Below are 224,019 nucleotides of genomic sequence, written 5' to 3' on the forward strand. Positions count from 1 at the left end.
CGTGGTGCGCCGGGCGACATGCGCGTTCAAATCCGCCAGCGTAATGGGCAGGCCGAGCGTCTCCATCCCACGGGCCAGACGCGCCGCCAGCGGACCACGATAAAAACTCTCCAGACCCTCTTCGGCAAGTTGCGTCAGCGTGGAGGCCAGCGCCGGTTGATAAAACCGGCTGCCGACCTCCGGTGGTTTGCCGTCTACCAGCCAGGTTTCTGCGAAGCCGGGCAGGTCTTTCAGTTCGTCGAATTTACTGGCGGTGGCAGTGGCCTGCGAGGCCGTGACCGGCGTGCCATTGCGGGCATAGCCAATGGCATCTGCCAGCAGGCGCGTCAGCGGCAGGGCGTTGCCCGTCAGCGCGTGTGAGACCTTAAGTGCCTCCGCCCAGCCACTGACGGTACCCGCCACGGTCAGCGCCGCACGGGGGCCGCGGTGGGGGATGTGCGTCAGATCGCCATAGGCGGCAAGCGTCGCCAGCGATCCCGCCGCGCCGCTGGCATCGATGGCAATCGGTTCGCCGCCGGGGGGCACGATAAGCCAGAAGCCATCGCCGCCCAGGCCATTCATATGGGGATAGACCACGGCAATGGTGGCCGCTGCCGCGACCATCGCTTCAATCGCGCTACCGCCATCGCGCAGCACAGACAGCGCGCTCTGGCTGGCAAGATGATGGGGGGCAACCGCCATTCCGTGTACGGAGACATTACTTTGCATGAACAGTCCTCATAACCCTGAAAGTCACAAGGCGCTGCAAAAGCTGTTCCAGGTATGAAAGAAAAGTTTCATGTCATCCCGGCTGATAAGCTGGCATGCTTAATGAATAGAGAGCAAGAGATGAAACAAACGTTACAGAGGCGTTATGGAACAGCTTGATGAACGACTGAAAGCACAATACGCGTCACTGTCGCCGCAGGAGCAGCGGGTGGCGGATTTTATTTTCGATCACTTCGACGACCTGATCAGCTACAACAGCGCCGAGCTGGCGCAGCTGAGCGGGGTGTCGAAAGCCACGGTGAGCCGCTTGTTTAAGCGTCTGGGCTATGAGAAGTATAAGGACATGCGCGATGAGCTGCGTACCCTGCGCCAGAGCGGTATGCCGCTGACGGACAACCGCGACGCGGTGCAGGGCAATACGCTGCTGGCGCGTCACTATAAGCAGGAGATGGCTAACCTGACCCAGTGGGTGAATGCCCTGGATGCCCGGCAGTTTGCCGACGCGATGGCGTGCATGGTTAAGGCGAAGCGCATCGTCATTATAGGGATGCGTAATGCCTATCCCGCGGCGCTGCACCTGCGTCAGCAGCTGTTGCAGGCGCGCGGGCAGGTGCTGGTGTTGCCGCAGCCCGGTCAGAGCCTGAGCGAAGAGCTGGTGGATCTCACCCCCGACGATCTGGTGGTGATGATGGCCTTTCGCCGCCGCCCGCGCATTATCCGCCCGCTGCTGCAGCAGCTTCAGAGCAGTGGTATTCCGGTGCTGCTGATGTGCGAGCCGCAGGCGCACAGCCTGTTTCCGCTGGCGAGCTGGCAGCTCTGCGCTCCGCTGGACAGCGTCTCAGCCTATGACAGCTACGCCTCGGTCAATAGCCTGATCAACCTGCTGGCAAACGCCTTTCTGCATGAAATCCTCGATAAAGGCCGTCCGCGCATTCATGAGATCGCCACCCTGTATCAGCACCTGGACGAGCTCGAACAACGATAATGGGGCATCGGTGTGGTGCTTTGCATTGAAATGGTGCAGTGAGGCGGGGCTAAAAAGAGAGAGCTTTTTCGCCCCGCCTTTGTTTTATCAGGCTTTACAACAAAAATCCGCGTTTCGCTTTACCTGGCACATTAGTTGCAAAATCAAATTCAAAGAATCTTTTGTTTCATGTTAACGTTACGGGGAAGCACCATGAAAAAATTGTTGATTGCACTGGCCGGGGCCGTCTGTCTGCTCACTAACCTGTCGGCAAAGGCGGACCAGCTTCAGGATATCGAGAAACGCGGCACCATTCGCATTGCCGTGCCGCAGGATTTCCCGCCGTTTGGCTCGGTCGGAACCGATCTGCAGCCGCAGGGCTATGACATCGATATGGCGCGCTATCTGGCCAAACAGATGAAGGTCAAGCTGCAACTGGTTCCGGTGACCAGCGCCAACCGCGTGCCGTATCTGCAAACCGACAAAGTTGACCTTGTCATTTCAAGCCTCGGTAAGAATGCGGAACGTGAAAAGGTGATCGATTTCAGCCGCGCCTATGCGCCGTTCTTCCTCGGGGTGTTTGGCCCGAAAGGCGCAGAGCTGAAAGATGCCGCCGCCCTGAGCGGTAAAACCATCGGCGTGACGCGTGGCGCGGTCGAGGACATGGTGCTGACCAGCCTGGCGCCGAAAGACGCAGACGTAAAACGCTATGAGGACAACAACACCACGCTGTCGGCGTATCTGTCCGGACAGGTACAGTATGTGGCCACCGGCAACCTCGTGGTGGCGGCCATCTCGCGCCAGAACGCGGAGAAAGCTCCGGTGCCGAGCTTTATGCTGAAAGATTCACCGTGCTTTATCGGGCTGAAGAAAAATGAACCAGCGCTGAAGGCGAAAGTGGATGCGCTGATTGAACAGGGTATTAAAGACGGCACCCTGAACGGCTTCTCTGAGCAGTGGCTCAAGGCGCCGCTGCCGGCAAGCCTTGGCGTGTAAGGCAATGACAGAGCAACTCCATTTCTCTGAGCTCTGGCCGCACTGGCCGGCGCTGCTGGCCGGGCTGTGGGTCACCATCCAATTGACGGTGATGGCGACCCTGGGCGGTCTGACGATTGGTATTTTCGGGGCGGCCATTCGCAGCGGGCGGGCGACATGGTTTAGCCGGATCTGGGGCGGTTACGTGGAGATTATCCGTAACACGCCGTTTGTGGTGCAGCTGTTTTTTATCGTCTTTGGCCTGCCCAATATGGGGCTGAAGATGACGGCGGGTGAGGCGGCACTGCTGGCGATGGTGATCAATCTGGGCGCGTACAGCACGGAGATTGTCCGGGCGGGCATTCAGGTGACACCCAAAGGGCAGTGGGAGGCCGGACGCGTGCTTGGGCTGACCCGCATCCAGACCTTCATTCGCGTGGTGTTACCGCCTGCGCTACAGCGTATTTATCCGGCGCTGGTGAGCCAGTGCATTATCGTGATGCTCGGCTCGTCGGTGGTGTCGCAGGTCTCGTATGAAGAGCTGACCTTTGCCGCCAACCTGATCCAGTCCAGAACGTTTCTGAGCTTTGAGGTTTATCTGGTGACAACCGGGATTTACTTAGCGCTGTCGATTACCCTGCGTCAGCTGATGATGGCGGCAGGACGCAAATGGCTGGGGGTACAGGCATGATGACCACCTTTACCGACTGGGACATTATTCGCAACCTGCTGCTGGCCGGGCGCTGGACGATACTGCTGTCGCTGGTGGCGTTTGTCGGCGGCGCGGTGGTGACCCTGCCGCTGCTGCTGCTGCGTCTCACTGGCGGGCGAATGATCATGCGCCTGATCCGCGGCTATATCGAACTGTTTCAGGGTACACCGCTGCTGATGCAGCTATTTCTGGCGTTCTTCGGCGTGGCGCTGTTCGGCATCGATGTCTCGCCATGGACCGCCGCATCGCTGGCCCTCACGTTCTACACCAGCGCGTTTTTGCTTGATATCTGGTTTGGCAGCATTCGCGCGCTGCCCAAAGGGCAGTGGGAAGCGTCGCGCTGTCTGGGGCTGACCTTTGGCCAGACGCTTTATCGGGTGGTCGCGCCGCAGGCGTTGCGGATTGCGATTGCGCCGACGGTCGGTTTTGCCGTCCAGGTGATTAAGGGCACGGCGCTGGCGTCAATCATCGGCTTTATCGAGCTGACCAAAGCCGGGACGATGCTCACCAATGTCACTTATCAACCGTTTAAGGTCTTTGCGCTGGTGGCGCTGGGCTACTTCATTCTGTGTTATCCGCTGTCGCGTTACAGCCGTTATCTGGAGACTAAATTCAATGCCTCTCATCACCATTAATCAGGTGCAGAAGTACTACGGCGATAACCATGTCCTGAAGGGGGTCGATCTCGATATCGACATGGGCCAGGTGATTTCGATTATCGGGCGCAGCGGATCCGGCAAAAGCACCCTGCTGCGCTGCATCAACGGTCTGGAAGGGTATCAGGACGGCAGCATCAAGCTTGGCGGCATGACCATTACCGACCGGGATTCCCAGGCGCGTGAAATCAGCCGCTCGGTCGGGATGGTGTTCCAGAACTTTAACCTGTTCCCGCACATGACGGCTCTGGAAAACGTGATGCTCGCCCCGCGTCGGGTGCTGAAGAAAAGCGCCGCCGAATGCCGGGCGCTGGCGCAGCAGATGCTGGAGAAAGTGGGCCTCGGCGATCGTCTGGATTACTACCCGTCGAGTCTCTCCGGCGGCCAGCAGCAGCGCGTGGCAATTGCCCGTGCGCTGGCGATGTCGCCAAAAGTCTTACTTTGTGACGAGATCACCTCCGCGCTCGACCCGGAACTGGTGGGCGAAGTGCTTAAGGTGCTGGAGCAGCTGGCAGCAGAAGGGATGACCCTGATTCTCGTGACCCATGAAATGAATTTTGCCCGCGAAGTGGGCGACCGCGTGGTGTTTATGCACCAGGGGAAAGTCTGGGAGCAGGGCGACAGCAAAACGCTTTTCGCCAACCCGCAGACCACCGAACTGAAGCAGTTCATCTCCTCCGTGCGCGGCCTCAACTGATAAGGACTTAACAATGGATATCGCTCAATTTCCGCAACTTAATCCGCCGCAGCGTCTGCTGATGGGCCCGGGGCCGATCAATGCCGATCCGCGCGTGCTGCGCGCCATGTCGAGCCAGCTGATTGGTCAGTACGACCCGGCGATGACCCACTATATGAACGAAGTAATGGCGCTCTATCGCGGGGTGTTCCGCACCGAAAACCGCTGGACGATGCTGGTGGACGGCACCTCCCGCGCGGGCATTGAGGCGATTCTGGTGTCGGCCATTCGCCCGGGCGATAAAGTGCTGGTGCCGGTGTTTGGCCGCTTCGGCCATCTGCTGTGCGAAATCGCCCGCCGCTGCCGGGCGGAAGTGCATACCATCGAGGTGCCATGGGGTGAGGTGTTTACCCCGGATCAGGTGGAGGATGCCATCAAACGTATTCGTCCCCGTCTGCTGCTGACCGTGCAGGGGGATACCTCCACCACCATGCTGCAGCCGCTGGCCGAGCTCGGCGCGATTTGCCGCCGTTATGACGTGCTGTTTTACACCGACGCCACCGCGTCGCTCGGGGGGAACGCGCTGGAAACCGATGCCTGGGGGCTGGATGCTGTCTCCGCTGGCATGCAGAAATGCCTTGGCGGTCCGTCCGGCACGTCACCGATCACCCTGAGCCCACGCATGGAAGAGGCGATCCGCCGCCGCAAATGCGTCGAGGAGGGGATCCGCACCGACGCCCATCGCGACGGCGACGAGGAGATGATCTACTCCAACTATTTTGATCTCGGCATGGTGATGGATTACTGGGGGCCGGAGCGGCTGAACCATCACACTGAAGCCACCACCGCGCTGTTTGGCGCCCGCGAATGCGCGCGGCTGATCCTCCAGGAAGGGCTGGACAACGGCATCGCCCGGCACAAGCTGCACGGCGATGCGCTGCTGAAAGGCATTCAGGCGATGGGGCTGGAGACCTTTGGCGATCTGAAGCACAAGATGAACAACGTGCTGGGCGTGGTGATCCCGCAGGGCGTTAACGGCGATCAGGTGCGTAAGCTGATGCTGGAAGATTTCGGTATCGAAATTGGCACCTCGTTTGGCCCGCTGCACGGCAAGGTATGGCGCATTGGCACCATGGGTTATAACGCCCGTAAAGACTGCGTAATGACCACCCTGAGCGCGCTGGAGTCGGTGCTGAACTACCTGAAATTCACCACCCCCCAGGGGGCGGCGATGCAGGCCGCGTGGGATCATTATCGCCGCGAGACGTCACAATGAGCCCGGCGGCAGAGCGGGTGATGGCCCGTGCCGATGCGCTGGCCGCCATCAGCGAAACCCCGGACAGCCTGACGCGGGTTTATCTTTCCACGCAGCATCTGCAGGCCAACCAGCTGGTCGGGCAGTGGATGAGCCAGGCGGGCATGACCGTCTGGCAGGACAGTGTCGGGAATATTTGCGGGCGCTATGAGGCGCAGCTGGAGGGCGCACCGGCGATACTGCTTGGCTCGCATCTGGATACTGTGCGCAATGCCGGGCGCTACGACGGCATGCTTGGCGTGCTCACCGCCATTGAAGTGGTGGACAGTCTGCATCAGCAGGGCGTGCGCCTGGCGCAGGCCATCGAGATTGTTGGCTTCTGCGACGAAGAGGGAACCCGCTTCGGCATCACGCTGTTAGGCAGTCGCGGCCTGACTGGCACCTGGCCGGAGAATTGGCTTGATACCTGTGATGCCAGTGGCGTAAGCGTGGCGCAGGCGATGGTGCAGGCGGGGATGGATCCCGCACGGGTAGCACTTGCCGCGCGGCATCAGGACGATTTCAGCGCCTGTCTGGAGCTGCATATTGAACAGGGGCCGTGCCTGGAGCAGGAGGGGCTGGCGCTGGGGGTGGTGGAAGCCATTAACGGTGCGCGGCGTCTGAACTGTCTCTTTACCGGCGAAGCCGGGCATGCCGGTACCGTGCCGATGGCTCACCGTAAAGATGCCCTGGCCGCGGCTGCCGAATGGATGGTGCAGGTTGAAAACACCACCCGACAGCGCGGCGGCAATCTGGTTGCCACGGTGGGGGCGTTACGCTGCCTGCCCGGCGCGGTCAATGTGATTCCCGGCGAGGTGGCGCTCTCGCTGGATATTCGCGGCCCGCAGGATGCCCCGCTGGACGCACTGCTCACTGAACTGCTCATTCAGGCGGAAGAGATCGCAGCCCGGCGTGGGCTCCGTTTCAACGCCGAGGAGTTTTACCGGATCGCCGCCACGCCCTGCGATGCCAGACTGCAATCGCTGTTAGGGGAAGCCGTGACATCGGTTCAGGGCCGTACGCTATCGCTGCCGAGCGGTGCCGGGCACGACACCATTGCGCTGGCAGAACGCTGGCCGGTGGGGATGTTGTTTGTGCGCTGCAAGGGGGGCATCAGCCACCATCCGGCGGAGTCGGTGATGGCTGAGGATGTCGCGCTGGCGATTGAGGCGTTTGGGCGGGCGGTGAGAGCGCTGGCTGACGGTGGCGCGCGTTAAGCCACCGAACGCACCGCATCTTCGATATCAGCGCTCACCCGTACATCCTGGTCATCAAAAACCATGCAGTGATGGTCGTCAAACGCCACGTCTATCTTCTGCCAGGGCGCGAACTTCACGTCGCCCGGCAGCAAGATCTTCACGTTGTCATGGCCATAGCATTGCCCAAACAGGTAAGTATTGTTTCCCAGTCGCTCCACCACTTCACAGTTAAATTCCAGCCGCGTGCCGCGGTGAAGGTCGGTGGTTAAATGTTCCGGGCGGATGCCCAGCGTGACCTGACTTCCCGGCTGCAGCGGTGTGGTGGTTATCGCGAGCGTGAGCGACTTCTGTTGCGATAGCCTGACGGTAAGCTTACCTGGCTGCCAGGCTTCAACGGTCGCCGACAGAAAGTTCATCTTCGGAGAACCGATAAACCCGGCGACAAACTTATTTGCCGGTTTGTAATAGAGATCCATCGGGGCGCCCATCTGCTCAACCTTGCCATAGTTCATGACCACGATCTTGTCGGCCAGGGTCATCGCTTCGATCTGGTCGTGCGTGACATACACCATGGTGGTTTTCAGCTCCTGATGCAGGCGGGCAAGGTGCAGACGCATCTCGACGCGCAGTTCGGCGTCCAGGTTAGAGAGCGGTTCATCAAACATAAAGACGCGCGGGTTACGCACGATGGCGCGGCCTATTGCCACGCGCTGGCGCTGCCCGCCCGAAAGCTGTTTAGGTTTGCGGTCCAGCAGATGGGAGAGCTGCAGCGTTTTTGCCACCATCTCCACCTGGTGACGGATCTGTTCTTTTGGGACCTTATTCACTTTCAGCCCGTAGCCCATGTTTTCGGCGACCGTCATGTGCGGATAGAGCGCGTAGGACTGAAACACCATGGCCACGCCGCGGTGGGAAGGCGCGACGTCATTCATGACCTCATTACCGATTAAGACTTCACCTTCGCTAATCTCCTCCAGACCGGCAATCATGCGCAGCATGGTCGATTTACCGCAGCCGGAAGGGCCAACAAAGACGGCGAATTCCCCGTCTTCAATTTCAAGATTCACGTTGTGCAAGGTGACGGTGTCGCCAAAGCGCTTGGTGACATTCCTTAACTGTATGTTTGACATCAGTGTTCCCCGAGTAAACCGCTGTCTATGTTTTACGTATAACAATCAGGTTCAACATAGCTGGACGGTGCAATTTGTCTGTATTGACTATAACTTCCAGTATTCATGCGCCCTATACAGATTTTCCATTAATGTTATGACGATCACACAACTTACAGTTTTTTGTAGAGTTATCATGATGTGAAGGGTAGCGTATACCAAACCAAAGATATTTGACGTCATACGTGCAGCATCTGATTTTGATGAATTTTAGATGAGGCAGATAAGGCGTTAAATGTCATAACAACCATAAAATTGTTATACCTTCACATGAGGTTTGTAATGAAAAAGAACCTACTTGCCGCTCTGATCCTCTCTACGCTCTCGGTGCAGGTACATGCCACCACGCAGCTTAACGTCTGGGAAGACATCAAGAAGTCATCCGGTATAAAAGAGGCGGTGGCTGACTTTGAAAAACAGTACGACGTTAAGGTCAACGTCCAGGAAACCCCTTACGCCCAACAGCTGGAAAAACTGCGTCTGGATGGCCCGGCGGGCATTGGCCCGGACGTGCTGGTGATCCCTAACGATCAGCTGGGCGGCGCCGTAGTGCAAGGGTTGCTGACCCCCCTGAATCTGGAGGCTAAGCAGACCGAACAGTACACCCCGGCCTCAATTAATGCCTTCAAAATGGATAATGCCCTCTACGGCGTACCGAAAGCGGTCGAGACGCTGGTGCTGATCTACAACAAAGACCTCATCGACAAGCCCCTCAATTCGCTGCAGGACTGGTATGACTTTTCGAAACAGCAGCGCGCGAAAAACCAGTACGGCCTGCTCGCCAAGTTCGACCAGATTTACTACAGCTGGGGGGCAATTTCCCCGATGGGCGGCTACATCTTCGGTCATAACGACAAGGGCGGCTATAACGCCAGCGACGTTGGCCTGAACAAGCCGGGCGCGGTAGAGGCCGTGACGTACCTTAAAAAATTCTACGCCGACGGGATCTTCCCGGCCGGGATAGTCGGTGACAACGGTCTGAACGCCATTGACTCCCTGTTCACCGAGAAGAAAGCGGCAGCCGTGATCAATGGGCCGTGGGCATTCCAGCCGTATGAAGCAGCAGGGATCAACTACGGCGTTGCGCCGCTGCCAACGCTGCCCGACGGCAAGCCTATGAGTTCTTTCCTTGGCGTGAAAGGCTACGTTGTCTCCACGTGGAGCAAAGACAAAGCCCTGGCGCAGAAATTTATCGAATTCATCAACCAGCCGCAGTATGTGAAAACGCGCTACATCGCCACGCGTGAAATCCCGCCGCTTACCGCGATGATCGACGATCCGATTATCAAAAACGACGAAAAAGCGAGTGCCGTCGCGGTACAGTCGGCGCGCGCAACTGCCATGCCGGGCATCCCTGAAATGGGTGAAGTCTGGGGGCCAGCCAACGCCGCGCTGGAGTTGAGCCTGACCGGCAAACAGGATCCTAAAGCCGCGCTGGATAGCGCAGAAAAACAGGTCCAGATGCAAATCGAAGCCATGCAGGCCAGCAACCAGTAATTTTCTGCCGTCGCAAAACGGGAGGACTCTCTCCCGTTTTTTTGAAAGGAGTTGTCTGTGAGTATCATCCCGGAAAATTTTGCCAGACCGCACGGGGCCGGGCGCCATGCCTGGACCGGCCTGCTGCTAGCGTTCATCCCCGGCTTCGGCCAGTTCTACCATCGTCAGTGGCTGAAAGGGATCATCTTCCTGGTACTGCTGGTGAGTTTTATCGGCGTATTTGCCGATTTTCTGCGCGAAGGGCTGTGGGGGCTGGTGACGCTGGGCGAGGAGGTGCCGCGGGACAACTCTATCTTCCTGCTGGCTGAGGGGATCATCAGCGTGCTGATCGCCGCGTTTGGCGTGATGGTCTGGTACCTGTCGATGCGTGATGCGTGGGTGAATGGCAGAAAACGCGATACGGGACTTGCGCTTAACAGCGTGCGCAAGCAGTACCAGATGCTGCTGAGCGACGGCTTCCCGTATCTGATGATCACGCCCGGCTTTATCCTGCTGGTGTTTGTAGTGGTTTTCCCGATCCTGTTCGGCTTTGCCATCGCCTTTACCAACTACAACCTCTATCACACGCCGCCGGCTAAGCTGGTGGACTGGGTTGGGTTTAAGAACTTCATCAATATCTTCACGCTCTCCATCTGGCGTTCGACCTTCTTCGACGTGCTGCAGTGGACGGTGGTCTGGACCCTGCTCGCTACCACGCTGCAATGTTCGGTAGGCGTGCTGCTGGCCATTCTGATAAACCAGAAAGATCTGCGCTTTAAACCGCTGATCCGCACCATCTTCATTCTGCCCTGGGCGGTGCCGGGCTTTGTCACCATCCTGGTGTTTGCCGGAATGTTTAACGACTCCTTTGGGGTGATCAACAACGCCATTCTGGCCTTCTTCGGCATCGCGCCAAAAGCCTGGATGACCGATCCGTTCTGGACCAAAACGGCGCTAATTATGATGCAGACCTGGCTCGGCTTCCCGTTTGTTTTCGCCATGACCACCGGCGTGCTGCAGGCCATTCCGGACGATCTGTACGAAGCGGCGACCATGGACGGTGCCAGTAGCGCGACTAAGTTGCGTACCATCACGCTGCCGCTGGTGCTTTACTCGATTGCGCCGATTCTGATCACTCAATACACCTTCAACTTCAATAATTTCAACATCATCTACCTGTTTAATAACGGCGGACCGGCGGTGGTAGGGTCGAATGCGGGTGGGACGGATATCCTGGTGTCGTGGATCTACAAACTGACGATGTCCTCTTCGCAATATGCGATTGCGGCGACCATCACTATCCTGCTGTCGATCTTTGTCGTCGGGCTGGCGCTGTGGCAGTTCCGCGCCACGAAATCGTTCAAAAATGACCACATGGCGTAAGGAACGGAACAATGGCTCAATCACAAAGTATTAAACGTGAGAAGTGGGTTCGCCTCTCGCTCTCCTGGCTGGTTATCGTGCTGGTCTCGATAATCATCATTTACCCGCTGGTGTGGACGGTCGGTGCGTCGTTTAACGCGGGTAATAGCCTGCTGAGCTCGTCGATTATTCCAGAGAACTTCTCGGTGCAGCACTATGCCGACCTGTTCAACGGCCAGGTGAACTACATGACCTGGTACTGGAACTCAATGAAAATCAGCTTTCTGACCATGGTACTGACCTTAATCAGCGTCAGCTTTACCGCCTACGCGTTTTCGCGCTTTCGCTTTAAGGGGCGCCAGAACGGTCTGATGCTGTTCCTGCTGCTGCAGATGATCCCCCAGTTCTCGGCGCTGATTGCCATCTTCGTGCTGTCGCAGTTGCTGGGCCTTATCAATAGTCATCTGGCGCTGGTGCTGATCTACGTGGGCGGCATGATCCCGATGAACACTTACCTGATGAAAGGCTACCTTGATGCCATCCCGAAAGATCTGGATGAATCCGCGCGTATGGACGGGGCCAGTAATTTCCGGATTTTCATCGAAATTATCATGCCGCTTTCGAAGCCGATTGTGGCGGTGGTGGCGCTGTTCTCCTTCACCGGGCCGCTGGGGGATTTCATCCTCTCCAGCACCATTTTGCGCACCCCGGACAAATACACCTTACCCATCGGGCTTTATAACCTGGTGGCACAAAAAATGGGGGCCAGCTACACCACCTACGCGGCAGGCGCGGTCCTGATTGCGGTGCCGGTGGCGATCCTCTACCTGGCGTTACAAAAATACTTCGTCTCCGGCCTGACCTCCGGGAGTACCAAAGGATAACCATGAAAAGACTCAAACCCGCTTTGCTCGCCGTTTGCCTCTCATGTGGCCTTGCCGCGAGTGCTTTTGCTGCCGACGCGGTGAAAACGCGTCCGTTTAACACCATGCCTGCAGATTTTATTAAGGGGGCGGATATTTCGACCCTACTGGAAGCCGAACAACACGGCGCGAAATTCTATAACCAGAACGGCCAGCAGCAGGATGCGATTGCGATCCTGAAGGCCAACGGCGTGAACTATGTACGCCTGCGCCTGTGGGTTGATCCACAGGATGCGAGCGGCAAGACCTATGGCGGTGGCAGTAACAACCTGGAAAACACGATTGCGCTGGCGAAGCGCGTGAAGGCGCAGGGCCTGAAGCTGCTGCTCGATTTCCACTACAGCGATTTCTGGACCGATCCGGGCAAACAGTTCAAGCCGAAAGCCTGGGAGAAAATGGACTACCCGCAGCTTAAAACGGCGATCCATGACTACACCCGCGACACCATCGCCCGCTTTAAGCAAGAGGGCGTCCTGCCGGACATGGTGCAGATCGGTAACGAAATCAACGGCGGCATGCTGTGGCCGGAAGGCAAAAGCTGGGGGCAGGGCGGCGGCGAGTTTGACCGTCTGGCCGGACTGCTCAACGCCGCGATTGGCGGGCTAAAAGAGAATCTGACCGGCGGCGAGCAGGTGAAAATCATGCTGCACCTGGCCGAAGGGACTAAAAATGACACCTTCCGCTGGTGGTTTGACGAAATCGCGAAGCGCGGCGTGCCATTCGATATCATCGGCCTGTCAATGTACACCTACTGGAACGGCCCGATTAGCGCGCTGAAGGCCAATATGGATGACATCAGCAGGCGCTATAACAAAGACGTGATTGTGGTGGAAGCGGCATACGGCTATACGCTGGACAACTGCGATAACGCTGAGAACAGCTTCCAGGCGAAAGAAGAAAAAGACGGCGGCTATCCGGGTACCGTTCAGGGCCAGTATGATTATATTCACGATTTAATGCAGTCCGTTATTGATGTTCCGGACCACCGTGGCAAAGGCATCTTTTATTGGGAGCCGACATGGATTGCCGTACCGGGCACCACGTGGGCGACCAAAGCCGGCATGAAATATATTCATGACGAATGGAAAGAGGGGAATGCCCGCGAGAATCAGGCGTTATTTGATTGCCAGGGAAAAGTGCTGCCATCAATAACGGTATTTAAATAATTTTTATCTTCATTCAGGACGTTTTTAATATGAATAAATTTGCGCCTTTAAGCCCAAAGGTCGCGGCGTTATTGCATGGCGCCGACTATAACCCGGAGCAATGGGAGAATTATCCCGGTATTATTGAAAAAGATATTGCCATGATGCAGCAGGCAAAATGTAATGTGATGTCGGTGGGCATATTTAGCTGGGCAAAGCTGGAGCCGCGTGAAGGGGAATATGATTTTGCGTGGCTGGATAATATTATTGAAAAACTGTATGCGGCAGGTATTCATATTTTCCTTGCTACGCCAAGCGGCGCGCGTCCGGCGTGGATGTCGCAAAAATACCCTGAGGTGCTGCGCGTCGGGCGCAACCGGGTGCCCGCGCTGCACGGAGGCCGGCATAACCACTGCATGTCATCGCCAGTGTACCGTGAGAAGACATTCACCATTAACCGCCTGCTGGCGGAGCGTTATTCACACCATCCGGCGGTGCTGGGCTGGCATATCTCTAATGAATACGGCGGCGAATGTCACTGTCACCTGTGTCAGGCACGTTTTCGCGACTGGCTGAAGGCGCGCTATAAAACCCTGGACGCGCTGAACCACGCGTGGTGGAGCACCTTCTGGAGCCACACCTACACCGACTGGTCGCAGATAGAGTCCCCTGCGCCGCAGGGAGAAGTGTCGATTCACGGCCTCAACCTCGACTGGCGTCGCTTCAATACCGCACAGGTGACCGATTTCTGCCGCCATGAAGTGGCCCCGCTAAAAGTAGCGAATGCGGAACTGCCGGTAACCACCAATTTTATGGAGTATTTCTACGACTACGACTACTGGCAGCTTGCGAAGGCGATCGACTTTATCTCCTGGGACAGCTATCCGATGTGGCACAAGGAGAAAGACGAAACGGCGCTCGCCTGCTACACCGCCATGTATCACGACATGATGCGTAGCCTGAAGGGCGGTAAGCCCTTCGTGCTGATGGAGTCGACGCCGAGCACCACCAACTGGCAGCCAACCAGCAAGCTGAAAAAGCCGGGGATGCATATTCTCTCGTCGATGCAGGCGGTGGCGCACGGAGCGGATTCGGTGCAGTACTTCCAGTGGCGTAAAAGCCGCGGGTCGGTGGAGAAATTCCACGGCGCGGTTATCGACCACGTGGGTCATCTGGATACCCGCGTCGGGCGTGAAGTGACGCGCCTGGGCGAGATGCTGGCACGCCTGCCGGAGGTCGCAGGTTGCCGTACCGAGGCCCGGGTGGCGATTGTCTTCGACCAGCAAAACCGCTGGGCGCTGGATGATGCCGAAGGTCCGCGCAATATGGGAATGGAGTACGAAAAAACCGTCAACGAGCACTATCGTCCGTTCTGGGAAAAAGGCATTGCGGTGGATGTCATTGACGCTGACGGCGATCTGAGCGACTACGCGCTGGTGGTGGCCCCCATGCTTTATATGGTACGCGAAGGGTTTGCCGAGCGGGCAGAAGCCTTTGTGGCTAATGGCGGGCATCTGGTGACGACCTACTGGACCGGCGTGGTGGATGAGACCGATCTCTGTCATCTGGGCGGTTTCCCTGGCCCGCTGCGCAAGCTTCTGGGCATCTGGGCGGAAGAGATCGAGTGTCTGGGCGAGGGGGAGCGCAACCTGATTCAGGGGCTGGCAGGCAACGCGGCAGGTTTGCAGGGGCCGTATCAGGTGCGGCATTTATGCGAGCTGATCCACGCTGAGTCCGCACAGGTGCTGGCGACCTACCGCGATGATTTCTACGCAGGTCGCCCTGCGGTAACGGTCAACCGCGTCGGTAAAGGCAAGGCGTGGCATGTCGCTTCACGTAACGATCTGCCGTTCCAGCGCGATTTCTTCGCCGGAATTATCAACGAGCTGGCACTACCGCGCGCCATCGAAGGTGAACTCCCGCCGGGCGTGGTTGCCACGGCACGCACGGATGGCGAAACCACCTGGGTGTTTGTGCAGAACTACACGGCACAGCAGCAGTACATCACGCTGCCACAGGGGTATACCGACTGCATGACAGACGCCGCTGCTGCGGGCGATACCGCTCTGCTGCCCTGGGACTGTCGTGTGCTCAGGCGTAAAGCGTAATTGATTTTCTCCCTCTCCCTGTGGGAGAGGGCTGGGGTGAGGGCATCAGACCGCACCGTCCGGGCAAAAAGGCACAGAACGCCTGCTCCACGAGCAGGCATTTTTTTATCTGCATATAATGAGGCGTATTATGGACAGTCAAATTACCCAGCGTTTAATCCCCGCGTTTGGCGGTGACGATAATATCGAACACGTCGAAGCCTGTATTACCCGCCTGCGCGTGACGGTAAAAGATTTAAATAAAGTTGACTCAGAGGCGTTACAGAATGAAGGGGCGCTGGGGGTAATTATTATTGGCCAGCAGGTGCATGCCATATTTGGCAGACAGTCTGATGCCTTACGTCAGTTATTAGATGAACATTTTAATCAGTAAATAAAAAAAGGGATAGCCAAAATAATGGCTATCCCGAAACAGGCGAATAAACTGCCAGTTGTTGGAGATACAATAACGATTAACGCATTTTAGAAATAAATATTACCACCAGGCTTCAACCTGCACGCCGAAGTTCCAGGTATTACTGGCGGTGCCGTCTTCGAAGGATTTCCCATGTTCGGAATCATTCAGATAAGAGGCAAACACCCGTAGCTCGGGACGTGACATAAAATCAGGTCCGTCCGCCAGACCTAAGGCGATCGTGTACTTCTCACCGCTCTGCTTGTAGTTTGAACCGTCGGTATAGGTATCTTTCTGGTAGAACCCGCCCACTTCACCAATCAGACGCACATATTCGGTGAACTGATACTGCGCGCGGCCCACCAGCGAAATCAGGCGCGATTTATCGGTATACTGCGTGGTGTCATCCGCCGAGCCCCAGGTCAGGACGTGGTTAAAGGAGAGCTTGTCGGTAATGGGAATTAAGCCGGTATTAATCACGCGGTAGCCGCTGGCATCGTTCACATAGTTCCACATGTCGTACCAGCCGCCCCCCTGGGAAACCATGTTCTGCGCCAGACCTTTGTTGGCATACTGCAGCACCAGCTTGTTATAGCCGCCCAGCATGTCCTGGCTGATCTCTCCGGTTACCATCACGCCGTTGTCGGCCTCGTACAGCCCGCCATACTCTTTCTGTTTGTTGGTCGGGTTTGGCATGGCATAGTCAATACCCACTTCCGTCCACGCGCCTGCCCACGGTTTCCAGCCCGCATAGCGGAGATCGATATAGTTGATGTTCACGTCGTTATCACCGTCAACGCGGTAGTCCACGTCGTTGGCATCGCCGCGGATCCAGGCCACGGAGACCGCGCCAGGGCCGAGCGTATAGTTTTCAATACCTGCACCGGATCCCGAGATGTTCCAGTATTTGGTGTCAATGATGTGCAGATCATGACGCTGGTAATAGCGCTTCCCACCCCAGATAACCGCATTCGGATCGCCCGGGATCAACCCCTTGATCTGCAGGTTAAGCTGACGCAGGCCAAACTGAGCGTCGTCGCCAAAGGTGGTTTCGTTATCATTAGAGCCGTCAGACACCATGCTCACCATGCTGTCGAGATAAAAGCTCACGTCGTTCTTTTTGTAGACCTCAGAGCCCAGTTCCAGCTCGCCGTAGGTATCGGCTTCGTTACCCAGACGGCCTATTTTATTCTTCTGCCACTCCTCCATCCCACCATCCCGTGAGACGCCCACGCCGGAGCGAAGATAGCCATGAAAATCAATCGGTACTGAAGACGCAGCAAACAGCGATGGAGACGCTAACGCGGCAGCCAGCGCAACGGATACAGAGCGGATCGTCGTGTTCATTGTTACCCTCTTATTGTTTTGTAATACGTTCACAAATCCGCTGTCATAAAATGCCTAAACCTTCTGGCTGGCAATTGAACGATCCTAAATGTGTGATTAACTGCAAATAAAATAGACAATTTTGTTACGAGTGATGAGCTGTGCCACAAATTATGGCATTGTGAACGTAATACTTTTTGATGGTGTTATGTCTGCGAGGTGAGGGCAGTGAGCGTTTTTTTACAGCGCCCCTGTTACAATCATCGCATAACAACATAAGGAACCGGACCATGAAGTCGAAAAGCGCAACGTTAGAGGACGTCGCACGCCATGCAGGCGTCTCCTATCAGACCGTGTCCAGGGTACTGAATAAATCTGCCAATGTATCCGAGGCCACGCGCCACAAGGTTGAGAAATCCATAGAGTTATTGCGGTATGTGCCGAATCGCCTGGCCCAGCAACTGGTAGGCAAGCAGAGCCAGACCGTCGGGCTGGTGACCATTTCACTGGCTTTGCACGCGCCTTCTCAGGTGGCGGCAGCGGTAAAACGCTATGCGAACGTGGAGGGATACCAGGTACTGATCTCGATGATAGATGAGAACGTCAACCAAAGTATTCAGGACTCTATCAACGAACTGAAGTCCCAGCTGGTGAGCAAGGTGATCATTAACGTGCCTCTGGAGGCCGAAGAGGCGCAGAAAATCGCCACCGACAACGACGATATCGTCTGTCTTTTCCTGGACGTCGACCCGTACAGTTCTGTGTTTAACGTTTCGTTTAACCCGGCGGATGGGACCCGCGCCAGCGTTAAATACCTTTACGAGCTGGGCCATCGCGACATCGCCCTGCTGGCGGGGCCGGAGTCCTCTGTGTCGGCACAGTTGAGGCTAAAAAGCTGGATCGAAACCCTGAAGGGTTACGGGCTGGAGCCCGCTTCGGTGATCCGCGGCAACTGGGATGCGCAGAGCGGGTATGCCGGTGCGCTGCAGATGTTGCGCGAAACGCCGCAGTTTTCCGCCGTACTGGTGGCCAACGACCAGATGGCGCTGGGCGTACTGAGCGCCTTCCACCAGCAGCAGATTTCCATTCCGGGCGAGAAGTCGGTGATTGGCTACGATGATACCTACGAAAGCTCGTTCTTCTACCCGGCGCTGACGACGGTCTCACTGGATTTAGATCTGCAGGGCAAAGAGGCGGTGCGCCGCATTCTGGACAGCGGCGAAGAGAGTGCCCTGCGCATGTCCTCGATTTTACCTGCCCGTCTGGTGGTGCGACAGTCCACCGGGCCGAAAGGGGAGAAGGGAAAAAACCTCCAGGCGCTGGCCCAGCAGCTGCGCGAGATTGCGCATCAACTGGGTGATGTGTAGCGGAGTGAGCACCTCAATCACAGGAAAGAGGTGCTCGTAAGATTACTCCAGCCCCAGCGTATACTGGGCGATTTTGAAGTAGATAATCAGCCCGGTACCGTCGATAAGCGTCGCGATAAACGGCGCGGAGACGACGGCCGGGTCAATGCCGCAGCGCTTGAGTACCATGGGAATAACGGACGAGACTATGGCACTCCACAGCGTAATGCACACCAGCGTCAGGCTGACGATAAGGGTAATTTCCAGCCCAATTCCCATCATCCATGCGCGGATGCACCCGGCAATACCGAGCGTGACGGCAATCATCAGTGAGGTGGTCATCTCTTTGCAAAGTACGCGACCGACATCACGCAGATGCACTTCACCCAGCGCCATAGCGCGCACCAGCGTGGAGGTGATCTGCGTTCCGCTGTTCCCGCCGGTGCCAATCAGCAGCGGGATAAAAAAAGCCAGCGCAATGGCGGACTCCAGCGCCTCTTCAAAGTGCTGGATCACCGAGCTGGTGTAGGCTTCCGCGACAAACAGCAGCAGCAGCCAGACGGAGCGTTTTTTCCACAGGCTGAAGGCGCTGGTCTCCAGATAGGGCTTTTCCAGCGGCAGCGTTGCCCCCTGGAGCTGGGCATCTTCGGTGACATCGTCTTCCAGCAGGTGAGCCATTTCGCGCTCGGTAAGGCAGCCAACCAGCTTGCCGTGGGTGACCACGGGCACCACATCCGCACCGCTGTGAGCCAGCAGTCCGGCGACATCTGCCCGCTCATCTTCCGGTTTGACCTGCAGAAATTGCGACAGCATCAGCGATTTTACCGGCTGTACGGTATCGGTGGTTTGCAGCAATTTGCGTACCGCAATCATGCCTGCCAGGCGACCCTGATCTTCAATGAAAATATGCGACGGAATATCATCGTCTTTTAATTTTTCGAAAAACTGCTCGCGCGCCAGCGCCACGCATAATGAAATATCGAGGACAATAAAATCGGTATTCATATATTGCGCGATAGCGCTGTCATTGAATACCGGGTTCTGGTTGTGAATAGCGTAAGACATAGTGAATTCCCTTTGAATAAAAAATCTCTCAGGGGCGAGCAAGACAGGGCATGTCGAAGAGGAGATCCCCACGTCCTGGGTTCAGCACTGTACACCGTATCCCGTAAGGGAAGTTATACTGACAAAGCCTTGATTCGACAGTGCCTGTTTTACCCTGTGCGGGTTCTCTCGAACCTGCCAGAGCGATAACGTGTATTTGTACAGGAGCCTCGCCATAACGAGATCGTTGTAAACCAGCGGGATAATACGCTTATTTTATTTTCCCGCTCTGGAATTTAAAAAATGTTTAGGGAATGTTTATGTATTCATTATTCATGACGCGTTGAGCCTTTATTTAAACTTGCTCGACTTTAATGGGAGGGTAAATATTCACGAGGAGAGCAAGGTGGCGTGGTTTGACAATCTGCTCAATCATTTTGCGCATTATCCGACGCATCTCTTTGCGCTGCTCTTCGTGCTGGCTTTGAGTAAATCCACGGTGCTGATCTCCTCCGTGCTGCCGCCCGCCTCGGTGATGTTGCTGACCGGGATCACCGTCAGCCAGGCGAGCCTGCATCCGGCGTTGACGTGGCTGGCGGTGGTGATGGGGGCCACGCTCGGTTCGCTGCTGAACTATCATATCGGTCAGTTGATGGGGCATACGCGGCTGGTGACGCGCATTACCTCAAGACATGCCGATACATTTTTGCGGGTGCAGCATCAGCTACAGAAAAACGGCGTGCTGGTGCTCTTCACCGCCCGTTTTCTAGCGGTACTGCGCTATATCGTGCCGCTGGCGGCGGGCATGCTCAGGCTCAACCGGGTGAAGGTTTACGCGGTCAGCCTGTTTTCTGCCGCCGTCTGGGCGGCGCTGTATGTCGGCATTGTCACCGGCATCAGCGCCTTTTAAGTTACAAACTTCCCATTCCGCCGTCGACCAGCAGTTCCGTTCCTACCGTATAGCTGGATTCGTCGGAGGCCAGATAGAGCGCGGCTTTTGCCAGCTCCGTCGTCGAGCCCATTCTGCCCAGCGGCACAAGCTTGATGATCTCCGCCATCATCGCGTTAAGCGTTTCTTCGCTTAAGCCCGTTTTCGTAAAGGCCGGGGTTTCTACCGGGCCGGGGCTCAGACCGTTAACGCGAATGCCGCGCGGTAACAGCTCTGCTGACAGTGTGCGTGCCAGCGACAGCAGGGCGGCCTTGCTCGCGGCATACACGCTGCTGGTGGGCAGGCCGATGCGCGCGCTTACGGAGCCGCACAGGATCACCGAGGACGGATTATTCAGCAGCGGCAGCAGCGCCTGAATTAAAAAGAACGGTCCCTTCAGGTTGATGCCCATCAGACGATCCCAGGCCTCTTCCTGCCACGCTTCCAGCGGCGCGTGGGTCACGTCGCCGGCGTTGAGAAACACCGCGTCCAGGCGTGGCCAGCGGGCGGCAAGCGTCTCCGCCAGCGCTTTTTGCGAAGCAATATCTCCCGCATCGGTCGGGATCACCCAGGCCTTATCGCCCAGAATGCGCTCTGCTTCGGCGAGCGTTTCCGGGTTACGACCGGTGACGGCGACATGCGCCCCTTCGGCGAGAAACACCTGCGCAGTGGCAAGGCCAATGCCGCTGGTTCCGCCGGTAATCAGCGTATATTTACCTGCTAAACGACCCATGTTCTTCTCCTGAAATGTCTCTGGAGAAAGCACTATAGAAACGTTAGTATCGAAAGGAAACCAGGTACCAATTGGATACTAATGCGGCAAGAGGTGTGCTATGGCGGAATTGCTCGATATACGTTGTGAAAAAAATTCTGAGGTTTATGTCTGCCCGATGACGCAGTTTGTGAACCTGATTTCCGGGAAGTGGGCGATCCCTGTTCTTTATCGCCTGATTATCCTCAATGCGCCGGTACGCTTTGGCGATCTGCTGCGCGCTACCGCCCCCATCACGCAAAAAGAACTCACGAAGCAGCTCAGACTGTTCGAACAGCGCGGGCTGGTGTCGCGCACGGTTTACCCGGAGATCCCACCGCGCGTGGAGTACCAGATAACGGGGCTGGGGTTGACCCTGCAAGGGGCGCTCTCGCCGCTGGCCGCCTGGATGAGTGAGTACGGCGACCAGCTTGAGCGTTAGCCTACTGTTTTACATAGCGCGGCGCCGGTATGCCGGTGCGGGCGCTGTTAAACAGTTCCAGACGTGCCGTTTCGTAGCGATCCCACAGGCTGGCATCATGCATTGGCGGAATGGTAATCAGCTCGCCCTGATCCAGACCCGCCAGCGAAGCATCCACCATATCGTCAGTGGTCATCACCGAGCCTTCCGGCAGATCGTTCACCGTCACGCCGGAATGCTGCCAGATTTCTGTTGCCGTTGCGGCGGGTAACACGGCCTGAATACGCAGATTGCTGTCGGCAAACTCCTCCTGTAACCCACGGGTAAAGCTGAGCACCCAGGCTTTGGTGGCGCTGTACAGCGCGCTGCCGGCACGTACGTGCAGGGACAACACCGAGGCGATATTGATAAGCGTACCGTGGTTATTCTGCGCCAGGCGCGGCAGGATCGCATAGGTCAGACGCATCAGCGCCGTGGTATTGAGGGTGTTAATGGCCTGATGCTGGGCCACATCACCCGCAAGGAACGGCGCCATCTGCGCGGTGCCGGCGTTGTTAACCAGCGCATCAATGGCGGTATTGCTACGCAGTTCGTCTTCTACCGCGCGGATCCCGGTTTCATCGGTGAGATCGGCCACCAGAATATCGACGGTCACGCCATAGCGCGCGCGCAGGTCGGCGGCGAGGGTTTGCAGCCGATCCTCGCGGCGGGCGACCAGGACCAGGTTAGCGCCGCGCGCGGCAAGGCGATCGGCATAGACGGCACCAATCCCGGAAGAGGCACCCGTAATCAGGGCGGTAGTGATTTGCGTAGTCATCGTGTGTTACCTCAAAGCAAAGTGGGTTATTTGGTTTCAATATGAAACTGAATTCACTGTCTGCTATTTGGTTTTATAATGCAACTATATTGGTGGTCATTTTGTGCTTTTGCCGTCGGGTACGATCAGGAGGGAAGTTTAGCCACGATCTCTTCAGGCGTAAGTTCGCGGCCATCATCGGCGATAAGCAGCAGTTTACGCAGCGGTTTGCGCTGTTCGCTATCAATGAGAACGGTGCCGCATTCGTTTTCCGCAAACAAAAATTCATTGCCCCACTGGGACAGGGCAACCAGCACCGTCTGGAGTGCGCGTCCCTTGTCGGTCAGAACGTATTCCTGCCAGGCGCTGCCGTCGGAGGCGGGCTGGAGCCGGAGGATGCCTTCATCGACCAGCAGTTTTAGCCGCGCGGTCAGCATGTTTTTCGCGATACCGAGGCTTTTCTGGAACTCGCCGAAGCGTTTAATCCCGCGCAATGCGTCGCGAACAATCAGCAGCGACCACCAGTCGCCGATGATATCCAGCGAACGGGCGACAGGGCAGGTACTCTCTTCAAGACGGGTGCGTTTCACAGGCAAATCTCCGGGCGTATGTAGTTTTATTATAAAACTAATCTGCTCACCGGGTAAGCGTGTTATTCATCAGTTTGAGAAATGCTTCCCGGAAAATTGTCACGGATCTGTCACACTGAACGCGACATTTTAAAACGAGTGAGGAATTAGGGATGAGAAAAGCACTACTCGCGGTGGCCGTAGCCGGTCTCTTTTCAGCAGCCTCCGGGGTGCAGGCGCAAGAGACGCCGGAAGGGTATCAGCTGGAGCAAGTTTTAATTATGAGCCGTCACAACCTGCGCGCACCGCTCGCCAATAACGGCAGCGTGCTGGAGCAGTCCACGCCAAAGCAATGGCCTGAATGGGAAGTGCCGGGCGGTCAGCTCACCACCAAAGGTGGCGTGCTGGAGGTTTACATGGGGCACTACATGCGCGAGTGGCTGGCCCAGCAGGGGATGGTGAAGACGGGAGAATGTCCACCGGCGGAGAGCGTTTATGCTTACGCCAACAGCCTGCAGCGCACCGTAGCCACCGCGCAGTTCTTCATTACCGGGGCTTTCCCGGGCTGCGACGTGCCTGTGCACCATCAGGACAAAATGGGCACCATGGACCCAACCTTTAACCCGGTGATTACCGATAACTCACTGGAATTCCGCGAAAAAGCGCTCAAGGCGATGGAGTCCGAGCGGCAGAAAATGCAGCTTGGCGAAAGCTATAAGCTGCTGGAGCAGATGACGAACTACGCCGATTCGCCGTCATGCAAAGAGAAAAAAGTCTGTTCACTGGCAGACGCGAAAGATACCTTCAGCGCCGACTACGAAAAAGAACCGGGCGTTTCCGGGCCGCTGAAAGTGGGCAACTCGCTGGTGGATGCGTTCACGCTGCAGTATTACGAAGGCTTCCCGGCCGACCAGGTGGCCTGGGGAGAGATTAAAACCGACCAGCAGTGGCGCGTATTGTCGAAGCTGAAAAACGGATATCAGGACTCGCTGTTTACCTCAACCGAGGTGGCGCAAAACGTCGCCAAACCGCTGGTGAAGTATATCGATAACGCCCTGGTGACCGATCAGGCAAAAGCGCCGAAAATCACCCTGCTGGTGGGGCATGACTCCAACATTGCCTCTCTGCTGACGGCGCTGGACTTCAAGCCGTACCAGCTGCATGACCAGCAGGAGCGCACCCCAATCGGCGGCAAAATTGTCTTCCAGCGCTGGCACGACAAAAACGGCAACCGCGAGCTGATGAAAATTGAGTATGTGTATCAGAGCTCAGAGCAGCTGCGTAACGCCAGCGTGCTGTCGCTGCAGTCTCCGGCGCAGCGCGTGACGCTGGAACTGAAGGGGTGTCCGGTGGATGCGAACGGTTTTTGCCCGATCGATAAATTTAATACGGTGATGAACGACGCGGCGAAATAAGATAATCCCCCCGCGCAGGCGGGGGGAAACGCTCAGACGTTTTTACGTTCGATGGTTTGCTCACCCCAGAAGAGCGAGTCTTTGTCCGTTTTTTCGAAGGCGCGTACCAGCACTTCATCATTGCCTTCTTCCCAAATCTGCTCTGCCAGTTTTTCGTCGTATTTCGCGACTTCAAAAATGGCTTCGGCGATCTCCGGAGAGGTATTGCGTAAACTTGCCCATTCGCCCACGTGGTGAGCTTTGGATTCTTGAGTTGGCATGCTTGTCCTCCTGTTGAGTTAGCCGTTCAGTTTTTTGGCCAGACCCGCGACATATTCACCCTGATAGCGGGCGATAGCGAGCTCTTCATTGCTCGGCTGTCGGGATCCATCGCCACCGGCAATGGTGGTTGCACCGTAAGGTGTGCCGCCACGTACCTGAGAGATATCAAACAGTTCCTGCGCGCCATAGCCAATCGGTACAATCACCATCCCATGATGAGCAAGGGTAGTCCAGGTTGAGGTAATCGTCTGTTCCTGGCCTCCGCCGGTCCCGGTGGAGCTGAACACGCTGGCGAGTTTGCCGTACAGTGCGCCAGAGGCCCACAGCCCGCCCGTCTGATCGAGGAAGGTGCGCATCTGGCCTGACATATTGCCAAAACGGGTGGGGGTGCCGAAGATAATGGCGTCGTAATCCGCCAGTTCCTGAGGCGTGGCGACCGGCGCATTCTGGGTTTTTCCTCCGGCTTTGGCGAACGCTTCTGCCTGCATGGTTTCCGGTACGCGTTTTACCACAACCTCCACGCCGTCCACTTTGTTTGCACCTTCTGCTACCGCGTGAGCCATGGTTTCAATGTGTCCATACATGGAATAATAGAGCACCAGAACTTTAGCCATTTTGCATCACTCCTCGTTTGTTTTTTCTGACAGCGAATCGCTGCGTTCATTTAAAGATATGACATCACAGCCAGACTGCAAAAATGAACGGCATTTCTTTGATTTATAACAATATGCTGACCATCGCGGCTTGTAGCAAAATGAAACATTTTTACCGCCGACGATTTTTGAAATGATAAGAAAGGCTTATGAATGACCGCCGCGTTTTCTCACCCAAAAGACTGAGATCTTGTTGCAGAATATTAACTACAGCTTGCCGGATACCCTCAGTCCACTAAGCTTAGTTTCACGCGGCACAGATAAAGGCGCTGTCCTTGAGCCGCGAGGTGAAAGAATCCTCTTTTACTGAATGCAATATGATGTCTAATGTTTCACATACTGGAGGTTAGAGATGGCAAACCATCGTGGTGGTTCAGGTAATTTCGCCGAAGATCGTGAAAGAGCATCAGAAGCAGGCCGTAAAGGTGGCCAGCATAGCGGGGGTAATTTTAAAAATGACCCTCAGCGCGCATCTGAGGCTGGCAAAAAAGGGGGTAAAAACAGCCATGGCGGTAATAAGTAAGTCGCCGGGTTGAAAGACCTCTGCCGCCGGGATCTCCCGGCGGTTTTTTTATTTCTGTAACATTGAACTGCAATCAAAGGCATCGCACACTAGTCCCTTCATTCTACGTTCTGGTGCCTCATGTCTTTTTCTCGTTTTACCTTCTCCGTCAAACCTCAGGAAGCGATCCTCATTCTGATCACCATGTTCTGGGGCGGAACATTTCTCGCCGTCCAGTATGCGGTCACCCTGAGCGATCCGTTCTTCTTTGTCGGCCTGCGCTTTGCGACGGCAGCGATTGCCGTGGGGTTGATCTCGTTGAAAACCCTGCGCGGACTGACCCTGCAGGAGTTCAAGGCCGGGGTGGCGATTGGCGTGGCGATTGCCATGGGGTATAGCCTGCAGACGTGGGGGTTACAGTCAATCTCCAGCAGTAAATCGGCCTTTATCACCGCCATGTATGTGCCGCTGGTGCCGTTACTGCAATGGCTGTGTCTGGGACGCCTGCCGGGTGTGATGTCCTGCATTGGTATTGTGCTGGCGTTCATCGGCCTGATTTTGCTGGCCGGGCCGGAAAATAACCTGCTGGCAATGGGGCCGGGCGAGATCATTACCCTGGTGGGAGCCATTGCGATTGCCGCGGAAATTATCCTCATTAGCGCCTGGGCCGGGAAGGTCGACGTTAAGCGCGTCACGGTGGTACAGCTTGCCACGGCGTCGCTGGTGGCGTTCGCGACGATGGTTCCGGCAGGGGAGTCGGTTCCGCCGATGTCTGCCGGGCTGGTGGTGGTGGCACTGGGACTGGGTATTTTCAGCGCCATTATTCAGGTGACCATGAACTGGGCACAGCGCAGCGTGTCGCCGACGCGGGCGACGGTGATCTACACCGGTGAACCGGTCTGGGCGGGGATTTTTGGACGCATTGCCGGAGAACGCTTACCGCTGCTGGCGCTGGTCGGCGCGGCGTTTATCGTTGTTGGGGTGCTGGTGAGTGAGCTAAAGCTCAAAAAAAGACGTAAGGCGATTGCCGGGTAAGCGCAGCGTCACCCGGCAAGTAAGGGGCCTTTATATCAGGTGGAGGGGGTGATGGCTTCCCCTTGCGCTTCATCCCCTTTCCGGCGGCTCAGCAGGGCATTAAGCAGGATCGCCCCAAAGGTCGCCGTACCAATCCCGCCAACCGTAAACCCGCCCAGCGTCAGGGCAAAATCACCTGCACCCAGCACCAGCGTGACCGCCACCATAATCAGGTTACTGTTCTGGCTGAGATCGACGCGATGCTGTACCCAGATGCGCGCTCCCGCCACGGCAATCAACCCGAACACCACAATCGATGCGCCGCCGATGACCGGCGAGGGAATGGTGTGGATCAGCGCACCAAATTTTGGTGAGAAGCCGAGCAGCATCGCCATGACCGCCGCCGCCACGAACACCAGCGTGGAGTAGACTTTCGTTACCGCCATCACGCCAATGTTCTCGGCGTAGGTGGTGACACCGCTGCCGCCCACCGACCCGGAGAGCATCGTCGCCAGGCCATCCCCGACAAACGCGCGCCCCATATACGGATCCATACTGCGCCCGGTCATGCCCGCCACGGCCTTCAGATGCCCTAAGTTCTCCGCCACCAGGATCACCGCGACAGGGGCGATAAGCATCATGGCCTGCGTGTTAAAGGTTGGAGACGTGATCTGCGGCAGACCGAACCAGGCAGCCTGATGGAGCAGGGTAAAGTCGACAGGCTTGCCGAAACCAAAGACATTGGCCAGCAGGGCGTAGATCAGACAGGCCACAATCAGCCCGACCAGAATCAGCAGACGCTGGACCATGCCGCGGGTGAATACCGCCACCAGACCGATACACAGCACGGTGATCACCGCCATCCAGCTCTCAAACGGCGAGCCGGAGACACTCTTCACGGCAATTGGCGCCAGGTTCAGGCCAATCGCCATCACCACCGCGCCGGTAACCACTGGCGGCATCATTCGCTCGATCCAGCGGGTTCCGATCTTCATCACTACGACGCCAATCAGGGTATAGACCAGACCACAGGCGATAATGCCGCCGAGGGCGACGCTGAGGTTGGGGTTGATCCCCTGACCGTTAAACCCGGTGGTGGCGATGACCACGCCGACAAAGGCGGCGCTGGAGCCCAGATAGCTGGGCACGCGCCCGCCGGTGACAAAAAAGAACAGCAGGGTGCCAATACCCGACATCAGAATGGAGAGATTGGGGTCAAGGCCCATCAGCATCGGCATCAGCACCGTTGCTCCAAACATGGCAACCGCGTGCTGCACGCCCATCACCAGGGTTTGCCCGAGCGGGAGCCGTTCATCCGGCGCGACCACGCCAGGTTCTGTAGAGGTCGATTTCAACTGCCAGTGGGGAAATCCGAACATTGCCATGAGCTGCTTCCTTAAGAAGGGTTAACAGGCGGGTCGCATAAGCGCGTGGTAGCCGCGGTCAAACCACACCAGCCCCTGCGGGGCGGGGTGGCGGATAATGGACACGATGTCGCAAAACAGAATGTCGTGGGTGCCGACGCTGACCACCTGGCTGATACGGCAATCAAACGAGGCCAGCGCCTCCTCCAGACGCGGGCAGCCCGTCTCGCCCGTCTGCCAGCGGGCAGCGGCGAAGCGATCTTCCATCGGCGTTTTGCCGCCAAACAGGTTGGAGAGTGGCTCCTGTCCGGCGCTCAGGGTGTTGACGCACAGGGTGCGGTTTTCGCTAAACGTCGGCCAGACGGACGCGCCGCGGTTAAGACACACCAATAGCGTCGGGGGCGAGTCGGTGACGCTGCATACGGCGCTGGCGGTGAAGCCCGCTCTGCCAGCAGGGCCGTCGGTGGTGATGATATTGACCGCCGCGCCTACACAGGCCATTGCATCGCGAAAGGTTTGTTTATCGGGTGTCGTCATGATGGCTCCTTACGCCAGCCCGCAGGCGTCTTCAAAGGCCAGGCGCGGCAGACGGCCGTAGAGTTTGCCCACATCGCCATAGCCGATATTGATCAGCAGATTGCTTTTCAGCAGCGTGCCGGTGAAAAAGGCTTCGTCGACTTTTTGCCGGTCAAAACCGGACATCGGGCCGGTATCCAGCCCCAGGGCACGACAGGCAAAGATGAGATAAGCGGCCTGCATGGAGCTGTTGCGAAAGGCGGTCTCTTTTGCGTGCGCGGGGCTGGTGGTAAACCAGCTCTTCGCATCCCCGTGCGGGAACAGTTCAGGCAGACGCTCATAGAATTCCGTGTCCCACGCCACAATCGCGGTGACCGGTGCGGTGAGGGTTTTCTCCAGGTTTCCGCTGGAGAGTGCGGGGCGCAGCTTCTCTTTACCCTCTGCGCTGCGCACAAACACAATACGGGCCGGGGAACAGTTAGCGGAGGTAGGCCCCCATTTCATCAGGTCGTAGATCTCGCGCAGCGTCTCGTCGCTGACCGGTATGTCCAGCCAGCCGTTGTGGGTGCGTGCGCCGGTGAACAGTGAATCCAGCGCGGCAGAGGTAATGGCTTCGCTCATCGAAACTCCTTATAAAGCGGGTTCATGGCTGTGCAGCAGGCTGGCAAGCCCGTTCAGCAGCAGGGTATTAAACGTTTCTGGCTCGGTGACGTTGCAGGCATGACCGCCCTGGCGCATCACCACGCTGTGGCTGTGCGGGAGCGCAGCCTGCAGCTCAGACGAGCAGACAGAGGGCACCAGCAGGTCATCGGCGGAACAGATAAGGTGTACCGGGCAGGCGATGCGGGCGGCATGGCGGCTAAAATCAGCCTTTTTCAGCGCGTTCAGCCTGCGCAGCAGATTGTTTTTGCCCTGAAAGTGCGCCAGCGCCAGTGCCTCTTCAGCCTCCAGACGCGGTGCGCGAGCGGCCATCCAGTCTGCCGGATAGAGAAACAGCGGCTGCGCCTCTACCCACGCCTGCGCGCCACCGGCATGCAGCAGCCGTTCGCGGATCTGAAAGCAGCGTCGGGTATGGGCATTCAGCGTCAGCCAGCCGTTGACGCACACCAGCGCTTTGAGTGCATCGGGGGTGTCGAGCGCCAGTTGCAGGCCGATCAGCGCCCCCAGCGCATGGCCGACCACACAGTAACGGGTGATGCCGACCGCGGTCAGCGCCTGTGCCAGCTCACCGGCCATCTGCGCCAGGGTGTACTCTTCCGGCAGGGTGTCAGGGTTATTGCCGGTGCCACGCTGGTCGTAACAGACCACCTGATACTCCTGTTCCAGCGCGGCTAGCTGGGGCAACCAGTAGCTGCCGCCCCCGCCGAGTCCGGCAATCAGCACCACGACGGGCGCGCCGTCAAACGGGGGCGGTGAGACGGAGAGCTTCATGGCAGCCTCACTTTCCAATGTGCGCAACGGTGGCGATTTCAACCAGCGCGTCCGGCTTCACCAGCCCGCACTGAATGCAGAAGCGGGCCGGCTTATCGCCGGGGAAGAACTCCGCGTAGATCTCGTTAATCGCGGCGTAGTTTTTCCAGTCGGTGATAAAGATGCTGTTGAACGTCACATCCTCCATCGTGCCACCTGCGGTTTCGATCACGGTCTTGATCGTCTCCAGCACGTGGCGCGTTTGCGCCTTTGGGTCGTTGATAAACACCACGTTGTTGTCTTTATCAAACGGCAGGGTACCGGAGACGTACACCACGCCATCGGCGAGCGTGCCGGGGACAAACGGCGCAATCGGCGTGCTGGTGCCCGGTGGAATAATCACGGATTTCGGCATCGTATGTCTCCTCAGGCGATACGGGCGAGCGGCGGGTTCAGGGCGTCGCAAAAATCGGCGACGTTACTGACCCAGCCAAAAAAGGTTTCGATATTGAACAGCGCCGCTTTCTGGGCAAATTCCGGCCCCGCCTGATGAGTGGCGTCTTCCAGTACCACGCCGAAATACTCGAGGAAGAAGCCGTCGCGCAGGGTCGACTCCACGCAGACATTGGTGGCAATGCCGGTAAAGACCAGATGACGAATGCCCCGGCTGCGCAGCAGGCTGTCGAGTGGCGTGTTGAAAAAGCCGCTGTAGCGCGGTTTGGGCAGCACAATATCGCCTGCCTCCGGCACCAGTTCATCCACCAGCTGATAATCCCAGCCACCTTTAGCCAGCAGCTTGCCCTGCAGTTCGGGCCGTTTGCGCATGGTTTTCAGGGCGTTCGATTTGTGAAAATTGGGCGAGCCGGGGCCACCGGCTTCCACGTATTGATCGTCCCAGCCGTTCTGAAACCAGATGATGAGCATCCCGGCGGCGCGTGCGGCGGCGACGGCGGTTTTGATGTTCTCAATCACCGGCCGGGTAGCGGAGACGTCAAACCCCGCCAGATCCAGATAACCGCCGGGGCTGGCGTAGGCGTTTTGCATATCCACCACAATCAGCGCGCTCTGCGGTGCAGAAAAGGTGATGGCTTCCGGACGGGCATTAAGGGTTGTCATTACGCCACCTCCTTGGTGATGGCAGGAATGTGGGCGCGGCACTGCATCAGCGGCTGAATGCGCTCGCCGAAGGTCTCCACGCCGGTGAGGAAATCGTCGAAGGTCAGCAGAACGCCTTCCGCGCCGGGAACGGCGGCCACTTCGTCGAGCATTCTGGCAACGCTGGCATACGAGCCGACGAGCGTGCCCATGTTGATATTGACGGCAGAGGTCGGGTCGGCCATCTGGCGCACGTTGGTGTCCGCGCCGGAACGGGTATCTTTCTGGCTCTGTTCGGTGAGCCAACTCAGGGCCTCGTCGTCGGCCCCGTCCTTATAACGCTCCCATTTGGCGCGCGCGGCCTCATCGGTTTCGTCGGCAATGACCATAAACAGCACGTAAGAGCCCACATCACGGCCGGTTTTGTCGGCGGCCTCTTTCATGCGTGCGGCGGTTGGGGCGAAGGCGGCGGGGGTGTTGACACCTTTACCGAAACAGAAATTGAAGTCGGCGTATTTTGCCGAGAACGCCATTCCCGCGTCGCTCTGCCCGGCGCAGATCATCTTCATTGGTGCAGAAGGCTGCGGGCTGACGCGACAGTCATTCATGGTGAAGTAGTCACCTTTGAAATCGCTCTTGCCGGTACCCCACAGATCGCGCAGCACCTGCACGTATTCGGTAAGGTACTCATAGCGGCGCGAGAAGTACTCATCTCCCGGCCAGAGCCCCATCTGGTCGTACTCCGGCTTTTGCCAGCCGGTGACCAGATTGACGCCAAAACGCCCCCCGGAGATGGAGTCGATGGTGGAGGCCATCCGCGCGACAATGGCTGGCGGCAGGGTGAGCGTGGCGGCGGTGGCGTAGATCTGAATCCGTGACGTCACCGCCGCCAGGCCCGCCATCAGGGTGAAGGATTCCAGATTGTGATCCCAGAATTCGGTTTTGCCGCCAAAGCCGCGCAGCTTGATCATCGAAAGTGCAAAGTCGAAATGGTAGTGCTCCGCTTTTTGCACGATGGCTTTGTTCAGCTCAAAGGTCGGCATGTATTGCGGAGCAGTGGTCGAGATAAGCCAGCCGTTGTTGCCGATGGGTACAAATACGCCAATTTTCATCACGAACCTCTCTTCACTACGTTGCAGGTGAACAGGGTTTTGCAAAGGGAGTGCCAGTTTTCAAAATGGCTTTGTTATTAATGTGTTAATCAATGGTTGGTGAATTGAGCGTGACAAAAGTGGACTAAATGGTCAAAAACATTGCACACAAAACAGGCATTCATGCGCGATGGGAGTGCAGAATGTCGTGGCGAGGCGGGGGTTTTGCTATGCTGTTGGCAACGCAGAATAAGGAGAGCGGGATGACACAAGGCGCAGTGAAAACAGCAGGTAAACGTTCGCAGGCGGTGAGCGCCAAAAAGCACGCCATCCTCAGTGCGGCGCTGGAGACCTTTTCACAGTTCGGCATTCACGGCACGCGCCTGGAACAGGTGGCGGAGCAGGCCGGGGTGTCCAAAACCAATCTGCTCTACTATTACCCGTCGAAAGAGGCGCTGTATGTGGCAGTAATGCAGCAGATCCTGGATATCTGGCTGGCGCCGCTAAAGGCCTTTCGTCAGGAGTTCGCCCCGCTGGTGGCGATCAAAGAGTACATTCGCCTGAAGCTGGAGGTGTCCCGTGATTATCCGCAGGCATCCCGGCTGTTCTGTCTGGAGATGCTGCAGGGCGCGCCGCTGCTGAAGGCAGAGCTGACGGGGGATTTAAAACAGCTGGTGGACGATAAATCCGCGATCATCGCCGGGTGGGTCGCCAGCGGCAAACTGGCACCTGTCGATCCGCAGCATCTGATCTTTATGATTTGGGCCGCCACCCAGCACTATGCAGACTTTGCGGCCCAGGTTGAAGCGGTAACCGGAAAGACGCTGCAGGACGAAGCGTTTTTCCAGAGCACTCTCGAAAACGTGCAGCGGATGATTATTGAAGGGATCCGCGTGCGCTAGTTTCCCTCACCCTAACCCTCTCCCACGGGGAGAGGGGACTGTTCTGTGCTGTCTTTTATCCCTCGCCCCTATGGGGTGAGGGGACAGCTTAAGTTGCCCTCTTCACACTGCATCAGCGAGGCCAGAAACGCCTCGCGTTCCACTGTTTTCTCCGTCAGGCACTGACTAATGATCATAGGCTGCACGCTGCCTCCCTCGGTACCAGAACCGATAAAATTGCAATCCGCATCGCGCAGGGCGATCCACGCCTGCTGCGCCTTTTTCAGCAGGTCACGCTGTGGGGCCGCCGCACGCTTAATGGCGGACTGATAAGTCTGGTTGAGCTTTTTATCAGCGGCCTGGTACTGCTGCGCGCTACAGGTATTCAGTTCAAGCTGCGTAGTGGCGTTGTCGCACTCGTCCGCCAGCGCGCTGGCGCTCAGCAGCAGGGCGGCGCCTGCGAGAAATACTCTTTTCATCATCCCCTCCGTGTAAAAAAGCCGGATGCGCTGTGCTTATCCGGCCTAAGGTGAAGTTGTAACCCCGGTTAGCGTAGCGTCACCGGGGAGAGTGTACACGATTACCCGATTGTCATCAGGCTGGCGTTACCGCCCGCTGCCGCGGTGTTGACGCTGAGCGAACGCTCCACGTACAGGCGCTCCAGCAGCAGGTTGGTTTCACCGCGGGCGAAGCCCTGCACCGAAACAATCGCCCCGCTGCGGGCCGCAACCTGCTCGCACAGTTCGCGCAGCTGATCGGAATCACCGTGGTAGATAACCGCGTCAAACGGCTGCGCAAGCAGGGCATCAGGCTTCGCAAAGTGAATGCGGGCAGAAACCGCTTTCGGCAGTTGCTTCGCCAGATCGCGGTGCAGACCGTCTTCCGGCCACAGCACTTCACAGCCCGTTGCCATCGCGGCGGCCAGCTGAACCAGCGCATCCTGTTCGTTATCCGCCACGCACAGCACGCGTTCGCGCGGCATCAGCGTCCAGGTGTTGCGTTCGCCGGTAGGACCCGGCAGCAGACGCTGCGTGCCAGCCTGCGCCAGCTCGCCGTACTGCTGTGCGACAGCGCGCAGCTCAGGACGTTTTTCCGCCCAGCTGATGAGTGCTTCCAGCGGCTGCGTCAGCACGGTTTTCAACTGGACATCCACCGGATAGTCCGCGTCCTGGCGTGCCAGCGTCACGCCCAGCGCGCGCTCAGGACGGTTCGCCAGCAGACGGTACAGATAGAGCGGGCCACCCGCTTTAGGACCGGTGCCGGAGAGCCCCTCGCCGCCGAACGGCTGCACGCCCACGACCGCGCCAACCATGTTGCGGTTGACGTACAGGTTGCCCACTTTGGCGCTGCCGGTGACCTGGGCGATGGTTTCGTCGATACGGGTATGCACGCCGAGCGTCAGGCCATAGCCGGAGGCGTTGATCTGCTCAATCAATGCATTCAGGTTGTTACGGTTGTAACGCACCACGTGCAGGACCGGGCCGAAGACCTCTTTTTTCAGCTCGTCGAAGCTTGCCAGCTCGATAAGCGTAGGCGGCACAAAGGTGCCGGTCTGCCACTCGCGGGCATCTTCGCTGTTCTCGCGCACGGCCTGGAACACCGGACGGCCTTTGGCACGCATGGCCTGAATGTGGTTTTCAATATTCGCTTTGGCTTCCGCGTCGATCACCGGCCCGATATCGGTGGTGAGGCGGCCCGGGTTGCCCATGCGGCACTCGGCCATGGCACCACGCAGCATCTTCAGCGTGTGGTCGGCCACGTCGTCCTGCAGGCACAACACGCGCAGGGCGGAGCAGCGCTGACCCGCGCTGTCAAAGGCGGAGGCCAGCACGTCTACCACTACCTGCTCGGTGAGCGCGGAGGAGTCGACAATCATGGCGTTCATGCCGCCGGTTTCCGCGATGAGCGGCGTTGGGCGGCCCTGGGCATCCAGACGGGTGGCGATGTTACGCTGCAGCAGGGAGGCCACTTCGGTCGAGCCGGTAAACATCACGCCGCGCACGCGGTTATCCGCAGTGAGCTTCGCACCCACTGTTTCACCCCGCCCAGGCAGCAGCTGCACCACGCCCGCCGGTACGCCCGCTTCCAGCAGGATGTTAATCCCCTGAGCGGCAATCAGCGGGGTTTGCTCCGCCGGTTTGGCCAGCACGCTGTTGCCTGCGGCAAGCGCGGCGGCAATCTGGCCGGTGAAGATCGCCAGCGGGAAGTTCCACGGGCTGATACAGACCACAGGACCAAGCGGGCGGTGCGTTTCGTTATCGAAATCATCGCGTACCTGGCCTGCGTAGTAGTGCAGGAAGTCGACGGCTTCACGGACTTCGGCGATGGCGTTGCTGAAAGTTTTCCCCGCTTCGCGCACCAGGATACCAATGAGCGACTGCATCTGATCTTCCATCAGCACCGCGGCGCGTTCCAGAATGGCGGCACGTTCTTGCGGCGGGGTGGCGAACCAGATTGGCGCGTTGTTTACCGCGCTCTCCAGCGCCTGCTCCACTTCCGCTTCCGTGGCTTCACGCACGTAGCCGACAATATCTTTTGGCTCTGCCGGGTTGATCACCGGCTGCATCTCGCCGTCTGCGACCGGCTGTTCCAGCATCGGTTTGGCCTGCCATTTCTGCAGCGCGCTGTTGAGCAGGGCAGAAGAGAGGGACGCCAGACGGTGTTCGTTGGCGAGATCCAGACCCGCCGAGTTGATGCGGCCTTTGCCGTACAGCTCGCGCGGCAGGGCAATCTTCGGATGCGGCAGACCAATCTGGCCTTCCTGAGCCGCCATTTTCTCAACGGCCTGCACCGGATCGGCAACCAGTTCGTCCAGCGGCAGGGTGGTATCGGCAATGCGGTTAACGAAGGAGGTGTTCGCCCCGTTCTCCAGCAGACGACGCACCAGGTACGCCAGCAGGGTTTCATGGGTACCGACCGGAGCATAAATACGGCACGGACGGTTCAGCTTGCCCTCTGCCACTTTACCGGTGACCTGCTCGTAGAGCGGTTCACCCATGCCGTGCAGGCACTGGAATTCGTACTGGCCCGGATAGTAGTTCTGCCCGGCCAGGGTATAGATCGCCGCCAGGGTATGAGCATTGTGGGTAGCGAACTGCGGGTAGATCAGGTTCGGTACGCCGAGCAGTTTTTTCGCACAGGCGAGGTAAGAGACGTCGGTGTAAACCTTGCGGGTGTAAACCGGGTAGCCTTCCAGACCTTCCATCTGGGCACGTTTGATCTCGCTGTCCCAGTAAGCGCCTTTTACCAGTCGGATCATCAGGCGACGACGGCTGCGGCTGGCCAGATCAATCAGGTAATCAATAACGAACGGGCAGCGTTTCTGGTAGGCCTGAATAACAAAGCCAATTCCGTTCCAGCCTGCCAGTTCTGGCTCAAAGCACAGTTTTTCCAGCAGATCGAGCGAGATCTCCAGACGGTCTGCCTCTTCGGCGTCGATGTTGATGCCAATGTCATACTGGCGCGCCAGCAGGGTCAGGGATTTCAGGCGCGGGTAGAGCTCTTCCATCACCCGGTCGTACTGCGCGCGGCTGTAGCGCGGGTGCAGGGCGGAGAGCTTGATTGAGATGCCCGGACCTTCATAAATACCGCGGCCGTTGGACGCTTTACCGATGGCGTGGATCGCCTGCTGGTAAGAGACCATGTAGGCCTGCGCGTCGGCAGCGGTCAGGGCCGCTTCACCCAGCATGTCGTAAGAGTAGCGGAACCCTTTATCTTCCAGCTTGCGGGCGTTGGCCAGCGCTTCGGCGATGGTTTCACCGGTAACAAACTGCTCGCCCATCAGGCGCATCGCCATATCCACGCCTTTGCGGATCAGCGGTTCGCCGCTCTTGCCGATAATACGGTTCAGGGAGCGGGAGAGGTTCGCTTCGTTGTGGGTCGAGACCAGCTTGCCGGTAAACAGCAGACCCCAGGTGGCGGCGTTAACGAACAGCGACGGGCTGCGGCCAATGTGTGACTGCCAGTTGCCGTTGCTGATTTTGTCGCGGATCAGCGCATCGCGGGTGGCTTTGTCAGGGATACGCAGCAGTGCTTCTGCCAGACACATCAGCGCCACGCCTTCCTGGGAGGAGAGGGAAAACTCCTGCAGCAGGCTCTGCACCATACCGGCACGGCCGCTGGCGGTTTTCTGGTTACGCAGTTTGTCGGCCAGCTGATACGCCAGGCTGTGCGCCTGCGCGGCGACGGCTTCCGGCAGGCGAGCCTGCTCCAGCAGCATTGGCACGGCGTCCGTTTCAGCACGGCGGTACGCACCGGTAATGGCGGCGCGGCTGACTGACTGCGGCAGGATCTGCTCCGCGAACTCCAGGAACGGCTGATGATTCTCGTCGCCAGCAACCGGCGCGTCTTCGCTCTCATTGGCGGCACCTGCCAGCAGGGCGGGCAGCTCGGGCAGACCTTCGTCGCTCTCAAGCCGTTCGAGATAGTTAAAAATTGCCTGCTTGATTAGCCAGTGCGGCGTGCGGTCAATGCGGGTTGCTGCGGTCTTAATCCGTTCGCGGGTTGCGTCATCCAGCTTAACCCCCATGGTGGTCATGCCCATGCCAAAACTCCTGTTGTTCTTTGATCGTGTTCGGTGGTTAGCCTGAAATATCCACCATGTTGCAACTTTGTGCAACCGTGTTAAATGTGACCCGGCTAGCAAGCTGAAAAATGAATGGATTGTTAACGGATGGTTAGCTGGAAAAAAGCGCTGGCTTCTGCATACGAAGCCTGTTTTTATGCGGTACTTAACACTTTTAAAAGGTGCAACCCGTATAAATGTGAGCAAGTGCAACCTATAGGAAAGACATATAAAACCGGGGATGAATTTGATGTAAATGCAGTGTTAAATCGTTTGTGTGCGAGCACTGCTTACGGCAGGATACGCGCGGCCAACAGAAACACAGATACCCATCACCCCGTTCCGGTGATGACATAACAAGGCAACCCGGACGGTTGTCGCTCGACTTTTGGAGAATTTGAATGGCAATGAGCACACCGATGCTGGTGACATTTCTCGTTTATATTTTTGGCATGATCCTGATAGGGTTTTTGGCATGGCGTTCTACAAAGAACTTTGACGACTACATTCTGGGTGGCCGCAGTTTAGGCCCAATGGTGACTGCGCTTTCTGCGGGGGCATCGGACATGAGTGGCTGGCTGCTGATGGGGCTGCCGGGGGCGATTTTCATCTCCGGCATCTCTGAAAGCTGGATCGCCATTGGCCTGACTCTCGGGGCGTGGATTAACTGGAAGCTGGTAGCAGGCCGTCTGCGCGTGCATACCGAAGTGAACAACAACGCCCTGACGCTGCCGGATTATTTCACCGGCCGTTTCGAAGATAACAGCCGCATTCTGCGCATTATCTCGGCGGTGGTGATCCTGCTGTTCTTCACTATCTATTGTGCCTCCGGTATTGTGGCCGGTGCGCGTCTGTTCGAAAGCACCTTCGGCATGAGCTACGAAACCGCCCTGTGGGCCGGTGCGGCGGCTACCATCCTCTACACCTTCGTGGGTGGGTTCCTGGCGGTAAGCTGGACCGACACCGTGCAGGCGAGCCTGATGATTTTCGCCCTGATCCTGACCCCGGTGATTGTGATCTTCACCGTTGGTGGTTTTGGCGAGTCGCTGGAAGTGATCAAGCAGAAGAGCATTGAAAACGTCGATATGCTCAAAGGGCTGAACTTTGTCGCCATCGTCTCCCTGATGGGCTGGGGTCTGGGCTATTTCGGTCAGCCGCATATCCTGGCGCGCTTTATGGCGGCCGACTCTCACCACACCATCGTTCATGCGCGTCGCATCAGTATGACGTGGATGATCCTCTGCCTGGCAGGGGCGTGCGCGGTGGGCTTCTTTGGCATTGCATACTTCAACAACAACCCGGCGCAGGCGGGAGCGGTAAACCAGAACGCCGAGCGTGTGTTTATCGAGCTGGCGCAGGTGCTGTTTAACCCATGGATTGCCGGTATTCTGCTCTCCGCTATTCTGGCGGCGGTGATGTCCACCCTGAGCTGCCAGCTGCTGGTCTGCTCCAGTGCGATCACCGAAGACCTCTACAAGGCATTCCTGCGTAAAGGCGCAAGCCAGAAAGAGCTGGTGTGGGTAGGGCGCTTCATGGTGCTGGTGGTGGCGCTGGTGGCCATTGCGCTGGCGTCGAACCCGGAAAACCGCGTGCTGGGTCTGGTGAGCTACGCGTGGGCGGGCTTTGGTGCGGCGTTTGGTCCGGTGGTGCTGTTCTCCGTGATGTGGTCGCGTATGACCCGTAACGGCGCGCTGGCGGGGATGATTATCGGTGCGGTCACGGTTATCGTCTGGAAACAGTTCGCGTGGCTGGGCCTGTACGAAATTATCCCGGGCTTCATCTTCGGCAGTCTCGGTATTGTGGTCTTTAGCCTGCTGGGTAAAGCGCCGTCTGCCTCCATGCAGAAACGCTTTGCGGAAGCGGATGCCCATTACCACACTGCGCCGCCGACGAAGCTCCAGGCTGAGTAATTTTTCTTCCTGCACACTGTAAGCCGGGTGAGCGTCAGCGCCACCCGGCTTTTTTCTTGCCAAAATCCGTAATTTACGGTGATATCGCTGCACTTATAACAATGAGGATAGCGAAGCATGACAATCAAAACAGGGTTACTGGCAGCGGCATTCCTGATGCTGGCTGGCTGTACTGCACCGTCGCAGCATATGGCGACTGACACCTGCAAAGTGGATAACCAGATGCAGCAGACCACGCTTTATTTCGGCTTAAATCGTCCGGCCGGGGCGCAGATCACCCCCGACGAGTGGCAGCAGTTTGTTGACCGGGACGTGACGCCGCGTTTTCGTGACGGCTTAACGGTGTTTGATGCGCGCGGACAGTGGCTGGGCAACGACGGTAAAGTGGCGCGTGAGCCGAGCAAGGCGTTGATGCTGATCCACGGAAAAGATGCGCAGAGCGAGAAGAACATTGAGGCGTTACGCGGGATCTATAAATCCCGCTTTGCGCAGGAGTCGGTGATGCGGGTCGATCAGCCGGTGTGTGTGCAGTTTTAATGAAAACGGCGGGATAACCCGCCGTTGTTGTATCGTAGGCCGGGATCGCTGTGCGCCACCCGGCATCACATCACAGCACCAGGCCCGCAAAGCTCGCCGACAGCAAACTCACCAGCGTCGCGCCATACACCAGACGCAGACCAAACCGCGACACCACGTTGCCCTGCTGCTCGTTCAGGCCCTTGATTGCACCTGCGACAATACCGATAGAGGCGAAGTTGGCGAACGACACCAGGAACACGGATAAAATCCCCAGCCCGCGCGGTGACATCTGATGCGCAATTTTTTGCAGCTCAATCATCGCCACAAATTCATTCGCTACCAGCTTAGTTGCCATAATACTGCCGGCATTTAAGGCATCGCTCAGCGGAATACCCACCAGCCACGCCAGCGGATAAAACACATAGCCTAGGATCTGCTGGAAGCTCATGCCAAATACGCTGGAGAAGAGGGCGTTAATGGCGCTAATAAGCGCAATAAAGCCAATCAGCATCGCCAGAATAATCATCGCCACTTTAAAACCGGCCAGAATATACTCGCCCAGCATTTCGAAGAAGCTCTGGGATTCATGCAGTTTTTCGAGCTTAATATCCGGCTCCGCTTCCGGGCGAACCGGGTTGATGACGGAGAGAATAATAAAGGTGCTGAACATGTTCAGAATGAGCGCCGCCACCACAAATTTAGCGTCGAGCATGGTCATATAGGCACCGACAATCGACAGGGAGACGGTCGACATGGCCGTGGCCGCCATGGTGAACAAACGACGTGACGAGAGATCGCCCAGTACGCCCTTGTAGGCAATAAAGTTTTCAGACTGTCCGAGGATCAGCGAACTCACCGCGTTAAAGGATTCCAGCTTGCCCATGCCGTTCAGTTTTGACAGCAGCGTGCCAATCAGCCGAATAAAAATCGGCAAAATGCGCCAGTGCTGAAGAATACCAATGAGTGCGGAGATAAAAATAATCGGGCAAAGCACGCCGAGGAAAATGAACGCCAGCCCTTTTTCACCCATTCCGCCAAAGACGAAATTGGTCCCTTCGCCGGCAAATTTCAGCAGTGATTCAAAGAAACCGGAGACGTATTTAATCAGGAATAACCCGCTTTCGGCGTGCAGGAAAAAGAACGCCAGCGCAATTTCAATAACGATCAGCTGTAAAACAAAGCGAATGCGAATTTTTCGGCGGTCAAAACTTACCAGCCAGGCAAGCGCAAGAATAATCACCAGCGCCAGCAGGAAATGGACAATCTTAAACATGGTTTATTTTCGGTTAGTTTGCGAGGCGGATATTTAGCCACAGCGCTGATTAACCGTAAATGGGCATTTTCGTTATACCTTATAAACCGGAACGTCACGAGCGCAACTATTACCCCGCGATGCGTTTACAACTCGTCATCAAAAACCACACATTTCGCTTGTTTTTCTTATCGCCGTAATGATAATCACTATCACAAGAATTTACCTTTCTTTGCATCAGTTGACCGCGATAAACATTAAAGGTGTCTGCATGTTTGTTCCATTTCTCATTATGTTACGCGAAGGCCTGGAAGCGGCCCTCATTGTTAGCCTCATCGCCAGTTATCTGAAGCGAACCCAGCGCGGACGCTGGATTGGGGTGATGTGGATAGGGGTTTTCCTCGCCGCTGCGCTCTGTCTGGGCCTGGGCATTCTGATCAATGAAACCACCGGTGAATTCCCGCAGAAAGAGCAGGAGCTGTTCGAAGGTATCGTTGCGGTGATAGCGGTGGTGATCCTCACCTGGATGGTGTTCTGGATGCGTAAAGTCTCGCGTAACGTGAAGGTGCAGCTGGAGCAGGCGGTAGATAATGCCCTGCAGAAGGGAAATCATCACGGCTGGGCGCTGATCATGATGGTTTTTTTCGCCGTGGCGCGTGAAGGTCTGGAATCCGTATTCTTCCTGCTGGCTGCCTTTCAGCAGGATGTGGGGATCTGGCCACCGCTGGGGGCGATGCTGGGGCTGGCAACGGCCGTGGTGCTGGGTTTCCTGCTCTACTGGGGCGGCATTCGCCTGAACCTGGGGGCCTTCTTTAAATGGACCAGCCTGTTCATTTTGCTGGTGGCCGCAGGGCTGGCGGCAGGGGCGATCCGCGCTTTCCATGAGGCGGGTCTGTGGAACCACTTCCAGGATGTGGCGTTCGATCTTAGCAATGTTCTTTCTACCCATTCACTGACCGGCACGCTGCTCGAAGGGATCTTCGGCTATCAGGAAACGCCAAGCGTCAGTGAAGTGGCGATGTACTTTATCTATCTTATTCCGGCGCTGGCGCTGTTCTTTATGCCATCGCGCCCCAGTGCTCAGCCGTCGCGTACTGCGCCCTGATGTGCTTACTGTAGTTACAACATACTTTTAAAAGGGAAGGGTCATGGCAATTCAATTTCGTCGTAGTGCGTTACAGGTTGGTGTGGCAGCGCTTGTTGCTTCTGCCTTCGCCGCTCAGGCTGCTGATATTCCACAGGTCAAGGTGACGGTGAATGATAAGCAGTGTGAGCCGATGACCATTACGGTCAACAGCGGTAAGACACAATTTATTATTCAGAACCACAGCCAGAAAGCGCTGGAGTGGGAAATTCTCAAAGGCGTGATGGTCGTGGAAGAGCGCGAAAATATCGCGCCGGGCTTTAGCCAGAAAATGACGGCTAACCTGCAGCCGGGTGAATATGACATGACCTGCGGTCTGCTGACCAACCCGAAAGGTAAGCTCATCGTTAAGGGGAATGCCACAGCGGATGCCGCGAAAGGCACGGCCCTGCTGAGCCTGGGCGATGCCATCACCGCTTATAAAGCGTACGTCGTCAAAGAGACGGCAGACCTGGCGGCGGGAACCAAAGCCTTTACGGATGCGGTGAAAGCGGGCGATATCGACAAAGCGAAATCCCTGTATGCGCCCACCCGTCAGCACTACGAGCGCATTGAGCCGATTGCGGAGCTGTTCTCCGATCTTGATGGCAGTATTGATGCCCGTGAAGACGATTACGAGCAGAAAGCGGCCGATCCAAAATTCACCGGCTTCCACCGTCTGGAGAAAGCCCTGTTTGGCGATAACTCCACCAAAGGGATGGAGAAGTATGCCGATCAGCTCAACAGCGACGTGCTGGAGCTGCAAAAGCGCATCAGCGAGCTGGCCTTCCCGCCATCTAAAGTGGTGGGCGGTGCGGCCGGACTGATTGAAGAAGTGGCCGCCAGCAAAATCAGCGGTGAAGAAGATCGCTACAGCCACACTGATCTGTGGGATTTCCAGGCGAACGTCGATGGCGCGCAGAAAATTGTTAACCTGCTGCGCCCACAGCTGCAGAAAGAGAATAGCGAGCTGCTGGCAAAAGTGGATGCCAACTTTAAGAAAGTCGACACCATTCTGGCGAAGTACCGCACCAAAGACGGGTCTGAAACCTACGACAAACTGACCGACGCCGACCGTAACGCGCTGAAAGGCCCGATTACCACCCTGGCGGAAGATCTCTCCCTGCTGCGTGGCGTACTGGGTCTGGACTAAGCACGATGAACAAGCATGACGAATACGACGTGGCAGAACCGTCACGTCGTCGGTTGTTGAAAGGGGTAGGGGCGCTGGGGGGCGCATTTGCCCTGGCCGGAGGGTGTCCGGTGGCGCATGCGGTAAAACCGCAAAGTGCGCCCGGTACGCTGTCACCGGATGCCCGTATGGAGACGCAGCCTTTCTATGGCGAACATCAGGCGGGCATTCTGACACCACAGCAGGCCTCCATGATGCTGGTGGCCTTTGATTCGCTGGCAAGTGATAAAGCTGACCTGGAGCGCCTGTTTCGCCTGCTGACCACGCGCATCGCGTTTTTGACTGCAGGGGGACCGGCGCCAGAAACGCCAAATCCACGACTGCCGCCTATGGACTCGGGGATCTTAGGGTCGTTCATCGCCCCGGATAATCTGACCATTACGGTGTCGCTGGGCGAATCGCTGTTTGATGAACGTTACGGGCTGGCAAAACAGAAGCCGAAAGCGCTGCAAAAAATGACGCGTTTCCCGAATGATTCTCTGGATGCTGCTCTCTGCCACGGCGATCTGCTCCTGCAGATTTGCGCTAACACGCAGGACACGGTGATCCACGCTCTGCGGGATATCATCAAACACACGCCTGATCTGTTGAGCGTGCGCTGGAAGCGGGAAGGGTTTATCTCTGACCATGCTGCCCGCAGCAAAGGCAAAGAGACGCCGGTGAACCTGCTGGGCTTTAAGGATGGCACCGCCAACCCGGACAGCAGCAACGGCGCGCTAATGAAAGAGGTCGTCTGGGTCACAGCCGATCAGGGTGAGCCTGCCTGGGCCGTCGGCGGGAGCTATCAGGCGGTGCGGGTGATTCAGTTCCATGTGGAATTCTGGGATCGCACGCCGCTTAAAGAGCAGCAGACGATCTTTGGCCGTGACAAGCAGAGCGGGGCGCCGCTTGGCATGAAGCACGAGCATGATGTGCCGGATTACGCCAGCGATCCTAATGGCGATACCATTGCGCTGGACAGCCATATCCGGCTGGCGAATCCGCGCACCAAAGAGACGCAGTCAAGCCTGATGATGCGCCGGGGCTATAGCTACTCGCTGGGGGTGACCAATTCCGGTCAGCTGGATATGGGGCTGCTGTTTGTCTGCTATCAGCACGATCTGGAGAAGGGCTTCCTCACCGTGCAGAAGCGGTTAAACGGCGAAGCGCTGGAAGAGTACGTTAAACCTATCGGCGGCGGCTATTTCTTCGCGCTGCCAGGCGTGCGCGATTCAAACGCCTGGCTCGCGCAAGGGCTGATAGAAGCCTGATAATTGTCCCTGCGATAGTTCGTGGGGACATTATTTTTTCATATGACTATCCCTCTGTTATATTTCTGTAATATTCCTGTATGAGACTGTTTTCAACTGCAGGAGCAGTCTTAAAAGTTGCATTCAGGTAAAATAAATGTTGCATTTATGATAATCCCTGATGTACTTAAGATAAGACAGCGGTAGTTCCCGGCAGTGATGCTGAATCACTATGGAGATCGCGAATGGTATCGTCCTGTACTGGACAATGTAAACACAACAACCGCAGTACCCGGCGCGGAGGCTCAGACTCCGGCAGCGATTTCCTCACCACTAAATTCTCCCCTTCTATTCAGAAACCAGATTCTACCGACGTGCAGAATGGTGCGCGTAGCTATTCTGTATCGTCATCCGGCAAGGCAAGCAATGGCTTACAAGGAAGCCAACCCTCTGATGTTCGTGCGCATAATCGTGCCGAAACTGGCGCGTGTGATGAATACCAACAACTCAAGGTGCTATCCATGGGAAGACAAAAAGCAGTGATCAAAGCTCGTCGCGAAGCAAAACGTGTGCTGAGACGGGATTCACGTAGTCATAAACAGCGTGAAGAAGAATCGGTCACCTCGCTTGTGCAGATGAGTGGCGTAGAAGCAATTGGCATGGCGCGGGACAGCCGTGATAATTCCCCAATTGTGGCGCGCAATGAGGCTCAGGCGCACTACCTGAATGCTATCGAGAGTAAACAGCTCATCTTTGCAACCGGTGAAGCCGGATGCGGGAAAACCTGGATCAGTGCAGCCAAAGCAGCGGAGGCCCTGATCCATAAGGACGTGGAGAGAATTATTGTTACCCGTCCGGTACTGCAAGCTGATGAAGATCTCGGCTTCTTACCCGGTGACATATCGGAGAAGTTTGCCCCTTACTTCAGGCCCGTATATGACGTGCTGGTGAAGCGACTGGGTGCATCCTTTATGCAGTACTGCCTGCGACCAGAGATTGGCAAGGTGGAAATCGCGCCGTTCGCCTATATGCGCGGACGTACATTTGAAAATGCGGTCGTCATTCTTGACGAGGCTCAGAACGTGACCGCTGCGCAAATGAAGATGTTCTTAACGCGCCTCGGGGAGAACGTGACGGTTATCGTCAATGGCGATATTACCCAGTGCGACCTGCCATCCGGCGTGAAATCCGGCTTGAGCGACGCCATGTCACGTTTTGAGGAAGACGACATGATTGGGGTAGTACGCTTTACCAAAGAAGATTGTGTGCGGTCGGCGCTGTGCCAGCGCACGCTGGAAGTCTATTCCGACTGACGGTAAAACATCGCCGTTTTACCGCTCACCTGTCATCCCTTCCCGGCGTAATGCCGGGAAGCTTCTTTTATTTCTTCTCACGACTCGCGTCTGGTTGTCTTTTAAAAGATTGCCTGTCTTGCGGAATTCATCATGTCGGTTATTCATTTTTGACGCTGGTTTTTTATCACGCTCAGCGAAATGTGATGTGTATTTATAATATCCACAAAGTACCCATGAATATCATGATCGCGCTAATTGTTCGCTCAAATTTAAACGTGAATGTTGTCACATAATGTTACTAAGATGTGAAAATTAAGTTGGTGTATTGTGTCTAATTCTCTATGTTTCGTACTGATTCAAACAACATTCTAACAAGAAAATCCCATGGGGAACCGTTTCCCTGGAACATCACGTTGAGGGTCATACATGAACGAACTGGTTGGTGCAATTAACGGTGTTATCTGGAGCCCGGCGTTAATATTTTTATGTCTGGGTGTCGGCCTCTATTTCTCATTACGTAGTCGTTTTTTGCAGTTACGTCATATAAAACATATGATTACCTTGATGTTTCAGGGGCGTCCTACCGATGCTGGTGTATCGTCGTTCCAGGCACTGACGATGACGCTGGCAGGGCGTGTAGGGACCGGGAACATTGCTGGCGTCGCCACCGCTATTACCTTCGGTGGACCGGGCGCACTTTTCTGGATGTGGATTGTGGCGTTTTTGGGGGCCAGCTCTGCGTTTGTGGAATCTACGTTGGGCCAGGTTTATAAAGAAAAAATTAACGGTGAATATCGTGGCGGTCCTGCCTTTTATATTGAAAAAGGATTAGGCGTTAAATGGTATGCATGGTTATTTGCCGTCGTCACCATTTTCTCCTGCGGTTTATTACTGCCAGGGGTACAAGCAAACTCGATTGGTGCCAGCCTGGATATTGCATTTGGGCTTGATCCAAATGTCACGGCAGCATTACTTGCCGTACTGTTAAGTTTTATTATTTTTGGTGGTGTAAAAAGGATCGCCAGTTTTAGCAGTATGGTCGTTCCGTTTATGGCGCTTGGCTATATTATTGTGGCTTGCGTTATTATCGCCATTAATATTACCGAGCTTCCTGGTGTGATTCTGTTGATCTGGAAAAGCGCTTTTGGTCTGGAAGCTGGTTTTGGTGCCATTCTTGGTCAGGCTATCATGTGGGGCGTTAAGCGCGGGGTCTATTCCAATGAGGCGGCGCAAGGTACCGGGCCGCATGCGTCATCTGCGGCGGCAGTGAGCCATCCGGTGAAGCAGGGGCTGGTTCAGGCTTTCTCGGTCTATATCGACACGCTGTTTGTCTGCTCGGCGACCGGGTTTATGCTGTTGATCACCGGTCTGTATAACGTCCAGGGCATTGACGGTGCTGCACTCTACACCGGTATTTCCGGCGTGGCAGCAGGGCCTGGCTATGTGCAGACGGCAATGGAAAGTATGATGCCAGGCTTTGGTAATTACTTTGTTGCTGTTGCGCTGTTCTTCTTCGCCTTCACCACCATTATTGCTTACTACTATATTGCTGAAACTAATATCGCCTTCATCAACCGTAAAATTCACCGTCCATGGCTGACGTTCGTGCTCAAATTATGCCTGATGGCTTCAACGGTATATGGCACAGTTCGTACGGCGGATCTGGCATGGGGGCTGGGGGATATTGGGGTAGGGCTGATGGCATGGCTTAACATTATTGCCATTGTGCTTTTACATAAAAAAGCGTTTGCCAGCCTTAAGGATTATGAAATTCAGAATGCGCAGGGGGTGGATCCGCACTTTGACCCGATTCGACTGGGGATTAAAAATGCGGATTACTGGCTGGAAGAGCGTAAAGATGAACCTGCTGCGAATCCAGAACAGACGACTTCTGTCGTGAGAGAGCAGAACGCAGGGAAACTGAACAATTAATCGTGGTAGCCCGTATTAATTTACGGGCCCATGGGTCTTGTAGGCCGGGTAAGCGTTAGCGCCACCCGGCGAATAAGGCGACTACGTTGCTGAACTGTCTTTGTCGAACCCCGGTCGGGGATTCTCATCCTCCCCCTTTCGGAGACTATAAAAGAAAAAAGCCCGTACTTTCGTACGAGCTCTTGTCTTGAATATGGCGGTGAGGGGGGGATTGACTCGCTTCGCTCGCCCTTCGGGCAGCCTGTTCGCTGCGCTCGCAGTCTGTCCAACTGGCTGTCGCCAGTTGTCGAACCCCGGTCGGGGGTTCTCATCCCCCCCTTTCGGAGACTATAAAAGAAAAAAGCCCGTACTTTCGTACGAGCTCTTGTCTTAAATATGGCGGTGAGGGGGGGATTCGAACCCCCGATACGTTGCCGTATACACACTTTCCAGGCGTGCTCCTTCAGCCACTCGGACACCTCACCATATTGTTTTGCTGCCTGACCGCTTGGGGGGCAACGGGGCGCTACTATAGGGAGTTGCGCTAAAACGGTCAAGCAGATTTTCAGCTTTAGTGCGTGTTCGGTTAAGCCTTAATCAGCTTTGGTCACAGCACGGGCGCTTAACGCTGTGAATCGAGCGCTTCGCTGTTTTTCACCACTTCCTGCGCCTTACCGTAGCTCTCGATCAGCAGCTGGTACGCCGGGAAAATGTGCGTGTAGACTTCTGCCCACTCGGCCGCATCTTCACGGTTCCATGTCCGCTGGATCTCAGAGGCAACGGCCGCCGTATCCATTGGCACCACGCCCGCCTGCACCACACGGGCCAGGGTGATCTCCTGCGCCATTTTGCTGTAAGTACCGGACGCATCAATCACCGCAAAGACTTTATAGCCATCCGCCACTGCGCTAATCGACGGAAATGCCATGCAGACGCTGGTGATGGTACCGGCGATAATCAACGTCTTACGTCCGGTGGCTTTAACCGCAGCCACAAATTCCGGGTTATCCCAGGCGTTGATCTCCCCTTTACGTGCCACATACCGTGCATGCGGCGCGTTGGCATGAATTTCCGGGATGAGCGGACCGTTCGGGCCCTGCGGGACGGAAGCGGTGGTGATCACCGGGATGTTCGCAAGCGTCGCGATTTTCGCCAGAGCCGCCGCACGGGCACGCAGCTCTGGCATCGGCATATCGCCGACGGTCTGGAACAGGCCACTCTGGTGGTCGATAAGCAACATCACCGCATCGTTCACATCAATGATCGGACGTGCTCCATTAAAGTTGGCAGGTGTAGACATGTTCATCTCCTTTATTACGGTTAGATCTGGCCGAAACGGCCGGAGTTGAAATCACGAATGGCTTCATTGATTTCGGTTTTACTGTTCATCACGAACGGGCCGTAGCCCACAATCGGTTCATTCAGCGGCGCACCGGCCATCAGCAGTACTTTGGCATCGCTGCTGGCTTCCAGGTGTAACCTGTCACCTTCCTGACTCATGACCACCAGCTGTGCTTCTCCCGCGTGAGCCGTACCGTTCACCGTGACATGGCCTTCCAGCACCACCAGCGCCGTGCTCCAGCCCTCTGGCTGACTCAGCGTGACGTGGCTGCCCTGGTTGAGGGCAATGTCCCACACGTTCAGCGGTGAGAAGGTATGCGCCGGTCCGCTAACATCGTCGTAGTGACCAGCGATAACCCGCAGCGAGCCGCTGTTGTCGGGCAGCGTCACCACCGGGATATCGGCTTTGGTAATGCTCTGATAGCCCGGCGTGGCCATTTTTTCTTTCGCCGGCAGGTTGACCCAAAGCTGCATCATCTTGAGCTCTCCGCCTTTGTGCGCGAACGCGCTGGAGTGGAACTCTTCATGCAGAATGCCTGCACCGGCTGTCATCCACTGCACGTCGCCCGGACCAATGACGCCGCCTCTGCCGGTGGAGTCGCGATGCTCCACTTCGCCGGAATAGACAATGGTGACCGTTTCAAAACCACGATGCGGATGCTCGCCCACCCCGCGTTTTGTGCCGTCCGCCGGGAAGGTATGTGGGCCTGCGTAGTCCAGCAGTAAGAACGGGCTCAGCGACTCGCCGTGTGTCTGATAAGAAAACATCGAACGCACCGGGAAACCATTGCCAACCCAGTGTTGACGGGGGGCGGTATAGACGCCTGTTACGTTTTTCATGATGAACTCCTGATGTTCTGTTGATGTAATTAGCTTATATTCAGAGTTAATGTTCCGGTAGAGAGTGAAAATGGCATTCACTGTTCTGAAAATAGAACGATGAGGATTTATGCAGGATCTCAATGACTTTGTGTGGTTTGTGAAAGTGGTCGACTACGGTGGTTTTGCAGCAGCAGGGCGGGCACTCGATCTGCCTAAGTCCAGACTGAGCCGCCGTATTGCGCAGCTTGAAGAGCGGCTCGGCGTGCGGTTAATTCAACGTACAACGCGACAATTTACGGTAACGGAGGTCGGGCAGACGTTCTATCAACACTGCAAAGCCATGATGGTTGAAGCGGAAGCAGCGGAAGAAGCCGTGGCCGCGCTGCAGGCGGAACCGCGCGGTATCGTCAGGCTCACCTGTCCTGTCACGTTGTTGCATGTGCATGTTGGCCCGATGCTGGCGCGCTTTATGGTGCGCTATCCCGGGATCAACCTTCAGCTGGAAGCAACGAACCGGCGGGTGGATCTGGTGGGGGAGGGTGTGGATGTGGCGATCCGCGTGCGTCCCCGTCCGTTTGATGACAGCGATCTGGTATTACGGGTGCTTGCCGACCGGGGACATTGCCTGGTCGCGGGCCCGGCCTTGATTGAACGCCTGGGAAAACCGTCGATGCCGTCAGAACTCAGCGCCTGGCCCGGGTTGAGTATGGGCGAGGGTAAGCATATCCATAAATGGCAATTATGCGGCCCGGAAGGCGCGAAAGCAGAAATCCATTTTTCCCCGCGCCTGATTACCACCGACATGCTGGCGCTGCGTGAAGCGGCCATGGCGGGCATCGGTGTGGTGCAACTGCCGATATTGATGGTGAAAGATCAGCTGGCATCAGGAGAGCTGATTCGGGTGCTGGAGGCGTGGGAGCCAAAAAGAGAAGTGATTCATGCGGTTTATCCATCAAGACGCGGATTACTGCCGTCCGTCAGGGCGCTGGTGGATTTTCTTACAGAAGAGTATGCACGGATGGTTGAAGAGTAGTTTTTTGTAGGTCGGGTAAGCGCAGCGCCACCCGACATGAAGAGCGCAGGGGCTCAAGGTTCTCATCCCGCCGCAAGCGAGCAACATGCGAAAAAAAAGCCCGCATTTTCATGCGAGCTCTTCTTTAAATATGGCGGTGAGGGGGGGATTCGAACCCCCGATACGTTGCCGTATACACACTTTCCAGGCGTGCTCCTTCAGCCACTCGGACACCTCACCATATTGTCATCCCGTTGTTGTCGGGACGGGCGCTAATTTAAGGAAAAGCCGAACAGCCGTCAACACACTTTTTCAGTAAATTAGCGCATTTAGACAAACTTCAAACAACATGATTCTTAAATGTGCTGAAAGCGCCTTTTTTATCGGCAACGCGGTCCGGCGATAAATTTGTTATGCTGGCAATCCAGTTGAAAATGAAAATAAAACAGCGCAAAAAAGGCAGGAATGAGTATGGATATTATCTTCTATCACCCCACTTTTGATACGGCTTACTGGATTAAGGCACTTTCGGCAGCGTTACCGGGGGCGCGCGTGCGTGAATGGAAGCGTGGTGATAACGAACATGCAGACTACGCGCTGGTCTGGCATCCCCCGGTCGAGATGCTCCAGGGGCGCAAGCTGAAGGCCGTTTTTGCCCTCGGTGCCGGTGTGGATTCCATTCTGAGCAAACTGAAAGCGCACCCTGAAATGCTGCCGGAGGAAATCCCCCTGTTCCGCCTGGAAGATACCGGCATGGGCCAGCAAATGCAGGAATATGCCGTGAGTCAGGTGCTGCACTGGTTCCGGCGTTTTGACGATTATCAGGCCTTAAAACTGCAATCCCGTTGGGAGCCGCTGCCAGAATATCAACGTGAAGAGTTTACCATCGGTATTCTCGGGGCGGGCGTGCTCGGCTCAAAAGTGGCCGAAGCGCTGGCACCGTGGGGCTTCCCGCTGCGCTGCTGGAGCCGCAGCCGCAAGAACTATCCTGGCGTTGAGAGTTTTGCCGGAACAGATGAACTCCCGGCGTTTCTGAAGGGGACGCGCGTACTGATCAATCTGCTGCCGAATACGGCGGAAACGGTCGGCATTATTAATAGCGCGCTTCTGAATCAGCTGGCGGATCAGAGTTACGTGATGAATCTGGCGCGCGGGGTTCATCTGGTGGAAGCCGATCTCCTCAAAGCTCTTCATGGTGGCAAGGTGAAAGGCGCGATGCTGGATGTGTACAGCCGCGAGCCGTTGCCGGCAGAGAGCCCGCTGTGGGCACATCCGCGCGTGGCGATGACCCCACACGTCGCCGCCGTGACGCGTCCGGCAGAGGCGGTGGCCTATATTACGCACACCATCAGTGAGATAGAGCAGGGCAACGCGGTGACCGGGCAGGTCGACAGAACGCGCGGCTACTGAGTGAAACCCGGCGTTAGCCGGGTTTTTGCTAATAATCGCAGCAGATAACTGCTATCCTTTGGAAAAACCGCAGAGGAGAGAGAGATGTATCCCGTTGACCTGCATATGCACACCGTCGCCAGCACCCACGCGTATAGCAACCTCCATGATTACATTGCGCAAGCGAAGCTCAAGGGCATCAGGCTTTTTGCGATCACCGATCATGGCCCGGATATGGCGGATGCGCCGCACTACTGGCATTTTGTGAATATGCGGATCTGGCCACGCCTGGTGGATGGTATTGGGATACTGCGTGGCATTGAGGCGAACATTAAAAATACCGACGGTGAGATCGACTGCACCGGCCCGATGCTGACATCTCTTGACCTTATTCTCGCCGGTTTCCATGAACCTGTCTTTGCGCCTCAGGATAAAGAAACCAATACCGCAGCTATGATTGCCACCATTGCCAGCGGCAACGTGCATATTATTAGCCACCCCGGCAACCCGAAGTACCCAATTGATATTCAGGCTGTCGCGCAGGCGGCAGCGAAGCATCACGTGGCGCTGGAGATTAACAACTCCTCCTTCGTGCACTCGCGTAAGGGCAGTGAAGCGAACTGCCGCGAAGTGGCGGCCGCAGTGCGTGATGCAGGAGGCATGGTGGCGCTGGGTTCAGATTCCCATACTGCGTTCACACTGGGTGATTTCAGCGAGTGCCTGAAAGTGCTGAATGATGTTAACTTCCCGGAAGCGCAAATCCTGAACGTGACCCCTCGTCGCATGCTCGATTTCCTTGAGTCGCGCGGAATGGAACCGATTGCCGAATTTGCCGATCTTTAATTGTGTAATGGAATAAAAAAATGAATGAGTTTTCCATCCTTTGCCGCGTGCTGGGTACGCTGTACTACCGCCAGCCTCAAGACCCGCTGCTGGTCCCGCTCTTTACATTAATTCGTGAAGGGAAACTGGCGCAGAACTGGCCGCTGGAACAGGATGATTTACTGGAGCGCCTGCAGAAAAGCTGCGACATGCAGCAAATCTCCACAGATTACCACGCGCTGTTTGTGGGGGAAGAGTGCCGTGTTTCACCTTACCGCTCTGCCTGGCAGGAAGGGGCAACGGAAGCGGAAGTGCGCGCTTTTCTTTCAGAGCGCGGCATGCCGCTGACCGACACGCCTGCCGATCATATCGGTACGCTGCTGCTGGCCGCATCCTGGATTGAGGACCACGCCGGTGACGATGAGAACGAAGCCATCGAAACCTTGTTCGAAATGTACCTGCTGCCGTGGGTCGGGACATTCCTTGGGAAAGTTGAAGCGCATGCCACCTCGCCATTCTGGAGAACGCTGGCTCCCCTGACGCGTGACGCCATCGCTGCAATGTGGGATGAGCTGGAAGAAGAGAATGAAGAGTGATCATGATCACATTAGTTATGCAACGCAACGCATCATCTTGCATATAATGTGCTTCTGATCTCATTTCCATGGCTCGCTTCTGCTAAGATGCGCGCCATGAACATATTACTTTGTATCGCACTCACAACAGGTATCCTCTCCGGGCTTTGGGGATGGGTAGCCGTCTCTCTCGGACTACTCAGCTGGGCTGGATTTCTCGGCTGCACGGCCTACTTCGCCTGCCCGCAGGGTGGGATCAAAGGGCTTTTTATCTCTGGCTGCACGCTGATGAGCGGCGTTATCTGGGCGCTGGTTATCATGAAGGGCAGTGCGCTCGCTCCGCATCTGGAGATCCTCGGCTATATCATGACGGGTGTGGTCGCCTTTTTGATGTGCGTTCAGGCAAAGCATCTGTTGCTGTCGTTTGTACCCGGCACGTTTATGGGGGCGTGTGCCACCTTTGCGGGGCAGGGTGACTGGAAGCTGGTGGTCCCCTCGCTGGCGCTGGGGTTGCTGTTTGGCTATGCCATGAAGAACAGTGGTCTGTGGCTGGCGGCACGACGAGAAAAAGCGCAAAACGTGCCAGCGGTGAGTGAATAAAAAAAGGCGAGATAACTATCTCGCCTTTTTTATGCGCGTCCTGTCAGGATTCCGGAGGAACCGACATATCGCGGTATTTCACCAGTACCGGGTTTTGCACGTCTGCTTTGTTTTGCAGATCCCACAGCCCGCGGTCGATACCATCATTTATCAGGAAGATAACTCCGGTTTCAATGGCTGACATCAGGCACATCATCACCGGCTCGTTAGAGGTATAACCGATTTCACCCTCCAGCAGACGCTGATAGTCAATGAAGCGGAACACCCCGGCCTGCACTTCATAAGAGAGTATGGTTTTGCTGGTGGTTACCGAAGAGAGCACTTCCCCGGTACTGACGTTAACGACACGCAGGTTAACGGCAATTTGGTCGAGCTGATACTGCGTATCTGCACCGATACCGAAATAACGTGCGCCAGCACCGCCAGATTTCACGTTACTTTCGTAACCGATAATCGACCCTTCAATCATAACGTTCGCCGCAGCCAGAGATTGCAGCGGCATGCGGTTATTATCTGCAACGGTACCATTCTCCTGCGCCGCACGAATAATTTTTCGTTCATTTAACAGGTTTTGCAGCCCCTGACGTTCCAGAGGAATAAACCAGCGCGAATCTTTCAGCGCGGTCACCAGCATGGCGGTGGCGCTTTGCGGTACGGCCGTAGAGAAGTTACTTGCCGGGTAAGGTTTAAATTGCCCGGTTTCATCCTGAATGTTGTAGACAGAGACAAATATTTTACCTGTCGGGGCAGGTAAATGGGTTAAATCACGATAACTTTGAGCCCGAGGCATTAATGTCGGTTTTGCAGCTTCTTTAGGTGGAGCAGTTAAACAACCGCTCAATAAGCACACTGCAACAAGTATCATGAAGCGCTGCATGATCGTTGTCCTTATTTTGGGGTTGTTCAAAAGTCAGTCGAGTTATTTTGTAAACCGGAAACCTGAATGGTTGAGGTTTTTCCGGTTTTACGATCGGTAACGTTCAACTGGAGCTGCCCGTCCCTGTTGGCGATATCGACAATGAAGTCATTGGTCACCATGCGGCCGGGTTTGCCGGTGTTGATATTAGTCAGCAAACCGCCCAGAATTTGCGACTGGATCGCCTGGGTGAAGTTGTCCAGTGCAGATGGCGTATCCACGCTAAAATCCTTGAAGCTGGGATCTTTATAAGAATTTTGCGCCTGGGCTTCATTCAACATGAACGCCCCATTATTCGGGTTACCACCAAAGTTGGGATTACGGAACTGGAATGTCATATTCCCGGCCCAGCTTAATGGGGTGATGAGCATTATCGAAACAACTGCATATGCAATACGCATGACAGCCTCCGGATATAGGTTCGCTAGAACTCGTCTTTTGCTAAATCTCTTGTGCTTAATAGCGCTTTGTCTATTTGCATGCGATTAATAGCGTCTTCTGATTGCGCCAGCGCCAAGGCTACGTTTTTATCGAAGTCTATTTTGGTGGGAAATAAAAATGTTTGATAAATAACGAACTGATTAGCCGTTATTGTTATCCAACTTCCCCATCGTGCACTGGGCCGCTCGTTGATTGTTATATTTCCAGGATACGTACTGTCCCATTTATCACTGAAGGCACGATAAAAATTGTGTCCGACAGAAGAGACGGTATGGTCCGTTAACAATCCGGGAACTTCGACCTCGACGGCCTTCAGGTTCCCGGCAGCGAGCAGAAAGCCCGCTGCGGCAATCCAACTCATGGTGCGTTTCATGTGATTAACGCCTGAGGTTATCGTTTGCCCATGAAACCGCCTGAGTTCGGTTTTTAACAGCTATCTTCTTGAAAAGATTATAAAGGTGCGTCTTTACCGTATTTTCGCTGATAAATAACGAACGGGCGATTTCAATATTTGAAGCACCAATGCGCAATTTGTTCAGGATCTCTTTCTCGCGGTGCGTTAGCAGTGCTGACTCTGAGCTGTTGTAGCGGTAATTTCCGGAGTGCGTGATAAGGTAGCTGGCCAGCTTTTGCGAAAAATAACACTCTCCTCGCAAAATACCTTGCAGGCCTTCTACCACCCGATTCTCTTCTTCAGTGACGTAGAACACGCCATTGATATGCGGCCAACTTTCAATGTCCCGGAAAGGATACTCGTCAGGCGTATTCAATAATAACACGCGGATGTTATTGTTTTTCCTGCTCAAAGTATCTTGCCAGTAATGGATGAGCTTTTTATCCGCTTCCATCATATCGAAAAGAATAATGCTGCCAGGTGCAATATCATCGAAAGAACGTTGAATATTATGCAATTTCCCGTTCAGTGATAAAGATTGCTTTAAATGTTGTAATAAAGCGGTCGCCTGCAAAGAAGGTTTTGTGATCAACAGTAATGTATGACCATGTAAACTATGGACTTCATTATACATGATGAACCCCCACTTTTTTATGACACCTGGCAGTTGTCCTCCTGCGAAAAGAGGACACCAGAAGTACTGACAGATGTTGCGCTGCTGTGTGTAGAATCAAACCATAACCTCCACAAGGGAGGAAAATATAAAACGAATTTCGTACATCTAATTTCAATCTAGCTTTTACGAAGTTTAAAGCAAGTGTTAAACGTGTAACAAGATGTAAAAATCAATATTAATTTGTGAAATTACACCTTCTTAAACGCCTTTAATTGATGAGAAAGTTGTACAGATAAATAACGCTGCATAGATTTTAAAAATCATACAAATATTTATATGTGACTGATTTTAATGTTTTTATGCTATTCTTTTTCAGAAATTTTAAAGTGTGAGTTTCAAAAAAAATCTAAGCTACGGAATGAATGCCGCTTCGCCTTAAGAAATCGCGTCTTGTGTCACACGTTAACGTTAATGTCATCCTGTCGTTACGTTTAACCCTTCCTCTCTCGCGTCGGAACAGCCGCTGCGATGTTTCACCCATTTGCGATGGATAAGGCTTTATAAAAATTAAATGGCTTCGCTTATCACTATTTTTGTTCAGGAATTAATACTTTGAGGTGACCTGTAAAATAAAAATAAGCCGCGCGGGTGAGATATTTAACGTGTTTCGGCAGACATACTCTTCACCGTAACGACGCGTTAACAAAATATGCGTTGTTCTAACCTGAAGTCTTTTAAAACAGCCAGGTCCAGGGTGGCAACATGAAAAACACATCGTTATTTATGATGTTTACATTACTGGGAGCGCCTGGGGTTGTCACCGCGGCGAATTCAGATTTGGCTACCTCTGAATATAACTTTGCGGTAAATGAATTAAGCCGTACATCATTAAATCAGGCAGCCATTATTGGTCAACAGGGTGTACTTAATGACGCTCAGGTGCGCCAGGACGGTTCAAAATTATTGTCCATCGTTTCCCAGGATGGGTCAGGTAACAGGGCGCGGGTTGATCAATCAGGGACTTATAATATTGCGTATATTGCTCAGAGCGGCTTTGCGAATGATGCAGATATTACGCAGGACGGATTTGGTAATAGTGCGAAAATTATCCAGAAAGGGTCGGGTAATAGGGCAAGCATCACGCAGTACGGTACACAGAAAAACGCAGTTGTAGTGCAAAAACAGTCGCAAATGGCAATTCGCGTTATTCAACGTTAGTTATTCGCGGCGACTTTAATCAATCCGATGGGGGTTTTACCATGAAATTTATCAAAGTGGCAGCTCTTGCAGCAATCGTCGTTTCTGGTAGTGCTATGGCCGGTCTCATTGATCAAGGTGGCTGGGGCCATGGACACGGTCATGGCCATGGTCAAGGCGGTAATGGCCCAAATTCAACCCTGAATATTTACCAGAACGGTGGCGGTAACTCAGCTGTCGCCTTGCAGACCAATGCCAGAGATTCAACGCTGTCTATTAGCCAGAGCGGTGGCGGTAATGGCGCAGATGTTGGACAAGGTTCTGACGACAGCACCATCTCTCTGACTCAGAATGGTTTTGCCAACAGCGCAACGCTTGATCAATGGAACAGTCACGACTCTACAATGAATGTGAGCCAGTACGGTGGATTTAACGGCGCAATGGTTGATCAGACTGCGTCTAATTCTACGGTCAATGTTACCCAGATTGGTTTTGGTAACCACGCTGCAGCTTATCAGTATTAATACTGAAATCTGTGCTACAAAAAAACAGGGCCTCAGCCCTGTTTTTTTTCGGGAGTGCATCATGAATACCTTAATTCTCCTTGCCGCGCTTTCCAGTCAAATAACGTTTAACACATCGCAGCAGGGCGATATGACCACCATTATTCCCCAGGTTACGCTGACAACGCCGTGTGATTGTCTGGTACAAATCGTGGCTGAACGGGAAGGGCAGAGTGGTCAAAGTACATCACGCCAGCAAAACAGGCTTTTTATCCCCGCTAATCAGACGATCGATTTAATGCGGCTGAGTTTAAATATTGGTACGGGGGATACGGTGAACATTATTGTCACCGTCTCTGATGGTAAATCGCTTCATTTATCACAGCAGTGGTCACCGCCGGAGAAGAGGCTTTAATCATTCATAAAATCAATGATTTGCCAATGTGGCAGGCCTTCACCGTTGAGCTATGCTGATAACAGGAACTGAGCAACTAAGTTCCGGAACGTGAAACTACGTTTGCTTTAATGGAGCGCTTTTACCCCTCAAGGACGATTTTCATTGAGGAGTACATACACGTGACCAAATATATCGCTCAACTCGCTTCTGGTTTTAGTCTGCTCGTTTCTCTTTTTGTAACCCCGGTTTTTGCGGCGACGGTTGTTGAGGGTGGGGTCATTCATTTTCGCGGCGCGATTGTCGCCGACCCCTGTGAAGTGACTGCACAAACTCGGCAGTTTGCGTTGTCATGCCCGGAAAATAACCGGATGCATACGCGCATGGTCAGTTATGAAGATGCACTTAATGGCCATGTGACCGATACCAGCCTCGCCACCCTCAGCATGAAGTACCTCAATCCTGAAAAAACGCTCGCGGTGGTACAAATTCAGTACCGCTGATGTGTGCTCTTCCGCTTTACGGCGGAAGAGGTTTTTCCCGATAGTTTTTTCTCTCGGGTACCTCTGCGATACACTTAAGAAAATGGCGGGAAGCAGAGGGTATTTATGAAACCGCAAATTGACGTTATTCATGGCGATATCACGACGATGCACGTTGATGTGATCGTCAATGCAGCCAATCCGTCACTGATGGGCGGCGGTGGCGTGGATGGCGCTATCCACCGGGCTGCCGGACCGCAACTGCTGGAAGCCTGCAAGACTGTGCGTCAGCAACAGGGGGAGTGCCCACCGGGTCATGCCGTTATTACGCTTGCGGGCGATCTTCCCGCGAAAGCGGTGATTCATGCCGTGGGGCCAATATGGCATGGCGGCGATCGGCATGAGGCGAGTATCCTCGAAGAGGCCTACCGAAACTGCCTGCGTCTGGCCGCTGATAATGGCTATAAAACCATGGCGTTTCCGGCCATCAGCACCGGAGTCTATGGCTATCCGAAAGCTGCCGCAGCGACGATTGCGGTAGACACCGTGTATCGTTACCTGTCGCTTAAACCGATGCCCGAAAAAGTGACATTTGTCTGTTTCGATGAGGAGACACTGCATCTTTATCAGCGGCTGTTGACCCAGCGCGGACAGGAATTAGAGACCTGAAACACACGCGGCGCACTGAGTGCGCCGCGTTTTTTTATGATGCTCTTACCTGCGGTTTCCCGGAGAAAAGGAAACGCAGAAGCGGTATCCGCAGGTGGATTTCGTAAAGCACGATGGCGATTCCAATCACAAAGACCAGCCCGGTAAAGAAGCCCAGCGTGTTGGAGGCGATATGCGGTGTGATATAGGCCCCGAAGAACAACGTCAGGGGATGGTGCACCAGATAGATAAACAGCGAAGCATTGACGAAATAGGTGACGCGGCTGGACTTAAAATTAAGCAGCCGGTGGCCCAGCGCAAAGACCACATTCACCATCCACAGGCCCAGCAGCATGGTAATGACGCTCTCGGTTTCATACATCCACGCATCGCCGCTGCCGTAGCGCTGATTTAACAGATAGGCCGCAAACGCGATGGCGGCACCAAAAGCACACCACGGTGAGGGCGTCGTAAACAGCGACTTAAGCTTCGGATAAATAAAGGCCAGCGCCCCGATTAAAAAGAAGGGGATGTAGAACAGCGACTGCATCACCACAAAATTGAATAATCCGTCGCTCAGAATCGGCGGATAGACAATAAACAGCGTCCGTCGCACTGCCGCATAGGCGATGCCCAGCAGCAAAAAGAGCAGCGACAGTTTTCCCAGGGTGATACTGGCGAAAAAGGCGTTAGCTTTGTCGCTTAAATGGCGGCGAAAGCGGCTAAAAATCAACACGCTGACCGTGGTTAGGACCACCAGCACCAGCAGGAACCAGAGGTGGGACACCAGATCCCAAACCAGGGTGTTGTATTTTTCGTATAGCGACAGATTAGGCCAGTTCTCCGCCTTACCCTTTACGTACTGCAACATGATGAACTGCGGCAGCGTCAGCAGAGGAATGGCGGTGAGCATCGGAATGCCGACGCGCTCCACGCGCACTTTCCACCAGCGCTTGATGGGGTAGCGCAGAAACAGCATATAAGAGAAATAACCTGAAATGACAAAAAACACCTGCATGCGGAAGGCGTGAATAAAGTCATTAAACAGCGTCAGCCACCAGGAGGGCATTTGACTATTAACATGCCAGGTGTGGCTGGAGTAAATCAGTGAAATGTGGAAGGGGATCCCTAATAGCATCAGCCATGCCCGGATCGAGTCGAGGAAGTATTCACGTTCTACAGGTGTTGTGCTCATATAACTTTGTGCATTCTCAGACTTTTCGCCTTATCCCTAAGACTCATAATGGTTACATTCGAAGCCAACCCTACACCAAGACCGACATCCTGTCTCCAGGATAAGCACGCAAAGTGAAAAGCGGGTTCTTTCATTTGCTTAATCCCTGAGCCAGCGAGCTGAACAAAGCGGTGATAATGTTGTCGGATTGCCTGAGTTTCCATTAAAATGGATCGGATCGATATAAGCACACAAAGGGGGAAGTGCTTACTTATTATGAAACATAAACCACAGATGATGAAAATGCGTTGGTTGGGTGCTGCAGTGGTGTTATCCCTGTATACCTCATCGGCACTGGCCTTTAACATCGACGATGTCGCAAAACAGGCAAAATCGATGGCAGGCAAGAGCTACGAAGCGCCGAAAAGTAACTTGCCCTCCGTTTTCCGCGACATGAAATATGCGGACTATCAGCAGATCCAGTTCAATCACGATAAAGCGTACTGGAACAATATTAAGACCCCGTTCAAGCTTGAGTTTTATCATCAGGGTATGTACTTCGACACCCCTGTAGCCATCAATGAAGTGACGGCAACGGCGGTACGTAAAATCAAATACAGCCCGGATTACTTCAATTTTGGCGATGTGCAGCACGACAAAGATACGGTTAAAGATCTGGGCTTTGCAGGCTTCAAGGTGCTTTACCCGATCAACAGCAAAGATAAAAACGACGAAATCGTCAGCATGCTCGGCGCCAGCTACTTCCGCGTTATTGGCGCGGGACAGGTGTACGGGCTTTCTGCGCGCGGCCTGGCTATTGATACCGCGCTGCCATCAGGTGAAGAATTCCCACGTTTCCGCGAGTTCTGGATCGAACGTCCAAAACCAACGGATAAACGTCTGACTATCTACGCACTGCTGGATTCCCCGCGTGCAACGGGCGCGTACCGCTTTGTGATCATGCCTGGGCGTGACACGGTGGTTGACGTGCAATCTAAAGTCTACCTGCGCGACAAAGTGGGTAAACTGGGCGTTGCGCCGCTGACCAGTATGTTCCTGTTTGGGCCGAACCAGCCGTCACCGGCGACCAACTTCCGTCCTGAACTGCACGATTCCAACGGCCTGTCTATTCATGCCGGTAACGGTGAGTGGATCTGGCGTCCGCTGAACAACCCGAAACATCTGGCTGTCAGCAGCTTTGCGATGGAAAACCCGCAAGGTTTCGGCCTTCTGCAGCGTGGCCGTCAGTTCTCTCGCTTTGAAGATCTGGATGACCGCTACGACCTGCGTCCAAGCGCGTGGGTGACCCCGAAAGGTGACTGGGGCAAAGGGAAGGTTGAACTGGTTGAAATCCCAACCAATGATGAAACCAACGATAACATCGTCGCTTACTGGACGCCGGATCAGCTGCCGGAAGCCGGGAAAGAGATGAACTTCAAATACACGATCACCTTTAGCCGCGACGAAGACAAACTGCATGCGCCGGATAACGCGTATGTCATGCAGACTCGCCGTTCAACGGGTGACGTGAAACAGTCTAACCTTATCCGTCAGCCTGACGGTACCGTCGCTTTCGTGGTGGACTTCACCGGCCAGGACATGAAGAAACTGGCGCCAGATACTGCCGTGACCGCCCAGGCCAGCATCGGTGATAACGGTGAGATCGTTGAGAACACCGTACGTTACAACCCGGTAACGAAAGGGTGGCGTCTGACCCTGCGCGTGAAAGTGAAAGATCCGAAACAGACCACTGAAATGCGCGCTGCGCTGGTCAGTAACGATCAGCCGCTGAGTGAAACCTGGAGCTATCAGCTACCTGCCAATGAATAATACATCTGAATATATTGATGCCATGCCGCTGACGGATATCGAAAAAGCGGCACTGCCTGAGAGCGACATCCGCGCGGTACATGCCGCGCTGGATGGGGAACATCGTCAGTTTTCACGTGATGACGATTCTCCGCTGGGGTCAGTGAAGGCACGTCTGGAGCAGGCATGGCCGGACTCGCTGGCAGAAGGGCAGTTGATTAAAGACGACGAAGGACGCGATCAGCTTCAGGCGATGCCGAAAGCAACGCGTTCTTCCATGTTCCCCGACCCCTGGCGTACCAACCCGGTTGGCCGCTTCTGGGATCGCCTGCGCGGGCGTGACGTGACGCCACGCTATCTGTCGCGTCTGACAAAAGAAGAGCAGGCCTCCGAACAGAAATGGCGTACCGTGGGGACGATCCGTCGGTACATTCTTCTGCTGCTGACGCTGGCGCAGACGGTTGTCGCAACCTGGTACATGAAGACGATTCTGCCTTACCAGGGCTGGGCGCTGATCAACCCGGCAGACATGATGGGCCAGGATATCTGGGTCTCTTTCATGCAACTGCTGCCGTATATCCTGCAAAGTGGCATTCTTCTGCTGTTCGCCGTTCTCTTCTGCTGGGTTTCGGCCGGTTTCTGGACCGCGCTGATGGGCTTCCTGCAGTTGCTGATGGGACGAGACAAATACAGCATTTCGGCGTCTACGGTCGGGGATGAACCCCTGAATCCTGAGCACCGTACGGCACTGATTATGCCTATCTGTAACGAAGACGTTGACCGCGTATTCGCGGGGCTGCGCGCAACCTGGGAGTCCGTTAAGGCGACCGGTAACGCCGCCCATTTCGACGTCTATATCCTGAGCGACAGCTACAATCCGGACATCTGCGTTGCCGAGCAAAAAGCCTGGATGGAGCTGATTGCAGAAGTACAGGGCGAAGGTCAGATCTTCTACCGTCGCCGCCGCCGTCGTGTGAAGCGTAAAAGCGGTAACATTGATGACTTCTGCCGTCGCTGGGGTAACCAGTACAGTTACATGGTGGTGCTGGACGCCGACTCGGTGATGAGCGGTGATTGTCTGAGCGGTCTGGTGCGTCTGATGGAAGCTAACCCGAACGCGGGTATCATCCAGTCTTCGCCAAAAGCGTCCGGCATGGACACGCTTTACGCGCGTTGCCAACAGTTTGCCACCCGTGTTTACGGGCCGCTGTTTACTGCCGGTCTGCACTTCTGGCAGTTGGGTGAGTCCCACTACTGGGGTCACAACGCCATTATCCGCGTGAAGCCGTTTATTGAGCACTGTGCGCTGGCACCGCTGCCGGGCGAAGGTTCGTTTGCCGGCTCGATTCTGTCGCACGACTTTGTGGAAGCGGCGCTGATGCGTCGTGCAGGGTGGGGCGTCTGGATTGCCTACGATCTGCCTGGATCCTATGAAGAACTGCCGCCGAACCTGCTGGACGAACTTAAGCGTGACCGCCGCTGGTGTCACGGGAACCTGATGAACTTCCGTCTGTTCCTCGTGAAAGGGATGCACCCGGTTCACCGTGCGGTGTTCCTGACCGGCGTGATGTCTTATCTCTCCGCGCCGCTGTGGTTTATGTTCCTGGCGCTCTCCACGGCTCTGCAGGTGGTGCATGCGCTGACGGAGCCGCAGTACTTCCTGCAACCGCGTCAGCTGTTCCCGGTGTGGCCACAGTGGCGTCCGGAGCTGGCGATAGCGCTGTTTGCCTCCACCATGGTGCTGCTGTTCCTGCCGAAGCTGCTCAGTATCATTCTGATCTGGTGCAAAGGCTCGAAGGAGTATGGCGGTTTCTGGCGGGTAACGGTTTCACTGCTGCTGGAAGTGCTGTTCTCCGTGCTGCTGGCACCGGTACGTATGCTGTTCCATACCGTGTTTGTGGTCAGCGCGTTCCTGGGCTGGGAAGTGGTCTGGAACTCACCGCAGCGTGATGATGACTCCACGCCGTGGGGTGAAGCCTTTATGCGTCACGGCTCGCAGCTGCTGCTGGGGCTGGTGTGGGCTGCTGGGATGGCATGGCTGGATCTGCGCTTCCTGTTCTGGCTGGCGCCGATTGTCTTCTCGCTGATCCTGTCGCCGTTTGTGTCGGTCATTTCAAGCCGCTCAACGGTTGGCCTGCGTACCAAACGCTGGAAGCTGTTCCTGATCCCGGAAGAGTATTCGCCGCCGCAGGTGCTGGTGGATACTGACACCTATCTGGAGCAGAACCGCCGTCGTACGCTGGATGATGGCTTTATGCACGCGGTGTTTAACCCGTCGTTTAACGCCCTGGCAACGGCAATGGCTACCGCGCGTCACCGTGCCAGTAAGGTGCTGGAGATTGCCCGCGATCGTCACGTTGAACAGGCGCTGAACGAGACGCCAGAGAAACTTAACCGCGACCGCCGTCTGGTGCTGTTAAGCGATCCGGTGACTATGTCGCGTCTGCACTACCGTGTGTGGTCTTCCCCGGAGCGCTACTCCTCGTGGGTGAACTACTACAACGATCTGAAGCTTAACCCGCTGGCGCTGAAGGCGAAGTAAGTGGCAACGTAGGGCGGGTAAGCAATGTGCCACCCGCCAGATAAAATACCGGCTTAAACGCCGGTATTTTTTTAGAGGTAACGGATGAAAATAATCATCGTCGTCATGATGGCATGTCTGCTGAGCGGCTGCGGCAGCATCATCAGTCGCACCATTCCGGGGCAGGGCCACGGGAATCAGTACTATCCGGGCGTGAAATGGGATGTCCGGGATTCCGCATGGCGCTACCTGACGGTGCTCGATCTGCCGTTCTCGCTGATTTTCGATACGCTGTTGTTGCCCATCGATGCCAGCCACGGCCCCTATGAGTAGCGGTAATTAACGCTCGTCCCATTCGTCAGCTGCGGTTTGACCTTCTTCCGTATCCAGCGGTGGCTCGAGCTGAAATTCACCCTCGTCCCACTCGTGCAGGGTGTTCTCTTCCAGCCACTCCTGACGCAACTCAATTTCGTCATAGTCACCATCAAAGACGGCCTGAGCTCCTTCACCGCTCAGGATCGGCAAACATTCGCCTTCTTCACCTTCGTCAGCAAAGAATTCGGCCTGCCACATAATATCTCCGTCCTGAAGGACATACTTTTGGATGTTGAGTTGTTGCACGTCCGCATCTTCTTCATCAACGCCGGGGTTATCGGCGAGGAACTCTTCACGAGCGGCATCAATAGCTTCTTCCAGCGTGGCGTACATGGTCATTGGTGTCTCCCTGTTTTCCAGAAGGTTTCAGGGAAAGAATAGCTGAATATCTGATTCTGCAAGTATGAATGCGAAAATAAGCCGTCACGTATTTGTCTTATTCCGCCACCGGCCGTAATGTCCGGGATAAACTGAACCACGAGTAAACCGCATTAAACAGTACTACGCCCGCCGTGACGATAAACACGGCGCGAAAACCGAAGCTGGCGGAGATCCCGGCCCCCACCAGCGGGCCGGTAACGTTGCCGATGTCGCGAAATGACTGGTTGTAGCTAAAGATACGCCCGGCGATCTGGTTCGTAGAGTTGTAAACCAGCAGGGTCTGAACGGCGGGCAGTAACGCCCCGTCGGCGGCACCCAGCAAAAAGCGCAGAACGCCCAGCTGCCAGGGTGATTGCACCATCGACATGGGAATGAGCAGCAGCACAGAGATCACCAGCGCACAAATCAGGATCTTTTCCGGGCCGACGCGGTCTCCCAGTTTCCCTAACCTCGGGGCGCTAAGCAGCGCCGCCACGCCGGGTACGGAGGCAATCAGCCCGCTGATAAACGCAATGTTGCTCACGTTACCTGCCAGATCGCGAACGTACAGCGTCAGAATAGGGGCAATCGAACCGGTCGCGACCTGAATAATCAGGGTCGTCACGAACAGGCTCAGTACCAGTCTGGGGTTTTTGAGTGAAGCCAGCACATCCCGCGCGTGGAGCATCTCTTTTTTGGCGACGGGAGTGAAGTTTTCACGAATGCAGATCAGCGTAACGATAAAGCAGAGGAACAACACGCTGGCAGTAATGAAAAATACCGGGCGCAGGCCATAGCTGTCCGCCAGCAAGCCGCCCGCCAGAGGTCCCAGCAAGGCGCCGCTGACGCCTCCGGTTGAGAGCGTCCCGAGCGCCCAGCCGCTTTTATGACGTGGGATCTGGGTGGCGATCAGCGCATTCGCGTTGGGAATAAATCCTCCCAGCAGGCCAAGTAGCGCGCGCAAAATCAGAAACTGCCAGACGTTCTGCGCCACACCCATTAACGCCATGATGATGGCCATTTCCAGCGCCGAGCGCAGCAGCATGATTTTACGCCCTTTACGGTCGGCAAGGCCGCCCCAGAACGGCGAAGCAATGGCGGAGAAGAGGAAAGTGATGCTGAACACCAGACCAGACCACATATTGAGCGCACTGTGGCCCGTCACGCCCAGTTGTTCAACGTATAGGGGCAGAAAGGGCATCACGAGGCTAAACGCCGCGCCGGTAAGAAAACAGCCAAGCCAGGCAACCGTAAGGTTACGTTTCCAGTTTATGGGGGCATCTGAGGGTGACATAACAATCCGCATAATGAGGTGCAGCGCACCGTAAGGCATGAAGTAATAAGCCTGCTAATTATGCGCCTGGGTTATGATTGCCGCAATGAGGGAGAGCTTTTAAAGCTAAAACAGGGAGCGGCCCAAAGGGCCGCAGGGGGAATTAATAGCGGGACGGCGTACCTTCTGGCCGCGTTTTAAAGCGGCGGTGCAGCCACATGTACTGCTCCGGTGCGAGCATAATGCATTTCTCGACAATGCCGTTCATCCAGCGTGCGGTGGTTTCAGCATCATCCAGTGGAGGCGCCAGTTCGGGCTCCAGCATAATCAATTCGTAACCCGAACCATCCGGTTTGCGGCGCGGAACAAAAGGGACGATGGCGGCTTTGGACATGCGTGCCAGCATCCAGGTGCCCGTGGTGGTGGCCGCCTCTTCAACGGCAAAGAACGGAACAAATACGCTGGATTGCGGGCCGTAGTCGTGATCGGGGGCATACCAGACTACTTCACCTGATTTGAGGGCGCGGATCATACCCTTCAGATCCTTACGGTCGATCATGCTTTTGTTGGACCGCATACGGCCATTGGTCTGGATCAGATCAATAACCGGGTTGTCGTTTGGACGATAAACCCCAATGCCGGGCGCCTGCATACCGAACATACGGGCGCCGATTTCCAGGGTCAGAAAGTGTACGCCAATCAGCAGCACGCCCGTCTGATTCGCCTGCAGCGAATGTACCGGCTCCATCCCCGTACCGGCAACGACGCTCCAGCGCGCCATGCGTTTGTCCGGCCAGAACCACGCCATTCCTGTTTCCATCAGCCCCATGCCGACAGACTCGAAATTCCTGGTCACCATGTCATGACGTTCAGCCTCGCTCATGTCCGGGAAGCACAGTTCAAGGTTGCGGTAGGCGATTCTGGCGCGACGCTTCATAAACATTTGCGCAAGACGACCCAGGTTTTTGCCCAGACGGAAAATAACCGGGTAGGGGAGTTGGACCAGAAGCCATAAAAAGCCAATGCCAAGCCAGGTCAACCAATAGCGAGGATGCAAAAGGGTGACGGTAAATTTCGGTAATTGGGTCATGTCGGTCCTGTTTTCTAACGTCCTGAAGGTCTTAGTGTCTCATTTTTTACTACATAGCCAAAATGTCTGATGTCGAAACGCGCGCTAATGCAGCAAATGTTATGACGCATAGTTCAGGCTGACAGAAATGTAGCGTAAATTGTGTGGATGTAAATTGTTATTGTTTGCTATATCATGCCGACCGATTTTCCTTTCTCAATAACGATTGCAGGACTTGTACACCATGCCAGTGTTACACAACCGCGTATCGAATGAGATGTTGAAAGCGCGTATGTTGGCTGAAACCGAACCGCGCACGACCATCTCATTCTATAAATACTTCACGATCAACGATCCGCAAGCGACCCGCGATGAGCTCTATAAAGCCTTCACTGCGCTGAACGTCTTTGGGCGCGTCTATCTGGCGCGTGAAGGTATCAACGCCCAGATCAGCATCCCGGAAAGCAACGTGAGCGCCTTCCGCGATTTTCTTTACGGCTTCGATCCGGCGCTGAACGGCTTACGCCTGAACATCGCCCTGGACGATGACGGTAAATCATTCTGGGTGCTGCGTATGAAAGTGCGTGAGCGCATTGTGGCAGACGGCATTGACGACCCGGCCTTCAACCCGGCCGACGTGGGGGAATACCTGAAGGCGGCGGAAGTCAATGCGATGCTTGATGACCCTGACGCGGTATTCATCGATATGCGTAACCACTACGAATATGAAGTGGGCCATTTCGAGAACGCAATGGAAATCCCGGCCGACACCTTCCGCGAGCAACTGCCGAAAGCGGTTGAGATGATGCAGGAACATAAAGATAAGAAAATCGTTATGTACTGCACCGGCGGTATTCGCTGCGAAAAAGCCAGCGCGTGGATGAAACATAACGGATTTAATAAGGTCTGGCATATCGAAGGCGGTATCATCGAGTATGCCCGCCGTGCCCGTGAGCAGGGGTTACCGGTGCGTTTTATCGGTAAAAACTTTGTCTTTGACGAGCGAATGGGTGAGCGTATTTCAGAAGACGTGATTGCCCATTGCCACCAGTGCGGCGCACCGTGCGATACCCACACCAACTGCAAAAATGACGGTTGTCATCTGCTGTTTATTCAGTGCCCGGCGTGCGCAGAGAAATTTAACGGCTGCTGTAGCGAACTGTGCAGTGAAGAGAGCATGCTGCCGGAAGAGGAGCAGCGCCGCCGTCGTGCGGGACGTGAAAACGGCAATAAGATTTTTAATAAATCCCGTGGCCGCCTGAATACCAAACTGGGTATTCCTGACCCGGAATGATAATGACGCCCGGCAACGTCAAACCCTGCCGGGCGTGTTTATTATGCCTTCTGCTGAACACCTTCAACGGAAATAATCAGTTCTACGTCCTGAGATGCCGGACCTAAATCCGTGGTGATATTAAAATCTTTCAGATGAATTTTCCCTGCGGCTTCAAAACCTGCGCGTTTGCCACCCCACGGATCGTCACCCTGGCCGAGTAATTTGGCTTCCAGGGTCACCGGTTTCGTGACGCCATTGAGCGTCAGATTACCGGTAATATTCAGCTTCTCACCTTCTTTCTTCACCTCGGTCGACGTAAAGGTCGCCTGTGGGAATTTTGATACATTAAGGAATTCCGCACTACGCAAATGTTTATCGCGCTCTGCATGGTTGGTGTCGACGCTATTCGTATTAATGGTCACATTGACCTTATCGGCGGCAGGATTTTTATCGTCAAAGGTGAATGTGCCGTCAAAATCTTTAAAGGTACCGTACAGCCAGCTATAACCGAGGTGCTGAATACGGAAATTGACGAAAGCATGCTGGCCTTCTTTATCAATTTTATAATCAGCCGCCACGGCAGAACCGGTGGTGAATAGCAGAGAACCTAATGCGATACCCAGCAGGTGTTTTTTCATTTTATGCTCCAGAGTCAACTGACGAACGGCCAAGCATGCGCTTTAACGTATCGTCTTTATCGATGAAATGGTGTTTAAGGGCGGCAAGCCCGTGCAGGACAGACAGGATCACCACGCTCCACGCGAGCCAGAGATGCACCACGCCTGCGGTGTCGGCCTGAACCCCTGCGTCAGAGAGTGTGGCCGGAACCTCAAACAGGCCAAAGACGTTAATCGGCTTGCCGTCTGCAGTGGAAATGAGATAGCCGCTAATCAGAATGGCGAACAGCAGGATATAGAGCGTAACGTGCGCGGCAACCGCGCTGACACGCGTTAATTTACTGTGGGTTTTGGGCGCGGCGGGCGGCGGGGAAATGTGACGCCAGATCACGCGAATAACCAACGTCATCATCAGCAGGATGCCGATGCTTTTATGCAGTTCTGGTGCCTGGTGATACCAGCCGTCGTAATAACTGAGCGTCACCATCCACAGACCCAGTCCGAACATTGCATAAACGGTAAGAGCAACTATCCAGTGTAAACACATGGATATTATTCCGTAGCGCTGAGAGGAGTTACGCAATTGCATCAGAATGACCATTCGAAGAAAAACAGAATAGTAAAAATGAACGGGAATAAATGATATTGCAACTGAAATAATTGAATATAGATTTTTATTTTATTTATTTCAGCAGTTTTGAAAATGATCCGCAAATGTAATTCAATCGCTTCGTCCAAGGCGGAATAAGCAGCAAGCAAAAGATTAAGCTAACCTAAAGTAATGTCAGTAATTGTCAGCTTCACTTTTCAGTAAAATACAATGTAAATAATATCGATGAGTGCCAGCAGCACCCATAATAGAATATAGAGCATAAAATGCTCACGAATGTTATTGATAAGAAAGCCAACGATCCTGCGCATAATGTCCCGTTTTCTGTCTGGAAAACGGGTTCCGGACGTCCGAAACCCGCGGCGGATTATCTGCTAAAACGCGAAAGTGAGAAGGGGGTGAGATCAAACTGCGGTGCGATCCCCTGGGCAAACTGCGCAGCGATCTCGCCCAGCACGGAGGCGAACTTAAAGCCATGACCGCTGAGGCCGGTGATGAGTAGCGTGTTGTCATGCCCCGGCAGGGTGTCAATGATGAAGTCTTCGTCCGGCGTGTTGTCGTAGGTGCAGGCAGCACCATACAGTAAACCGCCTACGCCCGGCAGGATATTGCGCAGGAAGGTAAACGCTTCGGAGCCATCCTGTGGGTATGCACCGAACGGTTTACGCTCTTCAGGGGAGGAGATCGCCTGCCCGCCATTGTGTTTTCCGATTTTGAGCGCGTCTTTCTCAGACGGGAAGCCGTAAAACTGATCGCCGTTCGGTAACTCCCCGGTAAATGCCGGGAATTTATTCTGTGCACTGTAACGGCCATCCGACTGGAACCAGGAGAAGACCTTGCGCACCGGCTGAACAGGCAGATCGGGCAGCAGACGGGTGACCCAGGTGCCTGCGCTAATCAGCAGACGGGACGCTGAATATTCTCCGTCCGCAGTGGTGACCGTAACGCCGTCAGCGTGATGAGTGAGGGATTCCACCGGGCAGTTAAAGAGCTGAGCGCAGCCCGCTTTTTCCGCAAGATCGATCCAGGTTTTGATGGCCGTTTCACTGTGTAAGACCCCGGAGTTGGCTTCAAACAGGCCGATATAATCGTCCGGGACGGCGATCTCTGGCCAACGGGCCATGATGCCTGCCGCGTCCAGCTTCTCCACATCAAGATTAAACGCTTTCGCACTCTGTTCAACGTTGGCCAGAAAATCAGAGCGGGCAGGGCCCAGGTTGATGATGCCCGTGCGTTCGAAAATGCGTTCTTCCGTCAGCTTCGCCAGTTCATCCCATAACGTCTGGGCCCGCAGCACCAGCGGAACATAGCGCTCGCCTTCACCATAGGCGTGGCGAATAAGCCGGGTGTCGCCATGATGGCTGCCCTCTGCATGGGGAGGACGGTGGGCATCGATCATCAGGACCTTCAGACCCGCTTGCGTTGCGTAATAACCGGCGGCAGACCCCACGGATCCGCTACCAATAATGATTAAGTCGTATCTCATATCCATCTCTCGAACTCACGCTTTGTTAGCAGAGTAATTAACTATGCGGGCTGACACAAGGGAGAAATAAATAAGGCACCCGGAGGGTGCCTGTTGAGCGAAGAATAGGTATAAACCTAGTGCCGTTTATACTCATTTTCCTGATAGTCGCCAGATTCTATTTTGGCAATACCTGCCTCTAAAATAGAAATAAACTGACGGGCGACGTCTGTTGTAAGCCACAGCGTCTGTCCAACTTCCGCTTCTTCACGGTTGAGTTGATTCGGGGTCTGGTAGTGCAAACGCAGCATCAGCGCATCGTAGCTATCTACGGTACTGATATCCCAGCCAACAAGCGGATGGGTCTGGATGACTTCGCTATTCTTTTCCATTATAACCCCCTTAATGCGTGTTAGAAGACAACGGCTCCGAGGTTCAATGCATGTTTTTCTGAAAGCATCTTCAGTATACAAGTAATAAGGGTTCGCAAGGGAAAAATAAACAGTTGGCAACACATTTTTCTGCTTTTTAGGATTGTTCGAACAATAAAACACCACCTTGTTCACGATTTTTAAATTTGTTGCCGAATTAATTTGAACGAACCGGATTTCAGACGAAAAAAAGCCGGGGCGACCCGGCAAAAAAGAACAATGAGGGAGCAAGATTAATCTGTGATGAACCAGTCGTCGGCGCTTTCCCAGGTTTCCTGCAGGATTTCGCTGATACGGTCTTTATCTTCTTTCGCGCCGCCAATGACGGAGAGGTTGTTTGCCGCCGCATAACGAACCGTTACGGCACCAGCGTTGTCAGGGAAAGTACTGTTAATACGGCGGGATAATTCACCGGCCAGCGCATCAAGCGCGCCAGCAGGCAGAACGGTTGTTTTGGCTATGGTGACTTCAATACGCATAAATGCCCCCTGTGTAATATACTGTTTATTTATACAGGTATATTATGGGTTTGACAACAAGGGGCACTGTTTTTTTAGCGTTTTACCGTCCAGTTGACGGTTTCACCGGCAAGGAATGGGATGAGCGTGTCATCCGTCAGCGGAATGGCCTCGTCCACGCGGCTCTCTTTACGCTCCAGTTCAATGAACGTTTCGTTGACCGGCAGCCCGTAGAAGCGTGGTCCATTGAGCGAGCAGAACGCTTCGAAATGTTGCAGGGCATTCATCTCTTCAAACACGGTGGCGTAGCTGGCGAGTGCGGTAGGGGCATTAAAGCAGCCTGCGCAACCGCAGCTGGCCTCTTTGCGGTGGCGTGCATGAGGCGCGGAGTCCGTGCCGAGGAAGGCGCGGGAGAAACCGCTGGCAACGAGTTCACGCAGCGCCTGCTGATGAACGTTACGCTTCAGAATGGGCAGGCAATAGAGATGCGGACGAACGCCGCCAACCAGCATGTGGTTGCGGTTAAACATCAGATGCTGCGGCGTAATGGTGGCGGCAATCAGTTCATTGCCATCGCGGACATACTCTGCGGCATCTTTGGTGGTGATGTGTTCAAACACCACTTTAAGCGCAGGAAGACGCTGGCGCAGCGGCTCCATTACGGTTTCGATAAAGCGGGCTTCACGGTCGAAGATATCAATGTCGGCGTGGGTCACTTCACCGTGTACCAGCAGCGGCATGCCCAGTTTTTGCATGCGTTCCAGAACCGGCATGATGGCGTCAATACTGGTGACACCGTGGCTGGAGTTGGTGGTAGCGTTAGCCGGGTAGAGTTTCGCCGCGGTGAACACGCCTTCGTTAAAGCCGCGTTCCACTTCATTCGGATCGAGGGTGTCGGTCAGATAGCAGGTCATCAGCGGAGTGAAATCATGTCCTGCCGGCACGGCATCAAGAATTCGCTGGCGATAAGCCATAGCGGCATCAACGGTGGTGACTGGTGGAACCAGGTTAGGCATGACAATCGCGCGGCCATAAATTTCGCTGGTATACGGTACGACGGTTTTCAGCATATCGCCATCACGCAGATGGATATGCCAGTCGTCAGGGCGGCGGATTTTAAGAACCTGGGGTTGTGCAGTCATGGAAGCTCCGGCTTGTCAGGAATCAGTCATTAGGATGGCTGTTTTTGCCGGACACAAATCATAAGCGGAAACGTTTTCGTTTGCACACTTTTCCGTAAAAAAAAGGGCGCTTTTGCGCCCCTTCAGGTTAATCGGTGAATGGAATAACGATCTCTCCCGGTTTCACCTCGATGCCTTTGGCATATTTTTTCGCCAGCGCCTCACCCTTGCTCTTGTCTTCACTTAAGACATAGGCCGGCTGCTGGTTAAAGTAGTTGCGCAGGGACTGGTTCAGGTAGGGCATCAGGGTCTGCATCACCGGTTTCATCTTGTCCGGCGTGACGTCCGCATCTACCACTTCCATCTCCTGCAGGAAAATGGCCCCTTTCTCTTTGTTAAAGACCGGCAGCGCCTTGAGCTTCAGCTTAATGTTGGCTTTCTGGTTACCGAAGAGAGAGGTCATATCGAGATTGGCATCCCCGGCGAGAGTGACTTTATTCGGCTCTTCGCGCCCAATCTGGCTGGTGAGGTTGCTGAGGACGATATGCGCATCGGCAAGCCCCGGCACACCAATGTCTTTTGAAAAGTTATTATGTTTTTCCAGCGCCTGATTAATTTCCTGCTCACTGACGGTGTATTGCGTAAGCTGGTTACAACCTACCAGCAGGCCGCTGACAATGAATGCGGCGGCAATGACAATTTTTTTCATAGTGTTCCTCAACGAAAAATCGGCGCTACTGTCCTGTTACGCCAGTATGTCAGGGTGAAATAGCGGAAACCAGCAGAAAAAACTGATAATGGCGGCGGGAGAGGCCCCGCCGCAGGGAATATTATGCCCCAGGTTCGAGCATGCCGCTCGCGCTGCGCTTCTGGCTGAATTGCCACCACAGCGCAAGGAGCGTCATAAAGCCGACCACGCCGAGCATGACCCAGGGCAGTTCCGGCTGGCTTAGGGCTTTTCCGGCATCGAACAGCCAGCCGCCGCCGGCGTAACCCAATGCACCGCCAAAGGCCAGCCCCAGGCGGCTGAACCCCATATAGCTGCCGCGAGCGCGCGCGTCGGCAAGCGAGGCGCTCAGCGTTTCACGAGCCGGTTCGGCAATAATGGAGCCGATATAGAAGGTGCAAATCAGCGTAAACAGTTGCTGGAGCGAGTTCACCAGCCCGATGGGCATCATGCTGAGCGTCATCAATAACAGCCCTGCCATCAGGCGATGCTCCAGGCGAAAACGCCGTTCGCTCCAGCGGGCGATCGGGTAGAGCAGGGTCAGAGAGAGGCAGGCTTCTATGGCGTACATCCATTTTACGGCGGCCGGGGTGCCCGCAATGTCGTTTACCATGATCGGCAGCATCAGCATGACCTGAACGGCCAGCATGTAATACCCCGTAAGGGTCAGCACGTACGTAACAAAGCGTTTGTCTCGCAGCACGCGGCCAAGACCTTCGCGTACCGGGGCTTTGACCGTTGACAGTTTCCATGCCGGCAGAAACAGGGCATTAAAGAGCGCACACAGAATAAAGAGCAGCGCACCCGCCGCGCAGACCAGACGAAAGTCGTACTGCAACAGCCAGCTTCCCAGCAGGGCGCCAATCACCGCCCCGGCACTGTCCTGCATCATCAGAATTGAGAAGAAGCGTCCCCGGTGATGCGGACGAATGAGTTTAACCACCAGCGCGGTGCGCGGCGGGTCAAACAGGGTGCCACCGATACCGGAGAGGAAGCAGGAAAACCACAGCAGCCACGGTTCCTGGGCAATTGCCATGGTGGCGAAGCCTGCCGCGCGTAGCAGCATGCCCGTCACGATCATCGGTTTGGCGCCAAAGCGGTCGGCGATGGCGCCACCAAACACGCCCAGACCCTGCTGGACAAACTGGCGTAACCCGAGCGCGATACCGACCATCAGTGCCGCCCAGCCCATTTGATCGACAAAGCGGATCGAGATGAGGGGAAACACAACAAAAAAGCCGAGCACGACCAGCATGTTATCGACTAGCAGGAAATATTTACCCAGGCTCCTGGCCTGTGATACGCGGGACATTTTCCCTCCAGGGAAAACAGGATGGTGAGCACGCTAACATTCTGCGGTGTCGCCACGTTTTTTCCCACCCCCGCGCGTGACAATATTTTTTTATCAAAAGAGCGCTTTGATAGAGAGTTCTCATCGAAAAATGTGAAAAGAGGTCAAAATGGTATGTCACTGTTTTCACAGACGGCACAGGCGCAGGTATAGTAAAGCTAATGGGTAAGCAGAAGTGACGGGAAGGAGTGGTATCGATGTTTGGCTATCGCAGTAATGTGCCAAAAGTGCGTCTGACAACGGACAGGCTGGTTGTTCGTCTGGTGCACGAGCGTGATGCCTGGCGTCTGGCGGATTATTACGCCGAGAATCGCCAGTTTTTAAAACCCTGGGAACCCGTTCGGGATGAGAGCCACTGCTACCCTTCCGGCTGGCAGGCGCGCCTCAGCATGATTGCAGAATTCCACAAGCAGGGAAGCGCGTTCTATTTCGCGCTGCTGGATCCGGAGGAAAAAGAGATCATCGGTATTGCCAACTTTTCCAACGTGGTGCGCGGATCGTTTCACGCCTGCTACCTCGGCTACTCCATCGGCCAGAAATGGCAAGGGCAGGGGCTGATGTATGAGGCGCTAACGGTGGCGATCCGTTATATGCAGCGCACGCAACATATCCATCGCATTATGGCGAACTACATGCCACACAATCAGCGCAGCGGTAATTTGCTCGCGCGGTTGGGGTTTGAGAAAGAGGGGTACGCCAAAGATTATCTGCTGATAGACGGAGAGTGGCGCGACCACGTACTGACAGCATTAACCACCCGGGACTGGACGGCAGGCCGCTAAGGAGAAGAGATGAAATATCAGTTAAGCGCAACAGAAGCGCGTGTGATTGGCTGCCTGCTGGAAAAACAGGTCACCACGCCGGAACAGTATCCGCTCTCCGTCAATGCCGTGACGATGGCGTGTAACCAGAAAACCAACCGTGAGCCGGTGATGAATCTCGGCGAACATGAGGTGCAGGATATTCTCGATGAGCTGGTTAAACGCCATTACCTGCGCACGGTCAGCGGTTTCGGTAACCGCGTGACCAAGTACGAGCAGCGGTTTTGCAATTCTGAGTTCGGCGATCTGAAGCTGAGTGCCGCCGAGGTGGCGGTGATCACCACGCTGTTACTGCGCGGCGCGCAAACACCCGGTGAATTGCGCACCCGGGCCTCCCGCATGCATGAGTTCGCCGATATGCAGGAGGTTGAGCAGACCCTGGATGGGCTTGCCACCCGCGAGGATGGCCCTTACGTGGTACGTCTGGCGCGTGAGCCGGGGAAACGTGAAAGCCGCTATATGCACCTGTTTAGCGGTGAGGTTGATACGTCAACGGTGTTGGCAGATTCGGTTGCCCCCGCCGCCCATGACAGCCTCGCAGCACGCGTAGAGGCGCTGGAGGAAGAGGTGGCCGGGCTGAAACAACGCCTGGATGCATTGCTGGCACATTTAGGAGACTGACGGTGAAAAAATTACGCGTTGGCGTGGTAGGGCTGGGCGGTATTGCGCAAAAGGCCTGGCTGCCTGTTCTGGGGGCCGCGACGGACTGGACGCTGCAAGGGGCGTGGTCACCTACCCGCGAGAAGGCTGAGCGGATCTGCGAAACCTGGCGCATGCCGTATGCGGCATCGCTTCAGGATCTGGCGCGCGACTGCGATGCGGTCTTTGTGCACACCTCTACCGCCACCCATTATCAGGTGATCAGCGAATTACTGAATGCCGGGGTCCACGTTTGTGTGGATAAACCCCTGGCGGAAAACATTCAGGATGCCGAACGGCTGATTGAACTCGCTGCACGCAAAAAACTGACGCTGATGGTGGGCTTCAATCGCCGTTTTGCGCCGCTTTACCAGCAGTTGAAGGCCAGGTCTGGTGGGCTCGCGTCCCTGCGAATGGACAAGCATCGTACCGACAGTGTCGGACCGAACGATCTGCGCTTTACCCTTCTGGATGATTATCTGCACGTAGTAGATACGGCGCTCTGGCTAACCAACGGGCAAGCCCAGCTTAAAAGCGGCACCCTGTTGACCAACGATCAGGGCCAGATGGTTTACGCTGAGCACCATTTTGCTCTTGAGCATCTGCAGGTCACCACCAGCATGCATCGCCGGGCCGGCAGTCAGCGGGAGTCTGTGCAGGCGGTCACGGATGGTGCCCTGTATGACATTACCGACATGCGCGAATGGCGCGAAGAGAAAGGCAGCGGCGTGGTCACACTACCGGCGCCTGGCTGGCAAAGCACCCTTGAGCAGCGCGGCTTTGACGGATGCGCCCGCCACTTTATCACCTGTGTGCAAAATCAGACGGTTCCGGAAACATCCGGTGAGCAGGCCATCATGGCACAACGCATTGTTGAGCGGCTCTGGCGAGAGGCCATGAGCGAATAATTCTCTGTAACATCTGCCGATAGTAATTCCCTTAAATCCGGGTAGACTAAGCGCCGTTTGTTGGTTTCAATGGGTGGCGCTTTCGCTTACCCGTCCTGGAAATCCGTAGGGTTGTGGGAATTCTCATTAATGAACTTATTAAAATCGCTGGCGGCAGTCAGCTCGATGACCATGTTTTCCCGCGTGCTGGGTTTTGCGCGCGATGCGATTGTGGCAAGAGTATTTGGTGCAGGGATGGCAACGGACGCCTTTTTCGTCGCGTTCAAATTGCCGAATTTATTGCGTCGCATTTTTGCCGAGGGGGCATTTTCCCAGGCATTCGTTCCTATCCTGGCGGAATATAAAAGCAAGCAGGGTGAAGACGCCACGCGCGTGTTTGTCGCTTACGTTTCAGGCCTCCTGACGCTGGCCCTGGCGATCGTAACGGTACTCGGGATGCTGGCTGCGCCCTGGGTGATTATGGTGACGGCACCCGGCTTTGCGGACTCGGCAGATAAATTTGCCCTGACCACTCAACTGCTGCGTATTACCTTTCCTTATATTCTGCTGATCTCCCTGGCCTCGCTGGTGGGGGCAATCCTCAATACCTGGAACCGTTTTTCCGTTCCGGCCTTTGCGCCAACCTTCCTTAACATCAGCATGATTGGCTTTGCGCTGTTCGCCGCACCCCATTTCAACCCGCCGGTGCTGGCGCTGGCCTGGGCGGTGACGGCGGGCGGCGTGTTGCAACTGGCGTATCAGCTGCCGCATCTGAAGAAAATCGGCATGCTGGTTCTGCCGCGAATTAATTTCCGTGACGCCGGTGCGATGCGCGTGATTAAGCAGATGGGGCCTGCCATTCTCGGGGTTTCGGTTAGCCAGATCTCGCTTATCATCAACACTATCTTCGCCTCTTTCCTCAAATCCGGTTCCGTTTCGTGGATGTATTACGCGGACCGTTTGATGGAGTTTCCCTCCGGGGTGTTGGGGGTGGCGCTGGGGACCATTCTCCTGCCGTCGCTGTCGAAAAGTTTTGCCAGCGGAAACCATGACGAATATTGCCGTCTGATGGACTGGGGGCTGCGTCTCTGCTTCCTGCTGGCGCTGCCGAGTGCGGTAGCGCTGGGGATCCTCGCGCAGCCGCTGACCGTTTCCCTGTTCCAGTACGGCAAATTCACCGCTTTTGACGCGTCAATGACGCAGCAGGCGCTGATTGCCTACTCGGTGGGGCTGATGGGGCTGATCGTCGTTAAAGTGCTGGCACCAGGGTTCTACTCGCGCCAGGACATCAAAACGCCGGTGAAAATTGCCATTGTGACGCTGATTATGACTCAGCTGATGAACCTGGCCTTTATTGGCCCGCTGAAGCACGCCGGTCTGGCCTTGTCTATTGGTCTTGCGGCCTGTCTCAACGCCGGGCTGTTGTACTGGCAGTTGCGTAAGCAGGATATCTTCACGCCGCAGCCGGGCTGGAAAAGCTTCTTTGTGCGTCTGATCGTTGCGGTGCTGGTTATGGCTGCGGCGTTGCTTGGCATGCTGCATGTCATGCCGGAATGGTCGCAGGGCACCATGCTTTACCGTCTGATGCGGCTGATGGCCGTTGTGGGTGTTGGGGTTGTGGCCTACTTTGCGACGCTCGCGGTGCTGGGCTTCAAAGTGAAAGAGTTTGCCCGCCGTACAGCATAAACGCCAAAAGGGGAGTTCACCTTAGGGTGCTCCCCGCTGCCTGATTTGTCGCCTGGGCTTCAAATCGAAATCTTTTTCCCGCCCGTGACACGTGCCGTTGATGTTTGACCATCCGCACCGTACAGCCCGGGCTCTTTATGCGGCTTTAACACCTCAAGCGCTTGCTGATTACGCTCAATCTGGCCTTCCAGCAGCCAGCCGTTGTGCTGATTAAGATGGCGCAGATGCTGGGTTTTTTCTGTAATGGTCTGCCAGCGTTCTACAATATCGTCATTCGCACTGCGCTTAGGATCTTGCTCAGCGCGACGCTGTTGTTCCAGATAATCCAGCGTCGCCAGAAGCGAACTTTTATCTTCCGTAATACGCTGCAACGCGCTGCCGTTGATCTGACCGGAAGAGAGGTGCTGTTGCTCCGCGTCCATGACCGTTTTCAGGTCGTTCAGGACAACCGTCATTTGATCCAGTATTTCTGACAGTCGACTCATACGGTTAGTTACTCTGTAAGAAACTCTGTGCTTCCTGAATCAGGGCGTCAGCAATTTTGCTGGTATCCATCTTCAGCTCACCATTACGAATAGCCGTTTTCAGCGCTTCCACGCGTTCCATATTGATATCGCTGCTGCCTGGCTGCATCAGTTTTGCCTGAGCATCGCTCAGGGTGACGCTGGTGCTGTTGGACGTTGACGGTTTTTCCACACGCGTTTTCTGCGGCGTGGCGTCATTCGTTTCGCGAGGCTGTACAGCGCTTACCGGCTTCAGGGCTGATGTACGATCAATGCTCATAGTGTTGTCCTCATCGAGGGTTCGCGGCGTTGGCGCCTGACATCATCATTAGTTGATTATTTATCGGCAGTCGCAGCGATTTCTTTAAAAAGATTATAGGTTAATCAGAATATTCCCATCAGAATCGACGGTTCCGCTAACCACCTGGCCTGAGGACATCCTGACGCGGGCATTTTGCGCCACCGCGGCATTGTTTAATGCCTTCCCTTCACTGTTTATCTGAAAACCATCGCCGTTGGCCACCACCATCACCTGCTGACCCGCTTTAACCCGCCATGCCTGACGCAGCATGGAGAGCTGTATCGGCTGGCCTGGCGCGACATCACGCAGGCTGACGGCATCCTGTGCCTGGTTAATGTCAAGCATGGTGCGCGGCGGAAGCTGATCCAGACGACCGCGTTTCAGAGTCACGCTGCTGGCGTGCAACATGCTGCCGCGAGCAATGGGAACGGCGGCCACAACATAATTGCCCGTCGCCTGTACCGCAACCTGTAAATAGCGTTTTTCACCCGGACAGCGCGCCAGCACGTTCACGTTCCCCCACAGTTTTGTGGTGCCCGTTACGCTGAACGACGGCTGCTCACAGGAGGGATAGAGATTAGGTGGCGTGCGCACGGTGACGTTGACTTCATCGCTAAAGCCCGCCAGTTGCTGAGCAAAGAAAGCCGTCAGTTGATCCTGTACTTCAGCCTGTACCAGGGGGCTGAAAAGCAGGGCCGTAGCCACCAGGCCGCGTTTTAACGTTTGCATCGCACATTCCACCGTTACCCGAATTGAGAGGATTCTACCTGCAGTGGTTTTGCATCAACGGAATAAATAGCGACGCATTTTGCGCTTATTCCGTCGATAGGGGGGACGGGGTGAGATTTAAGCTGTGAACTGAAATTTTGCCATCAGCGGAGGAGACATGCTCGATAAACTCGACGCCGCGTTACGTTTTCAGCAGGAAGCGCTCAATTTACGCGCCCAGCGGCAGGAGATTTTAGCCGCTAATATTGCCAACGCCGATACGCCAGGGTATCAGGCGCGCGATATTGATTTTTCCAGTGAGCTTAAAAAAGTGATGGAGCGTGGACGTGCAGAAGGGAGCGGTGTCGCGCTCGCTCTGACCTCCTCACGTCATATTCCTGCTCAGGCGATGACGGCGCCCACGACCGATTTACTTTATCGCATTCCCGACCAGCCTTCACTCGACGGTAACACCGTGGATATGGATCGGGAGCGTACGCAGTTTGCCGATAACAGCCTGAAATACCAGATGGGCCTGACCGTACTCGGCGGACAGATCAAAGGCATGATGAACGTCCTGCAGGGGGGCAACGGATAAATGGCCTTGCTGAATATTTTCGATATCGCCGGCTCGGCGTTAACCGCGCAGTCCAAGCGCCTGAACGTGGCTGCCAGTAACCTGGCGAACGCCGACAGCGTGACCGGACCTGATGGACAGCCTTATCGTGCAAAGCAGGTGGTGTTCCAGGTGGATGCTGCACCAGGCGCGGCGACGGGCGGGGTGAAAGTCTCTGACGTGGTGGAAAGCCAGGCACCGGACAAGCTGGTGTATGAGCCCGGCAACCCGCTGGCGGATGCGAACGGCTACGTGAAAATGCCAAACGTGGATGTGGTGGGGGAGATGGTGAACTCCATGTCCGCCTCACGTAGCTACCAGGCAAACGTCGAAGTGCTTAATACCGTGAAGAGCATGATGCTCAAAACCCTCACTCTCGGCCAGTAAAGGAGACATGCATGTCCATCGCCGTTAATGTGAATGATCCAACGAACTCGGGCGTCAGTGGCGCCAAAAGTTCGACGGGTTCCAGCTCCCTGACGGGAAGTAACGCCTCCGATCTGCAAAGCAGCTTTCTGACGCTGCTGGTGGCACAGCTGAAGAACCAGGATCCCACCAACCCCATGCAGAACAACGAACTGACCACGCAGCTTGCGCAAATCAGTACCGTCAGCGGCATTGAGAAACTCAATACCACCCTCGGCTCTGTTTCCGGGCAAATTGATAACAGCCAGTCCCTGCAGGCTGCGAGCCTGATTGGTCACGGGGTGATGATCCCGGGCACCACGATCCTGGCGGGCACCAGCACCACCGAAGGCAACACGACCACCACCACCACGCCGTTTGGCGTTGAGCTGCAGCAGGCGGCCGACAAAGTCACCGCGACGATCACCGACGCTACCGGCGCCGTGGTTCGCACGATTGATATCGGCGAACTGAAGGCGGGCGTTCATACCTTTACCTGGGATGGCAGCCTGGCCGACGGCACCAAAGCGCCAAACGGTTCTTACAAAGTGGCAATCAGTGCCAGCAATGGCTCTACCCAGCTGGTGGCTCAGCCGCTGCAGTTTGCGCTGGTCCAGGGCGTCATTAAAGGTAGCGATGGCAACAAACTGGATTTGGGTACTTCTGGTACCACCACACTCGACGAAGTTCGGCAGATTATCTAAGCCTTAACACTTATCAGGAGTAAGTCATGGCCTTTTCTCAAGCGGTCAGCGGCCTGAATGCTGCGGCCACCAACCTGGACGTCATTGGCAACAACATCGCCAACTCCGCGACCTATGGTTTTAAATCCGGTTCTGCTTCATTTGCAGATATGTTTGCCGGTTCCAAAGTGGGTCTGGGCGTAAAAGTTGCAGGCATTACCCAGGACTTTACCGACGGCACCACCACCAATACCGGTCGTGGCCTGGACGTTGCCATCAGCCAGAACGGTTTCTTCCGTATGGTCGATGCTAACGGCTCGGTGTTCTACAGCCGTAACGGCCAGTTCAAGCTGGACGAAAACCGTAACCTGGTGAACATGCAGGGGATGCAATTAACCGGTTATCCGGTTGCCGGGACGCCATCAACGGTTCAGACCGGTGCGAACCCACAGCCTATTAATATCCCGACCACGCTGATGGCCGCGAAGGCCACCACCACGGCTTCCCAGCAGATTAACCTCAACTCCACCGATACCGCACCGACCACCGCCTTTGATCCGGCCAACCCGGATACCTACAACAAAAAAGGTACGGTCACCGTCTTTGACAGTCAGGGTAATGCGCACAACATGAACCTGTTTTACGTCAAAGATGCGACCCCGGCTAACTCCTGGAAAGTGTATGCCCAGGACGGTAGCGTGGCAGGCAGCACGGCCTCTCTCGCCACGACGCTGACCTTCAACAACAACGGTACGCTGATCGGCGGTGGCAACATCAACCTGACTACTGAGACCATTCCTGGTGCTACGCCTGCGACCTTCGCCATGAGTTTTGCGAACTCCATGCAGCAGAACACCGGTGCGAACAACATCGTTGGAACCAGCCAGAATGGTTTTAAACCGGGCGACCTGGTGAGCTACCAGATCAACGACGACGGCACCGTGGTCGGTAACTACTCCAACGAACAGACCCAGGTTCTGGGCCAGATCGTGCTGGCAAACTTCGCCAACAACGAAGGTCTGAAGTCTGAAGGTGATAACGTCTGGTCTGCCACGCAGTCCTCCGGCGTCGCGCTGCTGGGTACCGCGGGTTCCGGTAACTTCGGTACGCTGACCAACGGTGCGCTGGAAGCCTCTAACGTCGACCTGAGTAAAGAGCTGGTGAACATGATTGTTGCGCAACGTAACTATCAGTCGAACGCGCAGACCATCAAGACCCAGGATCAGATCCTCAACACGCTGGTTAACCTGCGTTAAGCGGCTAACAGGAAAGCGCAATGGATCACGCAATATATACCGCGATGGGCGCGGCAAGTCAGACGCTCAATCAGCAGGCCGTTACCGCCAGCAACCTGGCGAACGCCTCTACGCCGGGGTTCCGCGCACAGCTCAATGCGCTGCGTGCGGTGCCGGTAGAAGGGTTGTCCCTGCCGACGCGTACGCTGGTGACCGCCTCCACGCCGGGTGCAGACATGACGCCAGGGCAGATGGATTACACCGCCCGTCCGCTGGACGTTGCTCTGCAGCAGGACGGCTGGCTGGCCGTGCAAACGGCAGACGGCGGCGAAGGCTATACCCGCAACGGTAATATCCAGGTCAGTGCCACGGGCCAGTTGACGATTCAGGGGCACCCGGTAATGGGTGAAGCGGGTCCGTTGACGGTGCCGGAAGGCTCAGAGCTGACCATCGCCGCAGACGGTACCATCTCCGCCTTGAACCCGGGCGACCCGGCCAATACCGTTGCGCCCGTCGGGCGTCTGAAGCTGGTCAAAGCGGATGGCAAAGAGGTGCAGCGTGGTGATGACGGTATGTTCCGTCTGACCCAGGCGGCTCAGGCCACCCGTGGCGCCACGCTTCAGGCCGACCCGACCATTCGCGTGATGTCCGGTGTTCTGGAAGGCAGCAACGTCAAGCCGGTCGAGGCCATGACCGACATGATCGCCAGCGCCCGTCGTTTTGAAATGCAGATGAAGATTATCAGCAGCGTTGATGAAAACGCGGGCAAAGCTAACCAACTTCTGGCTATGAGTTAACAGGACTCCCTATGATCAGTTCTTTATGGATCGCGAAAACTGGCCTGGACGCGCAGCAAACCAATATGGATGTGATTGCCAACAACCTGGCAAACGTCAGCACCAATGGTTTCAAGCGTCAGCGTGCCGTTTTCGAAGATTTGCTTTACCAAACCATTCGTCAGCCGGGTGCACAGTCCTCTGAGCAAACCACGCTGCCGTCAGGTTTGCAGATCGGTACCGGTGTTCGTCCGGTCGCCACCGAGCGTCTGCACAGCCAGGGCAACCTGTCTCAGACCAACAACAGCAAAGACGTCGCCATTAAAGGCCAGGGTTTCTTCCAGGTGCAGTTGCCTGACGGGACCTCTGCCTATACCCGTGACGGCTCGTTCCAGGTCGATCAGAACGGCCAGCTGGTCACGGCCGGTGGTTTCCAGGTTCAGCCTGCTATCACGATCCCGGCGAATGCCCTGAGCATCACCATCGGGCGTGACGGCGTGGTGAGCGTCACCCAGCAGGGACAGGCCGCGCCTGTTCAGGTGGGGCAGCTCAACCTGACCACCTTCATGAACGATACAGGTCTGGAAAGCATTGGCGAGAACCTCTACACCGAAACGCAATCCTCCGGTACGCCGAATGAGAGCACCCCGGGCCTGAACGGGGCAGGGCTGCTGTATCAGGGTTATGTGGAAACCTCGAACGTGAACGTGGCGGAAGAGCTGGTGAATATGATCCAGGTCCAGCGCGCGTATGAAATTAACAGTAAAGCAGTGTCGACGACCGACCAGATGCTGCAGAAACTGACGCAACTCTAAGGTGCAGCCCGGTGCGGTGAACGCCGCACCGGCTCCCTGTTTTCGAAGATGAAGGCAATGCAAAAAAACGCGGCGTTTCGTTATCCGATTCTGACTGTTCTGGCCGTCACCCTTAGCGGATGTGCCTGGATCCCGTCTAAACCATTGGTCCAGGGTGCGACGACCGCCCAACCCGTTCCTGGCCCTGCGCCAGTGGTGAACGGCTCCATTTTCCAGACCGCGCAGCCGATCAACTATGGTTATCAGCCGCTGTTTGAAGACCGTCGCCCGCGTAACGTCGGCGATACCCTGACCATTGTGCTGCAGGAGAACGTCAGCGCGAGCAAGAGCTCGTCGGCGAATGCCAGCCGCGATGGCAAAACCAATTTTGGCTTCGATACCGTACCGCGCTATCTGCAGGGACTCTTCGGTAATGCACGTGCGGATGTTGAGGCGTCTGGCGGCAATACCTTTAACGGTAAAGGTGGTGCGAACGCCAGCAATACCTTCAGCGGCACGCTGACGGTAACGGTTGACCAGGTGCTGGTTAACGGCAATTTACATGTGGTGGGTGAAAAACAGATCGCCATTAACCAGGGCACTGAATTCATTCGCTTCTCCGGTGTGGTTAACCCTCGCACCATCAGCGGCACCAACACCGTTCCGTCCACCCAGGTGGCGGATGCGCGCATTGAGTACGTCGGTAACGGCTATATCAACGAAGCGCAAAATATGGGCTGGCTGCAGCGCTTCTTCCTTAATTTATCGCCGATGTAAGCGAGGTGACCCATGTTTAAATCGATCTTCGCCGTGGCGCTGATGCTGGTGGCAACATTTGCCCAGGCTGACCGCATTCGCGATCTCACCAGCGTTCAGGGCGTGCGTGAAAACTCCCTCATTGGCTATGGTCTGGTGGTTGGCCTGGATGGGACGGGTGACCAGACCACCCAGACGCCATTCACCACCCAGAGCTTGAACAACATGCTGTCCCAGCTCGGTATCACCGTACCGGCGGGCACCAACATGCAGTTGAAAAACGTGGCGGCGGTCATGGTAACCGCTTCCTACCCGGCGTTTGCGCGTCAGGGGCAGACCATCGATGTGGTGGTTTCCTCCATGGGTAACGCCAAAAGTCTGCGCGGCGGTACGCTGCTGATGACTCCGCTGAAAGGGGTGGATAGCCAGGTTTATGCCCTGGCGCAGGGTAACATTCTGGTGGGCGGCGCGGGGGCCTCTGCAGGCGGCAGCAGCGTGCAGGTCAACCAGCTGAACGGCGGGCGTATCACTAACGGTGCAATCATTGAGCGTGAACTGCCGACCCAGTTCGGCGCGGGGAATACCATCAACCTGCAGCTGAACAACGAAGATTTCACCATGGCGCAGCAGATCGCCGACACCATCAACCGCAGCCGCGGCTATGGCAGTGCGACGGCGCTGGACGCCCGTACCGTGCAGATCCGCACCTCAACGGGCGGCAGCAACCAGGTGCGCATGCTGGCCGATATCCAGAACATGGAAGTGAATGTCCCTGTTCAGGATGCCAAAGTGATCATCAACTCCCGTACCGGTTCGGTGGTGATGAACCGTGAAGTGTCGCTGGACAGCTGCGCCGTGGCGCAGGGTAACCTCTCGGTAACGGTCAACCGCTCCGCCAACGTCAGCCAGCCGGATACCCCGTTTGGTGGTGGGCAGACGGTGGTAACGCCGCAAACTCAGATCGATTTGCGTCAGAGCGGGGGCTCGCTGCAGAGCGTACGCTCCAGTGCCAACCTCAACAGCGTGGTGCGTGCCCTGAATGCCCTGGGGGCAACGCCGATGGATCTGATGTCTATTCTGCAATCCATGCAAAGTGCGGGCTGTCTGCGCGCCAAACTGGAAATCATCTGATGCTAACCGATAGCAAACTGTTGACCAGCGCGGCCTGGGATGCCCAGTCGCTTAACGAACTGAAAACCCAGGCAGGCAAAGACCCGGCGGCGAATATCCGCCCGGTCGCCCGCCAGGTGGAGGGGATGTTTGTACAGATGATGCTGAAGAGCATGCGTGAAACTCTGCCTAAAGACGGCATGTTCAGCAGTGATTCAACGCGCCTGTATACCAGCATGTATGACCAACAGATTGCGCAGCAGATGACCGCCGGTAAAGGGCTCGGTCTGGCTGACATGATAGTCAAACAGACCGAAGCCGCGCAGGGGATCCAGCCGAAGGATGAGCCGCAGCAGGTGCCGATGAAGTTCGACCTGCAAACGGTGACCAGTTATCAGAACCAGGCGCTGACGCAAATGGTGCGTAAAGCGATACCGAAGGCGACGGTGAGCAGCGATGAGCCGCTCTCCGGCGACAGCAAAGACTTCCTGGCACAGCTTTCGCTGCCGGCCCGTCTTGCCAGTGAACAGAGTGGGGTGCCACATCACCTGATTCTGGCCCAGGCCGCGCTGGAATCGGGCTGGGGTCAGCGCCAGATCCGTAAGGAAAACGGCGAGCCGAGCTTCAACATCTTTGGCGTGAAGGCGAATGCCAGCTGGAAGGGGCCGACAACCGAGATCACCACCACCGAATATGAAAACGGTGCGGCGGTGAAGATCAAAGCAAAATTCCGCGTTTACAGCTCTTATCTGGAAGCGTTGTCCGATTATGTGGGCCTGTTGAGCCGCAACCCGCGTTATGCCGCCGTTACGCAGGCGGCTACGCCTGAGCAGGGTGCGCAGGCCCTGCAAAATGCGGGCTATGCCACCGACCCGAACTATGCGCGTAAGCTCACCAGCATGATTCAGCAGCTTAAATCGATGGGCGAGAAAGTCAGCAAAGCCTATAGCACAGATATCGAAAATCTGTTCTGAAACTTCTCAAGTCCCGGTGGAGGCTGCCGATAACTTTCATCAGGACTCGTGTCTGAACGAATAAAAGGAACCTCCATGTCCAGTTTGATTAACAGCGCCATGAGTGGCCTCAGTGCTGCTCAGGCGGCACTCAATACCGTCAGTAATAACATTTCAAGCTATAACGTGGCAGGTTATACCCGCCAGACGACCGTGCTGGGTGCGTCTAACAGCACGCTGACCGGCGGTGGCTGGGTGGGCAACGGGGTGTATGTGTCTGGTGTGCAGCGTGAATATGATGCTTTCATCACCAACCAACTGCGCGCCGCGCAAACGCAGAGTAGCGGTCTGACGACGCGCTATCAGCAGATGTCAAAAATTGACGATGTGCTCTCTGATTCCACCAACTCACTTTCGACGACGCTTCAGGATTTCTTTAAAAGCCTGCAAACGCTGGTGAGCAACGCGGAAGACCCGGCCGCAAGACAGACGGTGCTGGGAAAAGCGGACGGTCTGGTCAATCAGTTTAAAACGAACGACCAGTATCTTCGCGATCAGGATTCTCAGGTTAATACCGCCATCGCTTCAAGCGTTGAGCAGATCAACAACTACGCAAAACAGATTGCGAATCTGAACGATCAGATTTCCCGTCTTACCGGCGTAGGGGCAGGTTCATCGCCAAATGACCTGCTGGATCAGCGCGATCAGCTGGTGAGTGAGCTGAACCAAATTGTGGGTGTTGAAGTGGCTGTTCAGGACGGTGGCACCTATAACGTCTCCTTTGGCAACGGTTACAGCCTGGTGCAGGGGAGCAAAGCAAACCAGTTAGCTGCGGTGAAATCCAGCGCCGATCCGACCCGGACGACTATCGCCTACAGCGATGAGGTGTCCGGCAACGTTGAAATTCCCGAGAAAATGGTCACCACCGGTTCGCTGGGGGGCTTGTTTACGTTCCGCTCAGAAGATCTGGATAAAGCGCGTAACAACCTCAACCAGCTGGCACTGGCCTTTGCGGACGCGATGAATAAGCAGCATGAAGCCGGGTTTGATGCCAATGGCGATGCCGGTGGCAAGCTGTTCGACTTTGGTTCGCCAGCCGTGGTAACCAACAGCCGCAATACCGGTACGGCTGCAATGACGGCCACTGTGGCAGACAGCACCAAAGTGCAGGCCACCGATTATAAGCTGCAGTTTAACGGCACCGACTGGACTATCACCCGTTCGGATAAAACCAGCTTTACCATGGCCCCGGACGCAAGTGGCAATCTCTCCTTTGATGGCCTGAGCGTCAACGTGACCGGTAGCGCGAACGCCAAAGACAGTTTCATCGTCAAGCCTGTTTCTGATGTCATCGTCAATATGGAGCTCAAGTTCAAAGATGAGTCCAAACTGGCTATGGCATCCGCAAGCAACGGCGGAGAGAGCGACAACCGCAATGGCCAAAAACTGCTCGATCTGCAAAACAGTAAGGTTGTTGGCGGCAATAAGACTTTCAACGATGCCTATGCTTCCCTTGTCAGTACGGTCGGCAGCTCAACCGCCGCGCTGAAAACCAGCAGCGAAACGAAAGCGAATGTGGCGACGCAACTGACTAAGCAGCAGCAGTCCATCTCTGGGGTAAACCTCGACGAAGAGTATGGCAACCTGCAGCGCTATCAGCAGTATTACCTTGCCAATGCGCAGGTGTTACAAACTGCCAGCACGCTTTTTGATGCAATTATCAATATTCGCTAAGGCTGAGGTGAAAAATGCGTATTAGCACCCAGATGATGTACGACCAGAACATGCGGGGAATCACCGATTCCCAGAGCAAGTGGCTGAGCTACGGTGAGCAAATGTCCACCGGTAAGCGTGTTAACCGTCCGTCGGACGATCCTATTGCGGCGTCACAGGCGGTTGTGTTGTCACAATCTCAATCCCAGAATAGCCAGTTTGCCCTGGCGAGAACGTTCGCCACGCAAAAAGTCTCTCTGGAAGATAACGTGTTGAGCCAGGTTAACGCGGCAATTACCAGTGCGAAAGAGAAACTCGTTAACGCAGGAAATGGCACGTTAAGTGATGACGATCGTCTGTCACTGGCGAGTGACTTGCAGGGTATCCGCGATCAGCTGATGAACCTGGCAAACTCAGCGGATGGTAATGGTCGGTATATTTTTGCTGGCTATAAGACCGAAGCGCCACCGTTTGATTCCGTTACCGGTGATTACAACGGGGGAACTCAGGCCATCTCTCAGCAGGTTGATACCGCCCGTAATATGGTGATTAGCCACACTGGTCAGCAGATCTTCGAAAGTATTACCAGTAACGCCAAAGAACTGCCTGGCGGCGGTTATGGCGAGACGAATATGTTCAAGATCCTCGACTCGGCGATTTCCGCGCTCAAGGTTCCTGTTGATAACGACTCTGCGGCGGCGGAAGTGCAGAACAAAGCGATTTCTGATGCACAGATCGGCATCACCAATACCCAGAACAATGTCCTTACCGTCGTGGCGGATGTGGGTACCAAGATGAACGAACTGGAAAAACTCGATAACCTGGGCGATGACCGTGCGCTGGGGCAGACTCAGCAGATGAGCGATTTGGTCGATGTTGACTGGAACAGTGCCATTTCTTCTTACATTATGCAGCAGGCTGCCTTGCAGGCGTCCTATAAAGCGTTTAGCGATATGCAGGGTATGTCGCTGTTCCAGTTGAACAAATAACATCTTTACCTCTTAGAACATGTCTTGAAACTGGGCATGTTTTGACTGCCCAATCCGTCTGGATTGGGCATTTTTTTTAGGCGATGTCTGCCTGCACGGCGCTGACGCGAGCGCTCTCAATCAGGCGAATGACCAGCGCAATGACGCCGCATACCGTCGCAAGCGCGACCACCCCGGTCCATCCCGCCAGCGTATAGATATTACTGCCCAGCGCAGAGCCCAGTGCCATGCCGATAAAGATTACCGTAAAGAGCAGGGCGTTCAGGCGTCCACGGGCCTGCGGCTCAAGGCTATACACCAGATTCTGATGCGCCACCAGGCTTGACTGCAGACCCAGATCGAACCCGACGGCAGAGAGGGCAATCAGGATGAGCTGTCCATGCAGGCCCAGCGCGGGCATCAGGAACATCAGGGCAAATGAGACGGTCACGAGAAGCGCACCGAGCTGCGTGACTTTTCCGGCACCCAGTTTATCGGCCAGACCTCCCGCCAGCGGGGCGGCTAACGCACCTGCAGCACCTGCAATACCAAATCCCCCCGCGACCGCACTTCCTAAGTGATAACGTTCCAGCAGCATCACTGCCAGCGTGGACCAGAAGGCGCTAAAGGCAATCGACAGAAAACCCTGAGCCAGCGCCGCGCGGCGCAGAGCCGGATAACGACGCCACAGGTGTTCCATAGAACGCAGCAGCGCCGGATAGCTCAGGGTGGAGTGGATGGCAAACCGCGGGAGTACGGCCCACATCACAACGCCGATAAACGCAATGCTTGCGGCGGCCAGCTGGTACATGACGCGCCAGCCAAAAGCCTCACCTACCACGCCGCTGACGGTTCGGGAGAGCAGAATACCCAGCAACAGACCGGTCATCACCGTACCGACGGTTTTCCCCTGTTTGCCTTCCGGCGCAAGGATTGCAGCGGCAGGGACGATATCCTGCGCCATGGTGGCGGCCATGCCAATAAGCAGACTTGCCAGCAGCAGGGAGTGGATTTGTCCGGTCAGGCTACAGCCAAGCAGAAATAGCGCCAGGGCTGCACTTTTTATCAGGATCAGTGTCCTGCGGTCGTGTCGGTCGCCGAGCGGCAGCAGGAACAGGATCCCCAGAGCATATCCCGCCTGGGTAAGCGTCGGGACCATGCCCATTCCTTCGATACTCAGATGCAGGTCAGCGCCCATCAGCGGCAGCAGAGGCTGAGCATAATAGATGGATGCCACACTGAAGCCCGCGCCGAGCGCCAGCATTAAGATGACCCAGCGGCTTACGGCATGGGCGGCGGATGTTGTGTTCATAAGATGTTCCTCATTCATCGTGTGTGGCTATTTTTTATCAGCATGCCTTGCAGCGGTAGCGGGCCCGGTGGTAAAACGCTTATACGTTTAGCGTATAGGCAAAAAGATGATTAAAAGAGTTGAGCGTATAGACAGGGTGGAGCTAATGCGGACGTTTGTTCGTATTGTTGAGGCCGGGTCCCTCTCTGCGGCGGCACGGCAGCTGGCAACCACCCAAGCCACGGTGAGCCGACGGTTGCAGTCGCTTGAGACGATGCTCGGCGTGCGCCTGATATTGCGCACTACTCACACGACGCGTCTGACGGATGACGGCGAGCGCTGCTATCAGCACGCCCGTCGGGTGATTGACAGCTGGCTGGCACTGGAAGATGAGGTAGGGCAGACAGAAGACGAACCGGTAGGCGTCCTGCGGGTACGCGCCCCGCACGCGTTTGGTCAGGATCAGCTCCTGAAACCGTTAACCGAATTTCTGCAGCGTTATCCGCAGCTTTCTATTGAGTGGATGCTCAACGACCGGTCGGCTGACTTTCTCGGCGACAACCTTGACTGTGCGATTCGGGTGGGCGTCGAGGTTGACCCGGCGACCGTGTCCGTGCTGCTGGCTGAGGTGCCGCGCTCAGTGGTGGCTTCTCCGGCATTGCTGGCCCGTTTTCCGGCGGTTAACACCCCGGAAGATTTGCAGCAGCTTCCCTGGATAGCCATCAGCTCTTTCTACCAGCGCCATGTGGAGCTTTTTCACGATGCCTCGCCAGCCACCGCGCGCGTGGCGATTACTCCCCGCCTCAGTACCGACAGTCTGTATGTCGCACGTAATACGGCTCTCACCGGGCTTGGCGTGGCGGTGGTATCAAGCTGGACAGTGCAGGAGGATATTCGGGAAGGGCGGCTGGTGCATTTACTTCCCGAGTGGCAGCCGGCGGCGTTACCGGTGCATCTGGTTTACCCCTGGTCACGTTACTATCCGGCGCGCTTGCGGCGTTTTCTGGAGTTGATGCGGCAGATCATGCCGGAGGTCACTGGAATGAGAAAGCCGCTACAGCAGCCATAAAAAAGCCGACCCGAAGGTCGGCTTTCACACTTAGGTTGCGTTATTCAACTGACTGCGGACGGGTTGCTGGTGCAGTAGCCTTGTGCGTAGCACTGTGACCACCGGCAGCACCTTTACCTTCGAAGTTGAACTCCGGGCGAACCCAGTCGCTGTGACGCGGTGCTTCAGGCACGTACTCAGGCGCAGGGGCGCGAGTCATCGGTGCTGTGGCAACGTGCGCAGGCGCGACGGCAACCTTCACCGGCTCGGGTTTCACTTCCGGCGCTTTCGCTTCTTCAACAACAGGTTCAACCTGAATCTCAACGTCCTGCACAACCTCTTCAGTCGTGGTTTCAACGATGGTTTCAGCGGTTTCTTCCACTGCGGCTACAGGTTCAGCCTCTTCAGCGACTTCTTCAGCCACCACGGCATCTTCTTCGGCAATAAGCTGCGGCGCGGCATCAACCGGCGCAGCAATCACTTCTGGATGGGTGGTTTCGACGTCCACAGCGTGAGGCGCTTCAGTTTCAACAACCTGTGGTTCAACCACGGTTGCCGCTTCCGTTACAACCTCTTCTACCGCTGCTGCTGGTGCAATCACCTCTTCGGTCACTGCCTGTTCTTCAACAGCCTGTTCCGGGCGAGCAACAGGGTAGCGGATCCAGACTTTACCTGATGCCATTTCAGGTGACGCGCACGCCACGGTCATTGGCATTGGGGACTGCGTTGGGTAACGCTCGTCACGGTAGCGACGACGACGCTGACCGCTCACGCGCAGATGACGCGGAGAACGGCGCGAGCGACGCGGCATACCCGCGTTGTCACGGTTTTCACCGTTTTCATCCTGCTCTACCTGATTTTCCACGACGGCCGGGAGGTCAACTTTCGCAACCTGCGTGCCCGTTGTGGTTTCTGTCACTTCGGCTGCGACAGCTGCGGTTTCTTCTGCCTGAACAGCACCGACGCGCACTTTCTGAGACAGCTGGCGCTGCTTACGACGTGGCATAACCTGAGTACGTTCTTCCTGCTCGGTCTCCTGCTGCTCAGCAGGCTCTTCGCGATTCAGGTTTTTAACGTCCTGCTGCGCCTGGCGTTTTTCGTCGTTACGGCGACGGTTACGCTCACGGCGAGGCTGCTGCTCGTCGCGCTGTTTGCTCTTCTCGGACTCATCGCCCGCCTGCTGGCGAATTTCACGATCTTCAACGTTCTGCTGTTGTTTCTCGCGACGATTGCGACGGTTGTCTTCGCGTTGCTCACGGCCTTCATTGTTGTCCGAACGGTTGTCACGACGCTCGTTACGGTCGCTGCGGTCATTACGATCGCGGCGGTTGTTCTGACGCTTACGACGGTCCTGCTGACGCTCAGGTTTAGCCGCTTTAGGTTCTTCTTTCGGCTGCTCTGGCTGAACTTCTTCACCTGCGAACATTTTCTTCAGCGCGCCAAAGAAACGGCTCAGCAGACCCGGTTGTGCTGGCTCGGCTTTTGCCGCCACTGCCGGTTTTTGTGCCGCAGGTTTAGCCGCTGGTTTTTCCAGGGCACTTTCTGGCGGAGCTTCCGGCATGATGAAGGTCGCTAACGCAGGCTGTTCTGGCAGTTTACGCTCGGCTGGCTCTTCATCAGATGGCAGCGCCATCTCTTCTTCATGCAGCTTCGGCAGCAGGTAGCTGAGCGTGCTGGTCTCTTCGCCTTTACGGACACGCAGCACGTGATAGTGCGGCGTTTCCATCTGGTCGTTTGGCACGATGATGCAGCGAACGCCGCCCTGGCGCGCTTCAATGGCACTCACCGCGGCACGTTTTTCGTTCAGCAGGTAGGAGGCAATTGGCACCGGAACAATGGCGTGAACCTCTTTGGTGTTCTCTTTCAGCGCTTCTTCTTCAATCAGACGCAGAATAGAGAGAGACAGAGATTCGTTATCACGAACGGTCCCGGTACCGGAGCAGCGCGGGCAAACGTGATGGCTGGATTCGCCCAGAGACGGGCTCAGGCGCTGGCGGGACATCTCCAGCAGGCCAAAGCGTGAAATATGGCTAATCTGGATACGCGCACGATCCTGGCGCACCGCTTCGCGCAGACGGTTTTCAACCGCACGCTGGTGACGAACAGGGGTCATGTCGATAAAGTCGATAACAATCAGACCACCCAGGTCGCGCAGGCGGAGCTGGCGGGCGATTTCATCAGCGGCTTCAAGGTTGGTGTTGAAGGCGGTCTCTTCGATATCGCCGCCGCGCGTCGCACGTGCGGAGTTGATGTCGATAGCGGTCAGCGCTTCTGTGGTATCGATAACGATAGAACCGCCGGATGGCAGACGGACTTCACGCTGGAAGGCGGACTCAATCTGGGATTCAATCTGATAGTGGCTGAAAAGCGGGATTTCACCGGTGTACAGTTTGATTTTGCTGGTGAAGTCCGGACGACCCAGTGCGGCGATGTGCTGGCGAGCCAGCTCAAGCACTTTCGGGTTGTCGATGAGAATTTCACCGATATCCTGACGCAGATAGTCGCGGAAGGCACGTACAATAACGTTACTTTCCTGGTGGATCAGGAACGGAGCAGGGCGGCTTTCTGCTGCTTTCTGGATAGCTTCCCAGTGCTTCAGACGGAAGCTTAAGTCCCACTGCAGCGCTTCGGCAGATTTGCCCACACCGGCGGTACGCACGATAAGACCCATGCCATCCGGCAGTTCAAGACTGGCCAGCGCTTCTTTCAGTTCGGTACGGTCATCGCCTTCGATACGGCGAGAGATACCACCCGCACGCGGGTTGTTTGGCATCAGTACCAGATAACTTCCCGCCAGGCTGATAAAGGTTGTCAGTGCGGCACCTTTGTTGCCGCGCTCTTCTTTATCAATCTGAACAATCACTTCCTGACCTTCACGCAGAACATCTTTGATATTCGGACGGCCATGAGCGTTGTAGTTAGCAGGGAAATATTCGCGGGCGATTTCTTTCAGAGGGAGGAAACCATGACGCTCAGCACCGTAATCGACAAATGCAGCCTCAAGGCTTGGTTCAATGCGGGTGATTTTACCTTTGTAAATGTTCGCTTTTTTCTGTTCGTGTCCAGGACTTTCGATATCCAGATCGTACAGGCGCTGCCCATCCACAAGGGCGACACGCAACTCTTCTTGCTGAGTTGCGTTGATTAACATTCTTTTCATCGTAACTTACTCGTTATTCTTACATTGACGACAAAGCTGCGGGCAAGGTGACGCTTTCCGGGGTATGAACCGATGGCCTCGTGTCTATTCACGTCGCCAACCTCACGGTTGTCGCTCGCTTAAGAGGCGCAGAGTGTCGGTTGCCTGTGTTTCATACGGAAACACAGCGCAATTATCAGGGGAATTGCCTGGGTAGAACTCTCCAGAGAACAATCCTTATACCGGGAAGTACTGCAACCCGCAGCCCGCTAACTGCCTGAAAGATCAATACGTCTTACGCCATTGCTGCGTGGATGATCGGTCAGACAAAATTGGTCATTCCGTCGACATCCTTACAAAACCCGGATTTAACGCGGAAAACGGCTTCATTATTCCACTGCTCGCCGGGTTATAGCAAGATGACTTTTACCAATTATCACCCGGTTACTCACAGTTTCTTCACTTCAGGATGGTGATTGGTTTAATAACCACCAAATCGATTGCGCGAAACCGGGGCAGGCCGGATAAAAGTAAATATAAGCATAGAAAAATGAGTGGCGCTAATGCCTGACGATATTTAGAATCGCCAACCATGAAAACAGAGACTCCAGCCGTAAAAATGGTTGCTATCGCCGATGATGAAGCGGGGCAACGTATCGATAACTTTTTGCGCACCCAGCTGAAAGGGGTACCAAAAAGCATGATTTACCGCATCCTGCGTAAGGGCGAGGTGCGGGTTAACAAAAAACGCGTGAAGCCTGAGTATAAGCTCGAAGCCGGTGACGAAGTGCGTATCCCGCCGGTGCGTGTTGCCGAACGTGAAGAAGAGGTCGTGTCGCCTAAGCTGCAGAAGGTGGCCGCCCTGAGTGATGTGATCCTGTATGAAGATGACCACATCCTGGTGCTGAATAAACCGTCGGGTACGGCGGTACACGGCGGCAGCGGTCTCAGCTTCGGCGTGATTGAAGGGCTGCGCGCGCTGCGCCCGGAAGCCCGTTTCCTCGAACTGGTTCACCGTCTCGATCGTGACACCTCTGGCGTGCTGCTGGTCGCCAAAAAACGTTCAGCCCTGCGCTCGTTGCACGAGCAGCTGCGCGAAAAAGGGATGCAGAAAGATTATCTGGCGCTGGTGCGCGGTCAGTGGCAGTCCCACGTGAAAGTGGTGCAGGCCCCACTGCTGAAAAATATTTTGCAAAGCGGTGAGCGAATCGTTCGTGTCAGCCAGGAAGGTAAACCGTCTGAGACGCGCTTCAAAGTAGAAGAGCGCTATGAGTTTGCCACCCTGGTGCGCTGTAGCCCGGTGACGGGCCGAACCCACCAGATTCGCGTGCATACCCAGTTTGCGGGCCATCCGATTGCGTTTGACGATCGCTATGGCGACAGGGAATTTGATAAGCAACTGGCGGGGACGGGGCTGTCGCGTCTGTTCCTGCATGCGGCAGCGCTGAAGTTTACCCATCCAAATACCGGCGAGACTATACGTATTGAAGCGCCGCTGGATGAGCAGTTGAAACGCAGCCTGAAAGTTCTGCGCGGCTAAGGTAAAAGTTAAACGGCAACGGAGTTGCCGTTTTTAATGTTTGCACCCTCTCCCTGTGGGAGAGGGCCGGGGTGAGGGCATCAGGCCGCAACGGTCACGCCGTCAGTGGATTACACGCTTCGCGTCTTAACATCTGGCACAGCGCAATCAGCGGTAAGCCCACCAGCGTGTTCGGATCACGCCCCTCCAGCTTTTCGAAGAGCGCAATCCCAAGACCTTCACTTTTAAAACTGCCGGCGCAGTTCAGCGGCCGTTCACGACGCACATAATCTGTGATTTCTTGCTCGCTCAGGTGTCGGAAGTGAACATCAAACGGTTCGCATTCGGTCTGCAGGTGGCCCACGGCGGAGTTGTAGAGCGCGAGGCCGGTATAAAAGGTAACAATATTGCCGCGCGCCTGCATAAGCTGTTTACAGGCATTCTCTTCGGTGTGTGGTTTACCGGTGATGACACCATCCAGCACGCAAACCTGATCGGAGCCTATAATCAAATGGGAAGGGTATTGTGCGGCAAGCGATTGTGCTTTCTCTTTCGCCAGACGCGTCACTAGATGACGCGGCGACTCGCCAGGTTGTGGCGTCTCGTCAACGTCCGGCGCGGCACACACAAACGGGATCCCGAGCTTTTCCAGCAACATTCGGCGGTAGGGAGAAGTGGAAGCGAGAACGAGATTTGGCATATTTTTATCACCAGATATAGCGTATCGATGCCAGCCATTTTAAACTACAGGCCGCAATGTGTGCGAATAATTGGCAAAAGGCAGCCCTGGTTGCCTTTTTCTTTGACTATATGACGTTACAAAGTTAATATGCGCGCCCTATGCAAAAGGTAAAATTACCCCTGACTCTTGATCCGGTTCGTACGGCTCAAAAACGCCTCGATTACGAAGGTATCTATACTTCCGATCAGGCTGAGCGTATTGCCGAATCCGTAGTCAGTGTGGACAGTGATGTGGAATGCTCCATGTCGTTCGCTATCGATAACCAGCGCCTTGCCGTTTTAACCGGTGATGCAAAGGTGACGGTAACGCTCGAATGTCAGCGTTGCGGGAAACCGTTCACACAGCACGTTCACACAACGTATTGTTTCAGTCCGGTTCGTTCTGACGAACAGGCTGAGGCACTCCCGGAAGCGTATGAGCCGATTGAGGTTAACGAATTCGGTGAAATCGATCTTCTGGCTCTGGTTGAAGATGAAATCATCCTCACCTTGCCAGTGGTTCCGGTGCATGATTCTGAACACTGTGAAGTGTCCGAGGCGGACATGGTCTTTGGGGAACTGCCTGATGAAGCGCAAAAACCAAACCCATTTGCCGTATTAGCCAGCTTAAAGCGTAAGTAATTGAGGAGTAAGGTCCATGGCCGTACAACAGAATAAACCAACCCGTTCCAAACGTGGCATGCGTCGTTCCCATGACGCGCTGACTGCAGTTACCAGCCTGTCTGTAGACAAGACTTCTGGTGAGAAACACCTGCGTCACCACATCACTGCTGACGGTTTCTACCGCGGCCGCAAGGTTATCACTAAGTAATCACGCGTTTGCGTGATTAGGCTTAGTGAGGAACTCCCCGTGCAAACGGGGAATTTACCGAACCAGGCTGCGACGATACCTTGACACGTCTAACCCTGGCGTTAGATGTCATGGGAGGAGATTTTGGGCCTTCCGTGACAGTGCCTGCAGCATTGCAGGCACTGAATTCTAATTCGCAACTCACACTTCTTTTAGTCGGCAATCCCGACACAATCACGCCATTACTTGCAAAAGCTGACTTCGAACAACGTTCACGTCTGCAGATTATTCCTGCGCAGTCAGTTATTGCCAGTGATGCCCGGCCATCGCAGGCGATTCGCAATAGCCGTGGCAGCTCTATGCGAATGGCGCTGGAGCTGGTAAAAGAAGGACGTGCGCAGGCCTGCGTCAGCGCGGGGAATACCGGCGCGCTGATGGGGCTGTCGAAATTACTGCTCAAGCCTATTGAGGGCATTGAGCGTCCGGCGCTGGTGACGGTACTCCCGCATCAGCAAAAGGGCAAAACGGTGGTGCTCGATCTGGGCGCTAACGTCGATTGTGATAGTACAATGCTGGCTCAGTTTGCCGTGATGGGGTCGGTGCTGGCAGAAGAAGTGGTCGGGATCAACACTCCCCGTGTTGCGTTACTGAACATAGGTGAAGAAGAGACCAAAGGCCTGGACAGCATTCGTGAGGCTGCCGAATTGCTTAAACAGGTTCCCTCCATCAACTATATTGGTTATCTCGAAGCCAATGAGTTGCTGACGGGGAAAACGGATGTTCTGGTGTGTGATGGCTTCACTGGAAACGTGACGTTGAAGACCATGGAAGGGGTTGTGCGAATGTTCCTTTCTCTCCTCAAATCGCAGGGAGAAGGTAAAAAAAGCGCCTGGTGGCTGATTTTATTAAAGCGTTGGTTACAAAAAAGCCTGACACGGCGATTCAGTCACCTCAACCCCGACCAGTATAATGGCGCCTGTCTGTTAGGATTGCGCGGCATTGTGATCAAGAGTCACGGTGCCGCCAATCAGCGAGCATTTACTGTCGCCATTGAACAGGCAGTGCAGGCGGTGCAGCGACAAGTCCCTCAGCGGATTGCCGCTCGCCTGGAATCTGTATTAGCTAAAAGTGACTGAGCGTACATGTATACGAAGATTATTGGTACCGGCAGCTATCTGCCAACACAAGTGCGAACCAACGCCGATCTGGAAAAAATGGTAGATACGTCTGACGAGTGGATTGTCACGCGCACAGGTATCCGTGAACGTCGTATCGCCGCGCCAGACGAAACCGTGTCCACCATGGGTTATGAAGCCGCACAGCGTGCTATCGAGATGGCGGGCATCGATAAAGATCAGATTGGTTTGATCGTGGTTGCCACAACATCGGCCACGCATGCTTTCCCAAGCGCAGCGTGCCAGGTGCAGAATATGCTCGGTATTAAAGGCTGCCCGGCGTTTGACGTTGCCGCAGCCTGCGCAGGTTTCACCTATGCATTGAGCGTTGCCGATCAGTATGTAAAATCCGGCGCGGTGAAGTATGCGCTGGTGATCGGTGCTGACGTGCTGGCGCGTACCTGCGATCCAACCGATCGCGGAACGATCATTATTTTTGGCGATGGTGCGGGTGCCGTACTGCTGGGTCAGTCTGAAGAGCCGGGCATCATCTCCACGCATCTGCATGCTGACGGTAGCTATGGCGAACTGTTAACGCTGCCTAATGCCGACCGTGTGAATCCGGACAGCTCTATCTACCTGACCATGGCAGGTAACGAAGTGTTTAAGGTCGCGGTGACGGAACTGGCCCACATTGTTGATGAAACGCTGGAGGCGAATGGCCTTGAGCGCACCGCACTCGACTGGCTGGTGCCGCATCAGGCGAACCTGCGTATTATCAGTGCAACCGCGAAAAAGCTGGGCATGTCGATGGATAACGTTGTGGTGACGCTCGATCGCCACGGCAATACCTCTGCGGCGTCAGTACCGTGCGCCTTTGATGAAGCGGTACGTGACGGACGAATCAAACGGGGCCAGTTGGTCTTGCTTGAAGCCTTCGGTGGCGGGTTCACCTGGGGTTCCGCGCTGGTTCGTTTCTAGGATAAGGATTAAAAGATGACGCAATTTGCTTTTGTGTTTCCGGGTCAGGGCTCTCAAACCGTTGGGATGTTGTCTGAAATGGCAGCAAACTATCCGGTAATCGAAGAGACTTTCCGTGAAGCTTCCGATGCGCTGGGTTATGATTTATGGGCGCTGACCCAACAAGGTCCGGCCGAAGAGCTGAACAAAACCTGGCAGACTCAGCCAGCACTGCTGACCGCTTCCGTTGCGCTGTGGCGCGTCTGGCAGCAGAAGGGCGGTAAAGCGCCAGCCCTGCTCGCGGGCCATAGCCTGGGTGAATACTCTGCACTGGTCTGTGCCGGTGTGATCGCCTTTGCTGACGCGGTACGCCTGGTAGAACTGCGTGGTAAATTCATGCAGGAAGCTGTGCCAGAAGGCACGGGCGGCATGTCTGCGATCATCGGTCTCGACGATGCTTCCATCGCAAAAGCGTGTGAAGAATCAGCAGAAGGTCAGGTGGTTTCACCGGTTAACTTCAACTCGCCAGGCCAGGTGGTTATCGCGGGTCATAAAGAAGCGGTTGAACGTGCAGGTGCAGCCTGTAAAGCCGCGGGCGCAAAACGTGCGCTGCCGCTGCCAGTGAGTGTTCCGTCCCACTGTGCGCTGATGAAACCTGCTGCTGACAAGCTGGCGGTTGAACTGGAAAAAATTACCTTTAACGCACCGACGATTTCCGTTGTGAACAACGTCGATGTGAAATGTGAAACCACGCCGGAGGCTATCCGTGATGCGCTGGTTCGCCAGCTTTATAGCCCGGTACAGTGGACCAAAACCGTTGAGTTTATGGCCTCTCAGGGCGTTGAGCACCTGTACGAAGTCGGCCCAGGGAAAGTCCTGACTGGTTTGACAAAACGTATTGTTGACACCCTGACTGCCTCGGCGATTAACGAGCCGGAAGCCATTGAAGCGGCACTCTCGCAATAAAAGAGGAATACCATGAGTTTTGAAGGAAAAATTGCCCTGGTCACTGGCGCAAGCCGCGGTATCGGGCGTGCAATTGCTGAAACACTGGCCGCGCGCGGCGCGAATGTGATTGGTACAGCAACCAGCGAGAATGGCGCGAAGGCCATCAGCGACTATCTGGGAGCGAACGGTAAAGGTCTGGTACTGAATGTGACCGAACCTGCATCTATCGAATCTGTTCTGGAAAATATTCGCGCAGAGTTTGGCGAAGTGGATATTCTGGTCAATAATGCCGGGATCACTCGCGATAACCTGTTGATGCGAATGAAAGACGACGAGTGGAACGATATTATCGAAACCAACCTGTCATCTGTATTCCGTCTGTCAAAAGCGGTAATGCGCGCTATGATGAAAAAGCGTCATGGTCGTATTATCACTGTCGGTTCTGTGGTTGGTACCATGGGAAATGCTGGTCAGGCTAACTACGCTGCGGCGAAAGCAGGTCTGATTGGTTTCAGTAAGTCGCTGGCGCGTGAAGTCGCGTCCCGCGGGATTACTGTAAACGTTGTTGCTCCGGGCTTTATTGAAACGGACATGACGCGTGCGCTGACTGATGAGCAGCGTGCGGGTACGCTGGCAGCTGTTCCTGCGGGCCGCTTAGGCGACCCTAAAGAAATTGCCAGCGCGGTTGCATTTTTAGCCTCTGACGAAGCGGGTTACATCACTGGTGAAACCCTCCACGTCAACGGCGGGATGTATATGGTTTAATCACGATCGAAAATATTTGCGTTATTGGGGGGATTGGCCTCAAAATAACGTAAAATCGTGGTAAGACCTGCCGGGATTTAGTTGCAAATTTTTCAACATTTTATACACTACGAAAACCATCGCGAAAGCGAGTTTTGATAGGAAATTTAAGAGTATGAGCACTATCGAAGAACGCGTTAAGAAAATTATCGGCGAACAGCTGGGCGTTAAGCAGGAAGAAGTTGTGAACTCCGCTTCCTTCGTTGAAGACCTGGGCGCAGATTCTCTTGACACCGTTGAGCTGGTAATGGCTCTGGAAGAAGAGTTTGATACTGAGATTCCGGACGAAGAAGCTGAGAAGATCACCACTGTTCAGGCTGCCATTGATTACATCAACGGCCACCAGGCGTAAGTGAACATCTCCAGGCGGTCATTCGACCGCCTGAGTTTTATCTTTTTTTAGTCCCACGAATCTCTTTTTTTATCCCTCCCTGGAGGACAAACGTGTCTAAGCGTCGTGTAGTTGTGACCGGACTTGGCATGTTGTCTCCTGTCGGCAATACCGTAGAGTCCACCTGGAAAGCTCTCCTTGCCGGTCAGAGCGGCATCAGCCTAATCGACCATTTCGATACTAGCGCCTATGCAACGAAATTTGCTGGCTTAGTAAAGGATTTTAACTGTGAAGAGATCATCTCGCGCAAAGAACAGCGCAAGATGGATGCCTTCATTCAATATGGAATTGTCGCTGGCGTTCAGGCCATGCAGGATTCTGGCCTTGAAATTACGGAAGAGAACGCAACCCGTATCGGTGCCGCTATTGGCTCCGGGATTGGCGGTCTTGGTCTGATCGAGGAAAACCATTCATCTCTCATGAATGGCGGACCGCGTAAAATCAGCCCGTTCTTCGTTCCGTCCACGATTGTTAATATGGTGGCGGGTCACCTGACCATCATGTTCGGTCTGCGTGGGCCAAGCATTTCTATCGCGACCGCATGTACCTCTGGCGTGCATAACATCGGCCAGGCCGCGCGTATGATTGCGTACGGCGATGCAGATGCTATGGTGGCAGGCGGTGCTGAAAAAGCCAGTACCCCGCTTGGCGTGGGTGGCTTTGGTGCTGCGCGCGCGCTGTCTACCCGCAACGATAATCCTCAGGCGGCAAGCCGTCCTTGGGACAAAGACCGTGACGGTTTCGTGCTGGGCGATGGTGCAGGTATGCTCGTTCTGGAAGAGTACGAACATGCGAAAAAACGTGGCGCGAAAATTTATGCTGAAGTCGTTGGCTTTGGTATGAGCAGCGATGCCTATCACATGACGTCACCGCCAGAAAATGGTGCAGGCGCCGCGCTGGCCATGGAAAACGCGATTCGCGATGCGGGTATTACTCCAGCGCAAATCGGCTACGTTAACGCACACGGTACCTCTACCCCTGCGGGCGATAAAGCAGAAGCTCAGGCTGTTAAGTCTATCTTCGGTGAATCTGCCAGCCGTGTACTGGTCAGTTCCACAAAATCCATGACCGGTCACCTGTTGGGTGCGGCGGGTGCTGTAGAGTCTATTTACTCTATTCTTGCGCTGCGCGACCAGGCTGTTCCGCCAACCATCAACCTGGATAACCCGGATGAAGGTTGCGATCTGGACTTCGTTCCTCACGAAGCGCGCCAGGTGAGTGGAATGGAGTACACCCTGTGTAACTCCTTCGGCTTTGGCGGTACTAACGGTTCTCTGATCTTCAAAAAGATCTGAGTCTGCGTACCCTATGGCTGTGAAAAAAGGTCCGCTTGTCGGGCCTTTTTTATTCAGGCTAATCTTCTTGTCGGCTGCACGACATCCTGCCAGACTAAACGCCCACGCATAAGGAGCCACCATGTTTTTAATCAATGGCCTTGAGCAAGAATCTCTGCCTGCAAGCGACAGGGCGACTCAGTTTGGTGATGGCTGCTTTACCACGGCGCGCATTGCGGATGGCGACGTGTGTCTGCTGGATGCGCATATACGTCGTCTGCAAACGGCCTGCAAAACGTTACTGATCCCCTTTACGCAATGGGACACGTTGCGCCAGGAAATGCGCCAGCTTGCGTCCGGAAAGCCCAGTGGGGTACTCAAGGTCATTATCAGCCGCGGCAGCGGTGGACGGGGTTATAGCGGTGCCAGTTGCCAACATCCCACCCGGATCCTGTCGGTTTCTGCGTATCCTGCCCAGTATACGCGCTGGCGTGAAGAGGGCGTTACCCTGACGCTCAGCCCGGTACGTCTGGGAAGAAACCCCATGCTTGCCGGGATAAAACATCTCAATCGTCTTGAGCAGGTGCTAATCCGTACTCATCTTGAGCAGACGGCAGCCGATGAAGCGCTGGTTCTTGACAGCGAAGGGTTCATTACGGAATGCTGTGCGGCTAATTTATTCTGGCGGCAGGGCAACACTGTTTTCACGCCTTCGCTGGAACAGGCGGGAGTCAACGGTATTATGCGTCAGTTTTGTGTGCAGCAGCTGGCACGCTCTGACTTTCACGTTGTCGAAGTTAACGCACGCGAAGAGGCGTTGCAGGCAGCAGATGAAATCGTTATTTGCAACGCGCTGATGCCGGTTATACCTGTCCGCGCTTATGGTCAAATTTGCTTGCCATCGCGCGAGCTGTTCTCTTTTTTAGCCCCGATATGTGAGCAAACCAGATAGTCATGAAGAAAATGTTGCGCTTTGTCCTCCTTCTAATCGTTGCGCTGGGTATCGCTGGCGGCGCGGGAATGTGGAAAGTTCGCCAGCTGGCGAACAGTAAGATCCTGATTAAGGACGAAACAATCTTTACCCTGAAAGCGGGAACCGGGCGACTGGCGCTCGGTGAACAGCTTTATGGCGATAAAATCATTAATCGTCCACGCGTGTTCCAGTGGTTATTGCGTGTGGAACCTGAGCTGTCTCATTTTAAAGCTGGCACCTATCGTTTCACGCCCGGGATGACCGTCAGAGAGATGCTGCAGTTGCTGGAAAGCGGCAAAGAAGCGCAGTTCCCGCTGCGGTTTGTTGAAGGGATGCGCCTTAGCGATTACCTCAAACAGCTGCGTGATGCGCCGTATATTAAACACACGCTAAAAGATGACAGTTACCAGACGGTTGCCGCGGTACTTGAATTTGAACATCCCGAGTGGGTTGAAGGCTGGTTCTGGCCGGACACCTGGATGTATACAGCCGGAACAACCGATGTGGCGATCCTGAAGCGTGCGCACAAAAAAATGGTCGCGGCGGTGGAATCTGCGTGGGAAGGGCGCGCCGATGGCCTGCCGTATAAAGATCAAAACCAGTTTGTCACCATGGCCTCAATTATTGAGAAAGAGACCGCGGTGGCTTCAGAGCGCGACCAGGTGGCGTCGGTCTTTATCAACCGACTGCGCATTGGCATGCGCCTGCAAACTGACCCTACCGTGATCTATGGAATGGGGGAGAGCTACAGCGGCAAGATTTCACGAAAAGATCTGGAGACGCCGACGGCGTATAATACCTACGTTATTAGCGGCCTGCCGCCAGGCCCGATTGCCACGCCGAGCGAAGCCTCGCTTAAGGCGGCCGCGCATCCGGCAAAAACACCGTATCTCTACTTTGTGGCTGATGGAAAAGGGGGGCATACCTTTAACACCAACCTTGCCAGCCATAATCGCTCCGTTCAGGATTATCTGAAGGCACTTAAGGAAAAAAATGCGCAGTAAATACATTGTCATTGAGGGACTCGAAGGAGCCGGTAAAACCACAGCCCGCAACGTGGTAATCGAAACGCTGAAAACGCTCGGCGTTGCGGACATGGTGTTTACCCGTGAACCCGGCGGTACGCAGCTGGCTGAAAAGCTGCGCAGCCTGGTGCTGGATATCAAATCCGTGGGCGATGAAGTTATCACTGACAAAGCCGAAGTGCTGATGTTCTATGCCGCTCGCGTGCAGTTGGTAGAGACGATCATCAAACCGGCTCTGGCCGCTGGCAAGTGGGTCATTGGCGACCGTCACGATCTGTCGACTCAGGCGTATCAGGGCGGGGGACGCGGAATTGACCAGACAATGCTGGCAACGTTGCGTGATGCAGTATTAGGGGATTTCCGCCCCGATCTGACGCTGTATCTGGATGTAACGCCGGAAGTGGGCCTGAAGCGCGCGCGCGCGCGCGGCGAGCTGGATCGCATTGAGCAAGAGTCGCTCGACTTCTTTAATCGCACCCGCGCGCGTTATCTTGAACTCGCCAGTCAGGACAGTTCCATTCGCACCATTGATGCGACGCAGTCCCTGGAAGAGGTGACCCGGTCCATTGAGGAAACTGTCAAACACTGGCTACAGGAGCAACAGGCATGAAATGGTACCCATGGTTGCGCCCGCACTTTGAACAGCTGATCGCCAGCTATCAGGCCGGACGGGGGCATCATGCGTTACTGATTCAGGCATTGCCGGGCATGGGTGAAGATGCGTTGATCTACGCCATCACCCGTTTTCTGATGTGCCAGCAGCCAGAAGGTCACAAAAGCTGCGGTAAATGCCGCGGCTGCCAGCTGATGCAGGCGGGCACACATCCTGACTATTACACGCTGGAGCCTGAGAAGGGCAAAAGTGCGCTCGGTATCGATGCCGTGCGTGAAGTCAGTGAAAAATTATACGAGCACGCACGACTGGGTGGCGCAAAAGTCGTCTGGCTGAAAGACGCGGCGTTGCTTACCGAGGCGGCGGCAAATGCGCTGCTTAAAACGCTGGAGGAGCCACCGGAAAAAACGTGGTTCTTCCTGTCATGCCGCGATCCGGGTCGATTACTGGCGACGTTACGCAGTCGGTGTCGGCTTCATCACCTTGCGACTCCCCAGGAATCGTGGGCGCTGAGCTGGCTGGAGCGTGAGGTGACAACGTCACAGGATAGCGCGTTGTCCGCATTGCGCCTCAGCAGCGGCGCACCTGCCGCGGCGCTGGCTCTGCTGCAGGCGGACGTCTGGTCGCAACGAGAAGCGCTTTGCCGCGCCGTTGCCTCTGCGCTGGAGAGCGGTGACTGGTTGAGCGTACTGCCTGCACTTAACAGCGATCAGGCTGCCGAGCGTCTGCACTGGCTGGCTGCCTTACTTCTGGATGCCCTCAAGATCCAGCAGGGGGCCAAGCTGCTGACCAATCCCGATGTCTGGCCACTGGTAAACACGCTGGCGAATCGTCTGCCAGGCGCCACGTTGCGTGCGATCCTGCACGACACTTGCCAGAGCCGCGAACAACTTTTAACGGTAACCGGTCTTAATCGCGAGCTTGTACTGACCGACCAGTTACTGCGTATCGAACATTACCTGCAACCAGGCGTTACTCCGCCTGTTTCCCATCTCTGAGAGAGACATTATGTTTTTAGTCGACTCACACTGCCATCTCGATGGCCTGGATTATCAATCCCTGCATAAAGACGTGGACGACGTGCTGGCTAAAGCCGCCGCCCGCGATGTGAAATTTTGCCTTGCGGTGGCTACCACGCTGCCGGGCTATCGCACCATGCGTGAGCTGGTGGGCGTTCGCCCTAATGTTGTCTTTTCCTGTGGCGTGCATCCGCTCAATCAGGATGAAGCATACGACGTCGAGGAGTTACGTCGTCTGGCGGCCGAAGAGGGCGTGGTAGCGATGGGGGAAACCGGGCTGGACTATTACTACACGCCGGAGACCATGGCGCGTCAGCAGGAGTCCTTCCGCCATCACATTCGCATTGGCCGTGAGCTTAACAAACCGGTTATCGTTCATACCCGCGATGCCCGCGCCGATACCCTGGCGATCCTCAGGGAAGAAAACGTGACGGATTGCGGTGGCGTACTACACTGTTTCACAGAAGACAGAGAAACGGCGGGAAAACTGCTTGATTTAGGGTTTTATATCTCGTTTTCCGGGATCGTGACGTTCCGTAACGCTGAGCAGCTTCGCGATGCTGCGCGTTATGTTCCGCTCGATCGTATTCTGGTGGAAACAGACTCTCCTTATCTGGCTCCGGTACCGCATCGCGGTAAAGAAAACCAGCCAGCAATGACGAGAGACGTGGCTGAATACATGGCCGTTCTGAAGGGCGTCAGTATCGAAGAGCTGGCCCGCGTCACGACGGAAAACTTCTCTACACTGTTCCATATTGACCCCGCCCGCCTGCAATCTGTTTGATACACCTGTTTTTTTTAGGCTCGTAATTAATAGTTAAAACGAGTAAAGTTCACCGCCTCATTTGGGGCGGTGATGGTGTTTTTAGACACATCCAGAAATGCTTTTTGTAAATAACTGAAAGTTTTTCGACCGTCTTAAGCTGAAACGTGATAGCCGTCAAACAAACTCAGAGGGAATTATTTTACTCTGTGTAATAAATAAAGGGCGCTTAGATGTCCTGTCCACGGCACGGTACTCCCCCCGGGCCAATGCGTGAAAGCGTAAAAAAAGCACAAATACTCAGGAGCACTCTCAATTATGTTTAAGAATGCATTTGCTAACCTGCAAAAGGTCGGTAAATCGCTGATGCTGCCAGTATCCGTACTGCCTATCGCAGGTATCCTGCTGGGTGTCGGTTCTGCAAACTTCAGCTGGCTGCCAGCCGTAGTGTCCCACGTAATGGCCGAAGCAGGCGGTTCTGTCTTTGCTAACATGCCGCTGATCTTCGCTATCGGTGTTGCTCTGGGCTTCACCAATAACGACGGCGTTTCTGCGCTGGCTTCTGTGGTTGCCTACGGCATCATGGTGAAAACCATGGCTGTGGTTGCACCGCTGGTTCTGCATTTACCTGCTGAAGAGATCGCAGCGAAACACCTGGCGGATACCGGTGTTCTGGGCGGTATCATCTCCGGTGCGATTGCAGCGTATATGTTTAACCGCTTCTATCGCATCAAGCTGCCTGAGTACCTGGGCTTCTTCGCGGGCAAGCGTTTCGTTCCGATCATCTCTGGTCTGGCAGCGATTTTCACGGGTGTGATCCTGTCCTTCATCTGGCCACCAATCGGTACGGCAATCCAGACCTTCTCTCAGTGGGCTGCTTATCAGAACCCGGTTGTGGCGTTCGGTATCTACGGCTTCATCGAGCGTTGCCTGGTGCCATTTGGTCTGCACCACATCTGGAACGTTCCATTCCAGATGCAGATTGGTGAATTCACCAACGCAGCGGGTCAGGTATTCCACGGTGATATCCCACGTTACATGGCGGGTGACCCAACTGCAGGTAAACTGTCTGGTGGCTTCCTGTTCAAAATGTATGGTCTGCCAGCCGCGGCAATTGCAATCTGGCACTCTGCTAAACCAGAGAACCGTGCAAAAGTGGGCGGTATCATGATCTCCGCAGCGCTGACCTCGTTCCTGACCGGTATCACCGAGCCGATCGAGTTCTCCTTCATGTTCGTTGCGCCGATCCTGTACGTTATCCACGCGATTCTGGCGGGTCTGGCGTTCCCAATCTGTATCCTGCTAGGTATGCGTGACGGTACGTCCTTCTCACACGGCCTGATCGACTTCATCGTTCTGTCCGGTAACAGCAGCAAACTGTGGCTGTTCCCAATCGTGGGTGCGTGCTACGCCGTTGTTTACTACACCATCTTCCGCGTGCTGATCAAAGCACTGGACCTGAAAACGCCAGGTCGTGAAGATGCAACAGAAGACAGCAAAGCAGGCGCGACCAGCGAAATGGCTCCGGCACTGGTTGCAGCATTCGGCGGTAAAGAGAACATCACTAACCTGGACGCGTGTATCACTCGTCTGCGTGTGAGCGTTGCCGATGTTGCGAAAGTAGACCAGCCGGGTCTGAAAAAACTGGGCGCAGCGGGTGTGGTTGTTGCAGGTTCTGGTGTTCAGGCAATCTTCGGTACCAAATCCGATAACCTGAAAACCGAAATGGATGAATACATCCGCAACAGCTAAGCTGTGACCTGGGGAGACTAAGGCAGCCGAATGGCTGCCTTTTTTATGCCTGCAGTTTTGTTATGCCGGGTAGCGGCTGAACATTCAGAAGTCGTAGCTCGCGCTTACAGAGACGTTCAGCGGCGCGCCATATACCACATAAGAGCCGACGTAGTCGTAATACTCTTTGTCGAACAGGTTGTTGATGTTAGCCTGGACAGCAAAATCTTTAGTAACCTGATACCGGCTGAACAGGTTAACCAGCGCGTAGCTGCCTTGTTCTGCCCGTGATCGGCCTGCCGGGCCGCCATCTACATCGTTCCAGACTTTATTCTGCCAGTTCACCCCGCCGCCCACTGCCAGTGCAGGTAGCATGGGCAGTTGATAACGGGTAAAGAGCTTCATTGTGGTACGAGGCTGATCGGAACTTACCGCGTTGCCGCGCTTGTCTTCAGCAATGTAGCGGGTTGCGCCGAAGGTCAACTGCCAGTTATCGGTCAGGGCGCCGTTTAGCTCGAACTCGATCCCTTTACTGACGACCCCATCCAGAGATTCATAAATTGACTCGCCGCTGGGCATGTAGGTGTAGGTATTATTCGCCACATTATCCTGCTCAATGCGGAAGAGGGCGAGCGAGGTGGACAGGCGCGTACTAAACCAGTCTGCTTTCACCCCGGCTTCATAGCTTTTCCCCGTTGTCGGGTCCAGGTAGCGGCCGCTGGCGTCACGTTTGTCCTGAGGCTGGAAGATGGAGGTATAACTGACGTAGGTTGACCAGTCTTCATTGATATCATAAACAAGGCCCGCATATGGCGTTACATCGTCCTTACTGCTTTCCAGGCGGGTGTCCGGGGAGCCCGCCGGGTTATAGCGAATGTTGTAATGGGTATAACGCGCACCGAGGATCAGAGATAGCGGATCGGCAAGCGAGAAGCGGGCTGAGGTATAGGCTGAAGACTGGCGGATATCATCCTGACTGTAAAGCTTCCAGGGGGTCCACTGCGGATCGGCGATATTCCCGTTCCAGTTTTTGAAGTTACCCACGTCAACCATGCCGTACAGCGCGTCCGGCATGGTGTTGTCATAGTGGTTACGCTGGCGGCTGAAGCTACCGCCAAACATCATCTCATGCTGGCGACCGAAAAGATCGAAACCGCCGCGCAGGAAGGCATCCACCGCATCCTGCTTACGTTCACCGCGGTTCCAGCCGCCATATCCGACCATACCCGCACCGGTCTCTTTATCCGGGTAGCCGGACATATACATCAGTTTGCTGTCGAAGTTGGTGTCGGCATGCATGCCGTTGATGTGGGCTTCCCAGCCGTTGTCGAAGCGTTGGGTGAGGTTGGCGAAAATACGGGTGTTGTCTTTATCTGAATAAGCCCAGTCTGGTGCAACGGTCTGGCTGCGGTTGTAATGGGTTTTGCTGCCATCGCTGTACCAGGTTGGCAGGCCGCCCCAGGTTGGGTTATCGGTATCGCTTTCCTGATATTCATAGCCCACAGACAGGGTGGTGCTGTCAGTCACGTCCGCATCGACCACGCCATAGAGGAACTTTTTGCGGTAGTGGTAGTTATCAACAAAACTGTCGTTGTCCTGATAACCCGTAATAAGACGACCGCGCACGTTACCCGACTCTAACAGCGGAGCCTGCAGATCCAGCACGTAGCGTTGTTTGTCCCAGCTACCGTAACTGGCGGAGACATTGCCTTTAAATTCATTGCTGTCTGCATGCTTACGTACCATGTTGACGTAGGCGGCGGGATTTCCCGTGCCGGACATCAGGCCGGTTGCGCCGCGTACCACTTCAATACGATCGTAAATGGCGGTATCGGCGGCGGTGTCGCCAAAGTTCCATACTTCGCTGATGGAGGTTGGCAGATCATCATACGCATAGTTACTGACAAAGAAGCCGCGCGAGTAAAATACCGTCCGGTCGCTGTCCTGTACCTGCGCGGTGACGCCGGTGGTGTTAGTTAACACCTGACCGAGGGATTGCAGATTCTGATCTGCCATACGCTGCTGGCTAATGACGCTGACGGACTGCGGAATATCGCGGGGAACCAGTAACAGTTTCGTCCCCGTGGTGGTGGTCTTAACGCTGTAGTCCGTATCCTGACTGCTGGACGGGTCCTGTGCGTTATCAAAACCGCCCTCGACAACCACGGTATCTTCGGTTGCAGAGGCGGCGAAACTGACGGCTGGCATCAATGCCAAAGCAATACAGGCAGCCAGCAACGAAGGCGTGGCGGCTGGCTGCGGTTGCCCATCCCTGGTGTGATAAATGAAAGACATCATCAAACCCTTACTGAATGGTGAAAGGTGAGTGCGACAGTCCCGTGAGAACGGGCTGACGTCGTTTTCTATGTTAAAAATGCGCATGAAAATGCAAATGCGAAATATACGCATTGTAATTAGCACTGTAAACAGATGTGTCAAAAGGAAATGAAATTATGTTTCAGGTGGTGAAGCGTCGAGAGCGGTTACTCTTCAGTCAGCTGAAACGCTTTCAGGAAAGAAATCCGGGGAGAAGGTTGAAAGGACAGGAGAAAGTCGCTCATACTCTTCCATTGTGCCACACACTCATGCAGAGATTGTGTTAATAGCGGACGCACCACGCCAGATTAAACTACAAAGGAACAGGTCATGGCTGAAGAAACCATTTTCAGTAAAATTATCCGCCGCGAAATCCCTTCGGATATCGTTTATCAGGATGAGCTGGTGACGGCTTTCAGAGATATTTCTCCTCAGGCTCCGACTCATATCCTTATCATTCCAAATATTCTGATTCCCACCGTCAATGACGTAAAAGCCGAGCATGAAGTGGCGTTAGGCCGTATGCTGACGGTAGCCGCGAAAATCGCCGAGCAGGAGGGGATTGCTGAAGACGGTTACCGTTTGATCATGAACTGTAATCGCCATGGTGGTCAGGAAGTTTATCATATTCATATGCATCTTCTGGGTGGGCGTCCTCTGGGACCGATGCTGTCACATAAAGGTCTTTGACATGTTAAAAGGGCGTATTGCAGCGCTGGCAATGACATTGGTAATGGTGGGGTGCAGCACGCGCCCGGCCATTCCCGTCAGCGATGAACAGACGCTGGTGATGGAGTCATCGGTACTTGCCGCGGGCATCACCGCAGAACAACCTACGTTGACCATCAGTGAAATTAAATCTTCTGCGTCCTCTACGCTCTTTAACGAAAGACACGAACCGGTGACGGTGCACTACCGTTTCTTCTGGTATGACGTACGGGGTCTTGAAATGCACCCGCTGGAAGCGCCGCGCAGCGTGACCATTCCGGCAGGATCGTCGGTAACGCTCTATGGTAGCGCCAACTATCTGGGTGCGCATAAGGTGAGACTTTATCTTTATCTGTAAGAGGTGAACCTTGATTAAAAATATGAGCCGTTATGCGCTCGTGACAGCTTTTGCACTGTTCCTTGCAGGATGTGTGACGCGAACCGAACAGCCTGCGCCGGTGGACGAGGCAAAACCGGGTACGGAGCAGCCGACACAGCCAACGCAACCGCAGCCAACCGTGCCGTCTGTACCGACGATCCCGTCGCAGCCTGGCCCGATTGAACATCCGGACCAGACCTCCCAGCCAACGCCGCGCGTGCGTCATTATGACTGGAACGGTGCGATGCAACCGATGGTGGGCAAAATGCTGCAGGCGCAGGGCGTGACGGCAGGCAGCGTACTGCTGGTGGATAGCGTAAATAACCGGACTAACGGTTCACTCAATGCCGGGGAAGCGACAGAAACCCTGCGCAATGCACTGGCCAATAACGGCAAGTTTACGCTGGTTTCCGCACAGCAGCTGGCAGTAGCCAAACAGCAGCTTGGTCTGTCGCCACAGGACAGCCTCGGTACGCGCAGTAAGGCGATGGGGATTGCCCGTAACGTTGGTGCGCAGTATGTGCTGTACTCTAATGCCACCGGTAACGTGAATACGCCAGCCCTGCAGATGCAGCTGATGCTGGTCCAGACAGGCGAGATTATCTGGTCAGGTAAAGGTGCGGTTACGCAACTCTGACTGCACGCGTGAAGCGATCCTCACGCGTTATTTTCCGCAGTATCGTCTTATCGCGCCGCAGGCCCACTCCGGGCTTGGCGGCGCGAGTTGCATTCTGGAACAGGGCGAGCAGCGTCTGGTGTTGCGTCATCACCACGATCCCTTAGCCCCCGTTTCCCATTTTCGCCGTCAGTTTCGTGCCCTGAAGCGTCTACCGGCGGATCTCGTGCCAGCCCCGCGCTTTTTCAGACAGGGCTGGATGGCGGTAGAGTATCTGGCAGGGGAGATCCGGCATACGCTGCCCGACAGCGCTACGCTTGCGACGACGCTCTGTCAGTTGCACCATCAGCCGTGTCTGGGGTGGCGAGTCACGCTGCTCCCTTTGCTGGAACAATACTGGCAGCGAGCCTCACCGGACAGACGTACCCCACGGTGGCTTGCGCAGCTTAAACGGTTACGCACTGCGGGAGAGCCTCAGCCGCTTCGGCTGTCGCCATTACACATGGATGTTCATGCCGGAAATATTGTGCATACGTCCACCGGCATCAGGCTTATCGACTGGGAGTATGCCGGTGATGGGGATGTGGCACTGGAGCTGGCGGCCGTCTGGGTGGAAGATGATACAGCGCGCCAAAGACTGATCGGCGATTACGCCCGCATTGCGCATCTGGACGCGGGACAGCTGGCGCGTCAGGTCAGACGCTGGCGGCCCTGGGTCGTCATGCTGATGGCGGGCTGGTTTGAAATGCGTTTTCAGCAGTCCGGCGAGAAACAATTTATTGCGCTGGCAGATGATGCCTGGCGCCAGTTACACATTAAAGGATAAGAGAGGTTGCTGTGGGTCCAGTCATGTTGGATGTAGAAGGGTTTGAACTGGATGCGGAGGAGCGTGAAATTCTGGCGCACCCGCTGGTGGGGGGGCTCATCCTGTTTACCCGCAACTATCACGATCCGGCGCAGTTGCGTGAGCTGGTTCGCCAGATCCGCGCGGCGTCGCGTAATCATCTGGTCGTGGCCGTCGATCAGGAAGGCGGGCGCGTGCAGCGTTTCCGTGAGGGCTTCACCCGTCTGCCCGCGGCCCAGTCTTTCGCGGCGCTGCTCGGCACCGAAGAGGGCGGAAATCTGGCCCAGGAGGCCGGCTGGCTGATGGCCAGCGAGATGATTGCCATGGATATCGACATCAGTTTTGCCCCGGTGCTGGACGTAGGGCATATCAGTGCGGCAATTGGCGAGCGCTCTTACCATAGCGATCCCCGTATTGCGCTGGAGATGGCCACCCGCTTTATCGACGGCATGCACGATGCAGGAATGAAAACCACCGGTAAACACTTCCCGGGGCACGGCGCCGTGACGGCGGATTCACATAAAGAGACTCCGCGTGATCCGCGCCCGGAGGCGGAAATTCGTGCCAAAGATATGTCGGTGTTCCGCTCGCTGATTAGCGATAACAAGCTGGATGCCATTATGCCTGCGCATGTGATTTACAGTGACGTCGACCCGCGCCCGGCGAGCGGTTCTCCGCACTGGTTAAAAAACGTGCTGCGTCAGGAGCTCGGTTTCAACGGCGTGATCTTCTCCGACGATTTGTCGATGGAAGGGGCGGCGATCATGGGCAGCTACGCGGAGCGTGGGCAGGCGTCGCTCGACGCAGGTTGCGATATGATCCTCGTCTGCAATAATCGTAAAGGCGCAGTCAGCGTGCTGGATAACCTGTCGCCGATCAATGCAGAGCGTGTTACACATTTGTATCATAAAGGTTCATTTAGCCGTCAGGAGCTGATGGATTCGGCACGCTGGAAAGCGGTTAACGCCCGGCTTGAAGCACTGAATGAGCGCTGGCAGGCACATAAAGCCAGCCTGTAAATCCTCCCGGAAGGCGTAGCGTGGTGAGAAGACGATGATCATCTATTTACACGGTTTTGACTCAAACAGTCCTGGTAATCATGAGAAGGTACTGCAACTGCAGTTTATCGATCCGGATGTACGGCTGATCAGCTACAGCACGCGCCATCCGAAACATGACATGCAGCATCTGCTCAAAGAAGTGGACAAGATGCTGCAGCTCAACATCGATGATCGCCCGCTGATTTGCGGCGTGGGGCTGGGTGGCTACTGGGCGGAGCGGATTGGGTTCCTGTGCGATATTCGCCAGGTGGTATTCAATCCTAACCTGTTCCCGAACGAGAACATGGAAGGCAAGATTGACCGCCCAGAAGAGTATGTCGATATTGCCACCAAGTGCGTCAGCAATTTCCGTGAAAAGAACCGCGACCGCTGTCTGGTGATCCTTTCGCGTAATGATGAGGCGCTCAACAGCCACCGTGCGGCTGAGCTGTTGCATCACTACTATGAAATTGTCTGGGACGAAGAACAGACCCACAAGTTCAAGAATATCTCCCCGCATCTGCAGCGCATCAAAGCCTTCAAAACACTGGGCTAAGATACTGCATAAGATCTCCCAGGCCCGGCCGCGAAAGCGTGCCGGGCTTTCTTTTTCTGCAGAATTGTCTACTTTTAAGCCACCAAAACTTGATGCACATCAATTTTGGTATGACCAATGCTCCTGACGTGGTATTCTCAATGCACCTGAATGGTTTCAGTGCTGTAACCTGTTGTTAATTAAGGGTTATTTTTATAACTTTTAATTAACAATTGGTTAATAATTTGAGGGGGTCACGTTGACTACGCCATTGAAAAAGATAGTGATTGTAGGCGGTGGTGCTGGCGGGCTGGAGCTGGCGACACAGTTGGGTAAGAAGCTGGGGCGCGGCAAAAAAGCCAAAATCACGCTGGTGGATCGTAACCACAGCCACCTGTGGAAACCGTTGCTGCACGAAGTGGCGACCGGTTCACTGGATGAGGGCGTGGACGCGCTGAGCTATCTGGCGCACGCACGTAACCACCATTTCCAGTTCCAGCTGGGTTCCGTGGTGGATATCAACCGTGAGAGCAAAACCATTACCCTGGCCGAGCTGCGTGACGAAAAAGGGGAGTTGCTGGTCCCGGAGCGCAAGCTTGCCTATGACACACTGGTCATGGCGCTGGGCAGTACCTCCAACGATTTCAACACCCCGGGTGTGAAAGAGCACTGCATTTTCCTGGATAACCCGCACCAGGCGCGTCGTTTCCACCAGGAAATGCTGAACCTGTTCCTGAAGTACACCAATAACATGGGTGCGAATGGTAAGGTGAATATCGCCATTGTAGGCGGTGGCGCAACGGGCGTTGAACTCTCCGCTGAGCTGCACAATGCGGTAAAACAGCTGCACAGCTACGGGTACAAAGGGTTAACCAATGAAGCGCTGAACGTAACGCTGGTTGAGGCAGGTGAGCGTATTCTGCCTGCGCTGCCTCCGCGTATTTCTGGCGCGGCGCATAACGAACTGACCAAACTGGGCGTACGTGTTCTCACCCAGACGATGGTGACCAGCGCAGACGAAGGTGGCCTGCACACCAAGGATGGCGAGTACATCAAAGCGGATCTGATGGTCTGGGCGGCGGGTATCAAAGCACCTGATTTCATGAAAGACATTGGCGGGCTGGAAACCAACCGTATCAATCAGCTGGTGACCGAGCCGACGCTGCAAACCACGCGCGATCCAGAGATTTTCGCGATTGGTGACTGTGCGTCATGCGCGCGTCCAGAAGGCGGTTTCGTGCCTCCTCGCGCCCAGGCAGCGCATCAGATGGCAAGCCTGGTGCTGCACAATATTCTGGCACAGCGCAAAGGCAAGCCAATGAAGGCCTACGTCTACAAAGACCACGGCTCTCTGGTTTCGTTGTCAAACTTCTCAACCGTAGGCAGCCTGATGGGGAACCTGATGCGCGGCTCGATGATGGTAGAAGGGCGCATCGCACGCTTTGTCTATATCTCCCTGTACCGTATGCACCAGATTGCGCTGCACGGCTACTTCAAAACCGGCCTGATGATGCTGGTAGGGCGAATCAACCGCGTGATCCGTCCACGTCTGAAGCTGCACTAATTTTTCTCTCCCTCCGGGCCCTCCGGAGGGATTTTTTAGCATATCATGCTGCTCATCACAGATTGAGTGATTAAGAGTTCTCCTAAACGCCCAGTCACTCTCCTGAAAGCCACTTTTTTGAGCCTTTGTCTTATTGGCGAAGCGTAGCCTGCATTGCAAAATTGTTACCAATAGCAACAAAGGAGGAAGTCCCGTGAATAAATCAATGTTGGCGGGTATAGGGATTGGCGTCGCTGCTGCGTTAGGTGTGGCTGCCGTTGCCAGTCTCAACGTACTGAATCGCGGCCCACAGTATGCGCAGGTGGTTTCTGCAACCCCGATTAAAGAAACAGTTAAAACGCCTCGTCAGGAGTGCCGTAACGTCTCTGTCACCCATCGTCGTCCGGTTCAGGATGAAAACCGTATTGCCGGCTCTGTGCTGGGCGCGGTAGCAGGCGGGGTGATTGGTCACCAGTTTGGTGGCGGCCGTGGTAAAGATGTGGCAACCGTGGTCGGTGCGCTGGGTGGCGGCTATGCCGGTAACCAGGTGCAGGGCGCAATGCAGGATAACGATACGTACACCACGACACAGCAGCGCTGTAAAACCGTCTATGACAAGTCGGAAAAAATGCTGGGTTATGACGTGACGTACAAAATTGGTGACCAGCAGGGCAAAATCCGTATGGACAGAGACCCTGGCACACAAATTCCGCTGGATGGAAATGGCCAGCTGGTACTGAATAACAAAGCGTAAAAAAGATGTTCTCTGAACTTAGCTCCTCAAGCGCTCAGGCTGAGGAGCTTTTTTTTAGCCCTGTATTTTAAGCAGTTCGGGCCACAGTCGCAGGGTGGTCTCGGTGATATGCTGCAGTTTTTCCAGCGTCGCCCCTTCTCGGGCGCTAATCGACATCCCCTGTAAAATACAGCTCAGGTATTGTGCTAATTCCTGAGGGCGGCAATGCGCCGGAATTTCACCACGCTGCTGGCGCTGGGCCAGGAAGGTGCTGAGCGTCTCCTCCTGCATGGCATGACGCGATTTCACCGTGTTGGCGATCTCTTTCGAGGAGGCCGCAAGCGTCGCGGAGGTGTTAATCATAAAACAGCCCGCGGGCGTCTCTTTGCTGGTGAAGCAGGTGGCGATGGCGGTGAAATAGTCATGCAATGCCTGCTCAACCGTTTTCTCTTCACAAAATAGCTGTGCTTCGTATCGCGATGCGAAGCGAGAGATGTATCGGTCCAGTACCGCCCTGAACAACCCCTCTTTATTCGTGAATTCCGCATACAGCGTCGGCGCTTTGGCTCCGGTGGCTTCTACCAGATCGGAAAGCGAAGTCGCTTCATACCCATGTTGCCAGAAGAGAGTCATGGCCTTATCAAGCGCTGCATCCCTGTCGAACACTTTTGGTCGGCCACGGCTTTTCTTCGCACAACTCGTGACATCGGTTGTCATTTGCCGTTGGTCCTCTGTTGGTTTGTTGAATAACCATTATAAAAATAAACGCATTTCACCACCAGTGCTGTTTTCTGAAAAATAAATTAATCATATGGGTATGAAAAACAAAGGAATTAAAATTAATTTAATGGTCGTTATAAAAATATGTTGACGTGTGAGCTGGATCACATCTATCATTTACCTATCGATCGTTAACTAAATAGCTAACGACCTCAAAATTCATCTGCCAAAGGTAAAAATCATGAAAAACGTAAAAACCCTCATCGCCGCTGCTGTTCTTAGCTCACTCTCTTTCGCAAGCTTTGCTGCTGTGGAAGTCCAGTCAACGCCTGCTGACCAGCATAAAGTAGGGACCATCTCTGCCAGCGCCGGGACTAACCTGGGTTCACTGGAAGACCAGCTGGCGCAAAAAGCGGATGAGATGGGTGCGAAATCGTTCCGCATTACCTCTGTAACCGGTCCTAACACCCTTCACGGTACCGCTGTTATTTACAAATAAGCCTGGCTAAACCCTCATTTATGCCACTGCTAAAAAAACGCCCTGCATGTGCAGGGCGTTTTTGCGTTTGGGTTTACATCGACTGCTGGGCGACACCATGATGTCGTGTGACGTCAGTCGGCATGCCCGAACGTGCTTCCATTGCCCGCTCCATCACAATGCCATCCGTCCTTGCATCGGTTTTAAAACTCACCATCGCCGCATTCAGGTTGATTGGCAGCGTCTGCGGATCGTCATCAATGTTTTTCGATAAAGGCTGGTGAATTTCAACCAGTCGCACTCCGCCTGGCTCCTCAGAGACCTTGATCGGGGTATTAATGATGTTCACTTTGGTGCCCGGCGTGACCAGGTTGAAGAGCGTTTTGATATCGTCATCGCGCAGACGAATACAGCCGGAGCTGACGCGCATGCCAATACCAAAGTCCGCGTTCGTTCCATGTAACAGGTACACGCCGCCATAGGCCGCGAGGCGGATGGCATGGTGGCCCATTGGGTTATCCGGGCCGGCCGGTACAACGGCGGGCAGATCGATCCCCTGCGCTTTATAGCGGGCACGAATATTGGCCGTTGGCGTCCAGGTTGGGTTTGCACGCTTGTCTGATACGGTGGTAACCATCGTCGGGGTCAGCGTGTCGCCGCCCAACTGGCCAATACCAATAGGGTATACGGTCACCTCATTTTTACCGGGCGGGTAATAGTAAAGACGCAGTTCGGCAAGGTTTATCACGATCCCCTCGCGCGGCGCATCCGGCAAAATCGTCTGCAGCGGGATGGTTAACACGCTGCCAGCGCGCGGGACATAAGGGTCAACGCCGGGGTTGGCCTGCAGTAAGGCCAGAAAGCCGACGTTATATTTTTTGGCAATCGCCTCAAGCGATCCACCATTGTTTTCAACCACATGAAAACGGTTTTCCCCAACCACCTTACTGCCTGCAGGCGGGAGTGGCCAGGTGTTTGCGCGAGCGGGAAGTGCAACCGCGACCGTTGCGGCCAGCGCTAACACGGTTATCCAGCGAGTGAAACGCGAAGAGGTCATCATCACTATAATCCATATAAATGACAGGGTGATTGTTTTATAACGGTTAGTGATAATTATGGCGAAGGGGTCTGTCGGGAAGATCGGGTGAAGTGAAAAGAGTTTGTAAATTGTTACCCCCGGTAGCATGGCGCAACCGGGGGCAGAGCAGATTATGCGATCGCGTTCTCTTCCAGCTGGCGCATAAAGTTGCGTACCCAGTCCATACGGGTTTTACGCTCCGTCAGCTCCTGCGTAAATTTCAGCCGCGTTGGCCCATCCAGGCGGAAATGCTGCGGCTGCTTTTGCAGTAAACCGATGAGCCACGTAGGGTTAACGTGGTTTTTCTCGGCAAACTCAATCACGCCGCCTTTCTCGTTGCCCTCAAGCTTACGGATGCCCAGCTTCTGCGCCTGCTGACGCAGCCGCGCGATATCCAGCAAGTTGCGTGCTGCATCCGGGAGCAGGCCAAAGCGGTCAATAAGCTCGACTTTGATCTCTTCCAGCTCGTTCTCATTTTTCGCACTGGCGATACGTTTGTAGAACGACAGGCGGGTGTTCACATCCGGAATGAAATCGTCCGGCAGCAGAGACGGCATGCGTAGCTCAACTTCGGTTTGCTGGCTGGTGAGATCTTCCAGCGACGGTTCGCGTCCGGCCTTGAGGGCATCGACCGCGTTTTCCAGCAACTCCATGTAGAGCGAGAAACCGATGGTTTCCATCGAGCCACTTTGATCTTCACCCAACAGCTCACCCGCACCGCGGATCTCCAGGTCGTGCGTCGCCAGTGCAAAGCCAGCGCCCAGATCTTCCAGCGAGGCGATCGCTTCCAGACGTTTTTGCGCATCGGTGGTCATCGCTTTTGGATGCGGCGTCAGCAGCCATGCATAGGCCTGATGGTGCGAACGCCCGACGCGGCCACGCAGCTGATGAAGCTGTGCCAGACCGAAATGATCCGCGCGTTCAATAATGATGGTGTTGGCCGTCGGGATATCGATCCCGGTCTCAATGATGGTCGTACACACCAGCACGTTAAAGCGCTGGTGGTGGAAGTCGTTCATCACCCGTTCCAGCTCGCGCTCGCGCATTTGCCCGTGACCGATGGCAATACGCGCTTCCGGCACCAGCTCTGCCAGGCGGTCTGCCGCTTTCTGGATATTTTCCACGTCGTTGTAGAGGTAATAGACCTGACCGCCGCGCAGCACCTCACGCAGAATGGCCTCGCGCACCACCAGATTGTCGTATTCGCGCACAAAGGTTTTCACGGCCAGACGACGCGCCGGCGGCGTGGCGATAATTGACAGATCGCGCATGCCGCTCATCGCCATGTTCAGGGTTCGCGGGATCGGCGTCGCGGTCAGGGTCAGGATATCGACGTCGGCACGCATCGCTTTAATACGCTCTTTATGGCGTACCCCGAAACGGTGCTCTTCATCAACAATCAACAGCCCCAGATCTTTCCACTTCACGTCGCTCTGCAGCAGTTTGTGGGTGCCGATCAGAATATCGATCTTACCCTCGCTGGCCTGCTCCAGGATTTGCGTTTGCTCTTTGGTACTGCGAAAACGTGACAGCATCTCGATGCGTACCGGCCAGTTGGCAAAGCGGTCGCGGAAGTTATCGAAGTGCTGCTGAGCGAGCAGGGTAGTGGGTACCAGCACCGCCACCTGCTTGTTATTCTCAACGGCGAGGAACGCCGCGCGCATGGCTACTTCGGTTTTCCCGAAGCCGACATCGCCACAGACCAGCCTGTCCATTGCCAGCGGCTGACACATGTCGCTTAACACGGCATTGATGGCCTGAGCCTGGTCCGGCGTGGTTTCAAACGGGAAGCTGTCGCAGAACAGCTGGTACTGCTCTTTATCATGCTTAAAGGCAAAGCCCTCTTTGGCCGCACGCTGGGCATAGATATCCAGCAGCTCGGCCGCCACATCACGCACTTTTTCCGCCGCTTTCTGCCGGGCGCGTGCCCAGGCGTCACCGCCCAGTTTATGCAATGGTGCATTCTCTTCTGCACCCCCGGCGTAGCGGCTGATCAGATGCAGGGATGAGACCGGCACGTAGAGTTTGGCGTCGTTGGCGTAGGTCAGCATCAGGTATTCGCCTTTGATGCCACCGGCTTCCAGCGTCGTCATCCCCTGATAACGACCCACGCCATGTTCAAGGTGCACAATCGGCTGGCCCGGATGGAGTTCCGCCAGGTTGCGGATCAGCGTATCCGGGTTAATGGTGCGACGGCTGTCCTGACGGCGGCGCGCAACACGTTCACCCAGCAGGTCGCTTTCACAGATTAATGCCACGTTGTTGAGGGTATCGATAAACCCGTGCTCGGCGGCACCGATCATCAGGTAACGCCCCGTCCCCGTGGCTTCGCTCAGGCGCAAAATGCGTTTCGGAGCAACTTTAATCCGTCCCAGCAGTTCGCCCAGCGCTTCACGGCGGCCTTCACTCTCAACGGAGAAGACAACCGGGCCGGTAAAGGCATCGAGGAACTTGCGCAGACTCTCCAGCGGGGATTTCTGCTGTGCCTGAACGGCTAAATCTGGCAGCTTCTGGAATGCAAGGTTGGTGTTGGCAGCTTTATCGGCAAGCGTATCGGTTTTCAGCTGTACGCGCGGCCAGCGCTTGAGTTCGGCGTTGAGCTCGTCGGTGCGCAGCCACAGCGCTTCAGGCGGCAGCAGCGGACGCATTGGGTCTACGCCCCGGTTTTCAAAGCGCGCGCGGGTTTCGCTCTCAAAGCGGCTGGCGCTGGCGTCGATATCACCGGTGTTCACAATCAACGTGTTCGCCGGGAAGTAGCTGAACAGGGCGGGCAATGGCTCGTTAAAGAACAGCGGCTGCCAGTATTCGATCCCGGCAGGAAGCGTACCTTTGCTGACCTGCTGATAGATATGCTCAGCGTCGCGCTTAACGTCGAACTTGTCGCGCCACTGGCTGCGGAACAGCTCGATAGCGGTTTTGTCCGTCGGGAATTCATGGGCGGGTAATAAATTGATGGCTTCCACTTCTTCCAGCGTGCGCTGCGTGTCGGCGTCGAATACGCGCAGGCTGTCGATCTCATCGTCGAAGAAGTCCAGTCGATACGGCTGGTCGCTGCCCATCGGGTACAGGTCGAGCAACGCACCGCGCGTGGCGTATTCCCCGTGCTCCATAACCTGATCGACATGACGGTATCCGGCGCTGTCCAGTTGCGCGCGCAGATCGTCCCGGGACAGGCGCTGACCTTTTTTCATCACCAGCGCATGGCCGTGCAAATAGCTGTGAGGACAGACGCGCTGCATCAGGGTGTTGACCGGAACGATCAGCACGCCGCGCTGCATGGTCGGTAACTGATAGAGGGTCGACAGGCGCGAGGAGATGATCTCCTGATGCGGGGAGAAGCTGTCATACGGCAGCGTTTCCCAGTCGGCCAGACTGAAGACCAGGTTATCGGTGAACTGGCGAATTTCATCATGCAGTCGCAGCGCATTTTGCATATCCGGGGCGACCAGCACCACCGGACCAGGATGTCGCTCAGCGATTTCTGCCACCAGCGTGGCGCACGCAGCGCCAGTGAGTTCGCCCAGCTGGCGCTGGTCGCCCGCTTTGACAGGCAGGGAATAACGATAGTGTTCAGGCATGGCTATGTCAGAGTCTCTTGTGGATATACCAACAGTATTGGGGCATATCACTGATACGCAATGTCTTTATTATCCTCGATCGTTTTGCATAAGCAAATCTGAACTGCAACGCGGGAAGATTCGCCCCCGGACGGGGGCGAGGGCGGTATTATCGGGTTGCCGGAGACAGTGCGCTCGCGGAAGGGGGAGAGAAGAACAGATCGCCAAACAGTGCCGTCGATATTTTGCGTACGCCAAGCCCGGCGAGGGTGCAGATCAGCAGGCTGGCAAATGGGTAGACCAGGATTAAGGCAAGCTCGGCCCAGACCGGCCAGTAGGCAGCATTCATCTCACCAATCAGGAACAGGCTGAAGGCCTCTATCAGGATGCGGTGCGTGGTGTAGATAGCGATGGTGTTTGAGCCGATAACGTTAAGCAGGTTGCTGGGGTGAACGGCATAACGCTGCTCGAGGCTATAGAAAAGCTTCATGATCAGCACGATCGACAGCAGGGAAAGCAGCAGCGGAACGTTAGCAAACCACAGTACCACGGAGACCGCAGCAAAAGCGGCCAGCGCCAGCCAGGTGCGACGCAGGTTCAGCCCCTTCATCCAGGCCATCAGCTCTGCGCCATACCACGCGCCAAGGCTGTAGTAGATCATATTGCGTACCACGCTGTTCATTCCCCACCACGGCAGCGGCAGGAAATTGATCGTGATGCTGGCCAGTGCCAGCAGCACCAGTACGGGCAGCTTCCAGCGGCTAAGCAGTTTACATAGCGTGAAATAGACCACCAGGGCGTACAGATACCACAGGCTGGTGCTGGCAGTGAGCATCCCCCACGCAAACCCAGAAAGTGAATCGGCATACGCGGCGTTCGAGGAGGTGGCCAGGTCACGTTCAGGTGCCAGCCAGGCATTGAGGTGGCTCAGCGCCTGCCATTGCAATACGCCCCACAGCGCAAGGACCCAGACAATGCTCCAGATCCGTTTGTCAAAACTGGTGCGCCAGTTCACCTCGTCAATATAACGACGGATCAGATAACCGGATATGAAGAAAAATACCGGCATACGGAAGGGCGCGAGATAAAGGTTAAAATAGACCCAGCATTTGGCGAGAAGACCGGACAACGGATGTTGTAGCCCCGTCAGATGGGGATAAAATGTGATAACCGAATGATAGATTACCACCAGGCAGATACACAGCCCCTTTATCTGGTTAATCCATAATGCTTTTTGCTTCATTGTTCGCAACTACCTTATTGCCATAAACGAACGAACAATTGTTGGTAAACGCAGCCGGGATGTAACGGGAAACAGTCTGTATCAGGAAGTTTTTCGGAAAAGGTGGAGGGTGTAGCGCCATAATTCGAAGAGTAGCATTCTGATTTATCTGAATTTTTCAGAAAAATGATTACCAAAGCTTACTGTTTCAGTCATTTACGCTTAACGGATTCGCTTATATACTCGTGGGTCTGCTATCAGCAAACAGACGGACTTCATGTATCAACCTGTCGCACTCTTCATAGGCTTACGCTACATGCGTGGGCGCGCCGCGGACCGTTTCGGTCGCTTTGTCTCCTGGCTTTCGACTATTGGCATTACGCTTGGCGTGATGGCTCTGGTGACGGTGCTTTCCGTCATGAACGGCTTTGAGCGCGAGCTGCAAAACAACATCCTGGGGCTGATGCCGCAGGCCATTCTCTCTTCTACCAACGGTTCCGTTAACCCGCAACAACTGCCGGAAAGTGCGGCGAAGTTACAGGGTGTCACGCGCGTTGCGCCGGTGACAACGGGCGATGTCGTCCTGCAAAGCGCCCGCAGCGTGGCGGTGGGCGTCATGCTGGGGATTGACCCGGCGCAAAAAGATCCGCTCACGCCGTATCTGGTCAACGTGAAGCAAAGCGATCTGGAAGCGGGCAAATACAACGTCATCCTCGGCGAGCAGCTTGCCGGGCAGCTTGGCGTGAACCGTGGCGACCAGCTGCGCGTGATGGTGCCGTCTGCCAGCCAGTTTACGCCGATGGGACGTTTGCCCAGCCAGCGTCTGTTCACGGTTATTGGCACGTTTGCCGCCAACAGCGAAGTTGACGGCTACCAGATGCTCATGAATATCCAGGATGCTTCGCGTCTGATGCGTTATCCGGTGGGCAACATTACCGGCTGGCGTCTGTGGCTCGACGCACCGCTGAAGGTCGATACCCTCAGCCAGCAAACCTTGCCGGAAGGCACAAAATGGCAGGACTGGCGCGAGCGTAAAGGCGAACTGTTCCAGGCCGTGCGTATGGAAAAAAATATGATGGGCCTGCTGCTGAGCCTGATCGTCGCGGTCGCGGCGTTTAACATCATCACCTCGCTTGGTCTGATGGTAATGGAAAAGCAGGGCGAAGTTGCCATCCTGCAAACCCAGGGGCTGACGCCGCGCCAGATTATGGCCGTCTTTATGGTGCAGGGGGCCAGCGCCGGGATCATTGGCGCGTTACTCGGGGCCGTTCTCGGGGCGCTGCTGGCCAGTCAGTTGAATAACTTAATGCCGATCATCGGCGCGCTGCTTGATGGCGCGGCGCTGCCGGTTGCTATCGAACCGCTGCAGGTGGTCGGTATTGCGCTGGCCGCGATGGCCATTGCGCTGCTTTCTACGCTCTATCCTTCCTGGCGCGCTGCCGCCACTCAACCCGCTGAGGCTTTACGTTATGAATAAGATCCTGTTGCAATGCGACAACCTGTCCAAACGCTATCAGGAAGGCTCTGTACAGACTGATGTGCTGCACAATGTGAGCTTCAGCGTGGGCGAAGGCGAGATGATGGCGATTGTCGGCAGCTCCGGTTCCGGCAAAAGTACCTTATTACACCTGCTGGGCGGGCTGGATACGCCGACCAGTGGCGACGTAATTTTCTCAGGCCAGCCGATGAGCAAAATGTCTTCTGCGGCAAAAGCGGAGCTGCGTAACCGTGAGCTGGGCTTTATCTACCAGTTCCACCACCTGTTGCCGGATTTCACGGCACTGGAAAACGTGGCGATGCCTTTGCTGATTGGTAAAAAGAAACCGGCAGAAATTAATGCCCGTGCCAGCGACATGCTGAAAGCCGTAGGCCTGGGGCATCGCGGTGACCACCGCCCGTCTGAGCTGTCCGGTGGCGAGCGTCAGCGTGTGGCAATTGCCCGTGCGCTGGTGAACAACCCGCGTCTGGTGCTGGCGGATGAACCAACCGGCAACCTGGATGCGCGCAATGCTGACAGTATTTTCCAGCTTCTGGGTGAGCTGAATGCCTCACAGGGGACGGCGTTTCTGGTGGTGACCCACGATTTGCAGCTGGCAAAACGGATGGGGCGCCAGCTTGAGATGCGTGACGGTCATCTGAACGCTGAACTGACTCTGATGGGAGCGGAGTAATGGCCTCACCGTTATCGTTACTCATCGGGCTACGCTTCAGTCGCGGCCGCCGTCGCGGCGGGATGGTCTCCCTGATCTCGGTGATCTCCACCATCGGTATTGCGCTCGGCGTGGCGGTATTGATTGTGGGATTAAGCGCCATGAACGGTTTTGAGCGTGAGCTGAATAACCGTATTCTGGCCGTTGTGCCGCACGGCGAAATCGAACCGGTTAATCAGCCGTGGAACAACTGGCGTGATGCCCTCAGCAAAGTGGAAAACGTGCCGGGCATTGCCGCCGCTGCACCTTACATCAACTTTACAGGGCTGGTGGAAAGCGGTGTTAACCTGCGCGCCATCCAGGTGAAAGGGGTGAACCCGGCGCAGGAGGCGCGTCTGAGCGCGCTGCCGAAGTATGTGCAGAACGGCGCGTGGGCAAACTTTAAGGCCGGTGAGCAACAGATCATCATGGGCAAAGGTGTGGCCGACGCGCTGAAAGTGAAGCAGGGCGACTGGGTGTCGATCATGATCCCAAACGCCAGCGCTGACCATAAATTGCAGCAGCCTAAGCGCGTGCGTCTGCACGTCACCGGGATCCTGCAACTGAGCGGTCAACTCGATCACAGCTTTGCAATGGTACCGCTGGAAGACGCACGTCAGTATCTGGACATGGGCGACAGCGTGACGGGCATCGCCATTAAGGTCAACGACGTCTTCAATGCCAATAAACTGGTGCGTGATGCGGGCAGCGTGACCAATAACTATGTCTACATCAAAAGCTGGATCGGCACTTACGGGTATATGTATCGTGATATCCAGATGATCCGCGCCATCATGTATCTGGCGATGGTGCTGGTGATTGGTGTGGCGTGCTTTAATATCGTCTCGACGCTGGTTATGGCGGTCAAAGACAAGAGTGGCGACATCGCGGTTCTGCGTACCCTTGGGGCAAAGGACGGTCTTATTCGCGCCATCTTTGTCTGGTATGGTCTGCTGGCGGGGCTGTTCGGTAGCCTGTGCGGGGTGGTGATTGGCGTCGTGGTGTCGTTACAGCTCACGCCAATCATCAACGGAATTGAGAAGCTGATCGGCCACCAGTTCCTGTCGGGTGATATCTATTTTATTGACTTCCTGCCGTCTGAATTGCACTGGCTGGACGTTATTTATGTGCTGGTTACAGCACTTTTACTGAGTCTGCTGGCAAGCTGGTATCCGGCGCGTCGCGCAAGCCGAATTGATCCGGCGAGGGTATTAAGTGGCCAGTAATTACGTCATGATCTAGCGGCTTACGGGCCGCCAGGTTAAAAGAGGAATGCGTTATGTATTACGGATTTGATATTGGCGGCACCAAAATTGCGCTCGGCGCGTTTGATAACGATCTCAAACTGCAGTGGGAAACCCGCGTTCCCACGCCGCGCGAAAGCTACGATGAATTTTTAACCGCCATTGCCGCGCTGGTGGCGCAAGCGGATGAACGCTTTGGCGTGAAAGGCAGCGTCGGCATCGGCATTCCAGGCATGCCTGAAACCGACGACGGCACGCTGTATGCCGCCAACGTACCTGCTGCCAGCGGCAAACCGCTGCGCGCCGATCTCTCTGCTCTCCTTGAACGCGACGTGCGTTTAGATAACGATGCCAACTGCTTTGCGCTCTCTGAAGCCTGGGATGATGAATTCCGTCACTATCCGCTGGTGATGGGGTTGATCCTTGGCACCGGCGTTGGCGGGGGAATTGTTATTAATGGCAAACCGATCACCGGGCGCAGCTATATCACGGGAGAGTTTGGTCATATCCGTTTACCGGTAGATGCGCTTGAGATCGTGGGACGCGATTTCCCGCTTACCCGCTGCGGCTGTGGTCAGCATGGCTGTATTGAGAACTACCTGTCAGGTCGTGGGTTTGCATGGCTTTACGAACACTTCTATCATCAGAAACTCGAAGCCCCTCAAATCATTACCCTGTGGGAGCAAGGCGATGCGCAGGCGCGAGAGCACGTTGAACGTTATCTCGATCTGCTGGCGGTGTGTCTGGGGAATATCCTCACCATCGTCGATCCGGATCTGCTGGTGATTGGGGGCGGGTTATCAAACTTTACCGCGATAACGGAACACCTGTCCGGGCGTCTGCCCCGACATTTATTGCCAGTCGCCCGCGTGCCGCGTATTGAACGTGCGCGACACGGGGACGCAGGAGGCATGCGCGGAGCCGCATTCCTTCATCTCACCGACTAGTTTACGAGGTTACTATGCTGTCGCGTCGCCAGGGTCGACTCAGCCGTTTTCGCAAAAATAAACGCCGCTTACGTGAGCGCTTGCGCCAGCGGATCTTTTTCAGAGACAGAATGATGCCAGAAGCGATGGATAAACCCAGAGTGGTGGTGCTGACCGGGGCGGGGATCTCTGCCGAGTCCGGTATTCGAACCTTCCGTGCTGCGGACGGGTTGTGGGAAGAGCACCGTGTTGAGGATGTGGCGACACCAGAAGGCTTCGCCCGTGACCCGGATCTTGTGCAGGCATTTTACAATGCCCGCCGTCGTCAGCTTCAGCAGCCAGAAATAGCGCCTAATCCGGCGCATCTGGCGCTGGCGAAGCTGGAGGAGGCGCTGGGTGACCGTTTTCTGCTGGTTACGCAGAATATCGATAACCTGCACGAGCGAGCCGGCAACAAAAACATCATCCACATGCACGGCGAGCTACTGAAGGTGCGCTGTGCCTGGAGCGGCCAGGTGCTGGACTGGAAAGAGGACGTGCTGCCTGAGGATAAATGTCACTGCTGCCAGTTCCCTTCGCGTCTGCGTCCGCATGTGGTCTGGTTTGGTGAAATGCCGCTGGGGATGGATGAGATTTACAGCGCGCTGGCCATGGCGGATGTGTTTATCGCCATCGGTACCTCAGGGCATGTCTATCCGGCGGCGGGGTTTGTTCACGAAGCGCGTCTGCACGGTGCGCATACCGTAGAGCTGAACCTCGAACCCAGCCAGGTGGGAAGCGAATTTGAAGAGAAGCACTATGGGCTGGCAAGCGAGGTCGTACCCGAGTTCGTCGATAAGCTGCTCAAAGGTCTGTAATAGCGACAGTATGAAAAGGCACCCATTCAGTGGGTGCTTTTTTTTTATAAACTCGTCCGCTGAAATTACCATTAATGATGTTTACTAAACCAGAATATAAGCCCTGTTAATTAGTGTGGATGCTATTATTTTGTGCATTCAATCAAAATAGTGCTTAATAATGCTCGTTATCGTGGTGTAGAAAGAGGATGCTAATAAATATAACGTCGATAAGGAGGATGGGATATGTACGGATTTATTGCGAGACAACCCATTTTTAACCCGGATATGAATACGGTAGCTTATGAACTGCTTTTCAGGGATGGGATGGCAAACCGTTTTCCGGATGTATCGGCAGAATATGCAACATCCAGAATGATATCCGACCATTTTTTATCTGTACCGTCTCAGCGTATCGCCGGGACACAGACCTTGTTTATCAACTTTCCATCCAGAATGGTCATCGACCGTAGCGGTGAAGCGCTGGACAAGGAGAGCGTGGTCATCGAGATCCTTGAAGATGCGGTTCCCGGCGAGGCGTTATTGCAGGCCGTGAAAGAGATGAATGCGCACGGATATCGCTTTGCGCTTGATGATTTTACCCTCGCGCCGGAATGGGATCGCTTTTTACCCTATATTTCTGTACTTAAATTTGATGTCAGAAATTATACCTTAGCGCAAATTCAGGATTACCTGCGTACACGTAAAAGCCTGACCCACCATATAAAGTATCTCGCTGAAAAAGTTGAGACTAAAGAGGAATTCAAACGCTATCGTGATGCCGGTTTTTCGCTTTTTCAGGGTTACTTTTTCTGTCGTCCTGAAGTGATTAAATATAAGCGCTTATCACAAAATCAACTGGCGATTTTCCGCCTGCAGATGGAAGTAGGGCGGAATAAACCTGATTTTCGGATCATCGAGTCGTTAATAAAAACCGATCTCACCTTGTCCTATAAAATCATGCGTTATATGAAACACACGGCGTTTAAACACGTCGGTGCCTGCAATTTTAGTAAGTTAACGCTCAGCGAAGTCCTCAGGTATCTGGGGGAAAATCAGCTGCGACGCTTTGTCGCGGTGGTGGTGCTGGCCAGTGCTGGCAACGACACCGTCGACGAGCTGTATCCTCTGAGCATGATGCGGGGCAAATTCTGTGAGCTGATTGCAGAGAAGATGCCTGCGCCGGGGCTGGCGGAAAACGCGTTTATGTGTGGCCTGTTCTCTCTGCTCGATACCTTGCTTGAATTGCCAATGGCGGAGTTGATGAAGCAAATAGCGGTGCCGCAGGCTGTCAGCCAGGCCCTGTGTCATCAGGAAGGCGTGTTAGCCGATATGGTGGCGCTGTGCCGCCACTATGAACAGCAGGAGTGGGAGGAGGCGGCCAGGATAGCGAACGGTCTTGGGCTGTCGGATGATGACGTTGTCGATGCCATGAGAACGGCGACGATCTGGGCGGGGGAAAATGCGGCGGGTTAAGGCCCCTCACGGCGTGGCGACGTGAAGGGCCATCTGAGGCCCTTATCGGCCGGCTTTTAATTTCTGGTAATACTCTTCATACAGACGGCTCGCATCGCCGACATCGTTTTGCCATTCACCTTTGCTGATGGTGTCGGCATCCGGGTAGAGGGATTTATCATTCGCCACTTCAGGCTTCAGTAGCTTGCGGGCGGCCAGGTTTGGCGTTGGGTAGCCAATAGTCTCGGCAACCTGCTTCGCCACGTCCGGGCGCAGCAGGAAGTTAATGAGCTTCAGGGCACCGTCAACGTTTTTCGCATTCGCAGGAATAGCCAGGCTGTCCATCCAGAAGATGCCGCCTTCTTTCGGCCAGACGACCTCCAGCGGCGTACCGGCCTGACGCGCAACCCATGCAGAGCCGTTCCACACCATGCCGAGATTTACTTCCCCTTCCATATACGGATTCGCCGGGTTATCGGAGTTGAACGCCGCCACGTTAGGCATCAGTTTTTTCAGCTCGTTATAGGCCGCTTCAATCTCTTTCGGGTCCGTTGTGTTGCCCGAGTAACCCAGCTTGCGCAGCGCCACCTGGAACACTTCACGGGCATCGTCGGTTAACAGCAGGCTGCCTTTGTATTCAGGCTTCCACAGGTCGGCCCACTGGGTGACGGTTTTAGGATCGATTGCTTCGCTGTTAACCCCGATGGCGGTCGCACCCCAGATGTACGGAATGGAGTAGTCGTTGTTCGGATCGAACGGTTTGTTGAGCATCTGCGGATCGAGGTTGTTGAAGTTGGTCAGCTTCGACTTGTCGATCTTCTGGATCATGCCCTCTTTACGCATCTTGTCGACGAAGTAGGTCGATGGCACCACCAGATCGTACGCGCCGTCCTTGTACGTTTTAAGCTTGGCGTACATGGTTTCATTGGACTCGTAGGTAGAGTAGATGACCTTAATGCCCGTCTCTTTGGTGAACTGCTCCAGCAGACCCGGCGGCACATACTCAGTCCAGTTATAGAAGTAGAGCGTTTTGCTGTCATCAGCGTGCGCGACGCCCATTCCGAGCACCAGTGCCGCAGCGGCAAGCATTTTTTTCATTTCATTGTCCCCTGAGATTTTGTTTTATCACGAGCAATAATCTGGCTGGCAATCACCAGTACCAGAGAGAACACTAACAGTATGGTCGCCAGCGCGTTCACCTCAGGCGAGACGCCGACTTTCACCATCGAATAGATTTTCAACGGCAGAATTTCATAGCTCGGCCCGGTCACGAAAGAGGAGACCACAACGTCATCCATCGACAGGGTGAAGCTGAGCAGCCACCCGGCCGCGACGGCGGGCATCGCCAGCGGCAGGATAATTTTGCGCAAAATGGTCATCTCGCTGGCGCCGAGATCTTTTGCGGCCTCCAGCATACGCACATCAAAGCCTTTCAGGCGTGCATAGACCGTCACCACCACAAATGGCAGGCAGAAGGTGATGTGGGAAAACAGCAGCGACCAGAAGCCGAGCTGGACACCCAGCAGCATAAACAGTACCAGCAGAGAAATCGCCATGACGATATCCGGTGACATCATCACCACAAACAGCATGCCGCTGACGAACGGTTTACCGCGAAAGCGGTAGCGATACAGTGCCACGGCGGTGAGAGAACCAATCAGCGTGGCGAACGTTGCTGAAAAAATCGCCATCGTTAATGAGTGCTGCGCGGCCTGGAGCAGGCTGTCGTTGTTCATCAGCAGGCTGTACCAGTTAGTGGTAAAGCCCTGCCAGTTGATCCCGAAGCGTGAACTGTTAAACGAGTTCACGATCAAAATGATAATCGGAATATACAGGTAAGCGTAAATGGCGGTCATAAAACCGCCGCGAAGCAGTCGACCGATCATTCGAGTTCCACCTTCTTATTCAGCAGCCGTGAAGCGCGCCAGTAAACCAGCAGCATCAGACCCATCACCACCGTCAGCGTAATGCTGGTGGCGGAGCCGAACGGCCAGTCGCGAATGTTAAGAAACTGGCTCTTAATCACGTTTCCGATCAGCAGGTTTTTCGCACCGCCCATCAGGTCAGAGACGTAGAACAAGCCCATCGCCGGAAGCATCACCAGCAGACAGCCCGCGATAATGCCTGGCATCGTCAGCGGAATGATAATGCGGATAAAGGTCTGCAGCTTATTCGCCCCCAGATCTTTGGCTGCTTCCAGCAGCGGTTTATCCAGCTTCTCAATGCTGGAGTAGAGCGGCATCACCATAAACGGCAGCAGGATATAGACCAGACCAATAATCACCGCACCCGGGGTAAACATAATGCGGATTGGCGTATCAATCACCCCCAGCCACAGCAGAAACTCGTTCAGATAGCCTTTGGTGCTGAGGAAAATTTTCAGCCCGTAGATGCGAATTAAGGAGTTGGTCCAGAACGGCACAATCAGTAAAAAGAGCAGCAGCGGGCGGATTTTTTGCGGCAGACGCGCCAGGAACCACGCGAAGGGATACCCCAGCACCAGGCAGGCAACGGTGGCGATCAGCGCCATGTTCAATGAGTGCAGCAGCACATCAAAGTAGAGCGGATCGAGCAAACGTGAGTAGTTATCCAGCGTAAAGACCAGCGCCACAAAGTGGGCATCGTCGCGGGTCAAAAAGCTGGTGGCGATGATCATCAGGTTGGGTAAAAAGACAAACAACACAAGCCAACCGACGATCGTGGCAATCACCACATTCTGGAATTTACTTGTGTTCTTCATCAGCCAGCACAACCTCCCAGCTTTCTACCCAGTTAATAACCATTTTTTGATCGAGCGAATGATCGAAGTCCGGGTCGTCCTCGTTAAAGAACTCGCTGACCATCACCATCTTACCGTTTTCCAGTTCGACAACGGATTCCAGCGTCATCCCCTTGTAATTACGCTCGCGTATATAGCCGATCAATCCTTCGGCTTGCGCATTGCCGTGGATCTCCTCGACGCGCAGATCTTCCGGGCGTAACAGCACGTTGAGCTTTTGTCCCTTCTCAACGGCAAAGTTAACGGTGATATTGCACTCGCGGCCTTCGACATTCGCCCGAACGCGCTGCTCATCCAGACGCTCGATAACCGTGGCGTTGAAGATATTGATCTCGCCAATGAAGCTCGCCACAAACAGGTTTTTCGGCTCTTCGTAGATTTCGCGCGGCGTGCCGTCCTGCTCGATTTTGCCATCACGCATCACCACGATACGGTCGGACATGGTGAGCGCTTCTTCCTGGTCATGCGTCACAAAGACGAAGGTGATGCCGAGCTTACGCTGCAGGGCCTTAAGCTCGTTCTGCATCTGCTTGCGCAGTTTGTAGTCCAGCGCGGAGAGGGACTCATCCAGCAGAAGCAGACGCGGTTTGTTGACCACCGCACGGGCGATGGCCACACGTTGCTGTTGACCACCAGACAGCTGATGCGGTTTGCGTTGAGCAAACTCCTCCAGCTGTACCATCCGTAGCGCCTCGGTCACGCGCGGCGGGATCTCGCTGGCCGGTGTTTTTTGCATCCGCAGACCAAACGCAACGTTTTCAAACACGGTCATGTGCGGGAACAAAGCATAGCTTTGAAAAACGGTGTTAACGTGACGATCTTCAGCGGGGACCTGGGTAATGTCCTGCTTTTCAAGGTGGATATGGCCGCTATCGACGCTTTCCAGCCCGGCGATAAGGCGCAGTACGGTTGTCTTGCCGCAGCCAGAAGGGCCAAGCAGCGTGAGGAATTCACCATCATTGATGGTCAGATTGAGGTCGGAAATGACATCTTTACCATCAAAACTTTTACGAATTCGTTCCAGTTGCACCAGCGGTGAACGTGAACGGGATTGAGTATTCAATTTTTGCGCTGTCCCATATAGACGCTCCGGGCAGCAGACCGAAGCGGGGTTTGTGTGTAACCACCTTGGTGACTCGTAATGAGGGCGGACATTCTACGGCAAACCACTGTAATCGCCAATCCTTGTCACTGATTCATAAGCTACATTTACTGACGTACACGATATAAACGGAAAATATTCTCGTTTGCGGGATAAAAGTGACCTGACGCAATATTTGCGTTTTGATGCTTATTGATAATGTTGTCACAAAAAGTGAGGGTGACTGCATGGATAAATTACTTGAGCGTTTTTTACAGTACGTTTCGCTGGATACCCAATCTAAACCGGGTGTCCGCCAGGTGCCAAGCACCGAAGGCCAGTGGAAGTTATTAAACCTGCTCAAAGAGCAGCTTGAGGCCATGGGGCTGGTCAATGTCACCCTGAGCGAAAAAGGCACTGTGATGGGAACGCTGCCTGCCAACGTCCCCGGTGATATTCCGGCGATTGGCTTTATCTCCCATGTCGACACCTCTCCGGATTTTAGCGGTAAACATGTTAATCCGCAGATTGTGGAAAACTACCGTGGCGGTGACATTGCGCTGGGAATAGGTGACGAAGTGCTTTCGCCGGTAATGTTCCCGGTGCTGCACCAGCTCCTCGGGCAGACGCTGATCACCACGGATGGCAAAACGCTGCTGGGGGCAGATGACAAAGCGGGTATCGCGGAAATCATGACGGCACTGGCGGTGCTGAAAGGAAAAAATATTCCGCACGGTGATATCCGTGTGGCCTTTACGCCGGACGAAGAGGTGGGCAAGGGGGCGAAACATTTTGATGTCGAGGCCTTTAACGCGCAGTGGGCCTATACCGTGGACGGCGGTGGCGTGGGCGAACTGGAATTTGAAAACTTCAATGCCGCGTCCGTGACCATCAAAATTGTGGGTAATAATGTGCATCCTGGCTCCGCCAAAGGTGTGATGGTGAATGCGCTGTCGCTGGCGTCCCGTATTCATGCGGAAGTTCCGGCGAATGAGAGCCCGGAGCAGACCGAAGGTTATGAAGGTTTTTATCACCTGACCAGCATCAAAGGCACGGTGGACAGCGCGCAGATGCACTACATCGTGCGTGACTTTGACCGTAAAGCGTTCGAAGCGCGCAAGCGTAAGATGATGGAAATCGCGAAGAAGGTGGGTAAGGGGCTACACCCGGACTGCTATATTGAGCTGATTATTGAAGACAGCTACTACAATATGCGCGAGAAGGTCATGGAGCATCCGCATATCCTGGATATCGCCCAGCAGGCCATGCGCGACTGCGATATTGAACCGGTGCTGAAGCCGATTCGCGGCGGCACCGACGGTTCGCAACTGTCCTTCATGGGATTGCCGTGCCCGAATCTCTTTACCGGGGGATACAACTACCACGGTAAGCATGAGTTTGTGACGCTGGAAGGGATGGAAAAAGCGGTGAAGGTGATTGTGCGGATTGCGGAGTTAACCGCGAAGCGTTAGCCACATTAAGCCGGGTGGCGGCTTCGCCTTACCCGGCCTACATTCGGATCGTAGGCCCGGTAAGCGCAGCGCCACCTGGTTTTTTACCGTTAACCTGCAAAACCGACAGAGCGATTTACTTACCCGCCATATTGATAGCCTCCGCCAGGCCACCTCCTCGGTGAAACGATCAAAGCCCTTTACGATTAATGGCTGGGTGATCCTTCCTGAACATATGCACTGTATCTGGACCTTGCCGGAAGGTGACAGCGATTTTTCCGGGCGCTGGCGTGACATCAAAAAAACGTTCTCACGAAATATTGAAATGCGCCATATCTGGCAGGCGCGTTTCTGGGAACATACCATCCGCAACGACAATGATTACCGCCGACATATGGATTACATCTACCTCAACCCGGTGAAACATGGGTACGTTGGTAAGGTTGTCGACTGGCCGTTTTCAACGTTTCATCGGGATGTACGGGAAGGGTTGTATCCGGCGGATTGGGCCGCGGAGATTGTGGATTTTGCGGCGGGGGAGTGGAAGTAAAAACGCCGGGTAAGCGCAGCGCCACCCGGCAATACATTACAACTCAGTCCTCAAAGAACCAATACCCGCTGTTGACCAGCGCGGCAAGCATGGCGAGGAAAGAGGGATCTTCCAGGGCGTCGCCAAAGGTATCGGCAGTCAGTACCAGATGGCTGGCGATGGCTTCCAGCGCCGGGCGATGCGGAGAATCCAGCTTCTCGCCGTTGACGAAGACATCTTCACCGATGCGCAACACGCGTAACCCACCCAGGCGAACCAGCTTGTCACCCTGCAGCAGCGCATCATAAATCTCGTCGGCCTGGTACGGCGGCTCCGGAGGCGCCACATCCAGCTCGTGACGTGACTGGCTGATAAACTCACCAAACCACTGTCTGAAATGTTCCGGCTCGTTGATCAGATCCAGCATCATGCCGCGCAGCTTATCCAGTTCTGCTGGCAGAATGTCTGCCGGATGCTCGCGGGAAGGCACATCCGGATCGCTGTAGCGATGGCTGCCCAGCTCGCGTTGCAGTACGTAATCGGCAAAACCACTGATCATCTCACGACCGCTTGGCGCGCGGAACCCGACAGAATAGTTGAGGGAGTTTTCCAGCGAGTAGCCTTCATGCGGGAATCCCGGCGGAATATAAAGAATATCTCCCGGCTCCAGCTCTTCGTCGATGATCCCGTCAAACGGATCCACCTGAAGCAGGTCAGGATGCGGGCAGTGCTGTTTCATCGGCACTTTTTCACCCACGCGCCAGCGACGGCGGCCGGTCCCCTGAATGATAAACACATCGTACTGATCCAGATGCGGGCCAACGCCGCCCCCTGGCACGGAGAAGGAGATCATCAGATCGTCCATTCGCCAGTCGGGCAGGGCGCGGAACGGGCGCATTAAGGCTGCCGTCGGCTCGTGCCAGTGGTTGACCGCCTGCACCAGTAATGACCAGTTATTTTCACCGAGGTGATCGTAGCTTTCGAAAGGACCATGGCTGACCTGCCATTTTCCATCCTGGTGGCTCACCAGGCGGCTGTCGACTTCGTTTTCCATGGCCAGGCCAGCCAGTTCGTCAGGCGAGATAGGGTCGACAAAATTGCTGAACCCGCGCTTAAGAACTACCGGGCGTTTCTGCCAGTAGCGTTCAATAAACTCGGGCCAGTTCAGTGCTAAGTGATAATCCATATTTTTTTATTCCGCAGGCTCTTACTGAGTCGGATTATAACGGAAGCGCAGAAGCCTGGGTGCGAGATCCGCGCATTTTTCACATAACGGGCTAACTATCGTTCGATGTGGGCTGCTGACGGCCAAAAATCACTTCCATTCTGGCACCGCCAAGTAAACTTTCACCGGTTTCGATTTTGCCGTCGTACTGGTCGACAATCTCGCGTGCGACGGACAACCCCACCCCCTGGCCGGGACGCAATGTATCCGCACGCTGACCGCGATCAAATACCACGTCACGTTTGTTTCGCGGGATCCCCGGGCCATCGTCCTCAACAATGATGTGCAGCTCGTTGTCCGTCTGACGGGCGGAAACCTCCACGAACTCCAGACAATATTTACAGGCGTTATCGAGCAGGTTACCCATCACCTCCATGAAATCATTCTTTTCGCCGACGAAACTGATTTCAGGAGAGATATCGAGACTGATGTTCACCCCTTTACGCTGATACACCTTATTCAGCGCAGAGGTCAGGTTATCCAACAGTGGTGCCACGGGGTGCAGCTCCCGGCTCAGCAGGGCGCTGCCGGAACGCATGCTGGCGCGATGAAGATAGTAGCCAATTTGCTGCGAAATACGGCTGATCTGCTCAAGCATCACCGGCTCGGCATCATCGACGCTCATTCTGGAGCTGCGCATGGATCGCAGGGTGCTTTGCATGACGGCCAGCGGGGTCTTCAGGCTGTGAGTGAGGTCAGTCAACGTGGTGCGGTATTTATCGTAGCGCTCGCGTTCACTTTTCAGCAGGCGGTTAAGGTTACGCACCAGACTTGTTAGCTCACGCGTTGTCTCAGGATTAAGCTTCTCGCGATGATGCTCCTCCAGCTCGCGAACCTCTTTCGCCAGCGATTCAATCGGGCGCAAACTCCACCAGGCAGCAATCCACAGCAGCGGTATGACCAGCAGCAGATTGGCAGCCAGCACGTAGACGAACCAGCCCCAGACCCGATAAGAGCGTTTAAGCTCGACGGGGATGGTATCCACCACTACGATGGTCAGCTGCGGCATGTCAGGCGTGGCGGGATAGAGATTGATGGCGACGGAGTGGGTCATTTCTGTTTCGGCGTCATCGGCGCGGATCTCATTCAGCTTTTTTTGCAGAGAGCGATCTTCGCGCAGCAGGCTGCTGGTGGTATTCAGATCGGCTTCAATTTCATGAAATCCGTTGGTTTTCAGCCATTCCGGGCGGATGCTTTTCACCAGCCAGGGAACATCACGCTGTGCCCACAGCAGTTTCCCTTTTTCATTGTAAATCAGCGCCAGCGTGGGACTCTGCTGGTTAAGATTCTCCGGCATCTCGACGCTGATCTGGTTGTTTTCCCACTTTGCGAGGGTATAAAACAGGTTGCTCTCACCGCGCAGCAGACGAAAGGTCGTTTTATCAAAACTGACGCTGTAACCAACCAGCGCCACCATGCCGTAAGAAAGCGACAGCACCAGCACAACGGCGGCTGTGGCCAGCAAAAAGCGAACCCGCAGTGAAAGGGGCATAATGTGCCGCATAAGTCGTTTCATTTAGCGTAATTCGAACAGGTAGCCCTGACCGCGCACGGTTGTGATCACATCATGCGGATACTGCGCCTGAATCTTCTTACGCAAACGGCCCATCAGCACATCAATGGTGTGACTCTCACGCAGTTCGGCATCCGGATAAAGCTGGAGCATTAAGGAGTCTTTGCTCACCACTTTACCGTTGTTACGGATCAGCGTTTCCATGATGGTGTATTCGAAGGCCGTCAGTTTGATGACTTCATTGTTGATTGAGAATTCCCGACGGGAGAGATCCACCTGGAAAGGTGGAAGGGAAATCACCTGGGAGGCGAGCCCGCTGTTGCGGCGTAACAGGGCCTGCATGCGTGCCGCCACTTCTTCAATATGAAACGGTTTGGTGACGTAATCATCGGCACCGGCACTGAGCACTTCCACTTTGTCCTGCCAGCCTTCACGCGCGGTCAGCACCAGGACAGGAAGGGAGACATCATGGCTGCGCCAGCGGCGAATCAATGACAGCCCGTCTTCGTCAGGTAACCCGAGGTCAACGATGGCGATATCCGGCAGGTGTTCATTGAGATAATAATCGGCTTCTTTTGCATCTTCCGCATCATCCACCTGATGTCCCATCTCCTGAAGCTGAACCTTCAGGTGATGACGTAGCAATGCGTTATCCTCAACAACCAGTACGCGCATCATCTTTCTCCCAGAATTAATAGTATGAATAGTTTAACGCTGATTATGTTGTTGTGGGGATAAACATTGAGTAAACCGGGGAAAAAGCCGCCCCCTTTTCGGGCGAAAAGGGGGCGGGGGAGATTACTTCAGCTCGTCGACCATGGTGATGGCGCGGCCAATGTAATTCGCTGGTGTCATCTCTTTCAGGCGGTTTTTTTCCGCTTCCGGCAAGGCGAGGCTATCGATAAACTGTTTCATACCTTCCGCATCGACACGTTTACCACGGGTCAGCTCTTTCAGTTTTTCATACGGTTTTTCGATGCCGTAACGACGCATTACGGTCTGGATCGGTTCGGCCAGCACTTCCCAGTTGTGGTCCAGCTCGTCCAGCAGACGATCGCGGTTCACTTCCAGCTTGCTCACACCTTTCAGGGTGGACTGATAGGCGATCAGCGCATAGCCAATCCCCACGCCCAGGTTACGCAGCACGGTGGAGTCGGTCAGGTCGCGCTGCCAGCGGGAAACCGGCAGTTTGCTCGCCATATGCTGCAACACGGCGTTGGCCAGACCCAGGTTGCCTTCAGAGTTTTCGAAGTCAATCGGGTTCACTTTGTGCGGCATGGTTGAAGAGCCGATTTCACCAGCGATGGTCTTCTGCTTGAAGTGGTTCAGCGCGATATAACCCCACACGTCGCGGTCGAAGTCGATCAGAATGGTGTTGAAGCGGGCGATACAGTCGAACAGCTCGGCGATATAGTCGTGCGGCTCAATCTGAGTGGTGTACGGGTTCCACTGAATTCCCAGGGAGGTCACGAACTCTTCACTGAACTGATGCCAGTCCACTTCCGGGTAAGCGGCAATATGGGCGTTGTAGTTACCCACCGCGCCATTGATTTTACCAAGGATCTCAACCTGTTCCAGCTGACGATACTGACGCTCCATACGGTATGCCACGTTAGCCATCTCTTTACCCATCGTGGATGGCGTAGCGGGCTGACCGTGGGTACGGGAGAGCAGGGGAATGTCGCGGTATTCCACAGACAACGCTTTCACCGCGTCAATGATTTTACGCCAGTAAGGCAGAACCACCTCTTTGCGCGCGGTAGAGAGCATCAATGCGTGAGACAGGTTATTGATGTCTTCAGAAGTACAGGCGAAGTGAATGAATTCAGACACCGCGTGCAGCGCCGGAACGCTTGCCACTTTCTCTTTCAGGAAGTACTCAACCGCTTTTACGTCGTGGTTGGTGGTACGTTCAATGGTCTTGATGCGAGCAGCATCTTCTTCATTGAAGTCAGCAACGATTTTATCAAGGTAATCGTTTGCTTGGGCGTCAAAAGCAGGAACTTCCTTGATTGCTGCCTGGGCGGCCAGCTTTTGCAGCCAGCGTACTTCAACCTGAACACGGAACTTCAGCAGGCCATATTCGCTGAAGATCCCGCGCAGCGCGCTGACTTTATCGCCGTAGCGTCCATCGACAGGGGATACGGCGGTCAGTGAGGATAATTCCATAATTCGCAACTCCGGGAGGTTAACAATGAGCAAGAATTTGTTTTGCCTGAGTCGTCAGGCGATTACGAGAAAACATTAACTGCAGGCGGCCACCGCCAACCTGATGCCACAGCACGGCGGCACGGATACCGGCCAGCAGCGAGGCGCGTACTTTTGCCTGGACCTGCGGGCTTTGCAGTACGGCAGGTGAACCGGTGACTTGGATACGCGGGCCCAGCGGACTGATAACATCAACATAAATACCGGCCATGGCGCTCAACAGCGTTTCAGACTGCAGATCAAAATGGTCGAGCTGACGCTGCAATCCGGCAATGCGGTCACCCAACGTATTCAGCGCGCCTTTCGCTGCGCTGAGTTTACGTTCCAGCACCATCAGGCTTAATGTATAACGGGTAAGCTCCGCGTTTAATCCCTGACGGCTGCTGGCATTAAGCACGCCAAGCAAGGTTTCAAGACCGAGACGAAGATTGGTTTCGCTGCCACCGAAGACACCCAGGGTTGAACCGGGGTTGAGATCGATAACGCTGTTGAGCGAAACGTGCAGCGCGTCAGCGTCACAATGACCCTGATGCGCCAGCTGTTGCACCAGACGGGCTGACTGGCAAATTCCTGCCAGTGCCAGGGTGATGTCATAATAGTTCTTCGCCACACGTTCTCCTTTATGTGTGCAATCGGGTTAAACGGCCGGCAGCGGCAGGCGCTGTTCTATGATCCCACCACCCAGGCAGATATCACCGCTGTAGAAGACGGCGGACTGGCCCGGCGTGACGGCTGCAACTGGCTCGTCAAAACGCACGTCAATGCGATCGTCATCCAGCGCGGTAATGGTGCAGGGGATATCCGTCTGACGGTAGCGTGTTTTTACCGTGCAGCGCAGGGTACCTTTGAGCGGTTCACGGTCGACCCAGTGCAACTGTTGCGCGATCAGGCCAACGGACATCAGACGCGGATGGTCGTGCCCCTGAGCGACGATCAGAATATTGTTTTCGACATCTTTGTCGACCACGTACCACGGATCTTCGCTACCGTCTTTGGTACCGCCGATACCCAGGCCTTTACGCTGGCCGAGGGTGTGGTACATCAGCCCCTGATGCTGGCCAATTTCGTCACCATCGACGGTGACAATTTTGCCCGGCTGCGCAGGCAGGTAGCGACCAAGGAAATCGCGGAATTTGCGCTCGCCAATAAAGCAGATACCGGTGGAGTCTTTTTTCTTCGCGGTGATCAGATCCAGCTCTTCAGCGATTTTACGGACTTCTGGCTTTTCCAGCTCGCCAACCGGGAACAGGCTTTGTGCAATCTGTTCATGGCTTAGCGTATAAAGGAAATAGCTCTGATCTTTATTACCGTCCAGACCGCGCAGCAGCTGGCTTTTGCCGTTCACATCGGCGCGACGCACGTAGTGACCGGTCGCAATATAGTCTGCGCCCAGATCTTCCGCCGCGAATTCGAGGAAGGCTTTAAATTTGATCTCTTTGTTGCACAGAATATCCGGGTTTGGGGTACGGCCCGCTTTGTACTCTTCCAGGAAAAGCTCAAACACGTTATCCCAGTATTCTGCGGCAAAGTTAACGGTGTGCAGTTCAATGCCGAGCTTGTCGCACACGGCCTGCGCATCGGCGAGATCCGCAGCGGCAGTGCAATATTCCTCGCCATCATCTTCCTCCCAGTTCTTCATGAACAGGCCCTCCACCTTATAGCCCTGTTGTTGCAACAGGTAGGCGGAAACGGAGGAATCGACACCGCCGGACATGCCGACGATCACTTTTTTCTGGCTGTTATCTGACATGGAATACTCACGACATTGAACTTCAAGGCGGCGTATTCTATCACGCCCCCCCACCATTGACACCCTCTGTAAACGGCCAGTTAAATTCTGCGATGACCTCCAGCGGCAAGCGTGCGCCTGACTGCCAGCAGCGAATGCTTTCGGCAACCAGCGGCGAGCGCAGGTTTGGCGCGTTCAGGATCTCGTCGGCGGTGACCCACAGGCAGCGATCGATATCGTCGTCGTGCGGCTCAGTGGCGCACGTTTCGCTAAGCTCGACGGCAAATAAAAAACGCAGGAAGGGCGTTTTATCAGGCGCAATCCACTGATGCATACGAATGAAGTGCTGAGGATCCGCGTGGATGCCCGTCTCTTCCCAGAGTTCACGTTTTGCGGCCTGTAATAAGGTTTCATTGGCTTCCAGATGCCCGGCTGGCTGATTCCACAGCGCTTTGCCGTTAATGTTCTCTTCTACAACCAGGAATTTCCCCTGCGCGTGAACCACACAGGCGACCGTGACATGAGGTTTAAACATATTGACTCCTTAAGGGGCAACGTCCCGCCATTCACCGTTAGCCAGGGAATCCAGCGTGTAACTGCCCATGGCATAGCGAATCAGGCGCAGGGTAGGGAAGCCCACGTGGGCGGTCATGCGCCGAACCTGACGGTTACGGCCTTCATAAAGGGTGATTTTGAGCCAGCTGGTGGGAATAGATTTGCGCTCGCGAATGGGCGGGTTGCGCGGCCACAGCCACTCCGGTTCATTCACACGTTCAATACCTGCGGGCAGGGTGGGGCCATCGTTTAACGTCACGCCGTTGCGGAGTGCGGCGAGCGCCTCTTCATCCGGCTCACCTTCCACCTGCACAAAGTAAATTTTGCCGGTGCGTTTTCCGGGCTGCGTGAGTTTTGCCTGTAGGGCTCCGTCGTTGGTTAAGACCAGCAGACCTTCGCTATCGCGGTCCAGACGACCCGCGGCATAAACGCCCTGAACAGGAATGTAATCCTTTAACGTGCTGCGCCCGGCTTCGTCGGTAAACTGCGGCAACACATCGTAGGGTTTATTGAACAAAATAACCCGCTTTGGCTGGCTTTCTTGCGGTCTTCTGGCGGCTTGTCGTGAGCTGAATCGCTCAACCTGGTGTTTTGTAAAAGAAGTTTTCTTCATGGTATTTTCAGGCGTTATCAATTGCCGCATTATAGCCTAATAACGAAGACCTTTCATGGCGCAGGACAATCAGGTACTATCGAAGGGCTCATTACAATTTATTAACATAAGATCAGTAACAACCAGAAGCGCTCGAAGGAGAGGTTAATGGAAAGCAAAGTAGTTGTTCCGGCGGAAGGTAAAAAGATCACCCTGCAAAACGGCAAGATTAACGTTCCTCACAATCCGATCATTCCATTCATCGAAGGTGATGGTATCGGTGTAGACGTTACCCCGGCAATGCTGAAAGTGGTTGATGCCGCTGTTGAGAAAGCCTACAAAGGCGAGCGTAAAATTTCCTGGATGGAAATTTACACCGGTGAAAAATCTACTCAAGTTTATGGCCAGGACGTTTGGCTGCCAGCAGAAACGCTGGACCTGATCCGCGACTACCGCGTTGCTATCAAAGGCCCACTGACGACGCCAGTTGGTGGCGGTATCCGTTCCCTGAACGTGGCACTGCGTCAGGAGCTGGACCTGTACGTGTGTCTGCGTCCGGTTCGTTACTATCAGGGCACCCCAAGCCCGGTTAAGCACCCTGAGCTGACCGATATGGTTATCTTCCGCGAAAACTCAGAAGACATCTACGCGGGTATCGAATGGAAAGCTGACTCTGCTGACGCAGAAAAAGTGATTAAATTCCTGCGCGAAGAGATGGGCGTGAAGAAAATTCGCTTCCCTGAGCATTGCGGTATCGGCATCAAGCCGTGCTCCGAAGAAGGGACCAAACGTCTGGTGCGCGCGGCAATTGAATACGCGATCACCAACGACCGTGACTCTGTGACCCTGGTTCACAAAGGCAACATCATGAAGTTCACCGAAGGCGCGTTCAAAGACTGGGGTTACCAGTTGGCGCAAGAAGAGTTCGGCGGTGAGCTGATCGACGGCGGCCCATGGCAGAAGATTAAGAACCCGAACACCGGCAAAGAGATCATCATTAAAGATGTTATCGCCGATGCGTTCCTGCAGCAGATCCTGCTGCGTCCAGCGGAATACGACGTGATCGCCTGTATGAACCTGAACGGTGACTACATCTCCGACGCCCTGGCTGCACAGGTTGGCGGTATCGGTATCGCCCCAGGCGCGAACATCGGTGACGAATGCGCCCTGTTCGAAGCAACCCACGGTACTGCACCAAAATACGCAGGCCAGGACAAAGTGAACCCAGGCTCTATCATCCTGTCCGCAGAGATGATGCTGCGTCATATGGAATGGTTCGAAGCCGCAGACCTGATCGTTAAAGGTATGGAAGGCGCGATTAACGCGAAAACCGTAACCTACGACTTCGAACGTCTGATGGAAGGCGCTAAGCTGCTGAAATGTTCAGAGTTTGGTGACGCGATTATCGCGAATATGTAATCCAGATTCTGGGTTAAACAAGAACGGGAGCTTGATGGCTCCCGTTTTTATTTTGTGTGAAACCGGTATCACGACTACCACGGAAATTTCATAAAAAAATTCATACACAGAATATTCCCGGGAAATAAGCGAAAGCGAGACTATAGCTTCTGACAGAAATGGCTATGTGAGCGCATCAACGTTATTCGCTCTCGAAAGCGAACGGTGTGGAAATGTTATCCGGCATGACGTTAGCAGTCATAAATACTTTGGGAATGGACGCAACTGTTCGTATTATGTCCCTGAAAGATTTAATCAGGAGAAATTGATATGGAAGAGGTTATTTATGTTATCGATGATGATGATGCATATCGGTCGTTTGTTGTTCAGTTCTTAACAGCCGCGGGCTATCAGACGTTTGACTTCAGTAATGCCGAAGAATTTTTATCCTCTCCCATCGTTGATCATCCTTCATGCTTAATCCTTGAATTAAACCTTCCGCGTATGAATGGCTTTGACGTGATGGATGCACTCAAAGCGCGTGGATGCGCTATACCGGTACTCATTCTGACGAAGAGCGGCTCAATCCCTTCCTGCGTTCGGGCAATGAAAGCAGGCGCCCGGGATTTTTTGACCAAACCGGTCGAACCTGAACAACTTTTGCGCGTGGTGAATGAGGTATTGATCGACGCGACAAATCATTTTCTGGAACAGCAACGGTTATTTGAACTGTGCAAAAATTACCAGGCGTTGACGCGACGTGAGAAACAGATTTTTGAGCTGGCAATTAATGGCTTGCAAAATAAACAAATCGCATCGGAACTGGGCATAACAGAAATTACGGTGAAGGTACATCGACGCAGGGTGATGGATAAAATGCAGGTTCGTACGTTAGCGGATCTGGTGCATGCTGCCGGCACGTTGCAAATCGGTAAATCCCGATGTCCACCCCGCAGGCTTTATTGATAACGCGGCGATCGTCACCGGACAGTTTATACCACCCTGACATTCATTCAGATTATTGTCCCCCTGGGGTGTTGAATTTTGCTACCCTATGAGAGGTAACGCCTCTCAACCGGGGCGGTCTACGATAATGGAATGAATTGATTATGAGTGAAAATGATACTATCCCAAAGAAGTCTACAAGCCAGATTAACAAAGCGGTATTCTTCACATCTGCTTTGTTAATTTTCCTTCTTGTCGCCTTTGCCGCAGTATTCCCGGATCTGGCCGACAAAAAATTCAAACTCCTGCAGCAACAGATATTCACCAATGCCAGCTGGTTCTACATTCTTGCTGTCGCCCTGATTTTACTGAGTGTTACTTTCCTCGGTCTTTCGCGTTACGGTGATATCAAACTGGGGCCGGATCATGCCCAGCCTGATTTCAGCTACCATTCCTGGTTTGCGATGCTGTTTTCGGCAGGGATGGGGATTGGCCTGATGTTCTTTGGCGTTGCCGAACCGGTAATGCATTACCTTTCGCCACCCGTCGGCACCCCTGAAACCGTAGCCGCAGCGAAAGAAGCCATGCGCCTGACGTTCTTCCACTGGGGACTGCATGCATGGGCCATCTATGCCATTGTGGCGCTGATTCTGGCATTCTTCAGCTACCGTCACGGTTTGCCTTTAACGCTGCGTTCCGCACTCTATCCCATCATCGGCGATCGCATCTACGGTCCTGTCGGCCATGCAGTCGATATTTTTGCGGTGATAGGGACGGTCTTTGGCGTTGCCACATCGCTGGGTTACGGTGTTTTGCAGGTTAATGCCGGTCTGAACCATCTTTTTGGGGTGCCCATCAATGAAACGGTGCAGGTCATTCTGATTGTGGTCATCACGGGGTTAGCGACGATTTCAGTGGTGTCCGGTCTGGACAAGGGAATACGTATCCTCTCTGAACTCAATCTGGGTCTGGCTGTTTTACTTCTGGCGCTTGTGCTGTGTCTTGGACCAACCGTACTTTTGCTGAAATCTTTTGTCGAAAATACCGGCGGTTATCTTTCGGAATTAGTGAGTAAAACCTTTAACCTTTACGCCTACGAACCGAAATCAAGCAACTGGCTTGGTGGCTGGACGCTGTTGTACTGGGGATGGTGGCTTTCCTGGTCGCCGTTTGTCGGTATGTTCATCGCGCGCGTATCCCGTGGCAGGACAATTCGTGAGTTTGTTACGGGCGTGCTGTTTGTTCCCGCAGGTTTTACCCTCATGTGGATGACGGTGTTTGGTAACAGCGCCATTTATCTCATCATGAATCAGGGAGCAACAGACCTGGCAAATACCGTCCAGCAGGATGTCGCGCTGGCCCTGTTTAATTTCCTTGAACATTTCCCGTTTTCCTCAGTGTTGTCATTTATTGCAATGGCGATGGTCATTGTCTTCTTTGTCACCTCGGCTGACTCTGGGGCGATGGTTGTTGATACGCTGGCATCGGGTGGCGTCGCTAACACGCCTGTATGGCAACGAATTTTCTGGGCCTCGCTTATGGGGATTGTGGCCATTGCACTGCTGATTGCGGGTGGGCTGAGCGCGCTGCAAACCGTGACAATAGCGAGCGCATTACCGTTCTCCGTGATCTTATTGATCTCAATATACGGACTGTTAAAAGCCCTGCGTCGGGATTTGACCAAACGTGAAAGTCTGAGCATGGCGACGATTGCGCCGACTGCCGCACGTAACCCTATTCCGTGGCAAAGAAGGTTGCGCAATATCGCCTATCTGCCGAAACGTTCTCTGGTGAAACGGTTTATGGACGACGTTATCCAGCCTGCCATGACGTTGGTTCAGGAAGAACTGAACAAGCAGGGGACGTTGAGTCATATCAATGATGCGGCTGACGATCGTCTCCGGCTTGAAGTTGATTTAGGCAATGAGCTGAACTTTATTTATGAAGTGAGGCTACGTGGCTATAATTCGCCAACTTTTGCTCTTGCCGCTATGGATAATGACGAGCAACAGGCAGAGCAACACCGCTATTATCGCGCTGAAGTGTATCTGAAAGAGGGCGGTCAGAACTATGATGTGATGGGCTGGAATCAGGAACAGCTTATCAATGACATACTGGACCAGTACGAAAAACATCTGCACTTCCTGCATCTGGTTCGTTAATACAAAAATGCCGTCCGATGGGACGGCATTTATTTTGCCACTGACTGTGTGAGACAGCCTCATGTTAGCCACTGTACTTATCGTTATTGTTGCGTTAATCCATCTCTATATTCTGGTGCTGGAGATGTTCCTGTGGAACACCAAAACCGGGCACAAGGCTTTCAATCTCACGCCCGATTTTGCGCGTGAAACCCGCGTACTGGCTGCGAATCAGGGGCTGTATAACGGTTTTCTGGCGGCGGGTCTGCTCTGGGGGCTCTGGCTCGGAGAGCGCGGTGTCCCTGTGACCCTCTTTTTCCTGAGCTGCGTGCTACTTGCCGGAATTTTTGGCGCAGCGACTGCCAGTCGAAAAATACTCTATGTTCAGGCTATGCCGGCTCTCGCTGCCTTACTTGCGCTGCTTATCTAATACTTTGGTCAACGTAATGCGTCCGCTATACTCGGTGCATCACCCGCTAAATGACAGACGAGAGACTGTTTATGAACAACGATATTCCGCTTAAATATTATGACATCGTCGATGAGTATTCGACGGAAACCGCTGAGCCAGTCAGTGAGTCAGAGCATGACGCGCTGGCGTACTATTTCCAGCTGCTGCTGACGCGGTTAACGAACAACGAGGAAATCAGCGAGGAAGCCCAGCAGGAAATGGCCAGTGAGGCGGGGATCCGCACGGCACGCATCGATGATATTGCGAATTTCCTTAATCAGTGGGGGAACGAGTAGCCCGCAAGGGCATTCTCATCGTAAGTTTCTTCGCCAGTTCACTGCATGTCAGTGATTTTGAGAAGTACCACCCCTGGATCAGCGCGTCAGGATACCTCTCCGCAATAAAACGAAACTGGGTTTCACTTTCCACCCCTTCGAAAACGAGCGTTTTGTTGAGCCTGGCAAGCGCATCGCAAAAAATAGCAAAAATATTCTGCTTATAATGTTCATTGATACCGTCCACCAGCGACTTATCGATTTTGATTTCGTCATATTCCAGCAGAGAGAGTCGGTCCAGGTTTGAGTTTTTCACGCCGAAATCGTCTATCGATATTCTCACCCCAAGTTTTTTCAGCTCCAGACAAAACCCTTCAAGAATATCTGCACTGGATACCGCTTTTTCTGAAAGTTCCACTTTTATCAAAGACAGGGGGATGTGATTAAATGCACATTCACGACGTAACGTCTGGATAAACTGTCCATCTTCAATCTCCGTTCGCCCAACGTTCAGCGAAATCATCAGCTGATGTTTAATGGCAAGCGGTGCGATCTCAGACAGCGATTTTTCAATAATATTAATATAATACTGTCGGTACAGCCCAATTTTCTTAATTAAAGGAATAAACAGTTCCGGAGAGACATCGGTGCGATGATAATCGCGCCATCTCGACAGCACTTCTACCCCGACAATGCTTTTATCCTGGATACGTATAATCGGCTGGTAGTTAACGCTGATAGAATTGTTTTTTACCGCCTTAACCAGCGTTCGCTCCAGTGAGAAGCGATCTTCGTAAATGCGCATGAAAAACAACGAGATTGCGGTCCAGATAAAACACAGAATAGTCGTCAGAAGAATAAACACCACAATGGGGAGCGAAGCCAGGCCCGCGTCGTAATGCTTCACCGTAACGCATATGTCCCATCGCGTGCTGCACTGCGTCAGGGTCAGGGTAAAAAGCGCTGAATCTGGCCAGTGGTGTTTTATGACATCTGGCTTAACCGAGAAAAAAGTTCGGTCGAAATCTTTCGTCGTGGTACTCAGCGCATAGTTTGCCGTAACCGGCATGAATTTATCGTAGGCATAACGCGAGGTGAAAATAATCACATTATTATAGATTGCCGCGTTGCCAGTGAAAAAATCTTTTCTCGAAAACTGCGCTAACAGAAAGCCTCTTGGTGTTTTATGGAGTTCTGTTGGTAGAGGGACTGGAGTGGCGAGCTTACCCCAAAAGGCAGTACAGACGACTTGCCCATTTTCAACAAAACCGATATCGGAAAAATAGGGGCTGTCGAGTTTTAGCTTTCTGTAGCGATCAAGGCTGGTTTGATCGCAGCCTCGGGTTGTTACCTCTTTAAGGGCCAGCGCGATGCTTTCGGATAATCCTTCGGAATAGTGCAAAAGCGTCTGGGCGATCTCACGCTGTTTATCCTTCTGCTGGCTGATGATAACCGCATTCACGGCATACAGAGACAGAATGACCAGAATCGTTGATACGATAGCAACGGCAATGATTTTTTTCATTTTCCGGTTATCCTGTCAGCTCCCTGATGGGGTGAATCTTAACACAGCCGGGGCAGGGTACAAGCCTGGTACTCACGGGAGAGAGCGGCAGGCGCCAGGGGATCTCCGTAATAACCCTGACGCAAATTTTAGTGAAGCAAAATAATAACCGCTTCTTATTGTGCGCTTAAGTGCAATTTATTTTCCTCTTATCCTGACCTTTGTTACAGTGACACGAGTTGTCAGCCAGGGATGTCAGGCGTGATAAGGTGGAAAAGCTCGTGCATGTGAAAAATACTTTTTACACAACAACCATTACTGTCATCATTGTCTCGTTGATCATCTCGTTGTCGCTTGCGGTCCAAATTACCACGTCCAGACAGCAGTCAATTCAGCAAATTAATACCGGCGTTGCTAACCTGAGCCATACCCTGGATGTTTATACTGAGGGGATCATGCGTCAAAGCGAAATGCTGATCACCACCATTTCAGACATGATCGACATTTATGGTATGACCCCGGAACAGGCGACCAATATTCAGCGGATAATAGAAAATCAGGATAATCTTCTTAGCCAGATTAACAATGTGGTTATTTACGATGTCAATGGTGACATCTTTACGGCATTGTACGGACGTTTTTCCGGGCCGCGAAAAGGGGCTGACAGATCGTTTTTTATCTATCACAAGGAAAATAAAAGTCAGCAGATTTTTATTGGCCAGCCGGTCGTGAGCAGAACGAACGGGAAATGGGTGATTACGATCAGTCGACGGCTTGAAACGCAGACCGGAGACTTTAACGGCGTTGTCGTGGTGACGCTTGGAATCGAAAATTTTCTGGCACTCTACGGGCAGATTAATATTGGCCATGCTGGTGTCATTGGCCTCACGACACAATCCGGCGTGTTGCTGGTTCGTTATCCGTTTAAAAATAACTACATTGGCGCGATTGTTTCAGACTCACCCCTGTTCAGAGAATACCTGAAGGTACAAAATTCAGGGATTGCCAGCTCGGTTTCGCGGTTTGATAAAGTCGAACGCATTTTCGCTTTTGAGAAAAACAAACGTTACGGATTGGTTACCACCGTTGCAGTGAGTAAAGAAGAAGCACTTGCAGCCTGGCGTAAGCAGGCCATTCAGCTCGCCGTACTCATTCTTATTTTTACCGTGGCGCTTATCGTCGCGTCTTATTTCCTCTATTCGGATCTGTCCAGAAAAACCAGAGATAACAAAGAGCTCAAGATAATAGCCTCTGAAGATGCGCTGACGGGGCTTTTCAACCGCCGCACGTTTGATGAAAAAATTCTGTCTGAAATCGCCACGTGTGCGGATAACGACACGCCAATTTCTATCCTCATTGTCGATGTCGATTATTTCAAAAAATACAATGATAACTACGGTCACCCAGAAGGAGACCGATGCCTTACCCTACTGGGGAATAGCCTCAGAGAGAGCCTCACCCGCAACAACCAGCTTGTGGCGCGTTATGGCGGCGAAGAGTTTGCGCTGATCCTGCCAGACGCCGATATTCAGGAAGCCATCCGCCTGGCCCAGACGATCATCCGCAATGTATTTTCACTGCATATTGAGCATGCCTTTAGCCCCTTTGGACGGGTAACGGTCAGCGTCGGGGTGTCAACCGCACGTGCCGTTGACATTGCAGGCAGCCAGCAGAACATTATTATTGCGGCTGACCAGGCGCTCTATCAGGCAAAACGCGCAGGACGCAACCGCTATGCCTTTATCGCCGTGTAAGCGGGCAAAAAAATGCCCACTAAAGCGTGGGCAAAAATACTGGAAGCAATGTGAGCAATGTCGTACTGAATACCTGAGCGTTTAACTCAACTATTCAGTGTTGAGAAAGATAATCTTTCTCATCTTAAGTTGCAACCCCACATTTCGTGTGGTGCGGTTTTGGATACTAAATGCGCACTCTCTCGCTGTGATACTAATCACAAATTTCCTTTCCCGGATCCTGTGCTATCCTTTTTGTGTCGTTGATTTAATGACAAAAACCATACAGAGAGGAAAGTTATGGGAATTTTATCCTGGATTATCTTTGGGCTTATTGCGGGTATTCTGGCGAAGTGGATCATGCCGGGCAAAGATGGCGGTGGTTTTATCGTTACCGTGATACTGGGTATTGTCGGCGCGGTCGTCGGCGGCTGGATCAGTACGCTGTTCGGGTTTGGCAAAGTTGACGGTTTCAACTTCGGCAGTTTTGCTGTCGCCGTGATCGGCGCGCTGGTTGTTCTGTTTATCTACAGAAAAATCAAAAGCTAAGTTTGATAAGCGTTAAAAAAGGCTGCCAGATGGCGGCCTTTTTACGTTGCGGTGTTACCACCAGCCAAATTGCGTGCCAGCAACGGCGACGATGGCGACGAGCAGCATAATGAGGGTGGTTTTTCTCATTTATGCTCCCGGAGCCGCGTAACCACCGACAAAAAACCATGCTAAAAAAACCACCGCCGTTATAAAAATAACGACCGGGAAGAGGATCCCTATTCTCATGCCATCACCTGTTTTGGTTTTCAGAATGCCGTAGAGTGTACGGGGTTAATCCAAAACGTGAAAGCGCGTTTTGCCTTTACCCTTTTTATCCTGATACATCGCAACATCCGCGACGCGTAATGCGCTGTCCGGATCCATCCCGGCAGGATCAACTTCGACAACTCCCAGGCTTGCACCCGGGTACACAATACTCACACTGCCCAACCCGTATTGGCCGGCAATGCGGTCGCGAAGCCGTGCCCTGAGCTGGTTAATCTGACCCTCATCAGCCTGATTTTCCGCTTTACTCAGGCAGGCTACCAGGAACTCATCGCCCCCCAGGCGGCCGATAATCTCGTCTTCGGTCTTTTCATCTAACAGACGTTTGCCGACTTCAATGAGGAATTGATCGCCTGCTTCATGCCCGTACTGGTCGTTAATCCGTTTAAAATCATCCAGATCGATAAAAGCGATAATTACGTTGCGTTTAAGGTGGCGGCCTAAAGAAAACAGGGTGTTGAGATCTTCAAAGATGGCGCGGCGGTTGGGTAAACCGGTGAGAACGTCGGTAAAGGAATAGGCGATGAGCGCTGCATTCGCTTCTCGAAGTTGAGAAAGCAACGACTCTTTCTGAATATACTGGGCAATCAGCCCGGCAAAGAGTTTCAGCACGTGTTCGCCGCGTTCACTGAGCAGCTTCTTTTCCGTGCTGGTCGCACAGAGTGTGCCGTACAGGGAACCATCCGCCAGGTGAACCGGCACGCTCATGTACGTGGTAATACCGAGCGCTTTCGCGGCATCGCAATCCGCCCAGCGTTCAGGAACCTCGTTACTGAAAATGGTGTCACTGTCCAGAGCGCGTTTGCACAATGTATCGCCCCAGGGCACGCTTAGTCCCTCCGGGATCTGCATCTGCTTACTGTTTCGGGCATACAAAATATGCTGAAGACGGGCATTGATATCGACCTTCGTCAGGTAGGTCGACTCCATTTCGGTCACAAGTTCCAGCATCTCCAGCAACTGGCGAACGAGACTTTCAAGGGATTGTTCCGTGGTGAGCGTTTCTGACACTCGGGCCAGGATGATATCTGACATGACGTAGGTTGACTCCCATGCACAAGACGTCTGCATCTGCATGTTATGCTGAAAATTTCGACTTCAGCCATAGTAAAACATGAATGGTGAGAATTTTATATATCCACCAGAAGCAGGCAGGGGAGAAAAAGGCCCCGTTGTTGAGACCGGGGCAAAGACATCTTGATTACGGAATGATGTTCTCTGGTCATAAGGAGAACACGCCTCACTATAGTGTTGAAAAGTGCAGTTAAAATGGAGAAATGATGGAGAAAGCGACGGCGACCCGTTACCCTTATCTTCTGATGATGTAAAAAGGATCAACACGATGAGATTTCTGCTTTTGGCTCTCGCGCTACCCCTGGCGGCCTGTACCACAAAAACGTCTCCACCTGTTGCCCCACCGCCGCCGCATAGGGTGGGGATGGCTAACCCTGCCTCTGTCTATTGTCTGGAAAAAGGGGGAGAGCAGATCCCAATCCAGAGCCCGCAGGGCGTGCGTACGGAGTGTAAATTGCCCGGTGGCGAAGTGATCGACGAATGGGAGCTCTACCGCCGCGATCATCCGCAACCCGACAGGTGACAGCAGGACAAAGATTGCGATACACTTCTCTTTAGGATTATTCTTAGCCAGATTCTGGCCACCGTTATCGTGAGAGAAGTATGTTTCAGCTTAAACCGGGCAGCATGGCGTTGATCATTGGTGCCCGCACGGCCTCAGGCCGTCGCAATGTGGGTAAATCCGTTGAGTTGTTTGGCCTTTGCCAGCCCGGCCAGCGCTTCGTTAACCCGGTCAATGGCGTGATGACGCAGCTGCCTGCGACAGCGGATCGCGCGCTCTGGCTGGTGACGGGCGATGTCTACGCCTTTGATAATCAGCACGGTTTTGCGTTTGTGCGCGCCGAACATCTGCTGCCGCTCACGCCGGATGAGGCACCGCAAACCTTCGATGCGCTGACGGCCAGCTAATCACAAATGGCGCAGCCAGTCGGCTAAGACTATTGCGTGATTCTGTTCGGTATTTTTCGCGGCGTAGAGAAGGGTTAAGTTTTGCTGTCTCGCGAGGGTTGCAAGACGCAAACCTTCGTCTTTATACTGCGCCAGCTCTTCCCGATACGCCTGGCTGAAGGCAGCGAAATCAATGGTTTCACTGTGAAAGGCCTTACGTAACCCGTCAGAAGGCGTTAGCGCCTTGCACCATTCATTATGCACAAGGTCTGCTTTTTTCACCCCTCGCGGCCACAGTCTGTCCACCAGCACCCGATAACCATCCTCCGGGGCTGCCTGTTCATAGACGCGCTTGCACTGAATCATCATTTCCCCCTCCCAATTTAAGGTATTGTGATTATTGCAGAAGATCGGTAGTCTGAGGTTCCTTATGTTATCTGATAATACTCTGGCATAAGGAACCTTTCATGGAACACCTCCCGGTTAAAACGACGCTGCGCATTGCGCTGGTTGGCGATTACAATCCCGATGTGATTGCGCACCAGGCGATCCCGCTGGCCATAGATGATGCTGCTGCAGTACTGGATCTCACCGCTGATTACGACTGGCTTGCGACGACGGAGCTGACCAGCCCTGAAGATCTGGTGGGTTACGATGCCATCTGGCTGGTTCCTGCAAGCCCCTACAAAAACACCGAAGCCGCCTTTATCGCTACACGCTACGCGCGCGAAAACAGCATTCCGTTTCTCGGCACCTGCGGCGGTTTCCAGCATGCATTGATTGAGTATGCGCGTAATGTGCTCGGCTGGAGCGATGCGGCGCACGCCGAAACGGACACCGAAGGCTCAATGGTGATTGCGCCGCTGACCTGCTCGCTGGTGGAAAAAACCGATGCGATTGAACTGCGTAACAACACGCTTATTGCGAAAGCCTACGGCAAGCCGGAAATTGAAGAGGGATATCACTGCAACTACGGCGTATCGCCGGAATTTGCGCAGGAACTGGAGAGCGGTGATATGCGCGTGACGGGCTGGGACGAGCAGGGGGAAATCCGTGCCGCAGAGCTGGTTACCCATCCGTTCTTCGTGATTACCTTATTCCAGCACGAGCGCGCTGCGCTGGCGGGGCGTCCGGTGGTGTTGGTACAGGCGATGCTGCGTGCGGCAAGGGGATAAATAACAGGCAGACCGTCAGGTCTGCCACTGTTTTTAGCGTGGCGTGATCTCCCGGTCTCGCCCGGCAAGCATGCCGCAGATGGCCATCACCACCGAGGCCAGCGCGCAGGCCAGAAGGGGGATCTGCCAGTCACCGGCGGTATCGTGAATTTTTCCCATCAGCGGAGGCCCGCAGGCGGCCAGCAGATAACCAATCGACTGCGCCATACCGGACAGTGCCGCCGCCTGATGAGCAGAGCTGGCGCGCAGGCCGATGAACGTCAGACCGAGGATCATCGTTGCTCCGGTGCCAAAGCCAAACACCAGCGTCCACACGACCGCCAAATCCGGTGCAAACCAGAAACCGGCCGCACTCACTGCGCACATCAGGGCTACGGCACCGGCGATCCCGCGTTGATCGTTCAGGCGATGCAGGATCAGCGGCACGGCAAGGCCCGGAATGGCCGTGGCCAGCTGTAAGAGCCCGTGCATGGAGCCTGCCTGCGCTTCGCTGTAGCCGTGGCTGAGTAATATCGCGGGCAACCAGCCGATGATGACGTAGTAAATCAGCGAGTTAATGCCGAGAAAGAGCGTCACCTGCCAGGCGAGGGCAGAACGCCATATGGCGCGGTTGTGCAGCGCCCCTGCACCGGTCACCGTAGCGACCTGCTTCTGGCGCCACTGCGGCAGCCAGAGCAGCAGCGCCAGCAGGGGAAAGATCATAAGCATCAGCAGCGCGCCATGCCAGCCTGCGGCCCCCTGAGCGAGAGGAACAATCAGCGCCGAACCGAGCGCCGCCGAAACGCCCATCGTCAGGGAATAGGCCCCGGTAAGGCGGGCAACCTGGCCGGGAAAGTCGCGTTTGATTAAGCCCGGTAACAGCACATTCCCGAGCGCGATCCCGCAACCTATCACCGCCGTGCCGGTAAACAGCAGGGCCGCGGAGGGCAGAGAGCGCACGGCAATCCCGGCGCAGATCAGCAGCAGGGCGAGGAACAGGCTGCGCTCCATGCCGATACGCCGTGCTACGCCCGCGGCAAGCGGCGAGACAAGGGCAAACGCTAATAGTGGCAGGGTGGTTAGCAGGCCGGTTTGCGCGGTGGTTAATCCATATTCAAGGCGAATGGTATCGAGCAGCGGCGCTGCGCCAGTAAAGGTGACGCGAAGCGTCGTGGCAATCATCAGAATGCCGGCGATCAGCAGCGCGCCTTTGCGAGTAGCAGTAGTCATTGTTTTCTCATACGTTCAGGCGAGCGCACACAATACCGATTTTCGCCGTGGTTGAAATCAGGCTAAAATGACAGTTTATCGCTAATATCGGACAACCTGATGAACGGTCTGGGACTCGACGGCTACGATCCCGATAGCCAATTCGATGCCGCGGTCGCGTTTCGCATCCGCGTGGTAGCGCAGGAGCAATATATTCCGCTCCATCAGCACCGCAAAGGGCAGATGATTCTGGCGCTGGGTGGTGCAATCACCTGTGAGGTAGAAAATGCCATGCTGATGGTTCCGCCCCAGTATGCCGTGTGGATCCCCGGGCAGATGCCCCACAGCAACAGGGCCACGCCAGGCGCGCAGCTCTGCTTTTTGTTTATTGAACCGGGTGCCGTCAGTCTGCCGGACCGGTGCTGTACCCTGAAAATATCGCCGCTGGTGCGGGAGCTGATTCTGTCGCTGGCGGGAAAAACGCGTGAGCAACTGCCGCTTGCCACCACCTCGCGTCTGGTGGATGTGCTGTTTGATGAACTGCCGCTCCAGCGCCAGGAGCATTTACAGCTGCCCGTTTCCCCTCATCCAAAAATTCGGTTTATGAGCGAAAAGATGGCGGAAGAGCCCGCCGCGTGGCAGACGCTGGCGCAATGGGCGAACCACTTTGCCATGAGTGAGCGCAACCTGGCACGGCTGGTGGTCAAAGAGACGGGCTTAAGCTTTCGCCGCTGGCGTCATCAGCTGCAGTTGATTGTGGCGTTGCAGCTGCTGATTGGCGGGAAGTCAGTTCAGCAGGTGGCGCAGTCACTTGGTTATGACTCCACCACCGCCTTTATTACGATGTTTAAAAAGGGGCTGGGGCAAACGCCTGCGCGCTATATTGCCAGCCTGACTACGACTTCCCAATAAACAGCGAAACCAGCCCGGCGGCAATGAGCGGGCCCACCGGAACGCCGCGAAAGAGCGCCACGCCAAGCACCGTTCCCACCAGCAGGCCAGCCACCAGCGAGGGCTGGCTGCTCATCAACGTGACGCCGCGACCACCCAGCCATGACACGAAAATCCCCACCGCGATAGCCACCAGTGATTTCCAGTTAACAAACGAGTGCAGCAGCGTTGAGGCCGGAAGCGTGCCGCTGGCAATGGGGGCCATCACCCCAATGGTCAAAATGATTATCCCGATCGTCAGGCCTTGTTTTTCTATCCACGGGAAAAAAGTGTTTAACGGGGTGACGCGCACAATGATCAACACCAGGATCGAGATGGCGACGGTGGTGTTATGGCTGATAAAGCCGAGTGCAGCGAGTGCCAGAAGAATAAGCAGAGTAGGGTCAAACATGAGGAGTCCTTGCCAGAATAGTAAGCCTGCTTACTTTACGCGGAAAAACGGCTGACGACAGTGTTTTAAAAAAAATAGGAGATTGTCATATCCGTGTCATTTACAGGGGATAAAACGGCATCAGGCATCGCAAAGGGTCGCTAAGATGAACGATCACATGTTTGTTGAAACGCTGATTATCTCCTCATCGTTTTTCGCTATTGCGGTGATTTTGATCGCATCAGTTCTGTTTCTGGAAAAGAGAGGCTGACAGAGGCGTCAGCCATCACGGTCACGCTTTACGAAACGTCACCAGTTCAGGGCGGGCAATGCGCAGATAATCCTGGGTATCCATGATCACGGATTTTTCCAGCAGACCGGCATTGAACGCGATTTCGTCAAAACGCTCGAACAGGAGCGGGTCGGCGACCAGCGTCAGATCCGGATGGAAGCTAAACGGTGGGATAGCACCAAACACGCAGGCGGTCAAATGATCGACTTCGGCCGGGCTTGCGAGAGAGGCTTTTAAGCCGCCGAAATGGCTGGCAAGCTGGCTCAGGTCGGCCTGCTGGTCAGCGGCCAGGATCGCCAGAACGTGTTTTTTTACGCCGTTTCCCTTCACTTTGCAGACCAGCGCTTTTGCGCCTTGCCCCAGATCGGTTCCGCGGATTTCGCTTACCGCTTCGCATTTTCCTACGGCCTCGTGCTCCATCACGCGAAAGCGCGCACCTTGCTGCGTTAATAGCGAAATGAGTTGCTGGTGGGTAGCCGTACCCTTAACCTCATCAGACATAGTCAGTTTACCTGTTATCTGCCAATACGCAGTTTCCAACAGTAGCACAGATCTTTTTGCGAAGGGGATGGATGAAAGGGAAAGAAAACAGCCAGCGTGTCGCTGGCTGTGTGGTCAGGCATTGCTGGTGGCCGATTGCTTGTGGAACAGCTCCCGGAACACCGGATAGATATCATCCTGGTCACGGATGTGTTGCATGGCGAAATTTTCGAACATCGATTGCAGATGTTCATATTCACGCCACAGCGTCTGGTGAGCACGACGCGTGATTTCGATATAGCTGTAGTAACGCACCACCGGCAAAATTTTCTTCGCCAGAATGTCGTGACACAGCGGCGAATCATCCGCCCAGTTGTCGCCATCCGACGCCTGCGCAGCATAGATGTTCCACTGAGCCGGATCGTAACGCTCTTTCACCACCTCATCCATCAGCTTCAGGGCGCTCGATACAATGGTGCCGCCCGTCTCCTGCGAGTAGAAGAACTCATGTTCATCCACCTCTTTGGCCTGGGTGTGGTGGCGGATATAAACCACTTCCACGTTCTTATAGGTTCTGCTCAGGAACAGATAGAGCAGAATGTAAAAACGCTTCGCCATATCCTTGGTGGCCTGGTCCATTGAACCGGAGACGTCCATCAGACAGAACATGACAGCCTGGCTCGAAGGCTCCGGCCGTTTTTCGTAGTTTTTATAGCGCAGGTCAAAGGTATCGATAAACGGTACCCGCTCAATCTTCGCCCTCAGCTCGGCAATCTCTTTACGCAGGCGCTCTTCTTCCAGCAGTTGCGCCGGTTCTGTGTTTTCTACCACCTTCAGGCTGCTTTCCAGTTCGCGCAGCTCCCGCCGTTTACCGGCCGTCATGGCCGTGCGCCGCGCCAGCGAGTTCTGCAGCGAACGAACGACGCTGATATTGGCCGGTACGCCGTTCGCGGTATAACCCGCGCGATGGGTTTTGTATTCGTTAAGCTGACGGTGCTGGTTCTTTTTCAGATTAGGCAGCGCCAGATCCTCAAAGAGCAGATCGAGATACTCATCTTTTGAGATCTGAAAGACGAATTCATCCTGACCTTCACCATCCTGACTGGCCTGTCCTTGACCGCTTCCAGAACCGCCGCCGCCTCCTTGTGGGCGCTCGATTCTGTCGTTCTGAACGAAGTGGTCATTACCTGGGTGTACGCGATGGCGCAGGCCGCCACGCCCCTGATGAAACATCGGTTCGCTGATGTCATCGGTGGGGATGGAGACAGACTCGCCGCTGTCGACGTCGGTTACCGAGCGTTTGTTGATGGCCTCGGAGATCGACTGTTTAATTTGCGCTTTGTAACGGCGCAAGAAGCGCTGGCGATTCACCATGCTCTTGTTTTTGCCGTTCAGACGCCGGTCAATAAACCAGGTCATATACCCCCCGTACTGCATTTGCCAACTTGCATTTTGTCGGCCCGGTGAGCGTTAAACGCTACCGGGCACTTGTTTTAAGACGATTTCCGTACGCGCAGATACCATTCGCACAGCAAACGAACCTGTTTGCGGGTGTAGCCTTTTTCCATCATACGGTCGACAAAATCGTCGTGTTTTTTCTGCTCGTCAGTTGAGGTTTTGGTGTTAAACGAAATGACGGGTAACAGCTCCTCGGTGTTAGAGAACATTTTCTTCTCGATGACCGTGCGCAGTTTCTCGTAGCTGGTCCAGTTCGGATTACGACCGTTGTTATGCGCTCTGGCACGCAGTACGAAGTTCACAATTTCGTTACGGAAGTCTTTCGGGTTGCTGATCCCGGCAGGCTTCTCAATTTTTTCCAGCTCCGCGTTCAGGGATTCACGGTCAAACAGCTGTCCGGTATCCGGGTCGCGGTACTCCTGATCCTGGATCCAGAAGTCAGCATAGGTGACGTAACGGTCAAAGATGTTCTGGCCGTATTCTGAATAGGATTCCAGGTAGGCCGTCTGGATCTCTTTGCCAATGAACTCGGCATATTTCGGGATCAGATAACCTTTCAGGAACTCAAGGTAACGTTCCGCCTGCTCCTGTGGGAACTGCTCGCGTTCAATCTGCTGCTCCAGCACATAGAACAGGTGGACCGGGTTGGCCGCCACTTCCGCATGGTCGAAGTTAAACACGCGGGAGAGGATCTTAAACGCGAAACGCGTGGAAAGACCGTTCATGCCCTCGTCGACACCCGCGTAATCGCGGTACTCCTGATACGACTTCGCTTTCGGGTCGGTATCTTTCAGACTTTCCCCGTCATACACGCGCATTTTGGAGTAGATGCTGGAGTTTTCCGGCTCTTTCAGACGCGACAGGATGGAGAAGCGCGACAGCGTTTCCAGCGTGCCCGGTGCGCATGGGGCATGCATCAGCTCACTGTGGTTAAGCAGTTTTTCGTAAATTTTGATCTCTTCGGAGATCCGCAGGCAATAAGGCACTTTGACGATGTACACACGGTCAAGGAACGCCTCATTGTTTTTATTATTTCGGAAGGAGACCCACTCGGATTCGTTCGAGTGCGCCAGGATGATGCCGTTGAACGGCAGGGCAGAGATACCTTCCGTCCCGTTGTAGTTCCCCTCCTGGGTGGCCGTCAGCAGCGGATGCAGCACTTTAATGGGTGCTTTAAACATCTCGACGAATTCCATAATGCCCTGGTTCGCCCGGCACAGTGCGCCGGAGTAGCCGTAGGCATCCGGGTCATTCTGGGCGTAGTTTTCCAGCTTACGGATATCGACTTTACCGACCAGCGCCGAGATGTCCTGGTTGTTCTCATCACCCGGTTCCGTTTTGGCGATGGCGATCTGCTCCAGAATGGATGGCCACACTTTCACGACGCGGAATTTGGTGATATCGCCACCAAACTCATGCAGGCGTTTCGCCGCCCACGGCGACATGATGGTGCCGAGATAACGACGCGGAATGCCGTACTCTTTATCCAGAATTTGCGCATCTTCCTGCGGGTTAAACAGGCACAGCGGATGGTCGTTCACCGGGCTGCGTTCACCGTTGGCGCTCAGCACATAGATAGGCACGCGCTGCATCAGCGATTTCAGCCGTTCAGCCAGCGACGATTTACCGCCACCCACCGGGCCGAGTAAATAGAGGATCTGTTTCTTCTCTTCCAGACCCTGAGCAGCATGCTTCAGGTAGGAGACGATTTGCTCGATGGCATCTTCCATGCCATAGAACTCTTCAAACGCCGGGTATCGGGCGACCACCCGATTCGAAAAGAGACGGGAAAGCCGTGGTTCCTGGGCAGTATCAACCATGTTTGGCTCACCAATAGCCATCAATAGCCGTTCTGCCGCGTTGGCATAGGCACTGCGATCTTGCCGACAGATGGTAAGAAACTCCTGCAGTGTGAACTCTTCGTCCTTGGCAGCTTCATAGCGCTGGCGATAGTGATCGAATATATTCATGGCATGCCGTCCTTTCGTTTTTTAGCACAGGATAAGAGCCGTTCGTATGAGTAGTGGAGGCTCCCGGAAGAGAATCTCTCGCACCTCACTGCCAGAGCAGCAACCTGTGTGCCAGGTCAGACGCTAAGAACCGCGGGGCGTGCAGGAAAACTCTTCTTAAATTAAAGCGTAGATGGCATTTGCAAAACTTGCATGCTGATAAAATCTAATTTCAATGACATATCAATAACTCATCCAAAAATATCCATTGCCGTTATATGTCATACGGGCATTTTTCACCCTGCGGTCACAGAAGTGAAAACGGCCTGTCATCTGAAAAATGAAAAATAACGGGTTAATCAAACTGATTAGCAGGCAAAAAATTTGGGGAAGTACGGGTCTGGCGGTTACACTTCTCCCGCTGATTATTTGACTACAGGAAAGAATGGATTGTGACCAAACTCAAACTTCTGGCATTGGGCGTACTCGCCGCGACCGCAGTTAGCACCGCACAGGCGGAAAGCCAGTGGACGGTAGGTGCGGGCGTTGGCGTCATTAACAGCCCGTATAAACAGTATGATCGTGATGTTTATCCCGTTCCGGTTGTCACCTATGAAGGCGATAACTTCTGGTTCCGTGGACTGGGCGGCGGCTACTATCTGTGGAACGATACGGCCGATAAGCTCTCCATTATGGCCTACTACGATCCGACGCACTTCAAACCGGGTGACAGCGACAGCCACGCCCTGCGTCGACTCGACAAGCGTAAGAGCACCATGATGGCGGGTCTCTCTTATGTGCATAACACCGAATATGGCTTCCTGCGTACCGCGCTGGCGGGAGACACGCTGGATAACAGCAACGGCTTTATCTGGGATCTGGCGTGGCTCTATCGCTACACGAACGGTGCGTTAACCCTGACGCCAGGTATTGGTGTGCAGTACAACAGTGAGAACTACAACGACTACTACTATGGCGTTTCTAAGAATGAATCCCGTCGTAGCGGTCTGAAGAGCTACAGCGCAGATGATGGTTGGGATCCGTACCTGGAGCTGACCGCGAGCTACAACTTCCTGGGTGACTGGAACGTATACGGTACTGGCCGTTACGAGCGTCTGAGCGACGAAGTGAAAGACAGCCCAATGGTCGACAAGTCCTGGGCGGGTATTTTCTCTGTCGGTGTGACCTACAAGTTCTGATTGTGCATCAAAACAGTGCAATCTTTGCATTATAACGGGGCGCTTGCGCCCCGTTTGCATTGTGCTGGTGCGGTCAAAATAATACCGCGTCTTAGCGCTTCACAATGCGAATAGTTTGCCCTAAGCGAGACGGTTTTTCTTCGCTGGCTTTTTGCGCCGTCGTGACGCAGGCCGTTTCAACGCAGACAAACGTTTTGTAACCGTCATCGGGCACGTCGGCCATGCTCACTGAGAGTGCCGGACCTGGGTTCCAGCCCACCACGTTGCTGTGATGATGGTGAATCACTTCGATGCCACGGTTGAGGGCACTGTCGTGGATCACATTGCACGCTTCCGGATGCAGGTAAACGCGGTCGGTACGGTCAGGGAAGGTCTGCACGCCGTCGCTGAGTTTCCCTTCTTTTGCATTGTCCACTTTGTCGATATAGGTATCGCCAAGGCCGCTCACTTTTACCGCGCTGATATCACCCACGTTGAAGTAGGTGTGCAAGGCAGAGGTCGTTTCAAACTCGCCGTGCGCTTCCAGCTCAATCTCGCAGGTTTTACCCAGCTTGAAGCGGGCGTACAGGGTAAACTCGTGCGGCCACAGCGCACGGGTCTCGTCATTGGCCTGAAGCTCAAAAGTCAGCACGGCACCGTTATCATCTTCGTTATGCGCTTTCAGGGTCCACTGCTGGTTGCGGGCAAAACCATGAGAAGGCAGTCCCTGCTGCGCTGAAGGGCCAAACCATGGCCAGCAGACAGGCACGCCGCCGCGGATCGCCGCCCCTTTTTTGAAAGAGGTTGCATCGCTCAGCCACAGCACTTCCGTTTCACCTTCCGGTTTCCAGGAGAGCAGGTGGGCGCCGTTCAGCGCAACGGAGGCTTTCACACGCGGGTGGTCAACGACGATAACATCAGCGCCATCAATCTGGCGACGGGAGAGCACAGGGGTAAGTTGTTCGACTACCGGAAGTGCAAAAATTTTATTAATCATTAAGCAATCCTCTGTCTTATAAATAAAAAAGGCGACCGAAGTCGCCTTTTTGGATCAAGCACTCATCTCAACTTATTTGGAGATGTGAGCGATCAGGTCCAGTACTTTGTTAGAGTAGCCGGTTTCGTTGTCGTACCAAGATACCAGTTTAACGAAGTTGTCGTTCAGTGCGATACCTGCTTTAGCATCGAACACGGAAGTGCATACTTCGCCGTTGAAATCGGTAGATACAACGTCGTCTTCGGTGTAACCCAGAACGCCTTTCATTGGGCCTTCGGAAGCAGCTTTGATTGCTTTCTTGATGTCTTCGTAAGAAGCAGCTTTTTCCAGACGAACGGTCAGGTCAACAACGGATACGTTAGGAGTTGGAACGCGGAACGCCATACCAGTCAGTTTGCCATTCAGTTCTGGCAGTACTTTACCTACCGCTTTAGCAGCACCGGTAGAGGATGGGATGATGTTCTGAGCCGCGCCACGGCCGCCACGCCAGTCTTTGTGAGACGGGCCGTCAACGGTTTTCTGAGTAGCGGTGGTCGCGTGAACGGTAGTCATCAGACCTTCGATGATGCCGAAGTTGTCGTTGATAACTTTTGCCAGCGGTGCCAGGCAGTTGGTGGTGCAGGATGCGTTAGAAACGATATCCTGGCCAGCGTAAGTTTCGAAGTTAGCACCACGAACGAACATTGGGGTGTTGTCTTTGGAAGGACCAGTCAGAACAACTTTTTTCGCACCCGCGGTGATGTGTTTACGCGCAGTTTCGTCGGTCAGGAAGATACCGGTTGCTTCAGCAACAACGTCAACACCGATTTCGTTCCATTTCAGGTTAGCTGGGTCTTTCTCAGCAGTAACGCGGATGGTTTTGCCATTAACAACCAGGTGGCCGTCTTTCACTTCAACGGTGCCGTCGAAACGACCGTGAGTTGAGTCGTACTTCAGCATGTACGCCATGTATTCAGCGTCCAGGAGATCGTTGATACCAACGATTTCGATGTCAGAACGTTTCTGAGCAGCACGGAAAACAATACGGCCGATACGGCCAAAACCGTTGATACCTACTTTGATAGTCATATATTCCACCAGCTATTTGTTAGTGAATAAAAGGTTGCCTGTAAAATTACAAAAACCTTACGCAGCGTCAAGCGGAATCGTGTCAATCATTGCGACAAATCAATCCTGTGACTAACGTTTGTGCGACTGACTCGCCTCACTTTCCCTTTGAGCTAGCAACCACATGGGGGCTGCGCCCGGAATTTTAAAGGCCTCGCAGGATAAATATGTGAGCATGATCACAATTGCCTGACCGCCTTTTCGCGACACATAAGTTTAGATCAAAAGTGCACGCAAGGGTGTTAATGTTTTGTTAGAATCCGGGTTAAAAGATGTCTGTTTCTACAGCGAGATGTAAGCATATGTCGAACCAACGTAACCCTGACGATTTGAAAAAAAACCTCACAGAAATGCAGTTTTACGTGACGCAGAATCACGGCACGGAGCCGCCATTTACCGGGCGTTTACTGCATAACAAACGCGATGGCGTATACCATTGCCTGGTCTGTGACGCCCCCCTGTTCAATTCACAAACGAAATACGATTCTGGCTGCGGCTGGCCGAGCTTTTACGAGCCGGTGAGCGATGACGCGATCCGCTACTTAACTGACTCGTCGCACGGGATGGTGCGTACCGAAATTCGCTGCGGCAACTGCGATGCGCACCTGGGGCATGTCTTCCCGGATGGCCCTCAGCCAACGGGCGAGCGTTTCTGCGTTAACTCAGCTTCTCTGAGCTTTAGCGACGATGAAAACGGCGATCAGATTAAAGGTTGAAAAAACGATTCAGCAAATTATTCCTTTGAAAGGGAGAGATCGTGAATATTGATGACATGATTAACGGTATGACGCCGGAGGTTTATCAGCGTCTGGTCACCGCCGTTGAGCTGGGGAAATGGCCTGATGGCGTTGCCTTAACCCCGGAGCAAAAAGAGAACAGTCTGCAGCTGGTCATGCTGTGGCAGGCGCGCAACAATACCGATGCGCAGCACATGACAATCGATACCAACGGCCAGATGGTGATGAAGAGCAAGCGTGAACTGAAGGAAGAGTTTGGTATCACGCCAAAGCCGATTGCGACGATGAAAATACAATAACGGTGTGGGTTGATGCCCTCACTCAACCCTCTCCTTGTGGGAGAGGGTTTGATTGCCTCATTACTTGTGCGAGATCCCGAGCGACTCCGCCAACTGCTTCGCTAACTGGTTGTTATCATCCGCCCCATACTCCCAGAACATTGCGCCTGCCAGACCTTTCTCTTTGATATAGTCCGCTTTGATAGCGACGGAACGTGGATTCTCATACGAGAGGGCAAACAGATCCTTCCCGTCGGCGCCCTTCACGGAAAGCCACGGCACTTTCGCCTGGTCGTCCCAGTGTTCAGTAAAGCGCTTTTGCGGGTCGTTTAGCAGTTTCTTCACGATATCGTTGTACTTCACGTAGGTATCTTTGGTCAGGTCATAACCGAGTGATCTGAACAACCCGATCTCCTGTGGGCCGAAGTAAGGCTGTGTCACCGGATTGTTTTGCGCATCGGGCTTGCTCCAGTCAATGCCCGGTTCCACAGCGCGTTTTGGCACGCGCCCATAGAAACCAATCCCAAGGTTCATCTGCTGTGGCTTCAGCCCCGCGGCCAGATAATTGTTCACCACAAAATCAACGCTGTATTTATCTGCTGCCGCCACGGTCGGCCAGGCGCTGGAGTCATACAGGTTCGCGTTAAAATACTGAGTGCCGTACGCCATGTCGTAGGTCATCAGGTTGATATAGTCGAGAAGGGGAGCAATGGCTTTCACATCGACCCAGCTTTTCGGACTTTCCGCATTGGCCCCAACCGCAATCGTGACCAGTTTTTTCTGCCCGAAGGCGGCACGCAGCTCTTTCAGCAGGAAGGTGAAGTTATCCCGGTCTGCAGGCGTGCTTGCGACCAGCCCCCATGCGCCGTTTACCGGGTACTCCCAGTCAAGGTCGATCCCGTCCAGACCGTATTTCTCAACAATCTCCTGCGCCGAGCGGATAAACACCGCGCGGCTCTCTTTGGTGGCTGCTGCGCCCGAGAAACCACGGGCACCCCAGCCGCCGACGGAAAGCAGAACGTTTAAATTCGGGTTTTGTTTACGAAGCTGTGGGATAAGCGCCAGATCGGACGCCACTTTCGGAGATAACCAGATCTGATGCAGCTTCGCCGGATCTTTCAATGCGGCGTTGGTTTCGTCTTTTTCGTTATTGTAGATAAGGCCAAACGAATAGTTCAGGTGGGTGATCTGGCGGACATCAAGCGTATTGATATCGCCGCCGGGTCCGGCAGTGACATCACCACCGCCGTTGAAGTAGCCCACGGACATCAGGGGAGCGGCGTAAGCAACTGACGCGCAAAGCAAGGGTAAAGCTGCCAGCAATGGCAAACGTTTCATAGGTGTTCCTCTTTGACAGAATAAAAATAACCACGCCACAGAAAAAGCGTGGCGAAAAAACAGCCTGAAAAGCATAGCATTGCCGCTTCGCTTGTGATGCGAGGGAGTTCACTTTATGGGGATCGGAGTGGAAGTGCCGGGTAAGGCGAAGCCGCCCCCCCGGCATAAAAGACTACGCCTGCGTCTCCAGCCAGTCTGCCAGCGTATACAGCGTCGCGCCTTCAGCGGCCATATCCATAAACGCCTGCGCGCTGTCCTGCGGTTGAATGTTCACCCCGCGACAGCCGTCGGTGATGACGCTGACCATATAACCCAACTGGAGCGCGTCCAGCACGGTAAATTTCACGCAGTAATCGGTTGCCAGCCCCAGCACAATCAGCTCGGTGATTTCGTGGTGACGTAACCACGCGTCCAGCGCCGTTTTCTGGCGATGTCCGTTATCGAAAAAGGCGCTGTAGCTGTCAATAGCCGGGTTTTCGCCTTTATGAAACACCGCGTCGATGGCTTTCTGATTCAGCAGCGGATGTAGCGCAGCGCCTTCCGTTTGCTGCACGCAGTGATCGGGCCAGAAGGTTTGCGCCAGACCGTCGAGCTCACCCTGGCTGAAGGGTTCAACGCCGTGCTGGCTGGCAAAACTGCCATGGTTGGCCGGATGCCAGTCCTGGCTTGCGACAACGGCTTCACCGCGCAATTTACACCAGTCAATCAGGGTATTGGCCACGTCGACCGTGCTGTCACCTTCTGCGACGGCCAGTGCGCCGCCCGCGCAGAAATCATTTTGCAAATCGACCAGTAACAGGGCGCGTTGCTTCATGAGGCCTCCTTATTCGTCCGGGGTCAGTTCGCCGCGCAGGTTTTGCATCATGGCGCTGCGAATGGACTGGATGTCCAGATCCTGACTCAGTAAATAATGAAGTTTAGTCAGTGTGGCCTCGACGGTCATATCGAATCCGCTGATCACCCCCGCATGCGCCAGAGCGTTACCGGTGGCATAGCCGCCCATATTGACCTTGCCGGACATACATTGCGTCAGGTTAACCACCACAATCCCGCGCTCGCTCGCTTCCTGCAGCTCTTTCAGGAATTCACTGTTCTGCGGCGCGTTACCCACACCGTAGGAGCGCAAAATCAGCGCTTTTACCGGCTGACGCAGGAAGTTGCGCACCACATCAGCAGAGATGCCCGGATAAATGGTTACCACACCGATCGGCTGCGGAGTGATCGGGTGAACGATCAGCTCGCCTGAGGTGGTCGGCGCAGGCGGCGTGCCCAGACGACGAATATGAATACCCGCTTCCAGCAGCGGTTGCAGGTTTGGTGAGGCGAAGGCGTCAAACCCATCGGCGTGCGCTTTGGTGGTACGGTTGCCACGATACAGACGGTTGTTGAAGAACAGCGAGACCTCGTTAATCGGGTAGTTCGCCGCCACATAGAGGGAGTTAAGCAGGTTAATCTGTCCATCCGAGCGCAGTTCCGCCAGCGGAATTTGCGAGCCAGTCACAATCACCGGTTTGCTCAGGTTTTCCAGCATGAAGGAGAGCGCCGAGGCGGTAAAGGCCATGGTGTCGGTACCATGCAGGATCACAAAGCCGTCGTACTGGTCGTAATGGGCTTTGATGTCATCCGCGATATGCTGCCAGTCTTCCGGCGTCATGTCGGAGGAGTCCATCAGCGGCTCGTACTCGTGGATGGTAAAGTCAGGCATTTCCGGGCGGTGGAATTCCGGCATCAGGGCAAGCTGACGTTGAAGATGACCGGACACAGGAATATAGCCGTTTTCAGAGCGCTGCATCCCGATGGTACCGCCAGTGTAGGCTACATAAATCGATTTCTTCTGCATGGTAGTGATTTCTTGTTCTTCAAAAGAAAAAAATCCCCTCTTCACCGGAAGAGGGGACGGGGTTTAACGTACGTTTGCGCAGGTCAGGCAAAACGCGTAACGACTTTGTGGATCATTAAACGCCGCGAGCTTATCGCTTTCCGCTTTCATCGCTTTAGCGGCCGTGGCGACAGGCGCTGGCAGATAAGCCTGCAGCGCTTCTGGCAACATGGCGCGCACGGAGACGGACATGCTGTCCATCACCATATCGAAGAACGACGGCTCATCCTGATAGTATTCAACATGCCACTGTTTGAGCTTCGCCAGTTCGGCGGCTTTCTTCACCGCGTCATCAAAGTCACCCAGGCTGTCGACCAGGCCGTTGTTCTTCGCATCCTGTCCTGTCCAGACGTGGCCCTGAGCAATTTCGTCGATCTGCTGCGGCGTCTTTTTACGCGAGTCAGCGACCAGCGTGATAAAGCGCTTGTAGCCATTCTCAATGCTGAGCTGCATCATCTCGGACACTTCAGGTGGCAGGGATTTGGTTACCGACACATCCGCCAGCGGTGAAGTGGCCACACCATCCGTATGCACACCCAGGTAATCCAGGCTGTTCTCTACCGTGTTGATCACCCCGAAGATGCCAATTGATCCGGTCAGGGTGCTTGGGTTAGCGACGATGTAGTTAGCCGGGGTTGAGATCCAGTAACCGCCGGAAGTCGCCATGCCGCCCATGGAAACCACCACCGGTTTACCTGCTGCACGCGCTGCGGCCAGCTCGGCGCGGATCACTTCAGAGGCGCTGACGCTGCCCCCCGGGCTGTTCACACGCAGCACAATCGCTTTCACTTTCGGATCAAGACGCGCGTCACGGATCTGCGACGCGGTGGTATCACCGCCGACGTTCCCCGGTGTCTCCTGACCGTCCATGATTGCGCCATTGGCGAAGACGACGGCAACGCTGTCACCGCTCTCATCCGGTTTTTTCGCCGCGTAATCGTACATGCTGATCGCGCTGTAATTTTTATCCTCTTTGCTCCAGCCGAACTGTTTGCTCAGGGACTTTTCGATCTCCGCGCTGGTTCCCAGGGCATCGACCAGCTTGTTATCAAGCGCATATTTCGCGGTATCGCCGTCAACCTTGCGCAAGCCGTCCAGCACGCCCTGAGCACCAGGGAAGACCTGTGCAGGGGTAATCTGGCGGTTACTGGCAACCGTGGTCAGGTAGTTCTGCCACAGCTCACCAATCCAGCGGCTGTCCGCTTCACGGGCGGCAGGGGACATGTCATCACGGATAAATGGCTCCACGGCAGATTTATACGTACCGACGCGGAACACATGGGTGGTGACCTTCAGCTTGTCGAGCAGAGATTTGTAGTAAAGCCCGTTCGTGGCAAAGCCGTGCAGGTCGACCGTACCCTGAGGTGAAAGCCAGATTTTATTGGCAAAGCTCGCCAGATAATATTGCCCCTGGCTGTAGCTGTCGCCTATTGCGATCACCGGTTTACCGCTGTCACGGAATTCACGCAGGGCTTTGCCGATGTACTGCATGGAAGGTTGGTCGGCCCCGGCAAAATCTTTCAGATCCAGCACGATACCCGTAATGTTGCGATCATCTTTTGCCTGACGAATGGTATCGACAATATCGAACAGGGAGTTTTCCTGCAGACGGTCCGAGGTAGCGCCGAACAGCTGACGACCAATCACTCCCAGACGATTGCTGGTGGAAGGCTTATCGACAATCACGCCGGTGATGTCGAGCAGCAGCGCGCCGCGCGTCGAATGCTGTGACTGGTTTGCGTTACTGATGTGCATCCAGATGCCCGCGCAAACCAGCACCAGGAGGATGAACACGAGGTTCATCACCAGGTTGCGGACGAAATTGAGCAGTCGCCACGTCCATTTAAAGAAACCGGCAAAGATTCGCCAAAGGGTTCGCATGTATTCTCCCTAACCAGAAAATGACTGTTTCCGTCGCCACTGGACGGTAATGTTGGGTTATCGTAATGACCCAACCGCCACTTGTCAGCAGGAATCGCCTGCCAGGCTGTAACAAAATCTGCCGTCGTGTTAATTTTGTGAGTAAATTTCAAGAAAGGAGTTAACCAATGGACGCACTTGAACTGCTTGTTAACCGCCGTAGCGCGTCACGTCTGGCGGAACCTGCGCCAGCGGGTGAGCAGCTGGAGAACATTCTGCGTGCCGGTATGCGTGCGCCGGATCACGGCACACTTCAGCCGTGGCACTTCTTTATTATTGAAGGTGAAGGCCGCGAGCGCTTCAGTCAGCTGCTGGAGCAGGGGGCGGTTGCCGCCGGTCAGGATGAGAAAGGGATCGATAAAGCCCGTAACGCGCCGTTCCGTGCACCGATGATTATCGCCGTCGTGGCGAAGTGTCAGGCGGAGCATAAAGTGCCGGTCTGGGAGCAGGAGATGTCGGCGGGATGCGCGGTGATGGCGATGCAGATGGCCGCTGTTGCACAAGGCTTCAACGGTATCTGGCGTACCGGGCCACTGACTGAAAGCCCGGCGGTGCGCGACGGACTCAACTGCGGCGAGCATGACAAAATCGTCGGTTTCCTCTATCTCGGCACCCCTCAGCTTAAAGCCTCCAGCACCATTAGCGTGCCGGACACTACGCCTTTCGTCAGCCGTTTCTGATAACGCGCGCTAAACTGTCTGGATTCTGAGCATCTGCCGCAGAATTCAGACAGTCATACTTACCTCTTTAAGGAATGAGCGCTACCATAGCGCGATTGCATTGACAGGAGATGTCCATGAGCGAGCAAACCATTCGTTTAACGCAATACAGCCACGGAGCCGGTTGCGGTTGTAAAATTTCCCCCAAAGTGCTGGAAACCATCCTGCACAGTGAACAGGCGAAGTTTGTCGACCCGAACCTGCTTGTTGGCAACGAAACGCGTGACGATGCAGCGGTTTATGACTTGGGTAACGGCACCAGCATTATCAGTACCACTGACTTCTTTATGCCGATTGTCGATAACCCGTTCGATTTCGGGCGCATCGCGGCGACCAACGCCATCAGCGATATCTTCGCGATGGGCGGTAAACCGATTATGGCGATTGCGATTCTGGGCTGGCCGATCAACACCCTTGCGCCAGAAATAGCCCGCCAGGTGATTGAGGGCGGACGCTTTGCCTGCCAGCAGGCGGGGATTGCCCTGGCCGGTGGTCACTCTATTGATGCGCCGGAGCCGATCTTCGGTCTGGCGGTCACGGGCGTGGTGCCTACCGAGCGCGTCAAACGCAACAGCACCGCGCAGGCGGGTTGCAAGCTGTTCCTCACCAAGCCGCTGGGCATTGGCGTACTGACCACTGCCGAGAAAAAATCCCTGCTGAAACCGGAACACAAAGGTCTGGCAACGGAAGTGATGTGCCAGATGAACCTGGCCGGTGCCGCTTTCGCCAATATCGACGGCGTGAAGGCGATGACAGACGTCACCGGTTTTGGCCTGTTGGGGCATCTCTCTGAAGTGTGCCAGGGCGCGGGTGTGCAGGCGCAGGTCTGGTATCAGGACGTGCCGAAGCTGCCAGGCGTGGAAGCGTACATTGCCCAGGGCGCCGTGCCGGGCGGTACTCAGCGTAACTTTGCCAGCTATGGTCATCTGATGGGCGAAATGCCTGAAGAGTGGCGTAACCTGCTGTGCGATCCGCAAACCTCGGGTGGTCTGCTGCTGGCAGTCACGCCGGAGTCAGAAGCCGAGGTGCAGGCAACGGCCGCCGAGTTTGGTATCACCCTGACGGCGATCGGCGAGCTGGTGACCGCGCGCGGTGGCCGACCGATGATTGAGATCCGTTAATTCGATGCGGTTGTTTATTGCCGAAAAGCCGAGTCTGGCCCGTGCCATCGCCGATGTGCTGCCGAAGCCGCATCGCAAAGGCGACGGCTTTATTGAATGCGGTAACGGGCAGGTGGTCACCTGGTGCATTGGTCACCTGCTTGAGCAGGCACAGCCAGACGTCTACGACAGCCGCTATGCCCGCTGGAACCTCAACGATCTGCCTATCGTGCCGGAAAAATGGCGCCTGCAACCGCGCCCCTCCGTCACCAAACAGCTCAACGTCATTAAGCGCTTTCTGCATGAAGCGTCTGAAGTTGTCCACGCCGGTGACCCGGACAGGGAAGGACAACTGCTGGTGGATGAAGTGCTGGACTATCTGGAGCTGGCGCCGGAAAAACGCCAGCAGGTGCAGCGCTGCCTGATTAACGACCTCAACCCGCAGGCGGTGGAGCGGGCGATTTCGCGCCTTCGCGCCAACAGCGAGTTTATCCCGCTGTGCGTGTCCGCGCTGGCCCGTGCGCGCGCAGACTGGCTGTACGGGATCAACATGACCCGCGCCTACACGATCCTTGGGCGGAATGCCGGCTATCAGGGGGTACTCTCCGTAGGCCGCGTGCAAACGCCGGTGCTGGGGCTGGTGGTGCGCCGTGATGAAGAAATTGAAAACTTCGTTTCCAAAGATTTCTTCGAAGTGAAAGCGCACATCGTCACCCCGAAAGAGGAGCGTTTTACCGCCGTCTGGCAGCCGAGCGATGCCTGCGAATCGTATCAGGATGAAGAGGGCCGTCTGCTGCACCGTCCGCTGGCGGAGCATGTGGTCAACCGGATCACCGGTCAACCTGCCATCGTCACCAGCTATAACGATAAACGGGAATCCGAACCCGCACCGCTGCCGTTTTCACTTTCTGCCCTGCAGATTGAGGCCGCGAAGCGCTTTGGCCTGAGCGCGCAGAACGTGCTGGATATCTGCCAGAAGCTCTACGAAACCCACAAGCTCATCACCTATCCGCGTTCAGACAGCCGCTACCTGCCTGAAGAACACTTTGCCGGACGCCACGCGGTGATGAACGCCATCGGCGTGCATGCGCCGGATCTGCTGCCGCAGCCGGTCGTCAATCCGGATACCCATAACCGCTGCTGGGACGATAAAAAAGTCGATGCCCACCATGCGATCATCCCGACGGCGCGGGCCAGCAACGTCAACCTGACGGAGAACGAAGCGAAGGTCTATAACCTGATCGCGCGTCAGTATCTGATGCAGTTCTGCCCTGACGCGGTGTTCCGCAAGTGCGTCATTGAGCTGGAGATCGCCAAAGGCAAATTTATTGCCAAAGCGCGTTTTCTGGCGGAAGCGGGCTGGCGTACGCTGCTTGGCAACAAAGAGCGTGACGAAGAGAACGACGGTACTCCGCTGCCGGTGGTGGCTAAAGACGACGAGCTGCTGTGTGAGAAAGGGGAAGTGGTAGAGCGCCAGACGCAGCCACCACGCCATTTCACCGATGCGACGCTACTCTCCGCCATGACCGGGATTGCCCGTTTTGTGCAGGACAAAGAACTGAAAAAGATCCTGCGCGCCACTGACGGGCTGGGAACCGAAGCGACCCGCGCGGGGATCATCGAACTGCTGTTCAAGCGCGGCTTCCTGGAGAAAAAAGGGCGCTATATTCACTCCACCGAGCCGGGCAGGGCATTAATCCACTCCCTGCCGGAGCTGGCCGCCAGGCCGGATATGACGGCGCACTGGGAATCGGTGCTGACGCAAATCAGCGAGAAACAGTGCCGTTATCAGGACTTTATGCAGCCGCTGGTGGGGACGCTGTACCAGCTGATCGATCAGGCGCGCAGCACGCCGGTGAAGCGGTTCAGAGGAATGGTGGCACCGGGTGGTGGTGCGAAGAAACCGTTTAAAAAGAAAAAGAGCGCGGCCTGATACCCTCGTTTTGTTCCCCTCTCCCTGTGGGAGAGGGCACCCGGCCGCACGATAAACCTTAAATCACACCCTGCCCAATCATCGCGTCCGCCACCTTCACGAACCCGGCGATATTCGCACCACGCACGTAGTTGGTTTGCGAGGCCTCACCGCCGTACTCTACGCAGGCATGGTGAATATCCAGCATGATGTGGTGCAGACGGGCATCCACTTTCTCTGCTTTCCAGCCCAGACGCGCGGCGTTTTGCGCCATCTCCAGACCGGACGTTGCCACGCCGCCGGCGTTGGCGGCTTTGCCCGGTGCAAACAGTACGCCTGCTTCCAGGAACAGATCGGTCGCCTCGATGGTGGTTGGCATATTCGCCCCTTCGGCTACCGCTTTTACGCCATTGCTGATTAAGGTGCGGGCGGCTTCAACGTCCAGTTCGTTCTGGGTTGCACACGGCAGGGCGATATCCACCGACACGCCCCACGGTTGTTTACCCTCAAGATAGGTCAGACCAAACTCGCGGGCATAATCGGCCACGCGGCCATCGCGACTGGCTTTGATTTCACACAGACGCGCCAGTTTCTCAGCCGTGAAGCCGGCTTCATCCACGACGGTACCGCTGGAATCAGACGCGGTGACCACGCGGGCACCAAACTGCATTGCTTTTTCGATGGCATATTGCGCCACGTTGCCGGAGCCGGAGACCGCCACGCGCATGCCTTCAAAGCCTAAGCCGTGGCGTTTCAGCATCGCTTCGGTGAAATAGACCAGACCGTAGCCGGTCGCTTCCGGGCGGATCAGGCTGCCGCCAAAGGAGAGTCCTTTGCCGGTAAAGACGCAGGCGCTGTTGTTTGAGAGCTTTTTCATCATTCCGGCCATAAAGCCCACTTCACGCCCGCCCACGCCGATATCACCGGCAGGGACGTCGGTGTCCGGGCCAAGGTGGCGATAAAGCTCGGTGATCAGCGCCTGGCAGAAGCGCATTACTTCGCCTTCGCTTTTGCCTTTCGGGTCAAAATCGCTGCCGCCTTTACTGCCGCCCATCGGCAGGGTAGTGAGCGCGTTTTTAAAGGTCTGCTCAAAGCCAAGGAATTTCAAAATCGACAGGTTCACTGAAGGGTGGAAGCGCATCCCGCCCTTAAACGGCCCGATAGCCGAGTTAAACTGCACGCGCCACGCGCGGTTCACCTGAATCTGATTGCGGTCGTCCACCCACGCCACGCGGAACTGGATCACGCGCTCAGGTTCGACGAGGCGCTCAAGCAAAGACATCTGACGATAACGTGGGTTTTGTTCCAGGAAGGGCCACAGGGTGGTCATTACTTCACGTACGGCCTGCGCAAACTCGCTCTGATGCGGGTCGCGCTGCTGAACATGGGTGAGAAAACTTTCCAGAGTGCGTGTCTGATCCATAGATATAAGAACCTCTTATGATAATTTCCGTATGTGTCTTATACGATTTGTGTTGTTTTTTTGACTATACCACCCGTACCGCTTTGCGAAGCAAGCAGAAATTTATGTCGAAAGGGAAATTAATGACCAGTGCGGCGTCATAACCAAAAGCGATGACGAGATAAATTAAAGGTTCCGCGATGATTAACCGTTATAGTCATTATCAGGACACAACAGGAAGAGAAGTCTATGAACCGTTACGTGATGACCGCGTTATGTTTGATGCTGAGCGCTGGCGCGCAGGCTGACCGCATTCGTCCGGATGTGGAAGTGAACGTACCGCCGGAGGTCTTTAGCTCCAGCGGCCAGAGAGCGCAGCCCTGTAACCAGTGCTGCATCTATCAGGACCAGAACTACTCAGAAGGGGCGGTGGTGAAAGCGGACGGCATCCTGCTGCAGTGCCAGCGCGATGAACGCACCATCAGCACGAACCCGCTGGTCTGGCGTCGCGTAAAAGAATAAAGGCTTCCAGCAGCGGAATATCCGCCGGGGCTAAGGGGTAGTCAAACGCCTCTTCAGGCGTACACCACACCAGGGCGCTGTGGTAGTGCGCCGTTAGCTCACCGCTGAAGTGGGGCACGTGCCAGGCGTGTAAATGGATTAACCGCTGTGACACTTCCCGCTGGTGGCTTGCCACGTAGTACGACGGTCGCGCGTGGATCCCCAACTCCTCCTGCAGCTCGCGGATCAGCGCTTCGGGCTGCGTTTCTCCGGCTTCCACCTTTCCACCGGCAAACTCCCACAGGCCCGGCTGATCGGCATGCATGGGGCGCTGCGCCAGTAAAATTTTATTGTCTTTTTCGATGATTGCCGCAACGACATCGAGTGTTTTCAGCATGGTCGTCAATACTTGATAGCGAAAAACACCATATTATCGTGCCCTTTCCAGGAGTCCAGTCATCAGGAGAATCACGTGAAAGAGACATCCACCTGGGTTGCCCCGGTTGAATCCCTTCCCGCCAGCCTCAAACCCATTGCCGCCATGCAGAAAAAACACTTTGGCGCAGTGCTTAACCCCACGCGCTGGTGGGGACGAATGCCGCGCCTGTTCTGGCTGGTGGCGCTGTTTGTCGGGTTTCTGGAGCGACGCAACGCTCGTCTGACGCCGGTGCTGCGCTCGCTGCTGATGACGCGGGTATCCCAGCTCTGTCACTGTGCATTTTGTATTGATGCCAATAGCCTGCGTCTTGCCGAACGCGCGGGCGCGCTGGATAAAGTGCAGGCCGTAAGCCAGTGGCGTGACGCCGCGCTTTTCAATGAGCAGGAGCGCGCGGCGCTGGCCTACGCGGAGGCCGTGACCGCCACGCCGCCGCAGGTGGATGAGGCGCTCAAACGCGAGCTCAAACGCCTTTTTACCGATGAGACGATTAGCGAAATGACGGCGCTGATTGCGTTTCAAAACCTTTCGGCCCGCTTTAATGCCGCCCTTGATGTCCCGGCGCAGGGATTGTGCGACACGTTTAAAGGAAAGCCGTATGCTTGATCGACATCTTCACCCCCGGGTAAAGCCCGCCCTTAATCGGCTGGCCTCCTGGCTGGATAAACCCGGCATCACGCCCGATGGTTTAACGTTGACCGGATTTGCCGCAGGCGTGCTGACGCTACCGTTTCTGGCGCTTGGCTGGTATCCGGCGGCCCTGGTCGCCATTGTGGTTAATCGCCTGCTGGATGGCCTGGACGGCGCGCTGGCACGCCGCAGAGGGCTGACGGATGCGGGCGGGTTTCTGGATATCGCGCTCGATTTTCTGTTCTACGCGTTGGTGCCGTTTGGTTTTGCCCTCGCGGCTCCCGCTGAGAATGCGCTGGCCGCGGCCTGGCTACTGTTCGCCTTTATCGGAACCGGCAGCAGCTTTCTGGCCTTTGCCGCTCTGGCGGCGAAACACAATATCGATAACCCCGGCTATGCGCACAAGTCGTTTTACTATATCGGCGGATTAACGGAAGGGACGGAAACCATCGTGCTGTTTGTGTTGTGCTGCCTGTTTCCGGCGCACTTCACGCTTCTCGCGTGGGTATTTGGCGCGTTGTGCTGGCTGACCACCACAACGCGCATCTGGAGCGGGTATCTGACGCTGCGTTCACTCACGCCCTAGCGCGAACTGTCGGGTCCGCGTTCGCCAGACGACACCGGGTTTTGCGGGTGGCTGCTCCATTCGTACCAGCCACCGTCATAGACGGAGATGTTTTTCCAGCCCATCGCCCGGGCATACATAAAGCCCTCAGAGGCTCGCCAGCCGGTACCGCAATAAAAGGCCACGTGCTGTTCCGGCAGGATGTTCCAGCTTTTCCACATGGCGGCGATGTCATCGGCGCTGCGCATGGTGCCGTCCGGGTTATGGAAATCTTCCATATGGGTGGCATCGCTTCCGGCATGACCCCAGCGGGCACCGGCAATTTCACCTTTGGGTTTGATGTAGCTGTAGCCGCTGGTTTCGCCAGTAAACTCCGGCCACGAGCGAATGCTGACCAGCGAAGCATCCTGGCGATGCAGCATCCCGCGCGCCTGCGCCATATCGATCATCAGCTGTGGCTGACCGGGGATCGGCGCGCCGAAATCGGGAGCGGGTTTGACATCAGCAGGCATCCCTCTTTCCACCGGCAGGTTGGCCTCTGACCACGCTTTCCAGCCACCATCAAGAATACGCACGTCCTTCACGCCCGCGTAGAGCATAATTTGCGCCACGCGGGCGGCGGCATAGACATCGCGACCATACAGAATGACGGTGGTATCGTGACGGATCCCGTGTTTTGCCAGCATCGCTTTCAGTTTGTCGTCAGAAACCTTATTCCACAGCGGCTCGCTTTCCACTTCGTTGGTATCAATATAATCCGCGCCGGGAATGTGGTTCAGCAGATAGAACTTCGGCGCACCCCAGGCGGCTTCAATCACTTTCCAGTCACCGGCCGGGGCGGCTGCCACCGGTTTGCCCTGAGAAAGCTGATAAATCCACTGCGGGTAAACGAGCTGTTCAAAGTGCGGCAGGCGCTGCAGACGCTCAGGGGACTGCAGGGCATCGCTGAGAACGGAAACCCGGGGATAACCGGCTTTCTTCAGGCGGGCGCTCACCGCCTGGTTGTCAGCGTCACTGCCGTAGAGGGCGATAGTCGTTGTGGGGGTAAGCTGATGCTGTTTTGCCCAGCGGCCAATCTGGTCGTCGCTCAGCGCGCTCAGCCAGGTGGCAGAGAGGTTAAGCGCAGCGGGCTCGTGCCCGGAGGGGGCGCTCAGCGTTTGCGGCCAGCCGTTATAAAACGCACTGGCACGGGTATCGATCGCCGCGCCGTGCTGTTCCTGAAGCTGAGCCAGTGTGAGCGAATGGGGCATATCAGCGGCCATGCAAGAGAGTGAGGCGAGGCCGCAAAGCAGGGCCAGCGCGGTCAGTTGAGAAACACGTTTCATCGAATAACCTGACGTCAGTAAAAGAGGGGGGCATTGTCGTCTCTCCTGAAAGGTAAAACATTGCGTTAGCACATTATTGCCAGCGAGAAATCTCAATCACCTCGCCACCCGGCGGAATATCTTCATCGTCATGCGTGACCAGCACTACCGGGATATTGCGTGCGCGCAGGGCATCAAACACCCATGTCCGAAAGGACGACCGCAGTGATTTATCAAGGCGGCTAAACGGTTCGTCCAGCAACAACGCCTGTGGCTCGGCAAGCAGAGCCCGCAGCAGGCTCACCCTGGCACGCTCCCCGCCGGATAGCGTGGCCGGATCGCTGGCATAGTGGCGATTTAGCCCGGCTGAATCCAGAGCCTGTTGCACCTTTTCCCGGCGTGCGCGTCCGGTTATTCGCGCCGGTAACGCCAGCAGCAGATTTTGCCCGACGCTGTACTGGTCAAACAGCAGTGCGTCCTGAAAGAGAATACCGATCCCGCGTTGCTCGACAGGCAGCCCGTCACAGCGGCGATCGTCAAGCCACAGCTCGCCCTGCGCCTGAAAGTCGTCAGACAGTGCCCCAACCATCCATGAGAACAGGGTCGATTTCCCGCTGCCGGACGGCCCCATCAGGGTGACGATTTCACCGCGAGGGACATAAAAGTTAACCTCACGGAACAGCGGCGCAATGGTGAGATTGTTGACCTTCAGCATTAACGTAATCCTCGTCGATAATGGCCTGCGAGCCGGGATAACAGTGCGGCAACGCCGAAGACGGCCCCTGTCACCAACAGAAGCCACAGCGCCCGGTTAGCCAGAATCGGGATACTGCCGCCGCTGCTGAGCGCCACGGTTTCGGTGGTAAGGGTGCTGAAACGCCCCGCGCCGAGCCAGAGTGTTGGCATGTATTGCGCCATGCTGACCGAAAATCCGGTTGCAAACGCCAGCAGCGCGGGGCGCAACAGCAGGGGACATTTGATCAGGCAGAAGACTTTTGTCCGCCGCCAGCCAAGCGTTCTGGCCGTGAGGAGAAGCCGCGGATCGATGCGCCGCCAGGCGGGTTGCAGTATCAGCAGCATCCACGGCAACACCCACAGCAGATGGCTCCAGAGCACGGCGGCGTACTGCCCGTCGATACCCAGCCATAACGCCACCCTGTATTGCCCGGAAACCAACGGCAGCGCAGGAAGGGCGAGAGGGAGCCAGACCCACAGCGCACCACGCCGCGGCCCCCATTCCAGCCAGAGCAGTATCATGATCAGGCCTATCAGGCTGGCAAGCAGGCCGAACGATAAACTGGCACGCACGGCGCTAACATCATCCCACTGGGCCAGCATCAGCAGCACTCCGGCGCAAAGCATGCCGCATGCGGGGAGGATTCCGCTGAGCATACGGGCGGGCGGCGCGAGGGGGAACGTGCGTCGCACCCCTGTCAGCGCGGGCAGCGTGCGACGCCACGCTTTCCAGATACCGAACCCCAGCGCCGAAAGCACGGCCAGCAGCGCGAGCATCAGCAGGCAGAGCAGCATTCCTTTCGTTTGCTGCTGCACGTCGCCCTGGGTCAGCCACTGCCAGGCCAGTACCGCCAGGGTAGGCGGATTCCCCGGCCCCAGGATAATGGCGACATCCACAACAGAGAGGGACCAGGCGAGCACCGCCAGCATTGTGGCACCCAGCGCCGGCGCGATCTCCGGGATCACCAGCCAGCACAGCCGCTGGATCCGCCCATATCCCAGGGTTTGCAACACGACATTCTGGCGACCCAGCCGGGTTTCAGGTAACACCGCATATATCGCCCACAGCACGAAGGCGCTCTCCTTGACGGCGAGAGTCAGCCCCAGCCCAATCCCGTAGCGATCCAACATCGGGGAGCAGCGTGTACAGAGCTGATAAAACAGACCGCCTTCGGCAAAAGTCAGCAACACGCTGGTGGCGAAAGCAACGTGGGGAACGGCCAGCAGCCACGGCAAACGGGTGCACAGAAGACGCCAGCGCTCACCGGGCCAGAGCGTGGTGACGAAAATCAGGGCGATAAACAGGGCGCCGAAAGTGGCAATCAGCGTGGATACCAGGGTGGCGGCGAGCGCCTGCGGGATCTGCGGGTCGTCAAACAGGCGTTGCCAGTTTCCTGCCGACAGCGCCGGAGTCAACAGCATGGCGGCGGCGGGAACAAGCGGCAGATACACTGCCGCCATCGCCAGCCAGATGAGTGCGCTCAGCGGGTGCCGTAACGACGCAGCCATTCCTGCTCCAGCGCGTTAACCCAGGCTGCGTGTGGCTCCGCAAGCATCCGCGGAAGCCCTTGTGGCGTGTGGGCCTGAAGCTGTTTTGCTTCATCTGCGGGCAGCGTGTTCGCCTGCAGTACGCTCGGATCGCCCCAGATCGCCGGGTCGGCTTTGCGGATCTGCGCCTGAGGTGAGAGCAGGAAATTGGCAACCACCCTGGCCCCCGCACTGGCGCTGGCGTTCGCCGGGATGGCAACAAAATGAACGTTACCGATCATCCCGTTGTGAAAACCAAAGCTGTAGCTGTCGGCAGGCAGTTCACCGCTGGCCACTTTTTGCAGCGCATGTGCCGGGTTAAAGGTCAGCGACAGGCTCAGACTGCCGCGGGCGAGCAGGGTATCCATCCGCGCAGGTGAAGGCGGGAAATCTTTTCCTTCTCGCCACAGCAGCGGGTGGAGTTTGTCGAGGTAGTCCCAGAGTGGCGCGGTAACCTGTGCAAAGGTGTCATCGGGCGCGCGTTTCAGCGCATCGGGCCGGGAGGTGAGCGTGAGAAGTAACTGTTCCAGAAACGCGGTGCCGGTAAAATCAGGCGGACGAGGATAGCTGATTTTACCCGGATGCTGCTTGGCCCAGGCCAGTAATCCCTGCGGGTCTGACGGTGGAGTGGGCATGCTCGCTTTGCGGGCGATAAAGGTGAGCTGCGCGCCACCCCACGGAGATTCTGCGCCCTCGGTTGGCAGGGCGAAATCTTCCGTGACCGGTTTGCCCGTGTCGACATAACGCCAGTTAGGCAGCGTCTGTGCCCATCCGGTTTGCAGCAGGTTAGCCTCTTTCAGCGTGCGGAAATTCTCACCGTTAACCCACAAAAGATCCACAGAGCCATGGGTCTTACGCCCGGCGGCAGCTTCTGTCTGGATCCGTTTTACCGCATCCGCCGCATCGGCCAGGTGGACAATGTTGAGGTTGATCGCGTAGTGCGTTTTCATCTCGCCGCTGACCCAGTCGAGGTAACGGTTAACCGCCTGATCGCCTCCCCAGGCGTTAAACCAGACGGTCTGGCCTTTGGCCTGTTGTTGGATAACGTGCCAGCTGTCGGCGGCACACAGAGGGGCGGTCAGCAGCAGACCGGTCAGAAACGCGCAAAAACGCACACGGCGCATAATGCCTCACTTTTTAAACGAAGAGGGGAGTCGGGAAAACAGCCATCGGCTCATCAGCGGTAATAACCCCAGTAGTGTAAAGGCTAACAGCATGCCCGGCGACAGAATATCGCGCAGCGAGGTGATTTTTCCCAGCTCGCGGCCGGCGTTGAGGAAGATAACCGTTGCGGGCAGCATGGCGAGCTGGCTGACCCACCAGTACCGACGCACCCCAATGCGGGTCAGCCCCATCAGCAGATTGACCAGAAAAAACGGGAACAACGGCATCATGCGCAGGGCGAATAGATACCCTGCGCCGTCACGCGCCATCCCGGCGTTCACCGTTTTCATCTGTTGGGCAAACCGTCGCTGAACCCAGTCGCGTAGCAGATAACGGCTGGCGAGCATCGCGAGCGTGGCGCCGAGCGTGGAGGCAAACGACACCAGCAGCGTCCCCTTCCACAGCGTAAACAGCGCGCCGCCCAGCAGAGTCAGTATCGCGGCACCGGGGATAGAGAGGGCGGAAACCACCACATAGAGCGCAAAAAAGATCAGCGCACTTTGCTGCGGGGCGTGTTCGACGCAGGCGAGCAAGGTCTGCTGATGCGTTTTGATGGTTTCAAGAGAGAGCGTGCCCGGAGGAAAAGTGAGCCACGTCAGCATAAAGGCGCCCAGCAGGGCGCACAGTACGACAATTTTTCGAATGTTCACACGGGGTTACAGCTTGAATTTCGCCCACACCGGCGCGTGGTCCGACGGTTTTTCCATGCTGCGGATATCGTAGTCGATCCCGGTTTCAATGCAGCGTTCCGCCAGCGGGGAGCTTGCCAGCAGCAGGTCTATGCGCAGCCCGCGGTTGTCATCAAAGCCTTTTGAGCGGTAATCGAACCATGAGAAGCGATCCTGGGTGTCTGGGTTAGCCGTGCGGAAGGTATCCACCAGACCCCAGCTCAGCAGGCGATCCATCCACTCGCGCTCTTCCGGCAGGAATGAACATTTGCCGGTGCGCAACCAGCGTTTGCGGTTCTCTTCACCAATGCCGATATCCAGATCGGTCGGGCTAATATTCATGTCGCCCATGATCAGCACCGGATTCTCTTTGTTCAGTTCGGTAGTCAGGTAATCCTGCAGATCCTGATAAAACTTCGCTTTCGCCGGGAATTTGGTCTCATGGTCACGGCTCTCCCCCTGCGGGAAATAGCCGTTGATCACGGTGATATTGCCGAGCGCTGAAGGAATTTCCGCCATGATGATCCGGCGCTGCGCTTCTTCGCCATCACCCGGGAAGCCGCGGCGGACGGAAACCGGCGTCTCTTTGGTCAGCAGGGCAACGCCGTAATGCCCTTTCTGCCCGTGATAAAAGACGTTGTAACCCAGTTTCACCACCTCTTCGAGGGGAAACATATCGTCGTGAACTTTTGTCTCCTGCAGGCCGATCACATCAGGCTGATGTTGTTCAACAATCGCTTCAAGCTGGTGAGGGCGGGCACGCAGGCCGTTGATATTAAAAGAGACAAATTTCATAGTCGCTGCCAGTGCAAGGTGAATAGTGCATGGATGGTAGCAGAATTTGCGTCGTCTGTTACGGGGATTGACCAATAACTGCGACAGATAATGCCAACGGTGCAATATTTGCACCATTCTGACGCGCTTCGCCCTTAAAAGGGGCGTAAATGGCCGATAAATTTCGCGAGCGATCACAATTCCAGAATTATATTTGGCCTCTGCATACTCTTTCTGATTTTCATGCGGCAAAGCGCCGCTTGTCGTAAAAATATTCACTTTTTATGCACTAACAGTGAATAACTCCATGTTGTAACTTATTGATATTCTGTTACCTCCACCCGTTTATGCATTTTTATCGCTGGCTGGCACGAAGGCTGCAATCTACATTCACAGTGCAAACACTCAATTATTTAACATTCAAATAACCTTTTATTTACCGGATGAGGTCGCTATGTCTCTGTCAATTACGCGTGAAAATTTCGATGAATGGATGATGCCGGTTTACGCTCCGGCGGCTTTTATTCCGGTTCGTGGGGAAGGCTCGCGCCTGTGGGATCAGCAGGGTAAGGAGTATATTGACTTTGCGGGCGGGATTGCGGTTAACGCGCTGGGCCATGCACACCCGGCGCTGCGCCAGGCATTAAACGACCAGGCGGCGAAGTTCTGGCACACCGGGAACGGCTATACCAACGAACCGGCGCTGCGTCTGGCGAAAAAACTGATCGACGCGACGTTTGCGGAGAAAGTCTTTTTCTGCAACTCGGGCGCGGAGGCGAACGAAGCGGCACTGAAGCTGGCACGCAAATATGCGCACGATAAATTCGGTGTGCACAAGAGCGGGATTGTGGCCTTTAAGAACGCGTTCCATGGCCGCACGCTCTTTACCGTCAGCGCAGGGGGGCAGCCGTCCTACTCGCAGGACTTTGCGCCGCTGCCGCCGGATATCCGCCACGGGGTGTATAACGATCTGCAGTCAGCCCGCGAGCTGATCGACGACACCACCTGCGCGGTGATCGTCGAGCCAATGCAGGGAGAAGGCGGTGTGCTGCCCGCACAGAAAGCGTTCCTGCAGGGGTTGCGCGAACTGTGCGACCGTCACAACGCGGTACTGATTTTCGACGAAGTGCAGACCGGCGTAGGCCGTACCGGTGAGCTGTATGCGTATATGCACTACGGCGTAACGCCGGACGTTCTCTCAACGGCGAAAGCGCTGGGCGGCGGCTTCCCGATTGGCGCGATGCTGACCACCGATAAATTCGCCAGCGTAATGGTCGTGGGCACGCATGGCACCACTTATGGCGGTAACCCGCTGGCAACGGCCGTGGCCGGACAGGTTCTGGATATCATCAATACCCCGGAAGTGTTGAAGGGGGTTAAACAGCGTCACGACTGGTTTGTGGAGCGTCTGAACGCCATTAACAGCAAGACCGGTCTGTTTAAAGAGATTCGCGGCCTGGGGCTGTTAATTGGCTGCGAACTGACGCCGGAGTTTGCCGGAAAAGCTAAACTTATTTCACAGGAAGCGGCGAAACAGGGCGTGATGGTGCTGATTGCCGGTGCCAACGTGGTGCGTTTTGCCCCTGCGCTGATTGTCAGCGAGGAAGAGGTGAGCACCGGTTTAGACCGTTTTGCGCTGGCCTGTGAACGTGTGAAATCCGGGGTGTCATCATGATGGTCATCCGTCCCGTTGAGCGCGGCGATCTCGCCGGGCTCATGCAGCTTGCCGGTAAGACGGGGGGCGGGCTGACCTCGCTTCCTGCCGATGAAAAAACGCTGTCGGCGCGCATTGAGCGCGCCCTGCAAACCTGGCAGGGGACGTTGCCAAAAAGCGAACAGGGCTATGTGTTCGTGCTGGAAGATACCGACACGGGGACCGTAGCCGGGATCTGCGCCATCGAAGTGGCCGTCGGCCTTAACGACCCGTGGTACAACTACCGCGTGGGCACCATGGTTCATGCCTCGAAAGAGCTGAACGTCTATAATGCGCTGCCGACGCTGTTTCTCTGTAATGACCACACCGGTGCCAGCGAGCTTTGCACGTTGTTCCTTGATCCGGCGTGGCGTAAAGAGGGCAACGGGTATCTGCTCTCCAAATCGCGCTTTATGTTTATGGCCGCTTTCCGCGATCGTTTTAACGAAAAGGTGGTGGCCGAAATGCGCGGTGTGATCGATGACAAAGGCTATTCGCCATTCTGGGAGAGCCTGGGCGAGCGTTTCTTCTCGATGGAGTTCAGCCGGGCAGACTATCTGTGCGGCACCGGGCAGAAAGCGTTTATCGCTGAGCTGATGCCGAAACACCCTATCTATACCCATTTCTTAACCCCTGAAGCGCAGGCGGTGATTGGCGAAGTCCATCCGCAAACTGCGCCTGCCCGCGCGGTGCTGGAGAAAGAAGGCTTCCGCTACCGTAACTATGTCGACATCTTTGACGGCGGGCCGACGCTGGAGTGCGACATCGACCGCGTGCGCGCGATCCGTAAAAGCCGACTGGTTGACGTCTCTGAAGGTCAGCCCGCGCCGGGTGACTGGCCGGCGTGCCTGGTGGCGAACGAAAATTACACCAACTTCCGCGCCATGCTGGTGCGTACCAACCCGAAATGTGAACGTCTGGTGCTGACGGCTGCAGAACTGGATGCCCTGAAATGTAATGCCGGCGATACGGTTCGCCTGGTGCGACTCTGCCCTGAGGAGAAAACAGCATGACTTTATGGATCAACGGAGACTGGGTAACGGGCGAAGGCGAACAGCGAGTGAAGACCAATCCGGTCGGCAACGAGGTGCTCTGGAAAGGTAATGATGCCAGCGCCGGGCAGGTTGAACAGGCCTGCCACGCCGCGCGCCGCGCGTTTCCGGCGTGGGCGAAACAGCCGTTCACTGTGCGCCAGGGGATTGTCGAAAAGTTTGCGTCTCTGCTGGAAGCAAACAAAACCGAGCTGACCCGCACGATCGCCCTGGAGACCAGCAAGCCACGCTGGGAAGCGGCGACTGAAGTGACGGCGATGATCAACAAAATTGCCATCTCGGTAAAGGCGTACCATACCCGCACCGGCGAGCAGCATACCGAAATGGCTGACGGCGCGGCCACGCTGCGCCATCGCCCCCACGGCGTGCTGGCGGTGTTTGGCCCCTACAACTTCCCGGGGCATCTGCCAAACGGGCATATTGTGCCCGCACTGCTGGCGGGAAATAGCGTCATTTTCAAACCGAGTGAATTAACGCCGCTGACCGGTGAGGTGGTGGTGAAGCTCTGGGAGCAGGCGGGTTTGCCGCCGGGCGTACTGAACCTGGTGCAGGGCGGGCGTGAAACCGGCCAGGCGCTGAGCGCGTTAAGTGATATTGATGGCCTGCTGTTTACCGGCAGCGCCGGGACGGGCTATCAGCTGCATCGCCAGCTGGCCGGGCAGCCGGAAAAAATTCTGGCGCTGGAGATGGGGGGGAACAACCCGCTCATTGTGGAAGATCCTGATGATATGGACGCGGCAGTCCACCTGACCATCCAGTCGGCCTTTATTACAGCCGGCCAGCGCTGCACCTGCGCGCGTCGTCTGCTGGTGAAGCGCGGGGCGCAGGGCGATGCGTTCCTCAGGCGTCTGGTAGAGGTGAGCGCGCGTCTGGTGCCTGCGACGTGGGATGCCGACCCGCAGCCGTTTATCGGCGGGCTCATCTCCGAACAGGCGGCGCTGAACGTTCTGAAAGCCTGGCAGGACCATGTCTCACGCGGCGCGAAAACCTTGCTGGAGCCGAAGCAGGTTCAGCCGGGCACGTCGCTGCTGACGCCGGGCATTGTTGAGATGAGCGGCGCGAGCAACGTGCCGGATGAAGAGGTCTTTGGACCACTGCTGTGCGTCTGGCGCTATGACGATTTTGACAGTGCCATTGCGATGGCCAACAACACCCGCTACGGCCTGTCGAGCGGTCTGATTTCACCGCAGCGCGAGAAGTTTGATCAGCTGCTGCTCGAAGCGCGCGCCGGGATTGTTAACTGGAACAAACCGCTGACCGGTGCCGCGAGTACCGCCCCGTTTGGCGGCGTAGGGGCTTCCGGGAACCATCGCGCCAGCGCGTGGTATGCCGCAGATTACTGCGCGTGGCCGATGGCGAGCCTGGAAACACCTGCGCTGACGCTGCCGGAAACGCTGAGTCCGGGTCTGGATTTTAGTCAGGGAGATCGCCATGAAAGCGCGTGAAGTCAATTTTGACGGACTGGTGGGGCTGACGCACCACTATGCCGGGCTCTCCTTTGGTAATGAAGCCTCGACGAAACACCGTTTTCAGGTCTCCAACCCGAAACTGGCGGCAAAGCAGGGGCTGCTGAAAATGAAGGCGCTATCGGACGCGGGTTTTCCGCAGGCGGTGATCCCGCCGCAGGAGCGTCCAAACGTGGCGGTGTTACGTCAGCTTGGTTTTAGCGGCACTGATGAACAGGTGGTGGAGAAAGCGGGAACGCAGACGCCACACCTGCTCTCGGCGGCGAGTTCTGCCTCCTCAATGTGGGTGGCCAATGCGGCGACCGTTGCGCCCTCTGCCGATACGCTGGATGGCAAGGTCCATTTGACGGTGGCGAACCTGAACAACAAATTCCACCGCGCCACCGAAGCGGAGACCACGGAGCGCGTGCTGCGCGCCATTTTCCATAATGACGCCCATTTTGCTGTCCATCCGGCTCTGCCGCAGGTGGCGATGTTTGGTGATGAAGGTGCTGCCAACCATAACCGTCTGGGCGGCGATTACGGCGAACCGGGGTTACAGCTGTTTATTTACGGGCGGGAAGAGGGTGGCCACTCTGCGCCAACCCGCTACCCGGCCCGACAGACGCTGGCGGCAAGCCAGGCCGTGGCGCGTCTGAATCAGGTCAATCCGTCGCAGGTGATTTTTGCCCAGCAGAACCCGCATGTGATCGACCAGGGCGTGTTCCATAACGACGTGATTGCCGTCTCTAACCGCCAGGTTCTGTTCTGCCACGAGCAGGCGTTCGTCCATCAGGAGAAACTCCTCGCCACGCTGCATGAACGCGTGCCCGGGTTTACGCCGATTCAGGTGCCGACGCAGGCGGTGAGCGTGCAGGATGCGGTTGAGACCTACCTCTTTAACAGCCAGCTGTTGAGCCGGAACGATGGCAGCATGATGCTGGTGCTGCCGCAGGAGTCCAGCGATCACCCGGGCGTGTGGCGTTATCTGACTGAACTGGTGAAAGCCGATAACCCGATTGCGGAACTGCGCGTCTTTGATCTGCGCGAGAGCATGGCAAACGGGGGCGGTCCGGCCTGTTTACGCCTGCGCGTGGTCCTGACGCCTGCCGAAATGCAGGCCGTTAACCCAGCAGTGATGATGAATGAGACGCTGTTTAACACCCTCAACGACTGGGTGGACCGCTACTATCGCGACCGGTTAACGCAGGCCGATCTGGTTGACCCGCAGCTGCTGCGCGAAGGCCGCGAGGCGCTGGACGCGTTAACCTCAATCCTGCAACTGGGTTCGGTTTACCCGTTCCAGCGCTAAAGGAGGCGCTATGGAAAATTTACTGGCGCTGACGCTGGCAGACGAAACGCCCTCACAACGTGAGGGGGAGGGCCCCTCATTCCACTGGCGGTGGCTGGGGCGCGGCGTGCTTGAACTGACACCGACCGCCAGGAGTGAACTGTCGCTTCTGCTCTCAACCGGCATTCACGGCAATGAAACGGCGCCCGTCGAGATTGTCGACCTGCTGCTGCGCGCGTTGTATAGCGGGGAGATCGCGCTGCACTGCCGTCTGCTGGTGGTTCTGGGAAACCCGCCTGCGCTGGCGCAAAACAAACGCTATCTGGTGAGCGACATCAACCGCATGTTCGGTGGCCGCTGGTCGCAATTCCCACAAAGTGATGAAACGGCACGGGCGCAGTGGCTGGAGCAGATCGTCACCTCCTTTTTCACCGACGCGGGGCCATCGCGCTGGCATCTCGATCTGCATACGGCGATCCGCGCCTCGTATCACGTGCGTTTTGGCGTACTGCCGCAGCGTAATCAGCCCTGGGAGGAAGATTTTCTGCGCTGGCTGGGGGATGCGGGACTGGAAGCGCTGGTCTTCCATCAGTCGCCGGGGGGAACCTTTACGCACTTTACCTGCGAACGCTTCGGCGCGCTGGCCTGCACGCTGGAGCTGGGAAAAGCGCTGCCGTTTGGGCAAAACGATCTTACGCGCTTTGCCCCGACGCATTTTGCGCTGCGGGCGCTGCTGGGGGGGACGGAGCCGGAGCATACCAGCCAGCCCGTCGAGCGTTATCGGGTTGTGCAGCAGATCACCCGCCGTAGCGAGGCTTTCCAGCTACATATGGCGGCCCACACGCTCAATTTTACGCCGTTTCGCAAGGGGGTATTACTGGCGGAGGATGGCGACGAGCGCTATGAGGTGCAGAAAACAACCGAATATGTGCTGTTCCCCAACCCGTCTGTGGCCTTTGGTCTGCGGGCCGGGCTGATGCTGGAAAAAGTGTCCTGATCGTTTCCCCTCCTGTCTGCGGGAGGGGAATATTAAAACTATATTCTTAGCGATTAAGGCGATCGTATTTTATTTGCAGAATATTCCTGGATAATTGCTTTATTATTAAACGGCAGTTGGTTATACTTCTGCACAATCTCTTAATAATCAGCTTATTGCATATTTTTGTTGCAACTCTCCACGCTTTATCCTTATTTCCTCCATATTTGGCGAAAATTTGTTTTTTACACTTTCATTGTTTTACCGTTGCTCTGACTAATTGACGATAAACCCCGTAAAGTTAATCTCGTCAACACGGCATAGCGCCGAAGAATAACTGAAAGTAAGGAAATAAATTATGCGTAAGTTTACTGCACTGTTTGTTGCTTCTACCCTGGCTCTGGGCGCTACCAGCATGGCGTTCGCCGCAGATACCGCAACCACCACTGCCGCGCCTGCTGAAGGCAAAATGATGATGCATCACAAAGGCAAGCCGGGTATGCACGAGATGATGATGTTCAAAGATCTGAACCTGACGGATGCGCAGAAACAGCAGATCCGCGACATCATGAAAAGCCAGCGTGACCAGATGAAACGTCCTCCGCTGGAAGAGCGCCGCGCGATGCATGACATTATCGCCAGCGACAGCTTCGATAAGGCAAAAGCCGAAGCGCAGATCGACAAAATGGCTGAGCAGCATAAAGCCCGCATGCTGGCTCATATGGAAACCCAGAACAAGATCTACAACATTCTGACGCCGGAACAGAAAAAACAATTTAATGCCAATTTTGAGAAGCGTCTGACAGAACGTCCGGCAATGGAAGGTAAAATGCCAGCACCAACCGAATAATCGGTTCACTCTCTTAAGACCGCCGGGATCCTGTCTACAAAAGCGCAAATGCTGTGGACAGGACCGGCGGTTTTTTCTTTCTTACCCTCTTGTCTGCCGCAACAGGCGCGGTATTCTCCTGTCATCGCTTCAGAGAATTCATGACGTTAGATTTTTTATCAGCGTCCCGCTAAGGCTTGCCCGCTCTGCTGCCGATACTACGTCTGTAACTATTCAATCATAACAAACAAGACAGCAACGATAGCGATATCCTTGCCCTGGCGCTCGTTGCGCCATTCAGGAGTGGTGATGGAGTTCTTTGATATCCGTAAAATGCCGGTCAGTCTCTGGCGCAATGGTGCTGGTGAGACGCGCGAAATTTGTTGTTTTCCTCCCGCGACGCGCGATTTTTTCTGGCGTGCCAGCATTGCGACCATCGCCAGCAATGGCGAATTCTCCTCCTTTCCCGGTGTTGACCGGGTTATCACCCTGCTGGAAGGGGGGGAAGTGACGCTGGATGCCGGTCAGGCGTTTTGCCATACCCTGAAGCACCATCAGCCCTTTTGTTTTTCCGGCGACCAGCCGGTAAAAGCGCTGCTAAGCGACGGGCAGATGTCGATGGACTTCAACATCATGACCCGGCGGGATTGCTGCCAGGCGAAAGTGCGGGTGGCAGACCGCACCTTCACTACCTTTGGCTCACGCGGGGGTGTAGTCTTCGTCTTAAGCGGTGCGTGGCAGTTGGGGGATAAATTGCTGACAGCCGATCAGGGCGCGAGCTGGGAGGAGGGAACCCACACCCTGCGTTTGCTGGAATCGCACGGCAGGTTATTATTCAGCGAAATCAACTGGCTGCCTGGTCATTAAGCACAATCACGTCAAACTCGCCGGTCAGCACGGGCTTACAGAGAATTTTGTAGCCATCATGGTCGAAGCCGGCGGGTGTGCGTAACAGGGTGGCGGCCTCCTGCAGATTATCGACCGCCCCCAGCCAGAACCAGTTATGAACGATGTGGTACTGCGTCATCGTCTCTCCCACCTCTTTTAGCGCAACGGCCCCTTCCCACGGCCAGCACTTCACGCTGATGGCCGCCAGCCCGCCAAGAAGCCGGGCGTGATGATCCTCGACGCTCTCTTTGCCGCAGCAGGCACCCGCACAGCGTTTGAGCGCAGAGCGGAAACAGGCGCGTCCACGGGTGGTGGCCTCCAGCCCCAGCAGGCTATAGCAAAGCTGCTGCTCGTCCGCCAGCGTTTGCAGCGCCTGTAGCGCCGCACGTTTGTTGGCGAACAGGCCGTACAGATTCGGTGCGTGCGAAAAATCGACGTCGCGCGCATAGACAACCTGCGGTTTGCCCGCGGTTATCTGCAGCGAGCAGAGCTGACGATTGCGGCGCAGACGCTTATTAAACAAGGGCTGTTGCTCTTTGATCAGCCGGGCTTCCAGTAAGAGCGCTCCCATTTCCCCTGCCGTCGGATACCAGCTGATGCGTCGCGACTGGCGGAGCATGGCGGCTTCGTCCGGCGTGCGCAGATGGGACAGCACCCGGCTGCGAATATTCACGCTTTTGCCGATATAGAGCGGCAGAGTGTCGCTTTCGCCATGAAAGATGTACACGCCCGGCTGTTTAGGTAATTCCTCAAGCCAGGGGCGGAGATGTTCGGGATATTCATAGATAGCCGCCGCTTCAAACTCCAGACGCGGGGCAGATTGACGCCTGCTCACATACGACTCCATATACTGTTCAGGTATACAGTGTAGCAGGTGTAGGGTGGTTAAAAAAGAGCCGGGTCGCCTTATGCTCTCACCCCAACCCTCTCCCACGGGAGAGGGCGCAAACATTAAAAACGGTAACCTGGGTTACCGTTTTGCTTTTATTTCTTCCAGAAATCGTCAAACACGGTAATGGGTGGGCGGCGTTTGTGCTCGGTTTTCAGATACCAGCCTTCGATAATCTTCGCGATACTCTCGTCCAGTTTTTTGCCTTCCAGATAATCATCGATGTTGTCATAGGTCACACCGAGCGCCGCTTCATCCGGCAGGGAAGGGCGATCGTCTTCCAGATCCGCCGTTGGCGCTTTCTTGTATAAATGCTCCGGGCAGCCCAGCGCAGCCAGCAGTTGTTTACCCTGACGCTTGTTCAAACGGAAGATAGGGTTAATGTCGGTGCCCCCGTCGCCATATTTGGTGAAGAAACCGGTGATGGCTTCTGCCGCGTGATCGGTCCCGACAACCACGCCTTTGGTCATGCCTGCAATGCTGTACTGTGCTTTCATACGTTCGCGCGCTTTTTCATTGCCGCGCACAAAATCGCTCAGCTCAATGCCCGCTTCACGCAGCGCCTGTTCACTCGCCAGCACCGATCCTTTGATATTGACCGTCAGTACGCGGTCTGGCTGGATAAAGGCGATGGCATCCTGACAATCCTGTTCGTCTGCCTGCACGCCATACGGAAGACGCACGGCGATAAACTGCAGCGCTTCATCTCCCGTCTCTTCGCGCAGCTCTGAAATGGCCATCTGGCAGAGTTTGCCGGTCAGCGTCGAGTCCTGCCCGCCGCTGATGCCCAGTACCAGCGTTTTCAGAAACGAGTTCGTTTTTAAATAGGATTTTAAAAAATCAACGCTTCGGCGGATCTCTTCATTTGCATCTACCGCAGGCTTCGCGCCCAGCGCCTGAATAATCTCGTGTTGCAGAGCCATCACGCCCTCCATATGCAGACCATAAACAGAATGTGTTAACTGTTAAAACTAACCCTTCAGGCGTAAAACGACAAGGATCACAGTTTCGAGTGCGCTATTTTGCGGCGTTTTAGCAGCTTATCGTTGTTTTATTAGAATTTTCCGAAATTCGTCTGGCGTAACTCGTAAAGTTGAACAATAGTACTTTTTATCCCATGCTTAGATAACACGCTGATAAACAAGAGGACGGAATATGAACAAGAACGTAGCAGGAATTCTTAGCGCAGCGGCGGTACTGACTATGCTGGCAGGGTGTACGGCTTACGATCGCACCAAAGATCAGTTTACACAGCCGGTAGTGAAAGATGTCAAAAAAGGCATGACCCGTTCGCAGGTGGCTGCGATTGCCGGTAAGCCTTCGTCAGAAGTGACCATGATCCACGCGCGTGGTACCTGCCAGACCTATATCCTGGGTCAACGTGATGGTAAGGCAGAAACCTACTTTGTTGCTCTGGATGACACCGGTCACGTCATCAATTCCGGTTACCAGACCTGTGCTGAATACGATACCGATCCGCAGGCACCTAAGGCGCAGTAACCCTGCTTGCCTTAGGATGTTAACAAGCCGGCCTTTGGGCCGGTTTTTTTATACATACGTAAATCTTATTTCTTTGCGCGAATTATTTGCCTGAAATGTGAAGGTAGTCAACAAGCCAGGTCAATGAGAGACAATTTAGGCCTGTGCAGAATTATCCCCCCTCTGTACCATTACGTATACTCACTCCAACGATAAACTACAGTCAGCACATTACCTGTCAGCCAGGAGAGCGAGTCGAGTGATAGCAAGACGGCAGGTAGTCATAAAAGAGGGAAATCATGATGGAAAAGAAACATATCTACCTGTTCTGCTCTGCAGGCATGTCAACGTCACTGCTGGTGTCGAAGATGCGTGCACAGGCCGAAAAGTATGAAGTGCCGGTGGTGATCGAAGCGTTCCCGGAAACGCTGGCGGGTGAAAAAGGCCAGACCGCAGATGTTATTTTACTGGGTCCGCAGATCGCTTACATGTTGCCAGAAATTCAACGTCTGTTACCGAATAAACCGGTCGAGGTTATCGACTCGGGGCTGTACGGTAAGATTGATGGTTTAGGTGTACTGAAAGCTGCTGTGGCAGCAATTAAAAAAGCTGCTAATTAATTTTTATTTTTCCCGTCAAAGAGTTATTTCACACACAATACGCCGCGACATACGTTGCGGCATTTAAGGGTATTTTCCTATGAGTAAAGTCATCGCTTCACTTGAAAAGGTACTCCTTCCTTTTGCTGTTAAAATAGGAAAGCAGCCTCACGTTAACGCCATCAAAAACGGCTTTATTAAATTAATGCCGTTGACGCTGGCCGGGGCAATGTTCGTTTTAATTAACAACGTTTTTCTGAGCTTTGGTGAAGGTTCCTTTTTTTATTCATTAGGAATTCGGTTAGACGCTTCAACCATTGAAACCCTTAACGGTTTTAAAGCCATCGGCGGCAACGTATATAACGGTACGTTGGGTATTATGTCGCTGATGGCGCCTTTCTTTATTGGGATGGCATTAGCCGAAGAACGTAAGGTGGATCCACTGGCCGCGGGGTTATTGTCCGTTGCCGCCTTTATGACCGTCACCCCATACAGCGTGGGTGAAGCTTATGCTGTGGGTGCCAACTGGCTGGGTGGGGCAAACATTATTTCCGGTATCGTTATCGGTCTGGTGGTTGCCGAGATGTTCACCTTTATTATCCGCCGCAACTGGGTAATTCGCCTGCCGGATAGCGTACCGGCCTCTGTTTCCCGTTCATTTTCCGCGTTGATTCCAGGCTTCATTATTCTCTCCATCATGGGGATTATTGCCTGGGCGCTCTCTCACTGGGGCACAAACTTCCACCAGATCATCATGGACTCTATCTCTACGCCGCTGGCGTCGATGGGTGGCGTGGTCGGTTGGGCGTACGTGATTTTCACCTCCCTGCTGTGGTTCTTCGGCGTACATGGTTCACTGGCACTGGCCGCGCTGGACAGCGGTATCATGACCCCATGGGCACTGGAAAACGTTGCACTTTATCAGCAGTACGGCTCCGTTGATGCGGCGCTGGCAGCCGGTAAAACCTTCCATGTGTGGGCGAAGCCGATGCTGGACTCTTATATCTTCCTGGGGGGTACCGGGGCGACGCTGGGTCTGATCATCGCGGTCTTTATTGTCTCTCGTCGCGCTGACCATCGTCAGGTTGCGAAGCTGGCGCTGCCGTCAGGCATCTTCCAGATTAACGAGCCGATTCTGTTTGGTCTGCCTATCATCATGAACCCGGTGATGTTCATTCCATTCGTCCTGATTCAGCCGCTGCTGGCGGGGATCACCCTGACGGCCTATTACCTGGGCATTATCCCGCCTGTTACCAACATTGCGCCGTGGACCATGCCGGCCGGGCTGGGGGCGTTCTTCAACACCAACGGTAGCGTCGCGGCCTTCCTGCTGGCGATATTCAACCTCGGGATTGCAACACTGCTCTACATGCCATTCGTGGCGATAGCCAACAAAGCCGCGACCGTGATTGATGAAGAAGAGAGCGAAGAGGATATCGCCCTCGCACTGAAATTCTAAATATTGCCCGGCGCGGGGTAACCCGCGCCAGCGAAAAGGAGCTTAAAGATGTTAGATTTGGATAGTATCGTAGCCGAAGACGCCGTAGAGAACGATCTGGAAGAAGTGGTGATGGGGCTTATCATCAACTCCGGGCAAGCACGTAGCCTGGCGTATGCCGCCCTGAAGCAGGCCAAGCAGGGCGATTTTGCCGCCGCTAAGACCATGATGGATCAATCCCGTATCGCGCTGAATGAAGCGCACCTGGTGCAGACTAAGCTTATCGAAGGCGACCAGGGGGAAGGGAAGATGAAAGTCAGCCTGGTGCTGGTGCATGCACAGGATCACCTGATGACCTCGATGCTGGCACGCGAGCTGGTGGCAGAGTTAATTGAGCTTCACGAGAAGCTGCAGTAAGTCAGACTGAGTAGCAGGAGGTCAGCACGATGGAAATTAAAACCGCACTTGAACAGCAGCTGTTTAATGGCAAGAATTTTCACGTGGTTATTTACAACAAGACGGAGAGCGCCAGTGGTCTGCACCAGCATGACTACTACGAGTTCACGATTGTTCTGACCGGCCGCTACTATCAGGAGATTAACGGCAAGCGTGTCCTGCTGGAGCGCGGTGACTTTGTTTTCCTGCCGATGGGATCTTATCACCAGAGCTTTTACGAATTTGGTGCCACCCGTATTCTGAATGTTGGCGTCAGCAGACGTTTCTTTGAGAAACACTATCTGCCGCTGGTGCCGTTCTGCTTTGTGGCGTCACAGGTCTATCGCGTGAAAAACGAATTTATGACCTGGATCGAAACGGTGATCGCCTCGCTCAACTTCCGCGACAATGAGTTCGATGAATTTATTGAAACCGTGACGTTCTATGTGATGAACCGCCTTCGCCACCACCGTGAAGAGCAGCAGGTGAGCGACGACATTCCGCAATGGCTGCGCAGTACCGTCGAGTTGATGCACGACAAAGGGCAGTTCAGCGAGAATGCTCTGGAAAATATGGTGTCCCTGTCCGGAAAATCCCAGGAATACCTGACCCGGGCGACACAGCGTTATTATCGTAAAACGCCCGTGCAAATTATTAATGAAATCCGCATTAATTTTGCCAAAAAACAGCTGGAAATTACCAACTACTCTGTCACCGATATTGCTTATGAGTCCGGTTACAGTAGCCCCAGCCTGTTTATTAAAACCTTTAAGAAATTTACCTCATTCACACCAAACAGTTACCGGAAGAATTTGACGGTAATTAATTAGTGCCTGGCGAGTTTATTCGCCACGAATATTGACTTGATTGCTTGCCCAAATAGCGGGAAGAGTCCGCTATACCTTGCAGGCGATTAACCTGATACGCTAAGGGAGATGTTATGCAAAAGAAATTAAAAGTCGTGACCATTGGCGGCGGCAGCAGCTATACCCCGGAATTACTGGAAGGTTTCCTGAAACGTTATCATGAATTACCGGTCAGTGAATTATGGCTGGTGGATGTTGAAGAAGGGCAGGAAAAGCTGAATATTATTTTTGACCTGTGCCAGCGGATGGTAGAAAAAGCCGGTGTGCCCTTAACCGTGCATAAAACCCTCGATCGTCGCCTGGCGTTGCAGGACGCTGACTTCGTTACCACTCAGCTGCGAGTGGGCCAGCTCAAAGCGCGTGAACTGGACGAACGCATTCCGCTGAGCCACGGCTATCTGGGACAGGAAACCAACGGCGCGGGCGGCCTGTTTAAAGGTTTGCGCACCATCCCGGTCATTTTCGACATCATCAAAGATGTGCAGGAGATCTGCCCGAACGCATGGGTGATTAACTTTACCAACCCGGCCGGGATGGTCACCGAGGCGGTCTATCGCCATACCAGCTTCAAGCGTTTTATCGGCGTCTGCAATATTCCGATTGGCATGAAGATGTTCATCCGCGACGTGCTGGAGCTGACCGACAACGACGATCTCTCTATCGATCTGTTTGGCCTTAACCACATGGTGTTCATCAAAGATGTGTTAGTCAACGGCCAGTCTCGCTTTGCTGAACTGCTGGACGGCGTGGCTTCCGGCCGCCTGACCGCAGCATCCGTAAAAAATATCTTCGACCTGCCGTTCAGCGAAGGGCTCATCCGTTCCCTGAATCTGCTGCCATGCTCGTATCTGCTTTACTACTTCAAGCAGAAAGAGATGCTGGCCATCGAAATGGGCGAGTACTATAAAGGCGGTGCCCGCGCTCAGGTTGTGCAGAAAGTTGAAAAGCAGCTGTTTGATTTGTATAAAGATCCAAACCTGAACGTGAAGCCGAAAGAGCTTGAACAGCGCGGTGGAGCGTACTATTCCGACGCGGCGTGCGAAGTGATCAACGCCATTTACAATGACAAGCAGGCTGAGCACTACGTCAATGTGCCGCACCATGGCCATATCGACAATATCCCGGCCGACTGGGCCGTAGAGATGACCTGTATCCTGGGCCGTGAGGGGGCAAAACCGCATCCGCGTATTACCCACTTTGATGACAAAGTGATGGGGCTCATCCATACCATCAAAGGGTTTGAAGTGGCGGCCAGCAACGCTGCGCTGAGCGGTGAGTTGAATGATGTGCTGCTGGCGTTGAACCTCAGCCCGCTGGTGCATTCCGACCGCGATGCGGAAGGGCTGGCCAGCGAGATGATACTGGCGCATGAAAAATGGCTGCCAAACTTTGCCGCCACGGTTGAGAAGCTCAAGCACCAACACCGTTAAGAGGACGTGCGATGGAAAACCTGCTGATCGTCAATGCTGATGATTTTGGCCTGTCTAAGGGGCAAAACTACGGCATTGTTGAAGCCTGCCGACGGGGTGTGGTGACCTCGACCACCGCGCTGGTGAATGGAGAGGCGATAGAGCACGCGGCGCAGCTGAGCCGTGAAGCGCCTGAGCTGGGCGTGGGCATGCACTTTGTGTTGACGCTGGGGAGGCCACTTTCAGCGATGCCGGGCCTGACGCGTGACGGGCAACTCGGGAAATGGATTTGGGAACTGGCGGAGCAGGACGCGCTGCCGCTCGAAGAGATTGCCCGCGAGCTGGACTGTCAGTACAACCGTTTTGTTGACCTCTTTGGTCGCGAACCAACCCATATCGACAGCCATCATCATGTGCATATGATCCCGGCGATTTTCCCGCTCGTTGCGGATTTTGCTCAGCGTAAAGGCGTGGCGATGCGCGTGGATCGCGACGTGCGCGGGTTGCCGGGCTTTGCCGTGACAACAACGGAGGGGTTCAGCAGCGCGTTTTACGGTGAGGAGATCGACGAAGCGCTGTTCCTGAAGGTGCTGGATGATTCCGCAGCCCGGGGGGAACGGTCGCTGGAGGTGATGGCGCATCCGGCGTTTGTCGATAACACCGTCCGTAAGAGCGCCTACTGTTGGCCGCGCCTGGCGGAGCTGGAGGTGCTGACGTCGCCGTCGCTGAAATACGCGATTGCCGAGCGCGGGTATCGGTTGGGGACTTTCGGGGATCTTTAAGACAAAGCCCGGTGGCGGCTTCGCCTTACCGGGCCTACAAAACCAGTCGAAATGTAGGCCGGGTAAGCGCAAGCGCCACCCGGCTTTTTTTACGCCGGTATCTGGTCAATCTTGCTGCTGCGCGACCAGACGCGGTGCGCGGCTAGCAGATCAAACAGCTTCGTCATAAACGCGTCGTCGACGTTATCGCCTTCCACAATCCCGTCTTCACCCTGATCGGCCACGTTCAGGCGTGCTTTAAACTGTCGCGCATCACCGGAAAGGGCGATCGGTTTCAGATGCTTATAGGCTTCAAGCAGATAATAGACCGCGTCACCGTTGCTCAGCAGGCTGGCAATATCGCCGCACGGCACAATCACCGCGTCCACTGTCAGGGATGGCGCACCGGCAAAGGTGGCGGCAACCGGCAGCACTGACCCGTCATCGGCAGTCACTTCACCCATTCGGGAGTAGAGCAATTTGGCGTGTACGCCTTTGGTTTTCAGCGCCTGCATGATCCCCAGCACGTCGCTGGCGCGGGTTTTGTCGTTAAGCAGGATCGCCACCACCCGGCCTTTAATCGAGCCTCCCGGCACCGCGTACAGGCTGAGCGACGGATCTTTTTTCACCCCGTTGACCTCTTTTGGCGGGGCAAGATTGCGTTGCTCATCCGTCAGCGTAATGCCGAGGTTATCGGCCACGCTCTGGGCGAGCTGAATATCAATGTGTGCCAGCTGATCGACCACGCGCTCGCGGATGTAGGTCCGCACAACCTTGCTCAGTTCGAAGCTGAAGCCGCCGATAATATGCTGCTGCTCAATCGGTGTCTGGCTGTTCCAGAACAGGCGAGGGTGGGCGTAATACTCTCCAAATGACGGGCTGCGCTCGCGGATTTTGTTGCCATCCACACGTTCCTGATACGACTCAAATCCACCCCGTTTCGGGCCAGGAGGCGTTTCACGCGGCCAGTTATCGTTGATGGAGTTCGGCTCATAGTTGGCCGGGTTGGTATCGATATCCTGACGATGCATCCCGTCGCGCTGGAAATTGTGGTACGGACAGGTGGGGCGGTTAATCGGAATTTCATGGAAGTTCGGCCCGCCGAGTCGGCTGATCTGCGTATCGGTGTAGGAGAACAGTCGCCCCTGCAGCAGCGGATCGTTGGTGAAATCCAGGCCCGGGACGATATGACCGGGGTGGAAAGCCGCCTGTTCGTTCTCGGCAAAGAAGTTATCCGGGTTGCGGTTAAGCACCATTTTGCCCACCAGCTGAACCGGTACCAGCTCCTCGGGGATCAGTTTGGTCGGATCCAGCAGGTCAAAATCGAATTTGAATTCGTCCTCTTCCGGGATCAGCTGTAACCCCAGCTCATATTCCGGGAAGTCGCCCGCTTCAATGGATTCCCACAGCTCGCGGCGATGGAAGTCCGGATCGCGCCCGGTCAGCTTCTGGGCTTCATCCCACACCAGCGAGGCTTTCCCGGCGACCGGTTTCCAGTGGAAACGGACAAACGTCGCTTTGCCCTCGGCGTTGATCATCCGGAAGGTATGAATGCCAAACCCTTCCATGGTGCGATAGCTGCGCGGGATCCCGCGGTCAGACATCGCCCACATCACGTTGTGTAACGTCTCGGGTTGCAGGGAGACATAGTCCCAGAAGGTGTCATGCGCACTTTGTCCCTGCGGTATCGCCCAGTGGGGCTCCGGTTTTACCGCATGGACAAAGTCAGGAAATTTATGCGCATCCTGAATGAAAAAGACCGGGGTGTTATTGCCGACCAGGTCGAAGATACCTTCTTCGGTATAAAATTTGGTGGCAAAGCCGCGAATATCTCGCACGGTATCAGCCGAACCTGCGCCACCCTGCACTGTGGAAAAGCGCACAAATACGGGTGTGATCTTATCCGGGTCTGAAAGGAAGTCAGCTTTGGTGATTTCCTTCAGGCTCTTGTAGGGCTGGAAATAGCCGTGAGCGGCGGAACCGCGCGCGTGCACGATACGCTCCGGGATACGCTCATGGTCAAAGTGGGTAATTTTTTCCCGCAGGATGAAGTCTTCCAGCAGAGTCGGTCCGCGGGATCCCGCGCGCAGGGAATTCTGATCGTCAGCGATGCGCACCCCCTGATTGGTGGTCAACGCATAGCCTTCTCCGCCTTTGCGGTGTGGCTCGAGTGATTTTAGCTTCTCATTGCCGGTGTCCGGCGATTTCATACTACCGGGCGCGGTCGGTTGCTCGCCAGGGGCTGAGGGGCCCGGTGAAGGGCGATGAGAGCCATCTTCAGGTGCAAGGGAGTCCATACCCGGCTGTGATTCTTCAGTGCCATGAATGGGTGATTGATGTGTGTTATCTTTGTTCGACATTGCACGCTTCTCCTTTATTCATTCCTAAAAAACCCTGTTAACTATAGAACAATGTACGGAAAGGGCAGGCGAACTCAGCTTTTTCAGACACCGCCTTAGTAAAAGAGGCGGTCCACCACACGCAAGGCGCGACGCGTGGGGGCAGGATCGGCTATCATAGAAATTTCCTGCTTTCAGAATGTGCTTTAATGAACCAGTCGCTTATGAAACCTCTTCGTCAACAAAATCGCCAGGTTATTAGCTACGTGCCCCGTGTCGAACCCGCTCCTCCTGAACATGCGCTGAAGGTGGATGGCTATCGCGATGTCTGGCAGTTACGTGGCAAATATGTGGCCTTTGTGCTGATTGGCGAGCATTTCCGTCGTTCTCCGGTGTTTACTGTGCCGGAAGCGGCCCAGCGGTGGGCGGTACAAATTCGACAGGATGAAGAAGTTTGAAAAATAACACGTATAAAAAAACCGCCTGATGGCGGTTTTTTTATTTTCAATGATTAACGGTGCGCCAGCTCGGCGTCGTCTTCACTATCCAGGATGGCTTTGTCGGTCTGCTTCAGCCACTGGCTGGTCAGCGTACCGGCCGTCATTGAGCCGCTCACGTTCAGGGCGGTACGCCCCATGTCGATCAGCGGTTCAACGGAGATCAGCAGAGCCACCAGCGTTACCGGCAGGCCCAGCGCAGGCAGAACAATCAGCGCGGCGAAGGTAGCACCGCCGCCCACGCCCGCAACGCCTGCGGAGCTAATGGTGACGATACCGACCAGCGTAGCAATCCAGACCGGATCCAGCGGATTGATCCCAACCGTTGGCGCAACCATCACGGCCAGCATCGCCGGGTAGAGACCCGCACACCCGTTCTGACCAATCGTGGCACCAAAGGAGGCCGAGAAGCTGGCAATAGACTCAGGTACACCCAGGCGACGAGTCTGCGCTTCGACGTTCAGCGGAATAGATGCGGCGCTGGAACGGCTGGTGAAGGCAAAGGTCAGCACCGGCCAGACTTTACGGAAGTATTTCAGCGGGCTTACGCCGTTCACACCCAGCAGGATGCCGTGTACGACAAACATAATGCCCAGACCCAGATAAGAGGCGACGACGAAGCTGCCCAGCTTAATGATGTCCTGCAGGTTAGAGCCAGCAACCACTTTGGTCATCAGCGCCAGAACACCGTAAGGGGTCAGCTGCATCACCAGACGAACCAGCTTCATCACCCAGCTTTGCAGGGTATCGATAGCGGTTAGCACGCGCTCGCCTTTCGGCGCATCGTCTTTCAGCAGTTTCAGTGCCGCCACGCCCAGGAAGGCGGCGAAAATCACCACGCTGATGATGGAAGTTGGGCTGGCGCCTGTCAGGTCAGCAAACGGGTTCTTCGGAATGAAGGAGAGCACCATCTGCGGCACCGTCAGGTCAGCGACTTTACCCACGTAGTTGGTCTGAATTGCGGTCAGACGTGCGGTTTCAGCGGTACCCTGAACCAGACCCTCGGCGGTCAGGCCGAACAGGTTAGTCACCAGCACACCCACCAGCGCAGCAATCAGCGTGGTAAACAGCAGCGTACCGATGGTCAGGAAACTGATTTTACCCAACTGCGTAGCGTTATGCAGACGAGCAACAGCGCTCAGAATAGAGGCAAATACCAGCGGCATGACGATCATCTGCAGCAACTGGACATAGCCGTTACCGACAATATTGAACCACTGAATGGAGTCTTTCAGTATCGGGCTATCGGAGCCGTAGACGGCATGTAAGGCCAGGCCAAACACGACACCCATGACCAGACCCACCAGTACTTTCTTCGCCAGGCTCCACTGTTTGTGACGCGCCTGAGCGAGAAGCAATAGCAATATAACGAACACGACAATGTTCGCGATGAGTGGAAAATTCATCCCCGTTCTCCTGATTTATTATGTGGCCGGTTTTTACCGGTCCTGTTGGCGCAAGGTTAGCAGAAGTGTGATGTCGCGCTTATATCCAAATGGAATGGGTTATGACAAATGCGATAATTTTGCTGGTTTACTGTTCAATCTGGTGATGAATAAAGCGATTGAACTGAAATTGCAGCGAATTGATCATCTGAGATGACCAGCGCACTGCACTGTTTTCGGGCAATGTCTGCGGCATCCAGACGGCATAGGCGAACAGAGCCATGCACAACACGCGCTCAAGCTGATTCCCTTTCTGGGGAACGAGAACAGGCAGGCGGAAACGCCAGCGGCAGGGCCACAGCAGCGGCACGCCAGCAGGCGTCAGCATATCGGCGAGAATATGACTCAAATAGCCCAGCACCATGCCCTGAATGGCATCGGCGGGCACTATCCAGCTTTCAGGTACTTTTAAATAGAACAGCGTCAGCAGGGCAAACACGGCCAGCAGGCTGTGCGTAAACCCGCGATGGCCAAACGCACGGGCGATAGGTTTTGAGATCCACTTCAGGCGTTGCCCAAGAAAAGATTTAGGATGGTCGATGTCGGGCAACAGGCAGGTCAGCACGGCAGAAGGAACAATATGCCACCAGTCCCCCTGTGCAAGCACGGGGGTAAGCTCAGCGTTTTTGGCAAATACTGCGCACGCAATGGAAAAAAGCAGGTGGCCTTCCGCCGTCATGATAAAACCCAGGAAACTGTCAATTCATACAGTATAGGGTTTTTATACAGTAGGCGAAAGAGGTGACGGTGTAACTCTTTGTCACAAAGCGGGTCAACGCGCCAGCCAGCCCCCGTCGACGGCCAGGGTATGGCCGTTCACGTAGTCTGAGGCGGCGGAGGCCAAAAACACCACCGGGCCCTGCAGATCTTCCGGTACGCCCCAACGCCCGGCAGGAATGCGGTCAAGGATTTCCTGGCTACGCTGCTCGTCATCACGCAGCTGCTGCGTATTATTGGTCGCCATGTAACCCGGTGCGATAGCGTTGACGTTAATACCATGCGCCGCCCACTCGTTCGCCAGCAGACGGGTGATCCCCAGCACGCCACTTTTTGAGGCGGTATAAGAGGGCACGCGGATGCCGCCCTGGAAGGAGAGCATTGAGGCGATGTTGATGATTTTTCCACCCTGGCCCTGGGCGATAAACTGCTTTGCCACGGCCTGTGAGAGGAAGAAGACGGATTTTAGATTGAGGTCGATCACCTCATCCCAGTCCTTTTCCGTGAACGCCAGCGCATCTTCCCGGCGAATCGTCCCGGCGTTATTCACCAGAATATCGACGCGCCCCATCTCAGCGACGGCACGCTCCACAACGCCCTGAAGACTCGCCTGCTGGCCGAGGTCGGCCCGAATGGCCGTAAACCGTCTGCCGAGCCCCGTCACGCTGGCCGCTGTTTGCTCAGGCGCTTTACGGTTTACGCCCACGATATCGCAGCCCGCCTGTGCCAGCGCGATGGCCATGCCTTGCCCCAGGCCGGTATCGCATCCGGTGACGATGGCCACTTTTCCTGAAAGAGTAAAGGTATCCAGTATCATTCGCGCCTCAGAAGCAGGTGATTGTCGTTCTGAAACTTAGAATAGGAGTCGGGCGTGAGAAATGCAACCGAAATGGAACGGTGTTTTATTTTATTTTCAGGCAGCACGAGGCTGCCTGAAACAGAGCGTTTATTCGCCTCGCAGGTGTTGCACCGTCAGGTCAGCCAGGGAGTTTAGCTTCACGTCGGCAAGCGCAAAACGGGGATCGTGTCGGCCCTCTTCAGCAGGAACGACAATGGAACGCATCCGCGCAGCTTTTGAGGCCACCATGCCGTTAACGGAATCTTCCAGCGCCACGCAGGTTAGCGGATCAAGACCGAGCTTAGCAGCACAGTCCATATACACCTGGGGATGGGGCTTACTGTAGGGGAGTTTTTCCGCAGAGGCCAGCGCATCGAAACTGTCACGCAGCTCGAACATGGTGAGCACTTTTTCCAGCATGTGCAGCGGGGAGGCGGAGGCCAGTCCCACCTTCAGCCCCTGCGCCTTGCACAGGGCGACAGCTTCACGGACGCCCGGCAGCAGCGGCCTGGACTCTTCCACCAGCGCAATGGCGCGGCTGATAATGCGGGCGGTGACCTCATTGCGATCCGGGCCCACCCATGGCTGATGGGCATACCACAGGTCAACCACCATATCGATACGCAAGCCCAGCGTATCCGGAAGTTCATGGCGGCGGCTGATATCGACGCCGAGGCTGGCCATAACGTCCAGTTCAGCACGATCCCAGAGCGGTTCGGAATCGATCAGTAATCCATCCATGTCAAAAATAGCGGCAAGAATTTGGCGCGGTGTCGACATCACAACGTCTCCTTATTAAGGGTGTACGACAGACGATACGTGCTAAGTACAATCTGCAATTTAGCATATTGCCTTTAAAGATCGGGCGAAAATGACGGTCAGGAGGTAGACTTAGCCACAAATAACGCGTCTTTATGAAGAGGAACTGATGACGTATCAACAAGCTGGACGCATTGCTGTCTTAAAACGGGTTGCTGGCTGGGTGATTTTTATTCCTGCCGTTATTTCTACGCTGATTTCTGTGCTCAAGTTTATGTACGATCACAGCGAAAAACAGCCGGGTATCAATGCGGTCATGCTTGATTTTGCGCATGTCATGATTGAGATGATGCGTTTTAACACGCCATTTTTGAATATCTTCTGGTTCAACTCGCCCACGCCGGACTTTCACCAGCAGCTGAATATCGGGTTTTGGGTGATTTATGCGCTGATCTTTATCGCCATGGCGTTACAGGCGTCAGGCGCACGCATGAGCCGTCAGACCCGTTTTTTACGTGAAGGGGTGGAAGACCAGATGATTCTGGAACAGGCCAAAGGCCCGGAAGGGATGACGCGTGAACAGATCGAGTCCCGCATCGTGGTGCCACGTCACTCTATCTTCCTGCAAATCTTTCCGCTCTATGTCCTGCCGGTGATCATTATTGTGGCGGGCTACTTCTTTTTCTCACTGCTCGGCTTTTTATAATCACAGGGTGGCCTGAGGCCACCCGTCCTGCCTTCACGCGGCCAGTACGCGCTCAAGCGCCCGCTGTGCGTTCACCAGATGCTCACCCCCAAACAGGATTGCGCGGTTCATCAGGGTATAAAGCTGATACACCGGCTGGCGGTCAAGGAAGCCCTGCGGTAAGGGGGAGATTGACTGATAGCCGTCATAAATTTGTGGCGGCTGCTCGGGGTGGAGGGGCAACATGGCGAGGTCGCACTCTCTGTCGCCCCAGTAGCAGGCCGGATCGTATATATAAGGCCCATTGGGGCCCAGCGCGCAGTTATCGGACCACAAATCGCCATGCAGCAAAGAAGGCTGAGGCTGATGAGAGGCCAGGCGCTGCTGTATATGCTCGACGATGGCATCAATGTTGCCAAATTCGAGGCCTTTCTCGGCGGCGAGCTCAAGTTGCCAGCCGATACGCTGCTCGGCAAAAAAGGTTGACCAGCGGCGTTGCCAGGCATTCGGTTGTGGTGTGGTGGAGAGATCGTTATCAAAGTCGAGACCAAACTGCGGCTGGTCGCTCCATTGATGCAGGCGCGCTATCTGCTGTCCCAGAATAAACGCATTGTGGGCATCCAGCGGACGGGCAGGGAGATATTCCATCACCAGAAAGCTGTAGTCGCGGTCGCTGCCCACGGCCAGCACCTCCGGGACGGTGACCGTTTTGCTGCGCGACAACAGTTCCAGCTGATCGGCTTCGGCGGTGAAAATCGGGAGCAACTCTCGCTCGTCGCATTTTACGAAGAGATCGCGCCCTGAGTAGCGTATATGCCATGCGGCGTGGATCTCTCCGCCTGGCAGTTCGTTACGCAGTTCAATTTCACCTTCGCCCAGTTGTTCACGTAAAAGATGACTGATAGCCTGCCACATGATCTCTCTCCCATGTTGTCTGCCAGATCATAAAGTTAGCGCATAACTGCGGTAAAAAAATACGAACTAACGCACACCTGAGCGGTTTACCTTCATGCAGGGCACTTATTGTTCTTTTTTCTGCCAGGTCTCCCAGGTATCCACATCAATTTCGGCAGGTTTATCGGTCACGCTCTCAGCCAGGCTTTCCGCCAGCGCGCGAACCTCCTCTTCGCTGAGGGCGCTTATCAGGCCGAATGCCAGCGTGCCTAAATCATGAATATTGCCTTCTTCATCCGTCAGCGTGAGCAGGAAATTGGCCCGGGTAAAGGCGTTGTTAAGCTCATTCAGCTCGGTTAGCGACGCTTCATGAATGTTGACGGTAACGACGTAGCGGGTGATGTCACCACTGCTCATAATTCACCTCATTGTTATCATGAAAGTTTTCTTAGCATAGTCGATAGTGTGTGTTTGGCGACTTTGCACTGCATTTCCCCTTCAGCGCGAAGGGGAAAGCGGGTTAATTTCGGGACAGGTAATCGACAATTTTTTGCGTATCGGCCAGCGAACACAGCCGCGTTCCCTGGTTGATGGTTGCCGCGCTACCTGCCGCCACGCCGTAGCGTGTCATCTCCAGCAGCGTCGCGCCCTGGGCCAGTTTTAGCGTCATTGCCCCAACCATGCTGTCGCCTGCGCCTACGGTACTCTGGCTTTTCATCGGCGGCGGGACAACCTGCACTGACCCCGTTTCATCCACGGCCAGCGCCCCTTGTGGGCCAAGAGAGACCACCACGCGCCGCGCTTTACCCGTGCGCACCAGCTCCTGGGCCGCGCTGCGCACATCATCTGGCTGAGTGAGTTCGCGGTTAACCAGCGCGCTCAGCTCTTTCTGGTTTGGTTTGACCAGCTCAAGATTGCCTGGCTCTAATGCTGCCTGCAACGCCTCGCCGCTGCTGTCTACAATACAGCGGATGCCGCGCTGCTGTGCGGCCCGAATGAGCGCCGTCAGCTTTTCCGTACTGACACCGGGCGGCAGACTGCCGCTGATGACCAGCAGTGAACCGCTTTCAATCGTCAGCACTTTCTCTTCAAGCTGACGGAACTCGTCGTCGCTCAGTCTGGCGCCTGGCATCACAAAGCGATATTGCTCTCCGCTGGACTCCACGTGCACGTGCAGATTTTGACGTGTCCAGTCTTTGGCCTCGACCGTCTCCACGGCGACCTGTTCATCTGCCAGCAGAGAGACAAGATGTTCGCCGGTGGCTCCGCCTGCGGGGAATATCGCCGTGGCTTTCCCACCGAGATGGGTGATGGCGCGTGCCACGTTGATCCCCCCGCCGCCGGGCTCAAACACCGGGGCACTGCAGCGGAGTTTACCTTCCGGGTAAATCTGCGGCGTGAGGGTGGCGGAATCGAGGGAAGGGGAGAGCGTCAGAGTGTAGATAGAAACCATCATTACCTCCTTTTAGCGTGGGTTCCTTTTAGTCTGGCACCATTTGGCAGGAAGGCAATGTAAATAACAGTATGATTTTCAATATGAATAATGACAAAGCGAAGGCTAAGCGTTATATAAAATAAAACGCATTTTGGGATCGTTCTTATTCAAAAAATGAAATAAGAAAACATTGCTATGTTATTTGCGGCTTTTTATAATTTGTTACCTTTCTCTGGACGCCTTGTCATTGATCCTCAAGAAAGTTTCCGGGACCGTGTGGTCTCTTTTTTTGTTGTACGGACTCCTTAATAAAATGAAGCTTTTGAAGACAGTGCCCGCTGCACTGATGCTGGCGGGTGGCGTGTTTGCGGCTATGAACGCAACCGCTGATGATTCCGTTTTTACTGTCATGGACGATCCCACCGCGGCGAAAAAACCTTTTGAAGGTAATTTGAACGCCGGGTACCTGGCGCAATCCGGTAACACGAAAAGCTCCTCTCTGACGGCGGATAGCACGTTGACCTGGTACGGTAACACCACCGCCTGGTCTCTGTGGGGAAACGCCAGCAACACCTCCGCTAACGATGAACGCTCCTCCGAGAAATACGCGGTAGGTGGACGTAGCCGTTACAACATGACTGACTATGACTACCTGTTTGGCCAGGCAAGCTGGCTGACTGACCGCTACAACGGCTATCGTCAACGCGATGTGTTCACCGCAGGTTATGGTCGTCAGTTCCTGAACGGTCCGGTTCATAGCTTCCGCTTCGAATTCGGTCCGGGTGTCCGTTATGACGAGTTCACCGACGGCGATACCAAAACGCAACCGCTCGGCTATGCGTCTGGTACCTACGCCTGGCAGATGACCGACAACACGAAGTTCACCCAGGGTGTTTCTGTGTTTGGCGCCGAGGACACAACGCTGAATTCTGAGACAGCGCTGAATGTGGATATCAACGAACACTTTGGCCTGAAAGTGGCCTATAACGTGACCTGGAACTCTTCGCCTCCAGAGACAGCGCCGGATCATACCGACCGCAGAACCACCGTTTCACTGGGCTATAAGATGTAATGCAGACGGGCCGATTATTTCGGCCCGTTTTTTATTTTCAGAAACTGTGCTGTTTTATATTAAACGCCGTTTTAAAATAATTGGTCCTCAAAAATCTTCTTAATTTCTTCATAATTCATCCTGGCCAGACCGCATTCTGTTTATTTGACACAAATTGATAATAACCAGGCGAGGCAAAAGGATGAACCAGCGTTATACTCAATACACAGGCATTTATTTGCCTTGAGAAGTATTGCATGTCTTCAGAAAGAGAATAATAGTATGAAAAAAATCAAAAATACTGCTGCAGCCATGGTGCTTTCTGCACTTTCGTTTGGTGTATTCGCTGCAGATGATGCCAGTCAGGTTGGAATGACTCACGCTTCTGACGTTGAAGCCGGGTCAAACATCGCGCCGGGCGCGCCGTCTACCGGTCAATCAATGAATGACGCGTTTAATGTACATAAACTGGTAGCAGGTGAATGGTCCTGACAGGTAATTGTGTACGCCATTATTCCACCTGTATTTCGCCTTGACGAAAAACAGGTGGAATATCGATAACGTGTTTTATTCTGTACGCCGTTGCGTCAAATTCCCGCTTAGCCCCAAATCATCGCCGCCCAACGCAATAGCAGCATTGCACCGCAGATGGCAATTAAGACCAGCACCATTTTCCAGTGTTTGACGGCAAATCGTTTTGTTGGCATAACCTAATCCTTGTCTGTTGATGCCTTCAGTCTATCAAAATACGCGCTGTCGGGGACAGAAGGTTATGCCACATCATCGGTTGGGCTAGAACCAATGAAATCTCTCGGCAAGGATCAACGCTAAACCGGCAGCAGAAAGTATATTCAATATCACTACGGTTCTACTGGATACATTCATGTGATGCCTCATGGCTGTGTCAGGACCTGTTCAAGAATAGCTCAACAATCGGGTATTGCGAGCTCTGGCAGGCGATCGTGCCCTCATACGTTCAAACTGGTCGCAGAGGGTGCATACGCCCTGTCATTAGTGTTACCATTAGAAAGCCTGCCGTAAACCGGCATTATTCTGATTTTGGCAGGTGCAGGATGACGAGCCAATTTGACGATTGTTGGTCAGATGGTGTCGTAATCTCTTGTTAAACTATGATTATTTTCTTTGTATATGCTCTTATGTGTGGGGCATCACTGCAAATAAGGATATAAAATGCCTGTAATTACTCTTCCTGATGGCAGCCAACGCCATTTCGACCACGCCGTTAGCCCAATGGATGTTGCCCTGGACATCGGTCCTGGACTCGCGAAAGCGACCATCGCGGGCCGTGTGAACGGTGAGCTGGTTGATGCATCCGATCTGATCGAAAACGACGCGCAACTCTCTATCATCACCGCAAAAGATGAAGAAGGTCTGGAGATCATTCGTCACTCCTGTGCGCACCTGTTAGGTCATGCCATCAAACAGCTGTGGCCAAACACCAAAATGGCGATCGGCCCGGTTATCGACAACGGCTTCTACTACGACGTTGACCTTGACCACACCCTGACCCAGGAAGATATCGACGCGCTCGAGAAACGTATGCACGAGCTCGCCGAAACCAACTATGACGTCATTAAGAAGAAAGTCAGCTGGCACGAAGCGCGTGAAACCTTCGTGAAGCGTGGCGAGAGCTATAAAGTCTCTATTCTTGATGAGAACATTGCTCATGATGACAAGCCTGGCTTGTATCATCACCAGGAATACATCGACATGTGCCGCGGGCCGCACGTGCCGAACATGCGCTTCTGCCATCACTTCAAACTGATGAAAATTGCTGGCGCCTACTGGCGTGGCGATAGCAACAACAAGATGTTGCAGCGTATTTATGGTACCGCGTGGGCAGATAAAAAAGCCCTGAACGCCTACCTGCAGCGCCTGGAAGAGGCGGCGAAGCGTGACCACCGTAAAATCGGTAAACAGCTTGACCTGTACCATATGCAGGAAGAAGCACCGGGTATGGTCTTCTGGCATAACGACGGCTGGACTATTTTCCGTGAACTGGAAACCTTCGTGCGTTCCAAGCTGAAAGAGTACCAGTATCAGGAAGTGAAAGGTCCGTTCATGATGGACCGTGTGCTGTGGGAAAAAACCGGCCACTGGGACAACTACAAAGATGCGATGTTCACCACCTCTTCTGAGAACCGTGAATACTGCATCAAGCCAATGAACTGCCCGGGCCACGTTCAGATCTTTAACCAGGGTCTGAAATCTTACCGCGATCTGCCGCTGCGTATGGCAGAATTCGGTAGCTGCCACCGTAACGAGCCATCAGGTGCGCTGCACGGTCTGATGCGTGTTCGTGGCTTTACGCAGGATGATGCGCATATCTTCTGTACTGAAGATCAGGTACGTGATGAAGTTAACGCCTGTATTCGTATGGTCTACGATATGTATAGTACCTTTGGCTTCGAGAAGATCGTGGTCAAACTCTCAACGCGTCCGGAAAAACGTATCGGTAGCGATGAGACCTGGGATCGTGCAGAAGCGGATCTCGCCGTGGCGCTGGAAGAGAACGGAATTCCGTTTGAATACCAGCTGGGTGAGGGCGCCTTCTACGGTCCGAAAATTGAATTTACTCTGTATGACTGCCTCGATCGCGCATGGCAGTGCGGCACAGTACAGCTGGACTTCTCCCTGCCTCAGCGTTTAAGCGCCTCTTACGTTGGCGAAGACAACGAGCGTCAGGTCCCTGTAATGATTCACCGTGCTATTCTCGGTTCTCTGGAGCGCTTCATTGGCATCCTGACCGAAGAGTTCGCGGGCTTCTTCCCAACCTGGCTTGCGCCGGTGCAGGTAGTGGTCATGAACATTACCGATTCTCAGGCGGATTACGTTAAAGAATTGACGCAGAAACTACAAAATGCGGGCATTCGCGTAAAAGCAGACTTGAGAAATGAGAAGATTGGCTTTAAAATCCGCGAGCACACTTTACGTCGTGTCCCGTATATGTTGGTCTGTGGTGATAAAGAGGTGGAAGCAGGCAAAGTTGCCGTTCGCACCCGCCGTGGTAAAGACCTGGGCAGCCTGGACGTAAGTGAAGTGATTGAGAAGCTGCAACAAGAGATTCGCAGCCGCAGTCTTCAACAACTGGAGGAATAAGGTATTAAAGGCGGAAAACGAGTTCAAACGGCACGTCCGAATCGTATCAATGGCGAGATTCGCGCCCAGGAAGTTCGCTTAACAGGTCTGGAAGGCGAGCAGCTGGGGATTGTGAGTCTGAGAGAAGCAATCGAAAAAGCTGAAGAAGCTGGAGTAGATTTAGTTGAAATCAGCCCTAACGCCGAACCGCCAGTTTGTCGTATCATGGACTACGGCAAGTTCCTTTATGAAAAAAGTAAGTCTTCTAAGGAACAGAAGAAGAAGCAAAAAGTTATCCAGGTTAAGGAAATTAAATTCCGTCCTGGTACCGACGATGGCGATTATCAGGTAAAACTCCGCAGCCTGATTCGCTTTCTGGAAGATGGCGATAAGGCCAAGATCACACTGCGTTTCCGCGGTCGTGAAATGGCCCACCAACAGATTGGTATGGAAGTGCTTAACCGCGTCCGTGACGATCTGAGTGAACTGGCAGTAGTCGAATCCTTCCCTACGAAGATCGAAGGCCGCCAGATGATCATGGTGCTCGCTCCTAAGAAGAAACAGTAAGGCCTTCAAGCAGCAAAATCTGTGGAGCCTTCGGGCCTCATAGGTTTTGCTCGCCTATGTTTCGTTTATTTAACAATGCGAAGTGGAAGTTATTAAAATGCCAAAAATTAAGACCGTACGCGGTGCTGCTAAGCGCTTCAAAAAAACCGGTAAAGGTGGTTTTAAGCACAAGCACGCTAACCTGCGTCACATTCTGACTAAGAAAGCTACCAAGCGTAAACGTCACCTGCGTCCAAAAGCCATGGTTTCTAAAGGCGATCTGGGCCTGGTTATCGCGTGCCTGCCGTACGCATAAGTCGTTAACGTTTAACTTTTTTAACTTAGAATAGATACAGGAGAGCACACATGGCTCGCGTAAAACGTGGTGTAATTGCACGTGCACGTCACAAGAAAATTTTGAAACAAGCTAAAGGCTACTACGGTGCGCGTTCACGCGTATACCGCGTTGCCTTCCAGGCTGTTATCAAAGCAGGTCAGTACGCTTACCGTGACCGTCGTCAGCGTAAGCGTCAGTTCCGTCAACTGTGGATTGCGCGTATCAACGCAGCAGCACGTCAGAACGGTATTTCTTACAGCAAATTCATCAACGGCCTGAAAAAAGCCTCTGTTGAAATCGACCGTAAGATCCTGGCTGACATCGCAGTATTCGACAAAGTCGCGTTCACCGCGCTGGTCGAAAAAGCGAAAGCAGCACTGGCATAAGCCAGTTGAGAGAGGGGGCCTGGCTCCCTCTTTTCATATACCCGTCATACTTCAAGCTGTACCTGCGTTGGCTGCGTTCGTTCCGAATTATTTAGGGTATAACCTTATCAGAAGATTGACTTTTATCCGTGCAGGCTTTTCAATAAGGTCTTAACGGTTTTTACCACACAAGGTAACGCAAGCATGAATGCTGCTATTTTCCGCTTCTTCTTTTACTTTAGCACCTGACTTCAGGAGGCTAGCGCGTGAAAGATGAAACGAAAAACAGCGCCAGATAAGCCTCCCGATGGAGGCTTTTTTTGTGCCTGAATTTGAGAGAATACGTCCACCAAATCGGTGTCTGTACCGACATAATGAGGAAAATCATGTCACATCTCGCAGAGCTGGTTGCCAGTGCAACAGCCGCCATTAATCAGGCCTCAGATGTTGCCGCGTTAGACAATGTCCGCGTCGAATATTTGGGTAAGAAAGGGCATCTGACCCTTCAAATGACTACCCTGCGTGAGTTGCCGCCGGAAGAGCGCCCGGCAGCCGGTGCGGTGATAAACGAAGCCAAAGAGCAGGTTCAACAGGCTCTGAACGCGCGTAAAGCGGCGCTGGAAAGTGCCGTGCTGAATGCGCGTCTGGCGGCAGAGACGATCGATGTTTCTCTGCCTGGGCGCCGTATCGAAAACGGTGGCCTGCATCCGGTGACCCGCACCATCGATCGTATTGAAAGTTTCTTCGGTGAGCTCGGCTTTACCGTGGCGACTGGCCCGGAAATCGAAGATGATTACCATAACTTCGACGCTCTGAACATTCCAGGCCATCATCCGGCACGTGCTGACCACGACACTTTCTGGTTCGACGCCACCCGTCTGCTGCGTACTCAGACCTCCGGCGTACAGATCCGTACCATGAAGGAGCAGGAACCCCCGATCCGTATCATTGCACCGGGCCGCGTCTACCGTAACGATTACGATCAGACCCACACCCCAATGTTCCACCAGATGGAAGGGCTGATCGTTGATAAAAACATCAGCTTCACCAACCTGAAAGGCACGCTGCACGACTTCCTGAACAACTTCTTTGAGGAAGATCTGCAGGTTCGTTTCCGTCCGTCCTATTTCCCGTTCACCGAACCGTCTGCGGAAGTGGACGTGATGGGCAAAAACGGCAAATGGCTGGAAGTGCTGGGCTGCGGCATGGTGCATCCGAACGTACTGCGCAACGTGGGTATTGACCCGGAAGTTTACTCCGGCTTTGCGTTTGGGATGGGCATGGAGCGTCTGACCATGCTGCGTTATGGCGTGACCGATTTGCGTGCATTCTTCGAAAACGATCTGCGTTTCCTCAAACAGTTTAAATAAGGGCAGGACAGAACAATGAAATTCAGTGAACTGTGGTTACGCGAATGGGTGAACACCACACTGGACAGCGAAGCGCTTTCCAACCAGATCACCATGGCGGGTCTGGAAGTTGACGGTGTAGAGCCGGTTTCTGGCGCCTTCACCGGCGTGGTCGTGGGCGAAGTGGTTGAATGCGGTCAGCACCCTAACGCTGACAAACTGCGCGTCACCAAAGTTAATGTGGGTGGCGATCGTCTGCTGGATATCGTCTGCGGCGCGCCAAACTGCCGTCAGGGCCTGAAAGTGGCCGTGGCGACTGTCGGCGCTGTGCTGCCGGGCGATTTCAAAATTAAAGCGGCCAAACTGCGCGGCGAGCCGTCTGAAGGCATGCTGTGCTCGTTCTCCGAGCTGGGTATTTCCGACGATCACAACGGCATTATTGAACTGCCGCTGGATGCGCCAATCGGCACCGATATCCGCGAATACCTGAAGCTCGATGACAACACCATCGAAATCAGCGTGACGCCAAACCGTGCAGACTGCTTAGGGATTATCGGCGTGGCTCGCGATGTTGCGGTGCTGAACCAGACCGAACTGAACGCGCCGGAAATCGCCCCGGTTGCTGCTACCATCAGCGACGTGCTGCCTATTCAGGTAGACGCGCCTGAGGCCTGCCCACGCTACCTCGGTCGTGTAGTGAAAGGTATCAACGTCAAAGCGCCAACCCCGCTGTGGATGAAAGAAAAACTGCGTCGCTGCGGTATCCGTTCTATCGATGCGGTTGTTGACGTGACCAACTATGTTCTGCTGGAACTGGGCCAGCCAATGCACGCGTTCGATAAAGATCGTATCGACGGCGGGATTATCGTGCGTATGGCGAAAGAGGGTGAAAACCTGGTTCTGCTGGACGGCAGCGAAGCAAAACTGAATGCCGACACGCTGGTGAT

The 224,019-nt window shown here is 54.9% G+C and carries 232 protein-coding genes, 2 tRNA genes, 1 other RNA gene, 1 riboswitch and 1 other annotated feature (2 of these 237 cut by a window edge); of the genes, 135 read left to right on the forward strand and 100 right to left on the reverse strand.

All coding sequences use genetic code 11. The annotated features are described in order from the left end of the window. Positions 1 to 708 carry the start of an oxamate amidohydrolase gene (gene hpxW / locus ACQG22_RS08350; protein ID WP_058661139.1) on the reverse strand. 876 nt of this gene lie to the left of the window's left edge, so 708 of the gene's 1,584 nt are visible here — the first part of the coding sequence; it begins with the start codon at positions 706 to 708; its stop codon lies off the left edge, out of view. A gap of 145 nt (positions 709 to 853) precedes the next feature. Between hpxW and hpxU the strand changes: the two genes are divergently transcribed. The 7 genes from hpxU to hpxK all read left to right on the forward strand — a co-directional run bounded on the left by hpxU (position 854) and on the right by hpxK (position 7,202). Next, positions 854 to 1,693, forward strand: coding sequence for a MurR/RpiR family transcriptional regulator HpxU (gene hpxU, locus ACQG22_RS08355; protein WP_013097225.1), 840 nt, complete (start codon positions 854 to 856; stop codon positions 1,691 to 1,693). Between the two features lie 192 nt (positions 1,694 to 1,885). Next, positions 1,886 to 2,668, forward strand: a complete 783-nt coding sequence (locus ACQG22_RS08360) for a transporter substrate-binding domain-containing protein (RefSeq protein WP_020689666.1) — start codon at positions 1,886 to 1,888, stop codon at positions 2,666 to 2,668. A gap of 4 nt (positions 2,669 to 2,672) precedes the next feature. Further along, positions 2,673 to 3,338 (forward strand): amino acid ABC transporter permease, encoded by a 666-nt coding sequence (locus ACQG22_RS08365; protein WP_045902787.1) that lies wholly within the window; start codon positions 2,673 to 2,675, stop codon positions 3,336 to 3,338. Further along, positions 3,338 to 3,994: an amino acid ABC transporter permease gene (locus tag ACQG22_RS08370; RefSeq protein ID WP_020689664.1), complete on the forward strand. Its 657-nt coding sequence runs from the start codon at positions 3,338 to 3,340 to the stop codon at positions 3,992 to 3,994. Before ACQG22_RS08365 ends, ACQG22_RS08370 begins: the two co-directional genes overlap by 1 nt. After that, positions 3,975 to 4,712 carry an amino acid ABC transporter ATP-binding protein gene (locus ACQG22_RS08375; protein WP_013097221.1) on the forward strand — a complete coding sequence of 246 codons (738 nt, stop codon included), beginning with the start codon at positions 3,975 to 3,977 and terminating at the stop codon, positions 4,710 to 4,712. Before ACQG22_RS08370 ends, ACQG22_RS08375 begins: the two co-directional genes overlap by 20 nt. Before the next feature lie 13 nt (positions 4,713 to 4,725). Further along, entirely contained in the window at positions 4,726 to 5,967 is a 1,242-nt protein-coding gene (locus ACQG22_RS08380; RefSeq protein WP_038419062.1) for a pyridoxal-phosphate-dependent aminotransferase family protein, read from the forward strand. Next, positions 5,964 to 7,202 (forward strand): allantoate amidohydrolase, encoded by a 1,239-nt coding sequence (gene hpxK / locus ACQG22_RS08385; RefSeq protein ID WP_058661137.1) that lies wholly within the window; start codon positions 5,964 to 5,966, stop codon positions 7,200 to 7,202. Before ACQG22_RS08380 ends, hpxK begins: the two co-directional genes overlap by 4 nt. Here hpxK and ACQG22_RS08390 read toward each other — a convergent pair. Further along, a complete protein-coding gene (locus ACQG22_RS08390; RefSeq protein WP_013097218.1) occupies positions 7,199 to 8,314 on the reverse strand; it encodes an ABC transporter ATP-binding protein in 1,116 nt (371 codons plus the stop codon). The two genes, hpxK and ACQG22_RS08390, sit on opposite strands and share 4 nt — an antisense overlap. A gap of 321 nt (positions 8,315 to 8,635) precedes the next feature. Between ACQG22_RS08390 and ACQG22_RS08395 the strand changes: the two genes are divergently transcribed. The 6 genes from ACQG22_RS08395 (at position 8,636) to ACQG22_RS08420 (ending at position 15,740) form a co-directional block, all read left to right on the forward strand. After that, positions 8,636 to 9,850 carry an extracellular solute-binding protein gene (locus ACQG22_RS08395; protein ID WP_013097217.1) on the forward strand — a complete coding sequence of 405 codons (1,215 nt, stop codon included), beginning with the start codon at positions 8,636 to 8,638 and terminating at the stop codon, positions 9,848 to 9,850. Between the two features lie 57 nt (positions 9,851 to 9,907). Beyond that, positions 9,908 to 11,212, forward strand: coding sequence for a carbohydrate ABC transporter permease (locus ACQG22_RS08400; protein ID WP_058661136.1), 1,305 nt, complete (start codon positions 9,908 to 9,910; stop codon positions 11,210 to 11,212). A gap of 11 nt (positions 11,213 to 11,223) precedes the next feature. Then, a complete protein-coding gene (locus ACQG22_RS08405) occupies positions 11,224 to 12,075 on the forward strand; it encodes a sugar ABC transporter permease (protein ID WP_013097215.1) in 852 nt (283 codons plus the stop codon). A gap of 2 nt (positions 12,076 to 12,077) precedes the next feature. Further along, the gene (locus ACQG22_RS08410; RefSeq protein WP_038985539.1) at positions 12,078 to 13,280 is read left to right on the forward strand and encodes a glycoside hydrolase family 53 protein; all 1,203 of its coding nucleotides are present in this window, start codon (positions 12,078 to 12,080) and stop codon (positions 13,278 to 13,280) included. Between the two features lie 29 nt (positions 13,281 to 13,309). Beyond that, a complete protein-coding gene (locus ACQG22_RS08415; protein WP_023620985.1) occupies positions 13,310 to 15,367 on the forward strand; it encodes a beta-galactosidase in 2,058 nt (685 codons plus the stop codon). A 130-nt stretch (positions 15,368 to 15,497) separates the two neighbouring features. Then, positions 15,498 to 15,740 carry a PTS transporter subunit EIIB gene (locus ACQG22_RS08420; protein ID WP_013097212.1) on the forward strand — a complete coding sequence of 81 codons (243 nt, stop codon included), beginning with the start codon at positions 15,498 to 15,500 and terminating at the stop codon, positions 15,738 to 15,740. Between the two features lie 102 nt (positions 15,741 to 15,842). Here the strand turns inward: ACQG22_RS08420 and ACQG22_RS08425 are convergent, their stop codons facing one another. Then, complete coding sequence (locus tag ACQG22_RS08425; protein ID WP_013097211.1) at positions 15,843 to 17,108, reverse strand: maltoporin; 1,266 nt, start codon at positions 17,106 to 17,108, stop codon at positions 15,843 to 15,845. A gap of 269 nt (positions 17,109 to 17,377) precedes the next feature. Here ACQG22_RS08425 and ACQG22_RS08430 point away from each other — a divergent pair, with 269 nt between their 5' ends. After that, positions 17,378 to 18,454 carry a LacI family DNA-binding transcriptional regulator gene (locus ACQG22_RS08430; protein ID WP_038419069.1) on the forward strand — a complete coding sequence of 359 codons (1,077 nt, stop codon included), beginning with the start codon at positions 17,378 to 17,380 and terminating at the stop codon, positions 18,452 to 18,454. Between the two features lie 42 nt (positions 18,455 to 18,496). On the opposite strand, the gene ACQG22_RS08435 is transcribed toward ACQG22_RS08430, so the two are convergent. After that, positions 18,497 to 19,498: a magnesium transporter gene (locus ACQG22_RS08435; RefSeq protein WP_129327472.1), complete on the reverse strand. Its 1,002-nt coding sequence runs from the start codon at positions 19,496 to 19,498 to the stop codon at positions 18,497 to 18,499. 59 nt (positions 19,499 to 19,557) lie between these two features. After that, a riboswitch (M-box (ykoK) riboswitch) is annotated at positions 19,558 to 19,727 on the reverse strand. Positions 19,728 to 19,883: 156 nt separating this feature from the next. Here ACQG22_RS08435 and ACQG22_RS08440 point away from each other — a divergent pair. After that, positions 19,884 to 20,387, forward strand: coding sequence for a DedA family protein (locus ACQG22_RS08440; RefSeq protein WP_029883255.1), 504 nt, complete (start codon positions 19,884 to 19,886; stop codon positions 20,385 to 20,387). 1 nt (position 20,388) lies between these two features. Here the strand turns inward: ACQG22_RS08440 and ACQG22_RS08445 are convergent, their stop codons facing one another. Continuing rightward, positions 20,389 to 21,138, reverse strand: coding sequence for an SDR family oxidoreductase (locus ACQG22_RS08445; protein WP_013097207.1), 750 nt, complete (start codon positions 21,136 to 21,138; stop codon positions 20,389 to 20,391). 100 nt (positions 21,139 to 21,238) lie between these two features. On the opposite strand from ACQG22_RS08445, the gene ACQG22_RS08450 reads away from it, so the two are divergent. Further along, positions 21,239 to 21,598, forward strand: a complete 360-nt coding sequence (locus tag ACQG22_RS08450) for a winged helix-turn-helix transcriptional regulator (RefSeq protein ID WP_013097206.1) — start codon at positions 21,239 to 21,241, stop codon at positions 21,596 to 21,598. 1 nt (position 21,599) lies between these two features. Here ACQG22_RS08450 and ACQG22_RS08455 read toward each other — a convergent pair whose 3' ends face one another. Both ACQG22_RS08455 and ACQG22_RS08460 read right to left on the reverse strand, forming a co-directional pair. After that, positions 21,600 to 22,394: an SDR family NAD(P)-dependent oxidoreductase gene (locus tag ACQG22_RS08455; RefSeq protein WP_013097205.1), complete on the reverse strand. Its 795-nt coding sequence runs from the start codon at positions 22,392 to 22,394 to the stop codon at positions 21,600 to 21,602. Positions 22,395 to 22,519: 125 nt separating this feature from the next. Then, the gene (locus ACQG22_RS08460) at positions 22,520 to 22,963 is read right to left on the reverse strand and encodes a winged helix-turn-helix transcriptional regulator (protein WP_045902799.1); all 444 of its coding nucleotides are present in this window, start codon (positions 22,961 to 22,963) and stop codon (positions 22,520 to 22,522) included. A 152-nt stretch (positions 22,964 to 23,115) separates the two neighbouring features. On the opposite strand from ACQG22_RS08460, the gene agp reads away from it, so the two are divergent. Next, complete coding sequence (gene agp, locus ACQG22_RS08465; protein WP_038419075.1) at positions 23,116 to 24,357, forward strand: bifunctional glucose-1-phosphatase/inositol phosphatase; 1,242 nt, start codon at positions 23,116 to 23,118, stop codon at positions 24,355 to 24,357. A 32-nt stretch (positions 24,358 to 24,389) separates the two neighbouring features. Here agp and ACQG22_RS08470 read toward each other — a convergent pair whose 3' ends face one another. Beyond that, the gene (locus ACQG22_RS08470; RefSeq protein WP_008499832.1) at positions 24,390 to 24,617 is read right to left on the reverse strand and encodes a YccJ family protein; all 228 of its coding nucleotides are present in this window, start codon (positions 24,615 to 24,617) and stop codon (positions 24,390 to 24,392) included. A gap of 18 nt (positions 24,618 to 24,635) precedes the next feature. Continuing rightward, the gene (gene wrbA, locus ACQG22_RS08475; protein ID WP_025755888.1) at positions 24,636 to 25,232 is read right to left on the reverse strand and encodes an NAD(P)H:quinone oxidoreductase; all 597 of its coding nucleotides are present in this window, start codon (positions 25,230 to 25,232) and stop codon (positions 24,636 to 24,638) included. 391 nt (positions 25,233 to 25,623) lie between these two features. Here wrbA and ACQG22_RS08480 point away from each other — a divergent pair, with 391 nt between their 5' ends. Beyond that, positions 25,624 to 25,794 carry a general stress protein gene (locus tag ACQG22_RS08480; RefSeq protein ID WP_013097201.1) on the forward strand — a complete coding sequence of 57 codons (171 nt, stop codon included), beginning with the start codon at positions 25,624 to 25,626 and terminating at the stop codon, positions 25,792 to 25,794. A 120-nt stretch (positions 25,795 to 25,914) separates the two neighbouring features. Continuing rightward, entirely contained in the window at positions 25,915 to 26,808 is an 894-nt protein-coding gene (locus ACQG22_RS08485; RefSeq protein ID WP_369706427.1) for a DMT family transporter, read from the forward strand. Positions 26,809 to 26,843: 35 nt separating this feature from the next. Here the strand turns inward: ACQG22_RS08485 and rutG are convergent, their stop codons facing one another. Genes rutG through rutA form a run of 7 tightly spaced genes read right to left on the reverse strand, consistent with a single transcriptional unit; the run spans position 26,844 to position 32,284 of the window. Continuing rightward, positions 26,844 to 28,172 carry a pyrimidine utilization transport protein G gene (rutG, locus tag ACQG22_RS08490; RefSeq protein ID WP_013097199.1) on the reverse strand — a complete coding sequence of 443 codons (1,329 nt, stop codon included), beginning with the start codon at positions 28,170 to 28,172 and terminating at the stop codon, positions 26,844 to 26,846. Between the two features lie 21 nt (positions 28,173 to 28,193). After that, positions 28,194 to 28,688, reverse strand: coding sequence for an NADH-dependent FMN reductase RutF (gene rutF, locus ACQG22_RS08495; RefSeq protein ID WP_013097198.1), 495 nt, complete (start codon positions 28,686 to 28,688; stop codon positions 28,194 to 28,196). Between the two features lie 9 nt (positions 28,689 to 28,697). Beyond that, positions 28,698 to 29,288 carry a malonic semialdehyde reductase gene (locus ACQG22_RS08500; protein WP_129327473.1) on the reverse strand — a complete coding sequence of 197 codons (591 nt, stop codon included), beginning with the start codon at positions 29,286 to 29,288 and terminating at the stop codon, positions 28,698 to 28,700. A 9-nt stretch (positions 29,289 to 29,297) separates the two neighbouring features. Further along, the gene (gene rutD, locus ACQG22_RS08505) at positions 29,298 to 30,098 is read right to left on the reverse strand and encodes a pyrimidine utilization protein D (RefSeq protein ID WP_048972204.1); all 801 of its coding nucleotides are present in this window, start codon (positions 30,096 to 30,098) and stop codon (positions 29,298 to 29,300) included. Positions 30,099 to 30,105: 7 nt separating this feature from the next. Beyond that, on the reverse strand, positions 30,106 to 30,492 hold the full coding sequence (rutC, locus tag ACQG22_RS08510) for a pyrimidine utilization protein C (RefSeq protein ID WP_013097195.1): 387 nt from the start codon (positions 30,490 to 30,492) through the stop codon (positions 30,106 to 30,108). A gap of 11 nt (positions 30,493 to 30,503) precedes the next feature. Continuing rightward, positions 30,504 to 31,193: a pyrimidine utilization protein B gene (gene rutB / locus ACQG22_RS08515; RefSeq protein WP_013097194.1), complete on the reverse strand. Its 690-nt coding sequence runs from the start codon at positions 31,191 to 31,193 to the stop codon at positions 30,504 to 30,506. Beyond that, positions 31,193 to 32,284, reverse strand: coding sequence for a pyrimidine utilization protein A (gene rutA / locus ACQG22_RS08520; protein ID WP_151347615.1), 1,092 nt, complete (start codon positions 32,282 to 32,284; stop codon positions 31,193 to 31,195). The genes rutB and rutA overlap by 1 nt, the downstream gene beginning before the upstream one ends. A gap of 242 nt (positions 32,285 to 32,526) precedes the next feature. Here rutA and rutR point away from each other — a divergent pair, with 242 nt between their 5' ends. Then, positions 32,527 to 33,165, forward strand: coding sequence for an HTH-type transcriptional regulator RutR (gene rutR, locus ACQG22_RS08525; protein WP_013097192.1), 639 nt, complete (start codon positions 32,527 to 32,529; stop codon positions 33,163 to 33,165). Positions 33,166 to 33,233: 68 nt separating this feature from the next. On the opposite strand, the gene ACQG22_RS08530 is transcribed toward rutR, so the two are convergent. Next, complete coding sequence (locus ACQG22_RS08530; protein WP_029882762.1) at positions 33,234 to 33,623, reverse strand: lysozyme inhibitor LprI family protein; 390 nt, start codon at positions 33,621 to 33,623, stop codon at positions 33,234 to 33,236. A gap of 101 nt (positions 33,624 to 33,724) precedes the next feature. Further along, on the reverse strand, positions 33,725 to 37,687 hold the full coding sequence (putA, locus tag ACQG22_RS08535) for a trifunctional transcriptional regulator/proline dehydrogenase/L-glutamate gamma-semialdehyde dehydrogenase (RefSeq protein WP_040023863.1): 3,963 nt from the start codon (positions 37,685 to 37,687) through the stop codon (positions 33,725 to 33,727). Positions 37,688 to 38,109: 422 nt separating this feature from the next. On the opposite strand from putA, the gene putP reads away from it, so the two are divergent. Beyond that, positions 38,110 to 39,618, forward strand: coding sequence for a sodium/proline symporter PutP (gene putP, locus ACQG22_RS08540; RefSeq protein WP_029882760.1), 1,509 nt, complete (start codon positions 38,110 to 38,112; stop codon positions 39,616 to 39,618). A gap of 117 nt (positions 39,619 to 39,735) precedes the next feature. Further along, complete coding sequence (locus ACQG22_RS08545; RefSeq protein WP_095440289.1) at positions 39,736 to 40,155, forward strand: DUF3574 domain-containing protein; 420 nt, start codon at positions 39,736 to 39,738, stop codon at positions 40,153 to 40,155. A gap of 70 nt (positions 40,156 to 40,225) precedes the next feature. Here the strand turns inward: ACQG22_RS08545 and ACQG22_RS08550 are convergent, their stop codons facing one another. After that, on the reverse strand, positions 40,226 to 41,410 hold the full coding sequence (locus tag ACQG22_RS08550; protein WP_020689647.1) for a NupC/NupG family nucleoside CNT transporter: 1,185 nt from the start codon (positions 41,408 to 41,410) through the stop codon (positions 40,226 to 40,228). Between the two features lie 250 nt (positions 41,411 to 41,660). On the opposite strand from ACQG22_RS08550, the gene efeU reads away from it, so the two are divergent. From efeU to ACQG22_RS08575, 5 genes are all read left to right on the forward strand, one after another. Then, complete coding sequence (efeU, locus tag ACQG22_RS08555; protein ID WP_013097186.1) at positions 41,661 to 42,494, forward strand: iron uptake transporter permease EfeU; 834 nt, start codon at positions 41,661 to 41,663, stop codon at positions 42,492 to 42,494. 43 nt (positions 42,495 to 42,537) lie between these two features. Further along, the gene (gene efeO, locus ACQG22_RS08560; protein WP_369706428.1) at positions 42,538 to 43,665 is read left to right on the forward strand and encodes an iron uptake system protein EfeO; all 1,128 of its coding nucleotides are present in this window, start codon (positions 42,538 to 42,540) and stop codon (positions 43,663 to 43,665) included. 5 nt (positions 43,666 to 43,670) lie between these two features. Next, complete coding sequence (gene efeB / locus ACQG22_RS08565) at positions 43,671 to 44,954, forward strand: iron uptake transporter deferrochelatase/peroxidase subunit (RefSeq protein WP_038419084.1); 1,284 nt, start codon at positions 43,671 to 43,673, stop codon at positions 44,952 to 44,954. 500 nt (positions 44,955 to 45,454) lie between these two features. Further along, positions 45,455 to 46,246: a phosphate starvation-inducible protein PhoH gene (gene phoH, locus ACQG22_RS08570; RefSeq protein WP_013097183.1), complete on the forward strand. Its 792-nt coding sequence runs from the start codon at positions 45,455 to 45,457 to the stop codon at positions 46,244 to 46,246. A gap of 408 nt (positions 46,247 to 46,654) precedes the next feature. Further along, a complete protein-coding gene (locus ACQG22_RS08575; RefSeq protein ID WP_038419085.1) occupies positions 46,655 to 48,160 on the forward strand; it encodes an alanine/glycine:cation symporter family protein in 1,506 nt (501 codons plus the stop codon). A gap of 194 nt (positions 48,161 to 48,354) precedes the next feature. On the opposite strand, the gene ACQG22_RS08580 is transcribed toward ACQG22_RS08575, so the two are convergent. The 4 genes from ACQG22_RS08580 to ACQG22_RS08595 form a co-directional block, all read right to left on the reverse strand. Continuing rightward, positions 48,355 to 48,492, reverse strand: a non-coding RNA gene (locus ACQG22_RS08580) — RtT sRNA. A 44-nt stretch (positions 48,493 to 48,536) separates the two neighbouring features. Next, positions 48,537 to 48,624, reverse strand: a tRNA-Ser gene (locus tag ACQG22_RS08585). 137 nt (positions 48,625 to 48,761) lie between these two features. After that, positions 48,762 to 49,439 (reverse strand): isochorismatase family protein, encoded by a 678-nt coding sequence (locus ACQG22_RS08590; protein ID WP_013097181.1) that lies wholly within the window; start codon positions 49,437 to 49,439, stop codon positions 48,762 to 48,764. A gap of 20 nt (positions 49,440 to 49,459) precedes the next feature. Continuing rightward, a complete protein-coding gene (locus ACQG22_RS08595; protein ID WP_194500756.1) occupies positions 49,460 to 50,320 on the reverse strand; it encodes a pirin family protein in 861 nt (286 codons plus the stop codon). Positions 50,321 to 50,429: 109 nt separating this feature from the next. On the opposite strand from ACQG22_RS08595, the gene ACQG22_RS08600 reads away from it, so the two are divergent. Beyond that, positions 50,430 to 51,335, forward strand: coding sequence for a LysR family transcriptional regulator (locus ACQG22_RS08600; protein ID WP_029881942.1), 906 nt, complete (start codon positions 50,430 to 50,432; stop codon positions 51,333 to 51,335). Between the two features lie 131 nt (positions 51,336 to 51,466). Here the strand turns inward: ACQG22_RS08600 and ACQG22_RS08605 are convergent. Continuing rightward, a tRNA-Ser gene (locus tag ACQG22_RS08605) sits at positions 51,467 to 51,554 on the reverse strand. A gap of 231 nt (positions 51,555 to 51,785) precedes the next feature. Between ACQG22_RS08605 and ghrA the strand changes: the two genes are divergently transcribed. From ghrA to ACQG22_RS08625, 4 genes are all read left to right on the forward strand, one after another. Then, positions 51,786 to 52,724, forward strand: coding sequence for a glyoxylate/hydroxypyruvate reductase GhrA (gene ghrA, locus ACQG22_RS08610; RefSeq protein WP_194500755.1), 939 nt, complete (start codon positions 51,786 to 51,788; stop codon positions 52,722 to 52,724). An 84-nt stretch (positions 52,725 to 52,808) separates the two neighbouring features. Beyond that, entirely contained in the window at positions 52,809 to 53,546 is a 738-nt protein-coding gene (locus tag ACQG22_RS08615) for a phosphatase (RefSeq protein WP_040019375.1), read from the forward strand. Between the two features lie 20 nt (positions 53,547 to 53,566). Beyond that, complete coding sequence (locus ACQG22_RS08620) at positions 53,567 to 54,121, forward strand: TorD/DmsD family molecular chaperone (protein ID WP_194500753.1); 555 nt, start codon at positions 53,567 to 53,569, stop codon at positions 54,119 to 54,121. Positions 54,122 to 54,217: 96 nt separating this feature from the next. Next, positions 54,218 to 54,700 carry a DUF1097 domain-containing protein gene (locus ACQG22_RS08625; protein WP_072200468.1) on the forward strand — a complete coding sequence of 161 codons (483 nt, stop codon included), beginning with the start codon at positions 54,218 to 54,220 and terminating at the stop codon, positions 54,698 to 54,700. 43 nt (positions 54,701 to 54,743) lie between these two features. Here the strand turns inward: ACQG22_RS08625 and csgG are convergent, their stop codons facing one another. Genes csgG through csgD form a run of 4 tightly spaced genes read right to left on the reverse strand, consistent with a single transcriptional unit; the run spans position 54,744 to position 57,085 of the window. Continuing rightward, the gene (csgG, locus tag ACQG22_RS08630) at positions 54,744 to 55,577 is read right to left on the reverse strand and encodes a curli production assembly/transport protein CsgG (RefSeq protein ID WP_369706429.1); all 834 of its coding nucleotides are present in this window, start codon (positions 55,575 to 55,577) and stop codon (positions 54,744 to 54,746) included. A 26-nt stretch (positions 55,578 to 55,603) separates the two neighbouring features. Beyond that, entirely contained in the window at positions 55,604 to 56,017 is a 414-nt protein-coding gene (csgF, locus tag ACQG22_RS08635) for a curli production assembly/transport protein CsgF (protein ID WP_013097173.1), read from the reverse strand. Between the two features lie 23 nt (positions 56,018 to 56,040). Then, positions 56,041 to 56,430 carry a curli production assembly/transport protein CsgE gene (csgE, locus tag ACQG22_RS08640; protein ID WP_023620196.1) on the reverse strand — a complete coding sequence of 130 codons (390 nt, stop codon included), beginning with the start codon at positions 56,428 to 56,430 and terminating at the stop codon, positions 56,041 to 56,043. Positions 56,431 to 56,434: 4 nt separating this feature from the next. After that, positions 56,435 to 57,085, reverse strand: a complete 651-nt coding sequence (csgD, locus tag ACQG22_RS08645; RefSeq protein WP_013097171.1) for a biofilm master transcriptional regulator CsgD — start codon at positions 57,083 to 57,085, stop codon at positions 56,435 to 56,437. A gap of 744 nt (positions 57,086 to 57,829) precedes the next feature. Between csgD and csgB the strand changes: the two genes are divergently transcribed. From csgB to ymdB, 5 genes are all read left to right on the forward strand, one after another. Continuing rightward, positions 57,830 to 58,285 (forward strand): curli minor subunit CsgB, encoded by a 456-nt coding sequence (gene csgB, locus ACQG22_RS08650; RefSeq protein WP_013097170.1) that lies wholly within the window; start codon positions 57,830 to 57,832, stop codon positions 58,283 to 58,285. Between the two features lie 41 nt (positions 58,286 to 58,326). Beyond that, positions 58,327 to 58,788 carry a curli major subunit CsgA gene (gene csgA / locus ACQG22_RS08655; RefSeq protein WP_023620194.1) on the forward strand — a complete coding sequence of 154 codons (462 nt, stop codon included), beginning with the start codon at positions 58,327 to 58,329 and terminating at the stop codon, positions 58,786 to 58,788. 61 nt (positions 58,789 to 58,849) lie between these two features. Further along, complete coding sequence (gene csgC / locus ACQG22_RS08660; RefSeq protein WP_023620193.1) at positions 58,850 to 59,182, forward strand: curli assembly chaperone CsgC; 333 nt, start codon at positions 58,850 to 58,852, stop codon at positions 59,180 to 59,182. A 161-nt stretch (positions 59,183 to 59,343) separates the two neighbouring features. Then, complete coding sequence (locus ACQG22_RS08665; RefSeq protein ID WP_028027947.1) at positions 59,344 to 59,664, forward strand: type 1 fimbrial protein; 321 nt, start codon at positions 59,344 to 59,346, stop codon at positions 59,662 to 59,664. A 105-nt stretch (positions 59,665 to 59,769) separates the two neighbouring features. After that, on the forward strand, positions 59,770 to 60,312 hold the full coding sequence (gene ymdB / locus ACQG22_RS08670; RefSeq protein WP_045295774.1) for an O-acetyl-ADP-ribose deacetylase: 543 nt from the start codon (positions 59,770 to 59,772) through the stop codon (positions 60,310 to 60,312). Between the two features lie 34 nt (positions 60,313 to 60,346). Here the strand turns inward: ymdB and mdoC are convergent, their stop codons facing one another. Beyond that, a complete protein-coding gene (gene mdoC / locus ACQG22_RS08675) occupies positions 60,347 to 61,486 on the reverse strand; it encodes a glucans biosynthesis protein MdoC (RefSeq protein ID WP_369706430.1) in 1,140 nt (379 codons plus the stop codon). Between the two features lie 255 nt (positions 61,487 to 61,741). Here mdoC and mdoG point away from each other — a divergent pair, with 255 nt between their 5' ends. The 3 genes from mdoG to ACQG22_RS08690 all read left to right on the forward strand — a co-directional run bounded on the left by mdoG (position 61,742) and on the right by ACQG22_RS08690 (position 66,128). Next, positions 61,742 to 63,295 carry a glucans biosynthesis protein MdoG gene (gene mdoG / locus ACQG22_RS08680; protein WP_020689627.1) on the forward strand — a complete coding sequence of 518 codons (1,554 nt, stop codon included), beginning with the start codon at positions 61,742 to 61,744 and terminating at the stop codon, positions 63,293 to 63,295. Beyond that, positions 63,288 to 65,816 (forward strand): glucans biosynthesis glucosyltransferase MdoH, encoded by a 2,529-nt coding sequence (gene mdoH / locus ACQG22_RS08685; protein ID WP_013097163.1) that lies wholly within the window; start codon positions 63,288 to 63,290, stop codon positions 65,814 to 65,816. Before mdoG ends, mdoH begins: the two co-directional genes overlap by 8 nt. A gap of 84 nt (positions 65,817 to 65,900) precedes the next feature. Then, a complete protein-coding gene (locus ACQG22_RS08690; RefSeq protein ID WP_013097162.1) occupies positions 65,901 to 66,128 on the forward strand; it encodes a YceK/YidQ family lipoprotein in 228 nt (75 codons plus the stop codon). Between the two features lie 6 nt (positions 66,129 to 66,134). Here the strand turns inward: ACQG22_RS08690 and ACQG22_RS08695 are convergent, their stop codons facing one another. The 3 genes from ACQG22_RS08695 to ACQG22_RS08705 form a co-directional block, all read right to left on the reverse strand. Continuing rightward, positions 66,135 to 66,509, reverse strand: a complete 375-nt coding sequence (locus ACQG22_RS08695) for a MysB family protein (RefSeq protein ID WP_014831418.1) — start codon at positions 66,507 to 66,509, stop codon at positions 66,135 to 66,137. A 97-nt stretch (positions 66,510 to 66,606) separates the two neighbouring features. After that, a complete protein-coding gene (mdtG, locus tag ACQG22_RS08700) occupies positions 66,607 to 67,824 on the reverse strand; it encodes a multidrug efflux MFS transporter MdtG (protein ID WP_369706431.1) in 1,218 nt (405 codons plus the stop codon). A gap of 142 nt (positions 67,825 to 67,966) precedes the next feature. Continuing rightward, positions 67,967 to 68,893: a Kdo(2)-lipid IV(A) acyltransferase gene (locus ACQG22_RS08705; RefSeq protein WP_029881949.1), complete on the reverse strand. Its 927-nt coding sequence runs from the start codon at positions 68,891 to 68,893 to the stop codon at positions 67,967 to 67,969. A 223-nt stretch (positions 68,894 to 69,116) separates the two neighbouring features. Here ACQG22_RS08705 and ACQG22_RS08710 point away from each other — a divergent pair, with 223 nt between their 5' ends. Beyond that, positions 69,117 to 70,166, forward strand: coding sequence for a rhodanese-related sulfurtransferase (locus ACQG22_RS08710; RefSeq protein WP_013097157.1), 1,050 nt, complete (start codon positions 69,117 to 69,119; stop codon positions 70,164 to 70,166). Positions 70,167 to 70,207: 41 nt separating this feature from the next. Here ACQG22_RS08710 and ACQG22_RS08715 read toward each other — a convergent pair whose 3' ends face one another. The 9 genes from ACQG22_RS08715 to mdtH all read right to left on the reverse strand — a co-directional run bounded on the left by ACQG22_RS08715 (position 70,208) and on the right by mdtH (position 76,889). Further along, positions 70,208 to 70,786 carry a YceI family protein gene (locus ACQG22_RS08715; protein ID WP_013097156.1) on the reverse strand — a complete coding sequence of 193 codons (579 nt, stop codon included), beginning with the start codon at positions 70,784 to 70,786 and terminating at the stop codon, positions 70,208 to 70,210. 1 nt (position 70,787) lies between these two features. Continuing rightward, positions 70,788 to 71,354, reverse strand: coding sequence for a cytochrome b (locus ACQG22_RS08720; RefSeq protein WP_028027945.1), 567 nt, complete (start codon positions 71,352 to 71,354; stop codon positions 70,788 to 70,790). 218 nt (positions 71,355 to 71,572) lie between these two features. Continuing rightward, positions 71,573 to 71,686, reverse strand: a complete 114-nt coding sequence (locus tag ACQG22_RS08725; protein ID WP_020689623.1) for a YceO family protein — start codon at positions 71,684 to 71,686, stop codon at positions 71,573 to 71,575. Between the two features lie 56 nt (positions 71,687 to 71,742). Continuing rightward, positions 71,743 to 72,861 (reverse strand): N-methyl-L-tryptophan oxidase, encoded by a 1,119-nt coding sequence (solA, locus tag ACQG22_RS08730; protein WP_044158660.1) that lies wholly within the window; start codon positions 72,859 to 72,861, stop codon positions 71,743 to 71,745. Positions 72,862 to 72,977: 116 nt separating this feature from the next. Continuing rightward, positions 72,978 to 73,232, reverse strand: coding sequence for a biofilm formation regulator BssS (gene bssS, locus ACQG22_RS08735; protein WP_008500827.1), 255 nt, complete (start codon positions 73,230 to 73,232; stop codon positions 72,978 to 72,980). A 272-nt stretch (positions 73,233 to 73,504) separates the two neighbouring features. Then, positions 73,505 to 73,750 carry a DNA damage-inducible protein I gene (gene dinI, locus ACQG22_RS08740; RefSeq protein WP_013097151.1) on the reverse strand — a complete coding sequence of 82 codons (246 nt, stop codon included), beginning with the start codon at positions 73,748 to 73,750 and terminating at the stop codon, positions 73,505 to 73,507. 74 nt (positions 73,751 to 73,824) lie between these two features. Next, positions 73,825 to 74,871 (reverse strand): dihydroorotase, encoded by a 1,047-nt coding sequence (pyrC, locus tag ACQG22_RS08745; protein WP_020689622.1) that lies wholly within the window; start codon positions 74,869 to 74,871, stop codon positions 73,825 to 73,827. A gap of 127 nt (positions 74,872 to 74,998) precedes the next feature. Next, positions 74,999 to 75,559 (reverse strand): lipoprotein, encoded by a 561-nt coding sequence (locus ACQG22_RS08750; protein WP_013097149.1) that lies wholly within the window; start codon positions 75,557 to 75,559, stop codon positions 74,999 to 75,001. Between the two features lie 121 nt (positions 75,560 to 75,680). Next, positions 75,681 to 76,889: a multidrug efflux MFS transporter MdtH gene (mdtH, locus tag ACQG22_RS08755; protein ID WP_038979779.1), complete on the reverse strand. Its 1,209-nt coding sequence runs from the start codon at positions 76,887 to 76,889 to the stop codon at positions 75,681 to 75,683. A gap of 236 nt (positions 76,890 to 77,125) precedes the next feature. On the opposite strand from mdtH, the gene rimJ reads away from it, so the two are divergent. The 4 genes from rimJ (at position 77,126) to murJ (ending at position 80,961) form a co-directional block, all read left to right on the forward strand. After that, entirely contained in the window at positions 77,126 to 77,710 is a 585-nt protein-coding gene (gene rimJ / locus ACQG22_RS08760) for a ribosomal protein S5-alanine N-acetyltransferase (RefSeq protein WP_013097146.1), read from the forward strand. A gap of 9 nt (positions 77,711 to 77,719) precedes the next feature. After that, a complete protein-coding gene (locus tag ACQG22_RS08765) occupies positions 77,720 to 78,370 on the forward strand; it encodes a YceH family protein (RefSeq protein WP_062934261.1) in 651 nt (216 codons plus the stop codon). A gap of 2 nt (positions 78,371 to 78,372) precedes the next feature. Beyond that, positions 78,373 to 79,296, forward strand: a complete 924-nt coding sequence (locus ACQG22_RS08770; protein ID WP_248067593.1) for a Gfo/Idh/MocA family protein — start codon at positions 78,373 to 78,375, stop codon at positions 79,294 to 79,296. A 129-nt stretch (positions 79,297 to 79,425) separates the two neighbouring features. After that, positions 79,426 to 80,961, forward strand: coding sequence for a murein biosynthesis integral membrane protein MurJ (murJ, locus tag ACQG22_RS08775; RefSeq protein ID WP_023620179.1), 1,536 nt, complete (start codon positions 79,426 to 79,428; stop codon positions 80,959 to 80,961). Positions 80,962 to 81,020: 59 nt separating this feature from the next. On the opposite strand, the gene flgN is transcribed toward murJ, so the two are convergent. From flgN to flgA, 3 genes are all read right to left on the reverse strand, one after another. Next, complete coding sequence (gene flgN / locus ACQG22_RS08780) at positions 81,021 to 81,446, reverse strand: flagella biosynthesis chaperone FlgN (RefSeq protein ID WP_028027944.1); 426 nt, start codon at positions 81,444 to 81,446, stop codon at positions 81,021 to 81,023. Between the two features lie 4 nt (positions 81,447 to 81,450). Then, complete coding sequence (gene flgM, locus ACQG22_RS08785) at positions 81,451 to 81,744, reverse strand: flagellar biosynthesis anti-sigma factor FlgM (RefSeq protein WP_013097141.1); 294 nt, start codon at positions 81,742 to 81,744, stop codon at positions 81,451 to 81,453. Positions 81,745 to 81,837: 93 nt separating this feature from the next. Beyond that, positions 81,838 to 82,494 carry a flagellar basal body P-ring formation chaperone FlgA gene (flgA, locus tag ACQG22_RS08790; protein WP_013097140.1) on the reverse strand — a complete coding sequence of 219 codons (657 nt, stop codon included), beginning with the start codon at positions 82,492 to 82,494 and terminating at the stop codon, positions 81,838 to 81,840. Positions 82,495 to 82,651: 157 nt separating this feature from the next. Between flgA and flgB the strand changes: the two genes are divergently transcribed. From flgB to flgL, 11 genes are all read left to right on the forward strand, one after another. Then, positions 82,652 to 83,071, forward strand: a complete 420-nt coding sequence (flgB, locus tag ACQG22_RS08795) for a flagellar basal body rod protein FlgB (protein ID WP_013097139.1) — start codon at positions 82,652 to 82,654, stop codon at positions 83,069 to 83,071. Continuing rightward, positions 83,072 to 83,476, forward strand: a complete 405-nt coding sequence (gene flgC / locus ACQG22_RS08800; protein ID WP_013097138.1) for a flagellar basal body rod protein FlgC — start codon at positions 83,072 to 83,074, stop codon at positions 83,474 to 83,476. It abuts the gene before it with no gap. An 11-nt stretch (positions 83,477 to 83,487) separates the two neighbouring features. Then, complete coding sequence (flgD, locus tag ACQG22_RS08805; protein ID WP_013097137.1) at positions 83,488 to 84,198, forward strand: flagellar hook assembly protein FlgD; 711 nt, start codon at positions 83,488 to 83,490, stop codon at positions 84,196 to 84,198. Between the two features lie 26 nt (positions 84,199 to 84,224). Further along, positions 84,225 to 85,433 carry a flagellar hook protein FlgE gene (gene flgE / locus ACQG22_RS08810; RefSeq protein ID WP_058684526.1) on the forward strand — a complete coding sequence of 403 codons (1,209 nt, stop codon included), beginning with the start codon at positions 84,225 to 84,227 and terminating at the stop codon, positions 85,431 to 85,433. A 20-nt stretch (positions 85,434 to 85,453) separates the two neighbouring features. Further along, positions 85,454 to 86,209 carry a flagellar basal body rod protein FlgF gene (locus ACQG22_RS08815; RefSeq protein ID WP_013097135.1) on the forward strand — a complete coding sequence of 252 codons (756 nt, stop codon included), beginning with the start codon at positions 85,454 to 85,456 and terminating at the stop codon, positions 86,207 to 86,209. 11 nt (positions 86,210 to 86,220) lie between these two features. Further along, positions 86,221 to 87,003, forward strand: a complete 783-nt coding sequence (gene flgG, locus ACQG22_RS08820; RefSeq protein WP_008500810.1) for a flagellar basal-body rod protein FlgG — start codon at positions 86,221 to 86,223, stop codon at positions 87,001 to 87,003. A 57-nt stretch (positions 87,004 to 87,060) separates the two neighbouring features. After that, positions 87,061 to 87,759: a flagellar basal body L-ring protein FlgH gene (flgH, locus tag ACQG22_RS08825; RefSeq protein ID WP_003857987.1), complete on the forward strand. Its 699-nt coding sequence runs from the start codon at positions 87,061 to 87,063 to the stop codon at positions 87,757 to 87,759. 12 nt (positions 87,760 to 87,771) lie between these two features. After that, entirely contained in the window at positions 87,772 to 88,869 is a 1,098-nt protein-coding gene (locus ACQG22_RS08830) for a flagellar basal body P-ring protein FlgI (RefSeq protein ID WP_013097134.1), read from the forward strand. Continuing rightward, positions 88,869 to 89,822 (forward strand): flagellar assembly peptidoglycan hydrolase FlgJ, encoded by a 954-nt coding sequence (gene flgJ / locus ACQG22_RS08835; RefSeq protein WP_020689612.1) that lies wholly within the window; start codon positions 88,869 to 88,871, stop codon positions 89,820 to 89,822. The genes ACQG22_RS08830 and flgJ overlap by 1 nt, the downstream gene beginning before the upstream one ends. A gap of 75 nt (positions 89,823 to 89,897) precedes the next feature. Continuing rightward, positions 89,898 to 91,535, forward strand: coding sequence for a flagellar hook-associated protein FlgK (gene flgK / locus ACQG22_RS08840; protein WP_013097132.1), 1,638 nt, complete (start codon positions 89,898 to 89,900; stop codon positions 91,533 to 91,535). A gap of 14 nt (positions 91,536 to 91,549) precedes the next feature. Continuing rightward, complete coding sequence (flgL, locus tag ACQG22_RS08845) at positions 91,550 to 92,503, forward strand: flagellar hook-associated protein FlgL (RefSeq protein ID WP_013097131.1); 954 nt, start codon at positions 91,550 to 91,552, stop codon at positions 92,501 to 92,503. 76 nt (positions 92,504 to 92,579) lie between these two features. On the opposite strand, the gene ACQG22_RS08850 is transcribed toward flgL, so the two are convergent. Continuing rightward, positions 92,580 to 93,794, reverse strand: coding sequence for an MFS transporter (locus tag ACQG22_RS08850; RefSeq protein WP_013097130.1), 1,215 nt, complete (start codon positions 93,792 to 93,794; stop codon positions 92,580 to 92,582). 145 nt (positions 93,795 to 93,939) lie between these two features. Between ACQG22_RS08850 and ACQG22_RS08855 the strand changes: the two genes are divergently transcribed. Further along, a complete protein-coding gene (locus tag ACQG22_RS08855) occupies positions 93,940 to 94,842 on the forward strand; it encodes a LysR family transcriptional regulator (protein ID WP_013097129.1) in 903 nt (300 codons plus the stop codon). 40 nt (positions 94,843 to 94,882) lie between these two features. Here the strand turns inward: ACQG22_RS08855 and rne are convergent, their stop codons facing one another. Continuing rightward, positions 94,883 to 97,981 (reverse strand): ribonuclease E, encoded by a 3,099-nt coding sequence (gene rne / locus ACQG22_RS08860; protein WP_058684525.1) that lies wholly within the window; start codon positions 97,979 to 97,981, stop codon positions 94,883 to 94,885. A gap of 571 nt (positions 97,982 to 98,552) precedes the next feature. Between rne and rluC the strand changes: the two genes are divergently transcribed. Continuing rightward, a complete protein-coding gene (rluC, locus tag ACQG22_RS08865; RefSeq protein WP_248725167.1) occupies positions 98,553 to 99,500 on the forward strand; it encodes a 23S rRNA pseudouridine(955/2504/2580) synthase RluC in 948 nt (315 codons plus the stop codon). Between the two features lie 94 nt (positions 99,501 to 99,594). On the opposite strand, the gene ACQG22_RS08870 is transcribed toward rluC, so the two are convergent. Further along, on the reverse strand, positions 99,595 to 100,179 hold the full coding sequence (locus ACQG22_RS08870; protein ID WP_028028074.1) for a Maf family protein: 585 nt from the start codon (positions 100,177 to 100,179) through the stop codon (positions 99,595 to 99,597). Between the two features lie 140 nt (positions 100,180 to 100,319). Between ACQG22_RS08870 and yceD the strand changes: the two genes are divergently transcribed. The 14 genes from yceD to ptsG all read left to right on the forward strand — a co-directional run bounded on the left by yceD (position 100,320) and on the right by ptsG (position 112,647). Further along, entirely contained in the window at positions 100,320 to 100,841 is a 522-nt protein-coding gene (gene yceD / locus ACQG22_RS08875) for a 23S rRNA accumulation protein YceD (protein ID WP_013097124.1), read from the forward strand. A 16-nt stretch (positions 100,842 to 100,857) separates the two neighbouring features. Continuing rightward, positions 100,858 to 101,031 (forward strand): 50S ribosomal protein L32, encoded by a 174-nt coding sequence (rpmF, locus tag ACQG22_RS08880; protein WP_003857964.1) that lies wholly within the window; start codon positions 100,858 to 100,860, stop codon positions 101,029 to 101,031. Positions 101,032 to 101,111: 80 nt separating this feature from the next. Continuing rightward, positions 101,112 to 102,146 carry a phosphate acyltransferase PlsX gene (gene plsX, locus ACQG22_RS08885; protein WP_063411321.1) on the forward strand — a complete coding sequence of 345 codons (1,035 nt, stop codon included), beginning with the start codon at positions 101,112 to 101,114 and terminating at the stop codon, positions 102,144 to 102,146. Positions 102,147 to 102,152: 6 nt separating this feature from the next. After that, positions 102,153 to 103,106, forward strand: coding sequence for a beta-ketoacyl-ACP synthase III (locus ACQG22_RS08890; protein ID WP_013097122.1), 954 nt, complete (start codon positions 102,153 to 102,155; stop codon positions 103,104 to 103,106). Between the two features lie 15 nt (positions 103,107 to 103,121). Continuing rightward, positions 103,122 to 104,051, forward strand: coding sequence for an ACP S-malonyltransferase (fabD, locus tag ACQG22_RS08895; protein WP_014831447.1), 930 nt, complete (start codon positions 103,122 to 103,124; stop codon positions 104,049 to 104,051). Positions 104,052 to 104,063: 12 nt separating this feature from the next. Beyond that, positions 104,064 to 104,798, forward strand: a complete 735-nt coding sequence (gene fabG / locus ACQG22_RS08900; RefSeq protein ID WP_369706432.1) for a 3-oxoacyl-ACP reductase FabG — start codon at positions 104,064 to 104,066, stop codon at positions 104,796 to 104,798. A 154-nt stretch (positions 104,799 to 104,952) separates the two neighbouring features. Further along, on the forward strand, positions 104,953 to 105,189 hold the full coding sequence (gene acpP, locus ACQG22_RS08905) for an acyl carrier protein (RefSeq protein ID WP_003857954.1): 237 nt from the start codon (positions 104,953 to 104,955) through the stop codon (positions 105,187 to 105,189). A gap of 92 nt (positions 105,190 to 105,281) precedes the next feature. Continuing rightward, positions 105,282 to 106,523, forward strand: coding sequence for a beta-ketoacyl-ACP synthase II (fabF, locus tag ACQG22_RS08910; RefSeq protein WP_028028098.1), 1,242 nt, complete (start codon positions 105,282 to 105,284; stop codon positions 106,521 to 106,523). A 121-nt stretch (positions 106,524 to 106,644) separates the two neighbouring features. Beyond that, positions 106,645 to 107,454 carry an aminodeoxychorismate lyase gene (gene pabC, locus ACQG22_RS08915; RefSeq protein WP_061771393.1) on the forward strand — a complete coding sequence of 270 codons (810 nt, stop codon included), beginning with the start codon at positions 106,645 to 106,647 and terminating at the stop codon, positions 107,452 to 107,454. A gap of 2 nt (positions 107,455 to 107,456) precedes the next feature. Next, the gene (gene yceG, locus ACQG22_RS08920) at positions 107,457 to 108,479 is read left to right on the forward strand and encodes a cell division protein YceG (protein ID WP_226836169.1); all 1,023 of its coding nucleotides are present in this window, start codon (positions 107,457 to 107,459) and stop codon (positions 108,477 to 108,479) included. Beyond that, positions 108,469 to 109,110 (forward strand): dTMP kinase, encoded by a 642-nt coding sequence (tmk, locus tag ACQG22_RS08925; protein WP_369706433.1) that lies wholly within the window; start codon positions 108,469 to 108,471, stop codon positions 109,108 to 109,110. The genes yceG and tmk overlap by 11 nt, the downstream gene beginning before the upstream one ends. Next, on the forward strand, positions 109,107 to 110,111 hold the full coding sequence (gene holB / locus ACQG22_RS08930) for a DNA polymerase III subunit delta' (protein WP_284958343.1): 1,005 nt from the start codon (positions 109,107 to 109,109) through the stop codon (positions 110,109 to 110,111). Before tmk ends, holB begins: the two co-directional genes overlap by 4 nt. Positions 110,112 to 110,121: 10 nt before the next feature. Beyond that, positions 110,122 to 110,916 (forward strand): metal-dependent hydrolase, encoded by a 795-nt coding sequence (locus tag ACQG22_RS08935; protein ID WP_020689599.1) that lies wholly within the window; start codon positions 110,122 to 110,124, stop codon positions 110,914 to 110,916. A 297-nt stretch (positions 110,917 to 111,213) separates the two neighbouring features. Next, positions 111,214 to 112,647, forward strand: coding sequence for a PTS glucose transporter subunit IIBC (gene ptsG / locus ACQG22_RS08940; protein WP_013097113.1), 1,434 nt, complete (start codon positions 111,214 to 111,216; stop codon positions 112,645 to 112,647). A gap of 84 nt (positions 112,648 to 112,731) precedes the next feature. On the opposite strand, the gene fhuE is transcribed toward ptsG, so the two are convergent. Beyond that, positions 112,732 to 114,921 carry a ferric-rhodotorulic acid/ferric-coprogen receptor FhuE gene (fhuE, locus tag ACQG22_RS08945; RefSeq protein ID WP_369706448.1) on the reverse strand — a complete coding sequence of 730 codons (2,190 nt, stop codon included), beginning with the start codon at positions 114,919 to 114,921 and terminating at the stop codon, positions 112,732 to 112,734. Between the two features lie 351 nt (positions 114,922 to 115,272). Here fhuE and hinT point away from each other — a divergent pair, with 351 nt between their 5' ends. The 8 genes from hinT to ACQG22_RS08985 all read left to right on the forward strand — a co-directional run bounded on the left by hinT (position 115,273) and on the right by ACQG22_RS08985 (position 121,361). Next, on the forward strand, positions 115,273 to 115,632 hold the full coding sequence (gene hinT, locus ACQG22_RS08950) for a purine nucleoside phosphoramidase (protein WP_013097111.1): 360 nt from the start codon (positions 115,273 to 115,275) through the stop codon (positions 115,630 to 115,632). A gap of 1 nt (position 115,633) precedes the next feature. Continuing rightward, on the forward strand, positions 115,634 to 116,008 hold the full coding sequence (locus tag ACQG22_RS08955; protein WP_023621894.1) for a YcfL family protein: 375 nt from the start codon (positions 115,634 to 115,636) through the stop codon (positions 116,006 to 116,008). Positions 116,009 to 116,021: 13 nt separating this feature from the next. Continuing rightward, positions 116,022 to 116,666: a penicillin-binding protein activator LpoB gene (gene lpoB / locus ACQG22_RS08960; protein ID WP_104668931.1), complete on the forward strand. Its 645-nt coding sequence runs from the start codon at positions 116,022 to 116,024 to the stop codon at positions 116,664 to 116,666. Next, a complete protein-coding gene (gene thiK / locus ACQG22_RS08965) occupies positions 116,647 to 117,471 on the forward strand; it encodes a thiamine kinase (RefSeq protein ID WP_013097108.1) in 825 nt (274 codons plus the stop codon). Before lpoB ends, thiK begins: the two co-directional genes overlap by 20 nt. An 11-nt stretch (positions 117,472 to 117,482) precedes the next feature. Further along, on the forward strand, positions 117,483 to 118,508 hold the full coding sequence (nagZ, locus tag ACQG22_RS08970) for a beta-N-acetylhexosaminidase (protein ID WP_038979819.1): 1,026 nt from the start codon (positions 117,483 to 117,485) through the stop codon (positions 118,506 to 118,508). Between the two features lie 34 nt (positions 118,509 to 118,542). Further along, complete coding sequence (gene ycfP, locus ACQG22_RS08975) at positions 118,543 to 119,085, forward strand: alpha/beta hydrolase YcfP (protein ID WP_013097106.1); 543 nt, start codon at positions 118,543 to 118,545, stop codon at positions 119,083 to 119,085. 238 nt (positions 119,086 to 119,323) lie between these two features. Beyond that, entirely contained in the window at positions 119,324 to 120,628 is a 1,305-nt protein-coding gene (locus ACQG22_RS08980) for an NAD(P)/FAD-dependent oxidoreductase (protein WP_013097105.1), read from the forward strand. 193 nt (positions 120,629 to 120,821) lie between these two features. After that, positions 120,822 to 121,361 carry a glycine zipper 2TM domain-containing protein gene (locus tag ACQG22_RS08985; protein ID WP_013097104.1) on the forward strand — a complete coding sequence of 180 codons (540 nt, stop codon included), beginning with the start codon at positions 120,822 to 120,824 and terminating at the stop codon, positions 121,359 to 121,361. Between the two features lie 54 nt (positions 121,362 to 121,415). Here the strand turns inward: ACQG22_RS08985 and ACQG22_RS08990 are convergent, their stop codons facing one another. Beyond that, complete coding sequence (locus ACQG22_RS08990; protein WP_013097103.1) at positions 121,416 to 122,057, reverse strand: TetR/AcrR family transcriptional regulator; 642 nt, start codon at positions 122,055 to 122,057, stop codon at positions 121,416 to 121,418. 244 nt (positions 122,058 to 122,301) lie between these two features. On the opposite strand from ACQG22_RS08990, the gene bhsA reads away from it, so the two are divergent. Then, positions 122,302 to 122,559 (forward strand): multiple stress resistance protein BhsA, encoded by a 258-nt coding sequence (bhsA, locus tag ACQG22_RS08995; RefSeq protein ID WP_013097102.1) that lies wholly within the window; start codon positions 122,302 to 122,304, stop codon positions 122,557 to 122,559. A 73-nt stretch (positions 122,560 to 122,632) separates the two neighbouring features. Here bhsA and ldtC read toward each other — a convergent pair whose 3' ends face one another. The 3 genes from ldtC to ACQG22_RS09010 all read right to left on the reverse strand — a co-directional run bounded on the left by ldtC (position 122,633) and on the right by ACQG22_RS09010 (position 128,416). Further along, a complete protein-coding gene (gene ldtC, locus ACQG22_RS09000) occupies positions 122,633 to 123,598 on the reverse strand; it encodes a L,D-transpeptidase LdtC (protein ID WP_020689587.1) in 966 nt (321 codons plus the stop codon). 149 nt (positions 123,599 to 123,747) lie between these two features. Next, entirely contained in the window at positions 123,748 to 127,194 is a 3,447-nt protein-coding gene (gene mfd, locus ACQG22_RS09005; protein WP_020689586.1) for a transcription-repair coupling factor, read from the reverse strand. 148 nt (positions 127,195 to 127,342) lie between these two features. Then, a complete protein-coding gene (locus tag ACQG22_RS09010) occupies positions 127,343 to 128,416 on the reverse strand; it encodes an acyltransferase family protein (RefSeq protein WP_129327755.1) in 1,074 nt (357 codons plus the stop codon). Positions 128,417 to 128,672: 256 nt separating this feature from the next. Here ACQG22_RS09010 and lolC point away from each other — a divergent pair, with 256 nt between their 5' ends. From lolC to ACQG22_RS09040, 6 genes are all read left to right on the forward strand, one after another. Beyond that, entirely contained in the window at positions 128,673 to 129,872 is a 1,200-nt protein-coding gene (gene lolC / locus ACQG22_RS09015) for a lipoprotein-releasing ABC transporter permease subunit LolC (RefSeq protein ID WP_013097098.1), read from the forward strand. Further along, positions 129,865 to 130,566, forward strand: a complete 702-nt coding sequence (lolD, locus tag ACQG22_RS09020; protein ID WP_013097097.1) for a lipoprotein-releasing ABC transporter ATP-binding protein LolD — start codon at positions 129,865 to 129,867, stop codon at positions 130,564 to 130,566. The genes lolC and lolD overlap by 8 nt, the downstream gene beginning before the upstream one ends. Further along, entirely contained in the window at positions 130,566 to 131,810 is a 1,245-nt protein-coding gene (gene lolE, locus ACQG22_RS09025) for a lipoprotein-releasing ABC transporter permease subunit LolE (protein ID WP_013097096.1), read from the forward strand. The genes lolD and lolE overlap by 1 nt, the downstream gene beginning before the upstream one ends. Before the next feature lie 53 nt (positions 131,811 to 131,863). Continuing rightward, positions 131,864 to 132,775, forward strand: a complete 912-nt coding sequence (gene nagK, locus ACQG22_RS09030; RefSeq protein ID WP_062856434.1) for an N-acetylglucosamine kinase — start codon at positions 131,864 to 131,866, stop codon at positions 132,773 to 132,775. Between the two features lie 14 nt (positions 132,776 to 132,789). Beyond that, the gene (gene cobB / locus ACQG22_RS09035; RefSeq protein ID WP_029881967.1) at positions 132,790 to 133,611 is read left to right on the forward strand and encodes a Sir2 family NAD+-dependent deacetylase; all 822 of its coding nucleotides are present in this window, start codon (positions 132,790 to 132,792) and stop codon (positions 133,609 to 133,611) included. 225 nt (positions 133,612 to 133,836) lie between these two features. Further along, positions 133,837 to 135,066, forward strand: a complete 1,230-nt coding sequence (locus ACQG22_RS09040; protein WP_045295791.1) for an EAL and HDOD domain-containing protein — start codon at positions 133,837 to 133,839, stop codon at positions 135,064 to 135,066. A gap of 42 nt (positions 135,067 to 135,108) precedes the next feature. Here the strand turns inward: ACQG22_RS09040 and potD are convergent, their stop codons facing one another. Genes potD through potA form a run of 4 tightly spaced genes read right to left on the reverse strand, consistent with a single transcriptional unit; the run spans position 135,109 to position 138,887 of the window. After that, complete coding sequence (gene potD / locus ACQG22_RS09045) at positions 135,109 to 136,143, reverse strand: spermidine/putrescine ABC transporter substrate-binding protein PotD (RefSeq protein ID WP_013097092.1); 1,035 nt, start codon at positions 136,141 to 136,143, stop codon at positions 135,109 to 135,111. Next, positions 136,140 to 136,931, reverse strand: coding sequence for a spermidine/putrescine ABC transporter permease PotC (potC, locus tag ACQG22_RS09050; protein WP_013097091.1), 792 nt, complete (start codon positions 136,929 to 136,931; stop codon positions 136,140 to 136,142). Before potC ends, potD begins: the two co-directional genes overlap by 4 nt. Next, positions 136,928 to 137,785 (reverse strand): spermidine/putrescine ABC transporter permease PotB, encoded by an 858-nt coding sequence (gene potB / locus ACQG22_RS09055; protein ID WP_013097090.1) that lies wholly within the window; start codon positions 137,783 to 137,785, stop codon positions 136,928 to 136,930. The genes potC and potB overlap by 4 nt, the downstream gene beginning before the upstream one ends. Then, entirely contained in the window at positions 137,769 to 138,887 is a 1,119-nt protein-coding gene (gene potA / locus ACQG22_RS09060) for a spermidine/putrescine ABC transporter ATP-binding protein PotA (protein ID WP_013097089.1), read from the reverse strand. Before potA ends, potB begins: the two co-directional genes overlap by 17 nt. Positions 138,888 to 139,153: 266 nt before the next feature. On the opposite strand from potA, the gene pepT reads away from it, so the two are divergent. Continuing rightward, positions 139,154 to 140,377 carry a peptidase T gene (gene pepT, locus ACQG22_RS09065; RefSeq protein ID WP_013097087.1) on the forward strand — a complete coding sequence of 408 codons (1,224 nt, stop codon included), beginning with the start codon at positions 139,154 to 139,156 and terminating at the stop codon, positions 140,375 to 140,377. A 4-nt stretch (positions 140,378 to 140,381) separates the two neighbouring features. Continuing rightward, on the forward strand, positions 140,382 to 140,906 hold the full coding sequence (locus ACQG22_RS09070) for an REP-associated tyrosine transposase (protein WP_394816660.1): 525 nt from the start codon (positions 140,382 to 140,384) through the stop codon (positions 140,904 to 140,906). Between the two features lie 43 nt (positions 140,907 to 140,949). On the opposite strand, the gene ACQG22_RS09075 is transcribed toward ACQG22_RS09070, so the two are convergent. The 8 genes from ACQG22_RS09075 to rluE all read right to left on the reverse strand — a co-directional run bounded on the left by ACQG22_RS09075 (position 140,950) and on the right by rluE (position 148,758). Next, entirely contained in the window at positions 140,950 to 142,071 is a 1,122-nt protein-coding gene (locus tag ACQG22_RS09075; RefSeq protein ID WP_013097085.1) for a cupin domain-containing protein, read from the reverse strand. Positions 142,072 to 142,162: 91 nt separating this feature from the next. Beyond that, on the reverse strand, positions 142,163 to 143,626 hold the full coding sequence (phoQ, locus tag ACQG22_RS09080; protein ID WP_029881973.1) for a two-component system sensor histidine kinase PhoQ: 1,464 nt from the start codon (positions 143,624 to 143,626) through the stop codon (positions 142,163 to 142,165). Further along, the gene (gene phoP / locus ACQG22_RS09085) at positions 143,627 to 144,298 is read right to left on the reverse strand and encodes a two-component system response regulator PhoP (protein ID WP_013097083.1); all 672 of its coding nucleotides are present in this window, start codon (positions 144,296 to 144,298) and stop codon (positions 143,627 to 143,629) included. 123 nt (positions 144,299 to 144,421) lie between these two features. Beyond that, positions 144,422 to 145,792, reverse strand: a complete 1,371-nt coding sequence (gene purB / locus ACQG22_RS09090; protein WP_029881974.1) for an adenylosuccinate lyase — start codon at positions 145,790 to 145,792, stop codon at positions 144,422 to 144,424. A 19-nt stretch (positions 145,793 to 145,811) separates the two neighbouring features. Then, positions 145,812 to 146,441, reverse strand: a complete 630-nt coding sequence (gene hflD, locus ACQG22_RS09095) for a high frequency lysogenization protein HflD (RefSeq protein WP_013097081.1) — start codon at positions 146,439 to 146,441, stop codon at positions 145,812 to 145,814. Between the two features lie 27 nt (positions 146,442 to 146,468). Continuing rightward, positions 146,469 to 147,581 carry a tRNA 2-thiouridine(34) synthase MnmA gene (mnmA, locus tag ACQG22_RS09100; protein WP_013097080.1) on the reverse strand — a complete coding sequence of 371 codons (1,113 nt, stop codon included), beginning with the start codon at positions 147,579 to 147,581 and terminating at the stop codon, positions 146,469 to 146,471. Positions 147,582 to 147,621: 40 nt separating this feature from the next. Beyond that, positions 147,622 to 148,095 (reverse strand): NUDIX hydrolase, encoded by a 474-nt coding sequence (locus ACQG22_RS09105; protein WP_369706434.1) that lies wholly within the window; start codon positions 148,093 to 148,095, stop codon positions 147,622 to 147,624. 9 nt (positions 148,096 to 148,104) lie between these two features. After that, complete coding sequence (gene rluE / locus ACQG22_RS09110) at positions 148,105 to 148,758, reverse strand: 23S rRNA pseudouridine(2457) synthase RluE (protein WP_369706435.1); 654 nt, start codon at positions 148,756 to 148,758, stop codon at positions 148,105 to 148,107. A gap of 117 nt (positions 148,759 to 148,875) precedes the next feature. Between rluE and icd the strand changes: the two genes are divergently transcribed. The 5 genes from icd (at position 148,876) to ACQG22_RS09135 (ending at position 153,938) form a co-directional block, all read left to right on the forward strand. Further along, a complete protein-coding gene (icd, locus tag ACQG22_RS09115; protein WP_013097077.1) occupies positions 148,876 to 150,126 on the forward strand; it encodes an NADP-dependent isocitrate dehydrogenase in 1,251 nt (416 codons plus the stop codon). A gap of 309 nt (positions 150,127 to 150,435) precedes the next feature. After that, positions 150,436 to 151,071, forward strand: coding sequence for a response regulator transcription factor (locus ACQG22_RS09120; protein WP_029881986.1), 636 nt, complete (start codon positions 150,436 to 150,438; stop codon positions 151,069 to 151,071). A 143-nt stretch (positions 151,072 to 151,214) separates the two neighbouring features. Continuing rightward, positions 151,215 to 153,212, forward strand: coding sequence for a BCCT family transporter (locus ACQG22_RS09125; protein WP_038979854.1), 1,998 nt, complete (start codon positions 151,215 to 151,217; stop codon positions 153,210 to 153,212). A 61-nt stretch (positions 153,213 to 153,273) separates the two neighbouring features. Next, positions 153,274 to 153,621, forward strand: a complete 348-nt coding sequence (locus ACQG22_RS09130; RefSeq protein ID WP_248088716.1) for a DUF1304 domain-containing protein — start codon at positions 153,274 to 153,276, stop codon at positions 153,619 to 153,621. Positions 153,622 to 153,692: 71 nt separating this feature from the next. Then, positions 153,693 to 153,938, forward strand: coding sequence for a YmjA family protein (locus tag ACQG22_RS09135; RefSeq protein ID WP_020690326.1), 246 nt, complete (start codon positions 153,693 to 153,695; stop codon positions 153,936 to 153,938). Here ACQG22_RS09135 and ACQG22_RS09140 read toward each other — a convergent pair. Next, positions 153,916 to 155,442: an EAL domain-containing protein gene (locus ACQG22_RS09140; protein WP_248088714.1), complete on the reverse strand. Its 1,527-nt coding sequence runs from the start codon at positions 155,440 to 155,442 to the stop codon at positions 153,916 to 153,918. The two genes, ACQG22_RS09135 and ACQG22_RS09140, sit on opposite strands and share 23 nt — an antisense overlap. A gap of 248 nt (positions 155,443 to 155,690) precedes the next feature. On the opposite strand from ACQG22_RS09140, the gene ACQG22_RS09145 reads away from it, so the two are divergent. Continuing rightward, complete coding sequence (locus tag ACQG22_RS09145; RefSeq protein ID WP_045295800.1) at positions 155,691 to 157,175, forward strand: sensor domain-containing diguanylate cyclase; 1,485 nt, start codon at positions 155,691 to 155,693, stop codon at positions 157,173 to 157,175. Positions 157,176 to 157,454: 279 nt separating this feature from the next. Next, complete coding sequence (locus ACQG22_RS09150; protein WP_008500746.1) at positions 157,455 to 157,703, forward strand: GlsB/YeaQ/YmgE family stress response membrane protein; 249 nt, start codon at positions 157,455 to 157,457, stop codon at positions 157,701 to 157,703. Between the two features lie 54 nt (positions 157,704 to 157,757). Here the strand turns inward: ACQG22_RS09150 and yoaJ are convergent, their stop codons facing one another. The 3 genes from yoaJ to ACQG22_RS09165 are packed head-to-tail and all read right to left on the reverse strand — an operon-like array spanning position 157,758 to position 159,005. Further along, positions 157,758 to 157,832 carry a protein YoaJ gene (yoaJ, locus tag ACQG22_RS09155; protein ID WP_071830143.1) on the reverse strand — a complete coding sequence of 25 codons (75 nt, stop codon included), beginning with the start codon at positions 157,830 to 157,832 and terminating at the stop codon, positions 157,758 to 157,760. After that, positions 157,833 to 157,931, reverse strand: a complete 99-nt coding sequence (locus ACQG22_RS09160; RefSeq protein ID WP_014883431.1) for a YoaK family small membrane protein — start codon at positions 157,929 to 157,931, stop codon at positions 157,833 to 157,835. Positions 157,932 to 157,976: 45 nt separating this feature from the next. Beyond that, a complete protein-coding gene (locus tag ACQG22_RS09165; RefSeq protein ID WP_013097070.1) occupies positions 157,977 to 159,005 on the reverse strand; it encodes a sensor domain-containing diguanylate cyclase in 1,029 nt (342 codons plus the stop codon). 307 nt (positions 159,006 to 159,312) lie between these two features. On the opposite strand from ACQG22_RS09165, the gene ACQG22_RS09170 reads away from it, so the two are divergent. Then, positions 159,313 to 159,567, forward strand: a complete 255-nt coding sequence (locus tag ACQG22_RS09170) for a putative hemolysin (RefSeq protein WP_095453145.1) — start codon at positions 159,313 to 159,315, stop codon at positions 159,565 to 159,567. 80 nt (positions 159,568 to 159,647) lie between these two features. Then, positions 159,648 to 159,953 carry a hypothetical protein gene (locus tag ACQG22_RS09175; RefSeq protein ID WP_013097068.1) on the forward strand — a complete coding sequence of 102 codons (306 nt, stop codon included), beginning with the start codon at positions 159,648 to 159,650 and terminating at the stop codon, positions 159,951 to 159,953. On the opposite strand, the gene ACQG22_RS09180 is transcribed toward ACQG22_RS09175, so the two are convergent. Next, a complete protein-coding gene (locus tag ACQG22_RS09180; protein WP_218656771.1) occupies positions 159,954 to 160,298 on the reverse strand; it encodes a DUF488 domain-containing protein in 345 nt (114 codons plus the stop codon). A 101-nt stretch (positions 160,299 to 160,399) separates the two neighbouring features. Here ACQG22_RS09180 and ACQG22_RS09185 point away from each other — a divergent pair, with 101 nt between their 5' ends. Next, positions 160,400 to 161,107 (forward strand): CTP synthase C-terminal region-related (seleno)protein, encoded by a 708-nt coding sequence (locus ACQG22_RS09185; protein WP_346397433.1) that lies wholly within the window; start codon positions 160,400 to 160,402, stop codon positions 161,105 to 161,107. Positions 161,108 to 161,140: 33 nt separating this feature from the next. Here ACQG22_RS09185 and ACQG22_RS09190 read toward each other — a convergent pair whose 3' ends face one another. Then, entirely contained in the window at positions 161,141 to 162,316 is a 1,176-nt protein-coding gene (locus ACQG22_RS09190; protein ID WP_013097065.1) for a CynX/NimT family MFS transporter, read from the reverse strand. A 99-nt stretch (positions 162,317 to 162,415) separates the two neighbouring features. Here ACQG22_RS09190 and ACQG22_RS09195 point away from each other — a divergent pair, with 99 nt between their 5' ends. Continuing rightward, positions 162,416 to 163,207: an AraC family transcriptional regulator gene (locus ACQG22_RS09195; protein WP_013097064.1), complete on the forward strand. Its 792-nt coding sequence runs from the start codon at positions 162,416 to 162,418 to the stop codon at positions 163,205 to 163,207. Here the strand turns inward: ACQG22_RS09195 and ACQG22_RS09200 are convergent. Then, a complete protein-coding gene (locus tag ACQG22_RS09200) occupies positions 163,191 to 163,637 on the reverse strand; it encodes a DUF441 domain-containing protein (protein WP_008500737.1) in 447 nt (148 codons plus the stop codon). The two genes, ACQG22_RS09195 and ACQG22_RS09200, sit on opposite strands and share 17 nt — an antisense overlap. A 145-nt stretch (positions 163,638 to 163,782) precedes the next feature. Between ACQG22_RS09200 and yoaI the strand changes: the two genes are divergently transcribed. Beyond that, positions 163,783 to 163,887 carry a small membrane protein YoaI gene (gene yoaI / locus ACQG22_RS09205; protein ID WP_020690334.1) on the forward strand — a complete coding sequence of 35 codons (105 nt, stop codon included), beginning with the start codon at positions 163,783 to 163,785 and terminating at the stop codon, positions 163,885 to 163,887. Between the two features lie 21 nt (positions 163,888 to 163,908). Here the strand turns inward: yoaI and ACQG22_RS09210 are convergent, their stop codons facing one another. The 3 genes from ACQG22_RS09210 to yeaG all read right to left on the reverse strand — a co-directional run bounded on the left by ACQG22_RS09210 (position 163,909) and on the right by yeaG (position 167,816). Further along, on the reverse strand, positions 163,909 to 164,409 hold the full coding sequence (locus ACQG22_RS09210; RefSeq protein ID WP_013097062.1) for a YbaK/prolyl-tRNA synthetase associated domain-containing protein: 501 nt from the start codon (positions 164,407 to 164,409) through the stop codon (positions 163,909 to 163,911). A gap of 114 nt (positions 164,410 to 164,523) precedes the next feature. Continuing rightward, a complete protein-coding gene (locus ACQG22_RS09215; protein ID WP_013097061.1) occupies positions 164,524 to 165,807 on the reverse strand; it encodes a YeaH/YhbH family protein in 1,284 nt (427 codons plus the stop codon). A 74-nt stretch (positions 165,808 to 165,881) separates the two neighbouring features. Beyond that, positions 165,882 to 167,816 (reverse strand): protein kinase YeaG, encoded by a 1,935-nt coding sequence (yeaG, locus tag ACQG22_RS09220; protein ID WP_013097060.1) that lies wholly within the window; start codon positions 167,814 to 167,816, stop codon positions 165,882 to 165,884. Positions 167,817 to 168,247: 431 nt separating this feature from the next. Here yeaG and ACQG22_RS09225 point away from each other — a divergent pair, with 431 nt between their 5' ends. Beyond that, a complete protein-coding gene (locus ACQG22_RS09225) occupies positions 168,248 to 168,994 on the forward strand; it encodes a MipA/OmpV family protein (protein ID WP_013097055.1) in 747 nt (248 codons plus the stop codon). Between the two features lie 91 nt (positions 168,995 to 169,085). On the opposite strand, the gene ACQG22_RS09230 is transcribed toward ACQG22_RS09225, so the two are convergent. After that, a complete protein-coding gene (locus ACQG22_RS09230; RefSeq protein ID WP_013097054.1) occupies positions 169,086 to 169,970 on the reverse strand; it encodes a D-hexose-6-phosphate mutarotase in 885 nt (294 codons plus the stop codon). Positions 169,971 to 170,042: 72 nt separating this feature from the next. Continuing rightward, positions 170,043 to 171,038 (reverse strand): glyceraldehyde-3-phosphate dehydrogenase, encoded by a 996-nt coding sequence (gene gapA, locus ACQG22_RS09235; RefSeq protein WP_013097053.1) that lies wholly within the window; start codon positions 171,036 to 171,038, stop codon positions 170,043 to 170,045. A gap of 341 nt (positions 171,039 to 171,379) precedes the next feature. Between gapA and msrB the strand changes: the two genes are divergently transcribed. Both msrB and ACQG22_RS09245 read left to right on the forward strand, forming a co-directional pair. Beyond that, positions 171,380 to 171,793 carry a peptide-methionine (R)-S-oxide reductase MsrB gene (msrB, locus tag ACQG22_RS09240; RefSeq protein WP_013097052.1) on the forward strand — a complete coding sequence of 138 codons (414 nt, stop codon included), beginning with the start codon at positions 171,380 to 171,382 and terminating at the stop codon, positions 171,791 to 171,793. A gap of 41 nt (positions 171,794 to 171,834) precedes the next feature. Then, entirely contained in the window at positions 171,835 to 172,113 is a 279-nt protein-coding gene (locus tag ACQG22_RS09245; protein WP_013097051.1) for a YeaC family protein, read from the forward strand. A 60-nt stretch (positions 172,114 to 172,173) separates the two neighbouring features. On the opposite strand, the gene ACQG22_RS09250 is transcribed toward ACQG22_RS09245, so the two are convergent. From ACQG22_RS09250 to sppA, 4 genes are all read right to left on the reverse strand, one after another. Then, positions 172,174 to 173,430, reverse strand: a complete 1,257-nt coding sequence (locus ACQG22_RS09250) for a glycoside hydrolase family 18 protein (RefSeq protein WP_013097050.1) — start codon at positions 173,428 to 173,430, stop codon at positions 172,174 to 172,176. 172 nt (positions 173,431 to 173,602) lie between these two features. Next, positions 173,603 to 174,244, reverse strand: a complete 642-nt coding sequence (gene pncA, locus ACQG22_RS09255; protein ID WP_102752494.1) for a bifunctional nicotinamidase/pyrazinamidase — start codon at positions 174,242 to 174,244, stop codon at positions 173,603 to 173,605. 9 nt (positions 174,245 to 174,253) lie between these two features. Continuing rightward, on the reverse strand, positions 174,254 to 175,270 hold the full coding sequence (ansA, locus tag ACQG22_RS09260; protein ID WP_013097048.1) for an asparaginase: 1,017 nt from the start codon (positions 175,268 to 175,270) through the stop codon (positions 174,254 to 174,256). A gap of 63 nt (positions 175,271 to 175,333) precedes the next feature. Next, the gene (sppA, locus tag ACQG22_RS09265; RefSeq protein ID WP_369706436.1) at positions 175,334 to 177,190 is read right to left on the reverse strand and encodes a signal peptide peptidase SppA; all 1,857 of its coding nucleotides are present in this window, start codon (positions 177,188 to 177,190) and stop codon (positions 175,334 to 175,336) included. A 167-nt stretch (positions 177,191 to 177,357) separates the two neighbouring features. On the opposite strand from sppA, the gene ACQG22_RS09270 reads away from it, so the two are divergent. The 3 genes from ACQG22_RS09270 to ACQG22_RS09280 all read left to right on the forward strand — a co-directional run bounded on the left by ACQG22_RS09270 (position 177,358) and on the right by ACQG22_RS09280 (position 180,981). Next, complete coding sequence (locus ACQG22_RS09270; RefSeq protein ID WP_013097046.1) at positions 177,358 to 177,909, forward strand: NAD(P)H nitroreductase; 552 nt, start codon at positions 177,358 to 177,360, stop codon at positions 177,907 to 177,909. Positions 177,910 to 178,025: 116 nt separating this feature from the next. Then, positions 178,026 to 179,069: a selenide, water dikinase SelD gene (gene selD, locus ACQG22_RS09275; protein WP_014831513.1), complete on the forward strand. Its 1,044-nt coding sequence runs from the start codon at positions 178,026 to 178,028 to the stop codon at positions 179,067 to 179,069. Between the two features lie 4 nt (positions 179,070 to 179,073). Then, positions 179,074 to 180,981 (forward strand): DNA topoisomerase III, encoded by a 1,908-nt coding sequence (locus ACQG22_RS09280; protein ID WP_114518686.1) that lies wholly within the window; start codon positions 179,074 to 179,076, stop codon positions 180,979 to 180,981. A 58-nt stretch (positions 180,982 to 181,039) separates the two neighbouring features. On the opposite strand, the gene gdhA is transcribed toward ACQG22_RS09280, so the two are convergent. Next, positions 181,040 to 182,383: an NADP-specific glutamate dehydrogenase gene (gene gdhA / locus ACQG22_RS09285; protein WP_369706437.1), complete on the reverse strand. Its 1,344-nt coding sequence runs from the start codon at positions 182,381 to 182,383 to the stop codon at positions 181,040 to 181,042. 228 nt (positions 182,384 to 182,611) lie between these two features. Here gdhA and ACQG22_RS09290 point away from each other — a divergent pair, with 228 nt between their 5' ends. Then, a complete protein-coding gene (locus tag ACQG22_RS09290; RefSeq protein ID WP_013097042.1) occupies positions 182,612 to 182,884 on the forward strand; it encodes a YnjH family protein in 273 nt (90 codons plus the stop codon). Here ACQG22_RS09290 and ACQG22_RS09295 read toward each other — a convergent pair. Continuing rightward, positions 182,844 to 183,260, reverse strand: a complete 417-nt coding sequence (locus ACQG22_RS09295) for a pyrimidine (deoxy)nucleoside triphosphate diphosphatase (RefSeq protein ID WP_013097041.1) — start codon at positions 183,258 to 183,260, stop codon at positions 182,844 to 182,846. The two genes, ACQG22_RS09290 and ACQG22_RS09295, sit on opposite strands and share 41 nt — an antisense overlap. A gap of 75 nt (positions 183,261 to 183,335) precedes the next feature. On the opposite strand from ACQG22_RS09295, the gene ACQG22_RS09300 reads away from it, so the two are divergent. Then, positions 183,336 to 183,905, forward strand: a complete 570-nt coding sequence (locus ACQG22_RS09300; protein WP_102752492.1) for a carboxymuconolactone decarboxylase family protein — start codon at positions 183,336 to 183,338, stop codon at positions 183,903 to 183,905. After that, positions 183,898 to 184,515, forward strand: a complete 618-nt coding sequence (locus ACQG22_RS09305) for a CDP-alcohol phosphatidyltransferase family protein (RefSeq protein ID WP_038419143.1) — start codon at positions 183,898 to 183,900, stop codon at positions 184,513 to 184,515. The genes ACQG22_RS09300 and ACQG22_RS09305 overlap by 8 nt, the downstream gene beginning before the upstream one ends. Here ACQG22_RS09305 and ACQG22_RS09310 read toward each other — a convergent pair. The 6 genes from ACQG22_RS09310 to xthA all read right to left on the reverse strand — a co-directional run bounded on the left by ACQG22_RS09310 (position 184,512) and on the right by xthA (position 190,687). Next, a complete protein-coding gene (locus ACQG22_RS09310; RefSeq protein WP_013097038.1) occupies positions 184,512 to 185,819 on the reverse strand; it encodes a sulfurtransferase in 1,308 nt (435 codons plus the stop codon). The two genes, ACQG22_RS09305 and ACQG22_RS09310, sit on opposite strands and share 4 nt — an antisense overlap. Before the next feature lie 73 nt (positions 185,820 to 185,892). Then, positions 185,893 to 186,513 carry an ATP-binding cassette domain-containing protein gene (locus ACQG22_RS09315; protein ID WP_013097037.1) on the reverse strand — a complete coding sequence of 207 codons (621 nt, stop codon included), beginning with the start codon at positions 186,511 to 186,513 and terminating at the stop codon, positions 185,893 to 185,895. Beyond that, positions 186,513 to 188,042 (reverse strand): thiamine ABC transporter permease, encoded by a 1,530-nt coding sequence (locus ACQG22_RS09320; RefSeq protein WP_369706438.1) that lies wholly within the window; start codon positions 188,040 to 188,042, stop codon positions 186,513 to 186,515. Before ACQG22_RS09320 ends, ACQG22_RS09315 begins: the two co-directional genes overlap by 1 nt. Next, positions 188,015 to 189,175, reverse strand: a complete 1,161-nt coding sequence (locus ACQG22_RS09325; protein WP_369706449.1) for an ABC transporter substrate-binding protein — start codon at positions 189,173 to 189,175, stop codon at positions 188,015 to 188,017. The genes ACQG22_RS09320 and ACQG22_RS09325 overlap by 28 nt, the downstream gene beginning before the upstream one ends. 15 nt (positions 189,176 to 189,190) lie before the next feature. Further along, positions 189,191 to 189,874 (reverse strand): TVP38/TMEM64 family protein, encoded by a 684-nt coding sequence (locus tag ACQG22_RS09330; RefSeq protein WP_369706439.1) that lies wholly within the window; start codon positions 189,872 to 189,874, stop codon positions 189,191 to 189,193. Between the two features lie 6 nt (positions 189,875 to 189,880). Further along, entirely contained in the window at positions 189,881 to 190,687 is an 807-nt protein-coding gene (gene xthA, locus ACQG22_RS09335) for an exodeoxyribonuclease III (protein WP_038979896.1), read from the reverse strand. A gap of 433 nt (positions 190,688 to 191,120) precedes the next feature. Between xthA and astC the strand changes: the two genes are divergently transcribed. The 7 genes from astC to ves all read left to right on the forward strand — a co-directional run bounded on the left by astC (position 191,121) and on the right by ves (position 198,819). Next, on the forward strand, positions 191,121 to 192,341 hold the full coding sequence (gene astC, locus ACQG22_RS09340; protein ID WP_029882003.1) for a succinylornithine/acetylornithine transaminase: 1,221 nt from the start codon (positions 191,121 to 191,123) through the stop codon (positions 192,339 to 192,341). Then, positions 192,338 to 193,372: an arginine N-succinyltransferase gene (gene astA, locus ACQG22_RS09345; protein ID WP_014831525.1), complete on the forward strand. Its 1,035-nt coding sequence runs from the start codon at positions 192,338 to 192,340 to the stop codon at positions 193,370 to 193,372. Before astC ends, astA begins: the two co-directional genes overlap by 4 nt. Beyond that, positions 193,369 to 194,856: a succinylglutamate-semialdehyde dehydrogenase gene (astD, locus tag ACQG22_RS09350; protein ID WP_097534761.1), complete on the forward strand. Its 1,488-nt coding sequence runs from the start codon at positions 193,369 to 193,371 to the stop codon at positions 194,854 to 194,856. The genes astA and astD overlap by 4 nt, the downstream gene beginning before the upstream one ends. Next, positions 194,843 to 196,168 (forward strand): N-succinylarginine dihydrolase, encoded by a 1,326-nt coding sequence (gene astB, locus ACQG22_RS09355; protein ID WP_369706440.1) that lies wholly within the window; start codon positions 194,843 to 194,845, stop codon positions 196,166 to 196,168. Before astD ends, astB begins: the two co-directional genes overlap by 14 nt. A gap of 10 nt (positions 196,169 to 196,178) precedes the next feature. Further along, positions 196,179 to 197,144: a succinylglutamate desuccinylase gene (gene astE / locus ACQG22_RS09360; RefSeq protein ID WP_102752487.1), complete on the forward strand. Its 966-nt coding sequence runs from the start codon at positions 196,179 to 196,181 to the stop codon at positions 197,142 to 197,144. Between the two features lie 337 nt (positions 197,145 to 197,481). After that, on the forward strand, positions 197,482 to 197,973 hold the full coding sequence (gene spy / locus ACQG22_RS09365) for an ATP-independent periplasmic protein-refolding chaperone Spy (RefSeq protein ID WP_014831529.1): 492 nt from the start codon (positions 197,482 to 197,484) through the stop codon (positions 197,971 to 197,973). A 288-nt stretch (positions 197,974 to 198,261) separates the two neighbouring features. After that, on the forward strand, positions 198,262 to 198,819 hold the full coding sequence (ves, locus tag ACQG22_RS09370; RefSeq protein ID WP_013097026.1) for an environmental stress-induced protein Ves: 558 nt from the start codon (positions 198,262 to 198,264) through the stop codon (positions 198,817 to 198,819). Here the strand turns inward: ves and cho are convergent. Together cho and nadE are read right to left on the reverse strand one after the other, a co-directional pair. Further along, positions 198,797 to 199,675, reverse strand: coding sequence for an excinuclease Cho (cho, locus tag ACQG22_RS09375; RefSeq protein WP_013097025.1), 879 nt, complete (start codon positions 199,673 to 199,675; stop codon positions 198,797 to 198,799). The genes ves and cho overlap by 23 nt on opposite strands. A gap of 149 nt (positions 199,676 to 199,824) precedes the next feature. After that, the gene (nadE, locus tag ACQG22_RS09380; RefSeq protein WP_013097024.1) at positions 199,825 to 200,652 is read right to left on the reverse strand and encodes an ammonia-dependent NAD(+) synthetase; all 828 of its coding nucleotides are present in this window, start codon (positions 200,650 to 200,652) and stop codon (positions 199,825 to 199,827) included. A 232-nt stretch (positions 200,653 to 200,884) separates the two neighbouring features. On the opposite strand from nadE, the gene osmE reads away from it, so the two are divergent. The 7 genes from osmE (at position 200,885) to chbG (ending at position 206,737) form a co-directional block, all read left to right on the forward strand. Continuing rightward, complete coding sequence (gene osmE / locus ACQG22_RS09385) at positions 200,885 to 201,229, forward strand: osmotically-inducible lipoprotein OsmE (RefSeq protein ID WP_003857836.1); 345 nt, start codon at positions 200,885 to 200,887, stop codon at positions 201,227 to 201,229. A 281-nt stretch (positions 201,230 to 201,510) separates the two neighbouring features. After that, entirely contained in the window at positions 201,511 to 201,828 is a 318-nt protein-coding gene (gene chbB / locus ACQG22_RS09390) for a PTS N,N'-diacetylchitobiose transporter subunit IIB (protein ID WP_013097023.1), read from the forward strand. A 79-nt stretch (positions 201,829 to 201,907) separates the two neighbouring features. Next, positions 201,908 to 203,266: a PTS N,N'-diacetylchitobiose transporter subunit IIC gene (gene chbC / locus ACQG22_RS09395; protein ID WP_014831533.1), complete on the forward strand. Its 1,359-nt coding sequence runs from the start codon at positions 201,908 to 201,910 to the stop codon at positions 203,264 to 203,266. A gap of 48 nt (positions 203,267 to 203,314) precedes the next feature. Beyond that, positions 203,315 to 203,662 carry a PTS N,N'-diacetylchitobiose transporter subunit IIA gene (gene chbA, locus ACQG22_RS09400; RefSeq protein ID WP_013097021.1) on the forward strand — a complete coding sequence of 116 codons (348 nt, stop codon included), beginning with the start codon at positions 203,315 to 203,317 and terminating at the stop codon, positions 203,660 to 203,662. Positions 203,663 to 203,691: 29 nt separating this feature from the next. After that, positions 203,692 to 204,510, forward strand: coding sequence for a transcriptional regulator ChbR (gene chbR, locus ACQG22_RS09405; protein WP_013097020.1), 819 nt, complete (start codon positions 203,692 to 203,694; stop codon positions 204,508 to 204,510). 110 nt (positions 204,511 to 204,620) lie between these two features. After that, the gene (locus ACQG22_RS09410) at positions 204,621 to 205,976 is read left to right on the forward strand and encodes a 6-phospho-beta-glucosidase (RefSeq protein WP_369706441.1); all 1,356 of its coding nucleotides are present in this window, start codon (positions 204,621 to 204,623) and stop codon (positions 205,974 to 205,976) included. Between the two features lie 11 nt (positions 205,977 to 205,987). Then, a complete protein-coding gene (gene chbG, locus ACQG22_RS09415) occupies positions 205,988 to 206,737 on the forward strand; it encodes a chitin disaccharide deacetylase (protein WP_349705051.1) in 750 nt (249 codons plus the stop codon). Between the two features lie 89 nt (positions 206,738 to 206,826). Here chbG and katE read toward each other — a convergent pair whose 3' ends face one another. Continuing rightward, positions 206,827 to 209,076: a catalase HPII gene (katE, locus tag ACQG22_RS09420; RefSeq protein WP_038979915.1), complete on the reverse strand. Its 2,250-nt coding sequence runs from the start codon at positions 209,074 to 209,076 to the stop codon at positions 206,827 to 206,829. A 188-nt stretch (positions 209,077 to 209,264) separates the two neighbouring features. On the opposite strand from katE, the gene cedA reads away from it, so the two are divergent. After that, on the forward strand, positions 209,265 to 209,513 hold the full coding sequence (cedA, locus tag ACQG22_RS09425) for a cell division activator CedA (protein ID WP_071829998.1): 249 nt from the start codon (positions 209,265 to 209,267) through the stop codon (positions 209,511 to 209,513). Between the two features lie 53 nt (positions 209,514 to 209,566). Here cedA and tcyP read toward each other — a convergent pair whose 3' ends face one another. The 4 genes from tcyP to hxpB all read right to left on the reverse strand — a co-directional run bounded on the left by tcyP (position 209,567) and on the right by hxpB (position 213,332). Beyond that, entirely contained in the window at positions 209,567 to 210,958 is a 1,392-nt protein-coding gene (gene tcyP / locus ACQG22_RS09430) for a cystine/sulfocysteine:cation symporter (RefSeq protein ID WP_038419159.1), read from the reverse strand. Positions 210,959 to 211,085: 127 nt separating this feature from the next. Continuing rightward, positions 211,086 to 211,676: a metal-dependent hydrolase gene (locus ACQG22_RS09435; protein WP_013097014.1), complete on the reverse strand. Its 591-nt coding sequence runs from the start codon at positions 211,674 to 211,676 to the stop codon at positions 211,086 to 211,088. A gap of 93 nt (positions 211,677 to 211,769) precedes the next feature. Then, complete coding sequence (kduD, locus tag ACQG22_RS09440; RefSeq protein ID WP_038979918.1) at positions 211,770 to 212,531, reverse strand: 2-dehydro-3-deoxy-D-gluconate 5-dehydrogenase KduD; 762 nt, start codon at positions 212,529 to 212,531, stop codon at positions 211,770 to 211,772. Between the two features lie 129 nt (positions 212,532 to 212,660). Further along, complete coding sequence (gene hxpB, locus ACQG22_RS09445) at positions 212,661 to 213,332, reverse strand: hexitol phosphatase HxpB (RefSeq protein WP_023620709.1); 672 nt, start codon at positions 213,330 to 213,332, stop codon at positions 212,661 to 212,663. Between the two features lie 148 nt (positions 213,333 to 213,480). Between hxpB and ACQG22_RS09450 the strand changes: the two genes are divergently transcribed. After that, positions 213,481 to 214,017, forward strand: a complete 537-nt coding sequence (locus ACQG22_RS09450; RefSeq protein WP_013097011.1) for a YniB family protein — start codon at positions 213,481 to 213,483, stop codon at positions 214,015 to 214,017. A 33-nt stretch (positions 214,018 to 214,050) separates the two neighbouring features. Here the strand turns inward: ACQG22_RS09450 and ACQG22_RS09455 are convergent, their stop codons facing one another. The 3 genes from ACQG22_RS09455 to pfkB form a co-directional block, all read right to left on the reverse strand. After that, complete coding sequence (locus tag ACQG22_RS09455; RefSeq protein ID WP_013097010.1) at positions 214,051 to 214,911, reverse strand: fructosamine kinase family protein; 861 nt, start codon at positions 214,909 to 214,911, stop codon at positions 214,051 to 214,053. A gap of 105 nt (positions 214,912 to 215,016) precedes the next feature. Continuing rightward, positions 215,017 to 215,307, reverse strand: coding sequence for a type V toxin-antitoxin system endoribonuclease antitoxin GhoS (gene ghoS / locus ACQG22_RS09460; RefSeq protein WP_013097009.1), 291 nt, complete (start codon positions 215,305 to 215,307; stop codon positions 215,017 to 215,019). A 103-nt stretch (positions 215,308 to 215,410) separates the two neighbouring features. Further along, positions 215,411 to 216,343 (reverse strand): 6-phosphofructokinase II, encoded by a 933-nt coding sequence (gene pfkB, locus ACQG22_RS09465; protein WP_020688369.1) that lies wholly within the window; start codon positions 216,341 to 216,343, stop codon positions 215,411 to 215,413. A gap of 295 nt (positions 216,344 to 216,638) precedes the next feature. Between pfkB and ACQG22_RS09470 the strand changes: the two genes are divergently transcribed. Then, a complete protein-coding gene (locus ACQG22_RS09470; protein WP_045902859.1) occupies positions 216,639 to 217,397 on the forward strand; it encodes a DUF481 domain-containing protein in 759 nt (252 codons plus the stop codon). A 261-nt stretch (positions 217,398 to 217,658) separates the two neighbouring features. Continuing rightward, entirely contained in the window at positions 217,659 to 217,868 is a 210-nt protein-coding gene (locus tag ACQG22_RS09475) for a hypothetical protein (protein ID WP_102752482.1), read from the forward strand. A 107-nt stretch (positions 217,869 to 217,975) separates the two neighbouring features. On the opposite strand, the gene yniD is transcribed toward ACQG22_RS09475, so the two are convergent. Together yniD and yncL are read right to left on the reverse strand one after the other, a co-directional pair. Next, on the reverse strand, positions 217,976 to 218,083 hold the full coding sequence (gene yniD / locus ACQG22_RS09480; protein WP_008500658.1) for a small membrane protein YniD: 108 nt from the start codon (positions 218,081 to 218,083) through the stop codon (positions 217,976 to 217,978). A gap of 85 nt (positions 218,084 to 218,168) precedes the next feature. Further along, positions 218,169 to 218,273, reverse strand: coding sequence for a stress response membrane protein YncL (yncL, locus tag ACQG22_RS09485; RefSeq protein WP_071829997.1), 105 nt, complete (start codon positions 218,271 to 218,273; stop codon positions 218,169 to 218,171). Between the two features lie 294 nt (positions 218,274 to 218,567). Between yncL and thrS the strand changes: the two genes are divergently transcribed. The 7 genes from thrS to pheT all read left to right on the forward strand — a co-directional run. Further along, positions 218,568 to 220,496 (forward strand): threonine--tRNA ligase, encoded by a 1,929-nt coding sequence (gene thrS, locus ACQG22_RS09490; protein ID WP_013097005.1) that lies wholly within the window; start codon positions 218,568 to 218,570, stop codon positions 220,494 to 220,496. A 3-nt stretch (positions 220,497 to 220,499) separates the two neighbouring features. Continuing rightward, positions 220,500 to 221,042: a translation initiation factor IF-3 gene (gene infC / locus ACQG22_RS09495; RefSeq protein WP_023616141.1), complete on the forward strand. Its 543-nt coding sequence runs from the start codon at positions 220,500 to 220,502 to the stop codon at positions 221,040 to 221,042. A gap of 97 nt (positions 221,043 to 221,139) precedes the next feature. Continuing rightward, positions 221,140 to 221,337 (forward strand): 50S ribosomal protein L35, encoded by a 198-nt coding sequence (rpmI, locus tag ACQG22_RS09500; RefSeq protein ID WP_001124225.1) that lies wholly within the window; start codon positions 221,140 to 221,142, stop codon positions 221,335 to 221,337. A 50-nt stretch (positions 221,338 to 221,387) separates the two neighbouring features. Then, on the forward strand, positions 221,388 to 221,744 hold the full coding sequence (rplT, locus tag ACQG22_RS09505) for a 50S ribosomal protein L20 (protein ID WP_000124850.1): 357 nt from the start codon (positions 221,388 to 221,390) through the stop codon (positions 221,742 to 221,744). A 178-nt stretch (positions 221,745 to 221,922) separates the two neighbouring features. After that, positions 221,923 to 222,047, forward strand: a sequence feature (Phe leader region). Then, the gene (pheM, locus tag ACQG22_RS09510) at positions 221,928 to 221,972 is read left to right on the forward strand and encodes a pheST operon leader peptide PheM (RefSeq protein WP_001386830.1); all 45 of its coding nucleotides are present in this window, start codon (positions 221,928 to 221,930) and stop codon (positions 221,970 to 221,972) included. (Overlaps the previous feature by 45 nt.) A 62-nt stretch (positions 222,048 to 222,109) precedes the next feature. Next, positions 222,110 to 223,093 carry a phenylalanine--tRNA ligase subunit alpha gene (gene pheS, locus ACQG22_RS09515; protein WP_013097003.1) on the forward strand — a complete coding sequence of 328 codons (984 nt, stop codon included), beginning with the start codon at positions 222,110 to 222,112 and terminating at the stop codon, positions 223,091 to 223,093. A 15-nt stretch (positions 223,094 to 223,108) separates the two neighbouring features. Then, a protein-coding gene (gene pheT, locus ACQG22_RS09520; protein ID WP_095907707.1) for a phenylalanine--tRNA ligase subunit beta crosses the window boundary here: on the forward strand, positions 223,109 to 224,019 show its 5' end (the start). The gene runs 1,477 nt beyond the window's last position; 911 of the gene's 2,388 nt are visible here — the first part of the coding sequence; it begins with the start codon at positions 223,109 to 223,111; its stop codon lies beyond the right edge, outside the window.

This window comes from Enterobacter cloacae complex sp. 309I3, from assembly GCF_050031595.1.
GTDB lineage: Bacteria > Pseudomonadota > Gammaproteobacteria > Enterobacterales > Enterobacteriaceae > Enterobacter > Enterobacter cloacae.

Excerpts from the sequence above, each read along its gene's own strand:
- hpxU (WP_013097225.1), top strand. The coding sequence starts at position 854 with ATGGAACAGCTTGATGAACGACTGAAAGCACAATACGCGTCACTGTCG.
- ACQG22_RS08360 (WP_020689666.1), top strand. The coding sequence starts at position 1,886 with ATGAAAAAATTGTTGATTGCACTGGCCGGGGCCGTCTGTCTGCTCACT.
- ACQG22_RS08365 (WP_045902787.1), top strand. The coding sequence starts at position 2,673 with ATGACAGAGCAACTCCATTTCTCTGAGCTCTGGCCGCACTGGCCGGCG.
- ACQG22_RS08370 (WP_020689664.1), top strand. The coding sequence starts at position 3,338 with ATGACCACCTTTACCGACTGGGACATTATTCGCAACCTGCTGCTGGCC.
- ACQG22_RS08375 (WP_013097221.1), top strand. The coding sequence starts at position 3,975 with ATGCCTCTCATCACCATTAATCAGGTGCAGAAGTACTACGGCGATAAC.
- ACQG22_RS08380 (WP_038419062.1), top strand. The coding sequence starts at position 4,726 with ATGGATATCGCTCAATTTCCGCAACTTAATCCGCCGCAGCGTCTGCTG.
- hpxK (WP_058661137.1), top strand. The coding sequence starts at position 5,964 with ATGAGCCCGGCGGCAGAGCGGGTGATGGCCCGTGCCGATGCGCTGGCC.
- ACQG22_RS08390 (WP_013097218.1), bottom strand. The coding sequence starts at position 8,314 with ATGTCAAACATACAGTTAAGGAATGTCACCAAGCGCTTTGGCGACACC.
- ACQG22_RS08395 (WP_013097217.1), top strand. The coding sequence starts at position 8,636 with ATGAAAAAGAACCTACTTGCCGCTCTGATCCTCTCTACGCTCTCGGTG.
- ACQG22_RS08405 (WP_013097215.1), top strand. The coding sequence starts at position 11,224 with ATGGCTCAATCACAAAGTATTAAACGTGAGAAGTGGGTTCGCCTCTCG.
- ACQG22_RS08410 (WP_038985539.1), top strand. The coding sequence starts at position 12,078 with ATGAAAAGACTCAAACCCGCTTTGCTCGCCGTTTGCCTCTCATGTGGC.
- ACQG22_RS08415 (WP_023620985.1), top strand. The coding sequence starts at position 13,310 with ATGAATAAATTTGCGCCTTTAAGCCCAAAGGTCGCGGCGTTATTGCAT.
- ACQG22_RS08420 (WP_013097212.1), top strand. The coding sequence starts at position 15,498 with ATGGACAGTCAAATTACCCAGCGTTTAATCCCCGCGTTTGGCGGTGAC.
- ACQG22_RS08425 (WP_013097211.1), bottom strand. The coding sequence starts at position 17,108 with ATGAACACGACGATCCGCTCTGTATCCGTTGCGCTGGCTGCCGCGTTA.
- ACQG22_RS08430 (WP_038419069.1), top strand. The coding sequence starts at position 17,378 with ATGAAGTCGAAAAGCGCAACGTTAGAGGACGTCGCACGCCATGCAGGC.
- ACQG22_RS08435 (WP_129327472.1), bottom strand. The coding sequence starts at position 19,498 with ATGTCTTACGCTATTCACAACCAGAACCCGGTATTCAATGACAGCGCT.
- ACQG22_RS08445 (WP_013097207.1), bottom strand. The coding sequence starts at position 21,138 with ATGGGTCGTTTAGCAGGTAAATATACGCTGATTACCGGCGGAACCAGC.
- ACQG22_RS08450 (WP_013097206.1), top strand. The coding sequence starts at position 21,239 with ATGGCGGAATTGCTCGATATACGTTGTGAAAAAAATTCTGAGGTTTAT.
- ACQG22_RS08455 (WP_013097205.1), bottom strand. The coding sequence starts at position 22,394 with ATGACTACGCAAATCACTACCGCCCTGATTACGGGTGCCTCTTCCGGG.
- agp (WP_038419075.1), top strand. The coding sequence starts at position 23,116 with ATGAGAAAAGCACTACTCGCGGTGGCCGTAGCCGGTCTCTTTTCAGCA.
- ACQG22_RS08470 (WP_008499832.1), bottom strand. The coding sequence starts at position 24,617 with ATGCCAACTCAAGAATCCAAAGCTCACCACGTGGGCGAATGGGCAAGT.
- wrbA (WP_025755888.1), bottom strand. The coding sequence starts at position 25,232 with ATGGCTAAAGTTCTGGTGCTCTATTATTCCATGTATGGACACATTGAA.
- ACQG22_RS08480 (WP_013097201.1), top strand. The coding sequence starts at position 25,624 with ATGGCAAACCATCGTGGTGGTTCAGGTAATTTCGCCGAAGATCGTGAA.
- ACQG22_RS08485 (WP_369706427.1), top strand. The coding sequence starts at position 25,915 with ATGTCTTTTTCTCGTTTTACCTTCTCCGTCAAACCTCAGGAAGCGATC.
- rutG (WP_013097199.1), bottom strand. The coding sequence starts at position 28,172 with ATGGCAATGTTCGGATTTCCCCACTGGCAGTTGAAATCGACCTCTACA.
- rutF (WP_013097198.1), bottom strand. The coding sequence starts at position 28,688 with ATGACGACACCCGATAAACAAACCTTTCGCGATGCAATGGCCTGTGTA.
- ACQG22_RS08500 (WP_129327473.1), bottom strand. The coding sequence starts at position 29,288 with ATGAGCGAAGCCATTACCTCTGCCGCGCTGGATTCACTGTTCACCGGC.
- rutD (WP_048972204.1), bottom strand. The coding sequence starts at position 30,098 with ATGAAGCTCTCCGTCTCACCGCCCCCGTTTGACGGCGCGCCCGTCGTG.
- rutC (WP_013097195.1), bottom strand. The coding sequence starts at position 30,492 with ATGCCGAAATCCGTGATTATTCCACCGGGCACCAGCACGCCGATTGCG.
- rutB (WP_013097194.1), bottom strand. The coding sequence starts at position 31,193 with ATGACAACCCTTAATGCCCGTCCGGAAGCCATCACCTTTTCTGCACCG.
- rutA (WP_151347615.1), bottom strand. The coding sequence starts at position 32,284 with ATGAAAATTGGCGTATTTGTACCCATCGGCAACAACGGCTGGCTTATC.
- rutR (WP_013097192.1), top strand. The coding sequence starts at position 32,527 with ATGACACAAGGCGCAGTGAAAACAGCAGGTAAACGTTCGCAGGCGGTG.
- ACQG22_RS08530 (WP_029882762.1), bottom strand. The coding sequence starts at position 33,623 with ATGAAAAGAGTATTTCTCGCAGGCGCCGCCCTGCTGCTGAGCGCCAGC.
- putA (WP_040023863.1), bottom strand. The coding sequence starts at position 37,687 with ATGGGCATGACCACCATGGGGGTTAAGCTGGATGACGCAACCCGCGAA.
- putP (WP_029882760.1), top strand. The coding sequence starts at position 38,110 with ATGGCAATGAGCACACCGATGCTGGTGACATTTCTCGTTTATATTTTT.
- ACQG22_RS08545 (WP_095440289.1), top strand. The coding sequence starts at position 39,736 with ATGACAATCAAAACAGGGTTACTGGCAGCGGCATTCCTGATGCTGGCT.
- ACQG22_RS08550 (WP_020689647.1), bottom strand. The coding sequence starts at position 41,410 with ATGTTTAAGATTGTCCATTTCCTGCTGGCGCTGGTGATTATTCTTGCG.
- efeU (WP_013097186.1), top strand. The coding sequence starts at position 41,661 with ATGTTTGTTCCATTTCTCATTATGTTACGCGAAGGCCTGGAAGCGGCC.
- efeO (WP_369706428.1), top strand. The coding sequence starts at position 42,538 with ATGGCAATTCAATTTCGTCGTAGTGCGTTACAGGTTGGTGTGGCAGCG.
- efeB (WP_038419084.1), top strand. The coding sequence starts at position 43,671 with ATGAACAAGCATGACGAATACGACGTGGCAGAACCGTCACGTCGTCGG.
- phoH (WP_013097183.1), top strand. The coding sequence starts at position 45,455 with ATGGGAAGACAAAAAGCAGTGATCAAAGCTCGTCGCGAAGCAAAACGT.
- ACQG22_RS08575 (WP_038419085.1), top strand. The coding sequence starts at position 46,655 with ATGAACGAACTGGTTGGTGCAATTAACGGTGTTATCTGGAGCCCGGCG.
- ACQG22_RS08590 (WP_013097181.1), bottom strand. The coding sequence starts at position 49,439 with ATGTCTACACCTGCCAACTTTAATGGAGCACGTCCGATCATTGATGTG.
- ACQG22_RS08595 (WP_194500756.1), bottom strand. The coding sequence starts at position 50,320 with ATGAAAAACGTAACAGGCGTCTATACCGCCCCCCGTCAACACTGGGTT.
- ACQG22_RS08600 (WP_029881942.1), top strand. The coding sequence starts at position 50,430 with ATGCAGGATCTCAATGACTTTGTGTGGTTTGTGAAAGTGGTCGACTAC.
- ghrA (WP_194500755.1), top strand. The coding sequence starts at position 51,786 with ATGGATATTATCTTCTATCACCCCACTTTTGATACGGCTTACTGGATT.
- ACQG22_RS08615 (WP_040019375.1), top strand. The coding sequence starts at position 52,809 with ATGTATCCCGTTGACCTGCATATGCACACCGTCGCCAGCACCCACGCG.
- ACQG22_RS08620 (WP_194500753.1), top strand. The coding sequence starts at position 53,567 with ATGAATGAGTTTTCCATCCTTTGCCGCGTGCTGGGTACGCTGTACTAC.
- ACQG22_RS08625 (WP_072200468.1), top strand. The coding sequence starts at position 54,218 with ATGAACATATTACTTTGTATCGCACTCACAACAGGTATCCTCTCCGGG.
- csgG (WP_369706429.1), bottom strand. The coding sequence starts at position 55,577 with ATGCAGCGCTTCATGATACTTGTTGCAGTGTGCTTATTGAGCGGTTGT.
- csgF (WP_013097173.1), bottom strand. The coding sequence starts at position 56,017 with ATGCGTATTGCATATGCAGTTGTTTCGATAATGCTCATCACCCCATTA.
- csgE (WP_023620196.1), bottom strand. The coding sequence starts at position 56,430 with ATGAAACGCACCATGAGTTGGATTGCCGCAGCGGGCTTTCTGCTCGCT.
- csgD (WP_013097171.1), bottom strand. The coding sequence starts at position 57,085 with ATGTATAATGAAGTCCATAGTTTACATGGTCATACATTACTGTTGATC.
- csgB (WP_013097170.1), top strand. The coding sequence starts at position 57,830 with ATGAAAAACACATCGTTATTTATGATGTTTACATTACTGGGAGCGCCT.
- csgA (WP_023620194.1), top strand. The coding sequence starts at position 58,327 with ATGAAATTTATCAAAGTGGCAGCTCTTGCAGCAATCGTCGTTTCTGGT.
- csgC (WP_023620193.1), top strand. The coding sequence starts at position 58,850 with ATGAATACCTTAATTCTCCTTGCCGCGCTTTCCAGTCAAATAACGTTT.
- ymdB (WP_045295774.1), top strand. The coding sequence starts at position 59,770 with ATGAAACCGCAAATTGACGTTATTCATGGCGATATCACGACGATGCAC.
- mdoC (WP_369706430.1), bottom strand. The coding sequence starts at position 61,486 with ATGAGCACAACACCTGTAGAACGTGAATACTTCCTCGACTCGATCCGG.
- mdoG (WP_020689627.1), top strand. The coding sequence starts at position 61,742 with ATGAAACATAAACCACAGATGATGAAAATGCGTTGGTTGGGTGCTGCA.
- mdoH (WP_013097163.1), top strand. The coding sequence starts at position 63,288 with ATGAATAATACATCTGAATATATTGATGCCATGCCGCTGACGGATATC.
- ACQG22_RS08690 (WP_013097162.1), top strand. The coding sequence starts at position 65,901 with ATGAAAATAATCATCGTCGTCATGATGGCATGTCTGCTGAGCGGCTGC.
- ACQG22_RS08695 (WP_014831418.1), bottom strand. The coding sequence starts at position 66,509 with ATGACCATGTACGCCACGCTGGAAGAAGCTATTGATGCCGCTCGTGAA.
- mdtG (WP_369706431.1), bottom strand. The coding sequence starts at position 67,824 with ATGTCACCCTCAGATGCCCCCATAAACTGGAAACGTAACCTTACGGTT.
- ACQG22_RS08705 (WP_029881949.1), bottom strand. The coding sequence starts at position 68,893 with ATGACCCAATTACCGAAATTTACCGTCACCCTTTTGCATCCTCGCTAT.
- ACQG22_RS08710 (WP_013097157.1), top strand. The coding sequence starts at position 69,117 with ATGCCAGTGTTACACAACCGCGTATCGAATGAGATGTTGAAAGCGCGT.
- ACQG22_RS08715 (WP_013097156.1), bottom strand. The coding sequence starts at position 70,786 with ATGAAAAAACACCTGCTGGGTATCGCATTAGGTTCTCTGCTATTCACC.
- ACQG22_RS08720 (WP_028027945.1), bottom strand. The coding sequence starts at position 71,354 with ATGCAATTGCGTAACTCCTCTCAGCGCTACGGAATAATATCCATGTGT.
- ACQG22_RS08725 (WP_020689623.1), bottom strand. The coding sequence starts at position 71,686 with ATGCGCAGGATCGTTGGCTTTCTTATCAATAACATTCGTGAGCATTTT.
- solA (WP_044158660.1), bottom strand. The coding sequence starts at position 72,861 with ATGAGATACGACTTAATCATTATTGGTAGCGGATCCGTGGGGTCTGCC.
- bssS (WP_008500827.1), bottom strand. The coding sequence starts at position 73,232 with ATGGAAAAGAATAGCGAAGTCATCCAGACCCATCCGCTTGTTGGCTGG.
- dinI (WP_013097151.1), bottom strand. The coding sequence starts at position 73,750 with ATGCGTATTGAAGTCACCATAGCCAAAACAACCGTTCTGCCTGCTGGC.
- pyrC (WP_020689622.1), bottom strand. The coding sequence starts at position 74,871 with ATGACTGCACAACCCCAGGTTCTTAAAATCCGCCGCCCTGACGACTGG.
- ACQG22_RS08750 (WP_013097149.1), bottom strand. The coding sequence starts at position 75,559 with ATGAAAAAAATTGTCATTGCCGCCGCATTCATTGTCAGCGGCCTGCTG.
- mdtH (WP_038979779.1), bottom strand. The coding sequence starts at position 76,889 with ATGTCCCGCGTATCACAGGCCAGGAGCCTGGGTAAATATTTCCTGCTA.
- rimJ (WP_013097146.1), top strand. The coding sequence starts at position 77,126 with ATGTTTGGCTATCGCAGTAATGTGCCAAAAGTGCGTCTGACAACGGAC.
- ACQG22_RS08765 (WP_062934261.1), top strand. The coding sequence starts at position 77,720 with ATGAAATATCAGTTAAGCGCAACAGAAGCGCGTGTGATTGGCTGCCTG.
- murJ (WP_023620179.1), top strand. The coding sequence starts at position 79,426 with ATGAACTTATTAAAATCGCTGGCGGCAGTCAGCTCGATGACCATGTTT.
- flgN (WP_028027944.1), bottom strand. The coding sequence starts at position 81,446 with ATGAGTCGACTGTCAGAAATACTGGATCAAATGACGGTTGTCCTGAAC.
- flgM (WP_013097141.1), bottom strand. The coding sequence starts at position 81,744 with ATGAGCATTGATCGTACATCAGCCCTGAAGCCGGTAAGCGCTGTACAG.
- flgA (WP_013097140.1), bottom strand. The coding sequence starts at position 82,494 with ATGCAAACGTTAAAACGCGGCCTGGTGGCTACGGCCCTGCTTTTCAGC.
- flgB (WP_013097139.1), top strand. The coding sequence starts at position 82,652 with ATGCTCGATAAACTCGACGCCGCGTTACGTTTTCAGCAGGAAGCGCTC.
- flgC (WP_013097138.1), top strand. The coding sequence starts at position 83,072 with ATGGCCTTGCTGAATATTTTCGATATCGCCGGCTCGGCGTTAACCGCG.
- flgD (WP_013097137.1), top strand. The coding sequence starts at position 83,488 with ATGTCCATCGCCGTTAATGTGAATGATCCAACGAACTCGGGCGTCAGT.
- flgE (WP_058684526.1), top strand. The coding sequence starts at position 84,225 with ATGGCCTTTTCTCAAGCGGTCAGCGGCCTGAATGCTGCGGCCACCAAC.
- ACQG22_RS08815 (WP_013097135.1), top strand. The coding sequence starts at position 85,454 with ATGGATCACGCAATATATACCGCGATGGGCGCGGCAAGTCAGACGCTC.
- flgG (WP_008500810.1), top strand. The coding sequence starts at position 86,221 with ATGATCAGTTCTTTATGGATCGCGAAAACTGGCCTGGACGCGCAGCAA.
- flgH (WP_003857987.1), top strand. The coding sequence starts at position 87,061 with ATGCAAAAAAACGCGGCGTTTCGTTATCCGATTCTGACTGTTCTGGCC.
- ACQG22_RS08830 (WP_013097134.1), top strand. The coding sequence starts at position 87,772 with ATGTTTAAATCGATCTTCGCCGTGGCGCTGATGCTGGTGGCAACATTT.
- flgJ (WP_020689612.1), top strand. The coding sequence starts at position 88,869 with ATGCTAACCGATAGCAAACTGTTGACCAGCGCGGCCTGGGATGCCCAG.
- flgK (WP_013097132.1), top strand. The coding sequence starts at position 89,898 with ATGTCCAGTTTGATTAACAGCGCCATGAGTGGCCTCAGTGCTGCTCAG.
- flgL (WP_013097131.1), top strand. The coding sequence starts at position 91,550 with ATGCGTATTAGCACCCAGATGATGTACGACCAGAACATGCGGGGAATC.
- ACQG22_RS08850 (WP_013097130.1), bottom strand. The coding sequence starts at position 93,794 with ATGAACACAACATCCGCCGCCCATGCCGTAAGCCGCTGGGTCATCTTA.
- ACQG22_RS08855 (WP_013097129.1), top strand. The coding sequence starts at position 93,940 with ATGCGGACGTTTGTTCGTATTGTTGAGGCCGGGTCCCTCTCTGCGGCG.
- rne (WP_058684525.1), bottom strand. The coding sequence starts at position 97,981 with ATGAAAAGAATGTTAATCAACGCAACTCAGCAAGAAGAGTTGCGTGTC.
- rluC (WP_248725167.1), top strand. The coding sequence starts at position 98,553 with ATGAAAACAGAGACTCCAGCCGTAAAAATGGTTGCTATCGCCGATGAT.
- ACQG22_RS08870 (WP_028028074.1), bottom strand. The coding sequence starts at position 100,179 with ATGCCAAATCTCGTTCTCGCTTCCACTTCTCCCTACCGCCGAATGTTG.
- yceD (WP_013097124.1), top strand. The coding sequence starts at position 100,320 with ATGCAAAAGGTAAAATTACCCCTGACTCTTGATCCGGTTCGTACGGCT.
- rpmF (WP_003857964.1), top strand. The coding sequence starts at position 100,858 with ATGGCCGTACAACAGAATAAACCAACCCGTTCCAAACGTGGCATGCGT.
- ACQG22_RS08890 (WP_013097122.1), top strand. The coding sequence starts at position 102,153 with ATGTATACGAAGATTATTGGTACCGGCAGCTATCTGCCAACACAAGTG.
- fabD (WP_014831447.1), top strand. The coding sequence starts at position 103,122 with ATGACGCAATTTGCTTTTGTGTTTCCGGGTCAGGGCTCTCAAACCGTT.
- fabG (WP_369706432.1), top strand. The coding sequence starts at position 104,064 with ATGAGTTTTGAAGGAAAAATTGCCCTGGTCACTGGCGCAAGCCGCGGT.
- acpP (WP_003857954.1), top strand. The coding sequence starts at position 104,953 with ATGAGCACTATCGAAGAACGCGTTAAGAAAATTATCGGCGAACAGCTG.
- pabC (WP_061771393.1), top strand. The coding sequence starts at position 106,645 with ATGTTTTTAATCAATGGCCTTGAGCAAGAATCTCTGCCTGCAAGCGAC.
- yceG (WP_226836169.1), top strand. The coding sequence starts at position 107,457 with ATGAAGAAAATGTTGCGCTTTGTCCTCCTTCTAATCGTTGCGCTGGGT.
- tmk (WP_369706433.1), top strand. The coding sequence starts at position 108,469 with ATGCGCAGTAAATACATTGTCATTGAGGGACTCGAAGGAGCCGGTAAA.
- holB (WP_284958343.1), top strand. The coding sequence starts at position 109,107 with ATGAAATGGTACCCATGGTTGCGCCCGCACTTTGAACAGCTGATCGCC.
- ACQG22_RS08935 (WP_020689599.1), top strand. The coding sequence starts at position 110,122 with ATGTTTTTAGTCGACTCACACTGCCATCTCGATGGCCTGGATTATCAA.
- ptsG (WP_013097113.1), top strand. The coding sequence starts at position 111,214 with ATGTTTAAGAATGCATTTGCTAACCTGCAAAAGGTCGGTAAATCGCTG.
- fhuE (WP_369706448.1), bottom strand. The coding sequence starts at position 114,921 with ATGTCTTTCATTTATCACACCAGGGATGGGCAACCGCAGCCAGCCGCC.
- hinT (WP_013097111.1), top strand. The coding sequence starts at position 115,273 with ATGGCTGAAGAAACCATTTTCAGTAAAATTATCCGCCGCGAAATCCCT.
- ACQG22_RS08955 (WP_023621894.1), top strand. The coding sequence starts at position 115,634 with ATGTTAAAAGGGCGTATTGCAGCGCTGGCAATGACATTGGTAATGGTG.
- ycfP (WP_013097106.1), top strand. The coding sequence starts at position 118,543 with ATGATCATCTATTTACACGGTTTTGACTCAAACAGTCCTGGTAATCAT.
- ACQG22_RS08990 (WP_013097103.1), bottom strand. The coding sequence starts at position 122,057 with ATGACAACCGATGTCACGAGTTGTGCGAAGAAAAGCCGTGGCCGACCA.
- bhsA (WP_013097102.1), top strand. The coding sequence starts at position 122,302 with ATGAAAAACGTAAAAACCCTCATCGCCGCTGCTGTTCTTAGCTCACTC.
- ldtC (WP_020689587.1), bottom strand. The coding sequence starts at position 123,598 with ATGATGACCTCTTCGCGTTTCACTCGCTGGATAACCGTGTTAGCGCTG.
- mfd (WP_020689586.1), bottom strand. The coding sequence starts at position 127,194 with ATGCCTGAACACTATCGTTATTCCCTGCCTGTCAAAGCGGGCGACCAG.
- ACQG22_RS09010 (WP_129327755.1), bottom strand. The coding sequence starts at position 128,416 with ATGAAGCAAAAAGCATTATGGATTAACCAGATAAAGGGGCTGTGTATC.
- lolC (WP_013097098.1), top strand. The coding sequence starts at position 128,673 with ATGTATCAACCTGTCGCACTCTTCATAGGCTTACGCTACATGCGTGGG.
- lolD (WP_013097097.1), top strand. The coding sequence starts at position 129,865 with ATGAATAAGATCCTGTTGCAATGCGACAACCTGTCCAAACGCTATCAG.
- lolE (WP_013097096.1), top strand. The coding sequence starts at position 130,566 with ATGGCCTCACCGTTATCGTTACTCATCGGGCTACGCTTCAGTCGCGGC.
- nagK (WP_062856434.1), top strand. The coding sequence starts at position 131,864 with ATGTATTACGGATTTGATATTGGCGGCACCAAAATTGCGCTCGGCGCG.
- cobB (WP_029881967.1), top strand. The coding sequence starts at position 132,790 with ATGCTGTCGCGTCGCCAGGGTCGACTCAGCCGTTTTCGCAAAAATAAA.
- ACQG22_RS09040 (WP_045295791.1), top strand. The coding sequence starts at position 133,837 with ATGTACGGATTTATTGCGAGACAACCCATTTTTAACCCGGATATGAAT.
- potD (WP_013097092.1), bottom strand. The coding sequence starts at position 136,143 with ATGAAAAAAATGCTTGCCGCTGCGGCACTGGTGCTCGGAATGGGCGTC.
- potC (WP_013097091.1), bottom strand. The coding sequence starts at position 136,931 with ATGATCGGTCGACTGCTTCGCGGCGGTTTTATGACCGCCATTTACGCT.
- potB (WP_013097090.1), bottom strand. The coding sequence starts at position 137,785 with ATGAAGAACACAAGTAAATTCCAGAATGTGGTGATTGCCACGATCGTC.
- pepT (WP_013097087.1), top strand. The coding sequence starts at position 139,154 with ATGGATAAATTACTTGAGCGTTTTTTACAGTACGTTTCGCTGGATACC.
- ACQG22_RS09075 (WP_013097085.1), bottom strand. The coding sequence starts at position 142,071 with ATGGATTATCACTTAGCACTGAACTGGCCCGAGTTTATTGAACGCTAC.
- phoQ (WP_029881973.1), bottom strand. The coding sequence starts at position 143,626 with ATGAAACGACTTATGCGGCACATTATGCCCCTTTCACTGCGGGTTCGC.
- phoP (WP_013097083.1), bottom strand. The coding sequence starts at position 144,298 with ATGCGCGTACTGGTTGTTGAGGATAACGCATTGCTACGTCATCACCTG.
- purB (WP_029881974.1), bottom strand. The coding sequence starts at position 145,792 with ATGGAATTATCCTCACTGACCGCCGTATCCCCTGTCGATGGACGCTAC.
- mnmA (WP_013097080.1), bottom strand. The coding sequence starts at position 147,581 with ATGTCAGATAACAGCCAGAAAAAAGTGATCGTCGGCATGTCCGGCGGT.
- ACQG22_RS09105 (WP_369706434.1), bottom strand. The coding sequence starts at position 148,095 with ATGTTTAAACCTCATGTCACGGTCGCCTGTGTGGTTCACGCGCAGGGG.
- rluE (WP_369706435.1), bottom strand. The coding sequence starts at position 148,758 with ATGCGGCAATTGATAACGCCTGAAAATACCATGAAGAAAACTTCTTTT.
- icd (WP_013097077.1), top strand. The coding sequence starts at position 148,876 with ATGGAAAGCAAAGTAGTTGTTCCGGCGGAAGGTAAAAAGATCACCCTG.
- ACQG22_RS09120 (WP_029881986.1), top strand. The coding sequence starts at position 150,436 with ATGGAAGAGGTTATTTATGTTATCGATGATGATGATGCATATCGGTCG.
- ACQG22_RS09125 (WP_038979854.1), top strand. The coding sequence starts at position 151,215 with ATGAGTGAAAATGATACTATCCCAAAGAAGTCTACAAGCCAGATTAAC.
- ACQG22_RS09130 (WP_248088716.1), top strand. The coding sequence starts at position 153,274 with ATGTTAGCCACTGTACTTATCGTTATTGTTGCGTTAATCCATCTCTAT.
- ACQG22_RS09135 (WP_020690326.1), top strand. The coding sequence starts at position 153,693 with ATGAACAACGATATTCCGCTTAAATATTATGACATCGTCGATGAGTAT.
- ACQG22_RS09140 (WP_248088714.1), bottom strand. The coding sequence starts at position 155,442 with ATGAAAAAAATCATTGCCGTTGCTATCGTATCAACGATTCTGGTCATT.
- ACQG22_RS09150 (WP_008500746.1), top strand. The coding sequence starts at position 157,455 with ATGGGAATTTTATCCTGGATTATCTTTGGGCTTATTGCGGGTATTCTG.
- ACQG22_RS09160 (WP_014883431.1), bottom strand. The coding sequence starts at position 157,931 with ATGAGAATAGGGATCCTCTTCCCGGTCGTTATTTTTATAACGGCGGTG.
- ACQG22_RS09165 (WP_013097070.1), bottom strand. The coding sequence starts at position 159,005 with ATGTCAGATATCATCCTGGCCCGAGTGTCAGAAACGCTCACCACGGAA.
- ACQG22_RS09170 (WP_095453145.1), top strand. The coding sequence starts at position 159,313 with ATGAGATTTCTGCTTTTGGCTCTCGCGCTACCCCTGGCGGCCTGTACC.
- ACQG22_RS09175 (WP_013097068.1), top strand. The coding sequence starts at position 159,648 with ATGTTTCAGCTTAAACCGGGCAGCATGGCGTTGATCATTGGTGCCCGC.
- ACQG22_RS09180 (WP_218656771.1), bottom strand. The coding sequence starts at position 160,298 with ATGATTCAGTGCAAGCGCGTCTATGAACAGGCAGCCCCGGAGGATGGT.
- ACQG22_RS09185 (WP_346397433.1), top strand. The coding sequence starts at position 160,400 with ATGGAACACCTCCCGGTTAAAACGACGCTGCGCATTGCGCTGGTTGGC.
- ACQG22_RS09190 (WP_013097065.1), bottom strand. The coding sequence starts at position 162,316 with ATGACTACTGCTACTCGCAAAGGCGCGCTGCTGATCGCCGGCATTCTG.
- ACQG22_RS09195 (WP_013097064.1), top strand. The coding sequence starts at position 162,416 with ATGAACGGTCTGGGACTCGACGGCTACGATCCCGATAGCCAATTCGAT.
- ACQG22_RS09200 (WP_008500737.1), bottom strand. The coding sequence starts at position 163,637 with ATGTTTGACCCTACTCTGCTTATTCTTCTGGCACTCGCTGCACTCGGC.
- yoaI (WP_020690334.1), top strand. The coding sequence starts at position 163,783 with ATGAACGATCACATGTTTGTTGAAACGCTGATTATCTCCTCATCGTTT.
- ACQG22_RS09210 (WP_013097062.1), bottom strand. The coding sequence starts at position 164,409 with ATGTCTGATGAGGTTAAGGGTACGGCTACCCACCAGCAACTCATTTCG.
- ACQG22_RS09215 (WP_013097061.1), bottom strand. The coding sequence starts at position 165,807 with ATGACCTGGTTTATTGACCGGCGTCTGAACGGCAAAAACAAGAGCATG.
- yeaG (WP_013097060.1), bottom strand. The coding sequence starts at position 167,816 with ATGAATATATTCGATCACTATCGCCAGCGCTATGAAGCTGCCAAGGAC.
- ACQG22_RS09230 (WP_013097054.1), bottom strand. The coding sequence starts at position 169,970 with ATGATTAATAAAATTTTTGCACTTCCGGTAGTCGAACAACTTACCCCT.
- gapA (WP_013097053.1), bottom strand. The coding sequence starts at position 171,038 with ATGACTATCAAAGTAGGTATCAACGGTTTTGGCCGTATCGGCCGTATT.
- msrB (WP_013097052.1), top strand. The coding sequence starts at position 171,380 with ATGTCGAACCAACGTAACCCTGACGATTTGAAAAAAAACCTCACAGAA.
- ACQG22_RS09250 (WP_013097050.1), bottom strand. The coding sequence starts at position 173,430 with ATGAAACGTTTGCCATTGCTGGCAGCTTTACCCTTGCTTTGCGCGTCA.
- pncA (WP_102752494.1), bottom strand. The coding sequence starts at position 174,244 with ATGAAGCAACGCGCCCTGTTACTGGTCGATTTGCAAAATGATTTCTGC.
- ansA (WP_013097048.1), bottom strand. The coding sequence starts at position 175,270 with ATGCAGAAGAAATCGATTTATGTAGCCTACACTGGCGGTACCATCGGG.
- sppA (WP_369706436.1), bottom strand. The coding sequence starts at position 177,190 with ATGCGAACCCTTTGGCGAATCTTTGCCGGTTTCTTTAAATGGACGTGG.
- ACQG22_RS09270 (WP_013097046.1), top strand. The coding sequence starts at position 177,358 with ATGGACGCACTTGAACTGCTTGTTAACCGCCGTAGCGCGTCACGTCTG.
- selD (WP_014831513.1), top strand. The coding sequence starts at position 178,026 with ATGAGCGAGCAAACCATTCGTTTAACGCAATACAGCCACGGAGCCGGT.
- ACQG22_RS09280 (WP_114518686.1), top strand. The coding sequence starts at position 179,074 with ATGCGGTTGTTTATTGCCGAAAAGCCGAGTCTGGCCCGTGCCATCGCC.
- gdhA (WP_369706437.1), bottom strand. The coding sequence starts at position 182,383 with ATGGATCAGACACGCACTCTGGAAAGTTTTCTCACCCATGTTCAGCAG.
- ACQG22_RS09290 (WP_013097042.1), top strand. The coding sequence starts at position 182,612 with ATGAACCGTTACGTGATGACCGCGTTATGTTTGATGCTGAGCGCTGGC.
- ACQG22_RS09295 (WP_013097041.1), bottom strand. The coding sequence starts at position 183,260 with ATGCTGAAAACACTCGATGTCGTTGCGGCAATCATCGAAAAAGACAAT.
- ACQG22_RS09305 (WP_038419143.1), top strand. The coding sequence starts at position 183,898 with ATGCTTGATCGACATCTTCACCCCCGGGTAAAGCCCGCCCTTAATCGG.
- ACQG22_RS09310 (WP_013097038.1), bottom strand. The coding sequence starts at position 185,819 with ATGAAACGTGTTTCTCAACTGACCGCGCTGGCCCTGCTTTGCGGCCTC.
- ACQG22_RS09315 (WP_013097037.1), bottom strand. The coding sequence starts at position 186,513 with ATGCTGAAGGTCAACAATCTCACCATTGCGCCGCTGTTCCGTGAGGTT.
- ACQG22_RS09320 (WP_369706438.1), bottom strand. The coding sequence starts at position 188,042 with ATGGCTGCGTCGTTACGGCACCCGCTGAGCGCACTCATCTGGCTGGCG.
- xthA (WP_038979896.1), bottom strand. The coding sequence starts at position 190,687 with ATGAAATTTGTCTCTTTTAATATCAACGGCCTGCGTGCCCGCCCTCAC.
- astC (WP_029882003.1), top strand. The coding sequence starts at position 191,121 with ATGTCTCTGTCAATTACGCGTGAAAATTTCGATGAATGGATGATGCCG.
- astA (WP_014831525.1), top strand. The coding sequence starts at position 192,338 with ATGATGGTCATCCGTCCCGTTGAGCGCGGCGATCTCGCCGGGCTCATG.
- astD (WP_097534761.1), top strand. The coding sequence starts at position 193,369 with ATGACTTTATGGATCAACGGAGACTGGGTAACGGGCGAAGGCGAACAG.
- astB (WP_369706440.1), top strand. The coding sequence starts at position 194,843 with ATGAAAGCGCGTGAAGTCAATTTTGACGGACTGGTGGGGCTGACGCAC.
- astE (WP_102752487.1), top strand. The coding sequence starts at position 196,179 with ATGGAAAATTTACTGGCGCTGACGCTGGCAGACGAAACGCCCTCACAA.
- spy (WP_014831529.1), top strand. The coding sequence starts at position 197,482 with ATGCGTAAGTTTACTGCACTGTTTGTTGCTTCTACCCTGGCTCTGGGC.
- ves (WP_013097026.1), top strand. The coding sequence starts at position 198,262 with ATGGAGTTCTTTGATATCCGTAAAATGCCGGTCAGTCTCTGGCGCAAT.
- nadE (WP_013097024.1), bottom strand. The coding sequence starts at position 200,652 with ATGGCTCTGCAACACGAGATTATTCAGGCGCTGGGCGCGAAGCCTGCG.
- osmE (WP_003857836.1), top strand. The coding sequence starts at position 200,885 with ATGAACAAGAACGTAGCAGGAATTCTTAGCGCAGCGGCGGTACTGACT.
- chbB (WP_013097023.1), top strand. The coding sequence starts at position 201,511 with ATGGAAAAGAAACATATCTACCTGTTCTGCTCTGCAGGCATGTCAACG.
- chbC (WP_014831533.1), top strand. The coding sequence starts at position 201,908 with ATGAGTAAAGTCATCGCTTCACTTGAAAAGGTACTCCTTCCTTTTGCT.
- chbA (WP_013097021.1), top strand. The coding sequence starts at position 203,315 with ATGTTAGATTTGGATAGTATCGTAGCCGAAGACGCCGTAGAGAACGAT.
- chbR (WP_013097020.1), top strand. The coding sequence starts at position 203,692 with ATGGAAATTAAAACCGCACTTGAACAGCAGCTGTTTAATGGCAAGAAT.
- ACQG22_RS09410 (WP_369706441.1), top strand. The coding sequence starts at position 204,621 with ATGCAAAAGAAATTAAAAGTCGTGACCATTGGCGGCGGCAGCAGCTAT.
- chbG (WP_349705051.1), top strand. The coding sequence starts at position 205,988 with ATGGAAAACCTGCTGATCGTCAATGCTGATGATTTTGGCCTGTCTAAG.
- katE (WP_038979915.1), bottom strand. The coding sequence starts at position 209,076 with ATGTCGAACAAAGATAACACACATCAATCACCCATTCATGGCACTGAA.
- cedA (WP_071829998.1), top strand. The coding sequence starts at position 209,265 with ATGAACCAGTCGCTTATGAAACCTCTTCGTCAACAAAATCGCCAGGTT.
- tcyP (WP_038419159.1), bottom strand. The coding sequence starts at position 210,958 with ATGAATTTTCCACTCATCGCGAACATTGTCGTGTTCGTTATATTGCTA.
- ACQG22_RS09435 (WP_013097014.1), bottom strand. The coding sequence starts at position 211,676 with ATGACGGCGGAAGGCCACCTGCTTTTTTCCATTGCGTGCGCAGTATTT.
- kduD (WP_038979918.1), bottom strand. The coding sequence starts at position 212,531 with ATGATACTGGATACCTTTACTCTTTCAGGAAAAGTGGCCATCGTCACC.
- hxpB (WP_023620709.1), bottom strand. The coding sequence starts at position 213,332 with ATGTCGACACCGCGCCAAATTCTTGCCGCTATTTTTGACATGGATGGA.
- ACQG22_RS09450 (WP_013097011.1), top strand. The coding sequence starts at position 213,481 with ATGACGTATCAACAAGCTGGACGCATTGCTGTCTTAAAACGGGTTGCT.
- ACQG22_RS09455 (WP_013097010.1), bottom strand. The coding sequence starts at position 214,911 with ATGTGGCAGGCTATCAGTCATCTTTTACGTGAACAACTGGGCGAAGGT.
- ghoS (WP_013097009.1), bottom strand. The coding sequence starts at position 215,307 with ATGAGCAGTGGTGACATCACCCGCTACGTCGTTACCGTCAACATTCAT.
- pfkB (WP_020688369.1), bottom strand. The coding sequence starts at position 216,343 with ATGGTTTCTATCTACACTCTGACGCTCTCCCCTTCCCTCGATTCCGCC.
- ACQG22_RS09470 (WP_045902859.1), top strand. The coding sequence starts at position 216,639 with ATGAAGCTTTTGAAGACAGTGCCCGCTGCACTGATGCTGGCGGGTGGC.
- ACQG22_RS09475 (WP_102752482.1), top strand. The coding sequence starts at position 217,659 with ATGAAAAAAATCAAAAATACTGCTGCAGCCATGGTGCTTTCTGCACTT.
- yniD (WP_008500658.1), bottom strand. The coding sequence starts at position 218,083 with ATGCCAACAAAACGATTTGCCGTCAAACACTGGAAAATGGTGCTGGTC.
- yncL (WP_071829997.1), bottom strand. The coding sequence starts at position 218,273 with ATGAGGCATCACATGAATGTATCCAGTAGAACCGTAGTGATATTGAAT.
- thrS (WP_013097005.1), top strand. The coding sequence starts at position 218,568 with ATGCCTGTAATTACTCTTCCTGATGGCAGCCAACGCCATTTCGACCAC.
- rpmI (WP_001124225.1), top strand. The coding sequence starts at position 221,140 with ATGCCAAAAATTAAGACCGTACGCGGTGCTGCTAAGCGCTTCAAAAAA.
- rplT (WP_000124850.1), top strand. The coding sequence starts at position 221,388 with ATGGCTCGCGTAAAACGTGGTGTAATTGCACGTGCACGTCACAAGAAA.
- pheS (WP_013097003.1), top strand. The coding sequence starts at position 222,110 with ATGTCACATCTCGCAGAGCTGGTTGCCAGTGCAACAGCCGCCATTAAT.